The organism is Flavihumibacter fluminis (genome assembly GCF_021491375.1).
Taxonomy (GTDB): domain Bacteria; phylum Bacteroidota; class Bacteroidia; order Chitinophagales; family Chitinophagaceae; genus Flavihumibacter; species Flavihumibacter fluminis.
Genome location: NZ_JAKEVY010000001.1, coordinates 230,395 through 461,080 on the forward strand (window position 1 = coordinate 230,395; position 230,686 = coordinate 461,080).

At 42.6% G+C, this 230,686-nt stretch carries 221 protein-coding genes, 2 tRNA genes and 1 pseudogene (2 of these 224 running past the window's edge); 89 read left to right on the plus strand and 135 right to left on the minus strand.

Going from position 1 to position 230,686, the window contains the following annotated elements; all coding sequences use genetic code 11:
* Positions 1-764, plus strand: the 3' end of a protein-coding gene (locus L0U88_RS01010) for a YfhO family protein (protein WP_234863662.1). 1,780 nt of this gene lie to the left of the window's left edge; only the last 764 of its 2,544 coding nucleotides appear in the window; the start codon falls outside the window, past its left edge; the stop codon is at positions 762-764.
* Here L0U88_RS01010 and L0U88_RS01015 read toward each other — a convergent pair.
* From L0U88_RS01015 to rfbF, 9 genes are read right to left on the minus strand one after another with little or no spacing between them, the layout of a single operon-like run.
* Entirely contained in the window at positions 759-1,757 is a 999-nt protein-coding gene (locus L0U88_RS01015) for a glycosyltransferase family 2 protein (protein ID WP_234863663.1), read from the minus strand. The two genes, L0U88_RS01010 and L0U88_RS01015, sit on opposite strands and share 6 nt — an antisense overlap.
* Positions 1,754-2,659, minus strand: coding sequence for a glycosyltransferase family 2 protein (locus L0U88_RS01020; RefSeq protein ID WP_234863665.1), 906 nt, complete (start codon positions 2,657-2,659; stop codon positions 1,754-1,756). The genes L0U88_RS01015 and L0U88_RS01020 overlap by 4 nt, the downstream gene beginning before the upstream one ends.
* Before the next feature lie 8 nt (positions 2,660-2,667).
* Positions 2,668-3,708, minus strand: coding sequence for a glycosyltransferase family 2 protein (locus L0U88_RS01025; RefSeq protein WP_234863668.1), 1,041 nt, complete (start codon positions 3,706-3,708; stop codon positions 2,668-2,670).
* A gap of 5 nt (positions 3,709-3,713) precedes the next feature.
* Positions 3,714-4,448: a cephalosporin hydroxylase family protein gene (locus L0U88_RS01030; protein ID WP_234863670.1), complete on the minus strand. Its 735-nt coding sequence runs from the start codon at positions 4,446-4,448 to the stop codon at positions 3,714-3,716.
* Positions 4,441-5,307: an NAD-dependent epimerase/dehydratase family protein gene (locus L0U88_RS01035; protein WP_234863672.1), complete on the minus strand. Its 867-nt coding sequence runs from the start codon at positions 5,305-5,307 to the stop codon at positions 4,441-4,443. Before L0U88_RS01035 ends, L0U88_RS01030 begins: the two co-directional genes overlap by 8 nt.
* Positions 5,300-6,532 carry a class I SAM-dependent methyltransferase gene (locus L0U88_RS01040; RefSeq protein WP_234863673.1) on the minus strand — a complete coding sequence of 411 codons (1,233 nt, stop codon included), beginning with the start codon at positions 6,530-6,532 and terminating at the stop codon, positions 5,300-5,302. Before L0U88_RS01040 ends, L0U88_RS01035 begins: the two co-directional genes overlap by 8 nt.
* A 7-nt stretch (positions 6,533-6,539) precedes the next feature.
* Positions 6,540-7,073: a dTDP-4-dehydrorhamnose 3,5-epimerase gene (gene rfbC, locus L0U88_RS01045; RefSeq protein WP_234863674.1), complete on the minus strand. Its 534-nt coding sequence runs from the start codon at positions 7,071-7,073 to the stop codon at positions 6,540-6,542.
* On the minus strand, positions 7,061-8,161 hold the full coding sequence (rfbG, locus tag L0U88_RS01050) for a CDP-glucose 4,6-dehydratase (protein ID WP_234863675.1): 1,101 nt from the start codon (positions 8,159-8,161) through the stop codon (positions 7,061-7,063). The genes rfbC and rfbG overlap by 13 nt, the downstream gene beginning before the upstream one ends.
* Positions 8,146-8,922, minus strand: a complete 777-nt coding sequence (gene rfbF, locus L0U88_RS01055) for a glucose-1-phosphate cytidylyltransferase (RefSeq protein WP_234863677.1) — start codon at positions 8,920-8,922, stop codon at positions 8,146-8,148. The genes rfbG and rfbF overlap by 16 nt, the downstream gene beginning before the upstream one ends.
* A gap of 214 nt (positions 8,923-9,136) precedes the next feature.
* Between rfbF and L0U88_RS01060 the strand changes: the two genes are divergently transcribed.
* A complete protein-coding gene (locus tag L0U88_RS01060) occupies positions 9,137-10,624 on the plus strand; it encodes a polysaccharide biosynthesis C-terminal domain-containing protein (RefSeq protein WP_234863678.1) in 1,488 nt (495 codons plus the stop codon).
* Positions 10,625-10,676: 52 nt separating this feature from the next.
* Here L0U88_RS01060 and L0U88_RS01065 read toward each other — a convergent pair whose 3' ends face one another.
* Positions 10,677-11,897: a LamG domain-containing protein gene (locus L0U88_RS01065; protein WP_234863679.1), complete on the minus strand. Its 1,221-nt coding sequence runs from the start codon at positions 11,895-11,897 to the stop codon at positions 10,677-10,679.
* Positions 11,898-11,933: 36 nt separating this feature from the next.
* Entirely contained in the window at positions 11,934-12,683 is a 750-nt protein-coding gene (locus tag L0U88_RS01070) for a menaquinone biosynthetic enzyme MqnA/MqnD family protein (RefSeq protein WP_234863680.1), read from the minus strand.
* Positions 12,684-12,748: 65 nt separating this feature from the next.
* Here L0U88_RS01070 and purB point away from each other — a divergent pair, with 65 nt between their 5' ends.
* Complete coding sequence (gene purB / locus L0U88_RS01075; RefSeq protein WP_234863683.1) at positions 12,749-14,092, plus strand: adenylosuccinate lyase; 1,344 nt, start codon at positions 12,749-12,751, stop codon at positions 14,090-14,092.
* Positions 14,093-14,109: 17 nt separating this feature from the next.
* Here purB and L0U88_RS01080 read toward each other — a convergent pair whose 3' ends face one another.
* On the minus strand, positions 14,110-15,702 hold the full coding sequence (locus L0U88_RS01080) for a peptide chain release factor 3 (RefSeq protein ID WP_234863685.1): 1,593 nt from the start codon (positions 15,700-15,702) through the stop codon (positions 14,110-14,112).
* A 71-nt stretch (positions 15,703-15,773) separates the two neighbouring features.
* On the opposite strand from L0U88_RS01080, the gene L0U88_RS01085 reads away from it, so the two are divergent.
* From L0U88_RS01085 to ctlX, 3 genes are all read left to right on the plus strand, one after another.
* A complete protein-coding gene (locus tag L0U88_RS01085; protein ID WP_234863688.1) occupies positions 15,774-16,595 on the plus strand; it encodes a universal stress protein in 822 nt (273 codons plus the stop codon).
* Between the two features lie 149 nt (positions 16,596-16,744).
* Entirely contained in the window at positions 16,745-18,190 is a 1,446-nt protein-coding gene (locus L0U88_RS01090; protein WP_234863692.1) for an arginine deiminase family protein, read from the plus strand.
* 16 nt (positions 18,191-18,206) lie between these two features.
* Positions 18,207-19,124, plus strand: coding sequence for a citrulline utilization hydrolase CtlX (gene ctlX, locus L0U88_RS01095; protein WP_234863695.1), 918 nt, complete (start codon positions 18,207-18,209; stop codon positions 19,122-19,124).
* On the opposite strand, the gene L0U88_RS01100 is transcribed toward ctlX, so the two are convergent.
* Both L0U88_RS01100 and L0U88_RS01105 read right to left on the minus strand, forming a co-directional pair.
* Complete coding sequence (locus L0U88_RS01100; RefSeq protein ID WP_234863698.1) at positions 19,113-20,006, minus strand: SDR family oxidoreductase; 894 nt, start codon at positions 20,004-20,006, stop codon at positions 19,113-19,115. The two genes, ctlX and L0U88_RS01100, sit on opposite strands and share 12 nt — an antisense overlap.
* Position 20,007: 1 nt before the next feature.
* A complete protein-coding gene (locus tag L0U88_RS01105; RefSeq protein WP_234863700.1) occupies positions 20,008-22,116 on the minus strand; it encodes a prolyl oligopeptidase family serine peptidase in 2,109 nt (702 codons plus the stop codon).
* Between the two features lie 196 nt (positions 22,117-22,312).
* On the opposite strand from L0U88_RS01105, the gene pfkA reads away from it, so the two are divergent.
* Both pfkA and pyk read left to right on the plus strand, forming a co-directional pair.
* Complete coding sequence (gene pfkA, locus L0U88_RS01110) at positions 22,313-23,299, plus strand: 6-phosphofructokinase (protein ID WP_234863703.1); 987 nt, start codon at positions 22,313-22,315, stop codon at positions 23,297-23,299.
* A gap of 35 nt (positions 23,300-23,334) precedes the next feature.
* The gene (gene pyk, locus L0U88_RS01115) at positions 23,335-24,825 is read left to right on the plus strand and encodes a pyruvate kinase (RefSeq protein WP_234863706.1); all 1,491 of its coding nucleotides are present in this window, start codon (positions 23,335-23,337) and stop codon (positions 24,823-24,825) included.
* Positions 24,826-24,932: 107 nt separating this feature from the next.
* Here pyk and L0U88_RS01120 read toward each other — a convergent pair whose 3' ends face one another.
* Entirely contained in the window at positions 24,933-25,661 is a 729-nt protein-coding gene (locus tag L0U88_RS01120) for a copper homeostasis protein CutC (protein ID WP_234863708.1), read from the minus strand.
* Complete coding sequence (locus L0U88_RS01125; protein WP_234863710.1) at positions 25,661-26,689, minus strand: glycosylasparaginase; 1,029 nt, start codon at positions 26,687-26,689, stop codon at positions 25,661-25,663. Before L0U88_RS01125 ends, L0U88_RS01120 begins: the two co-directional genes overlap by 1 nt.
* A 93-nt stretch (positions 26,690-26,782) precedes the next feature.
* Here L0U88_RS01125 and L0U88_RS01130 point away from each other — a divergent pair, with 93 nt between their 5' ends.
* Positions 26,783-28,654 carry a CocE/NonD family hydrolase gene (locus tag L0U88_RS01130; RefSeq protein WP_234863712.1) on the plus strand — a complete coding sequence of 624 codons (1,872 nt, stop codon included), beginning with the start codon at positions 26,783-26,785 and terminating at the stop codon, positions 28,652-28,654.
* Here the strand turns inward: L0U88_RS01130 and L0U88_RS01135 are convergent.
* From L0U88_RS01135 to L0U88_RS01170, 8 genes are all read right to left on the minus strand, one after another.
* The gene (locus L0U88_RS01135) at positions 28,619-29,947 is read right to left on the minus strand and encodes a vanadium-dependent haloperoxidase (protein WP_234863714.1); all 1,329 of its coding nucleotides are present in this window, start codon (positions 29,945-29,947) and stop codon (positions 28,619-28,621) included. The two genes, L0U88_RS01130 and L0U88_RS01135, sit on opposite strands and share 36 nt — an antisense overlap.
* Before the next feature lie 5 nt (positions 29,948-29,952).
* Positions 29,953-33,237 (minus strand): VCBS repeat-containing protein, encoded by a 3,285-nt coding sequence (locus L0U88_RS01140; RefSeq protein WP_234863716.1) that lies wholly within the window; start codon positions 33,235-33,237, stop codon positions 29,953-29,955.
* A gap of 132 nt (positions 33,238-33,369) precedes the next feature.
* Positions 33,370-34,989 carry a SusD/RagB family nutrient-binding outer membrane lipoprotein gene (locus L0U88_RS01145; RefSeq protein ID WP_234863718.1) on the minus strand — a complete coding sequence of 540 codons (1,620 nt, stop codon included), beginning with the start codon at positions 34,987-34,989 and terminating at the stop codon, positions 33,370-33,372.
* An 11-nt stretch (positions 34,990-35,000) separates the two neighbouring features.
* Positions 35,001-38,093: a SusC/RagA family TonB-linked outer membrane protein gene (locus L0U88_RS01150; RefSeq protein ID WP_234863720.1), complete on the minus strand. Its 3,093-nt coding sequence runs from the start codon at positions 38,091-38,093 to the stop codon at positions 35,001-35,003.
* Positions 38,094-38,223: 130 nt separating this feature from the next.
* Positions 38,224-39,642, minus strand: a complete 1,419-nt coding sequence (locus L0U88_RS01155) for an alpha-L-fucosidase (RefSeq protein WP_234863722.1) — start codon at positions 39,640-39,642, stop codon at positions 38,224-38,226.
* A 10-nt stretch (positions 39,643-39,652) separates the two neighbouring features.
* Entirely contained in the window at positions 39,653-41,248 is a 1,596-nt protein-coding gene (locus L0U88_RS01160) for a SusD/RagB family nutrient-binding outer membrane lipoprotein (protein ID WP_234863723.1), read from the minus strand.
* Positions 41,249-41,250: 2 nt separating this feature from the next.
* Positions 41,251-44,877, minus strand: a complete 3,627-nt coding sequence (locus L0U88_RS01165) for a SusC/RagA family TonB-linked outer membrane protein (RefSeq protein ID WP_234863726.1) — start codon at positions 44,875-44,877, stop codon at positions 41,251-41,253.
* 34 nt (positions 44,878-44,911) lie between these two features.
* Positions 44,912-45,922: a FecR family protein gene (locus tag L0U88_RS01170; RefSeq protein WP_234863727.1), complete on the minus strand. Its 1,011-nt coding sequence runs from the start codon at positions 45,920-45,922 to the stop codon at positions 44,912-44,914.
* 140 nt (positions 45,923-46,062) lie between these two features.
* On the opposite strand from L0U88_RS01170, the gene L0U88_RS01175 reads away from it, so the two are divergent.
* The 7 genes from L0U88_RS01175 to L0U88_RS01205 all read left to right on the plus strand — a co-directional run bounded on the left by L0U88_RS01175 (position 46,063) and on the right by L0U88_RS01205 (position 50,656).
* Entirely contained in the window at positions 46,063-46,641 is a 579-nt protein-coding gene (locus tag L0U88_RS01175) for an RNA polymerase sigma factor (protein WP_234863729.1), read from the plus strand.
* 12 nt (positions 46,642-46,653) lie between these two features.
* Positions 46,654-48,567, plus strand: coding sequence for a glucosamine-6-phosphate deaminase (gene nagB, locus L0U88_RS01180; protein ID WP_353620635.1), 1,914 nt, complete (start codon positions 46,654-46,656; stop codon positions 48,565-48,567).
* A 79-nt stretch (positions 48,568-48,646) separates the two neighbouring features.
* A tRNA-Arg gene (locus L0U88_RS01185) sits at positions 48,647-48,720 on the plus strand.
* 126 nt (positions 48,721-48,846) lie between these two features.
* The gene (locus tag L0U88_RS01190) at positions 48,847-48,984 is read left to right on the plus strand and encodes a type II toxin-antitoxin system HigB family toxin (protein WP_234863732.1); all 138 of its coding nucleotides are present in this window, start codon (positions 48,847-48,849) and stop codon (positions 48,982-48,984) included.
* Positions 48,985-49,059: 75 nt separating this feature from the next.
* Positions 49,060-49,509, plus strand: a complete 450-nt coding sequence (locus L0U88_RS01195) for a helix-turn-helix domain-containing protein (RefSeq protein WP_234863734.1) — start codon at positions 49,060-49,062, stop codon at positions 49,507-49,509.
* A gap of 3 nt (positions 49,510-49,512) precedes the next feature.
* The gene (locus L0U88_RS01200) at positions 49,513-49,977 is read left to right on the plus strand and encodes a 23S rRNA (pseudouridine(1915)-N(3))-methyltransferase RlmH (protein WP_234863736.1); all 465 of its coding nucleotides are present in this window, start codon (positions 49,513-49,515) and stop codon (positions 49,975-49,977) included.
* Positions 49,978-50,014: 37 nt separating this feature from the next.
* The gene (locus L0U88_RS01205) at positions 50,015-50,656 is read left to right on the plus strand and encodes a rhomboid family intramembrane serine protease (RefSeq protein WP_234863738.1); all 642 of its coding nucleotides are present in this window, start codon (positions 50,015-50,017) and stop codon (positions 50,654-50,656) included.
* On the opposite strand, the gene tilS is transcribed toward L0U88_RS01205, so the two are convergent.
* A complete protein-coding gene (tilS, locus tag L0U88_RS01210) occupies positions 50,640-52,007 on the minus strand; it encodes a tRNA lysidine(34) synthetase TilS (protein WP_234863739.1) in 1,368 nt (455 codons plus the stop codon). The two genes, L0U88_RS01205 and tilS, sit on opposite strands and share 17 nt — an antisense overlap.
* Before the next feature lie 102 nt (positions 52,008-52,109).
* On the opposite strand from tilS, the gene L0U88_RS01215 reads away from it, so the two are divergent.
* Entirely contained in the window at positions 52,110-52,793 is a 684-nt protein-coding gene (locus tag L0U88_RS01215) for a hypothetical protein (protein ID WP_234863741.1), read from the plus strand.
* On the opposite strand, the gene L0U88_RS01220 is transcribed toward L0U88_RS01215, so the two are convergent.
* Positions 52,783-53,094, minus strand: coding sequence for a tetratricopeptide repeat protein (locus L0U88_RS01220; RefSeq protein WP_234863742.1), 312 nt, complete (start codon positions 53,092-53,094; stop codon positions 52,783-52,785). The two genes, L0U88_RS01215 and L0U88_RS01220, sit on opposite strands and share 11 nt — an antisense overlap.
* 112 nt (positions 53,095-53,206) lie before the next feature.
* Here L0U88_RS01220 and L0U88_RS01225 point away from each other — a divergent pair, with 112 nt between their 5' ends.
* The 5 genes from L0U88_RS01225 to rocD all read left to right on the plus strand — a co-directional run bounded on the left by L0U88_RS01225 (position 53,207) and on the right by rocD (position 57,850).
* Positions 53,207-53,950 carry an electron transfer flavoprotein subunit beta/FixA family protein gene (locus L0U88_RS01225; RefSeq protein ID WP_234863744.1) on the plus strand — a complete coding sequence of 248 codons (744 nt, stop codon included), beginning with the start codon at positions 53,207-53,209 and terminating at the stop codon, positions 53,948-53,950.
* 30 nt (positions 53,951-53,980) lie between these two features.
* Positions 53,981-54,943 carry an electron transfer flavoprotein subunit alpha/FixB family protein gene (locus tag L0U88_RS01230; protein ID WP_234863746.1) on the plus strand — a complete coding sequence of 321 codons (963 nt, stop codon included), beginning with the start codon at positions 53,981-53,983 and terminating at the stop codon, positions 54,941-54,943.
* A gap of 89 nt (positions 54,944-55,032) precedes the next feature.
* Positions 55,033-55,620 carry a bifunctional nuclease family protein gene (locus tag L0U88_RS01235; RefSeq protein WP_234863747.1) on the plus strand — a complete coding sequence of 196 codons (588 nt, stop codon included), beginning with the start codon at positions 55,033-55,035 and terminating at the stop codon, positions 55,618-55,620.
* Positions 55,621-55,637: 17 nt separating this feature from the next.
* A complete protein-coding gene (gene ispE / locus L0U88_RS01240) occupies positions 55,638-56,450 on the plus strand; it encodes a 4-(cytidine 5'-diphospho)-2-C-methyl-D-erythritol kinase (protein WP_234863748.1) in 813 nt (270 codons plus the stop codon).
* A 164-nt stretch (positions 56,451-56,614) separates the two neighbouring features.
* A complete protein-coding gene (gene rocD / locus L0U88_RS01245; protein WP_234863749.1) occupies positions 56,615-57,850 on the plus strand; it encodes an ornithine--oxo-acid transaminase in 1,236 nt (411 codons plus the stop codon).
* Between the two features lie 31 nt (positions 57,851-57,881).
* On the opposite strand, the gene L0U88_RS01250 is transcribed toward rocD, so the two are convergent.
* Complete coding sequence (locus tag L0U88_RS01250; protein WP_234863750.1) at positions 57,882-58,271, minus strand: hypothetical protein; 390 nt, start codon at positions 58,269-58,271, stop codon at positions 57,882-57,884.
* Between the two features lie 266 nt (positions 58,272-58,537).
* Here L0U88_RS01250 and L0U88_RS01255 point away from each other — a divergent pair, with 266 nt between their 5' ends.
* From L0U88_RS01255 to L0U88_RS01275, 5 genes are read left to right on the plus strand one after another with little or no spacing between them, the layout of a single operon-like run.
* Positions 58,538-59,326 carry a hypothetical protein gene (locus L0U88_RS01255; protein ID WP_234863751.1) on the plus strand — a complete coding sequence of 263 codons (789 nt, stop codon included), beginning with the start codon at positions 58,538-58,540 and terminating at the stop codon, positions 59,324-59,326.
* Positions 59,327-59,346: 20 nt separating this feature from the next.
* Positions 59,347-61,083, plus strand: a complete 1,737-nt coding sequence (locus L0U88_RS01260; protein ID WP_234863752.1) for an amidohydrolase — start codon at positions 59,347-59,349, stop codon at positions 61,081-61,083.
* Complete coding sequence (locus tag L0U88_RS01265; protein WP_234863754.1) at positions 61,080-61,598, plus strand: hypothetical protein; 519 nt, start codon at positions 61,080-61,082, stop codon at positions 61,596-61,598. Before L0U88_RS01260 ends, L0U88_RS01265 begins: the two co-directional genes overlap by 4 nt.
* A 12-nt stretch (positions 61,599-61,610) precedes the next feature.
* Entirely contained in the window at positions 61,611-63,329 is a 1,719-nt protein-coding gene (locus L0U88_RS01270; protein WP_234863756.1) for an amidohydrolase, read from the plus strand.
* A 2-nt stretch (positions 63,330-63,331) separates the two neighbouring features.
* The gene (locus L0U88_RS01275; protein ID WP_234863758.1) at positions 63,332-64,660 is read left to right on the plus strand and encodes a metal-dependent hydrolase family protein; all 1,329 of its coding nucleotides are present in this window, start codon (positions 63,332-63,334) and stop codon (positions 64,658-64,660) included.
* 13 nt (positions 64,661-64,673) lie between these two features.
* On the opposite strand, the gene L0U88_RS21010 is transcribed toward L0U88_RS01275, so the two are convergent.
* Both L0U88_RS21010 and L0U88_RS01285 read right to left on the minus strand, forming a co-directional pair.
* On the minus strand, positions 64,674-65,282 hold the full coding sequence (locus tag L0U88_RS21010) for a response regulator transcription factor (protein ID WP_234863760.1): 609 nt from the start codon (positions 65,280-65,282) through the stop codon (positions 64,674-64,676).
* Positions 65,279-68,362 (minus strand): sensor histidine kinase, encoded by a 3,084-nt coding sequence (locus tag L0U88_RS01285; RefSeq protein WP_234863762.1) that lies wholly within the window; start codon positions 68,360-68,362, stop codon positions 65,279-65,281. The genes L0U88_RS21010 and L0U88_RS01285 overlap by 4 nt, the downstream gene beginning before the upstream one ends.
* Positions 68,363-68,480: 118 nt before the next feature.
* Here L0U88_RS01285 and L0U88_RS21015 point away from each other — a divergent pair, with 118 nt between their 5' ends.
* From L0U88_RS21015 to L0U88_RS01300, 3 genes are read left to right on the plus strand one after another with little or no spacing between them, the layout of a single operon-like run.
* Positions 68,481-69,398, plus strand: a complete 918-nt coding sequence (locus tag L0U88_RS21015; protein WP_234863764.1) for a GlxA family transcriptional regulator — start codon at positions 68,481-68,483, stop codon at positions 69,396-69,398.
* Positions 69,399-69,409: 11 nt separating this feature from the next.
* Entirely contained in the window at positions 69,410-70,051 is a 642-nt protein-coding gene (locus L0U88_RS01295; RefSeq protein WP_234863766.1) for a DUF1326 domain-containing protein, read from the plus strand.
* Positions 70,048-71,244 carry an alpha/beta hydrolase-fold protein gene (locus L0U88_RS01300; protein WP_234863767.1) on the plus strand — a complete coding sequence of 399 codons (1,197 nt, stop codon included), beginning with the start codon at positions 70,048-70,050 and terminating at the stop codon, positions 71,242-71,244. Before L0U88_RS01295 ends, L0U88_RS01300 begins: the two co-directional genes overlap by 4 nt.
* 17 nt (positions 71,245-71,261) lie before the next feature.
* On the opposite strand, the gene L0U88_RS01305 is transcribed toward L0U88_RS01300, so the two are convergent.
* Complete coding sequence (locus L0U88_RS01305) at positions 71,262-71,630, minus strand: hypothetical protein (protein WP_234863769.1); 369 nt, start codon at positions 71,628-71,630, stop codon at positions 71,262-71,264.
* A gap of 106 nt (positions 71,631-71,736) precedes the next feature.
* Between L0U88_RS01305 and L0U88_RS01310 the strand changes: the two genes are divergently transcribed.
* Positions 71,737-72,387: a hypothetical protein gene (locus L0U88_RS01310; RefSeq protein WP_234863771.1), complete on the plus strand. Its 651-nt coding sequence runs from the start codon at positions 71,737-71,739 to the stop codon at positions 72,385-72,387.
* Positions 72,388-72,402: 15 nt separating this feature from the next.
* Here the strand turns inward: L0U88_RS01310 and L0U88_RS01315 are convergent, their stop codons facing one another.
* Positions 72,403-73,623, minus strand: coding sequence for a glycosyltransferase (locus L0U88_RS01315; RefSeq protein ID WP_234863773.1), 1,221 nt, complete (start codon positions 73,621-73,623; stop codon positions 72,403-72,405).
* A gap of 83 nt (positions 73,624-73,706) precedes the next feature.
* Here L0U88_RS01315 and L0U88_RS01320 point away from each other — a divergent pair, with 83 nt between their 5' ends.
* The 3 genes from L0U88_RS01320 (at position 73,707) to L0U88_RS01330 (ending at position 77,358) form a co-directional block, all read left to right on the plus strand.
* The gene (locus L0U88_RS01320; RefSeq protein ID WP_234863775.1) at positions 73,707-74,582 is read left to right on the plus strand and encodes a helix-turn-helix domain-containing protein; all 876 of its coding nucleotides are present in this window, start codon (positions 73,707-73,709) and stop codon (positions 74,580-74,582) included.
* Positions 74,583-74,636: 54 nt separating this feature from the next.
* Positions 74,637-76,514 carry an alkaline phosphatase family protein gene (locus tag L0U88_RS01325; protein ID WP_234863777.1) on the plus strand — a complete coding sequence of 626 codons (1,878 nt, stop codon included), beginning with the start codon at positions 74,637-74,639 and terminating at the stop codon, positions 76,512-76,514.
* Positions 76,515-76,608: 94 nt separating this feature from the next.
* Positions 76,609-77,358, plus strand: a complete 750-nt coding sequence (locus tag L0U88_RS01330) for a CPBP family intramembrane glutamic endopeptidase (RefSeq protein ID WP_234863779.1) — start codon at positions 76,609-76,611, stop codon at positions 77,356-77,358.
* 5 nt (positions 77,359-77,363) lie between these two features.
* On the opposite strand, the gene L0U88_RS01335 is transcribed toward L0U88_RS01330, so the two are convergent.
* Positions 77,364-78,707, minus strand: a complete 1,344-nt coding sequence (locus L0U88_RS01335) for a serine hydrolase domain-containing protein (RefSeq protein WP_234863780.1) — start codon at positions 78,705-78,707, stop codon at positions 77,364-77,366.
* Positions 78,708-79,142: 435 nt separating this feature from the next.
* Here L0U88_RS01335 and L0U88_RS01340 point away from each other — a divergent pair, with 435 nt between their 5' ends.
* Both L0U88_RS01340 and L0U88_RS01345 read left to right on the plus strand, forming a co-directional pair.
* Entirely contained in the window at positions 79,143-80,126 is a 984-nt protein-coding gene (locus L0U88_RS01340) for a hypothetical protein (protein ID WP_234863781.1), read from the plus strand.
* Positions 80,127-80,179: 53 nt separating this feature from the next.
* On the plus strand, positions 80,180-80,905 hold the full coding sequence (locus L0U88_RS01345) for a hypothetical protein (RefSeq protein ID WP_234863782.1): 726 nt from the start codon (positions 80,180-80,182) through the stop codon (positions 80,903-80,905).
* Positions 80,906-81,004: 99 nt separating this feature from the next.
* Here the strand turns inward: L0U88_RS01345 and L0U88_RS21205 are convergent, their stop codons facing one another.
* The 9 genes from L0U88_RS21205 to L0U88_RS01390 form a co-directional block, all read right to left on the minus strand.
* A complete protein-coding gene (locus L0U88_RS21205) occupies positions 81,005-81,457 on the minus strand; it encodes an acyl carrier protein (RefSeq protein WP_234863783.1) in 453 nt (150 codons plus the stop codon).
* A gap of 52 nt (positions 81,458-81,509) precedes the next feature.
* Positions 81,510-82,346 carry a maleylpyruvate isomerase N-terminal domain-containing protein gene (locus tag L0U88_RS01355; protein WP_234863784.1) on the minus strand — a complete coding sequence of 279 codons (837 nt, stop codon included), beginning with the start codon at positions 82,344-82,346 and terminating at the stop codon, positions 81,510-81,512.
* A 746-nt stretch (positions 82,347-83,092) separates the two neighbouring features.
* A complete protein-coding gene (locus L0U88_RS01360) occupies positions 83,093-83,701 on the minus strand; it encodes a zinc ribbon domain-containing protein (protein WP_234863785.1) in 609 nt (202 codons plus the stop codon).
* Positions 83,702-83,794: 93 nt separating this feature from the next.
* Positions 83,795-84,256 (minus strand): YybH family protein, encoded by a 462-nt coding sequence (locus L0U88_RS01365; RefSeq protein ID WP_234863786.1) that lies wholly within the window; start codon positions 84,254-84,256, stop codon positions 83,795-83,797.
* A 46-nt stretch (positions 84,257-84,302) separates the two neighbouring features.
* A complete protein-coding gene (locus L0U88_RS01370; RefSeq protein WP_234863787.1) occupies positions 84,303-84,641 on the minus strand; it encodes a hypothetical protein in 339 nt (112 codons plus the stop codon).
* Positions 84,642-84,678: 37 nt separating this feature from the next.
* Positions 84,679-85,137: an RES family NAD+ phosphorylase gene (locus L0U88_RS01375; protein WP_234863789.1), complete on the minus strand. Its 459-nt coding sequence runs from the start codon at positions 85,135-85,137 to the stop codon at positions 84,679-84,681.
* A gap of 11 nt (positions 85,138-85,148) precedes the next feature.
* On the minus strand, positions 85,149-85,616 hold the full coding sequence (locus L0U88_RS01380) for an Xre family toxin-antitoxin system antitoxin (RefSeq protein WP_234863790.1): 468 nt from the start codon (positions 85,614-85,616) through the stop codon (positions 85,149-85,151).
* A 77-nt stretch (positions 85,617-85,693) separates the two neighbouring features.
* The gene (locus tag L0U88_RS01385) at positions 85,694-85,972 is read right to left on the minus strand and encodes a hypothetical protein (protein ID WP_234863792.1); all 279 of its coding nucleotides are present in this window, start codon (positions 85,970-85,972) and stop codon (positions 85,694-85,696) included.
* 78 nt (positions 85,973-86,050) lie between these two features.
* The gene (locus tag L0U88_RS01390; protein ID WP_234863794.1) at positions 86,051-86,950 is read right to left on the minus strand and encodes a DUF7003 family protein; all 900 of its coding nucleotides are present in this window, start codon (positions 86,948-86,950) and stop codon (positions 86,051-86,053) included.
* Between the two features lie 219 nt (positions 86,951-87,169).
* Here L0U88_RS01390 and L0U88_RS01395 point away from each other — a divergent pair, with 219 nt between their 5' ends.
* Positions 87,170-87,727, plus strand: a complete 558-nt coding sequence (locus L0U88_RS01395) for a Crp/Fnr family transcriptional regulator (RefSeq protein WP_234863796.1) — start codon at positions 87,170-87,172, stop codon at positions 87,725-87,727.
* Positions 87,728-87,755: 28 nt separating this feature from the next.
* Positions 87,756-88,295 carry a DoxX family protein gene (locus L0U88_RS01400; RefSeq protein ID WP_234863798.1) on the plus strand — a complete coding sequence of 180 codons (540 nt, stop codon included), beginning with the start codon at positions 87,756-87,758 and terminating at the stop codon, positions 88,293-88,295.
* 25 nt (positions 88,296-88,320) lie between these two features.
* On the opposite strand, the gene L0U88_RS01405 is transcribed toward L0U88_RS01400, so the two are convergent.
* Positions 88,321-88,761 carry a GNAT family N-acetyltransferase gene (locus tag L0U88_RS01405; protein WP_234863800.1) on the minus strand — a complete coding sequence of 147 codons (441 nt, stop codon included), beginning with the start codon at positions 88,759-88,761 and terminating at the stop codon, positions 88,321-88,323.
* Positions 88,762-88,826: 65 nt separating this feature from the next.
* Here L0U88_RS01405 and L0U88_RS01410 point away from each other — a divergent pair, with 65 nt between their 5' ends.
* Positions 88,827-90,548 (plus strand): amidohydrolase, encoded by a 1,722-nt coding sequence (locus L0U88_RS01410; RefSeq protein WP_234863802.1) that lies wholly within the window; start codon positions 88,827-88,829, stop codon positions 90,546-90,548.
* A gap of 7 nt (positions 90,549-90,555) precedes the next feature.
* On the opposite strand, the gene L0U88_RS01415 is transcribed toward L0U88_RS01410, so the two are convergent.
* Both L0U88_RS01415 and L0U88_RS01420 read right to left on the minus strand, forming a co-directional pair.
* A complete protein-coding gene (locus L0U88_RS01415; protein WP_234863804.1) occupies positions 90,556-91,089 on the minus strand; it encodes an STM3941 family protein in 534 nt (177 codons plus the stop codon).
* A 42-nt stretch (positions 91,090-91,131) separates the two neighbouring features.
* Positions 91,132-91,503 (minus strand): VOC family protein, encoded by a 372-nt coding sequence (locus L0U88_RS01420; protein ID WP_234863806.1) that lies wholly within the window; start codon positions 91,501-91,503, stop codon positions 91,132-91,134.
* 58 nt (positions 91,504-91,561) lie between these two features.
* On the opposite strand from L0U88_RS01420, the gene L0U88_RS01425 reads away from it, so the two are divergent.
* Positions 91,562-91,879 (plus strand): VOC family protein, encoded by a 318-nt coding sequence (locus L0U88_RS01425; RefSeq protein WP_234863808.1) that lies wholly within the window; start codon positions 91,562-91,564, stop codon positions 91,877-91,879.
* Positions 91,880-91,962: 83 nt separating this feature from the next.
* On the opposite strand, the gene L0U88_RS01430 is transcribed toward L0U88_RS01425, so the two are convergent.
* Positions 91,963-92,628 (minus strand): hypothetical protein, encoded by a 666-nt coding sequence (locus L0U88_RS01430; protein ID WP_234863810.1) that lies wholly within the window; start codon positions 92,626-92,628, stop codon positions 91,963-91,965.
* The gene (locus tag L0U88_RS01435; RefSeq protein ID WP_234863812.1) at positions 92,628-93,434 is read right to left on the minus strand and encodes a hypothetical protein; all 807 of its coding nucleotides are present in this window, start codon (positions 93,432-93,434) and stop codon (positions 92,628-92,630) included. Before L0U88_RS01435 ends, L0U88_RS01430 begins: the two co-directional genes overlap by 1 nt.
* Positions 93,435-93,729: 295 nt before the next feature.
* Here L0U88_RS01435 and L0U88_RS01440 point away from each other — a divergent pair, with 295 nt between their 5' ends.
* Positions 93,730-94,224, plus strand: coding sequence for an acyl-CoA thioesterase (locus tag L0U88_RS01440; RefSeq protein ID WP_234863814.1), 495 nt, complete (start codon positions 93,730-93,732; stop codon positions 94,222-94,224).
* Positions 94,225-94,233: 9 nt separating this feature from the next.
* Here L0U88_RS01440 and L0U88_RS21025 read toward each other — a convergent pair whose 3' ends face one another.
* The 5 genes from L0U88_RS21025 to L0U88_RS01465 all read right to left on the minus strand — a co-directional run bounded on the left by L0U88_RS21025 (position 94,234) and on the right by L0U88_RS01465 (position 98,236).
* Positions 94,234-94,749: an START domain-containing protein gene (locus L0U88_RS21025; RefSeq protein ID WP_234863815.1), complete on the minus strand. Its 516-nt coding sequence runs from the start codon at positions 94,747-94,749 to the stop codon at positions 94,234-94,236.
* Between the two features lie 82 nt (positions 94,750-94,831).
* Positions 94,832-95,239, minus strand: a complete 408-nt coding sequence (locus L0U88_RS01450) for a hypothetical protein (RefSeq protein ID WP_234863817.1) — start codon at positions 95,237-95,239, stop codon at positions 94,832-94,834.
* A gap of 81 nt (positions 95,240-95,320) precedes the next feature.
* Positions 95,321-95,908, minus strand: a complete 588-nt coding sequence (locus L0U88_RS01455) for a Crp/Fnr family transcriptional regulator (protein ID WP_234863819.1) — start codon at positions 95,906-95,908, stop codon at positions 95,321-95,323.
* A 119-nt stretch (positions 95,909-96,027) separates the two neighbouring features.
* On the minus strand, positions 96,028-97,692 hold the full coding sequence (locus L0U88_RS01460; RefSeq protein WP_234863821.1) for an alkaline phosphatase family protein: 1,665 nt from the start codon (positions 97,690-97,692) through the stop codon (positions 96,028-96,030).
* Positions 97,693-97,771: 79 nt separating this feature from the next.
* Positions 97,772-98,236, minus strand: a complete 465-nt coding sequence (locus tag L0U88_RS01465; RefSeq protein WP_234863823.1) for a VOC family protein — start codon at positions 98,234-98,236, stop codon at positions 97,772-97,774.
* 179 nt (positions 98,237-98,415) lie between these two features.
* Between L0U88_RS01465 and L0U88_RS01470 the strand changes: the two genes are divergently transcribed.
* From L0U88_RS01470 to L0U88_RS01480, 3 genes are all read left to right on the plus strand, one after another.
* On the plus strand, positions 98,416-100,317 hold the full coding sequence (locus tag L0U88_RS01470; protein WP_234863825.1) for an MGH1-like glycoside hydrolase domain-containing protein: 1,902 nt from the start codon (positions 98,416-98,418) through the stop codon (positions 100,315-100,317).
* 71 nt (positions 100,318-100,388) lie between these two features.
* Positions 100,389-101,027 (plus strand): type IV toxin-antitoxin system AbiEi family antitoxin domain-containing protein, encoded by a 639-nt coding sequence (locus L0U88_RS01475; protein WP_234863826.1) that lies wholly within the window; start codon positions 100,389-100,391, stop codon positions 101,025-101,027.
* Positions 101,024-101,878, plus strand: coding sequence for a nucleotidyl transferase AbiEii/AbiGii toxin family protein (locus L0U88_RS01480; RefSeq protein ID WP_234863828.1), 855 nt, complete (start codon positions 101,024-101,026; stop codon positions 101,876-101,878). The genes L0U88_RS01475 and L0U88_RS01480 overlap by 4 nt, the downstream gene beginning before the upstream one ends.
* Before the next feature lie 9 nt (positions 101,879-101,887).
* On the opposite strand, the gene L0U88_RS01485 is transcribed toward L0U88_RS01480, so the two are convergent.
* Complete coding sequence (locus L0U88_RS01485) at positions 101,888-102,211, minus strand: winged helix-turn-helix transcriptional regulator (protein ID WP_234863830.1); 324 nt, start codon at positions 102,209-102,211, stop codon at positions 101,888-101,890.
* Between the two features lie 142 nt (positions 102,212-102,353).
* On the opposite strand from L0U88_RS01485, the gene L0U88_RS01490 reads away from it, so the two are divergent.
* Positions 102,354-103,208, plus strand: a complete 855-nt coding sequence (locus L0U88_RS01490; RefSeq protein ID WP_234863831.1) for a CPBP family intramembrane glutamic endopeptidase — start codon at positions 102,354-102,356, stop codon at positions 103,206-103,208.
* Positions 103,209-103,269: 61 nt separating this feature from the next.
* On the opposite strand, the gene L0U88_RS01495 is transcribed toward L0U88_RS01490, so the two are convergent.
* Positions 103,270-104,166, minus strand: coding sequence for a helix-turn-helix domain-containing protein (locus L0U88_RS01495; RefSeq protein ID WP_234863832.1), 897 nt, complete (start codon positions 104,164-104,166; stop codon positions 103,270-103,272).
* A 148-nt stretch (positions 104,167-104,314) separates the two neighbouring features.
* Here L0U88_RS01495 and L0U88_RS01500 point away from each other — a divergent pair, with 148 nt between their 5' ends.
* A complete protein-coding gene (locus L0U88_RS01500) occupies positions 104,315-104,527 on the plus strand; it encodes a hypothetical protein (protein WP_234863833.1) in 213 nt (70 codons plus the stop codon).
* Positions 104,528-104,531: 4 nt separating this feature from the next.
* Complete coding sequence (locus L0U88_RS01505; RefSeq protein WP_234863834.1) at positions 104,532-105,386, plus strand: aldo/keto reductase; 855 nt, start codon at positions 104,532-104,534, stop codon at positions 105,384-105,386.
* Here L0U88_RS01505 and L0U88_RS21030 read toward each other — a convergent pair.
* The 6 genes from L0U88_RS21030 to L0U88_RS01530 all read right to left on the minus strand — a co-directional run bounded on the left by L0U88_RS21030 (position 105,383) and on the right by L0U88_RS01530 (position 111,142).
* Complete coding sequence (locus L0U88_RS21030) at positions 105,383-105,556, minus strand: type II toxin-antitoxin system RelE/ParE family toxin (RefSeq protein WP_353620636.1); 174 nt, start codon at positions 105,554-105,556, stop codon at positions 105,383-105,385. The genes L0U88_RS01505 and L0U88_RS21030 overlap by 4 nt on opposite strands.
* On the minus strand, positions 105,557-105,814 hold the full coding sequence (locus L0U88_RS01510; protein WP_234863835.1) for a type II toxin-antitoxin system ParD family antitoxin: 258 nt from the start codon (positions 105,812-105,814) through the stop codon (positions 105,557-105,559).
* Between the two features lie 242 nt (positions 105,815-106,056).
* The gene (locus tag L0U88_RS01515; RefSeq protein ID WP_234863836.1) at positions 106,057-107,169 is read right to left on the minus strand and encodes an alpha/beta fold hydrolase; all 1,113 of its coding nucleotides are present in this window, start codon (positions 107,167-107,169) and stop codon (positions 106,057-106,059) included.
* 112 nt (positions 107,170-107,281) lie between these two features.
* On the minus strand, positions 107,282-108,034 hold the full coding sequence (locus tag L0U88_RS01520; RefSeq protein WP_234863837.1) for an energy transducer TonB: 753 nt from the start codon (positions 108,032-108,034) through the stop codon (positions 107,282-107,284).
* A 78-nt stretch (positions 108,035-108,112) separates the two neighbouring features.
* On the minus strand, positions 108,113-109,885 hold the full coding sequence (locus L0U88_RS01525) for a serine hydrolase (RefSeq protein ID WP_234863838.1): 1,773 nt from the start codon (positions 109,883-109,885) through the stop codon (positions 108,113-108,115).
* A gap of 123 nt (positions 109,886-110,008) precedes the next feature.
* Positions 110,009-111,142, minus strand: a complete 1,134-nt coding sequence (locus tag L0U88_RS01530; RefSeq protein ID WP_234863839.1) for a helix-turn-helix domain-containing protein — start codon at positions 111,140-111,142, stop codon at positions 110,009-110,011.
* 524 nt (positions 111,143-111,666) lie between these two features.
* Here L0U88_RS01530 and L0U88_RS01535 point away from each other — a divergent pair.
* From L0U88_RS01535 to L0U88_RS01545, 3 genes are all read left to right on the plus strand, one after another.
* Positions 111,667-112,086, plus strand: a complete 420-nt coding sequence (locus L0U88_RS01535; protein ID WP_234863840.1) for a DUF1330 domain-containing protein — start codon at positions 111,667-111,669, stop codon at positions 112,084-112,086.
* A 91-nt stretch (positions 112,087-112,177) separates the two neighbouring features.
* Positions 112,178-112,729, plus strand: coding sequence for a GNAT family N-acetyltransferase (locus tag L0U88_RS01540; RefSeq protein ID WP_234863841.1), 552 nt, complete (start codon positions 112,178-112,180; stop codon positions 112,727-112,729).
* A 311-nt stretch (positions 112,730-113,040) separates the two neighbouring features.
* Positions 113,041-113,412: a DUF6567 family protein gene (locus L0U88_RS01545; protein WP_234863842.1), complete on the plus strand. Its 372-nt coding sequence runs from the start codon at positions 113,041-113,043 to the stop codon at positions 113,410-113,412.
* A gap of 173 nt (positions 113,413-113,585) precedes the next feature.
* Here the strand turns inward: L0U88_RS01545 and L0U88_RS01550 are convergent, their stop codons facing one another.
* From L0U88_RS01550 to L0U88_RS01605, 12 genes are all read right to left on the minus strand, one after another.
* The gene (locus tag L0U88_RS01550) at positions 113,586-113,849 is read right to left on the minus strand and encodes a DUF4199 family protein (protein ID WP_234863843.1); all 264 of its coding nucleotides are present in this window, start codon (positions 113,847-113,849) and stop codon (positions 113,586-113,588) included.
* Between the two features lie 112 nt (positions 113,850-113,961).
* Positions 113,962-114,429, minus strand: coding sequence for a helix-turn-helix transcriptional regulator (locus tag L0U88_RS01555; RefSeq protein WP_234863844.1), 468 nt, complete (start codon positions 114,427-114,429; stop codon positions 113,962-113,964).
* Positions 114,426-115,295 (minus strand): hypothetical protein, encoded by an 870-nt coding sequence (locus tag L0U88_RS01560; RefSeq protein WP_234863845.1) that lies wholly within the window; start codon positions 115,293-115,295, stop codon positions 114,426-114,428. The genes L0U88_RS01555 and L0U88_RS01560 overlap by 4 nt, the downstream gene beginning before the upstream one ends.
* A 61-nt stretch (positions 115,296-115,356) precedes the next feature.
* Positions 115,357-115,809 carry a GNAT family N-acetyltransferase gene (locus L0U88_RS01565; protein WP_234863846.1) on the minus strand — a complete coding sequence of 151 codons (453 nt, stop codon included), beginning with the start codon at positions 115,807-115,809 and terminating at the stop codon, positions 115,357-115,359.
* Positions 115,810-115,854: 45 nt separating this feature from the next.
* Positions 115,855-116,409 (minus strand): RNA polymerase sigma factor, encoded by a 555-nt coding sequence (locus L0U88_RS01570; RefSeq protein ID WP_234863847.1) that lies wholly within the window; start codon positions 116,407-116,409, stop codon positions 115,855-115,857.
* 424 nt (positions 116,410-116,833) lie between these two features.
* Complete coding sequence (locus L0U88_RS01575) at positions 116,834-117,166, minus strand: DnaJ-like cysteine-rich domain-containing protein (RefSeq protein WP_234863848.1); 333 nt, start codon at positions 117,164-117,166, stop codon at positions 116,834-116,836.
* A gap of 224 nt (positions 117,167-117,390) precedes the next feature.
* Complete coding sequence (locus tag L0U88_RS01580) at positions 117,391-118,083, minus strand: hypothetical protein (RefSeq protein WP_234863849.1); 693 nt, start codon at positions 118,081-118,083, stop codon at positions 117,391-117,393.
* Between the two features lie 526 nt (positions 118,084-118,609).
* Complete coding sequence (locus tag L0U88_RS01585; protein WP_234863850.1) at positions 118,610-120,655, minus strand: WG repeat-containing protein; 2,046 nt, start codon at positions 120,653-120,655, stop codon at positions 118,610-118,612.
* 253 nt (positions 120,656-120,908) lie between these two features.
* The gene (locus tag L0U88_RS01590) at positions 120,909-121,145 is read right to left on the minus strand and encodes a hypothetical protein (protein ID WP_234863851.1); all 237 of its coding nucleotides are present in this window, start codon (positions 121,143-121,145) and stop codon (positions 120,909-120,911) included.
* On the minus strand, positions 121,142-121,504 hold the full coding sequence (locus L0U88_RS01595) for a hypothetical protein (RefSeq protein WP_234863852.1): 363 nt from the start codon (positions 121,502-121,504) through the stop codon (positions 121,142-121,144). The genes L0U88_RS01590 and L0U88_RS01595 overlap by 4 nt, the downstream gene beginning before the upstream one ends.
* The gene (locus L0U88_RS01600; protein WP_234863853.1) at positions 121,470-121,718 is read right to left on the minus strand and encodes a hypothetical protein; all 249 of its coding nucleotides are present in this window, start codon (positions 121,716-121,718) and stop codon (positions 121,470-121,472) included. Before L0U88_RS01600 ends, L0U88_RS01595 begins: the two co-directional genes overlap by 35 nt.
* 10 nt (positions 121,719-121,728) lie before the next feature.
* Positions 121,729-122,202, minus strand: a complete 474-nt coding sequence (locus L0U88_RS01605) for a hypothetical protein (RefSeq protein WP_234863854.1) — start codon at positions 122,200-122,202, stop codon at positions 121,729-121,731.
* A 127-nt stretch (positions 122,203-122,329) separates the two neighbouring features.
* On the opposite strand from L0U88_RS01605, the gene L0U88_RS01610 reads away from it, so the two are divergent.
* Both L0U88_RS01610 and L0U88_RS01615 read left to right on the plus strand, forming a co-directional pair.
* Positions 122,330-122,740, plus strand: coding sequence for an XRE family transcriptional regulator (locus L0U88_RS01610; RefSeq protein WP_234863855.1), 411 nt, complete (start codon positions 122,330-122,332; stop codon positions 122,738-122,740).
* 634 nt (positions 122,741-123,374) lie between these two features.
* Positions 123,375-124,616, plus strand: a complete 1,242-nt coding sequence (locus L0U88_RS01615; RefSeq protein ID WP_234863856.1) for a DNA cytosine methyltransferase — start codon at positions 123,375-123,377, stop codon at positions 124,614-124,616.
* Here L0U88_RS01615 and L0U88_RS01620 read toward each other — a convergent pair.
* The 10 genes and pseudogenes from L0U88_RS01620 to L0U88_RS01670 all read right to left on the minus strand — a co-directional run bounded on the left by L0U88_RS01620 (position 124,589) and on the right by L0U88_RS01670 (position 135,452).
* Complete coding sequence (locus L0U88_RS01620; RefSeq protein WP_234863857.1) at positions 124,589-125,311, minus strand: PmeII family type II restriction endonuclease; 723 nt, start codon at positions 125,309-125,311, stop codon at positions 124,589-124,591. The two genes, L0U88_RS01615 and L0U88_RS01620, sit on opposite strands and share 28 nt — an antisense overlap.
* 147 nt (positions 125,312-125,458) lie before the next feature.
* A complete protein-coding gene (locus tag L0U88_RS01625; RefSeq protein ID WP_234863858.1) occupies positions 125,459-126,082 on the minus strand; it encodes an HNH endonuclease family protein in 624 nt (207 codons plus the stop codon).
* On the minus strand, positions 126,075-127,664 hold the full coding sequence (locus L0U88_RS01630; RefSeq protein WP_234863859.1) for an AAA family ATPase: 1,590 nt from the start codon (positions 127,662-127,664) through the stop codon (positions 126,075-126,077). The genes L0U88_RS01625 and L0U88_RS01630 overlap by 8 nt, the downstream gene beginning before the upstream one ends.
* 163 nt (positions 127,665-127,827) lie before the next feature.
* Positions 127,828-128,115, minus strand: coding sequence for a hypothetical protein (locus L0U88_RS01635; protein ID WP_234863860.1), 288 nt, complete (start codon positions 128,113-128,115; stop codon positions 127,828-127,830).
* Positions 128,115-130,373 (minus strand): annotated as a pseudogene (locus L0U88_RS01640) (AAA family ATPase). Before L0U88_RS01640 ends, L0U88_RS01635 begins: the two are co-directional and overlap by 1 nt.
* A 143-nt stretch (positions 130,374-130,516) precedes the next feature.
* Positions 130,517-131,377: a hypothetical protein gene (locus L0U88_RS01650; RefSeq protein ID WP_234863862.1), complete on the minus strand. Its 861-nt coding sequence runs from the start codon at positions 131,375-131,377 to the stop codon at positions 130,517-130,519.
* A 349-nt stretch (positions 131,378-131,726) separates the two neighbouring features.
* On the minus strand, positions 131,727-132,644 hold the full coding sequence (locus tag L0U88_RS01655; protein WP_234863863.1) for a hypothetical protein: 918 nt from the start codon (positions 132,642-132,644) through the stop codon (positions 131,727-131,729).
* Between the two features lie 345 nt (positions 132,645-132,989).
* Positions 132,990-134,066 (minus strand): sensor histidine kinase, encoded by a 1,077-nt coding sequence (locus L0U88_RS01660; protein WP_234863864.1) that lies wholly within the window; start codon positions 134,064-134,066, stop codon positions 132,990-132,992.
* A complete protein-coding gene (locus L0U88_RS01665) occupies positions 134,066-134,818 on the minus strand; it encodes a response regulator (protein ID WP_234863865.1) in 753 nt (250 codons plus the stop codon). The genes L0U88_RS01660 and L0U88_RS01665 overlap by 1 nt, the downstream gene beginning before the upstream one ends.
* Before the next feature lie 560 nt (positions 134,819-135,378).
* Positions 135,379-135,452: transfer RNA gene (locus L0U88_RS01670), tRNA-Cys, on the minus strand.
* A gap of 85 nt (positions 135,453-135,537) precedes the next feature.
* On the opposite strand from L0U88_RS01670, the gene L0U88_RS01675 reads away from it, so the two are divergent.
* The 5 genes from L0U88_RS01675 (at position 135,538) to ahcY (ending at position 140,044) form a co-directional block, all read left to right on the plus strand.
* Entirely contained in the window at positions 135,538-136,413 is an 876-nt protein-coding gene (locus L0U88_RS01675; RefSeq protein WP_234863866.1) for a nucleoside phosphorylase, read from the plus strand.
* 4 nt (positions 136,414-136,417) lie between these two features.
* Positions 136,418-137,203, plus strand: a complete 786-nt coding sequence (gene dapF, locus L0U88_RS01680; RefSeq protein WP_234863867.1) for a diaminopimelate epimerase — start codon at positions 136,418-136,420, stop codon at positions 137,201-137,203.
* Between the two features lie 12 nt (positions 137,204-137,215).
* Complete coding sequence (locus L0U88_RS01685; RefSeq protein ID WP_234863868.1) at positions 137,216-138,154, plus strand: magnesium transporter CorA family protein; 939 nt, start codon at positions 137,216-137,218, stop codon at positions 138,152-138,154.
* A 3-nt stretch (positions 138,155-138,157) separates the two neighbouring features.
* Entirely contained in the window at positions 138,158-138,625 is a 468-nt protein-coding gene (locus L0U88_RS01690) for an NUDIX hydrolase (RefSeq protein ID WP_234863869.1), read from the plus strand.
* 90 nt (positions 138,626-138,715) lie between these two features.
* A complete protein-coding gene (gene ahcY / locus L0U88_RS01695; RefSeq protein ID WP_234863870.1) occupies positions 138,716-140,044 on the plus strand; it encodes an adenosylhomocysteinase in 1,329 nt (442 codons plus the stop codon).
* 60 nt (positions 140,045-140,104) lie between these two features.
* On the opposite strand, the gene L0U88_RS01700 is transcribed toward ahcY, so the two are convergent.
* Positions 140,105-140,611 (minus strand): hypothetical protein, encoded by a 507-nt coding sequence (locus L0U88_RS01700; protein WP_234863871.1) that lies wholly within the window; start codon positions 140,609-140,611, stop codon positions 140,105-140,107.
* A 75-nt stretch (positions 140,612-140,686) separates the two neighbouring features.
* Here L0U88_RS01700 and L0U88_RS01705 point away from each other — a divergent pair, with 75 nt between their 5' ends.
* Positions 140,687-142,573 carry a beta-N-acetylhexosaminidase gene (locus L0U88_RS01705; RefSeq protein ID WP_234863872.1) on the plus strand — a complete coding sequence of 629 codons (1,887 nt, stop codon included), beginning with the start codon at positions 140,687-140,689 and terminating at the stop codon, positions 142,571-142,573.
* On the opposite strand, the gene L0U88_RS01710 is transcribed toward L0U88_RS01705, so the two are convergent.
* On the minus strand, positions 142,574-143,032 hold the full coding sequence (locus tag L0U88_RS01710; RefSeq protein ID WP_234863873.1) for a DUF4268 domain-containing protein: 459 nt from the start codon (positions 143,030-143,032) through the stop codon (positions 142,574-142,576).
* A gap of 92 nt (positions 143,033-143,124) precedes the next feature.
* Here L0U88_RS01710 and L0U88_RS01715 point away from each other — a divergent pair, with 92 nt between their 5' ends.
* The 7 genes from L0U88_RS01715 to L0U88_RS01745 all read left to right on the plus strand — a co-directional run bounded on the left by L0U88_RS01715 (position 143,125) and on the right by L0U88_RS01745 (position 147,224).
* On the plus strand, positions 143,125-143,391 hold the full coding sequence (locus L0U88_RS01715; protein ID WP_234863874.1) for a hypothetical protein: 267 nt from the start codon (positions 143,125-143,127) through the stop codon (positions 143,389-143,391).
* Positions 143,392-143,431: 40 nt separating this feature from the next.
* A complete protein-coding gene (gene cysM, locus L0U88_RS01720; protein WP_234863875.1) occupies positions 143,432-144,319 on the plus strand; it encodes a cysteine synthase CysM in 888 nt (295 codons plus the stop codon).
* Positions 144,316-144,717, plus strand: coding sequence for an SET domain-containing protein (locus tag L0U88_RS01725; RefSeq protein WP_234863876.1), 402 nt, complete (start codon positions 144,316-144,318; stop codon positions 144,715-144,717). The genes cysM and L0U88_RS01725 overlap by 4 nt, the downstream gene beginning before the upstream one ends.
* Before the next feature lie 86 nt (positions 144,718-144,803).
* Positions 144,804-145,775, plus strand: a complete 972-nt coding sequence (locus L0U88_RS01730; protein ID WP_234863877.1) for a PhoH family protein — start codon at positions 144,804-144,806, stop codon at positions 145,773-145,775.
* Between the two features lie 51 nt (positions 145,776-145,826).
* Complete coding sequence (locus tag L0U88_RS01735; protein WP_234863878.1) at positions 145,827-146,234, plus strand: nuclear transport factor 2 family protein; 408 nt, start codon at positions 145,827-145,829, stop codon at positions 146,232-146,234.
* A gap of 25 nt (positions 146,235-146,259) precedes the next feature.
* Complete coding sequence (locus L0U88_RS01740) at positions 146,260-146,805, plus strand: inorganic diphosphatase (RefSeq protein WP_234863879.1); 546 nt, start codon at positions 146,260-146,262, stop codon at positions 146,803-146,805.
* Positions 146,805-147,224: a TSUP family transporter gene (locus tag L0U88_RS01745; protein ID WP_234863880.1), complete on the plus strand. Its 420-nt coding sequence runs from the start codon at positions 146,805-146,807 to the stop codon at positions 147,222-147,224. The genes L0U88_RS01740 and L0U88_RS01745 overlap by 1 nt, the downstream gene beginning before the upstream one ends.
* Here L0U88_RS01745 and L0U88_RS01750 read toward each other — a convergent pair.
* Positions 147,217-147,978 carry a C40 family peptidase gene (locus tag L0U88_RS01750; protein WP_234863881.1) on the minus strand — a complete coding sequence of 254 codons (762 nt, stop codon included), beginning with the start codon at positions 147,976-147,978 and terminating at the stop codon, positions 147,217-147,219. The genes L0U88_RS01745 and L0U88_RS01750 overlap by 8 nt on opposite strands.
* 63 nt (positions 147,979-148,041) lie before the next feature.
* Here L0U88_RS01750 and L0U88_RS01755 point away from each other — a divergent pair, with 63 nt between their 5' ends.
* The gene (locus L0U88_RS01755; protein WP_234863882.1) at positions 148,042-148,620 is read left to right on the plus strand and encodes an RNA polymerase sigma factor; all 579 of its coding nucleotides are present in this window, start codon (positions 148,042-148,044) and stop codon (positions 148,618-148,620) included.
* Complete coding sequence (locus tag L0U88_RS01760) at positions 148,617-148,973, plus strand: hypothetical protein (protein ID WP_234863883.1); 357 nt, start codon at positions 148,617-148,619, stop codon at positions 148,971-148,973. Before L0U88_RS01755 ends, L0U88_RS01760 begins: the two co-directional genes overlap by 4 nt.
* Here L0U88_RS01760 and L0U88_RS01765 read toward each other — a convergent pair.
* The 11 genes from L0U88_RS01765 to clpB all read right to left on the minus strand — a co-directional run bounded on the left by L0U88_RS01765 (position 148,970) and on the right by clpB (position 157,266).
* On the minus strand, positions 148,970-149,455 hold the full coding sequence (locus L0U88_RS01765; RefSeq protein WP_289623298.1) for a nucleoside deaminase: 486 nt from the start codon (positions 149,453-149,455) through the stop codon (positions 148,970-148,972). The two genes, L0U88_RS01760 and L0U88_RS01765, sit on opposite strands and share 4 nt — an antisense overlap.
* Positions 149,456-149,457: 2 nt before the next feature.
* Positions 149,458-150,510 (minus strand): hypothetical protein, encoded by a 1,053-nt coding sequence (locus tag L0U88_RS01770; protein WP_234863884.1) that lies wholly within the window; start codon positions 150,508-150,510, stop codon positions 149,458-149,460.
* Between the two features lie 82 nt (positions 150,511-150,592).
* The gene (locus L0U88_RS01775; protein WP_234863885.1) at positions 150,593-150,925 is read right to left on the minus strand and encodes a hypothetical protein; all 333 of its coding nucleotides are present in this window, start codon (positions 150,923-150,925) and stop codon (positions 150,593-150,595) included.
* A gap of 80 nt (positions 150,926-151,005) precedes the next feature.
* Positions 151,006-151,362, minus strand: coding sequence for a 6-carboxytetrahydropterin synthase QueD (queD, locus tag L0U88_RS01780; RefSeq protein ID WP_234863886.1), 357 nt, complete (start codon positions 151,360-151,362; stop codon positions 151,006-151,008).
* Positions 151,363-151,403: 41 nt separating this feature from the next.
* Positions 151,404-151,739, minus strand: coding sequence for a type II toxin-antitoxin system PemK/MazF family toxin (locus L0U88_RS01785; RefSeq protein WP_234863887.1), 336 nt, complete (start codon positions 151,737-151,739; stop codon positions 151,404-151,406).
* A complete protein-coding gene (locus L0U88_RS01790) occupies positions 151,729-151,959 on the minus strand; it encodes a hypothetical protein (protein ID WP_234863888.1) in 231 nt (76 codons plus the stop codon). The genes L0U88_RS01785 and L0U88_RS01790 overlap by 11 nt, the downstream gene beginning before the upstream one ends.
* Before the next feature lie 59 nt (positions 151,960-152,018).
* Positions 152,019-152,705, minus strand: coding sequence for a hypothetical protein (locus L0U88_RS01795; protein WP_234863889.1), 687 nt, complete (start codon positions 152,703-152,705; stop codon positions 152,019-152,021).
* Positions 152,706-152,741: 36 nt separating this feature from the next.
* Positions 152,742-153,290, minus strand: a complete 549-nt coding sequence (locus L0U88_RS01800) for a DsbA family protein (protein ID WP_234863890.1) — start codon at positions 153,288-153,290, stop codon at positions 152,742-152,744.
* Between the two features lie 52 nt (positions 153,291-153,342).
* Entirely contained in the window at positions 153,343-153,858 is a 516-nt protein-coding gene (locus tag L0U88_RS01805; protein ID WP_234863891.1) for a YdeI/OmpD-associated family protein, read from the minus strand.
* A gap of 54 nt (positions 153,859-153,912) precedes the next feature.
* Positions 153,913-154,653: an SOS response-associated peptidase gene (locus L0U88_RS01810; protein ID WP_234863892.1), complete on the minus strand. Its 741-nt coding sequence runs from the start codon at positions 154,651-154,653 to the stop codon at positions 153,913-153,915.
* Positions 154,654-154,665: 12 nt separating this feature from the next.
* Positions 154,666-157,266 (minus strand): ATP-dependent chaperone ClpB, encoded by a 2,601-nt coding sequence (clpB, locus tag L0U88_RS01815; protein WP_234863893.1) that lies wholly within the window; start codon positions 157,264-157,266, stop codon positions 154,666-154,668.
* A gap of 207 nt (positions 157,267-157,473) precedes the next feature.
* Between clpB and L0U88_RS01820 the strand changes: the two genes are divergently transcribed.
* Positions 157,474-158,532 (plus strand): serine hydrolase domain-containing protein, encoded by a 1,059-nt coding sequence (locus L0U88_RS01820; protein WP_234863894.1) that lies wholly within the window; start codon positions 157,474-157,476, stop codon positions 158,530-158,532.
* 12 nt (positions 158,533-158,544) lie between these two features.
* On the opposite strand, the gene L0U88_RS01825 is transcribed toward L0U88_RS01820, so the two are convergent.
* Both L0U88_RS01825 and L0U88_RS01830 read right to left on the minus strand, forming a co-directional pair.
* A complete protein-coding gene (locus L0U88_RS01825) occupies positions 158,545-160,455 on the minus strand; it encodes a DUF3858 domain-containing protein (protein WP_234863895.1) in 1,911 nt (636 codons plus the stop codon).
* Positions 160,452-162,479, minus strand: a complete 2,028-nt coding sequence (locus L0U88_RS01830) for a DUF3858 domain-containing protein (RefSeq protein WP_234863896.1) — start codon at positions 162,477-162,479, stop codon at positions 160,452-160,454. Before L0U88_RS01830 ends, L0U88_RS01825 begins: the two co-directional genes overlap by 4 nt.
* 38 nt (positions 162,480-162,517) lie before the next feature.
* Here L0U88_RS01830 and queG point away from each other — a divergent pair, with 38 nt between their 5' ends.
* A complete protein-coding gene (queG, locus tag L0U88_RS01835) occupies positions 162,518-163,465 on the plus strand; it encodes a tRNA epoxyqueuosine(34) reductase QueG (RefSeq protein WP_234863897.1) in 948 nt (315 codons plus the stop codon).
* On the opposite strand, the gene L0U88_RS01840 is transcribed toward queG, so the two are convergent.
* The 6 genes from L0U88_RS01840 to sppA form a co-directional block, all read right to left on the minus strand.
* Entirely contained in the window at positions 163,453-164,694 is a 1,242-nt protein-coding gene (locus tag L0U88_RS01840) for an LVIVD repeat-containing protein (RefSeq protein WP_234863898.1), read from the minus strand. The genes queG and L0U88_RS01840 overlap by 13 nt on opposite strands.
* A gap of 7 nt (positions 164,695-164,701) precedes the next feature.
* Positions 164,702-166,201 carry an outer membrane beta-barrel protein gene (locus L0U88_RS01845; RefSeq protein WP_234863899.1) on the minus strand — a complete coding sequence of 500 codons (1,500 nt, stop codon included), beginning with the start codon at positions 166,199-166,201 and terminating at the stop codon, positions 164,702-164,704.
* Positions 166,188-166,760, minus strand: coding sequence for an RNA polymerase sigma factor (locus L0U88_RS01850; RefSeq protein ID WP_234863900.1), 573 nt, complete (start codon positions 166,758-166,760; stop codon positions 166,188-166,190). The genes L0U88_RS01845 and L0U88_RS01850 overlap by 14 nt, the downstream gene beginning before the upstream one ends.
* 167 nt (positions 166,761-166,927) lie before the next feature.
* The gene (locus tag L0U88_RS01855) at positions 166,928-167,416 is read right to left on the minus strand and encodes a DUF2911 domain-containing protein (protein WP_234863901.1); all 489 of its coding nucleotides are present in this window, start codon (positions 167,414-167,416) and stop codon (positions 166,928-166,930) included.
* A gap of 19 nt (positions 167,417-167,435) precedes the next feature.
* Positions 167,436-167,891, minus strand: coding sequence for an SRPBCC family protein (locus L0U88_RS01860; RefSeq protein ID WP_234863902.1), 456 nt, complete (start codon positions 167,889-167,891; stop codon positions 167,436-167,438).
* 17 nt (positions 167,892-167,908) lie between these two features.
* Entirely contained in the window at positions 167,909-169,666 is a 1,758-nt protein-coding gene (gene sppA / locus L0U88_RS01865; protein ID WP_234863903.1) for a signal peptide peptidase SppA, read from the minus strand.
* Between the two features lie 59 nt (positions 169,667-169,725).
* Between sppA and folK the strand changes: the two genes are divergently transcribed.
* From folK to L0U88_RS01880, 3 genes are read left to right on the plus strand one after another with little or no spacing between them, the layout of a single operon-like run.
* Positions 169,726-170,211 carry a 2-amino-4-hydroxy-6-hydroxymethyldihydropteridine diphosphokinase gene (gene folK / locus L0U88_RS01870; protein ID WP_234863904.1) on the plus strand — a complete coding sequence of 162 codons (486 nt, stop codon included), beginning with the start codon at positions 169,726-169,728 and terminating at the stop codon, positions 170,209-170,211.
* Entirely contained in the window at positions 170,208-170,840 is a 633-nt protein-coding gene (locus L0U88_RS01875; protein ID WP_234863905.1) for a deoxynucleoside kinase, read from the plus strand. The genes folK and L0U88_RS01875 overlap by 4 nt, the downstream gene beginning before the upstream one ends.
* Positions 170,841-170,849: 9 nt before the next feature.
* Positions 170,850-172,106 carry an MFS transporter gene (locus L0U88_RS01880; protein WP_234863906.1) on the plus strand — a complete coding sequence of 419 codons (1,257 nt, stop codon included), beginning with the start codon at positions 170,850-170,852 and terminating at the stop codon, positions 172,104-172,106.
* Here the strand turns inward: L0U88_RS01880 and L0U88_RS01885 are convergent.
* Entirely contained in the window at positions 172,103-174,340 is a 2,238-nt protein-coding gene (locus tag L0U88_RS01885; RefSeq protein WP_234863907.1) for a monovalent cation:proton antiporter family protein, read from the minus strand. The two genes, L0U88_RS01880 and L0U88_RS01885, sit on opposite strands and share 4 nt — an antisense overlap.
* 43 nt (positions 174,341-174,383) lie before the next feature.
* Positions 174,384-174,866 carry a YkgJ family cysteine cluster protein gene (locus tag L0U88_RS01890; RefSeq protein WP_234863908.1) on the minus strand — a complete coding sequence of 161 codons (483 nt, stop codon included), beginning with the start codon at positions 174,864-174,866 and terminating at the stop codon, positions 174,384-174,386.
* Between the two features lie 147 nt (positions 174,867-175,013).
* Here L0U88_RS01890 and gcvP point away from each other — a divergent pair, with 147 nt between their 5' ends.
* Complete coding sequence (gcvP, locus tag L0U88_RS01895) at positions 175,014-177,896, plus strand: aminomethyl-transferring glycine dehydrogenase (protein WP_234863909.1); 2,883 nt, start codon at positions 175,014-175,016, stop codon at positions 177,894-177,896.
* Here the strand turns inward: gcvP and L0U88_RS01900 are convergent, their stop codons facing one another.
* The gene (locus L0U88_RS01900) at positions 177,897-178,757 is read right to left on the minus strand and encodes a polysaccharide deacetylase family protein (protein WP_234863910.1); all 861 of its coding nucleotides are present in this window, start codon (positions 178,755-178,757) and stop codon (positions 177,897-177,899) included.
* A 100-nt stretch (positions 178,758-178,857) separates the two neighbouring features.
* Between L0U88_RS01900 and L0U88_RS01905 the strand changes: the two genes are divergently transcribed.
* Positions 178,858-179,508 (plus strand): J domain-containing protein, encoded by a 651-nt coding sequence (locus L0U88_RS01905; RefSeq protein WP_234863911.1) that lies wholly within the window; start codon positions 178,858-178,860, stop codon positions 179,506-179,508.
* A 9-nt stretch (positions 179,509-179,517) separates the two neighbouring features.
* Positions 179,518-180,648 (plus strand): lactonase family protein, encoded by a 1,131-nt coding sequence (locus L0U88_RS01910; protein ID WP_234863912.1) that lies wholly within the window; start codon positions 179,518-179,520, stop codon positions 180,646-180,648.
* A 1-nt stretch (position 180,649) separates the two neighbouring features.
* Here L0U88_RS01910 and L0U88_RS01915 read toward each other — a convergent pair whose 3' ends face one another.
* Both L0U88_RS01915 and L0U88_RS01920 read right to left on the minus strand, forming a co-directional pair.
* On the minus strand, positions 180,650-182,044 hold the full coding sequence (locus L0U88_RS01915; RefSeq protein WP_234863913.1) for a serine hydrolase domain-containing protein: 1,395 nt from the start codon (positions 182,042-182,044) through the stop codon (positions 180,650-180,652).
* 3 nt (positions 182,045-182,047) lie between these two features.
* Positions 182,048-183,103 (minus strand): DUF4421 domain-containing protein, encoded by a 1,056-nt coding sequence (locus L0U88_RS01920; protein WP_234863914.1) that lies wholly within the window; start codon positions 183,101-183,103, stop codon positions 182,048-182,050.
* A 56-nt stretch (positions 183,104-183,159) separates the two neighbouring features.
* On the opposite strand from L0U88_RS01920, the gene L0U88_RS01925 reads away from it, so the two are divergent.
* A complete protein-coding gene (locus L0U88_RS01925) occupies positions 183,160-185,052 on the plus strand; it encodes an ABC-F family ATP-binding cassette domain-containing protein (protein WP_234863915.1) in 1,893 nt (630 codons plus the stop codon).
* 4 nt (positions 185,053-185,056) lie between these two features.
* On the opposite strand, the gene L0U88_RS01930 is transcribed toward L0U88_RS01925, so the two are convergent.
* Positions 185,057-186,277, minus strand: a complete 1,221-nt coding sequence (locus tag L0U88_RS01930; protein WP_234863916.1) for an MFS transporter — start codon at positions 186,275-186,277, stop codon at positions 185,057-185,059.
* 65 nt (positions 186,278-186,342) lie between these two features.
* A complete protein-coding gene (locus L0U88_RS01935; protein WP_234863917.1) occupies positions 186,343-187,077 on the minus strand; it encodes a DUF4197 domain-containing protein in 735 nt (244 codons plus the stop codon).
* 115 nt (positions 187,078-187,192) lie between these two features.
* On the opposite strand from L0U88_RS01935, the gene bamJ reads away from it, so the two are divergent.
* Entirely contained in the window at positions 187,193-187,942 is a 750-nt protein-coding gene (bamJ, locus tag L0U88_RS01940; RefSeq protein WP_353620624.1) for a BamJ family beta-barrel-assembly machinery protein, read from the plus strand.
* A gap of 193 nt (positions 187,943-188,135) precedes the next feature.
* Here bamJ and L0U88_RS01945 read toward each other — a convergent pair whose 3' ends face one another.
* From L0U88_RS01945 to L0U88_RS01955, 3 genes are all read right to left on the minus strand, one after another.
* Positions 188,136-188,468 carry a PKD domain-containing protein gene (locus L0U88_RS01945; protein WP_234863918.1) on the minus strand — a complete coding sequence of 111 codons (333 nt, stop codon included), beginning with the start codon at positions 188,466-188,468 and terminating at the stop codon, positions 188,136-188,138.
* 77 nt (positions 188,469-188,545) lie between these two features.
* On the minus strand, positions 188,546-190,210 hold the full coding sequence (gene glgP / locus L0U88_RS01950) for an alpha-glucan family phosphorylase (RefSeq protein WP_234863919.1): 1,665 nt from the start codon (positions 190,208-190,210) through the stop codon (positions 188,546-188,548).
* Positions 190,211-190,279: 69 nt separating this feature from the next.
* Positions 190,280-191,254, minus strand: coding sequence for a hypothetical protein (locus tag L0U88_RS01955; RefSeq protein ID WP_234863920.1), 975 nt, complete (start codon positions 191,252-191,254; stop codon positions 190,280-190,282).
* 97 nt (positions 191,255-191,351) lie between these two features.
* Here L0U88_RS01955 and L0U88_RS01960 point away from each other — a divergent pair, with 97 nt between their 5' ends.
* Positions 191,352-192,026: a metal-dependent transcriptional regulator gene (locus L0U88_RS01960; RefSeq protein WP_234863921.1), complete on the plus strand. Its 675-nt coding sequence runs from the start codon at positions 191,352-191,354 to the stop codon at positions 192,024-192,026.
* Here the strand turns inward: L0U88_RS01960 and L0U88_RS01965 are convergent, their stop codons facing one another.
* Both L0U88_RS01965 and L0U88_RS01970 read right to left on the minus strand, forming a co-directional pair.
* Positions 192,027-192,638 (minus strand): Crp/Fnr family transcriptional regulator, encoded by a 612-nt coding sequence (locus L0U88_RS01965; protein WP_234863922.1) that lies wholly within the window; start codon positions 192,636-192,638, stop codon positions 192,027-192,029.
* Positions 192,639-192,642: 4 nt separating this feature from the next.
* Positions 192,643-193,236 carry a Crp/Fnr family transcriptional regulator gene (locus tag L0U88_RS01970; protein ID WP_234863923.1) on the minus strand — a complete coding sequence of 198 codons (594 nt, stop codon included), beginning with the start codon at positions 193,234-193,236 and terminating at the stop codon, positions 192,643-192,645.
* 103 nt (positions 193,237-193,339) lie between these two features.
* On the opposite strand from L0U88_RS01970, the gene L0U88_RS01975 reads away from it, so the two are divergent.
* A complete protein-coding gene (locus L0U88_RS01975; RefSeq protein ID WP_234863924.1) occupies positions 193,340-194,575 on the plus strand; it encodes an isocitrate dehydrogenase (NADP(+)) in 1,236 nt (411 codons plus the stop codon).
* 61 nt (positions 194,576-194,636) lie between these two features.
* Here L0U88_RS01975 and L0U88_RS01980 read toward each other — a convergent pair whose 3' ends face one another.
* From L0U88_RS01980 to L0U88_RS02000, 5 genes are all read right to left on the minus strand, one after another.
* Positions 194,637-194,903 (minus strand): hypothetical protein, encoded by a 267-nt coding sequence (locus tag L0U88_RS01980; protein ID WP_234863925.1) that lies wholly within the window; start codon positions 194,901-194,903, stop codon positions 194,637-194,639.
* Between the two features lie 6 nt (positions 194,904-194,909).
* Positions 194,910-199,061 (minus strand): beta strand repeat-containing protein, encoded by a 4,152-nt coding sequence (locus L0U88_RS01985; RefSeq protein WP_234863926.1) that lies wholly within the window; start codon positions 199,059-199,061, stop codon positions 194,910-194,912.
* Positions 199,062-199,087: 26 nt separating this feature from the next.
* Positions 199,088-199,636 (minus strand): T9SS type A sorting domain-containing protein, encoded by a 549-nt coding sequence (locus L0U88_RS01990; protein ID WP_234863927.1) that lies wholly within the window; start codon positions 199,634-199,636, stop codon positions 199,088-199,090.
* Between the two features lie 21 nt (positions 199,637-199,657).
* Complete coding sequence (locus L0U88_RS01995; RefSeq protein WP_234863928.1) at positions 199,658-201,634, minus strand: T9SS type A sorting domain-containing protein; 1,977 nt, start codon at positions 201,632-201,634, stop codon at positions 199,658-199,660.
* A gap of 422 nt (positions 201,635-202,056) precedes the next feature.
* The gene (locus L0U88_RS02000; RefSeq protein WP_234863929.1) at positions 202,057-202,266 is read right to left on the minus strand and encodes a hypothetical protein; all 210 of its coding nucleotides are present in this window, start codon (positions 202,264-202,266) and stop codon (positions 202,057-202,059) included.
* A 136-nt stretch (positions 202,267-202,402) separates the two neighbouring features.
* Here L0U88_RS02000 and L0U88_RS02005 point away from each other — a divergent pair, with 136 nt between their 5' ends.
* Together L0U88_RS02005 and L0U88_RS02010 are read left to right on the plus strand one after the other, a co-directional pair.
* Positions 202,403-202,972 carry an RNA polymerase sigma factor gene (locus tag L0U88_RS02005; protein ID WP_234863930.1) on the plus strand — a complete coding sequence of 190 codons (570 nt, stop codon included), beginning with the start codon at positions 202,403-202,405 and terminating at the stop codon, positions 202,970-202,972.
* A complete protein-coding gene (locus tag L0U88_RS02010) occupies positions 202,969-204,063 on the plus strand; it encodes a S1 family peptidase (RefSeq protein ID WP_234863931.1) in 1,095 nt (364 codons plus the stop codon). The genes L0U88_RS02005 and L0U88_RS02010 overlap by 4 nt, the downstream gene beginning before the upstream one ends.
* Here the strand turns inward: L0U88_RS02010 and L0U88_RS02015 are convergent.
* The 5 genes from L0U88_RS02015 to L0U88_RS02035 form a co-directional block, all read right to left on the minus strand.
* Positions 204,057-204,779, minus strand: coding sequence for a 3-keto-disaccharide hydrolase (locus L0U88_RS02015; protein ID WP_234863932.1), 723 nt, complete (start codon positions 204,777-204,779; stop codon positions 204,057-204,059). The two genes, L0U88_RS02010 and L0U88_RS02015, sit on opposite strands and share 7 nt — an antisense overlap.
* A 7-nt stretch (positions 204,780-204,786) precedes the next feature.
* Positions 204,787-207,432 carry a c-type cytochrome gene (locus L0U88_RS02020; RefSeq protein WP_234863933.1) on the minus strand — a complete coding sequence of 882 codons (2,646 nt, stop codon included), beginning with the start codon at positions 207,430-207,432 and terminating at the stop codon, positions 204,787-204,789.
* A gap of 14 nt (positions 207,433-207,446) precedes the next feature.
* On the minus strand, positions 207,447-208,886 hold the full coding sequence (locus tag L0U88_RS02025) for a DUF1501 domain-containing protein (RefSeq protein ID WP_234863934.1): 1,440 nt from the start codon (positions 208,884-208,886) through the stop codon (positions 207,447-207,449).
* A 14-nt stretch (positions 208,887-208,900) separates the two neighbouring features.
* A complete protein-coding gene (locus L0U88_RS02030) occupies positions 208,901-211,315 on the minus strand; it encodes a DUF1549 domain-containing protein (protein ID WP_234863935.1) in 2,415 nt (804 codons plus the stop codon).
* A 135-nt stretch (positions 211,316-211,450) separates the two neighbouring features.
* The gene (locus L0U88_RS02035) at positions 211,451-212,350 is read right to left on the minus strand and encodes a nucleotidyltransferase family protein (RefSeq protein ID WP_234863936.1); all 900 of its coding nucleotides are present in this window, start codon (positions 212,348-212,350) and stop codon (positions 211,451-211,453) included.
* A gap of 40 nt (positions 212,351-212,390) precedes the next feature.
* On the opposite strand from L0U88_RS02035, the gene L0U88_RS02040 reads away from it, so the two are divergent.
* Complete coding sequence (locus L0U88_RS02040) at positions 212,391-213,290, plus strand: 1-aminocyclopropane-1-carboxylate deaminase/D-cysteine desulfhydrase (protein WP_234863937.1); 900 nt, start codon at positions 212,391-212,393, stop codon at positions 213,288-213,290.
* Between the two features lie 39 nt (positions 213,291-213,329).
* A complete protein-coding gene (locus tag L0U88_RS02045) occupies positions 213,330-214,244 on the plus strand; it encodes a hypothetical protein (RefSeq protein ID WP_234863938.1) in 915 nt (304 codons plus the stop codon).
* A 2-nt stretch (positions 214,245-214,246) separates the two neighbouring features.
* Here L0U88_RS02045 and lipB read toward each other — a convergent pair whose 3' ends face one another.
* Positions 214,247-214,948: a lipoyl(octanoyl) transferase LipB gene (gene lipB / locus L0U88_RS02050; protein ID WP_234863939.1), complete on the minus strand. Its 702-nt coding sequence runs from the start codon at positions 214,946-214,948 to the stop codon at positions 214,247-214,249.
* A gap of 57 nt (positions 214,949-215,005) precedes the next feature.
* On the opposite strand from lipB, the gene L0U88_RS02055 reads away from it, so the two are divergent.
* The gene (locus L0U88_RS02055) at positions 215,006-216,082 is read left to right on the plus strand and encodes an RluA family pseudouridine synthase (protein ID WP_234863940.1); all 1,077 of its coding nucleotides are present in this window, start codon (positions 215,006-215,008) and stop codon (positions 216,080-216,082) included.
* Here the strand turns inward: L0U88_RS02055 and L0U88_RS02060 are convergent.
* From L0U88_RS02060 to L0U88_RS02080, 5 genes are read right to left on the minus strand one after another with little or no spacing between them, the layout of a single operon-like run.
* A complete protein-coding gene (locus L0U88_RS02060) occupies positions 216,062-217,009 on the minus strand; it encodes a hypothetical protein (RefSeq protein WP_234863941.1) in 948 nt (315 codons plus the stop codon). The genes L0U88_RS02055 and L0U88_RS02060 overlap by 21 nt on opposite strands.
* A gap of 12 nt (positions 217,010-217,021) precedes the next feature.
* On the minus strand, positions 217,022-217,600 hold the full coding sequence (gene def / locus L0U88_RS02065) for a peptide deformylase (protein ID WP_234863942.1): 579 nt from the start codon (positions 217,598-217,600) through the stop codon (positions 217,022-217,024).
* A 26-nt stretch (positions 217,601-217,626) separates the two neighbouring features.
* Entirely contained in the window at positions 217,627-218,040 is a 414-nt protein-coding gene (ruvX, locus tag L0U88_RS02070; protein ID WP_234863943.1) for a Holliday junction resolvase RuvX, read from the minus strand.
* 11 nt (positions 218,041-218,051) lie between these two features.
* A complete protein-coding gene (locus L0U88_RS02075; protein WP_234863944.1) occupies positions 218,052-218,939 on the minus strand; it encodes a UbiA-like polyprenyltransferase in 888 nt (295 codons plus the stop codon).
* Between the two features lie 5 nt (positions 218,940-218,944).
* Positions 218,945-219,472 carry an RNA methyltransferase gene (locus L0U88_RS02080; protein WP_234863945.1) on the minus strand — a complete coding sequence of 176 codons (528 nt, stop codon included), beginning with the start codon at positions 219,470-219,472 and terminating at the stop codon, positions 218,945-218,947.
* A gap of 91 nt (positions 219,473-219,563) precedes the next feature.
* Between L0U88_RS02080 and mutS the strand changes: the two genes are divergently transcribed.
* Positions 219,564-222,191, plus strand: coding sequence for a DNA mismatch repair protein MutS (mutS, locus tag L0U88_RS02085; RefSeq protein ID WP_234863946.1), 2,628 nt, complete (start codon positions 219,564-219,566; stop codon positions 222,189-222,191).
* A gap of 17 nt (positions 222,192-222,208) precedes the next feature.
* The gene (locus L0U88_RS02090) at positions 222,209-223,252 is read left to right on the plus strand and encodes a glycerophosphodiester phosphodiesterase (protein ID WP_234863947.1); all 1,044 of its coding nucleotides are present in this window, start codon (positions 222,209-222,211) and stop codon (positions 223,250-223,252) included.
* Here L0U88_RS02090 and L0U88_RS02095 read toward each other — a convergent pair.
* Both L0U88_RS02095 and glmM read right to left on the minus strand, forming a co-directional pair.
* Positions 223,224-224,351, minus strand: a complete 1,128-nt coding sequence (locus L0U88_RS02095) for a cysteine desulfurase family protein (RefSeq protein ID WP_234863948.1) — start codon at positions 224,349-224,351, stop codon at positions 223,224-223,226. The two genes, L0U88_RS02090 and L0U88_RS02095, sit on opposite strands and share 29 nt — an antisense overlap.
* An 83-nt stretch (positions 224,352-224,434) precedes the next feature.
* The gene (gene glmM, locus L0U88_RS02100) at positions 224,435-225,817 is read right to left on the minus strand and encodes a phosphoglucosamine mutase (protein WP_234863949.1); all 1,383 of its coding nucleotides are present in this window, start codon (positions 225,815-225,817) and stop codon (positions 224,435-224,437) included.
* A gap of 116 nt (positions 225,818-225,933) precedes the next feature.
* Between glmM and L0U88_RS02105 the strand changes: the two genes are divergently transcribed.
* On the plus strand, positions 225,934-226,692 hold the full coding sequence (locus L0U88_RS02105; RefSeq protein ID WP_234863950.1) for a class I SAM-dependent methyltransferase: 759 nt from the start codon (positions 225,934-225,936) through the stop codon (positions 226,690-226,692).
* On the opposite strand, the gene L0U88_RS02110 is transcribed toward L0U88_RS02105, so the two are convergent.
* The gene (locus tag L0U88_RS02110; protein WP_234863951.1) at positions 226,682-228,682 is read right to left on the minus strand and encodes an LTA synthase family protein; all 2,001 of its coding nucleotides are present in this window, start codon (positions 228,680-228,682) and stop codon (positions 226,682-226,684) included. The genes L0U88_RS02105 and L0U88_RS02110 overlap by 11 nt on opposite strands.
* Positions 228,683-228,761: 79 nt before the next feature.
* Here L0U88_RS02110 and L0U88_RS02115 point away from each other — a divergent pair, with 79 nt between their 5' ends.
* Together L0U88_RS02115 and L0U88_RS02120 are read left to right on the plus strand one after the other, a co-directional pair.
* Entirely contained in the window at positions 228,762-229,349 is a 588-nt protein-coding gene (locus L0U88_RS02115) for a phosphatase PAP2 family protein (protein WP_234863952.1), read from the plus strand.
* Positions 229,350-229,360: 11 nt separating this feature from the next.
* Positions 229,361-230,662 carry a hemolysin family protein gene (locus tag L0U88_RS02120; protein ID WP_234863953.1) on the plus strand — a complete coding sequence of 434 codons (1,302 nt, stop codon included), beginning with the start codon at positions 229,361-229,363 and terminating at the stop codon, positions 230,660-230,662.
* Here L0U88_RS02120 and L0U88_RS02125 read toward each other — a convergent pair.
* Positions 230,659-230,686, minus strand: the final stretch of a protein-coding gene (locus L0U88_RS02125; protein WP_234863954.1) for a DUF6702 family protein. It continues 461 nt past the right edge of the window; only the last 28 of its 489 coding nucleotides appear in the window; its start codon lies beyond the right edge, outside the window; the stop codon is at positions 230,659-230,661. The genes L0U88_RS02120 and L0U88_RS02125 overlap by 4 nt on opposite strands.

Consider the following 230,686-nt stretch of genomic DNA (forward strand, 5'->3'; position numbering starts at 1 on the left):
ATGCTGCGGATCTGCAGATCCTGCAGGACACCAAACAGCCTTATCGGGTATTTGACCGGGCAACAGGTGGTAGTCCATTTGAATCTGCACGCGCTTCCTATTTCCATAATTCTATTGGGGGTTATAGTCCGGCTAAACTGGGGCTGTACCAGGATCTGATCGAGCATCAGCTGAGCAAGGGTAATATGGAAGTGTACAATATGCTCAATACCCGGTATTTCATTATGCAAAATCCAGCGGATGGACAGCCGGTGGTGCAAATGAACCCGAATGCATACGGACCGGTTTGGCTGGTGAAGCAGTTGCAGTTTGTGGCAGATGGAAATGCGGAGATCCAGGCGCTTGACAGTACCAATTTAAGAGAGGTTGCGGTGGTGCAGGAGAAATTTAAGGAAGCAGCGGGAACTGCACCTGTATATGATTCAACAGCAAGTATTAGCTGGGTTGAGAACCGAAATGATGTGGTAGTGTATAAAAGCTCTTCTGCGAGTCCTCAGTTTGCAGTATTCAGTGAGATCTATTATGACAAGGGCTGGAATGCCTACCTGGATGGCAAGCTGGTTCCGCATGTGAAAACGAATTATCTGTTGAGGGGGATGGGAATTCCGGCTGGTCAGCATACGATTGAATTCAAATTTGAGCCCAAGGCTGTGGCGTTGAGTAAGACGATTACAACTGCGAGTACGATTATTTTATTGCTCTTGCTGGTATCAGGCGCAGTTGTTGAATATCGGAAAAAGAAGGAAACACCTGAAGTGTCATAGCACTTTGTAAAACCAGGGTTGATTGCGAATCATTTTCGGACTGAGTTTGTAAAGGCTGGCCAGGTTTTTACGATACCCTGTAATAAGTCCTTTTGGAAAAGAGTTTCGTCCCAGAATTGAGCGAACTGCATTGGATATGTATAATAAAGGCAACTCCAATGAGTAAACTGCCAGGTGAATCAAAAACCAAACGGTTCCATATTGTTTTCTGATCCGGAGGAAATTGGAGACCATAATCTGGAGTCCTTTTTTGTCGTAGAGATTGTAATAACCTTTACCCGAAGACTGAAAAGCTTCGTTTGCTGATGCACTTTCGAGATGAATAACTTTATGCTGGCCAAAAATGGCGAGCTTACCATATTGGCGAATTCTTGAACACCATTCGATTTCTTCAGCGTATAAAAAGAAATCTTCATCCAGCAGGCCTGCTTTAGCGATCACCTCTTTTTTGACCAGGATAAAAGCACCATTGATCCAGTCAACTTCTACCAGTGAATTGGAATCGGGCAAATTGGTTTTTTTGGCATTGAAGAGGAGTGCCGTTTTTTTGAGCAGTTTACCAAGAATTGGTAAGGGCAGAAAGTGGTTGAGGCCTCCTCTGACAAAATAATTCCCGCTGATCTGAGGTGTTTTGTCTTCGTTCAGGAGCTGGGCACCTGCGGCTACATAGTTGGAGTTGCTAAAGTCGTGGAAAATTGTATCCAGCACCTTGTCGGGTAATAAAGTATCCGGGTTCAATAACAGCAAATTGGTTGCAGAAGCATTGGAAATGCCAATATTGTTTGCTCTGGCGAAACCGGCATTGTATCCTGCATTAATATATCGTATTGCAGGCAACTCCTGCAGGAGCTGAATGAATTTTTCTTCTGAGCCGGAGTTATCGACAATAATGATTTCCAGTTCAAGCTGAGTGGTATGGATATAGGATAAAATGCTGGATTTTATGAAAGCCTCACTATGGTAGTTAACATATATGACACTCAGTTCTTTCATATTGCTTTTTTCAATTTACAATATAGATAACAGAGCGTCATCATGCCTTTTGAAATAAACCCAGAGGAAAGAAGAGCCGGCCGGATATTACTCTGAAACCGAATCATCTGGTCAAGGTAAGGTGCTTTCAGACCGGTGAGTTTTATATCAGTTACATTTTTGATGGAAGCATTTCTGATTTGTCGCCATAGAAAATCAAAATTGGCAATTGAGCGGAGAAAATCAGGATTTTTGGAATTGTACCGTATGATATCGGGAATTAATCCTGATTTTATAAAATCCCGATCTGGTTTTGAACTGGTATTACCTTCGGTAAACCGTGCAACGAGTACGTCCATAAACTGTGTTTGGATAGTTGGGGAAGTAAAACATTTCAGGTTAAAGTCCCAGTCTGCATGCAGTTTGTATTCCAGGTTATACCCACCCAATTGCTGAAAAATAGTTCGCTTATAGAAAATTGCCTGGTGGGAAATGTTTTTGGTAAGCAGATTTGCAAAGCTGAAAGCTCCATCGTAACGCTGGCCAGAGATTGACATAAGAACATTTCCATAAATAAGATCAGCCGGGTGCCGGTTGATGGAATCAGCAACTTGTTGTAATACATTCTCATTAAGCAAGGTGTCATCTGATCCAAGAAAATAGAGGTATTCTCCTTTTGCAGCCGCAATACCTTTGTTCATGGCATCATAGATACCGTGATCGGGTTCAGAGTTGAAGAAGTGGATTTTATTACCATAATTTTTTATAATGGAAACAGTATTATCCTTGGAGCCGCCATCAATAATAACCAGTTCAAAATTTGTAAATACTTGAGCCAGCACACTGTCTATAGCTGATGAAATTGTTTTTGCACCATTGTATACAACGATTATTATTGAAAAAAAAGGTTCAGTACTATCCATATTATTTATTATTTGGGAAGTACAACCTTTTTGAATTGAACAGCCAACTTAAAAAGCTCAGGAAATTTTACACCAATTTTATACTTCATATGCCATTTGCGCATTATGGACCAGCTATAAATGTTACGAATGCTGTTGGTAAAACTTTCATTGGTAGTATTGGATAAATCCAGAACTCGTTTTAAAAATATAAAATAGGTGGTAAGCGTTTGTCCAATATATTTATTCAAAACTCCCATATCTTCTGAATTTGATTGCAGCTTTAGCTCTCGAACAATAAATTCATGAAAGGCCCTGGGTGCAATTTCAAGATAAGAATAGTTGCTATTTGCATAACTATAATTGGAACCATGAATGGTTTGACAGCCAACTGCCGTATTTGTAAAAACTGCCCCATTTTGACTTCCGGCCAGGATCAGGTAAGCAGCATCAGAAAGAAAGGGCGTTCCATAATCAGGCACACCACCCATTGCTTGTGCAATTTCTCGTTTTACCATACCAGATGACCAAAGTATTCCTCCCCCAAAATCAGCCGTGCAAAACTCCCTTAAAAAGATATCCGCACTAAATTCCCTGACAGCACCAATTTCCAGATTTGCCAACCCTGAGTAAATACCAGGTGAACGATTAGCCAGATGGGAAAGCCAGAGCTTTTCATAATAGGTATCATGACTACCCATGTACATTCCATATCCCGGATGTTGGCGTTCTAAATCCAGCAATGTTTCCAGAATAGCAGGATAAACGGGATCGTCATCTGTCAGCATAACAACGAATCTTCCAGTTGCATGGGCGAGGCTTCTGTTAAAGCTTTTGACCATTCCCAGATTTTCATTATTGCTCAGGTAACGGAATCTGCTGTCTTCAAAAGATTCAACTACCTGTTTTGCACTGTGATTTTCTGCATCATTGTCAGATACAATAACTTCCCAGTCGGGTATAGTTTGTTGACGAATCGCCTCTAATTGTTTTTGCAGGTAATCTGTTCTTTTGTATGTAGAAATACAAAAGGATACGGCCGGTTGCGAAGTAGTGATTTCCTGAAGCATTCCGATTATTTCACACGTTTCAAATATCCCTCTGGGGCTACGCTGATCAGAAGTTTATTATCAATACTGTGGTCGATTTCAAACTCAGGATGCTCTTTCACAAAATCCCATACCGCTGTTTTTGGATTATCCCCTTTTTTCCAGGGTCTGCCAGGAAGGTAATTATCTGGCATGTCTTCAACAATAGTATCGAAAACAACCAGGTATGAATCTTTCGTTACAAACGGTGCATATAACTTCAGTTCATTCAGTACATGCTCATGTGTATGATTAGAATCAAGGCAGACCATGATGGTTTGCTTTCCGGCAGCATACGCTTTCACTTTATCAACCGTATCGGAAGCAATGGATGAGCCTTCGATCATTGTGATTCTTTTGAACATTGGATGAGCTTCAATAGCAGCTTTATTATGTGCCCTTATATCGATATCAATACCCAGTACTTCCCCTTTGCCTATTAATTCCAGTAGTGATGCATAATAGATCAGGGAACCACCATGTGCTATACCTGTTTCTATGATCAGATCTGGTTTAATATCCCAAATCAACTCCTGCATCGCGATCATATCTTGGGGATATTGAATAATGGGGCGACCCATCCAGGAAAAATTATAGGAATACTGACTTTTATTGGATTCCAGGTTAAATTGTTCAGCAGCCTGTTTGAGTGGGGAATTACTTCCGTTCGACTCAATTCTCTGCTCCCGTTCTTTTAAGAATTCCGCAATTGGGTTATTCATTGGTAATTATTTTAGATAGTTTAGAATTGTTCCCCCAGAAATACATCGCTTCGTGCTCTGAATAAGGAAATACCCCGGTATTTAATTGTAAGGATGAATTGTGTTGTTTGATAATATTTTCAACAAATGATTTTACTGTAATGGGATGGCCACTACAAATATTGATTATACCCGTGATGTTTTTTTGTAAGGCTGCCTTCATTATAAATGTAGCCATCTCCTGTATAGAAAGGTAATCTCTGATTTGGTCACCTTTGCTCATATTAAAGCATTCTTTTCTGTCTTTAATGGCTTCCATTAATTGTGCATACAGGGAGTTTTTATGCTGTCCTTCTCCATACGTATAAAATAATCGAAGCCATTTTAAATCAAAACCAAATTGATTTTTTAGCGCATGAAAGCAGTTAAGCAAATTAACCTTGCCAATTGCATAAGCATTCTTCGGATTGGAGGGCATGTCTTCTGTTAATTCCCCATTTACTTTACCATATTCCATACAGGTTCCGGCAATTGTCAGATCTTTTAAACCATGCTGAATTAAATTTTTACAGAAAAAATAATTAGCCATCATGTTGGATTCAATGTGATGGGAAGAACCATAATTGGGAAGTCCCTCCCATGCTAAATGAATCAACAGATCTGGTTGATTAAAATGTTTGAAAAGATTGATATTGGCTGGAGTATTTTCGATCGTCCAGGAGATATATTCCACTTGTTTAAACCAGGGCTGAGATCTGGCTTTTTCAATATCCCTTGAACTGGCAACAACAGAATACCCATTTTCCAACAAAATCGGAATCAAATTAGTGCCGATAAAGCCGGTAGCACCTGTAATTAGTATTTTATGTGGTTTAGTCATTTATAATTTCAAGTCGGGGTATTGGAACAACAAATTTCCCATTCCACTCAGCAATGTATTTCAGTTGCTCAATAATTTCTGATTTCAAATTCCACGGAAGTATCAGTACATAATCGGGTCGGGATTGCTTTAAATGAGTTTCATCCACAACGGGAATATGACTGCCGGGTAGATACAAATGTTGTTTATTTGGATTCCGGTCTACCACAAAATCAATCAGATCCGATTTAATACCACAATAATTCAGCAGTGTATTTCCTTTTGCAGCTGCACCATATGCAGCAACTTTTTTTCCGGTTGATTTGCACTTAAGCAGGAAATCCAGTAAATCTATTTTTATAGTAAACGCCTGCTGCGTAAAATTCAAATAGGTATCCATTTTAGTAAGTCCCCATTCGAGTTCTTCATTTATCAGAGCTTCTACCCTATTTGAAATTTCTTTACTTGAATCATCGCTGTGTTTTGCATAAATCCTGATTGATCCGCCATGTGTTGAAAGTTTGTCAACGTCAAAAATTTCCAGATCAAGCGTTCTGAAAATATTTCTTACGGTGTAAAAAGACAGGTAAGAAAAATGTTCATGGTAAATGGTATCGAATTGGTTATTACGGATAAGTTCCATTAAATGAGGAATCTCCATAGTAACAATGCCGGAGGGGTTGAGAACGATTTTGAGTCCACCAACAAAGTCAATAATATCCGGTACATGGGCCAGCACATTGTTTCCCAAAACCAGATCAGCGGATTTACCATCCTCTTTCAATTGCCGGGCGAGCTGGCGACCAAAAAAAGCAACCAAAGTTGGTATACCTTTTTCAATGGCCACTTTGGCAGTATTGGCAGTAGGCTCAATTCCCAATACCGGAATGTCCAATTCTTTAAAATATTGCAGAAGATAGCCATCATTGGAGGCGATCTCAATCACTTTTGAATTCTTATCTAAATGAAATCTTTCCACCATCATCCTGGTATACGCTTTGGAATGCTCCAGCCAGGTTTTTGAAAAGGATGAAAAATATACATATTCATTATTGAATATGGAATCAGACTTCTTGTACTCATCAATCTGAACGAGAAAGCACTTGTTACAGATAAATACTTTTAACGGATAAAATACTTCCGGTTCATTTAACTGCTCCCTGGTAAGGAATGAGTTGGATGCCGGCGAATTAAACAAGTCAATTAATATATCGGAAAGTTGATTTTTACAAAATCTGCAATTCATCGTTACTTTATTTATCTTGGAAATCCGGAAAATTTAAGTCCCTCTCTGAAATATTGGTTATCTCCAATGGCCAGTTGATACTGATAGCAGGATCATTATGCCTTATTCCAGATTCAAATTCCGGATTATAATAATTGGAATGAAGGTAAATTAATTCAGTATTATCCTCGAGTGTTTGAAAACCATGTGCAAAACCTTCCGGAATGTAGATTATGTGTTTATTTTGGGCTGATAATTCAAATGCCTGATATTTTTTGAAAGTGGGTGATTCAGGTCTGAGGTCTATAATAACATCTACTATTTTACCCGCTATACATCTTACAAGTTTTATTTCGCTGTGTGGTTGCCGCTGAAAATGCATACCACGTACGGTACCTTTTGCCGATGTGAATGAATGATTCATCTGCACCCATTCTTTATTGTGGCCGATGGTTTTGAATTCTTCTTTACAGAAAAAACGTGCGAACCAACCTCTAGAATCCGATTTTGGTTCTGGCAAGATTAGATAAGCGCCATCTAATGTTGTTTTTATAAATTCCATAATCCGGTATAGTCCTGAATTTGCTTTTTCGTTAAGTAAAGTTTTTCATTGGCAGGAGCTTTATACCAATCCACTGCCCATTCAACTGCCGCCTTTCCGGATAAACGCGGCCTCCAGTTCAAACTGGACTTGGCCTTTGAAATATCCAGCTGAAGCAGTGATGCTTCATGTTTTTGATGGTCATTACTGATATTAGTCCATTTTCCCTGTCCCCATGCGTCCACAAATAATTGCGTGAGTTCGCCAACTGTAAAATGATCGCTCATTTCCGGACCAAAATTAAAGGCATCCGAATATTCCAGGGGCGATTCATAAAGTAATTGCCCCAAGATCAGGTAACCGGAAATCGGCTCGAGTACATGCTGCCAGGGCCGTACTGAAGCCGGGTTTCTCAACTTGATTTTTCTATTTTCCTGGAGCGCTTTTACAATATCAGGCACGAGTCGATCTTCACTCCAGTCGCCACCCCCGAAAACATTCCCTGCTCTTGCGGTTGCTATTGATTTAGCATGAGCCGCATAATTGACCGGGTTGTAAAACGAACTTCTGAAAGACTCTGTAACAATTTCTGTACAAGCTTTACTGGAGCTATAGGGATCATACCCGCCTAGCGGATCGGATTCTTTATACAATCTACCATCTTCGTTATTCTTATATACTTTGTCGGTAGTAATCACAACACAAGCACATTTGGAATGGACTGATTTGAGGCTCTGTAACAAATTGGCAGTACCCAACACATTGGTCTCAATAGTTTCTATTGGATTATCGTAAGAAGCCCGTACCAATGGTTGTGCTGCTAAATGAAAAATGATATCTGGCTGAAAGGAATTAATAGATTTTTCCAACGCTTCAGCGTTTCTGATATCATTTATTTCTGATTCCTGGAACAGATCGGAAGGCAAATAATTAAACAATCCATGATCATATCGAGGTTGCAGTGAATATCCTTTAATAATTGCTCCTGCTTGTGAGAGCCACATAGATAGCCATGCGCCTTTAAAGCCGGTATGACCAGTTATAAACACCTTTTTTGATGAATAAAACCGCATGAGGTCTCTTAAGTTAGTGGTCACCATCTCTTCCATAAGGCATTATTACTTTCCCAAAGATTTTCCAGTTCAATTTTATCTCTCAAGGCATCCATGCATTTCCAGAAACCTGTATGACGATAGGCAACGAGTTCGCCATCTTTTGTAAGGTTTTCCATAGGCGCATCTTCCCACATCACATTATCCATATCATCTGCCAGGTACTCAAAAACGGACGGTTTTAGAACAAAAAAACCACCGTTGATCCATTTACCATCACCTGTTGGTTTTTCTTTAAAATTCATAACTACTCCGGCAGGATCAATAGTCATACCACCAAACCTGGCCTCCGGCTGAACAGCAGTTACGGTTGCTATTTTATTATGTGAATTATGAAAGTCTACCACTTTCAACAGGTCAACATCAGCAACTCCATCACCATAAGTAAGCAGGAAGTCCTCATTATCCAGGTATTGCCGGATTCTTTTAAGTCTTCCTGCAGTTTTGGTATTCAAACCAGTATCTACCAGCGTCACCTTAAAAGATTCCGCATTGGTAAAGTGAACATCCACCTTGTTATTTTTCAACTCAATGGTAATATCTGAATTATGCAGATAATAGTGCATAAAGTACTCCTTAATCACATACCCCTTATATCCCAGACAAATGATGAATTCATTGAAACCGTAGCTTTCATAGATCTTCATTATATGCCAAAGAATCGGACGGCCACCAATTTCGACCATCGGCTTTGGTCGCGTTTCCGTTTCTTCAGATATCCTGGTTCCAAGACCACCTGCAAAAATCACTACTTTCATTAAATATAAATTTAATATATACGGCTAAATCGTTTACAAGATTACGTGTGTTATTAGAATTTACGATACCGGTCTTTGAAATAAATTTCAACTTTGCAACTTATTTAATTTCAATGTAATATAGATTCAATATTCTAATATTATATTTCGAATCCAGCCAGTTTGACTTATTACATTACTTTAGAGGATTTTAATAGCATTTAAGTTCCATTGAATGGGTTTAATCAAACAGCAAAGCATCCGGTCGTCTATCCTTATCTACATTGGATTTGCATTTGGTGCTGTAAACATGTTGATTTTAGGCCCAAAGATACTGGGACCGGAACTTTTAGGATTAACCAGGATCATTACCGATGCCGGTATTACACTTGCTACACTTTCAACTTTTGGCACTATTCCGGTTATTTATAAGTTTTTTCCGTTTTATAACGATTATCTCAGTTCCAAAAAAAGTGATTTACCAGCTATTACCGGATTCATCTGCCTGAGTGGCTTTATTTTGGTATGTATTATTGGATATTTTAGTCAGGATATCATTGTTAGGAAATACTCAGAAAAGTCTCCCTTATTTGTAGAATATAGTTATCTGGTTTACCCGTTCAGTTTTTTTATGTTAGCATTTATGTGGCTGGAAAGTTTTGGCTGGTCATTCAGGTTAAGTGTTCTTACGAATGGCTTAAGGGAGATCCTTCCAAGAATATTTTTTACCATTCTTACTCTACTGCTGTCCGTTTCCTTTTTGTCTGAGCAACAATACCTTCTCTTCTTTTCTTTTTCCTATTTGTTATCGGGTGTTTTATTGTATCGTTTTTTGAGGAAATCAGGCAAGTTTGCCTTTATTTTTAAATTAAGTAATGTAACAAGAAGGCTTAAATCCAGAATGGTAAATTTTGGCTTGTTTATTTTTGGCGCTCATTTTTTAAATCTGCTAGCAAGAACTATTGACACGTTTATTCTCGCTTCCGTAAGTAAAGGAGGCCTTGCAGATGCAGCCATTTTTACAATTGCAACCTATGTAGTTACTTTAATGGAAGTGCCTCAGCGAAGTCTGAATTCTGTTACCATTCCTATTTTGGCCGATGCCTGGAAGAACAGGGATTTGCCCAAAATTTCAAGTATTTACAATAAAAGTGTCAGTAATTTGTTGGTCATTGGATTGGCAATGCTGATTCTATTTGTATTGAATAGCGGTAATCTTGAACAATTCCTGGGAGATAAATTTTACGGTGTCAGTTTCGCAATTCTGATCATTGGAATTGGAAAATTGATTGATCTCGGAACCGGCGCTAATACGCAAATACTGGGAACTTCAAGTTACTGGAAAGTTGACTTCACAACTACAGCGATTTATACACTACTTGCACTGCCTTTGAACTACGTTTTAATAAGTAAATATGGTATTAAAGGAGCGGCTTACTCTTCCCTGATCTCAATTTGTTTTTATAACCTAATGAGATTCGGATTTTTATATTATAAATTTAAACTCCAGCCCTATACTTTAAAAAATTTATTGGTGGTTGTAATAGCTTTTGTTTGTGGGCTTTGCGCTTATTTGCTGCCATTTATGCTGAATATTTATATTGATTCCATTATCAGATCTGTTCTATTCATCCTTTTGTTCATTCCTGTCATTTATCGTTTTAACATCTCGGAAGAGATTAATACATCCATTACCTCGATGCTGAAGAGCGTAAAAAAATAAACTCCGGCAACTTCTGAGCTACCGGAGTTTTTGAAATTATATGAGTACCAGCTTAGTTTTTGGGTATCATCTCACCATATGTACCATATGGTATATCATAGAAAACGTATTGATCTTCAGTAAGCGTAATAATGGTCGATGCATGTACCTGACCATTTTCAACAGATCTCACTTTTGTTTCATTTTCTATAAAGCTCCAGGTACCTGTTTGTGTAATCCCATTCAAGTCAACTCTTGAGAATGTTCCATTACTTCTGAAATTTATGTAATCACCCGACAGGTTGAGGGCATTATTTGCCATACCTCTTTTATACAGTAGTCTTGCGAATTGGCTACCAACCTGATCATAGTATTCGTTGTAAATCCAGGTTTTTGATGTCAGAAGGTCGGTTTTGGTCTTCTCAACATAAGTTGGAGATTTATCACAACTACTCAGGTAATTCATTTCCTTAGCGCTAAGCACTCTTGAATAAATCCGAATATTATCCATTTTACCATTAAATGATTGCTTGTCACCATTCCACCAGGAGCCAAGTATAAACTCTCCATTATTGCAGAAATTAAGATTTTGAGCTGTATGTGTAATGGAATCTACCACAACACCATTTATATAAAGTTTCATCTTCTTATTTTCATGAGTAATTCCAATATGGTACCACTGATAATAATTCAGGACTCCATTCTGCTTGGCCTTAAAGCTTCCTGATGGCTCTGCATTACATATGTCTGCCTGATTCTGAGTAACTGAAAAGCGCATTTTATCACCGTCAATTACAGCATCATAACCTACATTGAAAGTTGCTCCATTAGCTGTGGCATAATCCTGTTTACCAAACATCAAACCTTTATAATCTTTGGTTAGAACATAAAAAGAAACAGAGAAATTCTGACTGTTGAACTGCTCTCCTTCAGGGATGGTTGCGTAACCATTAATTCCATCAAAATTAATTGCTCCTCCAGTTACGCCCCATCTATCATGCGACAAAGCAGCTCCATTCATCAGGTTTAGTTGTCTACCATTTCCGCTTGAATCAAATGTGGATCCATTGACTGGGAAGTATGCCCATAAGCCTTCATTAATCGTCCTCCTGATTTTTTCCAGTTCAGAAAGGATGGTATCTCTAACAATAACAGTATCTCTTAAAGTGTCCGTAACTGTTACGGTATCCCGTATTATTTCGGTTTCTTTTGAGCAGGATGTAGTTGTAACTTGATAACTAGTTAATACAAGGAATGTTAAGAAAGTGGATAAGGTTCCGAAAATTTTTTTCATTAAAAGAGAATTTCCGGACAAAATAGAAAAAAAAGATTACAATCCAAATTGCCGCAGGTATTTTAGATACAGTTCCAGTCCCTCCATCTTCTTTGAATCCAGTTTGTAGTCAATATTTTCTTTATAGTAAGTAAATAAGTCATATGTCTTATAAGGATATTTCTCTACCACTTCTTCCAATCTATCTAACCCATACCGGTTGGCTTCATTGAATCCCTTTATAAACTCAGGTGCTATTTTTTTATTTGCTATCCAGGCGGCAAATACAAAGGGTAAACCGGTCATTTCTTTCCAGGCCTGCCCAAGATCAAATACATAGGCAGAATCTTTTCTTTGCTCCAATGCCCTGTCTCCTATTACAATTCCGGCAGTGGTTCCTTTGATCTGCCCGCGAAAATCATCCCGGGTATCAATTATTTCAGGATCAATTTTCCAAAACTCTTTCATCAGTATACGCGCCAGTCTTACGGATGTCCTGCTTTGATAATCCAGTAACACAGTTGAGATTTCCTCCATAGGAACATCTGAAAACAAACCTACCGATGCCACTTCCCCATCACAGGCGATTCCGTAATCACATACGATATGGAATTCTTTCAATTTTGGAATGGTTGCAACAGGCACGAGTCCGATATCAACCTGATCTTCAATCAGCATTTTTGCAACATTGGCCGGATAATCCATTACCAGGTCCAGCTCCTCCTGCATCATTCCTTGCTGCAGGCCATAAATCAAGGGCTTTGTATTCAGGTATTGTACCGCTCCCACTCTGATTTTTCTGTCCACTCGCTTTGATTTAATTTCGCAAATGTACTGCTAATTCCAGTTTGGAATGGCCAAGATAAACAACCATGGAACTTCAATCACTCACTGCCATCTCCCCTATTGATGGTCGCTATCGCAATCAGTTACAGCAATTAGATGAATATTTTTCTGAATATGCCCTGATCAAATACAGGGTCTGGATTGAAATCGAATACTTTCTCTTCCTGGCAGATGCCCGCCTTTTCAAATTGCCTGCTAAAGCAAGAGCCGGTGTAAAAGCCATTGCTGAAAATTTCAGCCTGGAAGATGCTGCTACTATCAAGGAAACAGAAAAAATCACCAACCACGATGTAAAAGCGGTTGAATATTTCATCAAATCAAAATTGGAAACCCTGCAACTGCAGGACCTGAAAGAATGGGTTCACTTCGGACTCACTTCACAGGATATCAATAATACTTCTATTCCTCTCAGCTGGAAGCAGGCAATGGAATTTGAATACTTGCCTGCTCTGCTCAATCTGACCAATAACCTGCACTCCCTAGCAACCGAATGGAAAGACATTTCCCTGCTGGCGCGTACACACGGACAGCCTGCCAGTCCTACCAAATTAGGTAAGGAAATCATGGTTTTTGTAGAGCGACTCAAAAACCAGGTGGAACTGCTGGTGCAGGTTCCCTATTCTGCAAAATTTGGTGGAGCTACCGGAAACTTCAATGCTCACTACATCGCCTACCCGAAGAAAAACTGGCTGCAGCTGGGTAACCAGTTTGTGGAATCTTTGGGATTACAGCGTCAGCAATTCACCACCCAAATTGAGCATTATGACAACCTCGCAGCTCATTTTGATGCACTCAAACGCATCAATACCATTTTGATTGATCTTTGTCGCGATATCTGGACCTATATCTCCATGGATTATTTCAAACAGAAAACCAAAAAAGGAGAAATCGGTTCTTCCGCAATGCCACATAAAGTAAACCCAATCGACTTTGAAAATGCAGAAGGTAATCTGGGTATGGCTTCCGCAATATTGGAGCACTTAGCTGGCAAACTTCCTATAAGCCGCTTGCAGCGCGACCTGACCGATTCAACTGTTTTGAGAAATATCGGTGTTCCTTTTGCTCATATCATACTTGCTATCCGATCCATTGAAAAAGGATTGGGCAAACTGGTACTGAATGAAAAGAAAATACAGGACGATCTCGAAGCCAACTGGGCGGTAGTTGCTGAAGCTATTCAAACCATTCTGCGCAGGGAAAATTATCCCAACCCATACGAAGCATTGAAAGAGCTCACTAGAGGTAAGGCGGCTATTGACAAAAAAGCGATTCACAGTTTTATCAGAAGCCTGAAAATAAGCTCAGAACTGAAAAAGGAATTACTGGCGATTACGCCTTCCAACTATACAGGAAAAACGCCCGACTACTAAGTAGACGGGCGTTGCCTTTAATCTGTTTTATGGATTTCGGATGTGAAATGAAATTCGATATCCGGATTATTGGTTCGTTCTGTATTCAGGAACCATTCACTCTGCGCTAAATAAACCAAGTGTCCATCTTTATCCTCAGCTATATTGGCTGATTTAAAGCGCGTGAATTCTTTCAGTTTTTCCGGATTCTTACTGGTTATCCAGCAGGCTTTATAATAAGGCTGGGCGCGGAATTCAACCGATGCGCCATATTCCTGTAACAACCGGTATTGAATTACTTCAAACTGCAGTTCTCCCACACATCCAATGATCTTCTTATTGCCACCGAACTGGGTAAACAGTTGCGCCACCCCTTCATCCGTCAATTGCAGCAGCCCTTTCTCCAGCTGTTTGGTCTTCATCGGATCCTTATTGATTACTTCCTTGAAGATTTCAGGAGAAAAGGAGGGAATCCCGGTAAAATAAAATTCTTCTCCTTCGGTTAGGGTATCACCAATTTTAAAGTTGCCGGTATCAAATAAACCTACCACATCACCTGGATAGGCTTCTTCAATTACATCTTTGCTGCGCGCCAAAAAACTGTACGGGTTATTAAAGCGTACATCCTTATCCAGCCGAACGTGATGGAAATATTTATTGCGTTCAAACTTGCCGGAGCAAACTCTTAAAAAGGCGATCCGGTCGCGGTGCTTGGGGTCCAGGTTGGCATGAATCTTAAAAATAAACCCACTGAATTTATCCTCGTCAACAGCCACAGGCCGCTTGGTGGTTTCCCTGTCGCGCGGGATGGGCGCAATCCGGATAAACGTATCCAGCATTTCTTTCACCCCGAAATTATTTACAGCACTTCCGAAAAATACGGGAGCTACTTTCCCCTGCAGATAATCCTCCACTACCAGTTCTCCATGTACACCATCCACCAGTTCCACATCTTCCCGGAGGGTAGCAGCATCGCGTTCACCTAATTTTTCATCCAAGACCGGATCAGCAAGATCACTGATCTGTACAATATCACTCTCATCCGCCCTTGTATTGGCAGTGAATAAGCGAAGATTTTTTTCTGCCAGGTTGTATACTCCTTTGAAATCCTTCCCACTATTGATGGGCCAGGTCATGGGATGAAGATGAATGGATAATTCTTTTTCGATTTCTTCCAGCAGTTCAAACCGGTTTTTACCATCCCGGTCCATTTTATTGATGAACACAATAACAGGAGTATCCCGCATTCTGCAGACTTCCATCAGCCGGCGGGTCTGGTCTTCCACCCCATTCACGCTATCCACCACCAGGATAACACTGTCCACGGCTGTCAGCGTACGATAGGTATCTTCCGCGAAATCCTTGTGGCCGGGAGTATCCAGCAGGTTGATCAGGATGCCTTTGTATTCAAAGGTCATAACCGAAGTGGCCACCGAGATACCTCTCTGACGTTCGATTTCCATGAAGTCGGAGGTCGCATGTTTTTTGATCTTATTGCTCTTAACCGCTCCTGCAGTCTGGATTGCACCACCAAATAACAGCAGTTTCTCTGTCAGGGTAGTTTTACCGGCATCCGGGTGTGATATAATGGCGAAGGTTCTCCTTCTCTCAATCTCGGTCTGATATTTCATAACGGGCGCAAAGGTACAATTATGGGTGCTTTATGCTGACATTTTATATATATTTAGACAAACTATTACGCATGAAAACCTGGTTGTTACCCATCGATTTTTCCGAAACTTCCAAAAATGCAGCCCGTTATGCGGTTGCCCTTGCCAATGAAACCCCTGATGTGAAGCTGGTTCTTTACCATGTTTTCGGAAAAATTGCTGCCGGATCCGATGGCACCCCCCTGGACCTTTCCAATACCACCCGGAAAGACATAGCTGAGATCGCCATGAACAACCTGATCAGTGAACTCGCGCACAGTTCCCCTATTGAAGTAGTGGCAGAAGAAGGAGAATCCCTGACTGAGAACCTGGCGCGCTATGTTCGCCATAATGGTGCCGACCTGGTGGTAATGGGACTCACAGGCGCCTCCCGCATTGAACAACTCCTGATGGGTACCAACGCCCTGAACATGGCGCATGCTGCAGTTTGCCCTGTGCTGATTGTACCCCCGCAGGCAAGCTTTAATCCGGTCAAAAATATCCTGTTTGCCACGGATATGAAAAATGTAAAACAAACTACCCCCATTAAAGCACTCCGCTCAGTATTATCCATTTTCAATGCGAATCTGCATGTAGTGAATGTAGATGCAGATCATTATGTGGAACTGACCGAAGAATACAAAGCTGAACGTGCCAATATGGAGTCAATCCTGGATGGATTTAATCCCGATTATTATTTTGTCCGGATCAACGATTTCCTGGATGCCGTTCAAACTTTTGTGGAGGATAAAAAAATCGATGTCATCATTACGGTTCCCAGAAAGCACAGCTTCCTTTCCTCCTTATTCAAACCCAGTCATACCCGGAAACTACTCTACCATACCCATGTTCCGCTGATCGCTATCCATGAATAAGAATTAGTTTTAATTTCATTACTTTTGGCATTCATGTTTCGCAAAGCAGCCATACCATCCTTTGCCTCAATGGTATTACCGGTAAATTATTACATACCGGATTAGCGCCTCTTTTTGCTGTTTTGATTTCGTAATTAATTAAACTATTTATGCCTAAAGACATTGCATTTGCCAATGTAACCAGTGAAATTGGTACATTAAAACGTTTGTTGGTACACAGTCCGGATAGCGGCCTGGGAAAAGTGGTTCCCTCCAAAGCCCAGGACTGGCTTTTTGAAGACATTGTGCACCTGGAGACCATCCGCCGGGGCGAATATGATTATTATACCAAAATCCTGCTCTATTTCCTTGATCCTCAAAAGGTAAAAGGAAGAATTGCGGAGATTGATGATCCCCAAAATACCCGGAATTTTTATAAACCCGGTCATCCTGATTTCCATCGCTCCGACAAAGTGATTGAACTTCAGTGGTTACTGGAAGAAATCCTGTACGATCGCGATATCCGCCTCAAACTGGTTGCCTCTGTTTGTGCCATTGAGGGTTGCTCTCATGCCAAACAAATGGAACTGCAGGAATACAGTCCGACTGATCTTGCCAAAATCTTCATCAGTGGTACTGCCAACGATCAGACTATGCTCTTCCCTCCCATTCCCAACTTTATTTTTACGCGGGATATCGGGATCACTATTAACAATCACATCCTTTTGAATAAACCGGCCAAAAAAGCCCGTACCCGGGAAGCATTGCTGGTTCGGTATATCTTTTTCCATCATCCGTTGTTTGCTGACCTCCGGGATAACATCATTGAATTGCCGGATACGCATCAGCACTTCCTGCTTCCAAAAGAGGGGGATGATAAAAAGGTTACCCTTGAAGGTGGAGATGTTATGGTGGTGAGCAAAGACCATGTTCTGATTGGTGTTTCTGAAAGAACCAGTCTGGAAGCCGCTCACCAGGCTGTTCACGCCTTGTTTGAGAAAAACGTAGTGAAAAAAGTATCCATTGTAAAAATCCCTAAGAAACGGGACTATATGCATATTGATACAGTTTTCACCCAGGTGAAGCGTAATGTATGGGTGATGCTGGGCAGCTTCTCCAAAAAAGCTATTAAAAAAGAAGATGCTGATATTGTACAGCGGATTCTCGAAGGGAAAAAAACCGATAATAAAATCCAGGTGATTCAGTTCCGTAAAAAGGACCTGGACAACCCCGTTTATTTCGATAACCTGGAAGATCTCTTAACTGATATCAGCCGGAACGATCTGGACTGTGATGAAAAAGTTCGCTTTATCTATTCCGGTAACAATGAATTCCCTTTTGATGCCCGCGAACAATGGACAGACTCCTGTAACGTACTCGCACTGAAAGAAGGTGTTGTATTAGGGTATGACCGCAACGATAAAACTTCTATTGCCTTCCAGAAAGCCGGGTTCAGTGTATTGCATGTGAAGGAATTATTGGAAGATTTTGAAAATGGTACCAAATCCCCAGAATCACTGGAGAATTGCATTATCCTGATGCCCTCAGCAGAATTGTCGAGGGCAAGAGGCGGTTTCCATTGTATGAGTATGCCCTTGTTGCGGGAAGCGTATTAATTAAACCAATCATTCTATGCAGACTACCAATCATATCATGATGATACGGCCTGTCAATTTCAGCTTCAATGCTGAAACGGCGGTCAATAATGCCTTCCAGGTGGCTGGCGCGGCCGAGCAGGCACAGGAAAAAGCGCAACAGGAATTTGATCGTTTTGTGGGCTTGCTTCAGCAAAACGGAATTGATGTTACGGTGATTAATGATAGCCCGGAACCCTATACCCCTGATTCCATTTTCCCCAACAACTGGGTCAGTTTCCATGAAGATGGCCGGGTGGTTCTCTATCCCATGTTTGCCCCTAACAGACGTGCGGAAAGAAAACCGGGGGTACTAACGACGATCTTTAAGCGCTTCTCACATTCAACGATCATTGATTTAACGGAAGCGGAAAAAGAAAATCGTTTCCTTGAAGGCACTGGCAGTATGGTACTCGACAGGGAAAATAAAATTACCTACGCCTGTTTATCACCCCGTACAGAAAAAAAGCTGGTAGAAGACTTTGCTGAAAAACTGGGTTATACAGCGGTTTGTTTCAGGTCGGTTGACAAAAACGGCCAGGAAATTTATCATACCAATGTGATGATGTGCATTGCAGATCGTTATGCTGTTATTTGTATGGACTCGATTCCTGATGCAAATGAAAAACAACTGGTTGAAGATGCCATTCGGAATACGGGCAAACAGCTGATTAACATCACACTTGATCAGATGAATTCCTTTGCCGGGAATATGCTCCAGGTGCGCAATGCAGCTGGACAAACCTTCCTCGTGATGAGTTCGCAGGCATATCATTCGCTGACACCCGAACAGATCAGTCAACTGGAATCTTTCAATCCCATTCTGCACTCGGATTTACGCACCATCGAAACCAATGGTGGTGGCAGTGCCCGTTGTATGATGGCGGAAATATTTTTACCGGAATCAGCCAGCTAATAACTGAGCTGCTACCTGCGAAAAGGAACGGGGTTGATAACCCAGTTCCTTTTTTGCTTTTTGTATATCGAATCCGGTTTTAGCCGGACGTTTTCCTGGCTGTGTAAAACTCGCAGCGGTAACTCTTTCCATCAGTCCGGCATCCCAGCCTCCCATTTCTGCAATTGCCAGTCCCATTCGATACGGCGTGAATACTTCTTCACCGGAGATATGCCAGATGCCTGTTTTTCGTTGCTCCAATACCAATGCGATTCCTATTGCCAGGTCATTCACATAAGTGGGCGTACGAAACTGGTCGTCTACTACTTTGCAATGTCTACCGGCTTTCAGGTTATCCCGAAGCCAGCTGAAGATTGTCGAACGGCCATGACTATACGCATTTCCATACACCAGGCAGGTTCTGACAATCGCCCAGGGAACTTCTGCTGTTTGTACAATCGCCTCTGCTTCCAGCTTCGTTTGACCATACCAGCTGATCGGGTTCAAATCATCTTCTTCGGTATACATCCCTTTCTCTCCATCAAAAACGAAATCAGTTGATACAAACAGGAAAAAACAATTGTGTTCTTCTGCATCCAATACCAATCGGGCTGTAGCTTCCACATTGATATTGTGCGCTTCTTTTTGTTTCTGTTCACATTCATCCACCTGCGACATGGCAGCGCAATGAACAATAGCGGTCGGTTTTTCTGATTCAATGATGGCCTGTAATTCAAAAGGATGCGTGATATCAGCAGCAACATATCGTACTCCGTTTGTTTCTACTGCCAATCTAGTGGGGCCCTTGCCGGTAGCTATTACACTATGCCCCCTTTGCGTCAATACCTGCACTAATTCCTGTCCTACAAACCCATTGGCACCTGTTACCAGTATTTTTTCCATGCTATTTGCTGATTTGTTTGGGTCTTATTCCCATTTCATGGTAAATAAAAGAAAAAATATCGGCCGAGAGTTCAATGGATTTGGTAAGATTGCTTGCACCGTGACCAGATTTTGTGTCAATCCGGATGATTACAGGGTTTGTTCCTTTATAGGCCGACTGCAAGGCAGCAGCATATTTAAAGGAATGAGCCGGCACTACCCGATCGTCATGATCAGCAGTGGTAATCAGTGTGGATGGATACTTCAAATCCCTACTGATATTATGCAAAGGAGAATACTTGTATAAAAACCCAAACTGATCCGGTTTTTCACTGGAGCCATATTCCGCAATCCAGTTCCAGCCGATGGTGAATTTCTGATAGCGTAACATGTCCATCACACCTACCTGCGGGATAGCTACCTTGAATAGTTCAGGACGCTGATTTATTACTGCCCCTACCAGTAATCCGCCATTGGATCCACCCTGGATAGCCAGATAAGCAGGCGAGGTATATTTGTTTTTTATGAGGTGTTCTGCTGCCGCGATAAAATCATCAAAGACATGCTGTTTTTTATCCAGCATGCCATCCTTATGCCAGGTTTCACCGAACTCCGATCCTCCTCTCAAATTGGCTACTACATAAATGCCGCCCTGCTCGAGCCAGGTCAGATTCACAGCACTGAAGGAAGGAGTCAGACTGATATTAAATCCGCCATAACCATAGAGTATGGTTGGGTTATTTCCGTTAAGCGCCAATCCTTTCTTATGCGTGATGAACATCGGCACCTGGGTGCCATCTTTACTGGTATAAAAAACCTGTTTCGTTTCAAATAAATCAGCCTGGTAACCCGGAATTACTGGTGCCCGGAATACGGTGCTTTTTCCTGAAACAGGATCCAGTTGAAATATAGTAGGCGGATAGGTATAGGAACTAAACGTGTAGAAGATTTCATCACCCTTTTTTTCGGTACTGAAACCACTGGCATTGCCAATGCCCGGAAGCTTAATCTCGCGGATTCGTTTTCCGTTGAGATCGTACTGGTAAACATGGCTGCTAACATTTTCCAGGTAGTTTATAAAGATGGAACCACCTGCTGTTGAACTGCTTCTGATGGGAAACTTTGCTTCCGGAACCAGGGTCCGGGTACTGGAAACGGTCCCATTTTTTAGTAGCATTTCAATAATCCGGTAGTTGGGTGCCCCATCATCCGTAGAAACCAGGATCCGGTCGCCCACATTATCAATGAATTCATAATTGGTGTTACCTACTTCCTTAACCAGTGGAATCCAGGTTTTAGAACCGCTTTTTGTATCCCGGATCCATAGAGCATTGCCCATAAAGCCCTTGCCCCGGTCACTAATCGATAGAATGCTGAATCGTTCATCTTTACTGGTTCTAAGGGTGTGAAAACGCTGTGGATTGGCAGGATCCTCATAAATGAGTTCATCACTGGATTGCGGGGTGCCGATCCGATGATAAAAAACCTGGTGATTTTCATTTTTGGTAGACAATTCCTTCCCTTTTTCAGGTGCCGGATAGCGACTGTAATAAAACCCATCCCCCTGCCAGGCAATGCCGGATACTTTCACCCAGGAAATGGTATCCTTTAAAAACTGGTTGGTTTGCATATCCCGGACGAGGTAGGTCTGCCAGTCTGATCCCCCGAGGGAAAGTGCTACAACAGCATATTTTCCATCATTTGAAAGTGAAAAATTGGCCATTCGGGTAGTGCCGTCTGTAGAAAACCGGTTCGGATCCAATACCAGTTCCTCCTTTCCCTTGAGGCCCCTGGTACGATATAAAGCAGATTGATTTTGGAGTCCATCGTTTTTATAATAATAGTAGTACTCGCCTTTTTTACCCGGCGCAGAATATTTTGCATAATTACTCACTTCCAGCATCCGGTTTTTCCATTGTTCCCGGAAAGGAATCGTTGACAGGTAACCAAAACTGACTTTGTTTTGCGCCTCCACCCAGGCCTTGGTTTCGGCACTGTTATCATCTTCGAGCCAGCGATACGGATCCGCTACCTGGGTTCCATGGTAATTGTCTACGGTATCAACTTTTCGGGTAGTTGGATAGGATAATTGTGCAGTAGCTCCAATACTAACATTTGTAAGTATGACCAAACACAGATATTTATTCCACATATGTGAATTGTTTATTGATTTTCAATGTTAAGTGGTGGTTGTAAGGGTATGTAGTGACTACATAATCAAGGCAAATCCTTATTTTTGGCGCGCCTTATCAAACGACTGCCTAAAAATAGGAAAGCTTGTCATGTAATTTAGCATATGTAAAACCAAACTACCTTAATTTAATTCGATGAGTGACAGCAAGGTTAAAAAAATAGGAGTACTGACTTCCGGTGGCGATTCTCCCGGTATGAATGCCGCGGTAAGGGCAGTAGTCAGAACCGGACTTTATCATGGCTTGGAAATGTATGGAATTATCAGAGGATATGCAGGCATGGTAGACGATGATATTTTCAAGATGGAATCACGTTCGGTGGCCAATATCATTCAGCGGGGTGGCACCATTCTTAAAACAGCCCGTTGTAAAGAATTTTTTGAATACGAAGGCCGGAAGAAAGCTTATGAAAATCTGAAGAAAAGAAATATTGATGGCCTGGTGGTAATTGGGGGCGATGGCAGTTTCAATGGCGCACTGAAGTTCAGCCAGGAATTTGACATCCCCTGCATTGGTTTACCCGGCACCATTGATAAAGATATTGCAGGTACTGATTTTACGATCGGTTTTGATACTGCAGTAAATACAGCTGTAGAAGCAATTGACAAAATCCGTGATACGGCAGATGCGCATGACCGTCTCTTTATTATTGAGGTGATGGGGCGTGATGCCGGATATATCGCCCTTCACAGTGGCATTGCTACCGGAGCCGAACATATTCTGATCCCCGAAAAGAAAACCGATATCGACCAGGTGGTAAAGAGTCTGCAGGAAAAAGAAAAACGCAGAAAATTAGTAAACCTGATTGTGGTGGCAGAAGGAGATGAATTTGGGGGAGCGGAAGAAGTTGCCAAACACGTAAAAGCAAAATTACCTCATATTGATACCCGGGTTTGTATACTCGGACATATTCAGCGGGGCGGATCACCTACCTGCCTGGATCGACTCATTGCCAGTCGCATGGGATACCACGCGGTGGAAAGCCTGATGACCGGTCGCAATAATGTTATGGTGGGCATCCAGAATAATAAAATGCATTACACCCCACTTGAAAATGCAGTGAAGGCAAAACAAAAAATCAATGAGGAATGGATGAAGATCGTGAAGATCCTCGCCTCCTGATCCAATCAAAAAAGCAAGCAACGAAAATCTAACATATGTCAAAACACGCCTCTAAATACCTGCACCAGGAAATGGATAAAGAAGCAGGCAGGCAACATGCTTTTAAAAGGACCAAGATTGTAGCCACTGTAGGTCCGGCTTGTGATACTTACGATAAACTCCTTGCCCTGGTTCGTGCCGGTGTGAATGTTTTCCGACTGAATTTCTCTCACGGATCACATGAGGATAAAGCTAAGATCATTGAACATATCCGCCAGATCAATTCCACGGAACCCTATAATATTGCTATCCTGGGTGACCTGCAGGGTCCTAAATTACGGGTGGGTGAAATTGAAAACAATGGCATCCAGGTAAATGAAGGAGATATCCTGACTTTCACCAATACCAAATGTGTCGGCACCCTGGAAAAGATCTACGTTAGTTATCCTAACCTGCATGCCGATGTAGTGGTAGGAAACAGGATCTTTATTGATGATGGTAAAATTGAGGTTGAGGTTACTGAAATCACCGATGACAATGATGTAAAGGTGAGAGTAACAGTTGGCGGGAAATTATCTTCCAAGAAAGGAATCAACCTTCCGGATACCAAGATCTCACTGCCAGCCTTAACCGAAAAAGACCTGCTTGATCTTGATTTTATAATTGAACAAAAACTTGACTGGGTAGCACTTTCATTTGTAAAGAGAGTAGAAGACCTGATCCAGTTAAGAACCATACTGAATCGTCACCAGAGCAAGACCAAGGTGATTTCAAAAATTGAAATGCCGGAAGCCATCACTAATCTGCGGGATCTGATCCTCGAGAGTGATGGTGTTATGATTGCCCGTGGCGACCTGGGTATTGAAATCCCCATGGAGCAGGTTCCGCTGATTCAGAAAGATATCATCCGCAAATGTATGCACCGTGCGAAGCCGGTAATTGTTGCGACCCAGATGATGGAAAGCATGATCGATCGCGTGAAGCCCAATCGTTCTGAAGTAACCGATGTGGCCAATGCAGTAATGGAAGGTGCAGATGCAGTAATGTTAAGTGGTGAAACAGCAACCGGTCAGTATCCGGTATTGGTTATTGAAACCATGAGTAAGATCATTCGCGAAATAGAAACCAAAGCCTATTATTACAACCGCGAAGAAGACCTGACTCCACAGCCCCACTCTCCTTCTTTCCTGAGTGATGCGATCTGTTACAATGCCTGTAAAATCGCCAAAGATGTAAATGCACATGCACTGATCGGCATGACTCAGAGTGGTTATACCGGTTTTATGTTGTCCAGCTATCGTCCAAAATCTCCCCTTTATATTTTCACGAAAGAGCGTTCCCTCGTGAATCAGTTGAGTTTAAGCTGGGGCGTTCGTGCATTCTTCTATGAAGAAGAGGAAAGCCTGGATGATATCCACTCAGATCAGCATGAAATCCTGAAAGAGCGTGGCTTTGTCCAGGTTGGAGATGTAGTGGTTAATACGGGAAGTACGCCGGTGAAAGAACACCTGCCAACGAATATTCTGAAGATATCGGTGGTGAAATAGTGAGATGTCAGACGTCAGACGTGAGAAGAAGAAAGGAGAAGGGAGAAGGGAAACTGGAGACAGGTTTTCTTCTCCCTTTTCACATCTCACTTCTGACGTCTGACGTTTCACGTCTCACTTCTCACATTGCGCAGCAACTCCCTGATCTCGTCCGGATCTACTGTCCAGGTTTGAGCACCTTCGCTTAAGGATGGATTTTTATACTCCATGTTGCCGGTTGTTATTTTGCGGGCAGAACTATGGAATTCACTAAGTCCGGTTAATTGCTGCAATTGCGCAATATTGCCCGACCGGATGCCAGCGCCAGGTAATATAATAATCCTTTCTTTCGCTTCCTTGATACAGGCCAGTAAGGAGCTCAATCCCTCCATTACGGTATTGGCCCCTCCGGAAGTCAGTATGCGCTGGCAACCTGCGGCTATGACTACCTCCAATGCTTCCAGCTGATTGGGCACCTGGTCAAATGCCCGGTGAAAAGTAACATCCATCGGATAGGCCAGTTCTACCAGTTTGGCCGTAGTTTCATAATCTACCCGGCCATCGGACTTCAAACACCCAAAAACCACTCCATCCATGCCCAGTTCTTTTGCCAGCTGGATGTCTTTTTTCATTACATCAATTTCCTCTGGTGTATATAAAAAATCTCCACCCCTGGGACGAATAATAGGAAATACCGGGATCTGAACTGCTTCCCTTGCCGCACGCATCATGCCATAGGATACGGTTGTTCCTCCTTCAGGTGGATTGGCACATAATTCAATCCGGCCACCACCATTGGCTTCAATCAGTTTACAACTGTTGATGTCAAATGCTATGACTTCCAGTAAAATTGACATCAGATCAGATATTTAGCATCTTTCGTATAGGCACCCTCGTTAGTCTGCACCGCGTAGTTAAACCCTTTGATTACGGAATAGGCTCCCACTTCTCCTTGTTTATTAACTGCAATAAACCCGGCCTGAAGGTTTTTGGCTTTTTCAATCCCGTTTCTTTTTACAATCCGCTCTACTGCTTTTTTACAGGCTTCTTCCGGCGACAAACCATTGCGCATCATTTCCACAATGGTATGCGTACCACATATGCGCACAATCTCTTCTCCCACACCGGTTGCGGTGGCTGCTCCCACTTCATTGTCTACAAACAAACCGGCTCCAATAATAGGTGAATCTCCTACCCTGCCTGCCATTTTGTAAGCCATACCACTGGTGGAACAGGCGCCACTCAAATTGCCCTTCATATCCAATGCAAGCATACCGATGGTATCATGATTATCCTGCTGACCAGGCACCTGCTTTTTTTGTTTACGGTTTCTTTCTTCCAAATGCTCCACTGTAATCATGGGATCGTATTTGGATGTTTTCAACCAGTTCTTCCAGGCTTTTTCTGCTTCCGGAGTTAGCAGGTTCACTTTCTCAAATCCTTCTGATAAAGCGAATTTCAGAGCTCCTTCTCCAACCAACTGAACATGGGGTGTTTTTTCCATTACCAGTCGGGCTACAGACACGGGGTGTAAAATATGCTCCAGGCACATCACGGCTCCACAATTACCAAATTCATCCATCACGCAACTGTCAACGGTAACGCGACCATCACGGTCTGGCAAACCACCATAACCTACACTTTGGTCGGTTGGATCGGCTTCTGTTACATGAATTCCTTTCTCCAGCGCATCCAATGCTCTTCCATTAGCAGCGAGTATCTTCCAGGCTGCAGCATTGGCTTTTTGATTGGGCGCCCAGGTTGATATCACAACCGGCTTGCTTACTTTATTGGTTCCTGAAATACCCGAAAAACCTTGTTTCCCTACCAAAATTCCGAGTGATCCCAGAATGGAATGCTGTAAAAAACGTCTCCTTTCAAGCATATTCGATTCAGATTAGAAATCAAAGTAAAACATTTAACCTGTTAAATGCTTATCCAATTCTGTACATTTATTCTTTAATTATCACGCTCTGATATGAAGCAGCTGTATTCTGTCCTGATATTGATTTTTGTTTCTATATCTTCTTTCGCACAAACTCCTTTCAGTCAGGACTCCTCCTGGATCCGGGACCATTATAATAAAATAGAAAATTATATCCCCATGCGGGATGGCGTGCGCCTGTTTACGTCCATTTACATGCCTACCGACAGCACTGAAAAACATCCCATCCTGCTCACCCGAACGCCGTATTCCTGTGCCCCATACGGAACAGAAAACTGGCGCGCCTTCTGGGAAACACATATTAAATATTACATGCGCGAAGGTTATATCATCGTGTTTCAGGATGTGCGTGGCCGTTGGATGAGTGAAGGAAATTTTGAAGATGTGCGTCCCTTCAAAAAGAACAAATCCGCCACCGGTGAAACGGATGAAGCCAGCGATGCCTATGATGCAATTGACTGGCTGGTAAAAAATCTGCCTAATAACAATGGCCGTGTTGGCGTGATGGGAATCTCCTATCCCGGATTCTATACCACCATGGCGGCAGCCAGTGGTCACCCTGCACTCAAGGCAGTGAGTCCACAGGCGCCTGTTACCGACTGGTTCATGGGAGATGATTTCCATCACAATGGTGCACTCGCCCTGATGGATGGCTTTCTTTTTTATTCAGGAGGATTCGGTTACCCCAGGCCGTTACCTACGCAAACTCCGCCCGTTAACAAACTCAATATCCCTCGCACGGATAATTATTCCACCTTTCTTTCCATAGGACCGCTATCCAATTTTTTAAAACTTACCGGTGATTCAATCAAATTCTGGAAGGACCTGTTTGCGCACCCCGATTATGACAACTTCTGGAAAGAGCGGGATGCCAGAACAGCCATGTTTAACATCCAGCCTGCGGTATTAACAGTTGGCGGTTTGTACGATGCAGAAGATTGTTACGGCGCCTGGAACCTGTATAAAGCCATCGAGAAGCAAAACCCGGGTATCAATAATAAGATTGTTATGGGCCCCTGGTATCACGGCCAGTGGGCCAGGGGTGATGGCAGTTCACTGGGAGCCATCCACTTTGCCAGCAAAACCTCTGAATGGTACCAGAACCATATAGAACTTCCCTTTTTTCAATACCACCTCAAAGGCAAAGGAAGCCTGGACAACCTGGCTGAAGCTACCATCTTCTTCTCCGGTGAAAACAACTGGAAAAAACTGGAACAATGGCCTCCCCGGCAAATGAACCCCACACCCCTTTATTTACAACCCAACGGAGGGCTCGATTGGATGCCGGTATTTGGGAAAAAAGCGCCTACAGAATACATCAGCGATCCCAATAAACCGGTTCCCTATGCGGATGGTGTTCATTTCAACAGAACAAGAGAATATATGATCGACGACCAGCGTTTTGCCGATCGCAGACCTGATGTGGTAAGCTTTGGAACACCTGAACTGGATAGCAACCTGACACTGGCAGGACCCGTAATTGCCGATCTCCTGGTTTCCATCAGCAGTACAGATGCAGACTTTGTTGTGAAACTTATTGATGTATTTCCGGATGATACCATTGCCGCATTAAGTGGCTTTCAACAATTGGTAAGAGGTGAAATCATGCGGGGTAAATACCGTAAAAGTTTTGAAGTACCCATTCCTTTTAAACCAAATAAACCAGAGCGGGTAAAATTCGAGTTACCAGATGTGGCGCATACATTTAAAAAAGGACATAAACTAATGATCCAGATCCAAAGCAGCTGGTTTCCTTTGATGGATCGCAATCCGCAGCAGTTTATGAATATTTATGAAGCGAAACCGAATGACTTTATTAAAGCTACCATCCGGATCCACCATGATGGAGAGCAAGCTTCCAATATCCTTTTACCTGTTGTTCACGGGTCCCCTGGCAACAACTGAGCCTTTTAATTTTGATACGATGATGGCACCTATTTCTTTTCCCTGAGTTACACCATTTTCAATCGCATCCCGGAAATGAATTCCTCCATACAGGCGGGAAATCGCAGCCTCCTGTGCCGCCTGCCGGAAGGAGCTAAAGGTACGGGCCGGCAATTCAAACATGATTTCGGTGTCATCCGTGTACGCAAAATTATCACCCAGTAAATGCGTCAGCACTTCTGCTGCTGCTGCGGATATCACACTATGACCACTGGTATATTCAGGAAAGGGAGGAGTTTGCAACAAGGGCATCCATTTGGAATCAATCTGCCGGTTAATAAATGTCTCAGGCCGGATTCGGTTACTCCGGTACTTCTCATCCCAGCAACTGATGAAACCATCCATTAAAGTGGCAGCTGTAATTGCCTGCACATAAATGGATTTATCAAGTGGCAGTCGGGCTTTGGTACTGGCAATGGAGGCAATATTCATCCAGTGGCCACCGGGACTAATTTTCTTAAATCCAACCATCATATGACCTGAACTGGAAATAGCAAAGGGATTGCAATCCCAGAATGCTGCTATTTCCTTTTGCTCCTGGCTGGCTGCATTGGCAACCTCGTATACTTCCATTGCCAGTTGATGAAAGGCACTTGTTTTTTCCTGGCTGAATGCTACCGGTGGCAATGGTTTGCATTGTTCTCCTGAATCCAGTAGCATGGGGCGAATGGTTCTCCAGTTCGGTTCTACTGCCTCAATATAACCCGGAGGGGTGGGATACCAGCTACCAGGTTGTTTGGAGGGCGTATACCGGATGCGCGCACTGAGCTTGTTGTAATTATCGGTTTTACTAAAGGCCAGTACATGCGCTACATATTTTCTTGCAATCTCTTTGGAATACTCCAGTTTTGCCGCTGTTATTCCTTTTTTACGGTATTTTTCCTCGAAAGCTGCCTGTTGTTTTTCCAGCATAAATCCGGATGGCAACAATTCTATTCCGGCTTCGTAGATGGAATAAATGGCTGTGAATCCAACATCCAGCTTTTTCACATCCGGATTGATCTCCAATTCACGGTAATGCCTGAATAAAGTAGACGGATGTGGAAGTTCCTTGTTTAACATCGCCATGAAATCATAAGCACCCAATGTTGAATAGGTATAATAGCGCGCAGCAGCCGGCGGATTTACTACGTCGTGCATCATCACCATGGTCAGAGAAAAAACAGCCGGTTGCAATTCCTGCTCAAAACCCTTTACCTGCGATTTCGATTCTATGGCAGTAAAGAGAAAAATACAAATGATTATCCAGCGCATACGGATCAATACTTTAATACTTGTATGGGCATTCCTGTTAATCCAATCAGCAGATAAGAACTTCCCTCCTTTTGAAAGGTCAGTGCAGATTTACAGTCGCCTTTTATTTTCAATCCAGTTTCAGGTTGGGCAATATACCTGAATCCCCCTTTCCCATCACCAGCTAACAAACACCCATAGTTCGCTTCTATACTTCCAATCTTCAACCGGTTGTCTGATTTATTTCCCAGCAATAACAAATCAGGAAGCCCATCTTTGTTAAAATCTTCTGTCAGAATTTCAGTTATAATAGAAAACTGAGCCTGCGCAGGTAAGTACTGCTTTTCAAAGCGACCTTTTTTGTTTAAGAGTACCAATGTCTTGCTTTCTGTTGCGTTTTTTTTACCTGCTTTTGCCAACTCATCCGGATTTATAATATCCTCCATGGTTGCAGTTGAATAATCTTTGTAGGATGAAAACTTTCTGCGCATGCTATACATCTGATCGTTCAGTTCATCTCTGCTAACAAAGGGATAAGAAACCCCCTGTATATAAAAATTCAGGAAAGGATCAATGGAACCATTCTGATCAAAATCGGCATAGTAGAGTTCCATTGGCTGAGCTTGATCAAATTTCAATTGGGTATTAGTACCAATATTACCTGCAATGATATCCTCATATCCATCCTTATCCACATCACTGATGGCCAGTGAAAACCAGAGTCCGTTTAAGCCGGAAGGAAACAGCTTACCCGTTTTATCAATCCAGTTGCCATTTTCATTTTCAAATGCGTGGATGCCCATAAACTCTCCTACCAATACCAGTTCCTTGCGACCATTTTTGTCCAGGTCTGCCCAGGCAGCGTCGGTTACCATGCCGATTTCAGCAAATGGAATACTGGCTTTTGAAAACTGTCCTTTGCCATCGTTGATTAAGAGATACGATTCAGGGTTCACCGGATAGGCTCCCGGTACAATCCGACCTCCTACAAAAAAATCCAGATCTCCATCTGCATCAACATCCTGCGCTTTTACAACTGATTTTGCAGAACGATTGGTAGCAGGCAATGCCGTTGCAGCCAGGTTGAAATTTCCTTTTCCATCATTGATATAAAGCAAATCCTGCAAACTGGAATCACCGGGTTCCTGGTAGGCATAGCCTCCCATGGCGAGATACATATCCGCATGACCGTCGCCGTTAACATCTGCGAATTCCATATCGCTGATGAATCGGTTGAAATCAGAAGCGGGAAGTGATACCTGTCTTTTTTCAAATTGACCATTCGCCTGCTGCAGATAGATATCCGGACCCACATTCGGATTTCCGGCAAGTATCAGGTCCATTCGATTGTCCTTGTTCAGATCCGCCTGTTTGATAACCGGCCCTGTTTGCGAATACATGAACGTCATCAGCAGTTGTCTTTTGAAATCATTGATTTCAACGGGCTGATGCTGATAGGCAATCCAGGATTTAGAAACCGTACTAAAGAGGGGTTGAAAAGTTGGAGCAGGTGAATTCGGAATTGTATTGGCTCCATAAGAAATGGTATGATAACCAGCTTTTACACCAGTTAATGCCTGTCGCTTTTGATCCGGCCAAATCAGGATAACAGAATCCGCCTGTGAAGCTGTACCTAAACCGATATGCTGATTAGCAGGCAGACTTGACAGATACCCACGGGCAGGATTCACTTCAAAATACTGTTTGGAATTTTTAGCATACACCAGAATTTTAGTTCCTATTCCAAATAGATTTTTGTCTTTATACTGAACCTGGATGTTGAGGTAATTTACAGGTCCTTTTTTATCGGATGTATTTTCATATACCAGGGCATCCTGGTTGATACGGTTCACTACCAGGTCGAGGTCGCCATCCAAGTCCAGATCCGCATAAACTGCCGAGCTGGATATCCCCGAACTGGTGATGCCCCAGGCTTCTTTCTGATTGGTGAAGCTGAGGTTCCCGGTATTCCGAAACATGTAATTATACAGGTTGGTAGAAGGCATTGCCTGCACCAGGTCCATGAGTTTTGCTGGCTCACGGTCAATGGCTTTTCTAACTTTATAATCACCCCAGTACCGAAGAAAATCTTTGTTGGTGTAATCACGCAGATATCCATTGGTTATAAAAAGATCTTTGTATCCATCATTATCAAAGTCGGCAAAGAGCGGGCACCAGCTCCAGTCGGTATTGGATACTCCTGCGAATTGAGCAATTTCACTAAAAGTTCCATCTCCATTATTCAATTGCAGCATGTTGCGCATGTATTGCTTGTGCAATTGCTGACTTGTCATAAGTTCAAAGGATTCATAATTCTCCTGGAGTTGTAATAATTTCTGCCGCTTATTGTCTTCCGGCAACATATCCAGGTTGATCAGGTCGGGCAGGCCATCATTATTGAAGTCAGCTATATCAGCGCCCATGGAGAATTGCGCAAGGTGACGAAAGCAGTCTCCCGCTACATCCTTAAACGTACCATCTTTATTATTGAGATAACAATAATCCGGTTCATTGTAGTCGTTGGTAACATATACATCCTGCCAGCCATCCTGGTTGATATCCGCCACCACAATACCTAATCCATAAGTAAGCGGATTCTGTCTTATACCGGAGGAGGCAGATACATTGGTGAATTTATTATTGTCGTTGCGATAGAGTTTACTACCGGCCAGTTCATCCACATCTTTACGATACCTGGCCAGCTCCATATTATCAATCTTCTTGTTGCTGTGATTCAGCAGAAACATATCGAGGTCACCATCGTTGTCAAAATCAAAAAATGCAGCTTGTGTACTCAGACTTTTATCATCCAGTCCGTATGCGGAAGCGGACTCAGTAAAAGTGGAATTCTTATTATTAATGAACAACTGATTGCGGCGCATATCATCCTCGCCTTTGCCGGAATAACAGACATAAATATCCAGCCAGCCATCTCCATTAACATCGGCCATGGTAACACCGGTTTTCCATCCACCCTGCCTTCCTTTTAACTGGGGTGAAGCCTGTTGGGTGATGTCTTTAAATTTCCGGTTGCCCAGGTTCAGAAAGAGTTTATTATCACCCATATTGGCGGTAAAAAAAAGATCTGGCAATCCATCGTTGTTGATGTCGCCTACTGCAGTACCTCCTCCATTAAAAAAGTATTCATAAGAGAGTACATTGAGCGCTTCCGTTTCCACGATGGTATTGCTGAACTTCAATCCGGTTTGTTCAGCGGGAAGCACTTTGAAACGGGTATCCTGGGCATTCGCGGCAAGCGTGAAAACCAGCAGCAGGGTAAATGAAAGCAGTCGGTTCAAAATGGTTTTCATGATACATTCAATTTAAGAAACTAATTGCAATCAGGTTCTTAAAAAAAAGAACAGGACTGTCACATGGACGGCCCTGTCTTACGCTACATACTAAGAGAACTGCATCTTTCTGCTTAGCGAACCAGCAATATATTAGTTGGCAGCATCCCACCAAACTCTACCAGTCCAGTTGTCACCACCCTGAATATCGCCGATACCAGCCTGGTAACTCGGACCATTCAGAACAGCTTCATTCAACGGAATAATCTGGCGACGGGGAATCTGACCGCTGGAGAATCCACCAGGGAAGGAAACCGGAGTCAGGTTGGGGAATCCGGATCTTCTCCAGTTGTTCCAGGCTTCAACAAAGCTGAAGTAAGAACCTGTAGTTGCCCAGTATTGTTCGTTGATCATCTTCAGAGAAGCGTTCAGGCTTGAAACATCCAGCGGATTGGCTGCTGCAAAAGCATCTGCAGTTGCTGCAGAAATCGCCGCAGAGGGATCCATTGTACCCAATGTTTGAAGCGCAGCAGAAAGACCGTTGCGATAATGCTGAGCCGCTGAACCGGTGATAGTCCATCCTCTGGCAGCTGCTTCAGCCAGCAGGAAAGAAGTTTCAGCAAAAGTCATAGCAATAATGGGTGCATTCAGGTTGGTGGTCAGAGCGGAACGGGGACGACTATATTTACCTATAGGAGATAAATCGCCACCAGTACCAGTACCGCCAGGATAACCAGGTGCATTGGTAATGTCTTTGTCGCCTTCGTTCATATCATATCCATTTGGCAATCCCAACTGAATACCAGCTGTATTGTCACCAGCAATAGCAACATTGGAAGCTGCTGCAATACCTGCAGGTGGAATTTCAGCCACAGCAGTCAAACGCGGATCATTGGTTGCTTTCAGGAAATCAATGAAGTTTTTGCTCCAGCGAACCTGGTAGAAATCATCCGATACGCGAATAGCGGAGGAATTCGGATTACCATAACCGTTGGCAAAATCACAACGAATTACGTAATTGTCTTCTACACTTGACATCGGACCACCAGCGGCTGCTTTTTCAGCCCACTGTCTGGCGGCAGCAGCATCCACTTTGGTCATACGCATAGCCATTCGAAGCATCAGGCTATAGCCCATTTTCTTCCACTTATCGATATTGCCTGCATAAGTAGAAATATCATTGGTAAATCCTGGCTGAGAGGTTGAAAACCCGTTGATAGCTGTTTCCAGTTCTGCCAATAACCCAAGGTAAACGTCTCTTTGATTATCATACTTTGGCGAATTCAATCCTTCATCCCCTTTCAACGCTTCACTGTATGGAATGGGACCATATAAATCAGTAAGAAAAGCCAGGTGCATCACCTGTACAATTTTAGCTGCACTTATCACATTCACTTTTGTTGGGTCTTCACTCAACAGTTTAATCAACTGCTGTGCTTGTGTAGCACCACTAAAACTAGTGTTCCAACTATTTGCTGTGTAAGAGTTGATATTACTCGAAGGAACGTATTTATCCATATTGGAATAATAGGTAGCACCTCCTGTAGAAGTGGAAGCGAGTAATTGCACCCATCCTGCCTGGAACAACAGGTTTCCACTATAACCCGACATTGTACCTAAATAACTGCGCTGGGCTGCCGGCAAAAGATAGGCACCATCAAAATTGGCAGGTGAAATCCGAAGTGGATCGGTATTTAATTCTTCAAATCCCTTCGTACAGCCAACCTGCAAGCTAGCCAGCAGAATTCCAGAATATATGAGTAGTTTTTTCATGTTCTAAAATTTTAGTTTTTACTTCCATTTTTAAAACGGAGGTTCAGGTTAAATCCAAGCGTACGAGCTGTTGGCAAACTGGTTCCTTCAATTCCAAGATAATTGATGTTAGCACCAAATGACGCTTCTGGATCGATGTTATCGGTTTTCTTCATAAGGTAAAACAGGTTACGTCCAACCAATGAAAGGGTTGCGCCTCTGAACAGGGGAACCTTGTTGAAGAGGTTATCCGGGAAGTTATAAGCCAGGTTAACCTGACGCAGTTTCACGAAATCACCATCCAGTACATTGGTTTTGGTAATTCTACGAGCAAGCTCAGTGTAGTAAGACTGCGCATCAGCTGCAGTAGTGTTCTGCTGACCATTCTCGAGGAATCCTACAGTAATACCAGTTTCACGACCTTCCAGAGTCATCTTGTGCAAGCCACGAGTCATAGCATAGTGCTGGGTAGCTGACAGGATCTTGTTTCCATAGTTGAAATCAATCAGGAAAGAGAAAGTGAAACGCTTATAGTTGAATTCGTTGTTCCATCCACCATAGTGAGTAGGCAGTGTACTTCCCATTGGGATCAGGTTACCACGGAGTGGCAAACCAGATCCATCCACCAGGATGTCACCTTTGGCATCATAACGATAATCAAATGCAAAGATCTGAGGACCGGCCATACCTACTGCATAAGCAGTAACCGCGTTACCAATTACGGCACGGTTGGTACCCAGGTTCAGATTGGTTCCGTTTGGATTGGTAGCCAGGATTTTGTTCTTAACATAGGTGAAGTTCAAAGAAGAAGTCCAGCTAAAGTTCTTGGTCTGTACCGGAATAGCGGTCAGCTGAACTTCAACGCCTTTGTTCTGAGTTGAACCGGTAGCAACGAAACCACTGGTGAAACCAGAAGAAATACTATAAGAAGCAGGCATGATCTCGTCTCTTGTTTCGCGGGTATAAGCTGCGAAGTCAAGGTTCAAACGGCTGTTGAAGAAACGCAAATCAAATCCAACTTCAAACTCTGTTACTGCAAATGGACGCAACAGACCATTCGGAAGCGATTGGCTATAGTTACCTAATGGAAGACCATTATACGTGTTACCTAAGCTATAATACAGAGAGGTAGTGTAAGGACGCTGAGGCTCACCACTGGTTTGTGCAAATGAAGCTCTGAACTTACCATAGTTTAATGCTTTCGCATTTAGCAAATCATGGAATACAAAGCTCGCTGAAACAGAGGGAGTGAAGATACCCGCAACATCTGTTGGGAATGTTGAGTACGCATCATAACGACCAGTAGTACTCAGGGTAATCAGGTTTTTGTAAGCAAAATCAAGTGAGTAGAAGGCAGAATTCACCTGCTGCTTGGAGAAACCATAACCTCTGTTAAAGTTCACTACGTTGTTGAACGTGTACTGGTAGGGTACGATGAACGGACCACCACCAACTGAAATGTTTTCATTTCTGTTAACACGCTTGTTGGCACCAAGTGTAAAGTCCATGGAAATATCATCAGTCAGGTCACGATTACCACCCACCAACAGTTCATAGTTAATCTCAGTGATCTGAGACTTTCCGATGCCGTTCAAACTACCGCGACGATCCTGCGAGTAGGCAGTTCCCCAGGGTGTTACACTGAAACTATTGTCATCAGAATTATCATATCCCATACGACCCTGAACATACAACCACTTGAATATGTCGTACTTTACAGATGGAGTTACGATTATACGACGACGGCCCAGGTCATTTCTGAATTGATTTACTACGAAATAGGGGTTGGTAACGAAAATATCATCACTGAAAACAACTTCGTTTCCAGTTGTTGGATCAAATCCGGGAGCCAACCAGCGAATGTCAACGTTGTTGGCCAGGAAGAAACCATTGTTGGCATTCAACGGACCATCACTCAGGTAAGGGCGATTCTGAGAACGTTCATCAATATAATTACCAATCATGCTGATGCTCAGTTTATCGGTAATTCTTTGTGTGAAGTTCATATTTACCGTATTCCGCTTCAATCCACTGTTTTCCAAAATGGATTTGCTATCCAGGTTAGAGAAGCTGATACGGAAATTACCCATATCACCACCTCTTGAGAAAGCAACGGTATTCGTCATACTGGGAGCCACCCTATAAAAATTATTGATATTTCCACTTACTGCTGAATAAGGACGGGTAGAACCATCAAACTGGGTGATGGGTGAACCATCCAAACGAGCACCCCAGCTCAAACGGGCAGTGGTTTGTGCAGCAGCAGCACTACCTGGCTTTTGTCCTCCTACACCCTGACCATATACCGTCTGGAAATCGGTGAAATCCAGCGCACGGTCAGACATGTAGTTGAGGTTATAATCAATATTATAATCACCTCTTTTTGCACTCTTGGTAGTAATTACAATTACACCATTGGTAGCACGGTTACCGTACAAGGCTGAAGCTGACTGGCCTTTCAGCACGGTCATACTTTCAATATCATCCGGGTTCAGGTTACCCAGACCATCTCCGTTGTCAGCACCACCCCACTCACCGGCTGCACCACGCTGCACGTTCTGCATGGGTACACCATTGATTACGATCAGGGGAGCACCTGCACCGTTCATAGAAGGCATACCGCGAAGCAACAGCTTGGATGTACCACCGGGACCAGAGGATGTGCTGGACACTTTCAAACCGGAAACGCGACCAGCCAGGGCATTACCCACGTTGGTTTCACGTCCCACTGAAAGGGCATCATTTTTTACAGTTGTTACCGCGTAACCTACTTTCCTGGCCTCTTTTACGATACCAAGGGCAGTTACTACCACTTCATCCAGGTTCCCTTCACCCAGATCAAGTGACAGCATCAAGCTGTTTTCGTTGGCATCCACCGAAACGGTTTTGGTGGTGTAGCCAACCGAACTAATGTCTAATTGAAATGCTCCCTCAGGTACCGTCATGGTAAAGGAGCCGTTGGCGTCGGTCACCGCCGAGAAATTCTTCCCTTTCACTTTAAGCGTGGCAGAAGGAATTCCTGCTCCGGTCTTAGAATCTTTCAATAAGCCGGATAATTGCCTGGTTTGTGCTGACAGTACCGAACTGAATAACAGCATCAGCACGAGCAGTCTTAATTCTCTCATTATGCAATTGGTTTAATGATGAAAAAATGGACTTGATTGCCAAGTATATTTTCGTGTTACATCATTAAGTGACTCATAATGAGATCTTGTAACAAGTTGTTAAAGATTTTTTTTTAGATTTTTGATCTTTTTAAAAAACCAGGGCAAGTGCCGGAGTGGTACCCAATTCTTTTCTCAAACTCGCTGGTAATTCGACTGTCACCTGGTTTCCTAAAACTTTGTATTTCAATTTTTTACCGGTTTGCAACTCCCTAATACCCGCCTTTCCGGGTAAATTGGTTGTCCAGCTAATGGTAGCCGGTATCTCCTCTCCTTTTATAAGCTGGATCGCATAACTGGCCGATCCATCCTTTGCTTTGGTAAAAAACAGATCCCCTTCTGCATAATGATCCATCGTCCGGGTGCCGTAAATCGCCTTCCCGTTTTTGTTTAACCATTGACCAATTTCCTTTAAACGGGCGATGGCTTCTTCCTGCAACAATCCCTCCGCAGTAGGCCCAACCCCCAGTAAAAGACTGCCTCCTTTGGCTACAATCTCAACCAATGTATGTACCACCTGGCTGGTTGATTTGTATTTTTCATTTGGTACATATCCCCAGGCAGCTCCCAGTGTAATACAACTTTCCCAGGGATGATCCAGCTTGGTAGCAGGAATGCGCTGCTCCGGGGTCTGGTAATTCTCGTACGGACCATGAACAGTTCTGTCCACCACCAGCAAGCCGGGTTGTTTAGCCCTGGCATTGCGGGCAATAGTTGCCATATCAATATCCTGGCTCCATTCCGGAATGGCTGCTCCCCAGCTCCGCACCTCTTCATTCACTGTTTCGAGCGGACGAACCCACCCCCCATCCAACCAGAGGATATCCACTTTGCCATAATTACTCATCAACTCATCAATCTGGTTGTGGGTATATTTTTTAAAGGCTTCCCATCTCCAGGGAAATTTCCGGATATCGTAGTTATTATTCCTATTAGGGGTAGCATACATCGGCCACCAGTAATTTTCAGAATGCCAGTCGGGTTTACTGAAATAAGCCCCGATCATCATGCCTTTATTCCGGAACGCTTCAAATACATATTTTGCCACATCCGCCTTTGGGTTGGATGCAAAGGGTCCCTTGGCGATGGAGTAATCAGATTGTTTGGTATCAAACATCGCAAAGCCATCATGGTGTTTGGTGGTAAACACCAGGTATTTCATTCCAGCTGCATCTGCTGCCGATGCCCACTGATCGGGGCTGAATTTTACCGGATTGAATTGTTTGCTCAGTCCCCAATACCATTTCTTGAATTCACCATAATCAGAGGTACTGTCGCGCGTGATCCAATCTTCCGAACAGAGCGCCCAGGATTCAATCATACCCGGTACCGCATATACACCCCAGTGGATAATCATACCAAATTTCTGATCCCTCCAGGATTCCAGTTTTTCTTTTACCTGCGGATCAGTTGGCCATTCATACTGTGAAGACTGATGATGCAGATTCCCTTGCGCAACTACTGATGCTGAAAACAATAAGCTGGTGATACTTAGTAAAATCAATTTCATATACTCCTGTTTATCGGACTTGCCAGAAAATGGGAAAGTACGTCTTATCCTTATCCCGAACTGCCACATAATTCACATTATACGTTACTTCATTACCCGGGTACAATAAGCGCCTTGGAGGCAAGGGTGCCTGTGGCTGACTGTTCACCCGGAATTCCAGTTTCGGATAACCTGTTCTTCTCAATTCCGCCCATGCCTGGTTGGCCTGCAAGAATCCAAAATGTACCCATCGCTGAGTGGCGATCTTTCTGTATTTATCTTCTGCACTTCCGGCTAAGCGAACGCTTTCCTGTTGTAAAAAAGCTTCCATGGATTCCGGGTTCGGCCTCGGCTCCGGTCTTTTAAAACTACTGTTAAGTCTGTTCAGGTAATAATAAAACCGGGTCGACTGCCGAATGCCAAGTTTAAAATACATATCGGGATCACCTCCTCCCCATCGCAGGAAGGCCTCCGCTTTCAGAAAACTTACTTCAGCAGCCGTCATCAGAATCCCTGGAATATGAGGATTAAATATAAACGTGGCAGAATCCAAAATAGCAAACTTGCCCAGGTTAACCTGTTGCTGCTCCAGTGACCACTTTACTGGTAATGCTCTGTATTCTTCATTTGGCACAAATCCAGCTCCGGTACTTACGCCAAACTTATCAAACAATACCGGTATTCGTGGATCAGCTGCCGGCAGTAACACTTCTTCCAGCAAATGCTGAGGTGCGGAATAATTTGTTAATTCGGTTAATGCAAACCGTAAGTCCAGTGTATTGTCGGCTAAGGGTGCCAGTAATATATCTTCCTGCTCCACATTGTAATCTGCTTCCTCACTTAATAGTGGATTCACTACCGTATTGGTCAGCAGCTCCGTTACCTGCGCTTTAGCATAGGTTTCATTTACATGTGATATCCGCATGAGCAGGCGCAGACGCAACGCATTTGCATAACGCTGCCATTTTTGAAGATTTCCGTTTAATAAGATATCCTGGGTCCGGAATAAATTAGCCGTTGCTGGGTCTGGTGCAAGGGCAGCAAAATATGCATTCAACACTTTCAACTGCTCGATGGCCTCTTGATAGATGTCTGCCGCGTCGTCGAATTTCGCCATTTTGGCTTCTCCACTTGCATTCAGACTACCGGCTTCGGTGAAGGGGATATCACCCCAGAGATCTACCATCTGACAGGCCTGATCATAAAAGATAACTTTTGCTGCATTTAGAAACAGGCTCGCTTTTTCTTTTTCCACCGCAGGCAAATCCCGGTGAATTTTTTGCATCTCCCTGTAAAGCGCCATGGTTCCTGTACCACTTCCAACCGGACGATAAAAATCATTCCACCTGCTTTCAATGTAACTTGGATTCTGCCAATAAACGCCTGGTGTATTTAAATAACCAACGGTCTGACTGTAGATTCCTGAGTGCATCACCACAAAGGTTCTCATCTCCCAGTAAGAGGGCCTGATCCGGTAATTATTCAGCATTTCTGTAAACAGCTTTTCAACCCTTGCCGTTGTGAGCTGATCCGGATCATTATACAAGCGCTCCAGCTTCTTGGAACAACCGGTTCCAAGAAATCCTGCTACCAGCAGCAATAACATATGATGAATAATCCTTCCCATTTCTAAAAGCCCATTTGAATGGAAACGCCAATACTCCTGGTGGCAGCAGTGGTTCCGTCATCGATGCTCTGTCTTGTCCAGGATGTTCCAATCGGTGTTTCCGGGTCCAGGTTTTCCAGCGTGCGCCACAGGTAAAACAAATTTCGTCCGATCAATGACAAGCGCATGGATTGAATTTTCCATTTTGTCAGTTGCTTTGAAGACAATGAATAACTTAAAGACGCTTCCCTCATTTTCAGATAACTGTTATCATAGATCGCTCCCTCTTCATTTAAAGCGTTTGGTCCCCAATAAAACATGTTCATATAATAATAGGCAGCATCTACAATTTGTGTATTCGGCTTGCCATCCAGTCCTACTCCCGGAAGGATAATTCCATCCCTGTAAATTTTGGCACCACCCGGAGCCTGCTGCTGATGATTCGCCAATGCTACCTTCTGCCCGTTTGGATCAATATAGTAGGGCAACCCTCCGTATTTTTCATTTCTGTATTTCAGGGTGGATTCATACATGCCAGCACCTAAATTATACTTCAATGCAGGTGATACCAACTGTCCGCCTATGCGGTAATCCATCATCAGATCCAGGCTGAACGACCGATACCGGATACTGTTCATCCATCCTCCTATCAGATCCGGCATGATATTACCTGCTTTTTTATACCGGGTATTATCTATGATATAAAGACCGTTTGCCCCTACGATTGGCTGCCCTTCCGCATTTGTTTTTTTCGGGTATACATAAATGTTACCTACTCTTTTCCCTTCTTCCGCCATGATCCGGATAGCTCCCTGTTCCATTTCCTGGTACACCATTTCCTTCACCCCATCAGCCAGCATCATGGTTCGGGTTGATACATAGGAAAGATTGATGCCGGTTTTCCAATGAAACTGCTTGCCTGATACAGGTATCGCATCCAATCCTAATTCAATTCCGGATGACCTTAAAGCTCCACTGTTTACCAACCTTGAACCGGCACCCATACTAACAGGTACGGTTAACTGTAATATCTGATCATGCGTCTGGTTCTGATACCAGGTGAAGTTTATTCCTAACCGGTTATTCAAGGCTACTGCTTCTATCCCCAGTTCAACTTCCTGTTTGCGCTCCGGACGTATGGAGTTATTGCCATATCTCGTCTGCGGCTGCTGGGTAGAAACATTTCCATTCAACGTGGGCAATACCTGCTGATTATACGTAATGGCAGCTGTATAAGGTGGCGGTGCATTTCCTACAAATCCATAACTCGCCCGGAATTTGGCATAATTCAGAAAGGAAGGCAGCTTCAATACTTCATGCAGTAGCACACTTCCGTTTAAGGATGGATAGAAATAACTGTTTTTTCCGGGCGGCAATGTAGATGAATACTCCTGCCGGGCAGTTAGCTCCAGGAAATAACTGTTCTTCCAGGACGCCTGTGCAAATCCCAGATAGGCATATCGCAAACTATTGATCCGATTGGTTCGGTTGATCAATGGCCCGAATGAATTACTGAGATTAAACCAGTTCTCTTTTACCAGTCCCGCTGAAGTAGTGGATATCTGATCCGTATACTTTTCTTCTCTCACCTGGTAGCCCGCATTTAAACTGACCCGCCAATTGGCATCAAGCTTCTTTTCATAGGTTGCGAGCGCATCTCCATAAATCAAACTATACCTTCCTTCCGAATTACCATAATGTCCTGTGCTGGTTATTCCATTAAACTCTTCCGGGTATTCACTGAAGTTGCGGGTATCAATCTGCAAACTGGTAAAATCCTGTCCCACCCTTGCCCTGAAACTCAATGCTTCATTCAATTTATAATTGATGGTGGCTACACTGAAAAGGCGGTTCTGATCTTCCAGTTCACGGTTTCTGAGCTGCGTCCACAACAAATTGAGGGCTTCCACTTTTACCGGGTACTGAAATGCTTCTTCGGGGTTACGAACCGATTGATCCCAGGGCACCCATTTATATCCCTGGCTGGTTTTATAGTTGTCAAACAACATATTGGTTCTATCAGCCCGGCTTAGGAAACCATCATAAGCTGCCACTACCCGGGTTAATTGCAGGGGACGATTCAACACCCTGCTGTTCACCCAACTGAATACCACATCTGCACTGAGTTTGGGTGATATCTTATATTGTGTATTCAGGAAAAAGGTGGTTCGCTGGAGATTGCCTCCTACCTGGATTCCCTTGTAATCATTACGTGTTAATGCCAACCGGTAACTTGCTTTCTCCGTCTGATCAGCAAAGGATATATTGAAGATGGAATTCATTCCCGTACGAAAGAAATCCCTGTAATTATTTGGCTGCGGACTATAACGCTGCCGGCTTCCATCCCACCAGGGTACTTCCTGGCCTTCCATCCTCGGGCCAAATTGGGCCCAGGCCAGAAAATTAGGTCGCAGGTCATCTTCTTTGCCATCTCCATCTGTATCTGCCGGAATCCATCCCTCTTCGGTTGCTCCTGCTGCCAGGTTGCTGATTCTATCCAGGCCCGGACCAAACTCATTTTGAAACCTGGGAAGAAAAGCTGCCTTCTCCACTCCGAAAGAATAATTGAAATCAATGCCCATTCCTTTTCGTTGCGCTCCTTTTTTGGAAGTGATAACCACCACACCATTTGCAGCCTCCGAGCCATACAAAGCAGTAGCGCTTGCCCCTTTCAGGATGGTAATACTTTCAATATCCAATGGATTGATGTCCAGTATGCCATTTCCCCGAATCCGCTGATCTGTCCAGTAGCCCTGGTTATTGATACCTTCAGTTCCTTTCTCATTGATGTTGCGGATCACTGCACCATCTAATATATACAACGGCTGCGCATTAAAATTCAACGAATTAAGTCCCCTGATCTGCACCTGTACTGCACTGGTAGCTCCTCCTGGAGCAGTGGTAATCCGAACCCCTGCTGCTTTTCCATATAAGGCTGCCGCAAAATTGGTATTACCCACCCGATTGAGATCATCTGCATCAACTGTACTGATCGAATACCCCAGGCTTTTCTTTTCGCGGTGAACACCCAGGGAGGTTATGACCACTTCCTCCATTTCTTTCTGCACCGGGTTGAGAATTACCTGTAAAAACTGGTTCGTTTTTATCTGCTTTCGCTCTGTTTGATACCCTATGGAGCTGATCCTGATTTCAGCAGCTCCGGTATAAGGAAGGGAAAATTTTCCATCTGCATCAGTAGTTACCCCAATCCAGCGATTATCCTGGTAGATTTCAATACTGGCATTGGGGATAACCTCCCCCTGGGCGGAAATCACTTTGCCCTGCAGGCTGCTTTTTTCGGCAACAACAGGAGCCTGACCTATCGACAGGGTTGTTTCCTGTGATTCAATGATTACAAAGGTGTTGGTATTTACCTGCTTGAAACTAAGGCCTGATTCACTCAGCAGGCAGCTGAGGATTTTCTCTACCGGCAGGTTTTTATCCGGACAGGGATTTACTTTTTTATCTCCAAAAGATTTGTGTGCAAATAAAAAATAGGCGCCTTTTTTCTCGTGGAGTTCGCGAAGGATAGCAAAAAGGGGCCTTTGCTGAGTCTCCTGTGCAAAAGCACTGTAGCCTCCAAAACTCATGAAGAGCATGAGTAATAGTAACCCTACATCAATTATATTGGTGGCACAGGATTTACGCATTCAATAGCAGTAGCAGTCTTTGGTTTACCAAAGCCTAGCGAACTGCCGGTCCAATTGTCACCACTTTTCCATCCCGCTTCACACTGAATTCCTGAGTGGCTTCAAGTGATTGAATAAACACATCCAAATTGTCAGATGGTAATATCGCACTGATGGTCATTCTGGATGTTGTATCACCTTCGAGCTGAACGTCAATACCATAAAGGGCTTCCACGGACCGGGCAACTTCCTCAAGGCTGGTATTTTCGAAAATGAATTTACGTTCTTTCCAGCCAATAATTTGTGAACTATTACCCGTTTTCTTGTGTATTTTACCATTTTCAAGACTAGCCAGTTCACCCGGAAGAAGGTGCACGGTATCCTTGTTTAACCTGGATGTTACTATAACGCTTCCTTCGGTCAACAAAACCTCCGTTTTATCGGATCGCTTATAGACATTGAACTGAGTGCCGGTTACATGGATATCCAGTCCATCTAAGTGAACAATAAAAGGTTTCTTTTCAGGAGTTGATTGAACTTCAAAAAAGCCTTCCCCTTCCAGCCATACCTCACGATCCTTATGAAAAAAATCAGGATGACGGTATTTTAATGCTGTATTACCGTTTAAGGTTATGTCCGATCCATCTTCCAGTTCAATTGTTGACACTTCACCAAAACCTGTTTTCACGTCCAGCAGATTAGGTTGCAGGTAACTTCTCACCAGCCAGGCGGCTGATACCAACAGGATTACTGCTGCAGCAATGCTCAAGGTTTTTTTATACCAGGGAATGACTTTTGTAGTTTCTACCAGTTCTTCCGATTCCTCTTCCAGTTGTTCCCAAAGCCTGGCTTCAGCTGCAGCTATCTGTACCGCAGAAGGGACGGCTTCACTGATTTTCAGTTGCTCCAGTAGTTCAATTGCCTCCTCCAGCAGAAAGGGATCTACCTCCCCCCTAGAACGTCGTTCTTCCCAAAGCCGGCCTTTTTCCTGGTCGGTTTTATAGTACCAGGATAAAAAATGCTCATCCAAAAGTACCTCTTCCAATTTCTCACGTGAATTGTTCATGTTGATCTTCTCGTACTCTTATAGTTACATTCCTAACACAGTTGTAACTTTTTTGAAGTGTTTTTTTTACATTAAGATGCAAATTTGTTAATAAATTACATATCAAACGATTGCACCCCGGACCAAAACAAAAATTTAATTTGAAAGCTGCTCAGTCAGATAGCAAACTGTGGGATGCCTATAAAAATGGTGATAAAGAGGCGTTTAGCTTACTTTTCAGGAAGTATTACAGTCCGCTTTTCCTGTACGGGAGCAAAATTATGCAGGATCAGAATGCCCTGGAAGACTGCATCCAGGAACTTTTCATGGAACTCTGGAAGAGTCGCAGCCAGGTAGAAGTCAAATCCGTCAAGGCCTACCTCTTTAAATCCCTGAAATATAAAATTTACCGCCAGCTCAGCCAGCGCAAGATCACTTCCGAAGCTTTTTTGAAGGAAGACATGATTTTTGAACTGAGCCACGATACTTTCATGATCCACCGGGAGGATGAAACCGAAAGGGCCAAACAACTCATCAGGGCCTTTGACAAATTATCCAACCGCCAGAAAGAGGTTATCTACCTCAAATACTATCTTGGTCTCAGTTATGAAGAAGTGAGCGAAATCATGGAAATCAATTACCAGGTTGCCAGGAACCTCTTATACCTGGCGCTCCGGTCTATGAAAAAAATGATTTCTATGGTAAAGTTGCTAATTTTTATACTTTCGCTCATTCATTAAGCAAAAGACCAAATTCAAACAACCATGGTAGATTCATTCGAGAAGATTCCCGTCAGGATTTTCAATAACCTGAAGGAAGGCTCCCTGTTTATTGCCAACGAAATTGCAGCTGTTATCCGTCAAAAACAGGCGGAAGGGAAAAAATGTGTATTGGGACTCGCAACCGGCTCCTCCCCCAAAACTGTTTATGCTGAATTGGTTCGGCTACACAAAACAGAAGGACTCAGTTTCAGCAATGTGGTAACTTTTAACCTGGATGAATACTATCCCATTGATCAGGATGCGCTGCAAAGTTATAACCGTTACATGCGCGAACACCTGTTCAATCATGTTGACATCAAACCCGAAAACATTCATATCCCCAATGGCGAACTGCCTAAGGAGGAAATCAAAAAACACTGTGCCGATTATGAAGCCATGATCGAAGAAGCTGGTGGTATTGATGTGCAGATCCTCGGCATTGGAAACAATGGTCATATCGGTTTCAACGAACCTGGCTCCAGCCGGTTTTCCAAAACCAGGATGATCACCCTCGACAACTCTACCAGAATTGCCAACTCTTTTGAGTTTCCCAATATTTCAGAAGTACCCCGCCTGGCTGTTACCATGGGTATTGACACCATTCTGAAAGCACGCAAGATTTACCTGATGGCATGGGGGCCCATGAAAGCCCCTGTGGTGCAGAAAGCAGTGGAAGAACTGGTTACAGAACAAATCCCGGCTTCGCTCCTGCAGCAGCATAACGATACCGTATATGTGCTGGATGAAATGGCGGCATCTGAGCTTACGCGTTTTAAATCACCCTGGTTAACAGGTGATATCGAATGGACGCCTGCGATGGTAAAAAAAGCCGTGGTAAGTATGGCATTGAAAACCGGCAAACCCATACTGGGATTGACCAATAGCGATTATAATGAATATGGCCTGGGAGATCTGCTGGTTGAAAAAGGCGATGCTTATGAAATCAACCTGCAGGTATTTTATATGCTGCGCGATGGCATCACAGGATGGCCGGGTGGTAAACCCAATGCAGTTATTCCTGCTCACCCGGAGCGTTCGCTGCCTTACCCCAAAACATGCCTGATCTTTTCTCCGCACCCGGACGATGATATCATCAGTATGGGTGGCACTTTCATGCGCCTGCACGATCAGGGGCACGATGTGCATGTGGCGTATCAAACCAGTGGCAACATTGCTGTTACGGATGAATTTGTAACCCGCTTTATCGACTTTGCCGTAGGCTTTGAAGAAATTTCGGGTATTGATAGCAGTAAGTCGCGCGAAATTCTCACCGCTGCGCATAAATTCCTCGCGAATAAAAAACCAAGTGAAAGCGATACTGCAGAGATCCGGGCCATCAAGGGACTGATCCGCAGAGGGGAAGCAAAAGCTACCTGTCGTTATGTTGGTATCAAGGATGAAAATGTACACTTCCAGAACCTGCCCTTCTATGAAACAGGTCGGGTGGAGAAAATGCCCATGGGCGAAGAAGATGTTCGAGTAACCATGGAACTGCTGAGAAAAGTAAAACCCCACCAGGTGTATTGCGCGGGTGATCTGGCAGACCCGCATGGTACACATAAGGTTTGCCTGGATATCGTATTTGAATCCCTGCGTCGCATCAAAGCCGAAGGTGATGAGTGGATCAAGGATTGCTGGGTTTGGTTGTACAAGGGAGCATGGCAGGAGTGGAACATTGAAGAAATTGAAATGGCCATCCCAATGAGTCCGGATCAGGTGATCAAGAAAAGACATGGCATTTTCATCCACCAGTCACAGAAAGATATGGTGCCTTTCCAGGGCTCCGACTCCCGCGAATTCTGGCAGCGTGCGGAAGACCGCAATGCACAAACAGCCAAGCAGTATGCGCAGCTTGGCTTAACGCAATACGCTGCTATGGAAGCATTTGTGCGCTGGCATTATTAAAAAAATCAGGGAAATCGGTCTTGAAATTTTTGGAATGTAAAGATCGATTCCCTTATCTTTGCACTCCCTTAACGGGAATGGCTCCGTAGCTCAACTGAATAGAGCATCTGACTACGGATCAGAAGGTTTCAGGTTTGAATCCTGACGGAGTCACAAAGAGGTCGCATAAAATGCGGCCTTTTTTTATTTATCTCCCCACAAAGCTCAGTTAAAACACCCTTTTTTAAAATTCGAAATCTTCACAATTTGTGAACTTTTGGTACATTTACCTTAGTTCATATGAAAGTCAGGCTGATAAAAGAAAAAACAATCAAAGATTTTATAGCTGGGAATAGTGGCAGTAAGGCATCGTTTGAAGAATGGCTTTCAAAAGTAAAATTGGCAGCACAAGTATCAGGTTGTATGTATGCTGGTTAGGCACTCATGCTGAATACGACAAACTTTGCAAACTGAATAAACAATATACAGTTTTTGACTATTAAAATACAGGTTATGGAAATATTGAAATATAAAGTGATTAAATCTGACAAACAATACAAAGAATATTGCCAGATACTTCATGATTTGGACTTTTCTACAAAAAGGAAAACCAAAACAATAGAAGATGAAATGGAATTGCTCACTTTTTTGATTGAAAAATACGATGAAGAACACCGCAACTTTGAAATACTTGAACCTATCCCTTTACTAAAGTCTTTGATGAAAGACCATAAAATGAAAGCGGTTGATTTAGCTAACCTTTTGAATGTAAGTGAAGGCTTGGTTTCAGATATGCTTAATTACAAAAAGGGATTATCTAAAGAAACCATTCGAATTCTATCTGAAAGATTTAAGCTTAACCAGGAGGCGTTTAATAGACCTTATGAATTAAAAGTGAATATAAAACCTAAACTCAAACACTCAAAAGTGACGCGTTCCAGAAAAAAACTGGCTGGAGTTTAACTTATGAAAATAATCTTGTCAAGTTTTGGTAAACAACAGGAAGCTTCCACCAAAGAGGCGCTGGATGATTTTACCCGTCGGGTGACACGCTATTTTCCTTGCGAATGGAAACTCCACCCTCCCTCCAAACTAACCGATCCAACCCTGATCAAAAAACAGGAAGCACAGATTATCCTGCAACAGCTCCAGCCGGATGATTACCTGGTATTGCTGGATGAAAGAGGAAAAAACATCAGTTCTCCCGAGCTGGCTGAACTTATCCAGGGAAGAGCCAATGAAAGCAGGCGGCAACTGATCTTTTTAATTGGCGGCGCCTATGGAGTGGATAGCAGTGTGCAGCAGAGAGCCAATTTCACCTGGAGTTTATCCAAACTGGTTTTCCCGCACCAGCTGGTTCGATTGCTGCTGGCAGAGCAGGTGTACCGGGCCTGCACCATCCTGCGCAATGAAAAATACCATCATTCCTAGCATTTTGGGGACTCACTGAAATTTGTATCTTTCGAGCATGATTAGCATTACCCTGTCGATCGTCATTTTAACGGTAGCCATTTCTGTTTCAGCCTTCAGTAAGGAAAAAATCAAGGAAGATTTACTGTTCTGGCCGGCACAGATTGATAGCCAGAAACAATATTATCGCTTTGTCACGAACGGCTTTGTACATGGTGATGTGATGCACCTGGCCTTTAATATGCTGGCATTGTGGTCCTTTGGTGAATATGTAGAAGGCTATCTGTACACCAATCCTATGTTATTCGGATCCAAAGCCAAACTGGTTTACCTGGGTTTGTATGTTCTTGGGCTGATCGTTTCCGTTATACCTGACTATTTTCAATACCGAAATAATTATGCGTACCGCGCACTTGGCGCTTCTGGTGCAGTTTCCGCCGTGATCTTTTCTTTTATCATGCTGGATCCCACGCAGAAAATTTCTGTCTTCTTTTTACGAGGCATGCCCGGTTATATTTTTGGAGTAATCTTCCTTGCCTTATCAGCTTTCCTGGCCAAACGAGGAGGAGGTAATATCGGTCACCGGGCCCACTTTAGCGGTGCCATCTTTGGTGTACTTTATACCATCATCATGGCAAAACTCATTGCCAATATTGATATCCTTCCCGCCTTTATTGAAACCATCAAATCCCGCTACTAACAGGCAGGTGTAGCTGAAAACGAAGGACCTGTTTGGTGGAGGGTTTTACTTTAAAGCGATCATCCGGGCGTAACCCAAGTACCCAGCAGATTTTTTTGTCTGCTTCCAGCACCCAGGTGTTTTCTTTTTGATTTCGGGAAACTTTCTCGTCTGTTAAAAACCGCGCGATCTTTTTCTTTTTGGCCATGCCAAGGGGATAGAAATAATCACCTGCTTTCCATTTGCGTAGCAGCAAGGGAAATGGCAGGCGGCTACTATCAAGAAATGCAATTGAAGCATCGGTTGGAATAGTAAACTCCTCCCCGCTTTGGCCGGACCAAGTCAACCTTCCTCCCGGGAATTCAAGTTCACCCGAAGGCGTTTCAATCACCCACCAAGCATTCAGTGCCGGTTCCTTTTTCGAAAGAATCAACCAGTTCCTGTTTTTCAATAACTGGTATTGCCCGCTCTGAATGGTATGGCCGGTCTGGCTTTCCATCAGGTTTACTGCCTGTTCTACCTGCTCCGCGCTGAATCCGGTCCCCTGCAACCATTCAAAGAGCAAATATTCTGCACCGACTGTTTGTCTCCATTTCAAAATGGGCAGCCACTGCTCGGCACCTTTTTGCTCAATCAATTTAGCCAGGCTTCGCTGCACCTGTTGTTCAGTATAAGCAGCCAGGCTTTGAAAATTTCTACTGTTCAGGTATATCCTCCGAATACTATCAGGATACAATGCTGTTATGGCAGGCAACACCTGCTGGCGGATCCTGTTTCGGCTGTATTTCTCCGTTAGATTGGAACTGTCTTCGACCCAACTTAATCCCTGCTCTGCAGCGTACCCTTCCAGCACTGTTCTTTCAACTGCCAACAGTGGCCGGCAAAGCAGCCCCCGTTTGGGTTGCATCCCTTTGATCCCCTTCAATCCGGAACCCCGAAACAAATTCATCAGGATCGTCTCCGCCTGGTCATTGGCATGATGAGCAGTAAGTATATAACTGGCAGGTTGCCCTTGTCGCACAGGCTTCTCTGTATGCACCAATTCTTCGAACCATGCATAGCGTAGCTTTCGTGCTGTCTCCTGCAAATTGCCTTCCCCACTAAACAGAGCCGGATCAATTTTCTTTAACTGTAAAGCCAATCCCCATTGCTCCGCCAGCTGCCGAACAAAATCTTCATCTCTTTCACTCTCTGCTCCTCTTAATCCATAATTCATATGCGCCAGCTCAACCTGGTACTGCAGTTGATTAAGTACATGCACCAATACCACAGAATCCAATCCCCCACTAACGCCTACCACTAACCGATCGCGCCTGCTGAACAGTTTTTCCTTTTGAATAAAGCCTTCTACTTGTTTTAGTAATGTCTGCATGTTTAAAATCGAGTGTTTTTCCTCGTAAGATTACCTTTCTGAAGTAAATATATCCACTTAGTTTAGTACCTGATTCTATAACCATTAACCGTATCCGAAGCTATGCCGAACCAGGGCTTCTTAATGCAGCTGATTGATCAGCTGACTTTTGCAACTTTGATCATCTCCCTGTTTTTTATCTTCCTGAAAAAAGCATGGACGACTCCCATTTTTTTATTCCTCGCACTGAATATCCTTTACAGTGTTTCACTCTTCGGCATGGGATGGATCTTTGGTTTGTTCTCCATCCAGTATGAACTGGTCTCAAACCTAAGCATTCATGTTGATACCCTAACCGGACTCGGCGTGCTATATCATATCTGGCCGGAAAATCAGTACCGTCGCTTCCTGGTTATTTCCGTGATGCCGGTTTTACTTGCCTGGCTGGTTACCATCTTTTTCCTGGGCCCCCAAAAAACATTCTACTGGAACCTGGTTGCTCCCGCTACCTGGTTTTTACTAGCCGCCACCTATTCCATGTCCCTCCTTTACAAACGTTCCTTCTACCATGAAAACGCCCATTACCTGAGCAAATTCCTGTTCATCGGAGGTTTTCTGTTTTACAATTTTGTGTACCTCATTATCGAAGGCTGTTACATCGTGTTTGCACAATCCGGTGGCGCCGAAGATGCCTGGCATATCAATTTCTGGAGTTATTTTATCTTCCGCCTGATGCTGCTGGCAGGAATCCTGTCCTGGTTTTATCACCCCCGGGTTTCCAATAACCAGGTGGCCTTTAATAAATAAGATCCTCCAATGCTGCCCTCAATTCTCCCAATGCATGCTGATCACCGGCTATTGTTGCCTGCTCCATGCCTTCCTGGTAAACCCGGATGGCCTCCTCCGTATTGCCTGTTCTTTCCAGCAACTTGCCTAGATGATAATAGGTTCCCACATAGCCCGGGTTGGCGGCCAGCAATTCCTGGAATACCACCCTTGCCTGTTCTTCCTCCCCCAGCTTAATGTACTCCAATCCCAATGCATGCTGCAAAAAAGAATCAGTCGGACTGGCAGCCAGGTAGGCTTTCAATTGCTGAATGCGATCCATATAGAATTTATAAATTTTTTATCTGTAAAAACTTTGCTGCAAAACTAACAAACGTATATTTGTGTTAAGTAGTTGCATAAACAACTTTTAATCTTTACGAAACGAGCGCTGTATGAAAATTCTAGTTTGTATTAGTAAGACGCCGGACACTACGGCAAAAATAGCCTTCACTGACAATAACACGAAATTCGCCACAGAGGGTGTGCAGTGGATCATCAACCCCTATGATGAATGGTATGCCCTGGTGCGCGCTATCGAATTAAAGGAAAAAGATCCCACCACTGTTTTACACCTGGTAAATGTTGGTGGTTCAGAAAATGATGCCATTATCCGTAAAGCACTTGCTCTGGGTGGTGATGAAGCCATTCGCGTTAACCTGGAAAGCCAGGATAGCTTTACCATCGCCAGCCAGATTGCACAGGTTGCAAAAGATGGAGGATACGACCTGGTATTCACAGGTAAGGAAACCATCGATTACAATGGTTCTTCGATTGGAGGGATGGTTGCCGAATTGCTTGACTGGCCCTATGTTTCCCTGGCTACCAAACTTGAACTGAATGGCAGCAATGCCAGCCTCACCCGCGAAATTGAAGGCGGCGAAGAAACTGTGGAAGCCTCCCTGCCCCTGGTGGTGAGTGCACAAAAAGGCATGGCTGAACAGCGCATTCCGAATATGAAGGGTATTATGGGTGCCAGAACCAAACCCCTGAAAGTAGGAGAGCCGGTTGCTGTTGAAGCCCTGACTTCCATCGCCGGATTTGAACTTCCTCCAGCAAAAGCCGGAGTGAAACTGGTTCCTGCCGACAACCCGGAAGAACTGGTAAGATTGCTTCACGAAGAGGCCAAGGTTATCTAATTTTTTGCACCCACTTTTAAAAACGATTCTATGTCAGTACTTGTATACATCGATCATACAGATGGAGAAATAAAAAAATCATCCCTGGAAGCTGCCAGCTATGGCGCTCAACTCGCCAGCCAGCTGGGTGTTGCTGCACACGGACTGGTATTAGGCACCCTGAACGCAGACCTGCCTGCCCTCGGCAAACAGGGACTTCAGAAAGTTCACCAGGTGAAAAACGATTCCCTCAACCAGTTTGATCCCGGTCAGCAGGCTGCTATGGTGGCGGAAGCTGTTACCAACCTCGGAGCAACAGTTGTGGTGGTATCTAATAATGTAACTGGTAAAGCACTCGGTCCACGCTTATCAGCCAGGCTCAAAGCCGGACTGGTAGCTGGCGCAGTAGCACTGCCCGATACCAGCAATGGTTTTGTTGTGAAGAAAGCAGTATTCAGTGGAAAGGCCTTTGCCCAGATTGCAGTTAGTTCTCCCATCAAAATAATTGCCCTTACCCCCAATGCCTTCTCAGTTACGAATGGCGATGGCAGTGCAGAAGTGGCAGACATCAACTTAACTGTACCGGCAGCTAAAATCAAAGTAACCGGCACCAATAAAATTAAAGGTCAGATCCCACTAAGTGAAGCAGAACTCGTAGTGAGTGGCGGTCGTGGTTTGAAAGGCCCCGAAAACTGGGGTATGATTGAAGAACTTGCCGATCTGTTGGGAGCAGCAACTGCCTGTAGCAGACCGGTGGCTGATTCACACTGGCGCCCGCACCATGAGCACGTGGGACAAACAGGCGGCGCAGTTGCACCCAATCTGTATTTCGCGGTAGGTATTTCAGGAGCCATCCAGCACCTGGCCGGGGTTAACCGAAGCAAGGTGATTGTAGTGATCAACAAGGATCCCGAAGCACCTTTCTTCAAAGCAGCTGATTATGGAATCGTGGGAGATGCCTTTGAAGTAATGCCCAAAATCATTGATTCCGTTAAAAAACTCAAGGGAAAATAAGATTGCCTGAATGTTTAAGGAAGGTTGATAATTGAGAGGGTAAATCCCTCTCAATTTTTTATTAAAAACACGTAGTTTCGTGCCTTCATATGAGGAAGATAGAACTGGAAATAGTTGCCCTGTCCCACAGCATTACCCAAACGCATTCCTATGCAGTAGTGCTGGGAGAAGTTAACGGATTGCGCAGATTGCCTATAGTTATTGGCGGTTTCGAAGCCCAGGCGATTGCCGTGGCTTTGGAAAAAATGCAGCCGAGCCGTCCGCTTACCCATGACCTGATGAAAAACTTTATGAGTGCCTTTAATGTGGAACTCACTGAAATCATCATCAGCGATTTACAGGAAGGCATCTTTTATTCCAAACTCATCTGCGTAGGTGAACACGATACCGTTGAAATCGACTCCCGCACTTCAGATGCCCTGGCACTGGCGGTTCGGTTCGGATGTCCTATTTACACCTATGAAAATATCCTCGAGAATGCAGGAATCCTGATGGAAGACACTTCCGGGAAAAAGAAAAAGCAGGTAGCTGCTCCGGATAGAGAAGAATCTGCGCACGAGGATCTGAAAACGCTCAGCATTGAAGAGTTACATACCCTCCTGAATGAAGTGCTGGAGCAGGAAGATTATATCCGCGCCATCGCTATCCGCGATGAAATCAACAGCCGGAAAAAATAAATACCAAAACACCTGTTTTGATAGTCTTCCCGAATGCAAAGATCAATCTTGGTTTACAGGTTACCGGTAAACGTGCAGATGGCTATCACAACCTTCGTACTGTTTTTTATCCCATCCAGCTCTCAGATATGCTGGAAGCCATATGGGCAGATGAATTCAGCTTTCAATCCAGCGGTCTGCCGATTGATGGAAATCCTGATACCAATCTTTGCATCCGCGCCTGGAAACGCATGCAACAGGAATACAACCTGCCTCCCATTTCCCTCTACCTGCACAAGATCATTCCCATGGGAGCCGGACTCGGTGGTGGTTCTTCAGATGGCGCCTTCACCCTCAGATTAATCAACCAATTATTTAAGCTGGATTGTCCGGATGAGCAACTGAAAGCCTTTGCTCTTGAACTCGGTAGCGATTGCCCTTTTTTCTTATTGAACAAACCCGCGAAGGCAACTGGTCGTGGTGAAGAATTAGTGCCTATTGAGCTGCCCCAATTGAAAGACAAAACCATTCTGCTCGCCAACCCCGGAATTCATATAGCAACCGGCTGGGCATTTGGACAACTGGATCTTACAAAACCAACTCCACCTTTTCCAGATCTGTCAATCCTGCCACTGGAGCAATGGAAGAATTACCTGCTGAATGATTTTGAACCGGTGGTATTCCAGCAGCACCCGGAAATTGCAGCTATCCGGGAGAAGTTCTATGCCATGGGAGCGGTATATGCTGCCATGACCGGCACCGGCTCTACTGTCTATGGAATTTTTGATGCTGCTCCGGCCGACTGGAAACAGCAGTTTCCCTCGCAGTACACCCTTTTGGAATCAAAATAATTGGCTAACTTGCCGCAGTTAATGCAAGCACAAAAACACATACCAGCTTTTCTGGCTTTCAACCTGGATTTCCTCAATCATTGAAGGAATTGATCAATACTATATGGGCTTAGTATGCCCTCTCCTTTTTAATTTTCTTACTTAACTCTTCTAATACAAGACTCATGTCAGTTGCTGTAACTGCGCTGTCTGAAAAGACGCAGTATTATCTCGATTTGGAATCCAAGTATGGAGCACATAATTATCATCCCCTACCGGTTGTATTGTCCAAAGGCTCGGGAGTATTTCTCTGGGATGTGGATGGTAATCGTTATTATGACTTTCTCAGTGGCTATAGTGCTGTTAACCAGGGACATTGCCATCCCAAAATCATTCAGGCCCTGATTGAGCAGGCGCAGGATCTCACCCTCACTTCCCGGGCTTTTCATAACAACCTGCTTGGGGAATACGAACAATATATTACCCGACTCTTTGGCTACGATAAAGTATTGCCTATGAATACCGGGGTGGAAGGTGGTGAAACGGCTATCAAACTGGCACGCAGATGGGCCTATGTAAAAAAGGGTGTAGCTGAAAACAAGGCCCGGATCATATTTGCGGAAAATAATTTCTGGGGCAGAACCCTGGCAGCCATCTCCTCCTCTACTGACCCCAGCAGTTATCACCAGTTTGGTCCCTTCATGCCGGGATTTGACCTGGTTCCTTATAACGACCTACCGGCACTGGAGAAAGCTTTGCAACACCCCGATGTAGCTGCCTTTATGGTAGAACCCATCCAGGGAGAAGCAGGTGTAGTAGTACCGGATGAAGGCTACCTGAGCAGCGTGCGCGAACTCTGTACGAAATACAATGTCCTGTTTATTGCGGATGAAATTCAAACCGGATTAGCCCGCACCGGAAAGATGCTGGCCTGTGATCATGAAAACGTACGTCCCGATATTCTGATATTAGGAAAAGCCTTGAGTGGAGGTGTACTACCGGTAAGTGCGGTTTTGGCGGATGATTTCATCATGAACAATATTCATCCGGGTGAGCATGGCTCTACCTATGGTGGTAACCCTCTGGCCTGTAAAGTGGCGATGGCTGCCCTGCAGGTGCTGGAAGAAGAAAAGCTGGCGGAACGTGCTGAAGAGATGGGTGTATTACTGAGAATGGAACTAGCCAAACTGGATTCACCCTATATCGGTACCATTCGCGGAAAGGGATTGTTGAATGCGATTGTGATCAAACATTCCAATCCGGCTGCCGCCTGGCAGCTTTGTCTGTTGTTGAAGGATGCTGGTTTGCTGGCCAAGCCTACGCATGGAGATAAGATCCGTTTTGCGCCTCCGTTAATCATTACAAAGGAGCAGTTGCTGGAGGCCATTGAGATTATAGGCAGCTGTCTGAAACAATTATAAGAAGCCCCCTACTAAAAGCCCTTCGGGGCTTTTATTTTTTGGTGATGGCCTGGTTGGGAAGGAAGGACATCACCAGTTGCAGCAAGGCGGCAATAATGTAAATGAAAAACGCAGGTTGCCGATCGGGACAATCACCTGCATGACAAGTGCTCAGCAATATAAAGTTCCTAAACGCCCAGGCCAGGTTAAAGCCGGAAAAAAACAGGTTGGCTCTCTTTGCCCAGATCCTCGGAATCAGGAAAAGCAAAATTGCGATGGAGCTCATCACCACATTTACGAGTCCGGGTTTCCCATAACGTGTCCCCTCCGTCGCAAATCCCGAAATGGTAATAGCAGTATCCGGTATCTTGATCCAGGTAATAAAACAACTGGCAATTACTACGGCTGCTAAAATGGCTCCAATCTGATTTGCGTATTTCATGGCTACGAAATTAGGGTAGAATTAAGGATTGCGGAAGCATAAGTAGAAAGGGTATTGATTTTTCATACTGCAACTCTCCATAATACAATCCCAATCTTGAAAGGTTCTTATAATAATCAGTTACGTTTTTTATAATAAAATTTCTCTGATTGAATGTACCAGGCTTTCTTCTGTAGAACTTATTCTACCAACTGCTTTATCCTCCAATTGCTATACCAATACATATTAACTTTATTTATCTATTGATAACTACCAGTTGTTTTCTAATGAAATCATTGCTTACCCTGCCGGTTATACTATTGCTTACCTCTGCCGCATATGCCCAGGATCATTCAGGCTCCGAGGCAGAAGAATTGGCCAAGAAATTAGCTAACCCTGTTGCCAACCTGATTTCCCTTCCCATTCAAACCAATACCGATTTTGGGGCGGGCATTAACAATGGTTCGCGGATGGTGATTAATGTGCAACCGGTTATTCCCTTCTCCGTTTCTAAAAACCTGAATCTTATCACCCGCTGGATTGTCCCGGTAACTACCCAACACAATTATACTGGCCCCTCTACCCAGCAAACCGGAATTGGTGACGCCGTGATCAGTGGATTCCTGAGCCCCAAAAACAGCAAACTCACCTGGGGCGCCGGGCCTGTTTTTGTGGTACCGATAGCTACCAATCAATTTCTGGGTGCAAAAAAATGGGCGGTCGGTCCAACTTTGGTGGCGCTTTCCCAAAAGAATGGATGGACCTATGGCGGACTTGTCAACCATCTTGTTTCTATTGCCGGAGACAAGAACAGATCTGCTGTCAATGCAACTTTTCTCAACCCTTTCCTGACCTATAACTGGAAAAGCGGTGCCGGCATCACTGCCAATTTTGAATACACCCGCGATTGGGAGAACGATATCAATGTCCTTTTGTTTGTTCCCACCGCCAGTGCTGTTACCAAATTCGGCAGCCAGACCGTGAGCTTCGGTATTGGTCCCCGAATACATCTTAGTCCCGATAACAAACCTGATTTTGGTATACGGGCAGGCATCTCACTCATTTTCCCCAAATAAATACTACAAAACACCATGGCATGAAAAAGATACTAACTCATATTTTAATTGCACTTGCTGCTCTCATTTATATAGCATGCAATAACAATCAACCATCAACTGAACCTGTCAGTGAAAGTGGTGCTACTCTTTATTATGGAGGCAACATAAGCACCATGGAGGGAAATGAACCTGAATATGTTGAAGCGCTTGTTGAACAGGATGGAAAAATCGCATATATAGGTTCTTTAAAAGAAGCCGAAGACAAATTTTCCAATCCATCGAAAATTGACTTGAAAGGCCAAACACTGGTTCCTGGCTTTATTGATGGGCATAGTCATTTTTTTGCATTTGGTTCGCAGGCGATTACTGCCAATCTGCTGGCCAGTCCGGATGGCAATTGCAATTCCATTGATGATATCATTTCGGAATTAAAATCCTGGCACCAGAAAAACGGTACAGATAAAACCCAAGGATGGATAGTAGGCATGGGGTTCGATGATGCTGTACTAAAAGAAAAAAGGTTTCCTACAAAAGAAGATCTGGATAAGGTTTCAACCGAAGTGCCAGTTATGATTGTTCATATTTCAGGTCATTTCAGCAGCGTAAATACAAAGGGACTGGAGGTGTTAAAAATTACTGCTGCTTCAAAGAATCCGGTTGGCGGTGTAATCAGAAGAGCTAAAGGCGGTATGGAACCAAATGGCGTGTTGGAAGAACTTGCCAGTATTCCTTACATGCTTAAAATAATTACACCAACAACAACTGAACTAAATGACCTCTATCTGGAAGCCGGACAAAAAATGGCTGCCAGCTATGGATATACAACCGCCAATGAAGGGCGGGCAATGGGAAATCATGAATCCATGGCTGATTATGCGAAGCGAGGCAAATTTTACATCGATGTAAATTCATGGATCGATTACACCTACCCCCAATACATGCGTTCAGAATGGTATAGCAAAAACTATAATAACCATTATCGAATTGCAGGATTGAAAATTACTCTGGATGGATCTCCGCAAGGAAGAACCGCCTGGAGAACCACACCCTATCTGCTTCCGCCTGATGGCCAGAAAAAAGGCTACAAAGGGTATCCTGCCATTCCAACGGATGAAGAGTTGCAAAAAATCATGGATACTGCATTTGCCAACAACTGGCAGGTTAAAGCGCATTGTAATGGAGATGCTGCAGCCGATCAGTTTTTCAGGGCAATAGGGAATTCGGCATCGAGGTATGGCAATTCAGACAGACGCAATATTTTAATACATGGCCAGTTAATCCGGATGGACCAATTGGACAGTCTGAAAAAATACGGCATTACAGCTTCCTTATTTCCGATGCATACATTTTATTGGGGTGATTGGTACAAAGAAATAATCGGTCCGGATAATGCGCAACAAATAAGTCCGATAAAATCAGCCTTAAAGAAAGGCATACTGGTTACCAGTCATACTGATGCCCCTGTCGCTTTTCCCAACCTGATGATGATACTTTGGACCACGGTTAACCGGGTCAGCCGTTCAGGAACAGTGATGGGACCAGAGGAAAGACTGACTCCCTATGAAGCGTTACAATCAATTACGATTTGGGGAGCAACACAGTTTTTTGAAGAAAATACGAAAGGATCTTTGAAACCGGGAAAACTGGCGGACATGGTGATACTGGATAAAAATCCGCTTACCGTTGATCCCATGACGCTTAAGGATATTCTTATTCAGGAAACGATTAAAGAGGGTAAGTCAATTTACAAGCGACAGCCAAATCCTGGATTATGAGAGGGCTTTTTTTTATTATATTTTTATTATCAGGCATCCATGTCTGTGCTCAGCAACATCGTATCTCCCTAGGATTGGGCCATACCCATGTATCACAGGGAAAAATTGACAACAATACCAAATGGCTGGCACTGGCTTCCTGGTCGCTCAATTATGATTACTGGATCAACAACAAATGGGCCATCGGTTTACAAAACGATATCATTCTCGAATCCTTTGTCATTAACAATTCAAAAAATAAGGAAATCGAAAGAAATTATCCCTGGGCGATTGTGCCAGTTGTACTCTACAAACCAGGAAAGCATTTTTCATTTCTTGCAGGTGTTGGCACAGAAACAGCCCACGGACATTCAAGTCTTTGGTTAACACGACTTGGTATTGAATATGGATACCATCTTCCTAAAAATTGGGAATTAGGAGCAGCCTGTGTCTGGGATAACAAATGGAACAACTACAACAGCTGGGGACTCGCCCTAACTGTCAGCAAAATTTTGTCTCGTAATACATCACATTAACTATCAGCAATCATGAAACTAAGCATCTTCCTTTTTCCCCTGCTGCTCTTTGCAAGTTGCAGTGAACCGGTTAATAAAGAAACATCCAGTACATCTTCCGATGCTATCTATTTTGGCGGAGATATTCTAACCATGGAAGGCGATAGTGCTCAATATGCCGAAGCTGTTTTAATTCGCGATGGCAAAATACTCTTCGTAGGCCCAAAGGAAGAAGCCATCAACACCGCTGGCGAAAACCCCGAACTGATTGACCTAAAAGGACAAACCCTGCTACCCGGATTTATCGATGCGCATGGGCATCTTTGGATGTCGGGTATTCAGGCAATTGCCGCCAACCTGCTGCCTGCCCCGGATGGCAAAGGAAATGATATTGCCAGCTTAATTGAAATCACTAATCAATGGAAAGCAACCAACACCGATGTAATAAATAAAACCGGTTGGATTTTAGGTTTCGGCTACGATGAAGCCCAACTCAAAGAACAACGTCATCCTACAGCTGCTGATCTCGACAAAATTTCCAAAGACACCCCGGTGCTATTTCTGCACCAATCAGGACACCTGGCTGCTGTCAACACAAAAGGACTTGAAATTTCAGGTATTACTTCTGCAAGCCAGGACCCCAAAGGCGGGGTTATTCAACGCCTCAAAGGCAGCCAGCAACCCAGTGGTGTGCTGGAAGAAACGGCTTTATTTGCTCCTGCTATGGATCTTCTGAGAAAAGTAGACGACAAAGGCAATGAGGCACTGATACTAGCCGGACAAAAATCATATGCCCGCTATGGTTTTACGACAGCCCAGGAAGGTCGTGCTACCAGTGTAGTTTGTGATGCCTACAAACGCATGAGTGAAGCCGGAACTTTACTAATGGATGTCTATGCCTATCCCGATATTCAAATGGGACTCGAATATATGAAAACCAATGGCGTGCAATCCGATTATAAAAATCATTTCAGAATAGCTGGAGTGAAATTAAGTCTGGATGGTTCTCCTTCCGGCAAAACGGCTTATTTGACCAAACCATACAAAGTTCCTCCGCCCGGCATGAAAAAAGATTACAGGGGTTACCCGGCTATTCCCGATACTGCTGTGATCAATAACCTCGTGGAAGAAGCCTTTAAAAACAATTGGCAAATCATTACCCATTGCAATGGTGATGCTGCAGCTGATGCCTATATCCATGCGGTACGATTAGCTGCTGATAAACACGGAAATGAAAACCGCCGAACTGTGATGATTCATGCACAAACCGTACGGGAAGATCAACTCGATTCAATGAAAATACTAGGGATTATTCCCTCTTTTTTCTCCATGCATACTTATTATTGGGGAGATTGGCATCGCGATGAAACCCTGGGCAAAGAACGGGCTTATCGAATATCACCAACTGCATCTACCCGTAGACGTGATCTGATTTTTACCCAGCACCACGATGCACCGGTTGCTTTCCCGGATGCGCTTAGAGTATTGCATGCTACCGTCAATCGCGTGAGTCGCTCGGGTGATATCATTGGACCTGATCAGCGCGTATCTCCCTATATTGCTTTAAAGTCCATTACAGCCTGGGCTGCCTACCAGGGCTTCGAAGAAAATTTAAAAGGAACCATAACCGCCGGAAAGTTGGCAGATTTCGTTATCTTGGATAAGAACCCCTTGAAAATCGACCCACTAACAATCACTGATATTTCTATCAATGCTACCATTAAGGAGGGCAAAACCATTTACAATAAGTAAATATGAAATTTAAGTTGTTACTGGTATTGATTGTTTGCATGGCCGTTGCAGGCAGCACCTTCGCACAAAAAACCATCCTGATTACCAATGTCCAAATCTTCAATGGCAGGGACAATAAAATAAGCCAGGGAAATGTATTGATAACCGGTAATCAAATCACCCGCATTTCTGACAAACCGATACCGGTAAACAAATCTGCCAATACAACCATCATTGATGGAAAGGGCAAATTTTTAATGCCGGGATTAATTGATGCACATGCGCATACGCTGATGGATGCAATTCCCTTACAAGTCGGACTTACCAGCGATATCGGCTATCTGAATTTGTTTGCGGCCGCTTCAGCTGAAAAACAACTGATGCGTGGTTTTACTTCTGTACGGGATGTAGGCGGCCCTTCCTTCAGCCTGAAACGCGCCATTGATGAAGGACTGGTAAAAGGTCCGCGTATTTATCCAAGTGGAGCCACTGTTTCGCAAACAGGAGGACACGGAGATTTTGGTGGCTATACAGATGTGCCTCGGGTATCCGGACAATTATCTTATCTCGAAAGATCCGGGCTTACCATTATTGCAGATGGTGCCGACCAGGTATTGATGCGTACCCGGGAATTACTGCGACAGGGAGCTACGCAAATTAAAGTGATGGCAGGTGGTGGTGTTGCTTCTAATTATGATCCACTGGATGTAAATCAATATACAGAGGCAGAAATTAAGGCAGCTGTTAGTGCAGCAACTGCCTGGAACACCTATGTTACCGTACATGCCTATACGCCTACAGCCATGCAGGCTGCCATCCAGGCAGGGGTAAAATGCATTGAACACGGACAACTAGCCGATGAAGCAACTGCAAAATTGATGGCAGAAAAAGGCATCTGGTGGAGTCTCCAGCCATTTCTGGATGATGAAGATGCCATCCCTTTTCCGGAAGAGTCAGATGCACGCAAAAAACAGCTGACCATGGTACAGGGCACCGACAATGCCTATGCGCTGGCCAAAAAATACAAAATCAAAACAGCTTTCGGCACCGATTGCCTCTTTGATCCCAAACTTGCTGCCCGCCAGGGTGCGCAACTGGCAAAAATGGTTCGCTGGTACACTCCCTTCGAAGTGTTGCGTATGGCTACTTCCAATAATGCAGAACTATTGGCACTCAGTGGTCCACGCAATCCATATCCGTTAAAATTGGGTGTGATTGAAGAAGGCGCTTACGCGGATTTGATCCTGGTGGATGGTAATCCATTGGAAAACATTCAACTCATCGCCGATCCGGATAAAAAATTTCTGCTGATTATGAAAGATGGAATCATCTATAAAAACACGCTCAAATGATTTTAATCCCGGCTTAAAAATTGATTTTATATAAGGTACAAAGATCTACCAATGCCTTATAACTATTGGTAGCTGTTTTTTCATAAATACGTTTCTTGAATGTAGATACCGAATTCATTTTGATGTTGAGGGTATCAGCAATTTGTTTGGTACCCATCCCATTTAATAAATGATGAAGAATTTGCAACTCCCTTACGGTTAGTTCCTGAAAAGGATTTGTTGCCACAACTGGCATTTCCAAACTGGGAAAGGCACTATTTAGAAAATCTGTCAACACCCTGATCACCGTATCATTATCTGATGCTTTAGAGAGAACCCCATAAATATTCAGCGACTTCAGTGCACGGGTGTGAAGGGTCACGGGCTGCATAGAAAATAACATGATTTTTAACGCCGGATACAATTGATTGATATTGGGTAGAATTTCCAGCGCATTGCCATCCGCAAACAATACATCCAATAGCAGGTGCGTAAACTGCTCTTTTCTCAGTTTACTCATCACACTGGAAAGGGAATCGGCCTCGGCTAATTCTATTTCACCAATATCACCCTGGATCAGCATGCACAATCCCCTTCGGATCATTCCGTGATCATCTGCTATTAATAATTTGGGTTTTGTCACACTGAATTATTTTCAATCGTAACTATAGGTAGTATCAATTGCACGGTAGTCCCCCGATTTTTATTACTAATAATATTCAACCGTCCTTTTACAGTTTTCAACAAATCCTTGATTATTTCATACCCTAGTCCGGTTCCTTTTCGGTTGCTTGCATTGGCTGCTGCAATCGTCCGTTCATTTGATAGAATATTGTTGATTTGCTCTTCTGTCATTCCCACTCCCGTATCCTTTACTTCTATTACTATATTTTTTTTCTCCCTACTGCTGCCTACGGAAATCGATCCCTGCTTCGTAAAGTTAATACTGTTCAGAACTAAATTATAAATGATTACCTGTATTAGTTCCATGTATTGATACAACATAAATGGAGCAGGCACTTCATTCAGCAATTGCAGTTTTTTCTGTTTGGCAGAAAATTGTAGGGTCCTGAAAATAGCTTCCACTAACTTATGTAAATCGAATTCCTCCTTCTGCATTTGTATTCCCGGTTGCTGGTAAATGATCCAGTTTAATACCTGGGAAGATAACAACTCCAGTTCTTTGGCGGTCTGCGTAATTTCAGCAATCGTTTTTAGTTGTTCTTCCGATGAAATCGGACGTTTGCTTTCAAGCAGGGCCTTTCCTGCATAATTCATGAATTTAAGGGGTGTGATCACATCGTGATTGATTACCGAAATCAACCTTGTTTTGATTTCGTCATTCTTTTCCAGCTGCTCATTTTTTGCCTGCAGGTCTTTTGTTTTGGCAGCTACCAGGGCTGCCAGTTTGGTTTCCCGTAACCGCGACAATCGTAACTGATTCATGGCATACAGTGTGATGATCCCTGAAACAGCCAGAACTCCCAGCAGCTGGAACCACCATTGCCGGTAAAAGGGTAAATGAACATCGAGCAGGATGTTTCTGTAAGAAAAATTGTTTATACCATATCCATTTAACTTTCGGATTTGCAGTTTATGTTTTCCATAATCCAGGTTGATAAATTCCAACCGGGATTCACCTGCTACAATAGAAAGCGGATGCCAGTCTCCCTGGTCCAGTTTGTATTCCATGTACAGGTTTTCCCTTTTACTCCAGGCGTTCACTCCCAGCACAATGTCCAGCTTGCCGGGCCTGGAAGGCAGGTAAAGAATATTTTCAGGAGGAATGGGAACTTCATTATCATCCAGGAGATATTTGTCGACATAAATTTCTCCGGCAGGCAAAATTTCACGAATACTCAAGGGATCAAACCATAACAAGCCTTCCATGGTTGGAAATGAAAACTGACCATTTTTTAACTGGATTGCACAGGGAGAACATCCACCATTCAATTCCGTAGCTTCCAGTCCGTCATTGGGGCCAAAATAATGATAATAAACCGGAGGTACTATTGATCCTTTTTGAATTTTCATGAATTCAAATGCTTCTATGATATCCGAAAGCGCTGCCTTGAATAGTCCATTATTGGTGCTGATCCAGATAAAATCGGCAGCATCTTTTATAAAGCAGTGTGTGTATTTCAGGTACTTCCTGGTATCCATTGGCATGGGAAAGATCACCCCATCCTTTAATACATAATAACCGCCACCATAGGTGCTAATTAATATATATTTGCCCTCTTTGTGCAAATCGCGGATACAGTTGGAAGCAGTATATAAAATCGTATCCAATTTTCTGGAACCTGTTTCATATAAAAGCAGATAATTGCAGGTGGATAACAGCAATTTTCCAGGCTCCAGCTCTATCATATTTCGCGAGGTATGATGACCGGGTATTCCTTCTTCCAGCAGTTTCTCATTAACTAGTTTTCCATCTTTTACGGTGCCGATACCTGTATGACTCAGAAAATAGTTCCTGCCACCGGATTGGATATAAGCAAAATCGTGCTCCGTATAGGTTGTTTTGAAAAGCAATGTTTCGGAATAATGCTTTTTATCATAATTCAGAATACTATCCTTGCGGGCATAGACCAGTTCTGTCGGATTGATGGAAAATATCCGCTTTGAAAACCCCTTACCCAGGTTGAAGGAATCACGCGTTGGTTGGTCTCCAATGACTTTACCCCTGTCAGTTATAACATTACCATTGGGCAACTCAACCTGGCCATATACTGCGCTACTTTCAAAAGGGGAACTGGTGGATGGTTTTTTAATAGTCAGTCGATCCGGTTGGCTGATATATAACCCCTTCGAATAGGAACCTAAAAACAGGTAACCGCTCCTTTTTTCATACCATGCATAACGGAAATAGGTATCGGCTGGCAGGCCGGATGCAACCTGCTTCAACTGCAAATGAGTCGGATCTTTCTTTTCGAGTATCCAGGCATTACCATCCTGCAACAGCAAAGGAAATTCCATTCCATTTTCCCAGATAAAATTACTGTACTTTTTTAAAGTTAACGGCTTCCCATGTTCATCAATCAGTTCCTGCCGTGTCATTTTTTGCTGTTCGACATCATAGGCAAAAACCTGCGATGCTTTCGTAAAACAATAAAAGTTATTGGCACTCTTAAAAACTCTATTAATTGCAAATCCGGAAACAGGAAGCAACTGTATCGCAGGATGACTTAGCGAAAAATAATACAGATTTCCATCGGACCAGGTTAAACAAGCCGTATCGCTTATGGCAACAGCAGTATTTGAATAAATTGAAAAACCCTTTTTGGGCCAGGGATTCTGATAACAATGTTGGGCGAGCGTATCAGATACCTCAATGGCAGCATAACGGTTGTAATTATTTCTGGCAAATCCACTATCTTTCCTTAGGGTGTAAATATCATTTTCCGCAACACTCAGCAGGTTACCGGATTCACTGGCAACCAGTATTTGTCCCTTGTTATTTTTTTTAACAAACAACAGCCGGTTGGAGCCAAAATCTGGATGGGTAGAAATATCCAATACTTTAAAGGTCAATCCATTGAACCTAAGCAAACCGGCTTCAGTTCCAATCCATAAAAAACCGGTGGTATCATCCCATTGCAAGCCTTTAATTCCATTTGAAGGCAACCCATTGGACGTTGTATAATGGCTAATGATATACTGTCCACTTATAGGAAGTTGAATGAATAAACTAATTAGGAAAAGCAGACTACCGCGAAGCATGTTATAATTTACAAATTTCAAATGGTCCAGCCATTATTGTAAAAATAAGCTTGTCCCTTTAAGACGTTTTATTGTCCACATCAGGAAACTTGCCCTCATTATCTTTGCCTCACTTTACGTGAAAAAAATCGCTTTCATCATACCACCTGCTGTAGAACTGCTGGACCTGGCGGGACCCATGCAGGTCTTCTCAGAAGCCAGCTTTTATGGTTTCGAAGTACAGTTGGAATTTTATTCCATCCAACCCGATACTGCCAGTTCAGTAGGACTTCCTTTCGGAAAATTGCAACCTTATTCAAAAGCAGCTTTGCAGGCCGGGGATTTTATTATTATTCCAGGGGTGCGATTTGAAAGTCTGAAAGTCCTTATCAGCTGGGAAAAAGCATTTTTCCACTGGCTCCGGGATACCGCGCAAAGGGGTATCAATATCTGTTCCATTTGCAATGCTGCATTTTTCCTGGGAGAAGCGGGACTACTAAACAACCGGGAATGTACCACCCACTGGCGAAGAGTGGATGCACTTCAGAAACAATACCCCAAAGCCAGGGTATTAAATGATGTTTTATTTGTAAAAACTGATTCAATCTATACAAGTGCCGGAATCAGCGCTGGCATAGACCTTGCGCTCTCCATACTGGAAGAACTGACCGATCCGCTTTTTGTCAATAAAGTGGCGCGCGGATTGGTGGTCTACTATCGCAGAAGTCATCAACACACACAGCAAAATATTTACCTGGATTACCGAAACCATATCAACCCAAAAGTTCACCAGGTGCAGGATTATTTGGTGGAACAGCTGGCCAGCGAATTATCCCTGGAAAAACTAGCCAACCTGGTGAATACAAGTCCGAGGAACCTGAGCAGAATATTCAAAGAAGCCACTGGTATAACCATTGGCGATTACCTGACCAAACTACGGATTGAAAAGGCTAAAACACTGAAAAATAATCCAGATTATACGATTGAATATATCGCTGCAGCATGTGGCTTTAAATCACCCCGGCAATTACAACGAATTTTAAAATCAACTGATTAAATTTTTCCTGTTTGAAAACGACTACATTACTCTGTACAGCGATGCTATTACTGCTGGCAGGATTTCAGCAAAAAAAGCCAGCACCTAAATGGGCACTCAAAGCCACCTATCATGAAAGCTGCAGTTGCAATGCGCCCTGTCCCTGTCCATTTGGACTACCGATGACCAATTCCTTCTGCAAACTGAACAGTTTACTGGATATTCACGAGGGATACTACAATAACATTAAACTGGATAGTGTTCAGGTAATTCTCAGTGGTTCAGCAGGGCAATGGGGAGAATACTATTTTGCTGAAACAACCAGTAAGGAACAAAAGGAGGCAGTAGAAACCATTCTCAAAATTGTTCGAATCGCGAGTTTTGATACCGTACTGAATAGCAAACGGACTACAATTAACTATGAGAAAACGGAAGATAAAATCAGTTTTTCAACTTCCCATATAAAAGTTGACATGAGTATGGTGAAAGGCAATAATAACCAACCGGTCATTGTGCAAAACTTAAAGGGGAAACTCTTTGAAAATTATATTCCTCATTTATCTCATACTAATATCCGCTCCTTTTCAGATACCACTAATAATTTTTCCTTTAAGAAGAAAGCAGGATTTACTGCTGAATGGAATTTAACCGATTCAAACTTTCAAAATCAATGATTAAGCAAATCAGAACAATCGCGCTCATTTTAGTTGCGCTCGTACTTTCCATTAAAGCGTTTACGCAGCCATCCGATAGTTTAATTGTTATAGGCCAACGTCATACAATACATTCCGCCATTTTGAAGGAAAATCGTACCTATTCTGTGTACCTGCCAGAATCCTACCAAAGAAACTCAGGCAAATCCTATGTAGTTGCCTATGTATTGGATGGGGAAAGAATAAAATTCCTGGAAGTTGCCGGAATCGCTCAATCCATGCACTCCGCCATGAACCTCAAATTACAAATCCCTGAACTCATCCTTGTTTCCATAGAAAACATCGATCGTACCCGGGATTTCACACCCACCAATTCCACGAATTACCTGGATCGGGATGATATAGCTGCTTTTAAAACCAGTGGCAAAGCAACTAATTTCATGCAGTTCATAGAAAAGGAATTAATGCCGGAGATTAATAAAAACTATCGGACGGTACCGCAATCTATGATTATTGGCCATTCTGCAGGCGGACTCTTTGGTTTGCATTGCCTCCTGGAAAATCCAGACCTGTTCAGCTATTATTTATTGATTGATCCTGCCTGGTTTTGGGATCGTAACTATATAGGAAAAAGAGGGAAGGAAATCCTGGCAAAAAAGAAGGACTTGAAGGCAAGAATCTTTATCGCACTAGCCAACAATCTCCAGGATGATAAAAGGCATTATGAATGGGGACAGGAATTCTACCAACTACTCAAGGAAAATAAATCGCCGGAATTGTATGCTGACCTCAAATATTTTGATGATGAAAAACACCTGACGGTAACCGTGCCTGCCACTTATTATGGACTTCGTTCCATTTTTCGGCCCTTCGAAATTGATTTAAATGAGGTGACAAAAGACCCCGGTGTATTGGCTAATTATTCAGCCACTATGAAAAAAGAGTTATTCCTCGATACCAAACCCGACGAGCGTTTTGTAAACACCATTGGATATGTAGCCCTGCACGACCGCCAGCTTCCGGATATAGCGGTTACTATTTTCGAGATCAATACTAAAAATTATCCGAAATCCTTAAACGTGTGGGACAGCCTGGCCGATGCCTACCTGGCAAAAGGGTATAAAGACAAAGCCCGGAAATGTTATGAAACGATCCTGAAGCTTTCCCCCACCAACACCCAGGCAAAAAAGAAGTTGGAGGCATTGAATAAATAGGTTAAAGAACCCTGAAACTAACTGAATGCAACCATGGCACTACTAATTAGTTGAATCAGTGCAACAGGTGCCCAGATCCTTTCGATTTTGCTAGGGGTGATTGAGTTTAAAATAGTTCCTACGAGGGCAAACAGAACTACTACCCAAATGGCAATACTGGAATAGAATAGCAACTCAGGAAAGACCAATCCAGCTCTGATTACTACTATCATAATCAGCACCAATAACACAATAGCATTAAGAATGGCAACCCATCTCATTTTGGATGGGTATTTTCCTGGGAATTTACCTCCCATAGAAGCTGCCCCCCAGGGAAGACCGATAGCCAGACACAATTGAAAAAGAACTACGAGCAAGGTCGCAAGGGTAAATACTAAAGCCGCCATCAAACCAATTTTATTTGTCAAATTAAACAAATCGCTGAATTAGAAATTACCAAAGGATAATTGTTGCTGCTTTTCAATAAAATAAATTTGAGGTTAACTTAAGCCTATGAATAAAATAACTGCTGTACTCCTCTCGATGTTGTTGGTTGCAAGTTCCCTATCCGCGCAAAAAACGCTTCGATTCGCTCAATTGCATAAAAAAGGGAAATTGGTTGCGGTGAATCGGGTGATAAGTATTGAATCCGATGAACTGTCAGATTATATCAAAATTTCGGAAGCAACTGGAGAAGGAATAATCTGGTTGCCCATTGAAAATAGTACAACTGGCTCTTTCACCTTAGAGTTAAGAGGGAAAGATGAGCTGCAGAAAAGTTTTGTTGGCCTGGCGTTCAGCGGACAAAATGATTCAACCTACGAAGCGGTGTATTGCCGTCCCTTTAATTTCCTTGCTTCTGATTCGGTTCGAAAAATTCATGCTATCCAATACATCGCTCATCCGGAATTTACCTGGAAGAGACTCAGAGACGAACGGAATGCAGAATTTGAAAACCCCATCCAATTTCCTCCGGAGCCCAATAACTGGTTTAGTATGACCATACAGGTTACTGAGAAGGAAGTTATTGCCCTGATAAATGGAAATGTCAATCCGGCTTTAAAAGTGAAGCGCCTCCGTACTGCTCAAGCTGGTAAGGTTGGAATTTTCCTCGGTTCCGGCAGTGGAGGAGATTTCAGAAAATTGGTTTATTCAACGAATTGAGGCAAGGGGTATAAACTAGTTGAAAAGTTCAGCAATCGTTCTTTCCAGCCCATTCTCCTTCTTAATGACAACCTGCTGTTGTTTTGCGTTGTCATACAATGCCTCGTTGCCCAACAACTCACGCACACTATCCAAAAACTGTTGCCGACTCAATTTACTTAAAGGGATGGGCTTAACTCCTACCCCTTTTTTATATGCCTGAACACCCCAGAACTGCTGATCCCCAATTGGGTGCAAGATGGGGCAAATCAGAAAAGGTTTTCCGGCTCTTAAACATTCTGAAGTGGTTCCAATGCCCCCATGATGAATGATCGCCTTTGCCAACGGGAATAACTTTTCATAAGGAGCAGCGCCAATTACTTTTACATTGGGATTATGCTCCAATCGGGCAGTATCTTCCAGTCCCCACCCTTTTATTACGATAAACCTGCAACCAGTTTGTTCCACAGATTGAAGGATGGCTTCCTGTAGATCAAACCTGCTTTTGAAAGGCATGCTGCCAAATGTCAGAACTAAGGGAGGAGTTCCAGATTGAATAAAATCCAGCAGATCAGTTGGCAGTTCCTGCTTTGACATGCCGTACCAAAAACCAGCAAAGGTCGATTGTGCCGGAAAGTCTGGGGGTACCGGCAGAAAACCAGGACTGATACCATATATATTTTTCACCGGTGGCACGATAAACTTCTTAGGCAGATTACAGGATGCCCGAAATTTACCAATAGGATTAGATAACAACCGAATGCTCAAATTGGAAAAAGTATAACTGATCCGGTTCAGAAAGGAAGGAATCGGTAACCCACTAAATGCCGGGTTGGCAAAAGCAGCAGTAGGTTCTACAATTGGTAAAACTGAGGCACGGATCATTTTCTGCGGAAACTGATCAGCAAAACTATCCGCCAGTGTTTTGACATGATATAAAACAAGATCACTTTCCTTAGCCAATTGATAAAACGCAATAAGAGAATTGGTGATCAATGGATACACCCAATTGTTTAAATTACGGCGAATCGCAAAGGGATTACCCTTCATCATTTTTTTCCCTTCTTCGGAATTCAATACCTCCTGAAAATCTGCCTCTACAGGAAGAAACTGGATACCATGATCGCGAACCAAAGGTTCAAAGTTTTTGGCAGTTGCCAAGGTTACTTCATGTCCCCGACGTTGAAGTGCCTCGCCCAAAACAGCATACGGCTGCACATCTCCACGGGTACCCATGGTCAATATTGCTATCTTCAATGCTTAATTTTAATCTTAGAACAACTAAATTAACTACTTATCAAGTTCCATTTTTTACCACTCTTCCAATTTTCAAGCCTTGCATGAAAACATTCCATTTCCTTAAAAACAAATACGGGGCAGAGATCCTGATGGATATTGGCAAGTACGATGATATCCCTGCCTATTATTTTGAGGACAATTTACATACTACGGATTTTTATGAAATTGTTTTCTTTCTCAAAGGTAATGGCTACCTGGAACTGGATCACCAGCAAATAAAACTCAGAAACCACACCATCCTCTTTCTCTCACCTTACCAAAAAAGGCGCTGGTTCTTAGATAAAAGCAAAATTGATTGTTATTTTCTGCTCTTCCAGGATGGATTTCTATCGAGTTTTTTTTCAGATAAACTCTTCACTTATAAACTTCAGTTTTTCTACAACAAATCCAATCCCTTATTCATTCAGCCGACTCCGGAATTTACGAATCAGCTACACAGTTTGCTGCGGGATTTGCACACTGAAATCAGGCATTACCGGCCAGACAGTGAACACATGACCCGTTCCATCCTCTATTATATATTGATCAAACTGAACCGGGCCTATGCCGCAGAATACCAGCTCTCCTCTCAAATGGAAAGCAATACCATCGCCTTCGCTTTTAAAAAACTGGTACAGGAACAAATTGAAAAACAACGGGGCATCGATTTCTATGCCAGGAAACTGGGCATCAGCCGCGTTTCATTAAATGCCATCATCAAAAAACAATTCGGCATAACCGTATCCGAAATGATCCAGGAATACATTCTGGTGGAGATTAAATCCAAACTCTCTTATACCAGTCTGAGTGTAAAAGAAATCGCAGATCAGTTGAATTTTTCAGAGCCCCATCACCTCTCGCGATTTTTCAAAAAAAGAACCGGACTATCACCCAAAGACTTCAGAACTACTTATCAAAATGGTAGGTCTGTTTCCTGATTGGTAGGTACCTGCCACTGATTTTACAGGAGTTTTGTTTGCCTAATTCTTTTTATGGCAAGATTACTTTTCCTCTTCCTTCTTTTCCTCCAAACCACTGTAGTTGCCCAATCCAACAAACCACGCGTTCTACTGATTTCAATAGACGGATTACCAGATTACCTGCTCGACCGCTACCTGGATCAGGGAATTCTGCCACCCAATGGAGCATTTGCTACCATCCGCAAAAAAGGTGCTTATGCACAAACCGTCTATCCAATCAATGTTGCTTCCACCGGCCCGTCGCATATCTCCATTTTTACAGGTGCAAGTCCCGCTCAAACAGGCATTGTCGGTAACAGTTTCCGACATATTGAACAAGGATGGAACACTCCTTCCCTATCCGCCTTTCGACAACCCATAGCCGCAGAAACCATCTTTCAGGCTGCCATGCGGCAAGGCAAAAAAGTGATGGCATTGGGTGGTGTAGGCATCGACAACAGCAGTGTTTCCAGAATGACCGATTACTTTCTGAAGTATCCCGAAAAAACCGGCCCATCTATCTTTATTGATTTAAAACCTGGCGATTCAGGCTTCCTGGTAAAAGAAGCTTTCTATAAAAAGATGGAGCCTGTAAACGCTCAACCGATTCCTATCTTACAATTGTCCGGCCAGCTCCAGGTACCACTTTATTTCTATCTAACCGATTCCGCTCACAATGAGGCCAATATCCTTCGACCACTAAAACAACTGATCGTAGATACGGATACTGATCCTTCCAATGGGCATGCAGCTGCGTTGGTGCCGGATACCTGGACGACCCTGCAATATCACACGAAGGATAAAATGTATTCCACTTCTCTTCGCATCCTGCAGCACGATGAAAGGAATAATTTTTACAGGGTCTTTATTAACGCGCCGGCTGAACTGGTGCTGTATCCGGAATCCTTTCAACAGCAACTACAGCAAAGCTGCGGATGCTGGCCAGGGGAGCCGGAGAACCTCAAACAAACAGCCGGACTTGTTTCTGAAGCCACCTGGCTGGAACAGGTGGATCAGCTGGCATTGTATTTCAGGAATTGCATCCTGGCAGGCATGCAGGCGGCGGACTGGGATTTGCTCTTTGGTTATTTCTCCACCCTGGATGATGTGCAACATCGATATACCCTGACAAATCCGCGCCAGCTGGATTATTACGCGGAAAATGGAAAGCGCAAGCAGCGATATGCATCTATCGTGGAGAAATATGTTCAATTGATCGATCGGTATCTAATGGAAATAATGCAAGCCGCGCCTCCAGGCACTAACATCCTGTTGTTTTCGGATCATGGTATGATTCCCATTCACAGCACCTTGCTGCTCTCCAATTACCTGGAAAAACAAAATTTTTATGTATCCAGAGGAGAACTGAAAGCCATTAGCAGTGGCAATTCGGCACATATTTACCTGAACAGGGAAAAGATCCCGGAAGCGCAGCGAAACTTGTACCTGGAGCAATTAACCAGACAATTGAAAGCACTCACCGATTCTGTAACAGGTCAACCTATCTTTGAACTAGTCGCCAACCAGCAAGAACAGCAACAATACGGACTCTACCACCCTGCTTATTCAGGGGATCTGTTTGTAAGTTGTAAAAGCGGTTACTCACTCTCAGACAGGCTTCTGCCTGAAGTACCTTACCTGGTGAACAATACATTTGACCTAAACCTGCTTGCTGACGCCAACCAGGCCACCCGTGAGTTTTTGTTGAAAGGAACCATGAATGAAACCGGCAGAGGGGTACATGGCAATCTGGCTAAGCTAAGAGAAGGGCAGTCGATATTTTATGCTATTGGTCCGGCTATCCCGGCCACTGAACTGTCCCCCATTTCTGCCTTACAAATTGCGCCCAGCATTGCCCGGATACTGGGAATTCAGCCTCCCATGCAGGCAAAAGAAAAATCGATTTGGTAATAGAATTACCGTATGGTAAAAAATTAATACGATCAGTTCCATGTTGCATAAAGCAGGATGCATTGGATTATATTTATCTCACAACCGATGTTTAATGAAGGATCAGTATAGTTTACAAAAAATACTATTGATCTGGGCAGCTTCAGCTTTACCAATGGGTATCCTGGCTTTTGTAATAACTCCAAAATTGGCTGTATTGACCAATTGGGATCCCTTGATGATATATTGGATAGCAATCAATGTGGGATTAATCTGGCAATTTGTACTGTCCCTTCTTATTCTTAAAAATGAAGGGCATACGCTCTGTTTACAGTTAATAAAAACAAGATTAAACTATAAAAAACCAGTTCATCCAATAACCGGCAAGTCGGGTTATTGGCTCTTATGGTGGACCGTTCCTTTTATCCTGATAAGCATCTTTCTACAAACCGGTCTGTTTACGTTGCCTGATGTTGATAGTACATTACGCCCTCTTTACAAGGATTTAATAACCTATGATTTATCAACATTAAATACTCCAAATTACAAAGGGGCCTGGTGGTTGCTGGGATTATACCTGCTTACTTGTATGTTTAATTATTTATTAGGCGAAGAAATGATCTATCGTGGAATCTTATTGCCGAAAATGCAGGGGGTATTTGGAAAATGGGATTGGTTTTTTAATGGTATCTTATTTGGACTGTATCACCTGCACAAACCTCAGGTTATTGTTTCTACTGCACTTTATTTTGGGTTCGTATTTGCTTTCCCATCCAAACTCTTTCAATCCAATTGGATGGCTGTGATAATACACGGACTGGAAGGTATTTTAGGAATCGTTCTAGTTCTGGGAATAATCTTATAACATGGTTAAGGACGGAGTTTAGCCTCTGTTTTCACACCTCCTTCAATAAGATAAACACGCTGAATTTTTCGGTTTGCATCAAAAACATACTCCAGCTGGATATCAATATCCGGCTCCGTTACGAATAATTTAGTTTTTGATTCAGGTCGTAGTTCTAACTCTCTTCCCATATTCAGGAGTAGTCTTCCCTCCTTTTCAACAACTTCAAAAGGAAAGGGCGTTTCGAACTTAGCTTCAAAATCTTTCAGATTCGAAATGTTTATTTTTTTGTGCTTGTATGGAATAACAATTTGTTTATCAAATAATACACCCGCAAGTCCCTTTGCCAAAAAATCAAGATTGGTTTCTCGGTTAGAAAGAATAATAATGGAACTTTTGTTGTGTGGAAAATAAATCATAGAAGAACTATAACCAGGGATATTCCCATTATGTGAATAGGTCTTATGATCAAATAAATAATCGATAAAAATGCCGTATCCGGCACCTTTGACTGGCTGATTGGGTGTATGCATTTTGGAATACAATTCCCGTTTCAACAATTTCCCTCCATGAAGTGCCTGGTTCCATTTAAATAAGTCGGTCACAGTTGAAACCAAACCACCGTGACTATGTACATAGTTATACGGAACTTTAGATTCTGATCTTAATTCAGGGAAAATTCCGCTATATCCATAGGCTTTATTAGGCAGTATGGAATCCTGGTATAAAACCCTGCTCTGCTTCATATTCAGCTCTTTGAAGAATGTCGATTTAATATACCTGTCGTATTGTTCATCGGTGATAAGTTCCAATATATAACCAAGTAACACATAATTGGTATTGCTGTAGCCCCAAAAACTACCCGGCGAAAAGTTTAATGGCAGCCTTTTGATTTGATTAATAATAGTGTCTCGTAATACTTCATGTGGATTGGAAAATTCCCGGTCAAACAGCTCAGGATACTGAGAAAATTCTTTTATACCTGATGTATGATTCAGCAACATATGAATAGTAATGCTATCCCCTTTGGGGAAATCAGGAAAGAATTTGGTGATGGGATCGTCCAACGTAAGCATCCCCTGTTCCGCCAACTGCAATATTGCCACTGCAGTAAATTGCTTGGTTAATGAGGCAATGGGAAATTTAGAATACGTGGTATTGGGAACAGACCATTCCCGATTGGCTGAACCGAAACCACTCTGGTAAATGATCTTATTGTCTTTCGAAACCAGGATAGCGCCATTAAAATTATAGGTTTTAGCAAAAGCTGAAGCATACTTATTCAGCAGTATCTGCTCCCTGGTGTTGCTTTGACTGAAAAGGGATAAGGCGGTCCCAAAGCACAAAAAGACGAATAGGATTTTCTTCATAAAAGGGGGTTACTGTCAAAACGAAGCAGCTTGTACATTATTGTAATCTGTTATTCAGAATAGAAAAGGATCGTTTATTAAAAGCCCCCCCAATCGGTCAATTCTTTTAAACAAGAAACCATTTTAACGGCACATTGAAAACCACTAATCTGAACCTCATCCGGGAAGGCATGCATTAAAGAACTGCTATAAAAGCTTAACAACAACCGGTATTCCATCCATGATGGAGTAACTGGCACCTTTACATTCCACAGGCAATGAAAGAGGAACAAACCCAACAGAGATAAAAAAGGAGATATTCAGGTTACATTGGAAGCAGGTAAGACTTACCAAATCAATTACTTACCATAAGGTAACGTATCGGTTACCCTTATATTTTAACTTGAAATAAAATATACGCCAATGCCCCATAGGAGGATAATCTGTTTTGGAATCATGCTTTCTATATTATTTAGCAGTTTTCTCAACGTTTATGGTTCAACCCCTCCTTTGATGCGTTATCAGGATAAGATCAGGATACGGGAAGCGATCCATATATCAAAACAATACAGCGAACAGATTTGGAAAAATATGCAGCAATTACCTTTTGTAGTATTGCTGGTTACAGACAGTACGGAGTTCCTGATTCACCATCCTTATCCTTCCTCAGATTTTCAACTCTCAGAATATGATTCCATTCTGAAAACAAGGATCTATTTCCGAGCCAGGCGATTCTCTAATAAGCTGCTCGCAACTTTTCCGGCAGTAAATGGAGTACCCTGCATCGTTATTGGGTTACCAGAAAAAACAAATAAATCATCCAGTGAATGGACCATTACTTTATTGCATGAACATTTCCATCAGTATCAATTTTCTTCAAAGGGATATTACCAGGATGTTGAAGGATTGAATTTATCCCGCGGCGATTCAACCGGTAGTTGGCAATTAAATTATCCCTTTCCTTATAAAGATGAAAAAATCGTCCTTCAATTTAACCGATTTAGAACTGCCTTGCAGGAAGCTGTTTTGAATAGAATGAATAAACGCTTTGATCGATACTTCAAAATTTACTGGAAAGAAAGGGACAAGTTGAAAAAAATTCTGAAACCTGCTGATTATAAGTACTTATCCTTTCAGATTTGGCAGGAAGGTATTGCCAGGTATACTGAATATAAATTTCTAACCTTCCTGAATGATTACACTCCTTCTACTGAAATGAAATCGCTCCCTGACTATACACCTTTTCCTGACCTGAGAGATACACTCTTCAAAAATGAAACAGGCTTTCTAAATAAAATGAACCTATCGGCAGATAAAAGAGTTTGTTTTTATTCAATCGGATTTACCGAAGCATTATTACTTGACAAAGAAAATGAACAGTGGCGACAATACTATTTGACTGATAAATTTTTTATCGAAAACTATTTCCGAAAATTATAAAATGAATGTAACAAAAATGGAGTTGGATCGTCCTAGAAAAAACCTATTGAAACATGGACAATACATCTATCCAAAACGAACTGATCAAATTAAAAAGATCGCATGCACGAACTAAGCAACTCTATTTGGGATCCTTACTTTTAATGGTGATTGCAATTGTAACGGTATCCTTTACCAAACTCAATCGCTTTGATCTTATACGCGCAAAAGGCATTATAATAGAAGATGCCAATGGGAAAGACAGAATCCTTATAGGCGCGCCTGTCCCCTCGTCCAAAAACCGGGTTCGAACAGATACCGCATTGGTAAGAAAACATTGGGCCAGCCAATTCGATGACCCCAATCAATATATGGGCTGGTATAAAAGGTATAAAAATTCATCCAATGGCATCATCTTTATGAATGAAGAAGGATTTGATGAGGTATTGATCGGAGAAGATTTAGCAGATGCCAATGCGGGAGTGCGGATGTACAAAATTTCAGGTATCCTCTTTAACAATAAAAAAGGATGGGAACGCGGTGGCGCTGGAGTAAATACCAGCGCAGATGGCAAAACCCGGCAAGGTGTTGGTTTTGATGATGAATCTGGAGAAGCTATGCACATGCTGACCCTGGAAGATGGAAGTAAAGCGCTCATCATTGCGGACGAAAAAGGAAGCCTCCGGATTGGCATGTCTCAGAAACCTGGGGAACTCTTCCAAAACAAAGAATCTTTTACCGGAATCAAGTATTTCAATAATCAGGGAAAACTGGTCTGGGAACAGCAGATGAAACCATAAATAGTAAAGTTTAATCAATTCCCAGGTCAGCTGTAAACGATTTTTCAGGAGTGACTTCATAATAGTTCACTCCTGTTTTTTTTACCGTGATAGCATACACTACTGCATAGATCTCATAACACAAATAGCATCTATAAATTGCTTTACAGTTATTAAACGCCAGTCATACAAGGGAATCCAATGAACTGCCTTAATTAACTTGTTCAGGAATTTAGTTCTATTCTCTTTGATTGTTTCCGGTTTGGGAACCTTGATTTGCAATTCACTGACAAAAGCATCCCAGCTTTCTTTATTCTCAGGCGAAAGGTAAGAGGATATAAAATCTGAAGGATTAATCGGGTCCGAAGTTATCTCCAACTTAATAAGGGCATAATTGACGCGTTCCAAAATAACATCTCGCAAATCAGCCGTTTCATCCTTAATATTCAGCAGATTTGCAACAGTATCAACCATTTGCTGAACAGTGTATATTTTCTCTGCTTCTGAATCGGATATAGTTATCTCGAAGTAATCTTCAATGTCCATCAATAATTCTACACTGTCAAGCCCCATAATACCATTTGGATGTAATATATCAAACAATATAAGTAAAAACCTATTGGCATTACGCCATAAAAGCAACCATGTGTAGTGCTTGTTTTGCCAGGTTACAATCGCCAGCCATTTTTACTTTTTCTATTACCTGTTCTGGCCTCCAACTTTTTGAAAACAACTTCCAGGCAGTTTCAGGATCAATAAATAGTTTAGAGTTTGCCTTAAGGTGATAGCTTTTGTCCAGATTCCAGCCATTTTCTGTTTTGATGATACTCCAAATTCCACCAATATCTGTTGTGACTTCTATTGAAACTATTGTTCCGGTTTCTGCTTCCACCTCCTTGTAGGTATGAGGAAAGGCAAACATTAAGGTATCTATAAAAGGATAAAACAAATCCCTGGTCATAATACCTGGTTTACCAACGGTATCCCGGATTTGTTGTTGATGTAAAAACTTCTCTGTGTATTCTCTGGCTATATGAAACCAGTTGGGAGAAGTTTCTTGTCCCGCCCAGGCAACAGAAAAAACGGCGTCATCAAAAGAAGATAGTGTTTTCAGATGTTCATAATATGCTTTCCCTGTACTCTCTAAAAGATCCGTAATTACCTGCGGACTTAATCTTTTAGTGGCATTAGTCCAGGACATATTTAATTGATTCAGGAAATCTACAATATCTTGATACGAGTGAATATTTTCAGGTTTTTCCCCGAAATAATTATCTCTTGAAATAGATAAGCCTCTTAAATTACCATCCAGCAAATGAGCTGCCACATCCTTTACTTTCCAACGCTTGGCAACTGTTTGCATATTCCATTCATCGGCTGTAAGTGAATGTAAAAGCTCCATCAGTTTTGCGTCTAGAATGGGGAAAAGATGGATCGTTTCTATTATTGTATCAATGCTCATTCTACATATTTTATTTTACAACAATGAATAAGTGTAAATGTCAAGCAATTCGTGTCAAGTTATGTTGCACCAATTCTTAAACTTCCCAAACTATAATTTACTTCAATCAACTCATTTATCAATTATTTCATACTACATGAAAATTTACAGTAATCATCATTATTGTGTCATACACCCTAATATTATTATCTTGTAAGTCAATAGGAAATAGTACCAGGGAGTATATGGAGAAATCTTATAAAATAATTTTCACCTTTGTTATTATCTTCTTAATTACACATCTAACAGGCTGGTTAATTTTTGTTCTTAACCCAATAAAATTCCCAGAGTACATACCCAAAACCCCATTAAACATTTCCGGTATTTTTATTTTGATTACTACGATCTATATTTGGATTCAGTATATCAAAATAATGATGCGGTATTATAGTGAAATTGGATTTGGTATTGTAATGCAACAAGCTCTATTCATTAGTTTTATTTCCGGTCTTTCCTATCAATTAGTAAGAATATCCTATATAGGAAATTTAAGTGGATCGGATAAATTCGTGTTATTTTTTAATTCTGTAATTACATCCGCTTTATTTAGTACAGGTGTTGCCTTCCTGGTTGCCTCAAAAATGCTACGAAAGGATTCAAAACTATTTTATACTGGATTAATCCTAATAATTCTATTAGGGCACTTACTTGCGATTTATTTTAGATAATATAAAATCAATTTTTTACAGGAAATAGCCGGTAATATTTTAGTCTCTCTCTACTCTTATGATCTCCCCTTTGTCCAATCTGCTTTTTAAATCTGCTTTCAACATCGGCACATGCTCCTGAATAAATGATTTTTGTCCTTTACGTTTTAATTCTGAAAGCCCCCTGGATTTATTCGTCTCATATTCATTCATAAAAAGGAAAACCGTATCTCCAACCACCTTGTCAACTTTAAATAGTGTATAATGCTTGTTTGCCAACCTAACTTCATAAATATCTCCTCGCATGGGATTCTCTATAAATTCAGCATATTTTTTATCATTTTGCTTCCCTACAACGGAGCCCCAGGTAATTAAAAGCGCAATCAGGGCAATGCCGGAAAACGTCCAAACGGGAGTTTTACTGCCGGATTTTAAGTTGTTATAACTGGCTTTCAGGTTTTCTGAAAATTCCTTTTTTTGTAAAACCTGTTTACAATTAGAACATTGGGTGGCACCGGTTTTACCTATTGGAAAAAATGGGATCCAATAAACATGGGCATATTTCTGGAATACTACCATTTCCAAACTATTCGACGTTCCGCAATTGGAACACTTATCAAAAAGGCTTTCTTTTCCGATTTCTGTTGCCTTACTTCCGTAGAATATCATAAATAGGTTACTATATTAATTCTTACCAATATAGAGGGATTTCCTGATTATTCTAAATTCAGGCAACAAAAATTCGACCAGCCGTCAGCTGCTTTATTTAGCTGATTCGTGAATATGAACAACCTTCCATTGTCCGTCTATTTTTTTCCAAACATAGGTATAGGCGCCAGTTCCAATATCTAATACCTTGTTATCATGGGTAATCAATTCTGCTACTGCTGTAAAACCAATTAATGCTGCATCAGGGGATAGAACCTGTACGACCGGGTTCGCAATTTGCAATTTAAAACTTTTAGTTCCCTTCAAAATTTGGGGATATATTTTTCTAAACTCCTCATTATTGCCAACTGATAATTCCATATTGCGATAATACCGAAAAGAATTATCAGAATGGAATTCAGCCACCTTCAGCATATTTACTGTTTCCCAGGTCTTGTTATACTTGTCGGTAATTGTAAGAATTTCAGTTACTATTTGCTGCCTTTCTTTTTCTGATTGCCCATATGAAATACGACAAGCCAGTAGTATGAATAAAAAAAGTGACAAGGTTCTCATAACTAAATTTTATTTATAATTTATTACAATTCGAATTTCATAACATCTATTGAATTAACCGATAAATAAGAATTCCAACTGAAACTCCAATTATTGATGTGTAAATAAGCTTATTGTACTTGGCCAGCCATTCCGGTAAATAGATATCAAAATTATGTCGGGTAGAATCAGAATATTTCCTGGCCCAAACTGTTAAAGGGCAATACATTTTAAACAGTAGCAATACAATTCCTTCCAGCACGATTAATCCATAACAAAGCCAAAGCCAAAAATCGATCCGGTTTATAATGACAGCATAGAGAATATAAAATATCACAAAATTAAAGAACACCCAGATGATGGTGTGCAATAACTTAATCAACCTGAGTTTTGTTGTTGGGTTCATTTAAACCTTATTAATCTCAATTAATACCAAAGGGAACCTAACCATTTTTTATTCGCAGATCGTAAACAAAGTCTTCTACCTTTATAATTCGAAAATTCTCCGATTCCTTGTGTTTAGGATTAAGCAAATAGTTATACTCCTGCGTAATTACAGCTGATGGAATTTTGATTATTGGTAATTCTGCACCTGTTAAAAGATCCGTTCCCATATCTTTTGTGGAAGATGGTGCTGGTGATTCTCTCCAGTTGCCTGGGAGATCAGCAATAGATAATTCATGAATGACATTGTCTGGTATTTCATAGGTTATGATACTTAATGATCTCGGAATCTCGTCAATAGTTACGTTAACAGTGTATTCTAATACAGCAAGCGCTCTACTTTCTGATGTATAAATGCAAGGAGTCAACAAATGATTCCAGCGTCCACCAAACAATCTCGCACCTTCTCCAGAAAGATCCTGACTGAATTTAGTTTTGCTAACCCTAAAAACAAACATTTTGCCTTGGTTTAAGAGTAAACACCATAATCAATTCTGCCAATAATGTTCTTTACCTCTTCTCTACCAAATTGGTTGTTACATACTTCATAAGGTGTTTTTCCACCTAAGGCACTATTTTCCCTGAACATCCATTGATTAAATTTTTCCTCATTTTCAAACACGTCGTATCCATAAGAATAAATAGCTGCCAAGCCGAGTATCCTTTCGCTTAGCGAACTATTGAATTTCTCAGAACCAGGTTTATTTATTAATGTGGCCCTCGTCACAGATAGTAAGTTTGCCAGTTTATCATAATCAAGTGCTGTTCTTTTCTTCAATGCTTCCAATTCTTTTTTGCTGATACCCAAGCTCAATCTTTCCATCTTTTCAATTGGTGTCATTTGACTTTCCGGTTTTTTGGTGGTACCAGACAGGATTATTGTATTCTTCCTGTGAAGTTTGCCTTTACTCTTCCCGGATGTTTTTACCTTGAGCATAGTACATTATTTTACTTATATCAGTATAAAGATATACCAAACTAAGCATTTAGTAAAATGGGTTATGACTCAGGCGGTTACCCCTCTTTTGGCTTCCTGTACTTCCCCGGCCCGGATCTGTGCTCAGGTGGTGTATACCCATACCTGGTTTTATAACGATTCCGGTTCCATTCCTGCCAGTCTTCCCATTTGGTGGATACCATCACACAATTAAAACCAGTAAGCCCCGGATCAGCCACCCTGGCTTTATCCAGAAAGTAAACAAAGGCATCATCCACATTTTTGATGTGGAATTCCTTAAAGCCTTTGACCAGCTTTCCGGCACTGGAACTATATGAAATAAAATACCAGGGCATGATTAAAATGCTAAATTACTTAGTATTTAAGAAAGATGGTATTTTTTTTCAATGAGCCCCCCTGCTATTTATTCATTTTCAGAGATTCCCAGATTCCCAATTCGACCAATGATTGTTTGCTTTTAGGGTTGGTTTCCAACAACTTGTGTCTCTTGTTACCAGTACCTTTGCAAGTAGCTGATAAGTTTCTTGCGTACTTGGCAGCGTAATAGAATCATAATTACTCACAAAATGAAACTTGTCAATTGTCATGATTTTGGGCAAATCCATCGGAATATGTTGTTTAATATCCTGCTCTGTCGCACGTATGAGTGAAGGATTCGTTTCATTTAAGTAACGTATAAAACTACCGAAATCGATCAGTTTATTTGGATTACCATACTCACTGACATTTATTCCTACTTTTTCATAGTTACGATAATCATTATCAAATGGGATAAAGACATCCCGGACTTTTACCTGTTTAATACCTGGTCCAATTATTTCAAAAGTTTCATATTGGTTACCAATTCTGTTTTCAATTCTGTCTAATTCTTCCTGGTCGATAAGAGGCACTCTGCTTGAATTTGTAATGTATTTTCTACTTGGGTACACTTCAACAGGATAATCAACGCAATTACCAACATAGTCAAGAACTATTTCTGCGCATCTCCCTCTGGTTTGATAGCCGCTCTTTTCAAAAACAATCGCCCACCTGGTTGAATCAGCATACAAATGAATCCTGCTGCCCGCTACAATACAATATCCATCTTCTAGGTCGAGGAAGAAATTATATTTGATATCCTCTGAACCTCCGATTGGATAGTATTCACTAGGCGTATGGTTGTATGCCAAATCCAATTGCCTTAAAATCTCCTTTTCTGCAACCTTTTTGGATAGATTGTATAGCAGCCAATCATTTGTACAAGAGCTGAATAAAATAAGGAATGAAGCTACCATTCCTGCTGAAATCGATAAAGGAAAATATTTTTTATCCATCGTAATCTTAATTCATAGGAAGATGCATCCATGTCAGCGCGACTAGTAATTTTTTATTACTCATGATAAGAATGGTACTTTTTTGAAACGACAGTTACCTAAGATAGATAATGTTAGAAGAAAAGGAAATAAAATTAATTACCCTATGGTAAGTAAAAACCCCCTTGTAGCTTCTGCAATTCAGGCCATTTAGCTGTAATTTGTAGTCAGCTAAATCATATGGATCACACCTTACTTCCTGAATCATCCAAACCCATATTAGAAGAATTTTTAAGTGAATTCGAACCAGTATACTTTGAAAAAAATGAGATCATAAAACAGGCGGCAACTTCAGAACGATATCTCTATTTTATTAAAACCGGTTGCATAGGAATCTATATTGAAAATTCCAGCAATTTTGTTTGCCTGGATTTTGGACTGGAAGGGCATTTTACCTGCGATTATTTATCCATCTTGCTCAACAAGCCCACCCCTTTAATACTTATCGCTTTGGAAAATACAAATGCCCTAAGAATTACTGCAACAAGATATGAGCAATTATCACAGGATCCCCGATATAAAAATGTACGACTGGCAGCATCGGAATATTTATTAATCAATAAATTTCAGGAACAAATAAACCTCCTTACCAAAACCGCCAAAGAGCGGTACCAGCTACTGCAGGAACAATATCCTGGCATTGAAAACCGGATAGCCCAGGTTCATATTGCTTCTTACCTCGGTATTACACCACAAAGCCTGAGCAGAATCCGATCCAGGTATAAACAAGCAATTTGAAAAAAACGAGTATAGTAAGGAAATAGTAATGAATTTTTTCACAAAAAATAAATACAGGATACTCGAGAATGCATGTAGCTATATAGTCGTATTTGCTATGGTAACCTATGGTTTTGGAAAAACAGTGCAGTTCAATGGCGCGACCAATATACCAAAACCTGTTTCAGAGTTGACAGGTATGCAACTCATGTGGGCTTTTTATGGTTATTCGAAACCCTTTGTTTATACAATTGGTGTGCTGGAAATTATTGGCGGTATCCTGCTCCTGTTGAAGCGAACAAGGTTGATAGGTTGCTTATTAGTTTCAACGATACTAATCAATATCATTCTGCAAGACATATTTTACGATGTAAATATGGGTGCGCTGAGAGCCGCCATTTTTTACCAGGCTATGATTTTGTTTATCTTTTATTTCAACAGAATAAAAATTATTGCCACCTGGAATATACTAACGAAAAAAGTCGACAATCAATCCAATTTTAAAAACAACTTACTGGTTCTGCTTCTTTCAGGATTTTCATTTATACTTCTACGTATTGCTGAATATTACCTAACATCCAAATGGTAAATTGGCTGCATTACCTGTAATTGGTTCAATGCAACAAATAAGTAAAATGTATCGCATTAAGTTCGGTACTGGCATTCGTTTTCCGATAAAAACGAACCGCCTCCAGGTCATAGGCTTCAGCTTCCACATACGCATGATCAAATCCCTGTTGCTTACAATAACGAACTAGTTCTGCAATCAACAGGGTACCCAAACCCTTGCCCTGGTAACCGGGATGTACACCTACATCGTATATATAAGCCACTGGCCGAGGCACATAATAGCTCTTCAGCACGTACACAGTCAACCCTCCCACAACCTGCTGGTCCTGCTGCACAACAAAGACTAAAAAATTTGGATCACCAAGTAAAGCTTCCAAATAATCGTCACCTGGTATTGCTTCTTCAACTTCAAATACCTCCCGGAATATTTCCAGCAGGTATTTAAAATGCGAAAGCTCATCCGGATGTAGCTTTTTTACACTCATATTATAAATTTAAATAACTTTAATAAGTTCCCTTTACCACCCACCATTATCAACCTATTGCAAGTATGAGAACCTGTATTCCTGTCCTTACACTTCTGCTATTACTGGCGGCATGTAACCAGCCAGATAAAAAAGAAGAAGCAAACAAAACACCCGATACCGTTTACTTCGGTGGTGATATCATCACCATGGAAGGTGATAGCGGCCAATATGCCGAAGCAGTGGTAGTTCGGGATGGCAAGATCCTCTTTGTTGGTCCAAAAGAACAAGCCCTGCAGTCTGCCAGTGACAACCCTGAACTGATCGACCTGAAGGGACAAACCCTCCTGCCCGGCTTTATTGATGCACACGGACACCTCTACATGGCCGGTATCCAGGCATTGGCTGCCAACCTCCTGCCTGCTCCCGATGGCCGGGGAAATGATATCGCCTCCCTTATTGAGGTTGCCAATCAATGGAAGGCAGCTAATGCTGCTATCATCAACAAAACCGGTTGGATCCTAGGCTTTGGGTATGATGAATCGCAACTCAAAGAACAACGCCATCCTACTGCCGCAGACCTGGACAAGATTTCAAAAGACACGCCCGTGCTCTTCCTCCACCAATCCGGGCACCTGGCTGCTGTCAACACCAAAGGGCTAGAACTATCCGGCATTACAGCTGAAACCAAAGATCCTCCAGGAGGCGTAATTCAGCGGATGAAAGGAAGCAGCCAACCCAATGGTGTGCTGGAAGAATCAGCAGTAATGGGACCAGCCTTTGAATTGATGAAAAAAGTGGACGACAAAGGCAATGAAACCCTGGTGCTTGCCGGACAAAAATCCTATGCCCGTTATGGCTTTACAACCGCGCAGGAAGGCCGCGCTTCAAAAGTTGCCTGTGAAACTTACAAACGCATGAGTGATTCCGGCACCTTACTAATGGATATATATGCCTACCCGGATATCCAATTAGAACTTGATTACATGAAAGCTAATGGCGTGCAGCCGGCATATAAAAATCATTTCAGAATAGCGGGAGTAAAACTTATTCTGGATGGCTCTCCTTCTGGCAAAACTGCCTGGCTTACCAAACCCTACAAAGTTCCCCCGCCTGGAAAGAACAAAGACTACAAAGGGTATCCGGCTATTCCGGATCCTGCTGTCCTTAATAACTTCGTAGACGAAGCGTACAAAAACAACTGGCAAATCATGACGCATTGCAATGGCGATGCTGCTGCCGATGCCTATCTCAAAGCTGTGCGCCTGGCTGCAAACAAATACGGCAATGAAAATAGAAGGACCATCATGATTCATGCACAAACAGTGCGGGAAGATCAACTGGATTCCATGAAAAACCTCGCCATCATTCCCTCCTTTTTCTCCATGCACACCTATTACTGGGGAGATTGGCATCGGGATGAAACCCTTGGCAAGGAACGCGCCTATCGCATTTCGCCTACTGTTTCTGCTCTCAATCGCGGTATGATTTTCACCGAACACCACGATGCCCCTGTTGCCTTTCCGGATGCGCTCCGGGTGCTGCATGCTACTGTTAACCGGGTAAGCAGATCAGGTGATATCATCGGGCCGGATCAAAGCGTATCAACTTATACAGCTTTACAATCCATCACCTCCTGGGCAGCCTACCAGGCTTTTGAAGAAAACCTCAAAGGCACCATCACCGCAGGTAAACTGGCTGATTTTGTACTCCTGGATAAGAATCCACTGAAAATTGATCCGATGACCCTTACTGACATTTCAATTAACGCAACCATCAAAGAAGGTAAAACCATTTATAGGAAATAATATGCAGTCACCCCTTGATTGCCATTAAACGATTATTCAGCAGCGTAACCAACTCATTAAATTCAATCTGGAGGGAGTTGGAACTTATACTCAGGGGCGTTCCGTATGAATTGTAATTTAGTTGCATCAATTTTCGTTTTAAACCACTGGTTTGCCTGTTGATATAGTCCTGCGGATTTTTAACCTCTAGCAGAATTATCTTTTGCCGATTGATTTCTATAACTGAAATATTTTGCAGGTCACTCCATAGTATTTGTCCGGCTGAAATTCCGCCGGAATTATCTGTAAGTCCTACGCTGTCTATAATAAGTCCCGGCTTGTTTTCAGGTAGTTTTCGTGCAATCAATACAGCGATCGTTCCAAAAAACAGAATCGCTGCAATGCTGATAATCAGAATAAAAGTCGGGTTACCAAAGAGCGCATTGTTGATTTTTGGCGGATTGATCAGAAACCAGATGCCTGCAGCCACAAAAACAAGGGAGCCTGCTAAAAGTAATACCAGTTTCTTTTTGCTTAAGGGGATTTCTATATTTTCTTGCATGGTTGAAAGTGTATTGATCACAGAATGATAAAGCTTATTAAATTACCTGTGTTGATCTATCAAAATTACATTCCCATCAGGATCAGAAATGGTAATACTGGCAGGACCCGTTGTTTTTTCATCTGCTTCACTGGTTAATTGAAGTCCCGATGATTTAAGCTGTCGTTGGATTTCCCGGATATCATCAAACTCAGCAAGGTTGTTGGCATTCTCATCCCAACCCGGATTGAAGGTTAAAATATTACCTTGAAACATTCCCTGGAATAAGCCAATCAGAGCATTCTCATTCTTCATGATGAGATAGTTATTATCCATGTTTCCGGCAAAAACCTGAAAACCCATTTTTTCATAAAAGTCCTTGGATAACTGCAGGTCTTTTACACTCAGACTGATGGAGAAGGCTCCTAATTGCATATGGTTTTCTTCCTAAATTACATAGAATTATTTATTAACATACCAAATACTAAGAACAATGACTAATTCATTCAAACCAGCCAATTATAATTCTGTTTCGCCGTATTTCATTATACAGGATGCCCATAAGTTTATAGAATTTTTGAAAGCCGTATTTGATTCCAAAGAATTAAGACGATACGATAACCCGGATGGATCTATTATGCACGCTGAATTCCAAATTGATGATTCTGTTATCATGCTGGGTAGCTCCTCTGAAAAATTCAAACCAATTGAACTGGTAATGCACGTCTATGTGCCCAATGTTGACGAAACATTTGCAAAAGCCATACAGGCAGGATGTGAAAGCATCCAGGAACCAGGCGAACGGGAATGAGATCCGGACCGAAGGGGCACGTTCAAAGATCCTGCTGGTAATATGTGGTCAGTTGGAACCCAACTAAATGATTGAGTATCGAATCAATCAAAAACGGACAGAATAATCTTTGTCAGGTCGCAAAAAATAGTAGCTTCTTCAATTGAAACAGGCTTTCTGGAGGTCCTGAATAAAACTTTATTATTAAACAACTCAATCTCCATTTCGGGGAAATCAGCGAAATCGTCTAATTTTTTAAACTGCAGTAGATCTTGCAACCTCTTACCATCTTCTGTCAATACCTGAAATTTTCTTGAAAATTTTTTACTATCAGGAAAATCAAGATCCCTTTTTAAGAATATATCCTCTATTTTTTCTTTGATTGTTTCCTGATGAATATAGGTTCTTGGGTAACTTTTTTTAAGAGATATATGTCCAAATATATACTGGTCAGTACCAGAATTAGAATTCTTTGGGACCGGTAAAGAAGAAAAGTAATCTGCTAGTGAAACCCGTACTATTTTATCGCCAATAACAGATTTCATGGAATGAGTAAGGGTTGCCGTTAAACTCTTGAACATATGAAACCCTTTCAGGTTTATATGAGAAGAGTCTTCACAATTTAATTCCCGTCGAATTACATTTAAGGAGTCATTAACCATCTTTTCATAGGCCTTTATCGCCGCCCTGGTTTTTTGAATCTCCTTATCGTTTGCAAAATCATCTCCAGAAAAATCTGGAATATGTTCATCATTGTACTGTGTCGTCACTAGCTGCTTATTTTACTTGCAAAAAGTTCTGGAATACTTTCATCAAGATCCCTCCAGAAGATATGATAAGACGGACGCTTAGCATCTTGCATAACCTTTATATTCTGCGCAATTAATTTTACTTTGTCTTTAGGTTCATATTTTTGTTTAACATCGCCCAAAAAAAACGTGGATTTATTTCTCCCTAAAAAATCTTTTTGCTGAAGCGTAATAAAAGCCATTTTTTCTAAACTTTCTTTGTCTGTTGGAATAGTTGTATTAAAAAAATCAAGAAGTTCACAAATCGGTTTTCGACCACCATTATCTTCATAGTGTCCAATTACTCTGAACAACGCAAATTTACCCGACGAATGAGAATAGCTAAAAACATCTCCAATTTCGAATGGAGTAAATTCTCTATAGACTTTAGCTATTTTCTTTTGTTGTGGTTGCTGTGAAAGCAACTTTTCTTTAAGTTTGATCAACTCCTTTTTTCGCTTTGCAACAAGCTTTTCATCACCTTCAAGTTCCCAACGTTTTAAGTCAGCATCAGTATCAATAACTTCTATTGCCTTTTGTTTCACTTCTTCAAGCAGGCGACCAGTCTGCCATTGTACAGAAGCCAACGAAAGCCAGAAAACCGAAGCTTCATCATCAATAGATAATGCTTCAGCATTAGTTTCAATCAAAGATTTAGTTGCCTCCTCTGATCTCATACCTTCACCTATAAGCTCCTTAAACTCATCCCGAATATCACAGGCAAAATCATCTGAAAATATTGCTGTACCAAAAGTTCCCATAAAGTAACTGATTATAAGCTTCGCCATATGAGACCCAAAAGATGGGAATCACAGGACAAGCTGCTACAATATATAAATTTCAGGATATATTTACATGCATTACAACCACTATTTAAATTAGAGCCCCGAACTGAGAACAGTCGGGGCTTTAACCTTATCCTGTGGTTATTACAAATCCGGCACAGAACAGATAAAAGGATTCTTGCGCTGACCGGACAGATATCAAAAGTAATAAAAGAGATCTTATCGAATTGTATCTATTTTGGGAAATAGTTAAGAATTTTCATTTTATACCGATTGGCATATTACAATAATCAAACAAATGAAAGAACTTAAAAAGATAGTTGAAAGCAAAACCAGGATTCATTACCAGGATTGCGATCCGTTTAATCATTTAAACAACTCCCGTTATATTGATTACATGATGGAAGCCAGGACCGAACAATTGCTTGCCAACTATGATTTCAATATGGCGGATTTTGCTTTCAGGGACAAAATTGGTTGGGTAGCCGTCCAAAATCAGATATCTTATTTATATCCGGCTACCTGGATGGAAGTTGTCACGATTCAATCCAGATTAATCCAGTTTTCAGACTGGAGCGTAACAGTCGAAGCTTTGATGTGGGATGAACATAAAACAAAACTAAAATCAGTATTATGGAGTAAACTTGTTCACTTCAATATCAAAACACAAAAAAGCCATCAACATTCCGCCGAATTAATGTTTTTTTTTACAGCGGTTCATTTCCCCTTACCCGGCAATCAGGGATTTGAAGAAAGAATAAAAGCACTGAAAGAATTGCCAGTCATAATTTAAAAAATATGGCTATTGGTTCAACAGTATAATTCTTCTAAGTGCTACGAATGTTTGAAATGGCATTTCATGGATTCTTGGATTAATCAACCAGGTTGGAATTTTCTGGGAAGGTTCGGAATGAAAATAATAGGTGATGGTAGTATTCCCTCCTTTTTCCTCCAGCAAAATATAGCCACTCGCTTTTTTTAAGGTGTACTTGCAACTCTTGGCACTATTGCTTCCTGCTATGGTAATAATACGTTTGTTATCCTGCTTAGCATCAAATTTCATTGTATACTGCATGCATTCATTAGCGTATGGCCAGGGGTAGTCGGTTTCTAATAAAAACTGATGCATAGTTTCATTTTGACTGATCAATTTTACAGAAGAAGTAAAGGCAAACCAGTCAGTGTATCTACGCACATCTTTAATAATTTTCACAATATCAGCTTCACTAGCCTCTAGTGACATCTCTGCTTTAAAAGCAAAGTAGGAACTTCCAGAAACTGGACCTACCCATACCCGGATCCCATCTTTTTCTTTCACAAGATTAAAGTTGTGCTGGACTATAATTTTAATTCCAGAAAAAAACAGGCAAGTCAACATTATTATCCACTTTATCATACCCTTACACCTGTTCTTTGTATTTTATTAGTTTAAGGAAATAGCCAATAAATACAATACAAAACAGAAAATCACCAATTACGATAATTAGTATTTTTTGATTCGCAAGATTAGCATGGAATAACTGTAATTCTGAAATGGCAAAAGCCAATTTACCTATCCCCCCAACTAAAGCAATGCCCCAATGTTTAATTGGATTATATGCTACCAATAGATAGCCAATAAAAAACAGAAAGGTGGTTCCCCAGGCACCTCTATATATTTCGAAAAAAAGAGGATCAGTAAGTGGTTTGTCAAATACTCCTTCAAAAGTGAAAGCCGTATTAAAATAACCAAAGCAGGTACCTATCAAATTCCATAACGCGGCAAGTAAGAAGATCCAGGAATAAAAAGAAAAGTCTTTAGCACGCATAAATAATTGATTTTGTACCCTTTATCAGCGACACAAAACTAACATTCCAGGCAACTAAAGATCTTTACATAGGTAAAGAAATCAAATTGGTTTTTTCTTTACAGCCAACTCTTTTCTGATGCGACTGAGTTGAATGGCTGAAATACCTAAATAAGATGCTATGTGATACTGTGGAATAAGTTGCTCCAAAGACGGAAACTCAACCTTGAATACCAAATAACGTTGTGTGGCATTCAGCAGTACAATGTCTAATTCTTTTTTTTCTTTTTCGATGAAATAATATTCAGCAATTTTTCTTACCAGTCGTTCCAGGTCCTGATGTTCGTCAAAAAGCTGAACCAAGTCTGAGTAAGTACAGGAATATACCATACAATCGGTAAGTGCCTGTTGTGCAATTAAGTTTGGCTTAGATGTCAATAAGGATGAATAGGCCCCGATGATACTTGGACCAACAAAAAACTGTTTGTTGTATTCTTGACCGGCTGCATTAGAAAAGAAAGCTCTAACAACTCCGGATTCTAAAAACCCGATTTTTTTTGCAACTTGATTTTGTTTAGCAAAATATTGGTTTTTCAATATTTTTTCTGGAGTAAGCAGTTGTGATATTTTCAGCCAGGTAAGATTGCTGATTGGCGAGATGGCATTAATATAGGCATTGATATTGTCCAATTCTGAATATTTGTTGGATTCAGTGATTTATACTGCTGATTGGACCAAAGATACTACCCCTATTTAAATTAAAGCCCCAAACTGAGATCAGCTGGGGCTTTAACCTTATCCTGTGGAACTTATTTAAGATACAACCTGTCTGCCGGGATGATTTGTTTTGTCAAACCGGGACCACTGTAAAAAGCGTCGAGCCAATAACCCTGACTGCCATTGAAATGCTCAATTCGGATGGCATGTTTACCTTTGGTCAGCTGTGTTTTACCGTTTCTCTCCTGTACGCCATGATCGCCACCATTGTCTACTACCAGTTTTCCATCGATATAGAGTTTGCTTCCATCATCAGATCTGGTAAAGAATTGGTATTCGCCTTCCACAGTAATGTCCAGCAAGCTTTCAGCAACCAGTCCAAATTGTTCGGATCCATCTTTTTGAGCTGCAGTAAGTTTGGAGTCATCCACCTGAAACTCATGCCCGGTAAATTCAGCTACAGGTTGGAGTGCAGCGAAATTCGGAACATCCTTCCAGCCTTTGCCCTGGTATAATTTATACCGTACACCGTTGCCCTGACCAGATTTCAACACCCGGAAATAGGCGCTGGCAATTTTACCTGCTGCTCCGTTTTCAATAATCCGGGCTTTAACAACAGCCGTCTGATCAACGGTGAAGGGACCGGTATATTTCTTACTGCTAGCATCAGGATCAGTTCCATCTGTGGTATAGTAGATGTTTTGACTTTCCTGCTCGTCGGCGTCAGCCATGCTTACAACACCAACCGTATCTATCAACAAGGCGCCTGTGGGTGCATAGGTGAATGACCTGGGATAGATAGTAGGTGCATCCTGTCTTTTTACCCCTTTCCAGTTAACGACAGGTTCATCAAATCCTTCAAATGCAGCTTTAACCGGGCGACCGATCCACTCATATGGTTGTTTCAGATTCAGCGCAAAAGCTATAGTTGCAGAAGCATCATACTGATAAACCTGGTGCTGGATCTGGTGGCCTTTTTTTACACCTGCACCATAAAATATCATGGGAACAGTGAGCTCTTCTATATCTTCTCCACCATGACCGGAACCTATACCTCCGTGGTCAGCAACAATCATAAGCAGCGTATTTTTTTCCATTCCTGCTTTTTTAATAGCATCATATACTACGCGCACGCAGGAATCTGCTTTCCGGATTGCTTCGAAATATTCAGGAGTACCATGACCTTGATCATGTCCGGCATGATCCACTTCATCAAAGTGAACCCATGAAAAAACCGGTTTTTTATCAACGATATAATTTGCAAATGCCTGTACCGTATCATCCTGTGTAGGATAGGTTTTACTCAGATTTACATCATTGGAATCGAAGAGTCTTCCAAAGCCACTCCAGTTATATATTGCGCCAACTTCATCGGTTGGACGCTGCTCTCTGAATATGGTAAAAATGGAGGGGAAACGAAAATTGGTATCCGAAACAACCGGCTCCACCTGAAAAGCATCCAGCTCCCAGTCGTTACTGGTAATGCCATGTTGTGCAGGGCCCGCACCCATTATGAGAGAAGCCCAGTTGGGACTACTAACAGTAGGCAAAACAGTACGAACTGAAAGAGAATAGGCACCAACTGACATCAGGCTATCCATAAAAACAGGGTTTGCTTTTCGCAAACCAGATGCGCTGAATCCATCTATACCAATTACAACTACATGTTTGATATCGTCCGGAGCCTGCTCTTTTTGCTGGCAGGAGGTGAATGAAATCGTGGCAACTACACCAAGCATTAGCGTTAGATTCTTCATAGCCAAATCTATCCACAAAGAATCAGAGTTATACTGCTAAAACCGGACTTCCTTATTCAAATTCCGCATAACGACCCACTCACTTAAGCTCTGCAAGTATCAATTTTTTCTGTTTCAATGTATTCTTCATTGCTTTATCTCTCACAACAGGATCATCACTATGGATTAATTCGAAATATTCAGTCGGCACCACCTGCCACGACAAACCATATTTATCTTTACACCATCCACAAACGCCTTCTTGCCCACCATTTTTTGTAAGGGCATCCCAATAATAATCTGTTTCAGCCTGGTCTTTTGTATTGATCACAAAAGAAACCGCTTCATTAAATTTGAACAAGGGGCCTGCCGCCAAAATACTAAACTCCATACCTGCTATTTCAATTACAGCTGTTTCAAAACCGCCATCATTTCCACTTTCATCACTATCAAACTTTCGGAAATCTTTCAATTTACCATCTTTAAAAATTGACAGGTAATAATCAGCTACTGCTTTGGCATCTTTTTCTACCCACAAGTAGGGAGTGATTTTTTGAGTAAACATAGCTTTCGTTTTTTACATGATTTCTAAACTTGTACACAAACCATTGTGAAGCTACTAACTATACTGCTAAACCCGAATAAAACTATACAAATTCCGCATAATAGCAGTAGCATCTATTTACTACTTAATAATGTCATTTTTAAATCACTATTTTCATTTCTCATTTTTTTATCTGCACCATGAACCAAACTAAACCCCTTTGCCTGTTAGTAGTAGCGCTGCTCCTGCAATTTTTCGCAGTTGCACAACCTGTCAACCGGAAAATCGTAACACCGCAGTATAAGGAATTACAGCAAAAACTCAGTTCCGGATGGAATACCTGGTATGCCAATAGTTTTTTATCGCATGTATTGTTGCCGGAAGGATTTTCCATTAACCTCTGTTTAACGCAACCCGGAAATCAGGAATATGTTCGAAATTTCTACAAGGCAGCGGATATACATAAAAGACCTGAAAAAATAATACCCGGACTACGATCCGATGATGGCAGTTATACCAGTATAACGGTGATCTATAAGGGAGAAACTATTTTTATCCAGACTGCTGCTGAAGGTGGTGAGCAATATATTCTGGTATCTCCTGTACAATCCAAAGAGAATTACCTGGTAGTGGAAGCCGGTTTACTTTGGAACCGGAAAGGAAGCATCGGCAGAACTGGTGATCAACTGACCGCCAGTTTTGGTAATCGATCCATAACAATATTCTCCACTGAATCTCCCGTGGCCGATGCCTATTCCGTTACCAGTGCTCCTCATCTTGCTTTTACTACAACAAAACCTCTGGGTATCTGCACGGGTAAACAAAGAAGTCTGGCTGAAATCAGCGCCATTATAGACAAACAACGCCGGGCTGCAGAGCAACGCATCGCGAGTTATGGACCTCTATCGGAATCCTTTCAAGCCATGCAAACGATCCTGGCCTGGAATGCCACTTACGATGCTCCCAATGAGCGTGTGATCTCCCCCGTTAGCAGAAGCTGGAGCGCAGGATGGGGTGGCTTTGTACTATTTGACTGGGACACCTATTTCGCAAGTTATATGTATTCTCTCTTCAATAAGGAACTGGCCTATGCGAATGCTATTGAAATTACCAAAGCAATAACGCCGGATGGATTTATTCCTAATTATCAGTCGCCCTATGGCCAAACCTCCTTTGATCGCTCTCAACCACCCATCGGCAGCAAAGTGATTATGGAAATCTATAAAAAGTATAAGGAAAAATGGTTGCTGGAGGAAGTATACCAGGAACTGCTAACCTGGAACCGCTGGTGGCCAAAAAACCGCGACAGAAATGGCTTTCTTTGTTGGGGTTCCAATCCGGTAGCGAAGGGCGTGAAGACCATTGATAGTCATAACCGCCAGGCAGCGGCATTTGAATCAGGGTTGGATAATTCACCCATGTACGATGATATGCCTTTCAATACCGAAACCAATACCATGGAATTGGCTGATGTTGGTTTGATGGCCATGTATATTATGGATTGTAATTCCCTGGCAGCTATGGCAACGGAGTTAGGTTTGAAGAAAGATGCTGACGAGCTCAAAAAAAGGGCGGCCCAATACAGCAAAAAGCTGCAGGGTATGTGGGATGAAAAAAGCGGTATTTATCTGAATCAGCGGATTGACACCCAGGAAAAAACCTATCGCTTATCTCCCACCAATTTTTATCCCCTGCTGGCGGGTGTCTGTACCCAGGCCCAGGCAGAGCGCATGATGAAAGAACACTATTTTAATCCGGATGAGTTTCATGGGGAATATGTAATCCCCTCCATTGCGCGAAATGATTCTGCCTTTAAAGACAATGATTATTGGCGGGGCCGGATCTGGGGACCCATGAATTTCCTGGTATTTATGGGAATGCAGCAATACCAATTGCCGGAGGCAAGGGCCGATCTCATCGCAAGGTCAAAGGCCTTGTTGATGAAGAACTGGAAAAAAGAAGGAGGTATTTATGAAAACTACAATACCGTAACCGGTGAAGGCGGCGATGTAGGAAGCGCGGATGCCTTTTACCATTGGGGAGCACTCCTCACATTTATGGAATTTGTTGAAAAAGGATATATGGCGCCGAAGGGGAAATAGTGGTGAAAAACATGTCAAATATTATTGCATAAATCGGAAATTATCCGATTTTTGTATTCAAATTTGACAACATGTCCTTTAGGGATGAGGTTTATGAATATGCCGAAGAACCTCTTAACAGGCAGATCATGATGGATCTGCTAAAAGAGTACAATCGTCCGAACGATAAAATAAATGAGCTGGTTAAAAAAGGAGAACTGATAACCATCAAAAAAGGCCTATATATGACTGGGCCTAAGCTCAAAATTGCCAGACCAGAACCTTTTCTTGTTGCCAATCACCTTTGGGGGCCAAGTTATGTGTCATTAGATGCCGCACTCTCCTATTGGGGATTAATTCCAGAAAAAGTATATGAAATAAGTTCAATGACTAACAAAACATCAAAATATTACCAAACACCCATTGGTAGATTTAGTTATTTCCGTGCACCCTTGCCATATTATTCTTTTGGCATTAAACGTGTTCAGCTAACACCCAAGCAGGCTGTTTTAATTGCCTCACCGGAGAAAGCAATTTGTGATAAAATCATCCATACATCGGGCATTTTACTACGTAGCCAGCATCAGGCACTGGAATACTTAGTTGAGGATTTAAGAATAGACGAAGAAATGTTGAGAAAACTTGACCTTTCAGCAATTAGTTCCTGGATTGAGGATGCTCCAAAGAAAGCAAGCTTATCTATGCTTGTAAAAACAATCAGCGGTTTATGATCAAAGAATGGATTCAGGAATATAACCCACAAAACAAAGAGCAGGCCGAATCTGCATTGCGTGAAATCATGCAGGAAGTTGCCCTGGCAGGGTTACAACGAACAGGCTTTTTTGAAAAGGCAGCTTTTTATGGAGGCACCGCCCTAAGAATATTTCATGGATTAAACAGGTTCTCTGAAGATCTGGATTTTTCGCTGCTTGAAATCGATCCGGACTTTTCTCTTGAGTCCTATTTTGAGGGGATTATCAGTGAATTTGAAGCTATCGGCATGAACGTAAGCATCCGGGAGAAAAAGAAAACCAAACAAACAAAAGTAGACTCCGCTTTTTTAAAATCTGAGACCGTTTGGAGAGAGTTGGTTCTTGATGGAATTATACCTCAATCAGGTGTTAAGGTATCTCCAGGGTTAAAGATTAAAATAGAAGTGGATTGCGAACCTCCTCTGGGTTTTGATACAGAAGAAAAGCTATTGCTAAAGCCATTTTCATTTTACGTAAAATGCTTTACGTTACCGAATCTGTTTGCAGGAAAAATGCATGCGCTGCTGTTTCGAAAATGGGGGACAAGGGTAAAAGGGCGGGATTGGTATGATCTTGAATGGTATGTGAGGAAAGGAATTGCACTTGACCTGAACCATTTTCTTCTTCGTGCAAAAGATACTGGTGACTGGACTGGAGATGCAATTACCCGGAATCAATTAATTCAGTTAGTAACTACTAAAATTAATTCAGTTTCCTTTGAAAGAATCAGAGAAGATATTGTTCGATTTATACCAGATGGGTCAGTACTTGAAATTTGGAGCCCCCAATATTTTAAAGATTTGGCAGAAAGGATAAAATATGCCATTTGAAAGTAATTTTCAATCAGATGACATTTGTTTTTCACCCCAGGTTCGCATTAAACTAATAAACGGGATTAATTCTTTTCCTGTATCGGTAAGTGAATATTCAACCTTCGGTGGAACTTCTAAATAAACTTTTCTGAAAATTAATTCATCTGCTTCCAATTCTTTTAATGTTTGAGTAAGCATTTTTGGAGTTATACCCACCACTGCTCTTTTTAATTCCCCATACCTCAAAAATCCATCTCTTAATATCCATAAAATTCGTCCTTTATACTTTCCACCAATTCGCTGGAAAGCATAATCAACTGCACAATGCGCCTTCTTAATTTTATTCTTCATTTATTTTTACTATTAAAATATTGATAATCAACAATAGTATCATTTTAGTATGTAGGATACTTAATTGTACGTAGTTGCACTAAAGATAATAAGGAGTTTTCTTTGGATAAAATTTTTTGAAGACAATAAATCAAAAGCAACAATGAATGCATTAATTAAGAGAGTGCTGCATTTTCCAATAACAAAAATTATCATCGGAATTGTAGTGTGTTTTTCTCTATTTGTAGTTATTCAAAACTTTGTTTTAAAACCTTTTTTCTATAGTTTAATTCAAGATAAAAGCATTGCTGACCCAATTATTATTTTTATTTCATCCATACTGTTATTAGTTAGCTATTACTACTTATTCCGTTTATATGATAAAAGAAAAATCACCGAACTATCTATAAAACATTTACCCAAAGAAATGTTTGGGGGCTTTAGTTTTGGTTTTTTGACCATATCATTATCAATTTTCATTCTATACTTATTAGGATACTATCAGGCTTTTAGTATTACAACTACTCACTACTCAGCCAGGTTTTTCACTGTATTACTATTTGCTGCACTAGTTGAAGACTTATTTCATAGAGGACTAGTCGTAAGGGAGATAGAAAATTGGTTAGGCTCAAACATAGCCATTGTCATTGCAATGGTGGTAGAATTACAACATATTTACAACCCCAACTCCAATTTATTCAGCTTTTTTTATTATTTGATTTGGGGGTTCACAATGGCAATGATGTTCATTTATACCAAAAGAATTTGGCTACCTTATTTCTTCCACATAGGTTGGAATTTTGCACAGCCTTTTTATGGCTCCAATCTAACAGGAACAAATGATATGGGTAGTATTATTCAATCTAAATTTACAGGCCCTGACTTATTAACAGGGGGTGCAACTGGAATTGAAGGTTCAATATTTTCACCATCATTTCTACTAATCATTGGCATTGTTCTTTACTACCTTGCTAAAAAAGAAGGCAAAATTGTAAAAGGCAAACTGTTTAATAGATGAATTTAAATTTCTTGAAGCAACCGGATTTCAACTAATTGACTACCTGGATCATTCATATTTCTTACGTTGAACTTCGGTACGCATTCGGCGTAATACCTACTTTTTGTTTAAACAACCGGGTGAAATGCTGAGGATAGGCAAAACCCAATTCATACGCTATTTCACTTATCGATTGATCAGCATTCATGATTCTTTCTTTTGCCAGATCAATTACTTTAGATTGGATATAATCCTGTGCTGTTTTACCCGTTTCTTTTTTGATCAGATCTCCAAAATAATTGGCAGACAAATGCAACTCCTTTGCAAAATAGGATACAGCAGGCAATCCTGTTTCCTGCGGTTTTCCGGATGTAAAATAGCTATTCAATAAGGCTTCAAATTTTTCTACTATTCCTTTATGGGGAGTTTCTCTTGTAATAAACTGTCGGTCATAAAACCGAACGCAGTAGTTCAAAAACAATTCAAGATTAGAGGCGATCAGCATTTTACTGTGCTTGTCTATGGACTGCTCCAGTTCGTATTGAATTTTGTTGAAAGCATCAATCACCAGTTGTTTTTCCTTTTCGGAAAGATGCAAGGCCTCCTTTACATCATAGGAAAAAAAGGAATACTGATGAATATTCCTGCCTAAGGAAGTTCCTTTAATTAAATCAGGGTGAAATAAAACAGCCCAGCCTTTTGGTTCAAAAGTTGTGACACCTGGCTGAATGCCTAATACCTGTCCGGGTGAAATAAAGACCAATGTCCCCTCCTGATAATCGTACTGATTCCGCCCATATTTTAATTCCCCGCAATTCAGCTCTTTTAAAAAAATAGCATACAGTCCAAAATTGAAGGTTTTGGCAGGCATGGGATGGGCTTTTGACAGATCCAGCACCGTGATTAATGGATGCAAGGTAGAGACACCCCGCATGGTGTTGTACTGTGTAACTGTTTCAATTTTTACGATCTCAGACATGATTGCTTACTTAGGATACAAACCTACGAAATACAGCCTCCTGAAGCATTGCTGTATCCGGGAATAAGGAAAACTGGTAAGGAATTCAGTAATTCATATACCAACTGGCAGCAAAACAGAGGGGAAATTTGCAGTATAAATGCAAGTCATGAAACTAACAAACAGGCGAAACTTCCTTCTTTCCGGAACTACAGCAGCAGCAGCACTGGCCAGTTCTTCCCTCTTTGGCCAATATGCTGGTACCGCCAAAAAATCGGAACGCATATTAGGAACTGGCAAACACAGCCTAAAAAATAAACCATGGAATGGGGCTTGGCTGTATGGGAATGAGCTGGCATCGGACTTTCATACCCAACCGTGAAGCGATGATTGCATTGATCCAGAAGGCCTACGATATGGGGGTGAATTTTTTTGATACAGCAGAAGCCTATGGCCCCTGGAGAAATGAAGAACTGGTTGGGGAGGCTATTCGTCCCTTTCGGAAGAAGATAATTGTATGCACCAAATTTGGCTTCAATATTCAGAATGGCCAACTGGCAGGACTTAACAGCAAACCGGCACATATCAGGGAAGTGGTGGAACAATCCTTAAAGAGATTGAAAACAGATTATATAGACCTGTTGTATCAGCATCTGGTGGACCCGGCAGTGCCAATTGAAGAGGTAGCTGGCACTGTAAAAGACTTAATAAAGGAGGGAAAAGTTTTGCATTTCGGATTAAGTGAAGCCGACTCTGTCAATATCCGCAAAGCGCATGCTGTGCAGCCTATAACAGCACTTCAGTCGGAGTACTCGATCATTTCCAGAGACCCGGAAGCTGCCATCCTGAATACCTGTGAAGAATTGGGCATCGGCTTTGTGCCCTACAGCCCAATTGCCAGGGCATTGTTATCAGGATACATCAATCCGCTAACCAAATACGATCCGGATAATGACAACCGGGATACTTTACCCCGATATAACCCTGAGGCAGTGAAAGCAAACTGGCCTTTAATTGAAGCTATCCAGGCATTTGGGAACCAGCGGGGATTAACAGCAACTCAGGTTTCTTTAGCTTGGTTATTGGCTCAAAAACCCTGGATTGTTCCCATACCCGGAACCACCAAACAAGCCCATTTACAGGAGAATCTTTGGGCTGCTTCCTATGAGTTTTCGGGAGATGAATTAAAAACGTTTACGGATATAATATCAAAAATTGAGATAACTGGGAGCAGGAATTAGTAAGAGGGATCCTCATTACTTTCTATCAGATAGAAAATAATATGACGTCCCACTTTTACTCCACGTAAACCTGATTCTACCAATGAATATGACCTTCCAATTTCAGGTTTCGTTGAAAATTCTCTTATAGTATCAATCAATAATGAATAGTATTTGTCTGCCTGGTTAATTTATAGTTTGCCATTCTTATTCACCTTAGCTTTCAATTTTTCCAGCTGTCTTTTTGAATCAAACTTATTGTCAATGCCACTAGATAAACCTTCTTTGATTGCATCACTAAGCATACTTACCCGTTGCTCTTCTTCCTCCAGCAGACGAAGTCCAGCCCTGATTACCTCGCTAGCATTCTTATACCGCCCTTCTGAAATTTTGGATTCTACAAAGTCCTCAAAATAGTCACCAAGTGATACAGATGTATTACGTCCCATTTTAGTGATTTTTATAAAGTTGCCAAATTTTGGTACTATTACAAAATCGCCTCACTTATTTCCAAAACCTCTACATGCGAAGTACCCCCCCCTTTCTCAAAACGTCTTTTTCAACTTCACACTAACCTTATCCCCGTTCGATTTAATTTCAACCACCTTTTTAATTCCAGCCACGGCATTAGAGCCATACCTGTGCACCTCCGTATTGGGATATGATATCCGAAGCAATTAATTAACAGTCACTATTCCCTGGCAAGTTCGCGTACAATTGAATTAAATTTTTCAACTTCTTCAAAATTCGGACTATGTGCAGATTTTTCGAAGGCAAAGAACTTCTTTTCTGGTGCTTTCAATTGGTCAAAAAAATCTTTGGCAACGGGATAAGGTGTCTGGTAATCATATAAACCCTGAAGAATATAAACAGGAACTTGAATGCTATCAATTTCATTAAAAAGATTCGTATCGATTACCTCTTTCCATAAATACTTGGCTGAAAAATCACTGCCTTTTAAGTAGTTTAATTTTTCTTCAATTGTGTATTCATGAGTAAGAAAAATCATCTTTACTAAGGGTAATATTCCCCTCACTTCTCGCATTGCACCACCACCAAACTTCATAACATAATTTCTCTCAATACCGATGTAGCCATCCCAAGCTGCATTGAATTCATCTAAATCAGCATAATTATCAGAATGTTTAGGGAAATTTAAATTAGCCAAATCATTGATGCCGGCTATATCATTTTGTAATTGAGCCTGTTTTTTAACCCATTCAAATGAAACAAGTTCCCCCTCATATTGGTCTCCAATTTGTCCCACACCAAAATAGGCGTGGAAAAGTTCCGGATATTTGTTGGCCGTTAAAATCCCGAGTAGAGACCCCCAGGAATGTCCCATGATATAAATCTTGTCTTTTTTGAATCGTTTGGTAAGGTATTGGCTGAGTTCACCTGCATCTAAAATAAATTGATCCAAATTCATTGACTCAGGTAGCACATCTGGGCTATAGGATTTGCCTGCTCCTCTTTGTTCCCAGTATACCATAACAAAGTCATTTTCAATTAATCTGTTTGTTTCTTTCATCATTCCAATTTCCGGGCCTCCCGGACCTCCATGTACAAACAACATTACAGGTTTGGTTGAATCGACACCCCGAATTATTATATATTGTTTCAAACCTCCAATTTGAAGCGTATCGATGGTTGAAATGCTACCTGAAATTATCTTAGCACTTTTATCAATAATAGGATCTGCTTCTCCAGGGCTATTAATCCACCATGCAGTCACAAGACACAAAATCAGTATCAAGATTGATAAGACTAGATATAGAACAACCTTCAATGTTTTTCTAATCATGTGTTACTACTATTTTGAATTTGTCATTTTATCACAATAATAGCCGTTCACTTCTTTGTCAAAGCGCAGGACCATGGTTCTGTCGGAGCTACAGATTGACGTGGCACTAACCTTATTCCCGTATTCTAAATACAATCGGAAGAATAAAATACATCTTCACCAGCCTGTCGTCCTGAATTGCCGGTATCCATTTCGGCATCTTGGTTACCAGGCGAATGGCCTCTTGATCCAGCGAGGGGTCAATAGGTTTGACTACAAAAATATCTTCTAAACTCCCATCCTTCGCAATGGTGAATTTCACTCTCACAGTACCTTGTATTCCTTGAACTTTAGCCAGCTGCGGGTACCGAAGATTCCTCGACAGGTATCTCCGCAAACTGTCCATCCCGCCGGGATAACTGGCAGTTTTTTCAAATTCAAACCAGGTGGTATCCGCCCCGTCTATACCATAACAGTTGCCGGAGATGAATTTTCCATTTTCATAGATATCATGCCTTCTTAACTGACCATTTTCCCAATAAGTTTTCAATGGTCCATTGAGCTGGTTCTTTGCGTAGCTCCGTTCCTGCACGATCCGGCCATCGCTATAGCGTATAAAAGCACCTTCCAGCACCCTGTTCGGTGAATAAGGATAGAAATTCATTTCTTCCAGTAGGGTGCCATCTTTTAAGTAACGTACCAGTTTTACCTTCTGCGTATCGGCCTTGTCTTTGTACACCACATTATACCGTTCAGCAGAATCTCTGATAGAAACTTCTTTACCTATTTTTGAGAACCATATCGTATCCTGGGAATAAACAGGGGATGACACCCCCAAAATCATAGCTACCACCACTTGTAGCAAAAGGAAAACCTTGGATTTCATTTACTTTTAAAAATCTTTTGTTTACAATTTTAATACTAACAGTCCTGGTACTCCTTACCTTAAGGTAAGTTCCGGCTCCTATTTTACTATTTTTTTAAGCGTAAAGGTTCCATTGGGCTGAGTAAGATAACAAACCTTTACATTTCCTTTCTCATCCAACTCAAATCGGGCACTGAATCCGGTTAAACCTTTCAGGTTGAAGGTATTTTCCCTGACAGGCTCCAGCTCGTATTCCGGTTGTCCGGGTACAATAGCCTTTAATACGCCCCGTGCATCTCTATAAACTTTAAATCGCAAACCGGATAATTCATAGTCACCTTCGTACTTCTGTAAGCCCTCAGAGGATAGAGTTACAGGAACCACCTCCTTTTTAAATTCTATAGGCTGAATGCCTTCCTCAATTGGGACTGTCAGAGCCGTGATGGCACCATCCGCTGCAATCTTAAACTCGCCATTCAGGGCCTCGCTGCCGTCAAACACATCTGCATCTATAGAAAACCTGAAATGATTGTAATTCAGATGCTGAATGTTAAGCTTCCATCGATTAAAGGTGCCTGTCAGCTCCTCTTTATCAGCCTGGATGATAATATTTCCATACCCCTTGTTTGTATACGTTCCGTTATACTTATCCAGGGCTAGAGATGGCTTTACGGTTTCTGTATTCCCTGTTTCTACTGCTGACTTACTGGCAACCGGTTGTTTAAAGAGCGCATTCCAATCACGGAAGCCGGCTCCAATCATCCTGTCAAGTATTAAATTGCTTAGGATACGGGGTACGGGGGAATTGTTTTGATTGACTGCTATATAAATGCCAATACTATCTGTTGGCATAAAAGAAGTAAAGGAACTGAAGCCATTGATATTACCTCCATGACCAACCCCGTATCGTCCTCTGTAGCTGGCAACATACCACCCAAGGCCGTAATTAAACAGGTAATAGTCGGACATTTGTTTAGACGGCAGGTTGGGCGATGCAATCATTTGCGAACTGATGGCCTCCTGATAAAAGTTGGAGGATATAATTTCTTTCCCTTCAAACTTCCCCTGGTTCGTCCATAGGAGTAACCAGTTGGCCATATCTTTTGCGGTAGATACGATTCCACCACAGGGCGCCACCCCTTGCATCGATGTTGTCAAAAATTCCACCCGCTTTATGTTGTCATTTTTATACACGTATCCGTAAGAAAAATCCCCCTCCTTGCCCATGGCCCCTGTTGTAGAGTTCTTCATTGCCAGGGTTGAAAACAATTTCTCCTCGATGAGTTCCTCCCAGCTTTTACCGTACTGTTTCTCCAATAACCTGCCGACTGCCATATACATATAGTTGTTGTACTGGAAACTTTGCCTTACCGGAGCCGATGCTTCCAAATAACGAATATTGTGTACTAGATCCTCCCTGGTGGTTGCAGCGCCACTGTACCAGGAAAAATCATGCCTTGGCAGACCAGTACGGTGACAAAGCATATCCCTAAGCGTTACACTGGAGGTGAGTGTATTGTCCATAAAGCTTAATTCCGGGAAATAGCTTGCGACAGGCGCATCCAGATCGATTCCTTTTTCCCTGATAGCAAAGCCCACTAAGGATGCCGTAAATGCCTTTGTGCAACTCCCGATAGCAAATTGTGTAGTTTCAGTAACCGGCTTTTTATTCTCAACATCCCGGTACCCATAGCCCTTTGTCAGTACAACTTTACCTTTTTCCACGATGGCAATAGACAGTCCGGGTACCTTCCATTCCTGCAGGATCCGGGTAATCATGGTATCTAATCCAGCCAGCCGGTTCTCTTTTTTCTGACCGGAAGCATAAAAAAACAAGACACAAAAAAGCAATACCGAAGACAAATACTTCATAAACAGGTTATTTATTTTTACGTAATAAGGGAGCGTTTACTACGCAAAGATGGATGGCGTCCACCTGAATGAAGGGTTATCTTATAAGTACGGACATCAATAATTTAACTGAGAATGAATGACTTAGACTGAACCGTCTTTGTCAGCAATTGAAGCAAGATATTCAGAGGGGGATAGTCCCGTTGCTTTCTTAAAGTTTTTATTGAAAGAAGACTTGGAGTTAAATCCACAATCGTAGGCCAGGCTCATGATGGTAAATTGCCTGCTTTCCGGCAGTGCTGCCAATCGCTTAAATTCCTCTACCCGTAAGCTATTGATATACTCAAAAAATGGCTTTCCTTCTATTTCATTGATCACCTGCGACAAGTAATTGGGATGCACATTGATTTTATCTGCCAGTATCGAAAGTGATAATTCCGGTTCCGTATACAATTTTGCTGACTGCATAAGCTGGACAAGCCGTTGGTGGATCTCCCTGCTCTTTTCTCCTGTAACACCGGAGCTGGCATATTTCCTTCGTGGGTTATTTTCAATCACTTCAACCGGCACCGGAATTGCAGGTACCGGTGCTGTTTGATACAGATTGGCAGTGGTAAAAATTCCTACCTGTCTGATTCCAAAATACCCAAGAAATACAATAAATAGGGCAGCCGCGCCGAAAATATAATAGTCGCTTTTAGTAACTACTATGATCAGCCAAATCGCCGCCAGTCCGTATATAAAATAGCGAAGCCAGTTCAGGTTGATTCTTTCTTCATAGGAAAACTCCTGACTGATGTTGAGTTTGTGCCTGCGCAGTAACCATAGTGCCCACAATACATAAACAAACCCCGACACCTGAAGTAATACAATCCGGAGTAAGTTGGCTCCCTGGTACCCTTCTCCCCCACTTCGTATAAAAGCCAGCTTTCCCTCAGCCGATCGTAACAGCACGGGTAAAAAGAATAAAACAGCAACAAGGGCAGGAATAAAATGCAATAGGATCCAGTTCCGATTCCGAGGCAGCTGGTTGGTCATAGCTGCCGTGTACAGGTACAGCATCGGTCCGTGCAGCATGGGAAAGGGAATACTAGTTCCCAGCAGCCAGTGTACATTTGCTTTAGTAATTGGCTGAATGCTGAAAATATACAACGTAAGGTGACAACCAATGAGTAAGAGCCAGACAAAAAGAATTTTATCGGCAACTGTCTTTTCCTCTTTAGAGGCCATTAATAAAATAAGGAGAAGAGTGATTCCTATGCCGATATATGCCAACATGGGGCTAAGATAAGTTATCTACCAAACAAACAATTTTACTTATTCAGATAGTTAACTGTTTAATTATTAATGGTCGCTAATGCATGTAGAGCCATTGAGTACACGAATGGATTTTGTGTCCCAAATTAACTTATGTGGTGGTATTTGTTTCAAATCAGTAATCGCCTCTGCCGGGACTAAATCTACTGGAAAACAGTCCCGACCTTATTCAGCGTGTTCCCCAACACCAGTTAGCCAGCTATTGGGGTATCAAACCACAATCTTTAAGCTGATTGAGGGCAAGAAATCTTGAAAAAAAAGAGCTAACGCCGATTTCTTAACTTAAGTCAAAGGTTATTGTATTTAACTAATCCAGTTTTGTAGTATCATTTATATGAAAGATATGCAAAAGAGAAATTTATAGATTGGACTTTCCTTTATACTGATTAGCAGTTTACAGGTAAATGCACAAAATTGTACACCCTGTCTACCTCGAGTTATGTACAAATCAAAAGCCTATTATTTTACCAAATAAATCTACGTATATGGACAAAATATATTTAATGCCAACACAGGAAGCCGGACGAAAATTTGTAATGCGACAGCTACATGGAAATATTGTAATGCTGAACTTACTTCGTTTTCGTAAAACAGCAGACTATTCAGATAATCCTGAACTTATGCCGAAAGAACCAATAAGTGGAAAACAGGCATATCAACTTTATATTGAACATACGTTGCCATTTTTGAATCAGTCGGGTGGAGAAATTCTATTTATGGGGGAAGGTGGAGATTTTTTAATTGGACCCGAAAATGAACATTGGGACGCTGTATTGTTAGTAAAACAAAATAGTGTGAACAGTTTTTTAGCTTTTGAATCAAATAAAGAATATATGAAAGGAATTGGTCATAGAACAGCAGCTTTAGCAGATTCAAGACTTTTACCAATAGTTGAAACAAAATGATTTTTAAATTACCCGACATCACAAATATGTATACTGTTCGCACTCATTGTAAAATACGTCTAACAATTCATTGAAAATAATCTATTTTACTATGGAATTTCTAAACATAGTAACTCCACGACTGAATATTCGCCACCTTAAACTCAAAGATTTAACTGATTTTCATATTTATCGCTCAAATCCAGAGGTTGTAAAATATCAGGGCTTTGATGTTTTTACACTCGAACAAGCGAAACATTTTATTCAAGACAATACTGCAAAGCATTTTGGAAATGCAGGCGAATGGGTACAATACGGAATTGAATATATTGAAACAAGTCAACTTATTGGCGACTGTGCAATTAAACTTGACCAGAACGACACAAGAATTGCAGAAATCGGAATAACAATTTCACATCTTAATCAAAAAAAAGGGTATGCAAAAGAAGTTCTTATTGGAATTTTGAGATTCTTGTTTGAAACAAAAAAAATACACCGGGTTTTTGCAAGAGTAGATACAGAAAATACTGCTTCAGTCAATTTATTGAAAAGTATAGGATTTAGACTAGAAGGACACTTTATTGAGAATATTTTCTTCAACGGAAAATGGGGAAGTGAATTTCAATATGCAATGTTAAGACGAGAATGGAACAGTAGAGCGTAATATCATAATATGAACATTTAACAACGAACATCTTCGAAGCCATCATTTTTGGCAGCTACAGAGTCCACTAAACATACAGTAAATAACTATTTCTTATCCTAAGTCAATAAATTTCACATTCACTAAATCTACTTTTGAAGTAATAATTACTATAAATAAGAAATGCTAGAAAAGTTGTATTCATTGGCATTATTCTACAGTTGACAAGTTCCCCCATACTCAAATCATACAACATTTTTAGGTGAGCAAGCCTTGTATTTTGGATACACGTCTTTATGCATATTTAACAGAAAAAAATAATACATACTAAAATGAAAAGAATAAGCCTCTTTTTCGTCTTCTTATTGCCGCTGGCATTTCTTAGTTCTTGTGGCTTCGGTACTGCCGTTGTTTCCAACCACAATCAAAACGTAACTGAAGTACACTTAAGTGGGAATAACTACAAAATAATTGATCAGGTAAGTGGAAGTTCGGAGGCATCTTATGTATTGGCAATCGGCTCTATGAATAAAAGACAATTATACGAAAATGCATACTCATCCATGTTGAAGAAAGCTAATTTACTGAATGGTTCCAAAGCCATAATAAACGTGCTAACTGAACAACATTACAGTGGTTTTGCTCCTTTTTTTGTAAGAAGAACTGTAACTGTAAGCGCTCAGGTAATTGAATTTACAAGATAAAATTTCATTAGGTAACACTTTGCCAGTGTATCTAGTCAATTTAAAGCATCCCTGGTAGACCAGGTACCAGGTCTACCAGCAGGAACTCTACAGTAACCTTCATGGAAAAATGCGATTTTTAGTCGGCAACGATAGATCCTGTTTCCAAGTTTAAATAGCCATGACGCGTGTGATTATAAACGACAGTAGGTTATTAAGCTTGTAGTGCCTAAGGACTGCAGTAAACTTCCAAAGCTGATAAAACCATCCAGCTGTTTGTTTCGGTAATTCCGGACACCAATATAAATAAGCGAAAAAACAACCACCATTACGCTATACCCAACAAATTCACTCCCTTTCAGATCCGGGTTATGATACATCCAATAAACCATAAACCCGATATTGGCACAAAACACTAAACCGATGATGATACCAAAAACCAATACAATTTTTTTCATGTGGGATTAAATTTAGAATTGGCTCAAATCTATAGGATCGGGTGCTGCTTACCCTCATACTTTAGTACCAAAATTGCTTTTCAGCCGAAATGGCACCAAAGTACGAATGAGCTTATTCTATGATTTTCAATTGTTTGGCTTTTGTAATTGCCTGCGTCCTGCTTTTGACATCCATTTTGAAATAGAGATTGGAGACATGTGTTTTTATCGTGCTAACCGACAGGAAGAGATTGGCTGCGATATCCGCATTGCTATGCCCTTTCGCCAGGAGTTGCAATACTTCGTACTCCCGATTATTTAAATTGAGTTTTTGAAGTTCAGCCGTGTTGAGGGTAAAGACTTCCGGCGGCTGTACGATAATCTCTTTCTCGACAATCAACGTTTCAACTTTGGGCTTCATAATATGCGATGCCACCCAAATCCCCAGGATCGTAAAAAACAGTGCAATAGCACCAATGTAGATATCAATCGCATTATCGACGAGAACAAATTTCCATTGCAACCATTTCAGCGCGAAGACCAAAACTGCTAAAATCAGTCCATACAAAATGATATGCCGAAAATCCTTTAGTTTCTTCATTTTCTATTCAGGGTAAAACTAAAATCTTTATTTCCAATCAGTAAGTGCTGTTTTTCATCCAGAAAATAAAGGATGTTTTTATCTGCCTGCAGCATTAAAATGGGATCCTGGAGGCCCGGTAACTTAAGTTCGTAAATAACTGCCCTGGGGGATTTTACCAATTGCCAGGTTCCAACTACATCCCTAGGCTGATTATCAACAATGTTTCGGGTGGTACAGGTGCTGGGCAAACCTGTTTGGGCGTCTCTGTTTAAGATGAGTCGCCATTTTATTTTAAAGCAATCGGAGGATGCCTTCATCTCCGGATGCAGCATTGTAATTTCCCGACAAGGAGTACGTCCCTCGAATATCAGTTTTGCTTCATCCGATTGGGCACCACTGGATTTGAATGTAGCAACCTCCCCTGCCTCAACGAATTCCCGATTAAGCGTATAACTCCAGCCTGCATTCCCAACCAGGAGTTGGCTTTGACCATCCAGCATATGGAATAGATTGGTACTTATAGCCACCAGGTTCAGCATTGCTGTACCGTCCTTACTCTTTAGGGTATAGAGTTGTTCCCAGTTTTCGGTAGCTGAAACCTGGTATTTTCCTTCTATAATTTGGAATATTCCTCCCTGTTTAAAACCCAGAGTATTGGGTTGATTCTTACCGTATTGTATGGTAAGTTGGAACGTTTCATCCGCTTTCATCAGCAAACTCCATCGAATAAAATCGATCACTGCATCTGCTTTTATACCCAGCATCTTTTTAATAGCACTATCACCAGGTGTACTACCTACTAAATTAAAAGCTGATCTATCAATTGATAGACTACCGGAAATAGCCATACTAACTACAAGTAGTAATATAACATGACTTTTCACTGGTTGGCTATTTTAGTGTTCCCCAATTTACAAAAACCATTGCACATAAAAACCCGCCCTTCTATTCCTTTGTTGGAAACAAATACGTAAAATGCACCGCATTCATTTCAGTACTACTATTGGTTTTGCGATAAAAGCGTACCGCCTCCAGGTCATCCGATTCGGCTTCTACATACGCATGATCAAATCCATTTTGTGCACAATAGCTGCAAACTTCAGAAAGTAATTGCTTGCCCAATCCCCTACCCTGAAAAGCGGGACGAACACCTACATCGTATATATACGCCACTGGTTTGGGAGTATAATAGCTATGCAGTACATAAACTGTTAACCCTGCTACTACTTTCTGATCTACCATCACTACAAAAACCATAAAATTGGGGTCGGTGAGTAAGGCAGCCGGATAGTTGTCTGCCGGCTTCACTGAGTCAACTTCAAAAACCTCCTGAAATATATCCAGGAGGTTTTTGAATTCAGAAAGCTCGTCGGGGTTTAACTTTTTAACGATCACCATCCTGAATTATTTCACCTTAACAGAAAAACTATTTCTTGTCCAGCTTCAGGTTATAGGCTGAAGCAGTTTACGCAGCGCTTCCAGTCCGCGTGATTTTTGCGTTTTTACAGTACTGGGATGCAAATTTAATTCCCGGGCAATTTCATTGGTGTTTTTGTCTTCCAGGAAATACATGGTAATCACTTTCTGATTACCCGGCGATAATGCTTTAAGCGCATTGTATAACACATGGTACAATTCCGTGCGCACCAATTTTTCAAAAGCTTTTTCGGTAGTGATAGCAGGTTTCTGAGCTGCACGATGCATAACGCTGCGCTTCCGCTCCTTCCGCAAATAGGCGATGCTATCTCGCTGCACAATTTTATACAAATAGGCCCGGATCGCACCATAGGTATCCAGCTTCCAATTCATTTTCCACGATTTAATAAAAGCACCACAAGCAATTTCTTCAGCTATGGACCGATTGTTCAAAATATTATAGGCATAATAGCTCAGCACCGGATGAAATTCCTCGTAAAGAATGGCAAGTGCCTGTTCATTACCCTTGTAGAAAGCCTGGGCCAGGAATTGCTGGTTTAAAAATGGGTTGGAATTCTTCATAGTACAAGGTGAATAAGAGCAACCTAAATTACCAACACCTTGGTGAATAAAATAATCCGGGGGTGATTAAATTAATCAGATCTCAAATTTTTTCCCAGCAGGATTTATCGTAAACGTATTCCTATAACCGATTCAATTTTTCTCACCCACTTATCTACAAGACGCGGAAAAACGTTCATTCTCTCAGCAAATTCATTACGGGTCAGATTTAATTGATAAAGAAGTTCCAAAATAGAAATAACAATTTTTTGAAAGTAGTGAAGCCAATGTCGGTTTTCTCGCTTTTGATTTGCAACTGATATCCTATTGCTTTCCCAAATTCCCCCCAAAGTTCCATTAGTTTCTGTCTGGTTGTAATAATGCAAACAATTTAGATGCTTTTATATGGTACATGTTAATTGTTTTACGCTATAAAGCCAGATCTTCATATCTTCATCCATCCTGTTCCATCACAGGCTTTACATCTTACCATTCCACTGCCATAACAAACTACACAGCTATTGGAGACCGTTTTAGGCCCATCCCCTCTTTGTCCTGTTCCTTTACAGTAACTACAAGACGCTTCACCATTAATACAGTTATAGCAAATTGATCGATACGTAGATTTTTCCTTTTTATAATTTTCTATTTTTCTCATGGCATTCTCTCTTTCTTCAGCTTCAATTGAAGGCGTATTATTGCTATCCTTTAATGCTGGTACTAATGTTAAAACATAAATTATAATTCCTACTATTATAATAGTTGTAATAATGCCCATTGTTATTTTTATTTAATTTTTTGAATGTAATATCTCATTAAGATTTCAAAACAAAACAGAATAGACCCCTCTTTGCCAAAGATATCTGTTTTTCAATCCGGGTTATGCTCATTTTTTTATAGATGTTCACGAACAAATTTTAGTAACTGCTGACAGCACGTATAGAAAAAAGTATAGTTGATTAAATGTAGAATACGTACTTTAAATACTGAAATTTACAGGCGTTACTTATATGGATTATTTTGGTCGTTACCTATCAGAAATGGAACAAAAAATTGTGTTGCTAATAACAAAGTTGGCAGAACTATAAAAAATATTATTACAAGAGAATGAAAATATGTATTTCTAGAATTTAATACATGTGTAAAATTCTTTTTAAAAACAATCCCAGAAATGGAAATGCATAAAACATGAAAAAGTAAGAAACTAAATAGATTGCCTTGCTTAATAGTCTCTGGGATATATAGGAATTTAAAAGCATTATTAAATGATAATGTCTCTATCCAAATATTTTTATTTGGAAAAATGAACGAAAATAATAAGCCAGTTATTAAGTAGGTGCAAGATGTCCAGAATGTACCACGGAAAGCTGTTTCAAGTGATAATTCAGCTTTTGTGAGCTTTATTTTACTTTTATAAAAGGTAATCAAAAAGCTGCTGAACAAAGCAGAAATCGCCGCTGGTATAGCAATAATAAGTGCTATAACAATGAGAATGATCTGTCCGCAACCTTCTCCATTTCCAGGATTAAATGAGCTACCACTGTTTTTTCTTTTCGAATCAGGGTTGTTTATTCTTTCATTCCATTCACGTTCATTTTTACCTTTAACATATTCATCCCAATTTCCCCCACTCCAAGGCTTCTGATTGCGACCTTCATCGAAACTATCACTAATTAAAAGATAATCAGGTGTCATAATAAATAATAAAGTAGGCAATTAGTTTTGTACAAAATGTCAAATTCGTTAATACAGATATTTTCTTGCCAAACGATTTTCTATTTCTTACATTCCCCAAAATGATAAATGAATGAATTACCGTCAGGCAGTCCAACTAGTACAGCTTTTGTTTTAAATTAGATATACCCCAATCTTTAATAACTTTTAGCGAAAGAACATTTACTGCTGATTTTCCAAATGCATCCGAATAAGAAAGCCGTTTTTTACAATGCCATATCTATTATGTATAAATTCCCTTGATTTTATAATAATACTTCCATAATCTCCAATAAATTGATCTGCTTATTTAGCGGTTTCTAATTTTATGGCCAGGTTGGTACAAATGTGTCTTGGTCGTACATTTCCCCCTTTCAGATCATTTAGACGCTTTCAAATACCGTCGTCGATATCCGCGGTATCAAAGAAGACGGCGATGACTTGATAAGGATCGGTAATCTTATCCTTAAACCAAACCGATGTTTCCAGTTTTCAGATATTTTCTTTTCTAAAATCCAGCCTCTTCCTTCCTCCTGACAAATTGAAATACACCTGATCTATCAATATACCCTTCAATGCTTTTATCTGAATTCAAACGTTTACCAATTTCTGCATATTGAAGTTTTGACTCAGGTTCAAACAATTTCAATTTAGTAAAGACAGGATCAATAATAATAGAACCAGATAGATCTGCAATACCAATTCCATTCTTTGTATTACTTGCTACTTCAAATAAAAATTCACCATCTTTAACACCAGACCTGACATACAACATTTCACCATTAGGAAAATGGGCCCTAAGCTTTTTTAGCACAGGGATGTAAACGCCATTGGTATCCACAAAATATGCATTATCCTTAACTCTTGCATTTGTATTAATTGACACACAAGTATACCCATTAGAATATAAAAACGGTTCTGAGACTGGATTTACCTGAGCACTCATAATTGAAATTGTATCTCCAGAGTTCTTAGGTAAGGTAAAAACAATTTCACCTCTTCTATTTATCATGGCATATTCAATTCTTTCAAGCCCAATAGCTTTCACCAAGGATCTCCCATTGCTAAATCTGCCTGGCTGTGACCTGAACTTATAAGGAATTACTAAATTGCCCAGTGTATCAATTGCTCCCCAACGCTCCTCTCCAAATTCATTTAATGTACAAACAAATGCTAAACCTTCACTGAATCTACCAACTTTGTAGAATGAAGGCGGTATTTTAAATTCTCCAAATCTGTTTATAAAACCAATTTTTTTATTTTTAATCTCTCGAAGTTTAATAATATCATTCACCTTATCTTCAGAATAATTTAATTTCCGTGCTGGATGAAGTCCGCAATTCCAATCAGGCAAACCGTCATTTGGTGTAGCCCAACTTGTTTCTTCCAAATAATAATTGATATTAGTGTATCCTAGAGCTTTTGAATAGTTTCGATTTCCTTTTCCAATTAACCGTGCACCATCGTACTTAACAGATATCATTCTGCCATCTGGCGGTAAAGAGTTTTCACCGTACGTAAGTGCAGTAATTATATATCCATCATACGAAAATTGATTGAGTGATACTTTTTCAAATCCAGTGTTTTTAAGAATATCTTTCATCCATTTGATTTTCCCATCGGGGAGAATATACCCATGTATATAATCGGAGGAATTCGGTGTTCTTTTTACAAATGAATACATTTTAATACCCTTAGTGCCAGGCAGGTAATTTGCTAAGGAACCATATTTGGTTTCAAAAAACGTTACTCTATCTTGTGCACGTCCATTAATGTTTGATGCAACACCACCATATGAATCAGCTTCTGACGATATACCATAATTATCGAAAGGATGAATAAGCTTGCCATTTTCATCAATAAGGCTTTGCAAATCACCTTTATTTACAACTGCAAATCTTCCAAAGAAATAATCTAGCTTGTCATAATCAAGATATTTGACATTTGGAGAGATAGTTCCAGCTTTTAAACTATTTTGGTTAATTGATTTATCAGTATTACTCTTTACAGCTGTGCTTTGCTTTTGGGAAACATTACTATTTGTGATACTATTTTCAGGCTTCTTTCCATTTAAAAAGCTAAATGATTCAACCATTTTGATTGTTACAGGCATACCATCATTAAATACTCCTTCAGGAGCTATATAATAAAATGAATAGCGCCGATTATCCGCAATAATCTGATAGCATCTATAGCGAGTGCCGGATTTAGTAGTATAGTCAATTACCCACCATTTATTTAAGCCTATTTCTTCAAAGCCGGAATAATTCAAGACCTGATTTTTATTCTTTTTTTGATTTTTCAGTTGAATTTCGGAAAACTCATCAAGTGTCATATACGGCTGAATAGTAAATTCAAAATGTTCAACTTCCCACTTACGGGAGGCATTGGATGCCGCTACTGCTAGAAAATCTGATGTATTAATATTTTGAAGAGTAACATCATCCGGCAATTTGAGAGAAAATATTTTATCCTTTGAAATAAATATTGCATCATTTTTTTGCCCAAAACATATTGTATGAAAAATAAAAAACACTACAGTGAGAAACCTCATATTTAATTTCTATTTAATTGTGTTCGTTATATTAATTAAGTTCATTTTACAAACAGGGTGCTTATGTTTGCTTCAACATCAAAAACGGAAATTTTTAGGGAACGAATATTTTCTGTGTAAAATAATGGCTATAATCAGCAGCACAGGAAATCACAGGATAGATTTCTCTAATATATTTCTAATTAAGAAAATCGACAAGTTTTAACTACTGAATTTTAAAATATTTTCCATGAATTAATTGTAGCAGTATTTTTCACCCACCCCTCCCCTTCACCAACCCATAGTTCGCCCTCACCAGCCCCCGCAACAACTCATAAAAATGAAACCAATTCGCCCTATCTATTTCATTCCAGTCATTCCCTTCTTCACTGCTCAGCGTTAACCGAAACATCTGCCACAAGTGCTCCTCAGTATAGGCTAACCCATATGCATCCAGAAACTCCAGTATCGCCTGCTGGTGGGCTACTCTATCATCCCGCGAAGATTTCATAACCGTCTTTTACTAATCCTGTTTTTAATATGCCCGCCGACATGGTTTACTTCCCGAACATCAATCAGGTGCACGGCTTCCACCAGTTTGGTGAGCTGGAAATAGAGGGATAGCGGCCTGACATCTTCTAATTCCAGCAGGTTCATAGATCGCAGGGAATAGTCCATCAGCAACTGCAGTTGTTCTTTCCAGTTGGCGATATTCTGGTATCGGAAAAAGCGTTTGAACACCCTGTAGGGATTGGCAAACTCTTTATAGCTGAGCGACCGGGGTAAGAAATCCCATTTGGTCAGCTTACCATGCCATCCCACAAAGAGATTGGGATTAAACACATCCTCTTTCCAACAACCAGGCTGCATTGATCACCGATTCCAGCAAGCTGAATTCATAGAGCAGACGACCTGGCTCCTGCTTCTCCCAGCACCGATCGGAGCAGGCCACCTGGAGGATGTTTTTAATGATTTTCCGATGATAAGCGATATCCGCGGCATCAAAGAAGGCGGCGATGATTTGATAGGGATCGGTAATCTTATCCTTAAACCAAACCGATGTTTCCAGGTACTCGTGTTTCATAAGAAGGTAGTTAAAGGTTAGGAATCGATTTATAGGAACCGGGAAAGGCAGTGATGATCCGACCTCCGGCATCCGTAAGGATGGTGAGCAGGCAGGTGGGTACATGATCGAGATCGATGCCGATGGTTTTATCCAGCGTAAGGGTACGTTTGAACTGTAGGGTACCTGGAATGGGAGAAGCCGGCTCGGTAGAGGCATCGCGGAGGTAAGAAAGCAATTCGATAAGCGGAACTGTGAATTTACTGGCAGCCGGATGCCGGGGAATGGTATAGTAATGCCGTTCCAGCATATGTGCGAGGGCGGTAACAGTAATGTAATAGGATTTGCGGAACAATTTTTTCCGATCCTTCAGGGGCACCTGGAAGAAGGCGTTCAGAATCATCTGATTCATCCATTGTTGGGTATCGCTGAGCAGGAAGATGAGCCGGATCCATTCTGCTTCATTGAAAGGAGGAAAATTGTGCAGCTGCGTGGTATTTTCCATGGAATATGGTGCTTGGTAAAATGGTAAAGTAACACCTACCCGATTGTATTAAATAATCCGGAAATGATTAAATTAGTCGGGCTCTGGCATATTTTAATCAGCGGTTTAAAACCTTATATTTGTCCTTATGGAAAAGAAAATTCATCACGGAAAAAATGTTGCGCGCTTTCGGCAGATGTTGGGAATGAAGCAGGATCTGTTGGCATCCTTACTGGGTGAAGAATGGACACAATTGAAGATCTCCCGACTGGAAGCGAAAGAAGAAATTGAGGATGGGATTCTGGATGATGTAGCGCGGGCATTGAAAATTCCGGTGGATGCAATTAAGAATTTTGATGAGGAAGCGGCGATAAGTATTGTTGCGAATACATTTACAGATGAATCTGTAGCATATGTTGAAAATTACAAATGCACATTTAATCCCTTAGATAAATGGGCTGAAGAAATTGCAGTAAACAGAAAATTATACGAAAGATTACTTCAAGCTGAAAAAGAAAAAATAGAGCTTTTGCAAAAATTACTAGACAAGCATAAATAAAGTGCAAGAGTTAGGACTTTATCTGAAAATCAGGTTATTTTATTTTTTATAGAGTTATGATGTATTAATAATTTTATTTTATTGCATCAACCAAATGCTATTTAATATAATGAACCAAAAAAGTCTGAAAAGTCATTTTCCTATAGAAGTATCTTCCAGAGTGATTTCGTTCATTATTTTAGAAATGAAGCCAACTGCCGTTATCTTGTTGAACTAATTTTCAGTTATCATACTTCTTTTTTATACACCACGCAAATAAATCAATCTTTCAATATTAAATGAACGTATTAACAGCTTCCATTTCAGATTGAAAGGTATACTTTGATTTTATTTCGACAAATTCCTTACAATTGTTGAATAAGTTCCTTTTGTTGGTGTCTAACTTTCTTCAGATCAAACCTCATTCAGAAGTCAGTAAAAACCCGGGAAAGCACTTTTGAGATGGCTCTAGGAAAGGGATAAAACAATCATTCAGAATTTCGACCAATCAAAATAATTTAGCCAAGTATTTTAAATACAATCTATTTCAAATTAATAATTTACCCACTTGAAAAAAATATAATTAAAGATTTTTCGTTAAAAACCATTTTAAATATATATTTGTAACCATTGTATAAGGTTAATTAACATGGTTATGAATGAATATTTGACTATATCTGAAGCTGCAAATCTAATAGGTAAAAGCAAAGAAACTTTAAGGAGATGGGATCGAGAAGGTAAACTCTTGGCATTAAGAGAACCAATAAGCAATTATAGAAAATACAGAAGACAGGAAGTTCTCGATTTACTTTTAGATTTTAAAGATGAAGAACCTCAAATTGGGAATATTAACTTTGTAAAGCCAAACAAAGATTATTGGGTATTAGAATTATTTGCGGGTGCAGGTGGATTAGCAGTTGGTTTAGAACAAGCTGGCTTAAAATGTATAGCAGTTAATGAAATAGATAAATTCGCGTGCGAAACTTTAAGAAAAAATCGCCCAAAATGGGAAATAATTGAAGGAGATATCAAAAATTTCAAGTTCTCTGAATATAAAAACAAAGTTGATGTTATAACAGGTGGGTTTCCATGTCAAGCTTTTAGTTATGCTGGAAAAAAATTAGGTTTCAAAGACGCACGAGGCACATTATTTTATGAATTTGCAAGGGTTGTAAAGGAAGTAAAACCTCTTATTTGTATTGGAGAAAATGTAAGAGGTCTTTTAAACCACAATGGTGGCAAAACATTAGAAGGAATGATTTCGATTCTTGATGAAATTGGTTACAATGTAGTGCCAGTTCAAGTTTTGAAGGCAATAAACTACAAAGTTCCTCAAAAACGAGAACGATTAATTTTAGTTGGTGTAAGAAAAGATTTGAACACAAATTTTGAATATCCAAAACCTTATAGTAAAATCTATAACTTAAAGGATGCTTTGTTTAAAGGTGAACTTTATGATTGTGATGTCCCTAAATCTTTAGGCGTTAAATATCCTAAGAGCAAAAAAGATGTACTAGATTTGGTACCACCTAAAGGGTATTGGAGAGATTTACCTATTGAAATACAAAAAAAATTTATGGGCGGCAGTTATTATCTTGGAGGTGGTAAAACTGGTATTGCCAGAAGAATAGGATGGGATGAACCATGTTTAACTCTTACTTGCAGTCCAGCACAAAAGCAAACAGAGCGTTGCCACCCTGAAGAAACAAGACCATTTACAATTAGAGAATATGCAAGAATACAAACATTTCCAGACAATTGGGAGTTTTCAGGCTCAATTGCTCAGCAATATAAACAAATAGGAAATGCAGTACCAGTTAATTTGGCTAGAGAACTTGGATACTCAATTATAAACTTCTTAAATAAAAATCAAGGATTATCAAATGTAAAAAGATGAGAATTTGAAATTTCTGATGCTAGCAATTCAATTCCAGATGATATTACATTATTACTATCTAGCCTTAAAATTAAATCATGTAAATCTGAAACTAAATTGGTATAAAAATGTTCATAACCAGTTAATCTAAACCAAAATTCATTACCAATATATACAGGATGAATTTTATTAATAGTTCTATAATGCATACTTAACTCTTCGCTTTGCCCATAAATAACCCCAACAATGAAATCGGTATTATTAATGTTTCTAAAGGCCGAGTTTGTTCTTGCAAGATTTATGGTGTCTGTAAATTTTCTAATTAAAGGACTAACATCCTCAGAATTAATTGTATTTGGTCCAGCTTTTAATTGACACCATTTTTTTCGATCATCAAGCTTATCAATAAATTCGATGTCCATTCCTTTAATTAGTGAGCCATTAGCTAATCCAATATCTACAAACATATTTTGTATTCTAGAACCAAAAATTGTTGATATTGATGTTCCCAAAACACGGGGATAATATAAAGCTTTTGCAACACCAATAGCTGTAAAATCATTTTCTAAAATCTTTGATAGATATTTAACTATTATGGGATTTATTTTATATGTTTTGAGCTTTGTATGAATACTAATAGAGGCTTTTAAATGATTGTCAAATATGTTCAACTTAAAATATTCTGTAATTGTCGCAATCAACTCTTGTTCATTCATGAATTAAGATATAAAATATTTAAATAATTAACATGAATCATCTTATTTGACTTAATCGTATATTGATGCTCATGTCATAAAACACTTAGTTAATAATGGCAGGTTCGTATCAGTTAACAATTAAAAGTTATAAAATTAGATAATAAATTAACTATTAAAATAAATGATTCGTTTAAACCTATCATAAAGGTCTTTAACAACTTTAATATTATTTAATTTTTTTTCATAAATCCGTTGCTTCCCTCTTGCATTTGCTTGACCAATCGTGTCAAGTTGAAAAAGTAAAATTGAATATTTCCCTTTCCAGGTTTTATGTCTCAATTGAATTTGAGTCCTTGTGTTTACCCATTCATAATGAGAATATGGATTGTCAAAATAAGGATGGACAATTTTAAATTCGCAATCAGAATAATTAGTATTATATCTAAAAACAATATCAGTTTGACCTTTTTTGCTTGAACCATTACAATATTCACATGATAATACAAGATTTTTCTTTTCAAAAGTAAATTCTGGATAGGCTCTTGGTCTTGCACCTTTAGGCGCAATATGATCAATTTCACCTCTAGACGTTTCCCACAATTGTAATCCGCAGTAGCAGCATTTCTGTTTTTGAAAGCCGTCAAGTTGGGAAAGAATGGATCCTTTTATATCTGTCATTATCGCATTTGTTTTGTCCCACTCAGCAGGTCGTCTGTTAACAACAATACCAGCAAGATGGGTTTCTTGTTGTTGAGTAAGGACTAACGCATTGTGAATTTGATTAATCATTTCTAATATAATCTTCAGCTTCTGAAATTAATTCATTCAGAGGGTCATTCTCTGATATATTTATTGCTTTTAACTCTTCAACTAACCTAGTTATTTTATTAAAGTCTTTACTTTTTTTTGAAAGTAGATTTAATAAATCTGCAACTGCCATTTCAAAATAATGATTACGAGCTGATTTAACATTAAAAACTCTAAACAACACATCTTCTGCTGACCAGCCAAAGGTATTTGCTCCTAATAATATTTTCGCTGATAATTGATTAGTTTTTAAATCTCTGTTTAAAGCTGTAACTGAAGAACTTTCACCCTCTAAATCGGAAACCAAAAAATGAGAATGAGTTGAAATTATAAAATGACAGGTAGAGAAATTGGCAAATACATCTTTGAGAAAAGTTATATATCGCATTTGCCAATTCGGATGCAAACTTATTTCAGGCTCATCAATCAGAACTAATGAATTATATTTAATATTTGCAAACATTCCTACAAGTGAATTTAACAAATGATATTCACCGGAACTTATGTCATTTATAGAAAGAGACGAATTTCTTTTCTGAATTCGTATTCCTTCTAGGTTAATTATGTCAAGATTTTCAAGGTGACTTATCATCGTTAAGTCATAATCTGTTAAATCTGAATCAAATAAGTCAATTGAAATAATTTTCGATGAAGAATTTTTCTTACTCAAAAATATTTTTTCAATTGTAGGTATTTTGTTCAAAAAAGAAACAACTCTTTCGGTTAAATATAAATCATCTTTGAAATATTGATTATAGTAAGGTATGCTCCAAAGTGGATTTTCTTGTTTTCTTTTTGTGTATTCAAAATCTTCATCCCACCAATTTTCAAAATATTTTTTAAAATTATCAATAGTAAGACTTTTAGAAAAGAAAAGTTTATTGATTTTTGTTTTATATTCAACTTTAAAACAATCTTCAAATTCTAAAAACTTTAGAAGCTCTTTAAGATTTCCTCTAAACTCATTACTAGCCTTCGCAGCATTAAAAATATGTTTTAATGTTCTTCTAACTGAAGTTTTTGTACTAGTTGTACTACTTGTACTTCTAGCTCCTAAATATTGATAGAAGTCAATTGGATTACTATTCTGATACTTAAATCGATCTGTTGGAATTATTGAATTTACTAGTAATTTATCAGGATATTCTAGCTCGTGATGTAGTACTTCAAAACCTGTTTGCAATTCATGCAAACTATCATTATTGAATTCAAGATTAAATGGCCTATTTTTGAAAAAAAGATATTCTTTTCTTTGCATTTTATTGTTGCTAGATTTAATTTTTCTCGCTACAATTTCGTATGTATTTCTATAATACTTGTATCGTAAATGAATATCGTAAGGAAGACTAAATTCTTTTTTGTTAGAAACTGAATATGATTTAAACTGTCGGAAAACTTCAGCAATAGTTCTAAGAATGAAACTTTTTCCTGTACCATTTGGTCCAATAATAACTGAAGTATAGGGTTTTTCTCCTTTCTTATATTCCTGTGGTTCAGAAAGTTGCAAATCGATATCCCCTAATTGAGGATGGCCTTTTAAATTTAGGAATTCAATTCTGAACATTCTATTTATAGATAGTAAATGAATAGTAAAAAAACACTTTTATCAAACCAAAGTTATCGAATTCGAGGCAACAGTTACCGAAACAACCGCCGTTCAGTCTAATTATCGATGGTGCGTTATTCGTGCGCCGTTCTTTTTCTAATGCAAGGTTATCGGCAGCGTGTCAGGTTAAAGACTTCCATCCCTTAGATTTTCTTCCTGCGTAAAGTTCATATCGCACAGGCGATTTTCTATTGTTTTCTCTCATGACAAAATTCAATATATGACTAAAGAAGTACATCACCGTAGTATTTACTTTGTCAAATTCATTTACACCTTGTCCAATTACTGGGTTTATTAAACCCTTATTCGCAACATAAATTCGGTTTAAATGCTTAACATCTGTATTTGATGGATTTGCAACATCTACAAATCTATGATATTCACTTTTTGCCCAGATATGTATTTTCACTATAAGCCATTAAGTCCTTTCCAATGTAATTCATCTTTTAATTCTATATGTTCCATTAAGTCCTTTATTGCTTCTTCTATTTGTAATAGTTTGTCATCGTGTTGTTGAACTTTTTCAAATTGATTCTGATGTGACAACCAATGCAAAAGTTTTATTCTATGATAAGTCCCGTCAGCTGAAGTGAAAACTGCTTTTACCCTTGAGTCAACAGATTTACTTGATGGATATTTCATCGAAGTATATAATTCTAAAAATCTCCTCATAGCATTTGGTAAAAGAACCGTGTGGGGAAAAGTTGATTTGTCAGCTAGTTTATTGAAGTCGTTTAATATATGGAAGATTGAGACATATTCAGAATTGTAGTCTTTAAATGTAGATGGCAGATGCTCAATTTTGGATTCTCCTGAATCATTTCTTTTAATGAAATAAAAATCTGCTTTAGTCTTCTTTTGTCGGTGAAATAATTCTTCACTGTCCATAAGTATTGAAAAGAACTCAAAATTATGTGTTGAAATAAATAGTTGAGCAAAATCCTCAGTTTTGAAAAAGTCTTTCAATAATGACCTTACTTGGAAAATATGATTACTGTCTAGACTGGAAATAGGGTCATCTATAAAAATTATTGTGTTTGGAAGTTTAGGCGGGTCATTTTTTCTTAATGATTTCAATTCTGTCAAGAAGTATGCAAATGCAATTGCTGACTTCTCACCCTCACTTAAATGTTCCGCTGGATGACCTGACCTTTCAAGCCTAAATATTTCGTCTCTAATCTCAATTTTTATATCATCTCTATGTAACAAAATTTCTAAAATGTCATTAAGCTCACCTTGTCTTTTTGCGGTGCTACTCAATTGTTCGTTATAGCTCTTAATTAATGGAATATTGTTGTTTATTTTAGCTTCTATCTTTTCATTAGTTTCCATTGCACAATCTCTATTCGATTCCTTTTTGTTGTAATCATCAGCCTTCAGATACTCCGCAACATAGTGCTTTAAGATTTTTTCAATTGCGGAACTTTTTCTCTCACTAAATTCATTAAGCCATTTATTGTGTTTTTTAATTACACTTTCAATTGCCTCAAAGTGACCTGTTAAACTTATTATGTCAATTTGTGTGGCGTCAATTGAATTGAAGATACTTGACCATTTATATTGTAGGTCTTTTTCAAGAATTGAAAGTTTTTCTTTATAAATGCCTTTTTGAATTTCATATGCACTTATCGCCATCTCATATTCGGATTGAAAAAGTTCTGCAATGTCTTTTTTGATTGGAAATTTAACTTCAATTAATTTTCTTTCGCTTTCAATTTCTTTGATAACATTTTCTATTGCATCCTGAATTTCCTTTAATTTTTTGGAGTAAAAGGAATTAAGGTCGGCAATTCGATTGTCTGGTAGTTGCTTTGTGCAGAACTTGCATTCCTTTGAATCTATGTGAAGTGGCATACCTTTCTGAACCCAATCAAACAAGGCAGGGTCTTCTTCAAGAGTTGGAAATGTAATAGCTTTTGGAGCACTATCTTCTAAGATGGATTTTACAGATAATGAAAGCCACTCTAAGCTTTCCTTAATTTTGTAATTTTCATTTTGAGGGTCAAACTTATTTTCAGCTTGCGCTTCTTTTTTTGTTAAATCACGCTCCGTAGCATTTAGAATAAAACCTTCAAGGTTGACTTTTACTTCATCAACAATTTTTTTGAAATTCCCTTTGTCAAAGGTTGTAGGGTCAAATATCCCTGGCAAATAGTTTTCTCTTACATCTTTTGCTTTTCTTGAAAAATATCCATTTGTTTTATTATAGTTTTCAAAAGCATCAATGATAGGCTTGTATTTTTTTTCACGTAATAGGGCTAAGCGTTCATTGATTGTTTCTAGCTTTTTGATTTTATCTTTTAAGGCACCCGCTGTATCCCCCAAATAGAAAGAGATGGGACTAAAACCCGACTTAGGTTCATCCCAAGTGAAAATGCGCTTGATGTATTCACTATTGAAAACCTTTACAGCAAATGGAAATTAATTTAGGGTATCCTGATTAAATATTTTGGATGTTCCGTCATTTACAGATATTTCAATTTCAGCACCACTAAAACATCTGTTTTTGTCTTTGAACTCTAATACTTGAAAAAGTTTTGAAAGCGTTGTTTTTCCTGAATAATTCCAACCATAAACCAAGTTCTTTCTCTTGAAGTCTTCTATTCTGCCCCAAGTGTAATTTTGGTAAATGCCAAAACGCTTTAGTTTATTTATTTGAGTAATCATTCAAGTCTTATTTTAGATTTTATTTTAACACGGCTATCACGTCCTACGCTTGCGCCTAACGTCGAGTATTGCTGCAGGTGGCGTATTTTATAACGTCCTACCCAACGTGCAGCAAAACTTTTGTTTGCAGTACACTCCAATTCTCACAAGTATTGAGCTGCTTTGAGTGCTTTTTTGAACTCAATCTGAAATAGCTTTTGTCCTCCTTGTCCGGGGAAAGGAATTCTACTGTCTATTATATTTCTTAATCCGTGCTGCCGCAAAGCATTAAAGGCTGTGTCGTAAACAGTCGCTTTGATTAAAATGATTTTCGTGTCACTGTTAGCCACTTGTTTTATTTTCTCAATCAGGCTCGGAAGTTGAGAACCTAAATCTTTATTTAGAAGTGATAGCGGCAGTTCTGATAAGTCGAGCAGGTAAAAACCGTCAGCTTGAAATTTGAGTAAGATTGAAAGTTTGATGTCGCTGTCTCGTCCACTTGCAATGAACTTGTACTTGAGGTCAGGGTAAAGTGCTTCAGCAACTCCTAAAAACAAATAATCATGTTGGTGAACATTCTCAAAATAAAAGAAACGGTCTAAACTGTCCGGCGGTGCTTCTGCAATCAGTAAATACCTTACCTTGTCCGGCTTGTATTTAAGTCGTGCTTTTTCAAGATTCTGCTTTAATTGTGTAATGTCAACAGTCGCTGCTGTGTTTTGCTTTGGTTGCGTTGTTACAACTGTTTTGGTCGTCATCTTAACAGTCGGATAGTTAGAGGGTGCGGTTTTCCGTTTGGTTGAATGTGGAATTGTCCAACTTGAACCTTTACCGCCAGACTGAAAAGCATGAGGTAGTTGTCCTTTGCGTAACAAATCACGAAGTGGTTTGCCGGGTTTATCTTTGCTGTCCCGAAGTAACCCTGATTTTTCAAGTAGTGCATTTGCTTCAACAGGGTCAATGCTTTGTCGCCCTGAACGTATCAGATAGTCGTCAAGGAATTTGATTATTGCTTTTATGCTCATAGGAAGTGTCCAAAAAGAATTGCTGCCAACGTTGAAGCATTGGCGAAGTGGCGGCAATCATTGAACGTTCAGCCGATAACCAATGCTGATTAAATGTACAGCTGTTCATTGATCATTTTGTCGCTCAATGGCATTCCGTCACGCTGGAACAAAAGCTGACTGATGATTAATAGCCGATTGCTTGCACGTCGCCCCCCCCCCATATACGCCAATGTACTGTTACCTGCATGCCCTTATCTTAACTTTTCACCTATCATATAATTATGTAAGACCACAAACCGACTCAAGGATAAAATTTTCTTAATGAAAGACACTTTCAATAAGAAAATTTAAACATCAAAAAAAGAAACTATTGCCAATCAGCATAACCCTGCTCTCCATCGTCGCCATGCATTCCCCCTTGACCATGGAAAGAACATCTAGCACTTCTTCCACCAGCACCACCTTTACCGCCTTTACCCGGACCGACATCTACAGTAGGCATGTTAGCTATGTCACTGCATTTCACCACTAAAACTCCACCATTTCCACCTGATGTCCCTCCTCCACCACCTCCTCCGCCCCAATAGTATACTTGCCCTCCGCCATAACAGTCTCCTGTACCGCCGTTAGTACCATTACTGCCATCACTTCCCCGAAGTTGAATTTTAGCGGTAGATCCAAAAACGATTTTATCAGCTAGAATACATATTAGTCCACCGTGCCCATATGATTGACGTGCTCCATTTCCTCCGAAACACCACCTACTACTACTTGGAGATGGTGCGCCTCTAAAATCTGTTGCTGCTATACCTGGCAAGTTTACACTGGGCCTTCCAGTGTAAAAGGCGCCACTACCACCACCACCTCCATTGTAGTCATTAGTTCTGTGGCCAAGACCACCTTGCTGGCGACCATTTCCACTTCCATTACCGCCGGAACCACCTAACGCTTCGCTATAAGTATGTTCCAGTTTTTCGCCGTTTTCTAACGTTAACGCTATAGTACCCACTCCACGTCTAAAATTTGTGTACACTATTGATCCCTCACAAATAATTACTCTTGCTTTAAGCACAAGCCACTTAGAACCATTGTCATTAACTTTTAATACTCCTGCTTCTTTTATATGAATAGTATCGTATTGATATAATCGAGGAGGTATATTTAAAACCTGACCACGCTCGACTACTAAATTGTTTAATGGAGGTGTCGCTGAAATACAAATAAAGGAAGATAATGCGATGAGCAGATAGAATTTTACTGAAAACAAAGTGGGATTTATTTTCATAATAGCAGATGGCTTTTGATGGCTTTTAAGTTTGGTTTACATAGCGAGTAGTGCATGTACAATTTTAGCTTGTCTATTTTTCAACCTTTTAAATAAAAGAATGCTACCAACAGAGTTGCAGGTAACGTTCGAGTATTTGCGACGGCAGGGAATTCTTTGATTGTCCAGCCGGGTACAAATGTCCATTTGAAAATATATTGTTGAAGTTAAGAACTAAAACTGAACATTGGACGTCGAGCCCGAACTGCTGCTGATGCTTGCACATAGCTGATGCTACATTATCCAGCCCTGCTTTTGCAAATACTTTTGTTGCCTGCAGTGCTTCTTGTTAGGAGCATGTTTACATTAATACGTCTCCAGGTCGAATTCAAAAATATTAAGCCCTATTGGTCTAAATTCATTTTGGTCTTTAAAATAATAAAGCTTGCTGCCATGGGTTTTTAAAATTTCTTGAGCAATCCAAAGACCCATACCGATGCCCTCCTTGGAAAAGGATTTTGCAGATTCGTCTCTGAAAAACTTTTCAAATATTTTGTCTTTATTTGCATCGCTCACGAAAGGGCCGATATTTTTAACCCTAATTTTCGCACGACCATACAATTGGGTAATCTCAATCTTTATATTCGAGTCCGGTGATGAATATTTTAGGGCATTATCTAAAAGAATTAAAGGGATGAACTCTATTGATTCGAAACAAAAACTGTTATGAATGTAAGCTCCATCCACATTTATCAGTTCTATTGAAATGTTTCTTTTCTTCGCTGCTAAGTAGTTAAATAGCATTTTTATTTTATAAAAAAGCTTATATATGTTGATGTTCCTTTTATTACCAAACGATATACTTTTGGGATTAATAATAACGTCAATCATTCCTAATTGAGATGTAATCAATTCAAGGGAATTGTATAAATCTTTATATGAACTTCCGCTATTTTGAAGTTTTTCTTCGAACGTATTTCCTGGCAGTCCAGCAATTATAGATTCAGTGCAATTGAAGAAAATACTCATTGATGTTTTAAAATCATGGAATAACGAAAAGTTTTTTTCTATACTTTCATTTTCTCTTTGAATTATATAGTTTTCTATTTCTTGAATTTTTGTTACAAAAACGTTGATAGCGTCTTTTTGAACAATCCAATTTTTTCTCACTTCCTTTCTGCCTTGAGGAACTGTCGTATTTGTTTCATAGATCAATCCATTCAATATAAATTTAAATCCATTGGTAATTACTAGTAGGTTATTATAACCTTTGGAACAGATATATTCAACCTGTCCTGCATTACTTAAAGCCAAACTTAGACAATCTCTTTTTTCACATTTCTCAATACAAGTTTTATTTTGTTTAAGTTCTATAGAATCAAAAAACTCATTATTGAAAATAAAGGGATACCGAGATAGATTTTTAAAAAGCTCTAGTTCCATTATTTAAAAAATTTAAGAAGCGTATTTCCTATTGTAATTATTTGATGAACTAGCTCTGGCTTATTGCTAGCAAAATCTAAAATATTACTCCAATCGGGCTGCTGTTTATTTTTGATCACCTTTATAAGCTCCTTATCGAGCTTTTTAATTTCTATTTCATCGTACCCATTTTTTCTTAAAATGCTATGAAGGGTTTCAATATATCTTCCAGGCTTAAATTTGCTATCTATTAAAGTGTCAATTATATTTTTAATTTTCAGATAGTCGCTTGGTTTAGCAATTTTTTCATCGGCTAACTCCCAAAACTTAGCTTTGCTTAAGTCAAAACTATGTTGAGAATATGCAATAATAATTTGACTTGGATTTTTTCTTTTAATACTTTCCAAAACCCCCAACCCGTCATCAACTGAAATATGAAGTGCTACACCTTTAATGTCAAGAACTATAATATCATAAAACCCATTTTCAAGTTTACTATAATCCTTAACAGCAGCCCATTTATCAATGGAGTAATTTTCTGCTTGAAATAAGCTTATGGGGAAACTATCTTCATCGTCTATTACAACAATTCTTGTCCTTTTCTTAAGCTCTTCAAATTCTAAAGGCGTTTGAATACTTTTTAGTGCAGGATAAGTGTTCTTCCAAATGAAGTTTTTAGACGAGCCAGTAACTGAGTTATATATTTTTGTTGAGATAAAGTTTAAAAGTGATCCACCGGCAGTTACTATCAAGCCGATTAACAATTCATGCATATGTTTTAGTGTTTATTAGGTATAAATCTCAGCCGAGTGGTACCGCATTGCAGGCAACTCGTTTATTTGCGCTATTAGACGTGGTTCTTTAAAAGATCATAATGAGTATCAATTGCAACTTCCACGTTCAGGCGGATTCTTGTTTCGCTAATCCAACTTTCAGGGTTATCCTTGAATGAATAATTTCGATTTACATTAAGGCGGATTTTCAGAAATAAAATCGATTAAAACACTTCAGATTTCCCCATTGCTTCGCCACATGAGTCCCATAACAGGGAATCACAGGACAAGTAACACCAATATAATAATTCTTAAACAGTTTCGTATACGGGAAACCGTAATTTGTAAATTTTGAATAAGGAAACCAGGCTGGAACGATTGCCGAACGGCTCATGAACGGTTCACTGACTGTTGAAGAACGGTGATGGAACGGTGGTTGAGCGGTGCCGGAACGGTGACACAACGCTTGCAAATACCCGAATGGACGATCAAACATACCCGAACGGTAGAATCAAAAAGTCCGCAAAGGTCATTTCACCTATACGGACTTTCTTATTTTTTGGAGGTCCCGAGCAGATTCGAACTGCTGTAGAAGCTTTTGCAGAGCTCTGCCTAACCACTCGGCCACAGGACCATTTTTGAATCGGGCACGAATGTAGGATTTTTATACATTCGTTACAAATTCCACCGTAAAAAATTCTTTCTAATAACGCCACCGAATGAAACCTATTGCCCCCTCCGAATTAATTATTACCAACCGCGGCGCTATCTATCACCTCGACCTCCTCCCCGATGAACTCGCCCCTATCGTGCTCACGGTTGGTGACCCCGATCGCGTCAAAGTGGTGAGCAAATATTTTGATACCATCGAAGTGCAACGCCAGCACCGCGAATTTGTCACCCATACCGGTACCCTCGGCAAGAAACGCATCTCGGTTGTCTCCACCGGCATCGGTCCCGATAATATAGATATCGTTCTCAATGAACTCGATGCCCTGGTCAACATCGATTTCAATACCCGTACCATCAAACCCAACTTGTCCAGCCTCTCCATCCTCCGGCTCGGCACCAGTGGTTCCCTCCAGGCCGATATCCCCGTCGACTCCTTTGTGGCCGGCACCCATGGCCTAGGCCTCGATAACCTCCTCCACTTCTATCGCCTCGAACAAAATGAAGAGGAACAGGAACTGCTCCAGTCCTTCCTCACCCAAACCCAGATCCACCATTCCATCACCCAGCCCTATATCTCCGCCGCCGCCCCTTCCCTGCTCAAACATTTTACCGAGGGCTATCACCAGGGCATCACAGTAACCTGTCCCGGTTTCTATGGTCCCCAGGGCAGAATCCTCCGCCTCGGCCTGGCTGCCCCCCAACTGGTAGATCGCCTCACAGATTTTCAGTACGGTCAGCATAGGATCACTAACTTTGAAATGGAAACCTCCGCCATCTATGGGTTGAGTCGGTTACTGGGGCACCATTGCCTTAGCCTCAATGTAATCGTCGCCAACCGGGTCAACAAAACCTTTTCATCAGATGGACAGGCAGGCGTAGAAAAATTGATTGTTCGCTCACTTGAAATTATCGCTGGTACTTAACCCCATGGAGATCAACTTCTATAAATATCAGGGCACGGGTAATGATTTTGTCATCCTCGATAACCGCGAGGGTGTCTATAACCACCTTACCCAGGAACAGATCCACTTTCTCTGCGATCGCCGCTTTGGCATCGGTGCCGATGGCCTTATGCTGCTCAATGCCGCCACCGGCTACGATTTTGAAATGAAATACTACAATGCCGATGGCCGCGAAAGCACCATGTGTGGCAATGGGGGCCGCTGCCTTACCATGTTCGCCTACCACCAGGGTATTGTGCGTACGGTTTATAAATTCATCGCCATCGACGGTCCGCATGAAGCAGAGATCGATGCACGCGGACTGGTTCGCCTCAAAATGCAGGATGTGCCTTCTATTGAGGAGAGCTCCGGTGATTATACCCTCAATACCGGCTCCCCGCATTATGTGAAAATGGTCGATCGCCTCGATGAATACAATGTCTTCTCCAAGGGTCGCGAGATCCGCAACCAGGAGGCCTTTAAACCTTCTGGTATCAATGTCAATTTTGTGGAGGTGGAAGATGAACACGAAATCGCGGTACGCACTTATGAACGCGGCGTGGAAGATGAAACCCTGAGCTGTGGCACCGGTGTTACGGCCAGCGCCCTGGTGAATTACCACAATGAACAGGGCTTTAATGAAGTGACGGTGCAAACCCGCGGGGGCAAACTCTCTGTTGAATTCGATCGCCATCCCAATGGTGGCTATTCCAATATCTGGTTAATCGGTCCCGCAGAAAAAGTATTCACTGGTACCCTTTTACTACCCTAAAAAACGAGCGGAGTGATTCAATACTTCAAAAATATCAACCATCAGACTGTATCGATCCACAAACCAGAAGATGGCGTTTGGGTGAATGTGCTCCCGCCGCTGAAACAGGAAGAGTTTACCGAGCTCTCCGAGGAACTGGACATACCCCTCGACTTCCTGACCGACTCCCTGGATATCGATGAACGTACCCGCTTCGAGGAAGAGGACAATGTGAAGCTGATTGTGATCAAAACCCCCACGGAGAACAATTCCTTCAACGACAGCGATGCCTTTTATATCACCATCCCGATCTGTATTATCCTTACCCACAACCAGATCGTTACAGTGAACTCCTTTGAGAACGATGCCATCAAGAAATTCCTGAACACTTTCCAGAACCGCCATCCCGATAACCGGAAAATGATGGTGCTCAAGATCATCGAGAAAGTGGTGCAGAACTATATGGAATTCCTCAAGGAAATCAACCACAAGCGCAACCTGCTGGAACAAAAACTCTACGATGCCAACCGGAACGAGGAACTGCTCCAGCTCATGCGGATCCAGAAAAGCCTGGTGTATTTTGTGACCGCCCTGCGCAGCAATGAACTCCTGCTGATCAAACTGGAACGCACCAATTTCATGGGCCTCAATGAAGAGGAACGCGAATTCCTGAACGATTTAATTGTAGATAATTCCCAGGCCCTGGAGATGGCGAATATTTATACCAATATCCTTTCCAGTACCCTGGATGCCTTCGCCAGTATCATTGCCAATAACCAGAACGAAGTGTTGAAGCGCCTCTCGGTAATCACTATCACCCTGAGTTTCCCGGTACTGGTGGCCAGTATCTATGGCATGAATGTGCCCATCCCCTATGCCAACTCGCCCTTCGCTTTTTATATTCCGGTCTTTTTGTCCCTGGCTATTTCGTTAGTCATCGGCTATTTCTTTCTCAAGAAAAAATTATTCTGATCTATGTTTACGATTCGGGTTTATGGTATTCTTTTAAATGAACTAAACCAGGTATTGGTGAGTGATGAAAAGATTCGCGGCGATTTTTTTACCAAATTCCCTGGGGGCGGACTCGAATTTGGAGAGGGCACCCGCGATTGCCTGCGGCGCGAATTCCTGGAAGAAATGAATCTCAAGGTAGAAGTGGGGGATCATATTTATACCACCGATTTCTACCAGATGAGTGCTTTCAATCCCACCCAGCAAATCATTTCCATTTATTATTATGCAAAAGCACTGGAACCAATTGCTGTTCCCCTGCGCCTGACGCCTTTCGAATTTGATGAAGACCAGCACAAGCTCTATGAAACCACCCAGGAGATTGAATCCTTCCGGTTTATCGACTGGGACCAGTTTGGGGAAGACGCTGTACACTTACCGATCGATAAAGTTGTTGCCAGGATGTTAAAAAATGGCAGAACTACTGTGTAATCTACTGATATGCAGGTAGATAACAAGTTACACAAAGGTTTCAATTAAACATGCTTTATTGTATCTTTGCACCCAAATAAAAGTATAAGCATGTCTACTGTCACAAAATCAGTTATTGATTTTACCCTTCCCTATAAAGTGGCGGATATCAGCCTGGCTGAATGGGGACGTAAAGAAATCCGTTTAGCCGAAGCTGAAATGCCCGGTTTGATGGCCTTGAGAGCAGAATACGGCGCCAGCCAGCCCCTGAAAGGTGCGCGCATTGCCGGTTGTCTGCACATGACCATTCAAACGGCTGTGTTGATTGAAACCCTGGTTGCCCTGGGTGCGGAAGTGAAATGGAGTTCTTGTAATATCTTCTCTACACAGGACCATGCCGCTGCTGCGATTGCTGCTGCCGGTATCGGTGTATACGCCTGGAAAGGCCAGACCCTCGAGGAAGCAGACTGGTGTATTGAGCAGACCCTGTTCTTCGGTAGTCCTGAGCGCCCGTTGAATATGATCCTCGACGATGGTGGTGATCTGACCAATATCGTATTTGATAAATATCCCGAGCTGATTCAGCATATCAAGGGACTGAGTGAGGAAACTACTACAGGTGTACATCGTCTCTATGAGCGCATGGCCAATGGTACCCTTCCTGTTCCTGCATTCAACGTGAACGATTCTGTTACCAAGAGCAAGTTCGACAACAAATATGGTTGTAAAGAATCATTGGTAGATGCTATTCGTCGAGCTACGGATATCATGCTGGCCGGTAAGGTTGCTGTGGTAGGTGGTTACGGTGATGTGGGTAAGGGTTCTGCTGCTTCTCTGGCGGGTGCCGGTTGCCGCGTAATCGTTACAGAAATTGATCCGATCTGCGCCCTGCAGGCTGCGATGGATGGTTTCGAAGTGAAGAAAATGATCGACGCTGTGAAAGAAGCTGATATTGTGGTTACTGCTTCCGGTTGTCGCGATCTGATCACGGGCGAACATTTCAAACTGATGAAGGACAAAGCGATCGTTTGTAATATCGGTCACTTTGATATCGAGATTGATGTGGCCTGGTTGAACGATAATTACGGTCATACCAAAGACACCATCAAACCCCAGGTAGATATCTACAATGTAGATGGTAAAGACATCATCCTGCTGGCGGAAGGTCGCCTCGTAAACCTGGGTTGCGCTACTGGTCACCCCAGCTTTGTAATGAGTAACTCTTTCACCAACCAAACCCTGGCTCAGTTGGAACTCTGGACCAATGGTAGCAAATACGAAAACAAAGTATACGTGTTACCGAAGCACCTCGATGAGAAGGTTGCTCGTTTGCACCTGGCGAAAATTGGAGTGGTATTGGATGAGTTGACTACTGCTCAGTCGGAGTACCTGGGTATTCCAAAAGAAGGTCCGTTTAAGCCGGAAATGTATCGTTATTAATTATTGAAGGTTATCGCAATAAAAAAAATCCTGGTCTTGTACCAGGATTTTTTAGTTGTATTACTTACCCAATGTTTTAGCTTCTTTCGCGATGCAGTCTGCCATCTTCATGAGCAGGTCCTGCTCTTCCGGCCGAAGACTGATAATGGTTTTTTTATCGTTGCGATCACTGAAACTAATGGTGACTACTTTTTTAGTAGCCAGTTTGGTGAGGTTGGCGGGAGTGAATTGTCCGCCTCGCATAATGATGTGAAAAAATCCATTACAATTATCACCGCCGGTATTTCTGATTTCCATTTTCTGTTTGCCGCCTTCAAATACAAAGAGGGCTTCGGATTCTTCGCCGATGCAGTTGGCAGCCGGATTGTTGATGATGAAAAAGAGATCAAATTCTTTACCATTGGCATCGATATTCAGTTGTACGTTCTGCAGGTTCGCAAAGCCGGTGGATAGTTTCGGTGCATTGCTGAATTCATCGTTTCCCTTGATGAGTTTGCAATCAGTTTGCTGTGCGCTGAGGGTATTGCCTGCTAGTACAAATAAGATTCCGAGTAGTATATTTCGCATACGGTTGGATTTCTGTTGCTTTTGGGGTCAAGTTAAGAAAATAGCCAGTAATTTTCAGGCTTAAACAGTTTTGAAATGGTTAAAGGTTATGGATTGCTTGGCCTGCTGTTGCTGGCGGTTTCTTCTTTTGCACAGGTTCCTGAGCCGGCCTTGATTCCGGTTCCAGTGGAAGTAAAGTATAGTGCGGGTAGTTATAATTTGCCTGCTGCGCTGAATGTTTCGTTTGATGCAGGGATTTCCGATAAAGCTTTTTTGATGCAGCAATTGGTAGCTAAATTTTCTACAGCGGCGGGGATCACTGTTAAAGAAAGTTCAGATCAGGCGCAGCTTCGGTTTAAATTGAACAAAGCGGCTGGTTCTTCGGAGTCCTATCAGTTAACTGTAAATGAGAAGGGCGTGTTGATTGAAGCGCCTTCTTCAGCCGGATTATTTTATGGATTGCAAACACTCTGGCAATTATTACCACCAGCCATTGAAGCGAAATCTAAGGTAGAAGGGGTTAATTGGTCGCTCCCCTATTGCAGCATCAAAGATGCACCGCGCGTTGGCTGGCGCGGACTCATGCTGGATGTGGCCCGGCATTTCTTCACCAAAGAACAGGTGAAGGATTTTATCGATCATATGGCCGCTTATAAATACAATCGCCTGCACCTGCATTTAACCGACGACCAGGGCTGGCGCTTAGAAATAAAGGCCCTACCCAAATTAACAGAGATCGGCGCCTTCAGAGGAGAACGTACCGGCAGATGGGGTGAGTTTGGCAAGCAGGATCCTAAAGAGCCCAAGACCTATGGAGGTTATTATACCCAGGAAGATATTAAGGAGTTGCTGGCTTATGCAGCAGCGCGACATATTGCCATTTTGCCGGAGATTGATATACCCGGACATAGCATGGCGATCCTGGCCGCCTACCCCGATCTCAGTTGCACCCCCGGCACCGAATACCAGGTAAATGGCGGCGATCGGTTTATGCACTGGCCTGGTGGTGGCAAGTTTTACAGTGATATCGATAATAATTTATGTCCGGCTAATGAAAGAGTCTACGCACTGCTCGATACCATCTTCACCGAAGTAGCAGCCCTCTTCCCAATGGAATACATCCACATGGGTGGTGATGAAGCGTACAAGGGCTGGTGGGAGAAATCGCCGGCAATAAAAGCCCTCATGCAGCGCGAGAAACTGAAAGACATGCACGAAGTGCAGAGTTATTTCGTGAAGCGGGTTAGCAAGATCATCGCCTCCAAGGGCAAGAAGATGATGGGCTGGGATGAGATTATGGAAGGCGGACTCGCTCCTGGTGCAGCAGTAATGAGCTGGCAGGGTGAGAAAGGTGGTATTGCTGCATCTAAAATGAAACATCCCGTAGTGATGTCTCCGAATACCTATACTTATGTGGATTTGTACCAGGGTGATCCTTTGTCGGAGCCTCCTACTTATGGTATGGTTCGACTGAAAAAAACCTATGAATTTAATCCGGTTCCGGCGGGCGCTGATCCGGCTTATGTATTAGGCGGACAAGCCAATCTCTGGAGTGAACGTTTGCATACGGTTCGGCATGCAGAGTACATGTTATGGCCAAGAGCTTTTGCAGTAGCGGAATCAGTTTGGAGTCCGCAAACCAAAAAAGACTGGACCAGTTTTGTGAACAGAATAGAAAAACATTTTGATCGCTTTGACCAGGCAGGTATCAACTATTCCACCAGTATGTATGACCCCATAGTTTCAGTGCGTTTGAAGGATACGTCTGTGGAAGTAAGCATGCAAACAGAAGTACCCAATCTGAACATTCATTACAGTTTTGATGAATTTCCGCCCGATAATTATTATCCGGAATACAAGAGTCCGATTGTTTTTCCTGCTGGTGCCAGCACCTTGCGCGTTCAAACTTATCGCAATGGAAAACCGATTGGCAAGTTGATGATCTTACCACTGGCGGAATTGCGAAAACGCATTCGTAAATAATCAGTCTTCAAACTGAAATTTGACGAGTCGCCAGAATTGATCAAGTGCAATGAGGCGCGCTTTGAAAAAGCTGATCAGCTCCGGCCAGTCGGCTTTGTTCAAAACCGATGCGCGTTCAAGCGCTATATAAACGCGACTGATTTCCTGTCCCGTTTGGTTGTAGCTGGTGGACTCCCAGATCCAGTCATCAAAGCCCGTGGTTTCGTTTAAAATACCCTGCAATTGCTGCAATTGTTCAAACACCTGCAAGCGCAGGAATGGATCGGGATCTGTTAAAACAAATCCAATACTGGCACCCCGATTGGGGGTATCCATGCGAATCAGCATATGTTTGACCCCGGTCTTGTAATTGATCCAGTTCTGCGGCTCCTCGTCAGCTGATAAAATGGGGGCCATATAAGTCCCAAATGCCGTGTAAAAAGCCTGTCGCAGTGCTGATGCCTGCTGTTTTGAATACATGCCGCAAAAATAAATGCGGAAATGGGGAAAAAAAGCAGGAAATTAGCACTGTGTTAGACATACTTAGCACGGGAATTGCTTACTGAAATCATATGCAGCAGATACAATTTGTGAAAAACATTCAATTCACCCGTTTGATCAAAGCGGAAGGACGCCTACGTGAGTTCAATTTCAGAAAAATGAGGGTGTTGCAGGAAACCTTGTTTTCCATCGATGTGGTAGATGATCGTGGCAACCGGATCATGTTTCGCATGCGTAAGGATGATCAGCACTGGACCATCATACCGCAAACCCTTCCTCAATGGGTTACTGAGCAGGAAAAACGAATGAGCGAGATGATTGAAGAGGAATTGGCCTAAGTTTTATAACTTTCCAGTCTGCAAATCACAAATACAAGCAATGGCTGGAATCCTGGACCTGGTGGGGAATACTCCCCTCGTTGAACTGAAGCACGTTATCGTCAATCCCAATGTAACCATCCTCGCCAAACTCGAAGGCAATAATCCGGGTGGCAGTGTGAAAGACAGAGCCGCCTATGGTATGATCAAGGGCGCACTGGATCGCGGAGAAATCAAACCCGGCATCAAATTAATTGAAGCAACCAGTGGCAATACGGGTATTGCACTCGCCATGATTGCCAGTCTCTTTAATGTTGAAATAGAATTGGTCATGCCCGAAGATGCAACCCGCGAGCGCGTGCTCGGCATGGAAGCTTTTGGCGCCAAAGTGATACTCACACCCAAAGAAAAATCAATGGAAGGCGCGATTGATTATGCCAATGCGCGGGTGGCAGAAGGTGGTTATCTGATGCTGAACCAATTCGCCAATCCGGATAATTACAATATGCATTATCGCACTACTGGTCCGGAGATCTGGAGAGACACCAACGGAACCGTAACCCATTTTGTTTCTGCGATGGGCACTACTGGTACCATTATGGGAGTATCCAGGTATTTGAAAGAACAAAATCCCGATGTACAGATAGTAGGTTGTCAGCCTACGGATGGTTCCAGAATACCAGGCATTCGCAAATGGCCCGAAGCTTATCTGCCTAAAATTTTTGATCGCAGCAGAGTAGATCGCATCATAGAATTAGCTGAAACGGATGCGCGTAAAATGGCCATCCGGTTAGCAAGAGAGGAAGCCATCTTCAGTGGCATGAGCAGTGGTGGTGCAGTACATGCCGCGATTGAATTATCCAAAGAATTAAGCTCCGGAGTAATAGTTTGTATCATCTGTGATCGCGGTGATCGTTATCTCTCATCTGATCTCTTTGAAAAGAAATGATTCGATTTAAAGTAGAAAATCATAAAAGCAAAATTGACGGTACCGGATGTTTTGCTGCGCAACGCATTCCTGCCAGAAAAAAAATCGGTCAGCTGGGTGGTGAAATTGTTTCGGTGCGCGTAGCCCGGCAACGCATCAAACAACAAAAGAAAGTAGCGATGGTGGAATTTGGGGATGGCTATGCACTCGATGCTTCCATCAATGCCAATGCCTTACGTTATCTCAATCATTCCTGCGCGCCCAATACCTACATGCGCTGTTGTTATCAGAAAGTAGAATTTTACAGTTTGCGGCCCATCAAAAAAGGAGAAGAACTCACCTGCAATTATGGTGAAACACATCACGAAGGCAAACGCCGTTGTACCTGTGGCGCACCCAACTGTGTAGGCAAGATTTGAAGAATTAACATATCCACAAGCTGTGCATAAGTAACTTTGTAAGGAACCTAGGTTAGGTTAAATTGTGTATCATAAACCTTTGTGCATTGACTGAAAAAATTATCAACCTCGAAACCGTTAACCCGATTGAATTCTTTGGTGTTAACAATGGTAAACTGGATATCCTAAAAAAGAAATTTCCCCTTCTCAAAATATTATCACGCGGAACACAGATCAAATTAAGCGGCGCTCCTGAACAGGTAGATACAGCGAAAGAAAAAATTGATCTCATTGTGCAATACCTGGAGCGCAATGGACACATGAGTGAAAATTATTTTGAGCAGATTTTAGGTGGCGATGATGCTGAGACTGTAGACAATTTTGTTGACCGCAATCCCAATGATATTCTGGTATTCGGTCCGAATGGCAAAACAGTTCGTGCGCGTACAGCCAATCAGAAAAAGATGGTAATAGGCGCCGACAAGAATGATATCCTGTTTGCGATTGGTCCGGCTGGTACAGGTAAAACCTATACCGCTGTTGCCCTGGCCGTACGTGCCCTGAAAAACAAGATCGTCAAGAAAATCATTCTGACCCGTCCGGCTGTGGAAGCAGGAGAAAGCCTGGGTTTCTTACCCGGTGATCTCAAGGAAAAGATCGACCCTTACTTACGCCCATTATACGATGCCCTGGATGACATGATTCCGGCAGACAAGCTTGGTTACTACATGAGTAACAGAACCATTGAGATTGCGCCCCTCGCCTACATGCGCGGACGTACACTCGACAATGCCTTCATTATTCTGGATGAAGCCCAGAATGCCACCGACCTGCAGCTCAAAATGTTTTTGACGCGGATTGGTGCCAATGCAAAAGCTATTATTACCGGTGATTTGACCCAGGTAGATCTTCCCAAGAATCAGAAAAGCGGACTGGAAAAAGCAGTCCGCATTCTGAAAAACGTGGATGGCATCTCCCATATCGCCCTGGATGAGGAAGATGTGGTTCGTCACCGACTGGTAAAAGCCATTATCCGGGCTTATGACAGAGAAAAAGAGCGGGAACAGCAAGCTCAGTAAACCTTTGGGCGTCAGTTTCACAACTGGCGCCTTTTCTTTATGTTTGCAGCTATGAAAAAAACAATCCTGGCTCAAGTTTTCATGGCCTCTGCCATTTTTATGGCAGCCTGTTCCAATGAAACCAGTTTCACACCGGCAGAAGATGCACAGGATGCTGGTCGCGAGTTTATCCGCGCTTCCCTGGATGGCAACATGCGCAAAGCGGAGTTTTATCTGCTGAAAGACTCTTCCAATAACATGCTGTTTGAAAAATGGAAAAAGGATTATTACAATAAACTGTCTACCGAAGAGCGGGTCTCTTTCAAGAACGCGAATATTCTGCCGATCAAGATTGAGAATGAGAATGACTCTACGGTTCAATACTCTTTTTCCAATTCTTACAAAAGCAAAGACACTACCGTCATCAAAATTGTAAAGGTGAACGGCATCTGGCAGGTAGATCTGAAAGAATTACACTAAGCAAACCAACTGAAAAAAAAGAAAGATGTTAACAGTATCACACCCCTGGCATGGTATTCCTACCGGCGAACAAGCTCCCCGTGTTGTAACTGCGGTAATTGAAATTCCCCAGGGATCAAGAGCCAAATACGAAATCGACAAAGAGAGTGGCCTTTTAAAACTCGACCGGATTATTTATTCTTCATTCTATTACCCTTGTAACTACGGATTCATTCCCAAGACTTATGGTGATGACAAGGATCCCCTGGATATCCTGGTAATTACCAGTCAGCCTGTACAGGCCATGTGCCTGATGGAAGCCAAGGTAATTGGGGTGATGCGCATGATCGACAGCGGCGATGCAGATGATAAAATCATCGCGGTAGCGGCCAATGATCCCAGCGTGAATTATTACAACAATATTGAAGAGCTGCCCAAACATTTCTTTGATGAACTGCGGCATTTCTTTGAAGAATACAAGCGCCTGGAGAACAAGAGTGTGGTGGTAAATGAATTCCAGGACAAGGCAACTGCCCTGAAGATTATCCAGGACGGTATTGCTTTTTACAAAGAAACTTTCCAGAAAGGCTGATGCCCGCTTCCGAACTCATATTGATAATTGGGATCGGTTTGCTGGCTGGCGTTTTAAGCGGACTGGTAGGCATCGGTGGAGGAATCGTGCTGGTGCCTGCCCTCGTTTATTTTCTCAAGTATAGCCAGCACCAGGCACAGGGTACTTCCCTCGGGGTGCTGATGTTACCCGTGGTGTTTCTAGGCTTTTATCAATACTATAAATATGCCCAGGCACAGGGCACTCCTATTGATTTGAAAGTGGTGGGACTGCTGGCAGTTGGCTTCATTTTAGGCGGACTGCTGGGAGGAAAAATTGCTACCCGTATTGATGGTGAACTGATGAAGAAAATCTTCGCGGTGCTGATGCTGTACTCCGCAGTTAAATTACTCCATTGGGACCAGGTGGTGCTGCGCTGGATCAAATCCGTCTTTAGCTGAAATAACGTTTGATGATCCGGAGCTGGTGGGTTCTTTTCTTTTGATCGCGACTGATAATGCCCTGGTGATCGATATCATCAATTCTTACTTTGCCGGAGGAATGAATGATTTCATGATCGTTCAGCAAAATACCTACATGGGTAATGCGACCATCCGGTTCATCGAAGAAAGCAAGGTCTCCAGGTTGTGCTTCCTGCAGAAAACCAATCGACTCTCCTTCTGTTGCCTGCATCCAGGCATCCCGTTGCATGTGGATACCGAGTTGGCGATAGACCATCTGCACAAAACCACTGCAATCAATTCCTGCAAAGGTTCTGCCGCCCCAGAGATAAGCTGTATTCAGGTATTGCAGCGCGATCTCCTGTAGTTGGATATGTTTGTCTTCGTCGACTGTGTTTATCGTGAGCCCGGTAAAGGAAATGGAAAATACGCCTGCTTTAATTGGTTCGGGGTAAACAGGTGTGCCCATGAATACCGGCATCGGTTGTCCGTTTACGTTAGCAAAGCCCAGTTCCCGATCGTAATAGCCTGTTGGCTCGATGGGCGTTGCCAGTTCCGCGAGTTGTATGGCCTGGCACCAACCTTCATAGCCATCGTGCAGGGATCGGATTTGCAACCAGCCATCGACACTGTTATCCAGCACGTGTACTTGCTCACCTAAGAGCAACTGGCTGGTCATTTCACTGCGATGGTTAGGTGTTTCCCTAACGGGACAAACAGAAACAACTGGGATATAAATCGCTTGGGTAAACATATTCAACACAAATTATGGAAAACACGCCAACTGGCATCTCTATAAAAATGATAAATTGTACCAGTGAATAGCGACAAGTACAACCATATCAGCGAACAGGAACTACTGCGCCGGTTTTACCAGGACCGTAACAAGGAGTGGTTGGGTATCCTGTTGCAGCGGTACACACTCCTATTATTAGGTGTGTGCATGAAGTACCTGAAGAATGAAGAAGCTGCCCGTGATGCCGTGCAACAGATCTTTCTGAAAGCCATCACCGAACTGGAGAAATACGAGGTGGAATTTATCAAGTCGTGGTTGTACATGATTGCGAAAAATCATTGCTTGATGCAGTTCCGGGATAAAAACCGGCAGCTGGTGGAATTATCGGAGCAGATGGTGCAAGTAGAAGACCAGGAAGACAAACTATCGATTAAGGAAAAAGACCAACTGCTCGATTGGATGCATGAGAGTATAAAAAACCTGAATCCGGAGCAGCAGCAATGTGTAACTTTATTCTACCTGAAAAAAAGAAGTTACCAGGAAGTGTCGGAACTAACGGGCTACAGCATCCTGCAGGTGAAGAGCAGTATTCAGAATGGGAAACGAAACCTGCGATTGATGATACAGCGCAGGCTGAAGGAAAATGAAAGCAGCAAATGAACAATTTACTCAACATATTAACCAATAGCAATAAGGATATCGACAATCAGTTGCTGATGGACTATATCAGTGGGAAATTGTCGCATTCCGATCGCCATCTCGTAGAAGCCTGGCTGCAGGAAAACGAGTTTGAATCCGATGCATTGGAAGGACTGGAAGCTTTTGGCAACAAGGAAGAATTGCAGCGTTATGTCAACCAGCTCAATAAGGAATTGAAGCTCTACCTGCAGAGCAAAAAACAACGCCGGGAAAAGAAAAGGATCAGGGAAAATCCCTGGACATACCTGGCGATTCTCCTGATCCTTGCCTTTCTTATTTTAGCCTATGTAGTGCTTCAATTATTGAATCGCTAATAGAGAGTTTTATTCTCCATCGCTTTCCATTTCTCAAATACGGATCCAGCTTCCGGATGAATTACATGAACAAAAGGAATCTGTCTTGCTGCATGAGGGATTGCGATCTCTTCATAAATAAAGGAATCATCAAAACCCGCGGCTGCAGCATCCTGTTTGGAAGCGGCAAATACAATGCGTTCCGGCCTAGCCCAATAGAGTGCACCCATGCACATCGGGCAGGGTTCACAGGAAGAATAGACCGTACATCCGGTTAACTGGAAATCGTTGAGTTGTTTACAGGCTTCGCGGATGGCTACCACTTCTGCATGCGCCGTGGGATCATTGGTGCAGAGCACCCGGTTATGGGCCTTTGCTAAAACCTGATTGTCTTTCACGATCACACAACCAAAGGGTCCGCCCTCTCCTGCTTCCATTCCTTTCACAGCTTCAGCAATGGCCATCTCCAGAAAAAACAGATCGTTGTTCCCGGTTTGCTCCATGCTTACTGGTATTGAATATACAACGGACGTGGTTTTAACTTCATCAATTCTTCTGCTGTGAGCAAACGGGATGGAGTTTCTTTCAGGTCGTTTTTATAGAAGATCTTGAAGCCGGTGTATTCAACCGGTTCGGTGTAGATGAAATGTTTGTAGGTACCGATCTTTCTGGCAGGCGCACCCCAACCATCCATGTGCATTACGATCTGCACTTCGGGCCTGGTTTTGATTTGCTGATAGTTCTTCACCATCGGGCGGGTAAAACGATGCACCACCAGCACTTTGGGAGGCAGGTTGTATTTTTTCACCATATTGGCCAGGTACTCGGTGGCGTAGTTGATATCGGCTGCATCAAAGGAACCGATTACTTTACCCGGTGCCTGTCCGCCTTTCATGGAGAACTCGGGATCAATACCCAGGTGCACATTCGGCATAGCGAGGTATTTCTCCAGCTCAGGGATTTCTTCCTGTAGGGTACCTAATCCTACCTGGATATCAAGGAATACGATGGCATCAATCATCTTGGCGATGTTCAATACCGAGTCGATTTGCTTGAAGGGCATGCGCAGGCGGTATTTGCCTGCAGCACCCGGACTACCCTGTGCTGTTACACAGATATAATGCAAAGCAGGTTGAACCGGTGTTTTTGGATCAGCTGCTTCCCAGTTTTTGATTTCCACTTTGAGGCGGTCGATCATTTGTTTGGGAGGTAATTCTCCCAGGATACCCATCCGGGTACTATAGAGGTTGCCATAATAGGCAATGATGCGTTTGAAAGGAAGGATGGCTCCTGGCAGAGGGTAATCTGCTTTAACGGGCCATTTGCCGGAACTGTCTCCATTCACCATATGCTGGATATGCTCATTGTAGAGGGCAGTGTCCAGGGTAAGGACTGGAGCTGCAGGCGCTGGCTCAGGAGCCTGAGCTGTTGCCGGAACTTTGGTAGTATCACCGGTTGCTCCGATTGCAGCGGTTGTAGTGGGGGCACTATCACAGGCAAATAAGCTGGCTGCAATAGAAATACTTGCGATGGTTGTAAACAGGTTATTAGATTTCATAAACACTTTATTCAGGGTAATCAAACACAAGCCTTCAACGTGGTTGAAGGCTTGTTTAGTATTTCAATAGGCGTTCTCTGTTTTATGCCGTGGTACCGGGACTAGGTTCATCGCCATCGAACTTGTCCTTGAGTTTTGCCCACCAGCCACTGGCCTTGGTTTTCAGCTCTTCCCACTTTTCTTTTGCTTCATCATCCCAGGTGTCCACTTCTGCACTTAACTCATCAATTTTCGTGCTGGCTTTTGTTTTTAGCTCAGCAATTTTTTCATCACTGAAGCCGGTCTTGGTCTGGAACTGCTTCCAGAGGGCTTCAGCTTTGTCTTCCACTTTGTCCCAGCTATCTTCTACTTTATCCTCGAATTTTTCCCAGGCATTTTCTGCCTTGTCTTTCAGGTTCTCTGCATTTGTGCTCATAGATAATGTTTTAACGGTTACTGTTTTTGGTCTGCTTTAAGTTACTGAATTTTCGCGCGACCAACAACAATAATTAATCGTTAAGCACCTGTGTAAATAACCCCGGAGGTAGGGGTTTCATGCAGTTCAATTTTTGCCAGCAGGGGCAGCAGGGGTTTCACCTCATCCCAGATATACACGGCGATTCGTTCGCAGGTAGGATTTTCAAGGCCTTTGATGTTATTCAGGCATTTGTGATCCAGCCTGTTAACCACCGGCTTTACCACTTTCTTGAGGTCAGCGAAATCCATTACCCAGCCCAGCACAGGGTCCAGCGGCCCTTCTACCCAAACCCGCAGGCGATAGGTATGTCCGTGCATTTCCTTGCACTTATGTCCCTCAGGAACATTGGGCAAAAAATGAGCGGAATCAAATGTAAACTCCTTAAACAGCAACATATTCTTTAAATATGGCGCGAAGGTACTATTTAACAGGCAATCTAAATATCAAGTACAATACGTAGGTTTTTCTTAAGCAATGCGACCTGATCCTTATTGAGTTTTCCCAATTTTTTTATAAGTCTTCTATTATCAATGGCTCTAATCTGATCAACCAGCACATCACTCAATTTGTCTAATTGTCCTTTCTGTAAATGAACCCGTAGAATTTCGGCTTCCAGTTTAACATTGGTAGTAATTTGGCAGACTATAGTGGATAAATGAATATCATTCAGTAAATCGGTTTGAACAATTACTACTGGGCGAGTTTTACCTGGCTCAGTGCCTATTGTCGGATTCAAATCAGCAAGCCAAATGTCAAATTGTTTAGCTTTCATCCAGCAGCTTTTCGAATTCTTGTAATATCTCTAAAGAATCTTCTTTCGTCAGATTGGATTCTTTAGCTAACTGCTTTTTGAGCATTAGACGTTTATTAAATAAATTGTAAACACTAACTGCCTCATTGATATATCGGTTCCTGGCGATATTCATTTTAGAAATTATTTCCTCAGCCTCCTGAAAAATATCTTCGTCCAGCTTTAATGATAGTGTTTTCATCTTTAAACTTTTTACAAAGGTATATATTTTTGGTATATACTTGTATCAACCCTCCTAACTTACTGATTCAGTGTTTTCACCATCGCTGCCATGCTTTCTGCATCCTTGGGATTGGGATTCTTGCTTTTGATGTATTCTCCCAGAGCGGGAGATAATCCGCTTACAGCCTGCGCCAGGTCTTTTTTAGATCGGGGTAACTTGATCAGTTTTCCGGCGGCCACATCATAAAGGTACCAGTCGTCCTGCTGCACAAATTTCTTTTCATACGTACCAATGCTGACCATTTCCTGGTTGACTACTTTCTCCACGAACTGTAGCAGATGAAAGCGTGCGCCATCTGCTTCGACCCGGTAATAAAAACTGCGGGACAGATTCCCGATAGCGGGGTATTCATTTCGAAAGATGAGTTGTTTGGGTTGGCCATTCCAAAGGCCCTGGTAACTGATTTCCTTTACAGGTTCCTGAAAATTATAGAGCTGGTTGCCTTCGCGAAAAAGCGGTTTGTTACTGTACAGATCAAAATTCAATTGGCTGGATTTCTCTTTTAGCCCATTACTGAAAATGATGGTTCCTTCCTGCCAATCATCACTGACAAAAGGAGTTCCCTGCACTTCTTTGTAATTACTGATCATACCTCTGCCATCCCGATCGGTTGCTACCACGGCCTGGGTGCCCATTATTTTTACCTGGGCCATACTGCTGGCTGAGAGCAGCAGGCATAAAAAAAGGAACCATGAATTTTTCATGATTCCAATATAGTTTTTTTTGATTGATCCTTCTTGTCAGGCTCTCTTTTTCTTGGCAGGCAGGTATTCCTGCAAATGCTTGACGAGTGCGGAATGTGTAGGCTTGCCTTCATAGCGCTCATCGTTGATAAAGATGGCAGGTACATCCCGCACGCCTTTGTCAACGCCTTCCAATAAATCAGCTCTTACTGTCCAGCCATAGACAGAATCCACCAGTTTGGGGATCAGGTTTTTGTCCATCACGCCGGCTTCCCTGGCATATTCTTTCAGGCTGATCGGTCCCAGTCTTCTGCGATGCGCAAAAAGCAGGTGATGCATCTCCCAGAATTTGCCCTCCTGCACAGCAGCTACTGCTGCCTCGGCGGCTTTATGGGAATGCTGGTGCACCCTGGTTAAAGGAAAGTGGCGGTATTGAAACCGGATCTGCTCAGGATACTGTTTCAATAACAAATCGATTGCTTCCTGTGCTTTGGCACAGGCTTCACTTTCATAATCGCCGTACATGATGACGCGCACGGGGGCCTTTTCATTACCTATCCAGATGGTCCGGGGTTCGATAATTTCTATCTTGTTCTGTATTGACATATTGCTCCTTTTTTTTACTGGAGCAGTTAGTTGGTATATGTATAAGACAATCTTACTTGTCAAATAGTTGTTTCTTGTTGGCGCGAATCATTTGGCCGTAGTCCCACTGCTTCGCCAAAGCATCCACCGCCTGGGCGATTCGTTTGGCCCGGGTGGTCTCCGTTTTGGCATCCGATATCCATTTGCTGAAATAGCGCTGGTGTCCCGGAGTCAATGAGTTAAACCATTGATTAGCAGCCGGTTCATCTTCCAAACAGGCGAGCAGATCGGGGTCTAATTCAGGATCTGCGGGGTCCCATTCCAGGTTTAGGTGGACCGTTGCCCCTTTTTGCTTTCCCAGTTTTTTGCGAATATCGGCTTTTAAAGGGAGAATAAATGCACCTTCCCCCATGGGGATCAATGCCTGGCCAGTTATGGCCAGCTCATCCAGCTTGCCCTTTACCCGGAAAGATACCCTGCAACCCGGGTTGAGCTTTTCTGCCATCTCCTTGGAAATCAGCAGATAAGACCAGCCGGTTTTTTCTCCCTGCTGCCCGAACTTCTCAATGATTAGGCTTGCTTTGATCATGTCGTTCATTTTACCGGTCGGGTGGCACCCGACCGGTGCCACCCGACCGGTGAATTAAAGGGCAGGTAATCCCTCCACCTCGACAGGTTCCACGGGGTCAAGGGCCTGCCGGAAATCTTTTGAAATGGTGTATGCCTCCATCAGCCCCGGATCCAGTTGGTAATGAGTCAGCTCCTGCACGCGATGCGCTTCCAGCATGGGTTTCAGCCATTCCAGGGCCAGCTCATCCGGCAAAATCAGGGGCATTCGTTGCTTCTTATTGTGCACTTTGCTCATCAGTTCATTGGCGGCGGTGGTTACGATGGCAAAGCTTATGACATGCTCCCCGGTTTCCCGATCAGTCCAGGCTTGCCAGATTCCCGCCATATAAAACACTGACCGGTCGGGTAAAAACACAAAATAAGGCACTGCGGTTTCTTTTTTCGCACCTTCCAGCCTTACATGTCGCCATTCATAAAACCCTGAAGAAGGCACCAGGCAGCGACGTTTTATCGCCGCCTCTTTGTACAGGTTGGAGGCCAGCATGTTTTCCCCGATCGCATTGAGGGTAGTATATTTCTGGCGCGCGGTCTCCACTTCTTTCCAGCTCTTCACCCAGGGCGCCAGGAATTCCCAATGCGCCTGCACGATTTCGAGTCCGCCTGTTTCAGCTGCCCGCACAATTGGCCAGCTGCCATATTCGAACCCACTCTGCATGGCATAAATTAAGGCCGATTGATCCGGCAAGCTCAGGGTCATATCACCTATGGTGAACACCCTGCTTTCCGGAACAATCAGCCTGTTATAGTAACACATACCGGAATTTACTTATTCATTTCGAAATACCACCACTCCATCAAACACATCTACCAGTACGGTTTTATTTTTCTCGATATCGCCCATCAGGATGCGCTTGCTCAACTGGTTGACAATTTCCTTCTGGATCAACCGCTTCAGGGGCCTTGCACCAAATACGGGATCAAATCCATGTTCTGCCAGGTAATCCAATGCATATTCGCTGAACTTGAGCTCAATGCCATTTTTAGCAATGAGCTGGCGCAGGTTCTCCAGTTGGATCTTGATGATGTTCCGGATATCATTGCGCATCAGGGGCTGGAACATGATGATTTCATCCACCCGGTTCAGGAACTCCGGACGTATGGTCTGCTTCAGCAATTCCATTACTTCCACCCGCGTACGATCTACTATTTCTTCTTTGTTGTCTTCATCTACAGTTTCAAAATTGTGCTGGATAATATGACTTCCAATATTGCTGGTCATAATGATGATGGTATTCTTGAAATCCACCACCCTGCCCTTGTTATCAGTCAGGCGGCCATCATCCAAAACCTGCAGCATCACATTCCATACATCCGGATGCGCTTTTTCAATTTCATCCAGCAATACCACACTGTATGGTTTACGTCTAACCGCTTCCGTTAGTTGTCCACCTTCATCGTATCCAACATAACCGGGAGGTGCCCCCACCAGGCGGGATACCGTATGTTTCTCCTGGTATTCACTCATGTCGATGCGTGTCATCATGTGCTCATCATCGAAGAGGTAGGCTGCCAGCGCTTTTGCCAGCTCTGTTTTACCCACACCCGTAGTTCCCAGGAAGATGAAAGATCCGATTGGTTTTTTAGGATCACTCAACCCGGCCCTGCTTCTGCGGATCGCATCTGCTACTGCCGTGATGGCTTCCTCCTGTCCTACTACCCGCTCATGTAAATGATCTTCCAATTGCAGGAGTTTTTCTTTTTCACTCTGCAGCATTTTTGCTACGGGAATACCGGTTGCTTTGGCTACTGATTCAGCAATATCTTCAGCATCTACTTCCTCTTTCATCAGGCGACTGCTATGCTGGCCATAGGCTTCGAGTTCAGCAGACAAATCAGCAATGATTTTTTCCTGCTCCTGTATCTTGCCATAGCGGATCTCTGCTACTTTTCCATAATCACCATTGCGTTCCGCCTTTTCAGCTTCGAGTTTGTAATTTTCAATGGTTGCCTTGGCAGTCTGCACTTTCTCCACCATTTCTTTTTCCTGCTGCCACTTGGCTTTCAGGGTATCGCGCTCCACACTGAGGTTACCTATTTCGATACTTAATTCTTTCAGTTTTTCTTCATCGTTTTCGCGTTTGATGGCTTCGCGTTCAATCTCCAACTGACGAATCTGGCGATCCAATTTATCCAGCTCTTCGGGCATGGAATTCATTTCGAGGCGCAATTTGGCAGCGCTTTCATCAATCAGGTCAATTGCTTTATCCGGCAGGAACCGATCACTTATATAGCGATGCGATAATTCCACGGCCGCAATAATCGCTTCATCTTTAATTCGTACATGGTGGTGGGTTTCATACCGATCCTTGATACCACGCAAAATAGAAATCGCATCTTCCACACTGGGCTCATCAATCATCACTTTCTGGAAGCGACGTTCGAGTGCCTTATCTTTTTCAAAATATTTCTGGTATTCATTTAAGGTGGTGGCACCGATCGCACGCAGTTCTCCTCTTGCCAGGGCTGGCTTCAAAATATTCGCGGCATCCATGGCACCTTCACCACCACCGGCTCCAATCAGGGTATGTATTTCATCAATGAAGAGAATAATCTCTCCATCACTTTTAGCAACTTCATTCACGACTCCTTTCAAGCGTTCTTCAAACTCACCTTTATATTTTGCACCTGCGATCAGTTGCCCCATATCGAGTGCAAAAATGATTTTGCTCTTGAGGTTCTCAGGTACATCGCCATTGACAATACGCATGGCCAATCCTTCCGCGATAGCTGTTTTACCAACACCCGGTTCACCTACGAGGATGGGGTTGTTTTTACTTCTGCGGGAAAGAATATGTAAGGTTCTGCGAATCTCTTCATCCCGGCCAATTACCGGGTCGAGTTTGCCATTGCGGCCCATCTCGTTGAGGTTCTTCGCGTATTTGCTTAAGGTATTAAACTGTGTTTCCTGTGTCTGAGAGGTGATGCTTCCTCCCTTCCTCAATTCCTTAATGGCTGCGATCAATCCCTTTTCTGTTAGTCCGGCATCCTTCAGGAGTTTGGCGCTGCTGTCATTTCCCTGCTGGATGGCCAGTAACAAATGCTCGGGAGTTACAAACTCATCACCAAATGATTTGAGGGCTGCACCAGCCCGAAGGATCACATTGTTGGCATCGCGACTAATAGACTGAGCCGGTTCACCGCCCTGGGCAGCAGGTAATTTGGATAACAGTTGCTCCAATTGCTGGCTCAACTGATTCACCGCCACTGCATTTTTTTTCAGCAGGTATTCAATGGGAGAATCCTGCTGCTCCAGCAAGGCTTTCAACAGGTGTTCTGTTTCAATATTTGTATGCTGGGCATTAAAGGCCAATTGCTGGGCCTGTTGTATGATTTCCGCGGCTTTGACGGTAAAATTGTTCAGGTTCATATTTTTTTCTTTTCAAGGTTCTCTTCTCTCCTTCAAATCCTAATCCATCCTGAAAATCAGGCAATAATGACAGTAAATTTTAATATATGCTGACGAATACGCCGGTTCTGTAGAAAAAAGCTGAAAATTTTTCAGGTTATAAACTCAGAGGGGAACTTTAACGTTAAGACTTCAAATCCCTTTGATAATTTAGAGTAATTCAATTCTATGCGATCCATTTTACTTTCTGCCATTGCAATTACGTTGACAGCCTCTACCTATGCGCAAACAAAACCTGCGCAGGCAAAACCGCTCCGCAACAACCAGGTTGATATCCCTGCAATCACAGAGGGACTTGAAAAATACAAGAAAGACCTGGGCAATGATTTTGTAGTGATTGTGCACAAGGATGGCAAGGATGTTTACAGAAGAGAATTTGGCGAATTAAGAGCAGCCAGCCAGGAACCGATTGGTGCTGCCAGTCAGTGGTATACAGCCGCGCTAGTAATGAGTTATGTGGATGAAGGCAAGCTTTCCCTGGATGATAAACTGGGCGATTTCCTTCCTATTTATCAAAGTTATTCCAAGGGCTATATCACCCTGCGCATGTGTCTTTCACATACCACCACCATTGAATCTGATTTGCCGGTTTTCCGAACCGCGTTGAAGAAGAAAAAATTCGATACCCTGGAAGAGGAAGTTGCCAGTTATGCAAAAGACCGGAATATGAAAGGTCGCCAGGGCACCCAGTTTTATTATGGAAATATTGGTCCCAATATCGCGGGTCGTGTACTTGAGTTGGTGGCGAAGCGTCCTTTTGATCGCGTGATGCGCGATCGCCTGGGCAAACAGCTGGGCTGGAAAAGAACCAATTTCATGAGTGATGGTGTATATGCAGAAAACCCTTCTGCAGGTGCCAAATCATCTGCGGACGACTATATGAAGTTCCTGACCATGTTGCTCAACAATGGTAAAGTGGGCACTGTACAGGTGCTTTCTGAAACTTCGGTTAAAGAGATACTGAAAAAACAAACCGGTGCTGCCAGCATTGCTTATACCTCCCCCATTTCCCAAGGCAACGACTATGGTTTTGGTTGCTGGATACAGGAAAAAGATGCTGCCGGAAACGGGACATTGGTGAATTGTCCGGGTATCAATGGAACCTGGCCCTGGATCAACAAATCAAAAGGCTATGCTGCCATTGTCTTCACCAAAGGAGAACTGCCCGATCAGAAGCGCATGGTCTTTGAAGAGATCCGCGAACTGATCGAGCAGCATATTAATTAAGCTTCTTTCTTTTTAAGCTTCTTCCTTCACGAACACCAGTTTGGCTCTGTCTGCATTGTAGATTTTCTCGTAGAACAGCAGGAGCTCGTTATACATTTTAGCAGGAAATCTTCCTTTCGACAATTCCAGCCGGCGGATATATAATACGGTGTTGTTCTGGATCTGTGTACTCACTTCGTAGCTTCCAAAGGGAGTATTGAGTTGGTTCACTTTCAGATCCCGTTCAATTTTATATCCTTCCGGCAAACTGATGCGCACCGTATCGATCTCAATCTTTTCTTCATTGAGGATGATATCAAAAAGGCGGTTGGTATCGGCCGTTAGTTTGTGCTCCCACTTGTTTAATACATTGGGAACAATGAACAGGCGTTTACCAGTCAACTGCGCATAATGGTCAGCGGTAATACTCAGCTGTTCATCAATTACAGGTATATCGCCCGGGGTTTCCTTATAATCAAAACCGCGGATGGTATACTGGGGCAGATCCAGGGAGCGTTGGAGTACTTTTTGCTTTTCCTCATTGGAATTGGAATGTACAAAATGATGCAGATCATCTCCCAACATGGCTTTGTACCGGTTATTGGCAGTGATGGATAACTGGCCTTCTTTGTTCAGTATTGCCTCAATTCTGGAATGATACTGGTTGGCTGTTTTATCGTACTTCGGAGTTTTTACCAACACACCTCCATTTTCCGTAATCAGCAAGGCGTGCCGGTTGCCGGTAAAACTTCCCATATAACCAGGAGCAGTAGTCTGGCTTGTACATTCCAGCCAGGTAGTGTCTTTACCAAGGGGAACCGCACAAATAACATGATTAAACGGGGATGAAGGGAAATCAACAGGAATATCACGTTCATCCTTACCCGCACGGATCAATACATAATAGGATTTGATACCCACCTCTTTTAATACGGCCACCATATAATTACTGAGGGCCTTACAATCGCCGTATCCTTTGCTCGCAACGTATTTGGCAGGAAAAGGAACCCATCCGCCAACACCTAACTGTATACCTACATAGTGGGTTTTGGATTGCATATAGCGATACAACTTATCTACCTTTTCACGATCGGTTTTACAGGCTGCGGCGATGGCCTTTACTTTTTGCTTCTCTTCTTCCGGGAGCTCATCCTGTCCGTCTATGAGTGTTTTTATAAACTTTCCAAAGTCCTCCCAGGTAGACATATCACCTTTGAAATTCCCCAGTTTAAAGGTTGAAGCACCCAGCGAAATATAAGGAGCTACTTCATGTATGGGAGGCGCACCATATTCAGATGGCACCGCACTCAACTGAGTCACTTCCCATTTTTCTGTTTTCTTCTTTCCATTACTGGTAGAAATTCCTTTACCTGAGATGTTCCAGGTTTTGGTACGATAGGTATAAACCGGATCTGAAATGATTACAAAACTGCTGTTCTCAACTGCCATACCTCGCCCCCTGATCGGGCTCCAGCCTGGCAGAAACATAGTTTGATTATTGGTTGTTTCAGAGATGTACTCAATCGTATAAGGATATTCCCGGTGTTCGAAGGAATGATATTTGAACCTGTCATCCACAATCATTTGTCCGGCTCCCTGCACAGGCAAATCCGTGATTTCTGATTTTTTCAGACTGCGGATTTTTTGTCCCATGGCATTGTACAGATTGCCTTCAATCTTGTCGATACTGGACATTTTATCATAGGTCTCACTCCAGTACGCATACTTGCTCCCGGCTTCATTCAGCACGGTCAGTACAAAATGTTCCCGGATGGTTACTTTTTTTTCTGAGTGAATTTCCAGGATGGTTTCCTGTTTCCGGATCACCGAATTGGCATATTTCAACAATCCTTTCGGAATGGTAAAGGAAGGATATTCATCTGCCCTTACTGTTCCTGCCAGTACCAGCTGAACCAGCAGGAAGAGAGTTAGTTTGTTTTTCATGGAGTGGCCTTTTTCAATACGATTTGTTCAGATTGCTTTTTAATAACATAGCCAAAAAACTCTCTCAGGGATTCATATTCCTCCGGCGTAAAATAAGCTTTCGCCAATACCACGCGGGTTCTCAGCTGAATCCGGCCAGGCTCTGTAGATACCAGGTATTCAAAATAACCATCGCCATCATTCAGTCCCACTTTGGCCGACTTGGGCATTTCATCCACTTTATAACCTTCCGGAATTTCAAAATTTAGCAGGTAGGTTTCGTCGATGCGGTAAGGCATTTCAACAGGGTAAAAGCGTTTGGGCGACTGGAAGGGATTCTCTTTACTGAATGGATCCAGGACAGGGTCAATATAGAGCACATCCGCCTCTTCATTCTTGGTTTGAAAATCGTAGGTGATTTTAATCGGCAGATCTTTTTTCTTCAGGGAATCAATATGCGTGTTACTGATTTCATATTCTGAGCCGAATCTGGTTTTAATGGAATTGAAAACCGCATCCTCTCCTTTTTCACGCACCAGGCCACGGTAATAGGTTGAACTAAAATAACCCATGCTGGATTGTATACTTCCTTTTACATCCTGCGGTGAAGCAACCAGGGTGGCCAGTGTTACTTTTCTTTCCAGGATGGAATCAGCAGCCAGGCTGATCGGAAGCGGATCCTGCATTAACACACGTGCATGCCCGTTATAGCACCTGTTAGGAAGGCGACCAAAACCAAGGTCGGGATCTGAAGCATCCAGCAGGTAATCACTCTCACCAATCAATACAGCACATACCACATAATTAAACCGATCCATCAACGGATAGAGTTCATGTGTATATCCCCGGCTACGGGTACTCAGAATGATTGGGTACGCCGTATAACCAAAAGATTTAAGGGCAGCAATCAGCATCAGGTTGATATCGCCAATACTTCCGGTTTTTGTTTTGATAACATTTTTAAGATTGCCACTGGTGTAAATGCCACCATATCCGTTCCAGGTGAAATTATCCCGGAAATATTCATAAATACGAATTGCTTTTTCGGTTGGGTCGTTGATGCCTGCTACATGCGGTTTGATCAGGTCTTCAAGACTTCCATCCACCCGCTCCATAGCCTGTCCAAAATTTTCCGACTGCATTAAGTCAGCAGTAACCTTTTGCCAGTTCTCCATGACCAACTTAGGCGCCTGGTTGGGAAATCGTATACTGGATAACTGGAACTCAATTTTACTCCTGTAATTTTCCAGCGTAGTAATGAAACTCTCGGATTTCAGTGCCGGAACATCTTTCATTACCCAGCGTTTCATTTTGGCCAATCCGGTTAGCACAATATCATTTCTGGTTCCACCAATGAATTCTGTTCTTCCTCCATTGATCCGGTACGTACGGGAAACATCCTTATTTGTGTTTATATGATATTTTTGATATCCCTGCGTCAGGTATACATAGTCAAAATATTCCGGAATCTCCACTTCATATTCACTCCACAGGGTTGGATACTCATTCTGAAATGCCCAGTCGCGGAACTGAAACAGGTAATCTGACTTGAGCATGTAACTCAATTCAAAAATGGAGCCTTCGCGTAAGGCGGGCATGGAGAATTTTTTATCACTCCTGTTTTTGGTAATCTTTTCGGTAAATACCTGGTTATTCTCCAGTTTGGTTTCAACTATTTTTCCATCTTCCAGGTTATAGGTTACACCATTGAAACGCCGTACCTCTTCCTTCATATCATTGCTGGTGCTGGAGTACAAGGGGATTTCAAATTTCCCGGCATCAATACCGTTTTTATCTACAATATAAACCCGAATTTTACGCTCGAATTCATATCCAAATCCTCCTTCATTGTTAGGAACAACGCGTGAATAGCCCATATCCCCCAGGATAATGGCATGAGCGCCGGTATCAAAGGAAGGAAGGGATTGCTTGAAATCTTCGGGACTAACTTTACCGAATTTAAAGGCGACTTTATCTTGTGCAAACGCAGGAAAACAGCATAGGGATAGCACAAATAGGGCCAGATAATGGACTTTTGATAGCATAAGGTTTAGCGTTTAAAATCCGAAAAATATAAATTTTAGTGAAAATTCAAAATAGCTGGGCAAAAATTCGTGAGATTTCTACAGAGCTGGGGTTCAGTTATTGTGGAATTTCACAAGCTAAATTTTTAAATGAGGATGCCCGCCGCTTGGAAAACTGGCTGAATAAAGGCTATCATGGCAGCATGCAGTACATGGCCAATCATTTTGACTTGCGGGTAGATCCTTCCAGACTGGTTCCTGGCGCACGGTCTGTTATCACCTTACTGATGAATTATTATCCTGCTGCGCAGCAACCTGAGCTGTTGCCGAAAGTTTCCAAATATGCTTATGGACAGGATTATCATGAAATCATCCGGGCAAAACTGAACCTGTTCATGCAACGCATCCGGGAAGAAATTGGTGCTGTGGAAGGAAGAGGTTTTGTGGACTCTGCCCCGGTGCTGGAAAGAGCCTGGGCCAGGGAATCCGGTATTGGCTGGATTGGTAAAAACGGGAATCTGATTACGCGGAAGGCCGGCTCCTTTTTTTTCATTGCTACCCTGATTACTGATCTGGAACTGGATCAGTACGATGATCCTTATGCGAAAGACTATTGCGGCACCTGCACCAAATGCATTGATGCCTGTCCGACTGATGCCATTGAACCGAATAAGGTCATCAATGGCAGTAAATGCATTTCTTATTTTACGATTGAATTAAAAGCAGAACTGATACCGGAAGAGCAGAATGGCTCCTACCAGGACTGGATTTTTGGTTGTGATATCTGCCAGGATGTTTGTCCCTGGAATCGCTTCTCGGCTCCTGCTGCAGAACCTGCCTTCCAGCCCATTCATGAATTATTCGAGCTAACTGCAAAGGATTGGGAACAATTGGGAGAAGAAAAATTCCGGACTATCTTTCGTCATTCGCCCATCAAGAGAGCAAAATACAAAGGCATACTCCGGAATCTTCGGTTTATCAATAACCAGGAGGATCAAAATCCATAGCGGCTCAGGAAATCAAGTTTGCCATCCGCCTGAATTTTGTACTGGTACAATCCTTTCTTTCCAACTACCAGGGCAAGGTTCTCCCGGATGATGATATCAAAAGCGTCGTCAACATCCAGTTGCTGTTTTAATTGTATCGCCTGCTTATTGGAAACATTGTAGACTTTCAATCCGGATTTTCCATCACAGATATAAATGAAGGGATCTTTTAATGCGAGTCCGTGCGGGTTGCTGAGGGGATAGGTTTTAATCAGTTTGGGTTGCATCAGATTGCTAACATCCAGGATGTCCAACTGATTCGAATTGCCTGCGCAAAAATTACCGGTACGCAGGGTTACGTAGGCATATTTATCATCAGCTACCACCGGATCACAGGCAGTGGCGTGAGTAAACGAACCTAAGAGTTGCGGACTGGCAGGATTTTGAATATCGGTGATATACATGCCATTGCTGGAACCGATAAATAATTTGTCCTTGAAAGGATACAGCGTTTCAATACCCCAGCCCAGGATAAGTTCTCCCTGGAATGCCGGATCCTGGTAATTGGAGAGTGAATAGGACAAGAGTTTGCCTGTGTTTACAACAAACAGATTGTCATTTAAGATGGAGAGCCGGGCCATGGAACCGCCTTTCCCCTCGGAACTCTTACCTGCTCCGGAATTCAGTTCAGCAAAAGAACAGTTGATACAACCGAAACCAGGCATAGGCCTTGAACCATCTTCAATATCAACGGTTGTATCTTTTTTGATCCAGTCCACAATTACCTTGGTAGAATCCAGGTAAAAACCATTTACCCAGGCTCTTTCCGGGAATACATCTTTAATTGTTTTTTTCAGCACGGGATTCAATGGATTGCTGATATCCAGCACCAGCAAATCTGTAAAGAGATCTGCATAGAGGGTATTCCCTTTCACGGCAATATCGATATTACCAGGCAGTGCGATAAATGCCTCCGGCTTGGGAGCAGCCGGATTACTGTTATTGATGATATGAATACCACGTGCAGGGTCACTCATGAAAATCCAGCTGCCCAACCAGAATATTTTTCCGGTTTCTTTTATCTCCCTGGCCGGCGCTGCGGAAATACCTGCCAGCACAGCAGCTTTGGAAGCAAATACCGGCGTCTGGATCGTGTAGGTCCTGGTTACTTTGTCTTTGATACAGGCGCTGAAAGACAGGCAGGCGATTAGGGCAAGGAAGATTTTTCCTTTTACCATAAGCAGTTTCATAAGCAATCTATTTTTGTTTATTGAACAGGAACCGCGCATTCAAACCAACAGTCAGCAGTCGTTTGTTGCCTGCGGTTTTATCAATATTGGAAAGCTGGTAATTCAGGAAAGGACCGGCAGACAAGGTTCCAGTTCCCAGGTTGAATAAGCGATAATTCAAACTAGTTTGTGCACTGGTCTGGAATTTATTAACCAGGTCGTTGTTCTGGTAATAAGCACCTGCTGCCTGATCATAATGCAGGGCATCGGTGCGAAGCAGCACGCCAAACAGGAATCCATTATTCCAGGAAAATCTTTTCCGGTTATCGAGGTACCATCCAATTTCAACCGGCACCTGCAGGTAATGATAAGCGTTATAGTAAGCTTTTCCATCATTGCCGGCACCGGTGTAGGCAGTTGTTGCTGCTATATTCTGAAGGCGGAAATTAGAGAAAAGCGCACTGCTGTCCATTTTGCGGCCCACTTCAATCCGGTTGGAAAAATACGCATATTGAATACCGGTGATGAAATTCAGTTTGCGGTTGATGGGCTTACTAACGCCAATGCTTGCCTGGAAAGAGGGCCCTGCTTTTATATCGGAAGGTCTAGGATCCAGGGTGGTGGCAGTTCCGGGTGGTTGCAAGGCAATACTGCCGGAAAAATTTTCAGTTACCGGAGAATAGGGTGAAGTCAATCCATCTCTCATAGAACCGGATCCTCCTCCAATTTGCATAGCCAGGTTCCAGGGCGCTCTTGTTTTAGAAGGCTTTGCAACTGCAGCCAATAAATCAGCATTCAGTTTGGTATCACCGGCCGTTTTATTATTGGGTTCTATCTCTCCGGGTGCTGGTGCATTGTTATTGCCGGCGATTGTTTTTCCAAAGAGTTCTTTTTCAGTTGCTTCATCTATAGCAGGCGATTGAGTTGGCTGCTCAGTTGGTGCTGTTGCGATGGCAGTTTTTTTAGCTTTTTCAGCCTTTGCAATATGGCGCTGCTGCTTATTCTCGCCTTTGTTAGCATAGGATGCTTTATTTGTAGGGGCAATACGATCAGTTGGGGCAATAAGCTTTTCGCGGACGGTTGGATTTTTACTTTTGGTTTCAGTAGAAAAACTGGTATTCTCTGATTCTTTGTTGGCTGTTATAACTGGCTGCGAACTTTTTAGCGGATCACCTTTTGCAACAGATACAGTTTCCTCTTTTGCAGGCAGCTCCTGTTGTGCTGAAGCGATATCCTTACTATTATTATTTTCTAAAGTGATTGAAACAGATGGAGTAGCATTAGAATCATTGGTAGTTGATTGGGTTACAGTAGTGGGTACAGATTGCTTGAATAAATCCGGACTTAAAAACCAGACAGACAGTCCTCCGGCCAGCATGGCTGCAGCCAGCCAGTACCAGGCGAAACCTCTTCTCCGGTCTTTTTCCTTTATTTGCGCAGCCACCTTTTCCCAAACCTCAGGGGATGGCTCCAGGCGAAGTTCATTTGCCTTACGCTGAATGGATTTATCAAAATCACGATCGGGCATAGTGAGTTGATTTTACTGATTCGGATTCTTTTTGCAGCCAGGTCATCAGCAGGCTGCGGGCACGTGCATATTGAGAGCGGGAAGTTCCTTCATGGATTCCCAGCATGGTACTGATTTCCACATGCGTATACCCTTCAATTGCATGCAGGTTAAATATTGCCTGGTATCCTGGAGGCAATTGTCTTACAAGGTCAGCGAGTTGCTTGGCATCCAGACTAACTTCCGGGTTATCAGGCGATACCGGGTGCAAATGGCCGGTTTGATCAGAGCTGAAGGACAGGTCGTATTGATAGCGACTGTTTTTCTTCAGGTAATTGATCGCCGTGGTAACCATAATTCGTCTGATCCAGGCTCCCAGGTCTCCCTCTCCCCTGAACTGCGCCAGGTAATGGAAGACCTTTACAAATCCTTCCTGCAGAACATCTTCTGCATCACTCATGGATTTGGTGTACCGGTAACAGACCCCCAGCATTTGTGCAGCAAACTGCTCGTACAGCGCTTTTTGCGCGGCCGGCTTCCCTTTCAGGCAGTCCCTCACCAGTTGGTGTTCATTGGTCATATCCTTACAATAAAGCTGACAAGGTACTGTCCGCCTTCGTTGCATCCCTGTTAAAACTATTTTATCCTGTTATTCCCTACCAGGAAGGCTTTTAAAGAGGATAACCGGTTTGCCTGGAATGAAAAAAGCCCCCAACTGGTGGGGGCCTTTCAAAAAGTTCTTGAAAATCAGGAAACAGGAACGGATGCCTGGGTGCTATCCCATTCCATGATCAGCTTTCCGCCATCTATGCGGATGGTGAAATTTTCAACCGGCGCGCTGGTTTTACCCACCGGAGCATTTACTTTCAACACATCTTTGTCCTTGTGCTTCTCATATTCATAGGCACCCCACTGCTTCAGCTGGCTGTTCAGGATGATGGTCCATTCTTTTTCATTTGGTATTACAAACAGCGTATAGGTACCCGCCTTTACAGGCTGGCCACCCAGGCTGCCATCTTTCTTAAAGGTAATTTCGGTTGCTTCATCGGCACCGGCTCTCCATACTTTTCCATAAGGAACCAGGGCACCAAAAATATCTCTGCCTTTTTTGGCAGGTCTGCCATAGGTTACACTAACATTGTCTGAACTAACCGTTTCATGCGGACTTTTCCGGTTTTGTGCACAGGCGGGAAGCATAAAACTAACTGCTACCAATGCCAATAGTAAGGATCTCATAAAAATGGTTTTATTAAAATTAAGGATTCGATTCCACAAGCTTTCTTAAATTTCCGAGGCTTTCTTCCATAACCGGGCCCATCTGCTTATCATAAACAATGCTGCCCAGCTTTTCCCAGGGATACCAGGCCAGCTCAAATTCAAAAAACCATTGAACAGTGGTGGTGCCTTGTCTTACCTCGTATAACATAAAATTACTGGAGAATTGGCGATCTCCGGCTGCCCATTGATATTGCAGACTGGAATCCGTTTGCTGCCTGAATTGTACATCTATAGCTACTGCACTATCCTGGAACCACCGATTCCATTCCGGCCAGCGTTGCTGTTCTTGTAAATAAGGCAATACCTGCTCTTTGGATGCCTGTATGTCAACCGCCCTGGAAATTCTTACAGTCGAAGGTATCAGGCTGGTAAAAGCAGTGAGCAGCAGGAAAAAAAATACGATACTGATGATCAGTAACTTGATCAGGCGCATGCCGGAGGAAAAATTAATTAATGAAAAATAAGTTCGAAAGGTAGTCTGGCCTGCACAGTTCCGATACCCTCCTGCAGCGATTGCCATTGCTCATATACCCGATGCCAATCATCCCCAATGGTTTTCCGAATCGACTGAGTGGAAACATTTTTTGAAAAATTTCCGGTGAGGCGCTCCAGCCAGTTTATGCGTTCCGGAAACTGCCGGATCCGGTAGCCATCCAGTTTTGCCAGTTTAGCTGCTGCCGCCAGCGCATCTTCCATACCCCCCATCCGATCCACCAGGCCAAGTTTGAGTGCCTGGGTACCGGTCCAGATTCTACCCTGACCAATACTGTCTACTGATTGAATCGGCATCTTTCTGCCTTCTGCCACCCTGCTTAAAAATGTTTGATAAATACTGTCAACGCCTTCCTGGAAGAATTTTTTCTGGAGAGGACTCAAGGGTTCCGTTACAGAGGGAGAATTGGCATAAGGTCCGGTTTTCACCCCATCAAAAGTTACCCCCAGTTTATCAGAGAAAAAGCCCTGCATATTGGGTACGATGGAGAAAACACCAATAGAACCGGTGATGGTATTGGGTTGTGCAAAAATGCTGTCTGCTCCACATGCCATATAATAACCGCCGGATGCAGCTACATCGCCAAAGCTTACAATTACCGGTTTATCCTTTTTAGCCAGTTCGATTTCTCTCCACATATTCTCACTTGCCATGGCACTGCCACCACCCGAATTGATCCGGATCACAATGGCTTTGGTTTTGGAATCCAACCTTGCCTTGCGGATATAATTCCGGAATTTGTTGCCACCGATCTGTTCCTCATCTCCTTCACCATCTACTATATTACCTTCTGCATATATTACAGTAATACGATCGGTCCCCTTACCACTTAGGGCAGATACTGCTTCAGCATATTTTGCGAGGGATACAAATTTTATTTTGTCGATGGAAGCATCACCAGTTTTGCGCCGGATCTCTTCTTTCACGTCATCTTCATAACGCATGCCATCCAGCAAACCCAGTTTTTCAGCATCGGAAGCAGTTCTTACCAGGTTGCTATCAGCCAGGTTCCTCAACCGGGAAGTTTCCAGTTTCCTGATTTCACCAATTGATTCCAGCATATGCCCATAGATTCCTTCGAGCAACTCACGACTTTGGATTTTATTGGGCTCGGTCATCTTTTCTTCCCGGAAGGGTTCAGTAGCACTTTTGAATTTACCGGCATAAAAAATCTGTGGTTCAATATCCAGTCTGTCCAATGCTTTTTTGAAGAACACATATTCCATTCCCAATCCTGTCCATTCCAGTCCGCCTTTAGGATGACAATACAATTTCTCAGCAGCAGATGCCACATAAAAAGCTTGTTGAGGAATTACCTCTCCATAGGCGATTACAAATTTTCCTGCTTCTTTAAACTCCGCAATTGCTTTCCGGATTTCTGCATTGGTTGCAAAACCATTGGCATTACTACCTGCTTTCAGATAGAGTCCGTCTACCTGGTCATTACCGGCCGCATGTTTTAACAGTTGCACCACATCATATACACCTGGCTGTGAATAGGGCTCCTCTCCTTCCAGCAATGCAAACGGATCTTCTTTGGTTTGCTCTTTCAATGCCTTGCCAAGATCAAGATACAGTACAGAATGTGCTTCCAGCTGCACCGCTTCTTTACTGGCAAGTGCACCCGCAATTCCGATCAGCATGAAAAAAGCAATCACGCTGAAAACAAACAAGGCAAGTAATGCAGCAAAAAAGTATTTAAAGAATTGTGCCATACGAACGCTTGGTTAAAAAACGGATTAACTGATATTTGAGCCTGTAAAGTACAGAATCTATGCATACAGCCTACCTGTTGATGGGGGGGAATATTGGAAACCGGGAAGAATACCTTCAACAGGCAAGCCTATTGATCAATCAATTGGCCGGCAGGGTGGAAAAAAGTTCCTCCATTTATGAAACAGCCGCCTGGGGAAATACCAACCAGTCTGCGTTTCTGAACCAGGCCGTACAAATCAATACCCGTCTGACTGCACCTGAACTCATGACCACCTTATTGCTGATTGAGGAAAAAATGGGCAGAAAGCGACTCGATAAATACGGGCCCCGGGTTATTGATATTGATATATTGTTATATGATCAGGAAGTGCATGCAACGCCGCATGTCCGGATTCCGCATCCCGAATTGCCCAACCGGCGCTTTGCCCTGGAGCCTTTAAATGAACTCGCACCCAACCTGGTGCATCCCCTTCTACATAGATCCGTAAATGAATTATTAAACAGTTGCGAGGATCCGCTGCCTGTGACTAAACTGAAGACATGAAGTATCACTATATAACTATTGAAGGAAATATTGGTGCCGGGAAAACAACATTGGCGCATTTACTGGCTAAACAATACAATGCGCGACTGGTACTGGAAGAGTTTGCAGACAATCCCTTTCTGCCTAAGTTTTATGAGAATCCCGGACAATTTGCTTTTCCCCTGGAGTTGTTTTTCATGGCTGAGCGATACAAACAATTAAAGGATTTAATTCATACCAAGGATCTCTTTCATTCCGTAACTATATCCGATTATCTATTTACCAAATGCCTGCTTTTTGCCAAGGTAAACCTGCCGGAAGAAGAGTTTCGTTTGTATCAGCGTTTGTTTGAAATCATTCACCAGCAGATGATTCAGCCGGAAATCCTGATTTATCTGCATGCGCCGGTTCAAAAATTGCAGAAAAATATCCGCAAACGAAACCGGCCCTATGAGCAGCAGATACCGGATGAATACCTGTTTTCTATCCAGGAAACCTACACGCATTATATCAAACAGCACAATATCAAAACACTATTTGTGGATGCTTCCAATGCGGATTTCCTGGGTAATGAAAAACATTTGAAAGCAATTCTGGATGCCCTGGATAAAGAATATGATGAGGGACAGCATTTCATTGCATTACCCTAACAGCAGCATATGACCGAACTTCAATCCATTGAACAGGCAAAACAGGATCCACTCGCCAGCATGCGGCTACCCGAATTCAGGTTCCTGATGGCAGGGCGCTTTACTTTTATCATGGCGCTGAGAATGATGGCAACCCTGGTAGGCTGGTGGCTCTATGAACTCACCGGCGATCCCTTTGCGATAGGCCTGGTGGGATTGTCGGAAGCCATTCCTGCCATCTCACTGGCTTTGTATGCTGGTCATGTTATTGACTTGTCGGATAAACGAAGCTTGCTATTAAAAGGGGTATCCTTTTACCTGGCCTGTGGTGCAGCACTGTTAACCCTGTCCTATACCTTGGGAAGTACAGGTCAAAACAACTTATTGATAGGAGGAATCTATGCGATTATTTTTTGTACCGGTATCATACGTTCTTTTACGGGACCTTCTTTCTCTGCGATTCTTGCCCAGATGGTGCCCCGGCCCTTACTGGCCAATGCCATCACCTGGAACCAGGGTGTTTGGCTGACTGCCTCTGTTACGGGCCATGCTGCAGGAGGCTTCATCATTGCAACGGTGCATGCCAGTGGTACGCTTTGGGTGATTTGTACCTTGATTTTCATCGCCCTTTTTTCCTTGTTTCAGCTGCTTCCCAAACCGGCTTCCATCAAAGCAGGACAGCAAAAAACACTGGAGAGTGTAAAAGAAGGTTTGCGGTTTGTATTTCGGACCAAAGAAGTATTGGGGGCTATGACACTTGACCTGTTTGCTGTGTTGTTCGGCGGCTTGGTAGCAATGGTACCAGTATTTGCCAAAGATATTCTGAAAGTTGGTCCCATTGGCTTTGGCTGGTTGAATGCAGCCGCTGATATCGGGGCCATCATCATTATACTTATTCTAACTTTTTTCCCGATGAAAAAGAACCAGGGACGGACCCTGTTTTTTGCAGTCGGCGGATTTGGCTTGTGTATAATTCTATTTGCCCTCTCCAGAACATTCTGGATTTCATTTACGGCATTGTTATTATCAGGTGTATTGGATGGAATTAGTGTAGTGATTCGGGGTACTATTTTGCAATTGAAAACGCCCGATGAAATGCGGGGGCGTGTGATGAGTGTGAACAGTATGTTCATCAACAGCAGCAATGAAATCGGTCAATTTGAAAGTGGAGTGGCGGCACGTTTTCTGGGAGTGGTACCCTCTGTGATTTTTGGTGGAACCATGACCTTATTGGTCGTATTCATCACCTGGTTTAAGGCACCCTCCCTTAGGAAAATGCACTATTAGGATCCGGGTTCAGCTTGAATTAATTCCATGATTTTTTCGCGTTCTCCTACGATCCAGATAATATCATCCCATTCAAATACTGTTTGGGAATCCGGGTTCAGGATACGATTGCCGGCGCGTTCAATCCCTACTACCAGTCCGTTTGTTTTTTCCCGGATGCCAGAATTGCGAATGGTTTTTCCTTTCAAAAGATTGTGTTCATCCACACGGATTTTCATCAGGCGGATTTCTTCTTCCTCTTCAAGCTGTGGCAGGGACTCCGGTTCAACAATTGGTCTGAACAGTTGCAATTGCTGGTCGGTACCAATCACCGCCAACTTATCATAGGGATAGATTTTTTCAGTACGTTGAGGGGCCATGATTGTTTTTTTCCCTCTTTCAATTGACGCGATATTGATGCCATAGCGCTCCCGCCAGGCCAGTGTTTCCAGGTCTTTTCCGAGGCAGGCAGCTTCCGGACTAATAGTGAAATAAGCGAGGTGCGCATCCCAGGGACTAAGGGTACTGGTGGCACCGGTATTGGCCACCATTTCACGATGATTCAGGTTGGTCATAAAGCGGCGTTCAATCCGGGCATAAAAAGATTGCAATCGTTTTGAAAAAATAAACAATACCACTGCTAATACAAGGATGGCACCTATCAATGCAATTAATCCGGAAAACAACTGGCTCAATAACAAGAACAGATAAAAAACTGCCAGCAGGTTTCGTAACACTTCCACCATAACCAACGGACCATGGTTTACCTGTTCATTTAACCAGAGACTGGTATAGGCACCCCGCTGAGGCTTTTTGATGGTAAGCGCCCAGATAAAAGGAGAAGCAACCAATAAAGTCAGAAGAACCGTCAGGATATGCGCAGTAATTGTTTGTTCCAGCATATCGACCAGCCAGGGATCCACAAATTTTACTGCCAGGAAAATGGCAGCCAGAATAATAACCGAATTAAGAACGATGATGTTGAAATAAGTCCGGAATACCATTTTCCAGTCGGCATCCGCTGGTATTTGTTGTGCTCCGGAACTGTATCGATTGAGGCGGTTTCTCCACCTGGGAGGCAGTGTTTGATCAATCCATTTATAGAGCGGCACTGCTGCCTTGATCATAAAGGGAGTAGAAAAGGTAGTGATGACTGAAACGCCAACAGCAATCGGGTATAAAAAATCGGAAGTCACACCCAGGCTTACCCCAAGGGTCGCAATAATGAAGGAAAATTCACCAATCTGCGACATACTCATCCCTGCCTGCAAACTTTGTTTTAAGGGCTGACCGGAGATAAAGGAACCGATGGTAATATTGATTGTTTTTCCGAAAATAACTGCCAGGGTAATGATCAATACGGGAATGCGATATTCCCACAACAGTTTGGGATCGATCAGCATACCAACCGATACAAAGAACACCGCACCAAATAAGTTTTTCACCGGCTGCATCTGGTGTTCAATATCTTCCGCCTGGGTAGTTTCTGCCAGCACGGATCCCATAATGAAAGCGCCTAAGGCAGCAGAAAATCCTACATAGGTGGCGAGTATCACCATACCCAAACACATGCCGAGGGAGATTATCAGCAGGGTTTCATTATTCAGCCATCGGTTGACCCATCTGAAAAAACTGGGAATAACCAGGATGCCAAAGAGGAACCAAAGGCTAAGGAAAAAGACCAGTTTCACCACTTCGATCATGAGGTCGAGACCTGAAAACTGCTGACTGACAGCTACGGTAGAGAGCAATACCATTAATAGTACAGCCACAATGTCTTCTATCACCAGCATGCCCATTACCATACTGGCGAAACTGGTAGATTTGAGTCCCTGTTCTTCAAAGGCCCTTATGATAATGGTAGTAGAAGAAATGGAAATGATCCCGCCCAGAAAAATACAGTTCATGGTGGACCATCCTAAAATACTGCCGGTCGTATAACCGAGCAGAAACATACCTGTTATTTCAAAAATACCAGCAATGGAGGCCGACCCTCCTACCCGCATGAGTTTTTTAAAACTGAATTCCAGTCCCAGGTTGAACAACAATACCACCACCCCGATTTCCGCCCATATTTTGATATTGTCCAGGTCGCCAATGGTAGGAAAAAAATTAAAATTAGGACCAACAAGTAAACCGGCAATAATATAACCTAATACAAGTGGTTGTTTTAACCGTTTGAATAAAAGGGTGGTTATGGCAGCCGCCCCAAGAATCAGTGCCAGGTCTTTAATTAAAACAGGTAAATGCGCCATACGCGCAAATATCGGGTAGTGAAACCGTTTTTATATATCTGGCTTATTTTAATTTGAGGTAAAGATTTTCCAATACAAAAAACACAGCCGGACAAAAACTGCTGTTCTTCAGGGTGAGTGGAATTCTTTTAAATAGCACATCTTCATCGGTATAGGGGAAGCGGGCACAATCCGATGGCCGGTCTTCGTAAACACTGCAGGCATTGTCGGATCCCAAAAATGGACAGGGAGAAGATTTGGTTACATAATCACCGTCCTGGTCGAGCCGTAGGTACTGCTCAATAAACTGGCTTTCTTTCATTCCCAGTAATTTACTGAGCCGCTTGATATCAGTTGTTTTGAACCGGGGTGAATAGTTTTTACAACAGGCAGCGCAATCCAGGCAATTGATTTTTTCAAATGCCTGCTCGTGTAAATCAGGAATTAATTTTAGCAGCTTGTTTTTGGGCGCGGTTTCCAGCAGGCGTTTGTATGCCTTTTGCCGCTCCGCCGATAACTTTTTCCAATTGGGCGCTATGCTGTCCATTTGTCAAAGGTACTGCTTCCACCCGTCGGGTAACCAGACGGGTGGAGAAAAGGTGCACAAACGATTGAGTAATGCTTACACAAACAAGTGTTCGTCTGGTTTCCAAATTGTAACTTTGCCCATCCAAAAAGCTTAACCGCACACATTATGAATTTATTCCAAGCACAGTCGAATGAATTTCTTGGCCGTCATATTGGAACGCTGGCAGATACAGATAAAATGCTGGCGGCAATTGGTATGGGGTCATTGGAAGAACTTATTGATAAAACCATTCCAGGCAGTATCCGGAAAAAGGATACACTGGCTGTTCCGGATGCTGTAAGCGAAGCACAATACCTGCGTGAGCTGAAAAACACCTCCATGAAAAACCAGGTGTTCCGGAACTTTATCGGACAAGGTTACTATGATACCATCACCCCAAGTGTGATTTTACGCAACCTCTTTGAAAATCCGGGATGGTATACCCAATACACGCCTTACCAGGCGGAGATTTCTCAAGGGCGACTGGAAAGTTTGCTGAATTTTCAGACCATGGTATCGGATCTGACAGGATTGCCATTGGCAAACGCCTCCCTGCTGGATGAAGCAACTGCTGCTGCGGAAGCCATGAACATGTTTTTTCATCATGTCAACCGTACGGATGATATTCAGAAGCCCTGCTTCTTTGTAGACAGCGCCATCTTTACCCAAACACTTGACCTGATTTACACCAGGGCATTACCCCTGGGTATTGAAGTGGTGGTAGGTGATTATAAAAAAGCAACTATAGATGACCGTTATTTCGGGGCCCTGGTGCAGTATCCGAATAACGAGGGCAGTATTGAAGATTATCGCTCCTTTATAAATGAGATTCATTCCAAAGGCGGTTTTGTTGCAATGGCAACAGATTTATTGGCGCTGACCTTGCTAACTCCTCCCGGAGAACTGGGAGCAGATGTAGCACTTGGCTCTGCCCAACGATTTGGAGTTCCCCTCGGTTATGGTGGTCCGCATGCTGCGTTCTTCAGTACCAAAGATGAATTCAAACGCGCCCTGCCTGGAAGAATCATCGGTGTTAGTGTAGATGCCAAAGGCAATCGTGCACTTCGCATGGCACTTCAGACCAGGGAACAACACATCAAGAGAGAAAAAGCAACCTCCAATATCTGTACAGCACAGGCACTGCTCGCCAATATGGCTGCCATGTATGCGGTGTATCACGGTCCGGATGGCCTTCGCGCCATCGCTAAAAGAGTGGCACTCTTAACCAAAACACTTGCTGAGTCTTTGTCAGAGCTGGGGTACCAGTTAAAAACAACCAGCTATTTCGACACCCTGGCAATTGCTGTGAAAGATGCTTCCGCAATTCGCGAACTGGCTGAACAACAAAACATCAATTTCCATTACCTGCCTGGCCAGGTAGGAATTTCCCTGGATGAAACTACCACGCAACATGATTTGCTGGATATTCTCCATGTATTTGCCAATGCAGCGGGGAAAGACAGTTCAAGCCTGACATTCAATTACGACAGCATCCTGGATACGATACCGGCTACGCTCACCCGAACTTCTGAGTTTCTTACCCACCCGGTATTCAATACGCATCACAGTGAATCACAAATGATGCGTTACATGAAATCACTGGAAAACAAAGATCTTTCACTTAATACTTCCATGATTTCTCTGGGCAGCTGTACCATGAAACTGAATGCAGCTACTGAAATGATTCCGTTGAGCTGGGCGCACTGGAGCAAGATGCACCCCTTCGCCCCTGCAAACCAGGCAGGTGGATATCAACAGATCATAAAAGAATTGTCCGACTTCCTTTGTTCTGTTACCGGCTTTGATGCCTGCAGCATGCAACCGAACAGTGGAGCTCAAGGAGAATACGCCGGATTGCTCACCATTCGTCGTTATCACCTGGCTAACGGTGATACACATAGGAATGTTTGTCTCATTCCAATTTCTGCCCATGGAACCAACCCTGCATCTGCAGTAATGGCCGGTATGAAAGTGGTAGTAGTTAAAGCATTGGAAAACGGCTATATTGATCTGGCTGATTTCAAAGCTAAGGCCGAACAATACAAAGATGTCTTGGCCGGCACCATGATTACCTACCCCAGCACTTACGGTGTATTTGAAGAAACTGTGAAAGAGATTTGTGATATCGTACACGCTTATGGCGGACAAGTATATATGGATGGCGCCAATATGAATGCACAGGTGGGACTTACTTCTCCCGGCTTGATTGGGGCGGATGTTTGTCACCTGAACCTGCACAAAACTTTTGCGATTCCGCATGGTGGCGGTGGTCCTGGAATGGGTCCCATTTGTGTGAAGGCACACCTGGCAAATTACCTGCCTGGACATTGGTCAACGGATACAACCAGTTCAAACAATAATGGCGCTGTTTCTGCAGCTCCCTACGGATCTGCTTCTATTCTGCTTATCAGCTACGCTTACTGCAGAATGTTAGGTGCTCACGGATTGAAACTTGCTACTGAGTATGCTATCCTGAATGCCAATTACATGAAGGCGAGACTCGAGCAGGCTTATCCGATTCTGTATACCGGTGAAAATGGAACCTGCGCACATGAATTCATTGTAGACCTGAGACCCTTTAAAACATCTGCCGGAATTGAAGCGGAAGATGTTGCCAAGCGCCTGATGGATTATGGATTCCATGCGCCTACCATGAGTTTCCCTGTTCCCGGTACCATCATGATTGAACCAACAGAAAGTGAAGACAAAGCAGAACTGGATCGTTTCTGTGATGCCCTGCTTTCCATTCGCGAAGAAATTGCAGCGATCGAAGAAGGAAAAGCAGACCGTACCAGCAATGTGCTGAAGCATGCTCCGCATACGCAGCACATTATTACAACTGATGAATGGAATCTTCCCTACAGCCGTCAGCAGGCAGCTTATCCGTTAAGCTATGTAAAAGAGAATAAATTCTGGCCTTCCGTAAGCAGGGTAAACAATACTCATGGAGACCGTAACCTGATTTGCACCTGCGAACCGGTTAGCTCCTATGCAGAAGAAACAGCCTGATTAAAAACCGGATCGCATTCTTGTCAGAAGCTGGGTACCTGACCAGGTACCCGGCACTATGATACGGCGGATGGTATACATTGGATCCTGTTCATCGCGGGATGTGGAAAGTATAAAAGCTGATTTCATTCCCCTGGATTTTAATTCAGGAATGGCTTCGGGGTTCCACAAACCAAACGGATAGGCAAAATGCTCCACCGGTTTTCCAATAATTTTTTCCAGGGCAGCTTTGGGTTTTTCAATCTGTTTAACCCAATCCTCGCCCTGGTATTTTTTTACATTGTTATGATCCCAGGTATGAAGCCCGATACTATGACCTTCATCCGATAATGCTTTTATCTGATCAGCTTTCATGTAATTAGGACGGTTGATCGCCACCGTCATGATGAAGTAGGCCGCTTTCATCTTATAGGGATCCAGTACCTCCCTGGTAACATCAAATTGTTCATCGCAGCCATCATCAAAACTGATCAGTACGGATTTTTCAGGAAGTTCCTCCCCTGATAACAGATAGTTTCTCAACTGGTCAGGAAGAATCGTCTGATAGCCACTGTCATGCAGGGCCTTCATCTGGTCTTTAAAGACAGATGGAGGAACGATATAGGGTTTCGCAGTAGGACTATCATCCGGTTTATACGGCCTGATCTGGTGATAGCACAAAATGGGGATTTGTTTTCTATTCAGAATGGATGCTGCACTGCTATCCAGTTTGGGAGCTGGCAAGGCTGCCGGGGCTACTGCGACTGCCGCCACCGCAGGTATATCCTGCTCCTTCGTGTCCGTTGTATTGTTTACATTAGTGCAGGCTACTATTCCCGCAGCAGCCATACAAATACTTACTGATATCCACCAGTTCTTCATGTTCTTGGTTTTTCATTCTCATGGATCCTAACAATAACGATTCATCCCTGTTATTCTTATCCCGGAGAATAAAAAACGGGAAACCTTTATCTTCGTTCGCATGCCGGTTAAAGATTATTACCAGGTGTTGGAAATACCTTATAATGCCAGGGAAGATGAGATTAAAAAAGCCTATCGGAGACTGGCTATGCGGTATCACCCCGACAAAAATACGGGGAATCCTTTTGCTGTTCAACATTTCAGGGAGATCCAGGAAGCCTATGATGTGTTGTCTAACCCGGTTAAAAGAAGTGAATACCACCAGTTAAGATGGCAATATACCGGTCAAACATCCCGGTTTGATTCACCTGTACCTCCCAGTCCGGAATTAATTTACCAGGAGGCTGTAAAAATTAAAAACTATGTCCGCCAACTGGATGTGTTCAGAATGAACCAGGAGGCATTGGCCACACAGTTATCACAGTTACTCAATGAACGCCATCTGTCTATTTTAGCCGATTCCGGTAAACCGGTCCTGATCAGGGACCTGGTGGAAGTCCTCCTGTTTTCCATGCACCCGCTTGGTTTCCCCTATTGGAAAAAACTGGTGCCGGACCTGGTACGAATAGCTGGAACCAACAACCAGTTATTGCAGGAGATTCGTGGAGCAGAAAAAAATAAAAAACGGGAATTCAACTGGAACCGGTCACAACCCTGGATCATCCTGCTGATTGTGATAGTAATTTGCCTGCTCATTTATTTTATTGCCTAAATTACCGATATGAAAAAACAGGTATTCTTTGCGTTCATCACTTTATTCCTTTCCATTATGGCAACAGCACAGAACTATTATCTTTATACGGGCACCTATACCAAAGGAAGTAAAGATGGTATCTATATTTTCAGAATATCTGTTCCATCCGGACAAACAACCCTGGTTGATATTGTAAAGGACATAGAGAACCCATCTTACCTGGCAGTATCAAAGGATGGACGTTTTATGTATGCTGTTTCCGAAATGGCAAGTGATCACAAAGGCATGATCTATGCTTTCCAACTGGATCCGCAAACTGGAAAAGCACAATTTCTGAATAAGAAAGAGAGTCGCGGTGAAGCACCCTGTTATATTTCCATTTCTGAAAACAGAAAATGGATTGCTGTTGGTAATTATAGCGGGGGTAATCTAATTGCCTACGCAATTGATAAGGATGGAAAACTCACCGACCAGTATCAGCTGGTGCACCATGAAGGAAAAGGGATCAATCCCAGGCGGCAGGAAAAACCACATGTGCATTCAACCGTCTTTACTCCAGACAACAAACACTTGCTTGTTCCGGACCTGGGCACTGATAAGGTGATGATTTATTCTTTCAATGAGAAAAAAAATCTCCCAATTGGTGGCACGCAGCAAGGGTTTGCAAAAATCACCGATGGAAGTGGTCCAAGGCATTTGGATTTTCATCCCAATGGAAAATGGGTGTATGTAATTGAAGAGATGGGAGGAACAATCAGTGGCTGGAAATTCAATAATGGAACCATGGAGAAATTTCAGCACATTGATGCACATCCTGAAAATTACCAGGGATCCAGGGGCAGTGCAGATATTCATATTTCTCCTGATGGAAAATTTCTCTATGCCTCCAATCGCTATGAAGCCAATAACCTGGCCATATTTTCTATTGATGCCAAAACTGGGATGCTGAAACTGGTAGGATTCCAGGATTTACCAGGTAAAAAGCCAAGGAATTTTGTTATCGACCCAACCGGGCAACTCTTACTGGTAGCCAATCAGGATTCAGATTCGATTACCGTATTTCAACGGAACCAGGAAACTGGCCTGCTTCAGGTAGTACCTGTAGATATCAAAGCTGGAAGTCCGGTTTGCCTGAAATTTGTGCCCGCAGGTAAATAAACTATTGAATGGCTGTAAGAATTCTATTTACAAAAGTTTCCGTATCAAACCACTGACTGTTGGCTGTTTGACCCAGCCGAACAATTACCAGTTCTTTGGAGGGGATCATTAACACCTGTTGTCCTTCATATCCGCTGAAATAATACAGATCTGCAGGCAGGCTTGGATATTTCCGGTTAGAGGAGCCTATGGGATTGCCAGCATTCAGCCAGATCTGAAAACCGTATTCCCCGGCAGGTGCTGCGGCAACCGGCTCAGTGGCCATTTTAACCCAATTCTCCGGAAGTAGTTGTTCATTGTTCCAGTTTCCATTTTGCAGGTACAACAATCCAAGTCGTGCCCAGTCGCGCGGGGTTGCATAAACATAAGAAGAACCTACAAAATTTCCGGATGCATCAGTTTCCATAACGGCACTGTACATGCCCAATTTATAAAACAGCTTTTCATAAGGATACTTGTGATAAAGGGAATCACCCAACGTAGATCTGAGTATGCCGGAAAGAATATTACTGTTTCCACTGCTGTAATAAAAGGTTGATCCAGGCTGCACCTTTAAAGCATGAGAAGCAGTGTAACCTGCCATATCGGCTTTGCGAAACAGCATATTGGTGGCGTCGGTTGGCTTACTGTAATTCTCGTCAAAATCCAGCCCGCTTGTTTGCTGAAGCAACTGCCGAACTGTAATGGCAGCTCTGCCATCTGTAGAAGTTTTCCAGGAAGCTACAGGAGCCGGTTGATCCAAAGAAAGTTTTCCTTCCTTTACCAGCATACCAATTAAAGTGCCCGTAATGGATTTGGCCATTGACCAGCTAAGCTGCCGGTGATGCCGGTCGAATCCGGGTGCGTATTGTTCAGCCACCAGTTCTCCTTTATGTACAACCAAAACAGCCCTGGTTCTCACGGGCTGATCTTCCCGTAGATTAACAAATGCGGCCTGAACAGCTTGAGGCAGGAGCAATTCCCTTTGATTTGGCATCACCGAATCCAACTTCAGAACAGGAATCCGATCTCCCATCGGCCAGTCGATTGTATCGGGATTTATCTCTGGTAATACTGGCAATTGCCAAACCTGCTTTTTCAACTCCTCTTTGGAGATTTCATTAACCAGCGTACATCCTAGTCCGGGTCTGAACACTGCAGTTTGTTTTGCCATTCCGGCAACTGTAGCTACTACTGAGCTATCAGGTTGAACTTCCACCGATGCCAGTTTCAGCGGGAAGCTACCCAGCTCCTGTTCCTCAACAGATTTCAATGTCCGGTCTCCCAGGTACATACAGGAACAGGCCATTTTTGCACTGTAGCCCGTTAAGATAGGAAAGGCATTCCAGCAATAATAAACCAGGTAGGAAAGGGTAATCAATAATAAAACAGCAGCTATTCTTTTTATGCGGTTCATTCCTCATTCTTTAGGATCAAAAAATTTCAACTGGCGCTTAAACCTGCCATATGGTTTGATGCGTTTAGCCAGTGTGAAGCGATAGTTACCTGTATTAAAACGATAATCATTTTTGGAGCTCGCTCCCCGCACCAGGATTGTATTTCCAACAAATGAAAAGTTCAGATTCCAGTTATTGCCATTATACCCGGCAACACCACGGTAGATAAAATTGGGGCTGATGGTCAGTTTATCACTGCTCTGGTCGTTTTTAAATTCCCTGGATATGCCAAAATCCATATTAAGCGTTGCCGCACCTGTCACAAAAAAGTGTTTTTTCACTACCAGGGTATAGGCGTAACCTGCTCCCGGACCAAACTCCAGAAAACGGATCCGCCAGATATCACGTTGGGGATAATCAGCAGCAAGTGTAGATGGCACGATGGCTGAATCACCAGTTACGGAACCGGCATATATCTCGCCACCAAATAAAAAAGCACCGGCTGATTTTTTTTGCCATTCACTCTGCAGGAAGGCGGCGCGATAGGAAAACTTTTCTCCGTTGCGCAGGTTGTAAACGGCCAGTCCGAATAAGGATATCCCCAGATCAGGACGTAAATAATAGGACTGCGGATCAGCATGGCCCAGTCCTTTCGGATTCAGGTAATAACCTTTGTAGAATTGTCCGAAAAAATCAATGGTCCAGTTACGGGTATAGATATGACTTTGCAAATCCAGGTATTTTGTTTTACCTCTTCCCCGCTCAGGATTTAAAAAGGGGAAACCGTAGGCAAGGTTGAGGGTAAACCCGCGATAAGTTGCACCAACACCCATATTCAGGGTGGAATTTGGACGATACCTGAGATTGGCAAGATTCTCCGGCCCTTGTAATGAAATGGAAGTGTATTTGCGGGAAAAGAAGTAACGACCCGTGATCAGGCTATCGTAAGTTTGAATGTAATTGGTATCCGCACGTTGCGCAATTACAAACAGTTTTGATTGTTGGGCCAGTACTGAAGGACAGGATGCAACAAACAGGAAACAACAAATACAGGTATGAAATCGGGCAATCAAGCGCATACAGGAAGTACAAATTTGCAGCAATTAGTTGGTTCCCCCCTGCTTATCTTTGCAAAATGCATTATGTTTCAGCAGAAGGATTGGGAAAAAGTTACGGCATCAAGCCCTTGTTTGAAAATATTTCCTTTCATATAGAAGAGGGTGACAAGATCGCACTGATCGCCCGCAACGGCTCCGGAAAATCAACCTTACTTAAAATACTGGCTGGAAGGGAAACTCCGGATAACGGTACCTGCTGGATTCACAAGGATGTGACAGTAGCACTGTTTGACCAGGAACCGGAGTTCAGAGAACAAGATTCCATCCTCGACAATATCTTCCATCATGAGCATCCAACCTTGAATGCAATCAAAGCATACGAGGCTGCCACAGAACTTGAAAATGCAGTATTACTCAATGCCGCCATCGAAAAAATGGATGAAACCGGAGGCTGGGATTTTGAAGCGAAAGTGAAACAGATACTTGGCAAGCTGAATATTCACCAGTTGAACCAGGTGGTGGGCACCTTATCCGGCGGACAGCGGAAAAGAGTTGCCCTCGCCAGAACGCTTATTGATATAGGCTTTGATCACAAACACACTTTGCTGATCATGGACGAACCCACCAACCACCTCGATATTCAGACAGTGGAATGGCTGGAACATTTTCTTAACCAGGAAAAAGTAACCCTGCTGCTGGTGACCCACGACCGCTATTTCCTGGATGCAGTATGTGAAGAGATCTGGGAACTGGATGGCTCCGAATTATATACGTATAAGGGCGATTACGAAACTTACATGGAACGGAAAGCCGCCCGTATGGAACAACAGGCAGCAAGTGTAGATAAGGCAAGAAATGTCTACCGGAAAGAACTGGAATGGATGCGCAAGCAACCAAAAGCAAGAACCACCAAATCTAAAAGCCGGATTGATGCATTTGCCGATGTGGAAGCCAAAGCCAAACAGCGATTGGAAGAGCAGGCACTGCAATTACAAATGAAAATGAATCGGCTGGGTGGAAAAGTGATTGAGTTAAAAAAAATCTATAAAAAATACGACGATAAGGAGATCCTGAAAGGGTTTGATTATACATTCAAAAAGGGAGACCGGATCGGAATTGTAGGACCTAACGGTGTGGGTAAAACGACGTTTCTGAATATCCTGCAAGGCATTGAAGAAGCAGATAGTGGCAAGGTAAATATTGGTGAAACCATCGTATTCGGATATTTTTCTCAGCAGGGATTAACCTATAAGGAAGACATGCGCGTTATTGAGTATGTCAAAACCTTTGCAGAGAATTTCCCCCTTGCAAATGGCGGGAGCCTGAGCGCTGCACAGTTCCTGCAATTGTTCCTGTTTACTCCTGATCAGCAATACAGTTATATAAGCGCCCTGAGTGGTGGAGAAAAAAAGAGGTTGTTGTTGTTAACGATACTCTTTCGCAATCCAAACTTTCTGATATTGGATGAACCTACCAACGACCTGGATTTGCCCACCCTGGCCGTTTTGGAAAACTTTTTGTCAGAATTCCAGGGATGTTTACTGATCGTATCGCACGACCGGTATTTTATGGACCGGTTGGTGGACCATCTCTTCGTATTTGAAGGCAACGGACATATCCGGGATTTTCCAGGCAACTATACCATTTACAGAATCTGGCAAAAAGAACAGGAACAGAAAACGATTACGGCAACTGTTGAGACTGCTTCCAAACAAATTGTTCAACAGCCTGCGGCTCCACAAGCTGCAAAAAAGAAATTATCGTTTAATGAAAAGCGTGAGTTTGAACAGTTGGAGAAAGACATACCCAAACTCGAGAAAGAAAAAGCGGCATTAAGCGAAAAACTAGCCTCAGGCAAACTTGAGTTCCAGGAATTGCAGGAGATTTCCCTTAAAATTGGAAAGATTAGCGAGGAGCTGGAAGAAAAAGAAATGCGTTGGCTGGAATTAAGTGAAATGACGGGAGCCTGAGGATTTAAAAATAAGCCCTTCGTTTTAGTTGCAGGAAGATAACTGCCACCAATAAACAAATGGCGCCATTTACAAACCAGGTAAACCGGAAACCCGCCGTTTCTGCCAGTTGGGAAGAAAGAAGTGGTCCCAGGGTTTGAGCAGCCGACCAGGCCATGGTATAAAGAGCTGCATATTGTCCCCGGTTATGTGCACTGCTTCGGTTGATCCAGAAACTATTCATAAAGGGCATAGCCAGCATCTCTCCTGCGGTAATAATTAGGATCAATGCAAAAGCCATCGGAAGGGCTATACTTCCCAAACCCATCAGCAGGTAAAAAACTCCCACCAAACCAACCCCAATAGCGATATAGGTGAGCTGATTCCGTCGGCCTTCCAATTGATAAATCAGGATCATTTCAACAAGCACAATCAATACGCCATTGAAAGCCATCAGCATGCCAATCTGCGGCTCTGTGAAATGCAAAACCTGCTTGAAATAAACGGATAAGGTGGTGAATAGCTGGAAGAAACAGGCTGCAAACAGTGTTACAAGAAGGATAAAAACATAAAAGGGATAATCTCTGTAAACGGATGGACCTTCCGGAGAGAGATCAGTTTTTTGAACTTCTTTTCGTTCCGCAGTGTGACGGGCAGCCGCCTGCTTTAAAAATAACACCATCAGAACCGCCGCCAGGAAATTGGAAATCCCATCTACCCAGAACAACCACTGATAACTGAATTTAGCGATGATACCCCCCATGGCACTTCCTACAGCCCAACCCAGGTTTACTGCCAACCGGTTGAGGGAATAAGAACGGGTGCGATTCTCAGGTGTACTGTAAAAAGCGATAGCAGTGGAATTAGCCGGACGAAACGCTTCATTTACAAAACTTAGCAGGAACGTAAACAGGCAGATAAGATAAAAGGACTGAATAAAACTCAGTACAAAGAAAAGTATGGCCCCTCCACCTAAAGCAGCCAGTTGAACTTTATAAAATCCGATTTTATCGGTAAGCCTGCCACCAACAAATGCGCCGGCAAAAGCACCCGCACCAAAACAACCAAAGACCAAACCGGCGTCACCGATGGAATACCCCATAGTCGGACTAGTAAGATAGAGTGTCAGGAAGGGAACAACCATGGTGCCACTCCTGTTGATCAGCATAATCAGGGAGAGCAGCCAGGTTTCTTTTGACAGACCTGTATAGGCAACTTTATAAGATGAAATTGTTTTGGAAAGCATAAGGCGGCACAAAATTATTCTGTGCCGCCTTTCAGCAATTACCGTTTAAAAAGTTTGTAGGGAAATTAACTACCAAATACTTTTTTCAGAATATCATTCACCCTTGCTGCAGGGTTGGTTCTGATTTTTTTCTCTTCTTCGGCTACATAATAAAAGATTCCATCAATGGCTTTCCCTGTTACATAACTCGACAGATCCGGATTTACTTTTTTCAGACTCACTTTGTTATACGCATCGAAAACAGCGGACCAATATTTCGTAGCACCGGTTTTCTCCAGGGATGATTCAATAACCGGACGAAAAGCACTGATCAATTCGGGTGAAGTTGATTTTCTCAGGTAACCCGTTGCGGCAGTATCTGCTCCACGCAAAATCGTGAGACCATCCTGAACAGTCATTTCTTTCACTGCATTCACGAAAATCGGAGCGGCAGATTTGGAGGCATCCTCTGCAGCACGGTTGATACTCAAAATGGCATCGTCTACCAGTTTACCCATGCCCAGAGCCCTTAGTTTTTGTTCAACCTGCCGGGCTTCCTCCGGTAGTAATACTTTAACCGCAGCGTCTTTAAAAAAGCCATCGGCTGCAGACAATCTTTCTGCACTGTTTTGGGTACCAACAGCCAGCGCTTCTTTTAAACCAGCAATAATTTCGTCGGATGATAGGCCTGATCCGGATTTGTTTTTATTAAGAAGTCCACCGGCTTTTTTAAGTAACCCACCAGCACCATTTTCATTCGTTTGTGCCTTTGCAGAGACAATAAGGGTAATAGCCAGGATAGAAAGTAAGAGTTTTCGCATAGGTGTATTTTTGATTCAGTACTGCTAAAATAAACGTATAAGAAGAAAGAATAGGTGTATACGGCCAACAATTAATGTTAAAAAGGATAGTATTTTCGTTGTTTCAATAGAAACTATGCATAAAATTCTTGTATCCTCCGCTCTACTCCTATGGACTGCCGTATCCATTGGTCAAACAACTAAAAAACCAGCGACACCTGCGCCAGCAAAAAAACCGTCGACTTCGGCAGCTGTGAAGAAACCTGCTGCTCCGGTTGCTCCGGTTTTGAAAAATGCTAAAGACAGTATGAGTTATGCCATCGGCATGAGCCTGGCCAATTTTTATAAAGACCAGGGTATTTCAGACATCAATACCCAACTGGTTTCCAGGGCTTTGAACGATGCATTAAAGAATCAGAAAACATTACTCACGGAAGAACAAATGAATATGAGTATTACCAATTATTTACAACAATTAAAGAAAGAGAAAGCAGCTGCTGCCAGAAAAGCAGGTGCAGAATTCCTGGCCGCCAACAAAACCAAGCCTGGCGTGATTGAATTACCAAGCGGGCTACAGTACCAGGTAATCCAGGAAGGTACAGGTCCCAAACCCGGACTGACCGATAAGGTTAAATGCCATTATCATGGAACCCTGATTGACGGTACTGTATTCGACAGTTCCGTGGATCGTGGTCAGCCAATTGATTTTCCCGTTAATGGGGTAATTCGCGGGTGGATTGAAGCCCTGCAGTTAATGCCTGTTGGCAGTAAGTGGAAGCTGTTTATTCCAGCTGACCTGGCCTATGGTGATCAGCAGGCCGGAGCCAAAATTGCCCCGGGGTCTACGTTGATATTTGATGTGGAGTTGATTGAGATAGTGAAGTGAGACGTGAAACGTGAGACGGCAGATGTGAGAAGTGAAATAAAGTGAAACGTGAGACGTCAGATGTGAGAAGTGAAAGGTGAAATAACGTGAAAAGTCAAAATAAAAAAAGCCCGCACTGTTGCGGGCTTTATTATTTTAACTTTTTTCAGTCTCACGTTTGACGTCTGACGTCTCACATCTCACATCTCACATCTCACTTCACATCAATCCTCACCTCATCACTCGACACCCCACCTTTATCATCCATCACAGTGAGGCGGAAACTGTAGGATCCTTTTTGAATATTGTTGAGGGCTGTAATGGCAGCACCCGGATTAACTATTTCTACGGGATTACCGGCGGTTTGTACCCAATGATACCTGGATATAATACCATCTGGCTCTCTGGAGGAAGTTCCATCAAGCTGAATAAACTCTGAGCTTGATACAACTACATCCTCTCCTGCATTAGCAGTGGGGGGAATATTGCCATTCTTTGAAAAGGCAGAAGATAATAACAGCGAAGCTGTCAGAAGGATCAGATTCATAGTACGGATTTTTATCTTTAACGCCTGATCCGTTGCTATTATTATGCCAATTCCCCGTTCACAATGCTAAAAGCTTCTTAATACCCGGCGTTGTACATCAGCTCGTAATATTCATGAGCCATACGGTTGCTTTCAAACTGGTACCGAACATCGCGCATCCCATTCTTCACCACCTGTCTCCAGGTATCCCGGTTTTGATAATACAACGGAAGGATTTGCTCTTCCAGAATCCGGTATAACATATGCAGGTCGTATTCATCCTGTTCATGGGTATTCATATTGGCATAATCCGCTTTTGGAATTACGAATCCGTTATTACCATGATTCACAAATTCCGGGATCCAGCCATCATCGGTACTAAAGTTCGCGGCTCCATTCATAGCGGCAGTCATTCCACTGGTACCGGATGCTTCCCTTGGAACACGTGGATTATTAAGCCAGCAATCTGCTGCCTGTTTCATTCTTTTGGATAGGGCCAGTTCGTACCCAACAACCACGGCCATATTTTTATGCTTCCGACTTAAATGAACCAGGTGATTGAAATCATTGATCGCCGGATAATCCATCGGATAGGGTTTACCTGCCCAGATAATCTGTACCGGATATTTTGAATTTTCCAGCAGGCGGGTGAAACGTTCGGCATCACGGGTGATCAGATCGGCACGTTTGTATCCTGCAAAACGGCGTGCCCAAACAATGGTGAAAACATCCGGATTGAATTGCTTACCGGTCTGATCAGCCACAATCTCAAAAGCGCGATGCTTCAGGTAACGTTTCCGGTCGTCCCACATATGATCATTCCCTTCTTCCATAAAGCGATACAATTGCTTATCTGCCCAATACCTCCAGTTCTGCGCATTGGTGATGGAAATGATCTGGCAGGTTCCCGAATGTTTTTCCCACATCGCTCTGGAAACATGACCATGCAACTGGGATACACCATTGGCCTTCCTGGCAAACCTCAATGCCACCAGGGAGTGATTGAACTGATCATCCTGTATGCCTGTCAGATGTCTGACTTCATCCAGCGATAATCCGCAGAAATAACTCATTTTATGACAGAGATAAATATCATGCTTTTCATTTCCGGCTTCTTCCGGCGTATGGGTAGTGAAGACCAATCTTTTACGCACTTCTTCCAGGTTGTTCCCAAAACGGCGATACAGGTAAAATGCAGCGCTGATGCCATGTGCTTCATTCAGATGGTAAACATCCGGATTGAATCCGATTTCATCCAGCAGTTTTGCACCACCAACACCTAAGAGAATAAATTGTGCCACTTTGGTTGCCACATTGGCATCATACAAACGATGCGTAATGGTTTGTGAAACATAATCGTTTTCAGGAAGGTCAGTACTCAGCAGGAATAAAGGAGCTGTCTGGTAGGTATCTGGTGGCAGGTACCAAACTTTCACCCAAACCGGGTGATCATGAATGGAAATCTGAAATTTTATATGGGTATCCTGCAAGAAACTGTATTGTTTTTCCATCCAGGTAACCTGGAGGGTCTGGTCCTGGTTACGGGCCTGATCATAATAGCCGAACTTCCAGAGAATTCCGATACCGATCAGGTTCTGCCTTAACTCATAAGCACTCCGCAAATGTGAGCCCGAAAGGAAACCAAGTCCACCACTGTAAATTTTTAACGGCTGATGAACTGCAAATTCCATGGAGAAATAGGCCACTTTCTTTGAATAACGATCATCTCCCTGGTAGGGAACACTGAAATTTCTAAAACTCATATGGCATCAATGATTTGTCGAATGTGTATTAAGTACGCAATTTAAAGTATTCACTGGAATTAAGGTCATTTACTTCTTTTTACGGGAAGCTGGGGCAGTGGTTTTTTTCTTTCGGGTATATCTTCCTTCAAAAAAACATTTGATATCCCTGTAAGAACCACAGCCTTCCAATTCTTTCATAGTAACAGTATTACCCGAGAATGTAAAATCAATAACGCAAGGACCGTTGTTTTCCGTATACCTGGCGGAATTTGCCCCCGTAATTTGTGCATCCCCCTTCAGCTCTCCAATGCACGCTCCTTTATCTTTTTCAAAATGAATAAAGAAACTAAGATATCCTTTTCTATGACTGTCGCGGAAGGAAATCAGATTACGGGTTTCACCCAAATAATCACCCGTATGTTTATGAGTAGTTGGCAGGGTATCAATCGGATTGATCAATTTTCCTTTTTTGTTTGCCTGGTCATTGGATTCCGTAAGAATTAGCATAAAAATTCCTTCCGGATTGTATATAAAGACATCTTTTTGATACAGGACCTGGCCATCAGGAGTTGTACGCTGCCGAACGGTGGTTATGGTATGGCGACTATCAATATTGGCTACTCTCTGCTCGCTACTTGTTGGAGTGGAAGTACTGATTACCAGTGGCAGCGCAGACTTGAACGAATCCTGCTCAAAAACAAGCGCATGGGCCGCCCTTTTTGTGCCTAATACCGATTTCACCAGGATATACGTTTCAGCATCTTTTATTTCAATTTTTCCGATTGGATACAATTGGGGTTTGGTTTTTTTGCCAAAAACCGGCTGTAAAACAGAGTCTGGAACAAATTGGGAAAAGATTTTATTGCCGATTCGGAGTGAATCAGGTGACTTCTTTACCAACATTGTATCCGACAAATGGAAAGGAAGTTTGATCTCTGGAAAAAAATCAATGAATTCAGTAACGACCACCTCTTCGGTATCCAATAATTGCTTCTTTTTGGAGGTACAGGCAGCCATCCCAAGCAGTAAACAAACAATAAGCAGACGGTTTTTCCAATGCATTGGTCAGGTTTTCCTTGAGTCGCTAAAATAGTTTATTTCAAATAGCTCCCATTTTTTGTCCTTTATTTTTTTTTAGTTTCGCCTAAAAATTATCCCTTTGAAGTACTCCACCAGTAAAGAAAATTACATCAAGGCAATCTACCACCTGGAACAGGAAGATCCGGTTGTGAGCACCAATGCACTGGCCCGGCAGCTGGCAACCAAACCGGCTTCTGTAACAGATATGCTTAAAAAATTGAATGAGCAGGAACTTATCCATTACGAACCATATAAGGGAGTAAAACTGACTGACTCGGGAAATAAACTGGCATTGCAAATCATTCGAAAACATCGCCTATGGGAATTTTTTCTGGTGGAAAAGCTGGGATTTGGCTGGGAAGAAGTGCATGAAATAGCTGAAGAGCTGGAGCATATCAGCAGTAAAAAACTGATCGACCGGCTGGATGAATTTCTTGGCAGGCCCAAAACGGATCCGCATGGTGATCCTATACCTGATGCTGCCGGTATTGTACCCAAAATAGAAAAACGCTGTTTACTGGACCTTCCGATTGGCGTTTCTGCCGATCTTATCAGCGTCTCCAACCAGTCTGCCGATATGCTTGATTTACTCAGGCATCACCAGATAGAAATAGGAACCCGTTTAAAAATTACGAACCGGTTTCGATTTGACCATTCCTTGCAGATAACAGTTCAGGGTGGCCCTCCGGTTACCATCAGCGAACAACTTGCGGCTCATTTATTTGTTGCCTGGGCCAAGGATGAAACAGACTGATCATTTCCGCTGGCGGACCAGGTGTTTCAATCTGCTGAAGGTTTCTGGTTTGATATTCAGATAAGATGCAATGTACTTTTGCGATACCCGCTGCATCATATCGGGGTGTTTGTGGATATATTGTAAAAATCGTTCCCTGGCTGTAAGTCGAAAATGTGATAAATCCCGTAGTTCTTTTCGTATATACATTTCCGATACCATTAGTCTTGCCAGCTTGTTCAGCACAGGAATTTCAGTATAAAGCTTTTCAAGGTCTTCTCGATGAATGGAAAGAAAGGTACTGGCTTCGATGGCTTCAATATAGCAATCTGCCGGTTTGCCGGTATGAAAGGATAGTTCGGCATGAATGAAATGTCCTTCTGTTGATAATTGAAGGGTGAATTCTTTCTTTCCTGCCCGCATGAATTTCCGAACCACTCCGCTCACAATAAAGTTGAAATAATGATCCACTTCTCCAGGCTGAATAAGCAGGCTTTTTTTATCCAGTTTTCGTACAATAAAGTAACTGGTCATGATTTTAAACTCTTCCTTTGTAATGCCACAATAGGCATTCATATAAGCAAAGAGTTCCTGAATTGCCGGTTGATAGGGTTGTAAGGCTGAAGATTTCATGCAATTACTCCTCTCCATTTAGGATATATTGTTTTTTAAACCGGCTGAAGGTTTCCGGTTTTACGTCTAAAAGGGATGCCAGGTATTTTTGTGGTACCCGTGAAAGAAGATCCGGATTCTCTCTAATAAACTGGGAAAATCGTTCTTTCGGACTGCTGATCATTCTAAAAGTATCAGTTTTTTCTTTCAACAACATCCATTCTAGGATGATGAGTCGGCCCATTTTTTCAAATTTGACACTGTACTCATACAAGGTTTCCATTCCGGATTTAGTAATAAAAGCAAGGGTACAGGGCTCCATGGTTTCAATCACAAAGTCGGAAGGCACACCGGAAAGAAAGGAAACGGATGAACTGATAAGCTGACCTTCCTTCGAAATCTGAACAGTAATTTCCTCCTGGCCACGGTAGAAATACTTTCGCACCAGGCCTTTTTCAATAAAATAGGTATGTTGCTCCAGTTCTCCGATATTGGTCAGCACCTGCTTCGGTACACAGGTCATGATTTGTATCTGTTGACGAAGTACTTTTCGCTCGGCATCAGTCAACTCCACAAACCGGTTAATATAGGCAAATACATTCGTCCCCATCAGCTTCATAACAACACAAAATTACTGGAATCCGGCATTTGATATTTTTATCATTTGAATTTTTACGCATTTGCAGTAGGTTTGCAACCTTGCATACATAAATCAGGCAACCATGACTAAAAAAATTAAAGTAGCCAACCCGGTGGTAGAACTGGATGGCGATGAAATGACCAGGATCATCTGGCAATTTATTAAGGACAAGCTTATCCTGCCCTACCTGGAACTGGATATAAAATATTATGACCTCGGAGTTGAACACAGGGATGCAACCAATGACCAGGTTACCATCGATGCAGCAAATGCAATCAAGCAATACGGCGTAGGTATCAAATGTGCAACCATAACGCCGGATGAGGCAAGGGTGAAGGAGTTTAACCTGAAGCAGATGTGGAAGAGCCCGAATGGTACCATCCGAAATATCCTCGATGGTACGGTTTTCCGTGAGCCAATAGTTATTAATAATATTCCCAGGCTGGTTACCAACTGGACAGCCCCGATTATTGTGGGAAGACACGCATTCGGTGATCAGTATCGGGCAACTGATACGGTGATTAAAGGAAAAGGCAAACTCACTATGACCTTTACTCCTGAAGATGGTGGAGAACCCCAAACCTTTGAGGTATTCAATTTCAAAGGAGATGGTGTAGCCATGTCGATGTATAACACAGATGAAAGTATCAAAGGTTTTGCACGCAGCTGTTTCAATATGGCACTCAGCAAAAAATGGCCCTTATACCTTTCCACCAAGAATACCATTCTGAAAAAATACGATGGTCGGTTTAAAGATATTTTTGAAGAGATTTACCAGAATGAATTCAAAACTGCTTTCGATGCTGCTGGTATCGTGTATGAACACCGTTTGATTGACGATATGGTGGCAAGTGCATTGAAGTGGAATGGCAATTTCGTATGGGCTTGTAAAAACTACGATGGAGATGTACAAAGCGATACGGTTGCACAGGGATTTGGCTCACTCGGACTCATGACATCCGTATTGATTACACCGGATGGCAAAACCCTGGAATCAGAAGCTGCACATGGAACAGTAACACGTCACTATCGCGACCACCAGGCTGGTAAACCAACCTCTACGAATCCAATCGCTTCGATTTTCGCATGGACCAGAGGACTTGCGTTCCGCGGTAAGCTGGATAATAACCAGGAATTGATTGATTTTGCCAACAAACTGGAAGCCGTTTGTATTGAAACAGTTGAAAGCGGTAAAATGACCAAGGACCTGGCTGTTTGTATCCATGGTAATAAAGTAAAACACGGTGAACACTTCCTGTACACACAGGAATTCCTGGATGCTATTGATGAAAATCTTCGTAAGAAACTGGGAGCTTAAGTTTCTTAACCTAAAATAAAAAAGCGCCTGAATCATCAGGCGCTTTTTATTTTAGTTGAATTTATTCACGATTTCCAACAGACCTTTCGCGTTGCTGGAGTTCCGCTTTCATGCGTTCCTGTTTTACTTTGTTCTCACGGGCTTCCATTCTGCGCTTTGCCATTATGGCTTCAGCTTCAGCTTTGGACATCATAGGTTTTTTGTGAGGGAGGTTGGCCTGTTTCGCCTGTAACTCAGCCCTGCTCAGGCGTCTTTTTTGCTGAGCCGAACTATCTAATGATATACTGAGAAACAGGAGCGTCCCGCTCAGAATCAGAATATTTTTCATACGTTCTTATTTTACGCTTACTAATACATTTATTTTTCCAATACCACTGCCGGAGTAATCCTGCAGGGCTTTACCCAGCACCTGTCCAACTTTTACTTTATCAGGATCAGCTTTCATGGCAACTCCCGGAATGCTGGAGGTAACAATCAGGTCACCTCTTTTAATAGCACCGCCTTCCATACAAACCTTAGTTGGCAATACCCCTATAACGCCCATGGGTACACCAAAACTGAGGTCGCCTTCTGTTGCATTTTCTTCTGTTAGTAACAAACCAGGTTTCGTTGCGTATACTCCCGCTACCAGGGTAGAATAAGCTCCGCTGGATTTAACCATCTTACGGTCATCGGTAGTTGAAATCTCCAATACATCACCAGGCTCGTACGTATTTCTGTTTCCTACAACGGCGAATAATTCAGCAACGTCGGCACCGGAATTAGTAGTTCCACCATTAAAGAAACCACGACCATTTTCATCAATACGAGCCACATTGGCACCATTGGTTTCAAAAACTGCATGAGTGGCAGAACCAGTCTGTCCAATTACAGACTTAATACCAATACCTCCTACCCCACCTTCCACATTGGTTTCAGCTAACAGGCCAATTCCAAATGGAGCATATCCATGTACACCTGCATAGGTGTCATCATTTCGACCCGTTACCCCAGCAGCAATATTGGATATGGTTGTACCATAAATGCCAATACCATTTCCATAGTTTGCTCCTTCAATAGCAGGAAACTGATCAGTAAGCGTCATTGACATAATTCCTCTGCCAACATTTGAAAAAGCATTTATCCCATCACCATTGTCGTTAGTTAATGTCAACAATTCAGCAAAATTAGAGAGATTGAAATTTTCAAATTTTGCAGCAGCCGATTCTACACTTGAAGCATATAATGCTGGTTCTTTAATACTTCTTGCAACCACACCGTAGGTATCAGTAGATTGACCATACACTCCTACCCCACCGGCAGATTCACCCATAATAGCAGTTCCGCCACCACGATGTCTGCCAAACACAGCATATCCATTACTTGTGGTAGTACTTGAAACTTCCCCGAACAGACCAGTCGCAAGAAAACTGGGAGCAGCATTGGTGATTCTTCCAGCAATACCAATGGCTGCTGGGCCGGCTGAATTGTTCGTTCCGGCTATAGCGGTTCCATTTCCGGAATTCGTTAAACTGAACATTTCTCCAGGAACATTAGTAGTGTTGGTGAAAGGAAAAGTCAATCCTCCACCACCTGCATTATCCGCATCAGGGGCCCATTGGGTTCCATTATATTTAAGTACCTGGCCAACTGTGGGAGCAGTGGTTGATACAGCTACTCCATTGATCCTTCCAACAGTTGGGTTTGGATAGGTACCGGAGAGATCACCACCTGCAGTTCCACTTACCGGTAAGGAGGTTGGAATCACACCCGGTGCAAGCTTGGCAGCCGTAATCGCACCATCCTGCACATTCGCAGTGGCAATGGAATTGGTTGCCAGTTTAGCATTGGTTACTGCACTTGCAGCAATTTTATTGGAGCTGACAGCATTGTCTGCCAGTTTATTGGAGTTTACAGCCGCATCAGTAATCTTTGCAGTGCTTACTGAACCATCAGCCAGTTTGGTATTACCAACCGCGCCATCTGCAATCTTTGCTGAGCTTACCGCACCGTCTGCAATTTTAGTTGCAACTACCGCATTGTTGGCAATAGTTGGGTTCGGATAGGTACCAGTTAAGTCACCACCTGCTGTTCCACTTACTGGTAAGGAAGATGGAATAACTCCAGGCGCAAGCTTGGCAGCGGTTATTGCACCATCCTGCACATTGGTTGTAGCTACCGCATTGGAAGCGAGTTTGGCATTTCCAACTGCACCATCGGCAATTTTAGTTGCACCCACTGCATTATTTGCAATAGTTGGGTTCGGATAGGTACCAGTTAAATCACCACCTGCTGTTCCACTCACTGGTAAGGAAGATGGAATCACACCAGGCGCAAGTTTGGCAGCGGTAATTGCACCATCCTGCACATTGGCAGTGGCGATGGAATTAGTTGCCAGTTTTGCATTGGTTACTGCACTAGCAGCAATTTTATTGGAGCTGACAGCATTGTCTGCCAGTTTATTGGAGTTCACAGCCGCATCGGTAATTTTTGCAGTGCTTACAGAACCATCAGCCAGTTTGGTATTACCAACTGCACCATCTGCAATCTTTGCTGAACCTACCGCACCATCCGCAATTTTAGTTGCAACAACCGCATTGTTGGCGATAGTTGGGTTCGGATAGGTACCAGTTAAGTCACCACCTGCTGTTCCACTCACGGGAAGTGAGCTTGGTATAACACCAGGCGCAAGCTTGGCAGCCGTAATCGCACCATCTTGAACGTTGGCAGTGGCTACAGCGTTGGTTGAAAGTTTTGCATTAGTTACTGCATTGGCAGCAATTTTATTGGAGCTGACAGCATTGTCTGCCAATTTAGTATTACCTACTGCACCATCCGAGATTTTAGTTCCAACAACCGCATTGTTTGCGATAGTAGGATTCGGATAAGTGCCTGAAAGATCACCACCTGCAGTTCCACTAACCGGCAGGGAGGATGGAATCACACCAGGAGCAAGCTTGGCAGCTGTAATCGCACCATCCTGCACATTGGTAGTAGCTACGGCGTTGGAAGCAAGTTTTGTATTTCCAACTGCACCATCGGCAATCTTAGCTGCACCTACCGCACCATCTGCGATTTTAATCGCACCCACTGCATTGTTTGCGATGGTTGGGTTTGGATAGGTACCAGTTAAGTCTCCACCTGCTGTGCCGCTTACCGGCAAGGAAGATGGAATTACACCAGGAGCAATCTTGGCAGCCGTAATTGCACCATCCTGTACGTTGGCAGTGGCTACAGCGTTGGTTGACAGTTTTGCATTGGTCACTGCATTAGCAGCAATTTTGTTGGAGCTGACAGCATTGTCAGCCAGTTTATTGGAGTTCACTGCTGCATCGGAAATCTTTGCAGTGCTTACAGAACCATCAGCCAGTTTGGAATTACCAACTGCACCATCCGCGATTTTAGTTGCACCCACTGCATTGTTTGCGATGGTTGGGTTTGGATAGGAACCGGTTAAGTCGCCACCTGCTGTTCCACTCACGGGAAGTGAGCTTGGTATTACACCAGGCGCAAGCTTGGCAGCCGTAATTGCACCATCCTGCACATTGGAGGTGGCTACAGCATTGTTTGCGAGTTTGGCATTGGTTACTGCATTAGCAGAAATTTTATTAGAGTTGATCGCATTGTTAGCGATGGTTGGATTGGGGTAAGTACCGGTAAGGTCCCCTCCTGCTGTGCCACTCACTGGCAAGGAAGATGGAATCACACCCGGGGCAAGCTTGGCAGCGGTAATCGCACCATCCTGAACATTGGAAGTGGCTACTGCATTGGAAGCGAGTTTGGCATTTCCAACCGCACCATCGGCAATCTTTGCTGCCCCTACTGCTCCATCCGCAATTTTAGTCGCACCCACTGCATTGTTTGCGATAGTTGGATTCGGGAAGGTACCTGTAAGGTCGCCACCTGCTGTTCCACTCACGGGAAGTGAGCTTGGTATTACACCAGGAGCCAGTTTAGCGGCGGTGATCGCACCATCTGCCAGTTTATCAGCGGTAATGCTGTTGTTTGCAATTTTTGATCCGGATACAGCACCGTCTTTTATAGTTGGATTGGGAAAGCTTCCATTCAGGTCCCCTCCGGCTGCTCCAACGGGATTGGCAGATTCTGCTCTGAAGGCAAAAGGTACACTGGTCAACGGACTAGTACCCATTGCCACAAACTGGCTGCCTCCTTTTGGGTCCATTTCAACCTGCAAAAACTTGGCAGTTCCAGTGGACCAGTTGATTCCATTTAATGAACCGGAAACAGAACTGGCTCCTTCACCACCTATGGCAGTTGAAAAAAGCCCAAACTGGTTGGTGGTTACGGAACGGGTTTCCTGGTAAATAACAGCTCCGCTTGCATTTGCTTCCCGGATTGTTAAACGAAGGTTGATGGTGTGATTGGATAATGCGGTACCGTACGTGTTTCTTGCGATACCCTGGTAATTGATCTGTTTTGGCACCTGTGCCATCAGGGAACTGCACAAAAACAGGCCTACCATAAATGGCAAAACTTGTTTTATCATGGAATTGGATTTTGCGGTTAAAGGGGTTAGTTGATCTTAACTATTTTATAGGAACCTTTTTTGATTTGCGATCCGGTAACTGGCTCTAATTCAACATATAAAAAATAATTACCGGCTGCTAATCGGGTCATATTGATGGTTTGGGTAAATCCATAGCCGTAATATTGAAAGCCAGCCTGGGTTAAGCGGATTCCTTTTTCATCATATAGCATACAGCGCATATAGCCAGCCTGTCTGCCAGATAACTGAACCTGTAACAGAGATTTTACGGGGTTGGGGAGAATCTTTACCTCTCCCGGAGCAAATGTTGGATCGGAAGCGAGAATGAGCTGTCGCCCTAAATCAGGCTGAAGCAGTCCCTGCGTTAAAATGAGCGCCTTGTTTTCTGACTGCCTGGTGTCAACCCGTACCAATTCTCCCACACTCCATTCAATGACCAGTTTGTCATTGCTGAACTGACCACCACCAATATTCACAATGGCAGTGGAAAGATCCTGGCTTTTGGCCAGTTGGGAAGAACAAAGCAGTAGTCCGCATGCCGCCACCAATGGTTTTAATTGTTTGGTGCAAAACATAGTTTGGATTTCTTGAGGTCCTTATTTTTTACGACTCAGAATCATTTTCTGTGTCATAACCTGTTCGTCTGCGGTTACCTGGATCGGATAAATACCATTGCTCCAGTTTTCAAAACCATCCAGCAGGATCGTATTCAATCCTGCAACCAGTTGAACAGGCTTCTGTTGCATTAACGCACCAACTGCATTAAAAATTTTAATTGTACCCAATTGATTTTTAGAAACTACTATGGATAAGCTCGTAGAAGTACGAACCGGATTGGGAAACAATTGAAATTGGCCTTCATTTTTGGCAAGTGTCAGTTTGATGGTATTGGAATAGCGAACCGTTCCATCTTTACGTAAAATTTTAATCCTGTAAAATACCTGACCTGAAACGATTGCACTGATATTATCATCCATTTTATAGTCAGCATATCCATTTATACTACTGGCAGACAGCAATTTGACACTGTAAAATGATTTCCCATCTTCAGCTCTTTCAACTACCAATTGCTCAACCTGTTCATTGGATGAGAGTTCGAGACTTAGTTGTGCCTTCTCTCCCATCAACTGGCCTTTTAGCTGCATTCGATTGACCGGAAGAATACCACAATTGGGAGTTTCCATTACCATAACCGTATCCTGGGAATAAATATTACATCCATTTAATAATTGCTGACGAACGATATAAGTTCCTGGTGTATCAACAGTTATACTGTACCCAACAGTATCGCTAATGATGTTTCCATCCGGTGTACTCCAGGTATAAACAGATGACGGCAATGGATTGATAACGGTCAACGTACTGACGGTTTCATCACCACATATCATAGGTATATCGGCATAGGCATCTGTAGCATCAAAATTGAAGAAATCAAATGGACCAACAAAGTCTTTTAATTCAGCGGTAAATGAGGCTGAAGACCTGGTTTTCACTAGAATACGGCGGAATGGCATATCACACTGACTTCCACCTCCAAGCAGGTTGATAGGGTCCAAACCCAGAGTACCCATGTTTACTGAGAACTCAAGAAACTGGTTAGCATCATAGGTATTCTGCATGCTATTATCACGACGGATTACTTTATACGGTCCTCCCCAGGTTGCCGCATTATTCTGAAGCCCACTGTAAAAATAATTTCCATTTTTGGGCCGGATTCCTGCATAACCATAGGTAGCACCTGAGCCATCTCCGTCAAAAGAACCATCCCAGTTAAAATTCGGACTGTTTATCAGGAGTGCATCTTTATGAACCCAGATTTTTGCAACCAGGTCCTGCAACCCACTTCCACCAAATTCAGCTGAGAAAATAACATCCCCTGGGACAGTCACTGCTCCAGTTACAGCATCAAATTGCCAACTGGTATGACCTGCATCCGGACCATACCCAGTGAAACTCTGGGTAGCCCGATCGTAATATATATCTGTCTGATAGAGTTCAAAATCAAAATAACGGCTGCCTGAAGTAGCATCAATTGCAATTCCCCCAATAAAAAACAGTGAATCGGCCACGGTATGATAACTGGAACTACCTGCCCTTCTTACATGCACCATGATATCAAGGATATCATTTTTCTGGGGTATGTTCCCATCAACTGCTCCTGTCCAGTTCTGGGGACTACCACCATTTTTATTGGACATTGCATATACAGTGGAATCGGCTCCATGATAGTCACGGATGTAAACCGCATCAATCAACCTCCGGCCGTCCAGAATGCTTAATGCAGGATAGCGCATCGTACGGAAAAAGGGAAGACGCCTGAAGGCCATATCGGTACTACAACGTGCAACATAGTAAGCCGCACCCGTAGTATCAATCATAAAACGCTGAGTACCAGTGGAATTTGTAAACCAATCGTGACTTATTGATGGAGATAAGGGGGCTGCTCCTAAAAATGGAGCGCGCAACTCTCCATCTACACCAAAACTTGCTTTTAACCCAGCAGTGGTGATTTGAGCAGTTGTGGTAAATCTACCAACAATGCATAGCGACAATAGTAATAGTAGCTTTTTCATGGATACAGGATTAAATGAAAAATACAGATACGACAAAAGTCGATCGTCAGATTACATAGATCCAGAAAAGCTAGTATTGAAAAAGTTGGGGGCGAATTTTATTCCCCGCTGTCGGCAAAGAGAATTGGTGTGAGGTACAGTTGTTTTCATAAGTGGACTTTTTTGGACAAAGGATCGGATATAATACTAACGCCAAACTATAGAAAATATTCTAATTATTCTACCCAATAACCATTAAATATTAGAAACTAGTATATTTTCATTTACTCCCTCGTAGATATCCGAGGACATGGAAAGCAGCTTCACATATAATCAATAAAAAAGGTCGATACCCTTAGGTAACGACCTCTTATACAATCGTTTAAAGAATGCCATCCTGAGAACAGGACGGCCTCTAACGATTGCTTGCCATATGAAAATTCTTATTTTTTCAGAGAATCAACGGCGGCTTTAGCGCTGTCAACTACAGCAGCAGCAGTAGAGTCGATAGAAGCTTTAGCGCTATCAACAGTAGCTTCAACAGCAGCAGCAGCAGAATCTACAGTAGCTTCAGCAGCTTCAGTTGCAGTTTCAGCAGCATTGTTACAAGCAGCGAAAGCGGCGATAGCCAGTACGAACAGGACCTTTTTCATTTGTTCTTCGTTTTGTTTTGAATGAATGATTTGACATTTATACGGGATTTGAAAAAAGGTAACCTGCCAACTCAAAAAAAAATCAAGATTTTTTTCAGGGTTACTATTTGTTATTTTGGGTATTAAATACTGAATAGTGACTTCGGATCCGATAGAAAAAGCCTTATTGGAAGGATTGGCCAGGAATGACAGAGCCGCTACCACCACCCTTTACAGGGAGCATTTCGGAATGATTCAGGCACTGATTCTCAATAATAACGGAACAGTGGATGATGCCCGGGATGTGTTCCAGGAGGCAATGGTAGTATTGTATGAAAAAGTAAAATCAGGTGAATTTGAACTGAGCTGCCAGCTTAAAACATATATATATAGTATATGCAGACGGCTCTGGCTTAAAAAGCTAACTCAAAAACAGCGGTTTTTACCGGAATTGGAGGGAACTGATTCATGGATTGCAGTAGAAGAAGATCTGGAACACTTTGAGCAGCAGGACCAGGCATTTCATTTGATGGAAAAAGCGATGAACAGCCTGGGTGAGCCCTGCCGAAGTTTACTGGATGCTTTTTATCTGCAAAAAAAATCCATGATTGAAATTGCTTCGGTATTTGGATATACCAATGCCGATAATGCCAAGACCCAGAAGTATAAATGCCTTACCCGATTGAAAAAAATATTCTTCGCCCAATATAAAAACCTGGAAGTATGAGAGAAGACATGCAGTTACTGGAAGCCGTAGAACGTTACCTGAATCAGCAAATGAGTCAGGAGGAAAAGCTGCATTTTGAACAATTGCGTGCTTCCAATCCGGAAGTCGACCATTTGGTTGTTGAACACCAGCTCTTTCTGCAGCAGATGGAAAATTTCGGCAATCGGAAACAATTCCAGAGCTCCCTAAACGAAATCCATAATGACCTGGTTACAAAAGGTGAAATCAAAACGGTTCAACCTAAAGTAAAAGTCATTCAATTGGTTGATAAGTATAAAAAGGTATTTGCCCTGGCAGCCTCTATTGCCGGTATTACTGCACTGGCGATTTCCGGACTGGTAACCTACTTCACGCCAAAAAGTAACCCTTCGGATATAGCTCAGCTTAAAAAAGAAATCAATACGGTTAAGATCAGCCAGAAACAAACCGAGAATGAAATCAATACGCTGAAACATGCACCGAATCGTCCGGCTATTCCAGGAAAATTTGGAGGAACCGGATTCCTGATTGACGGAAAAGGTTACCTGGTTACCTCTGCCCATGTGGTAGCTAAAGCTGACTCCGTATACATCGTTAATACAAAAGGAGAATACTTCAAGGCAAGAACAGTTCATGTGAATGATCATACCGATATCGCTATTCTGAAAATTGAAGATCCCCGTTTTGAGCCGGTTCGCCATCTGCCTTATGGCATCCGCAAAGCAAAAGCGGACCTGGGTGAACAGATCTTTACATTAGGTTATCCCCGTACCGAGATCGTATACAATGAAGGATATCTGAGTGCCAAAACCGGTTACAATGGTGATACGGTTACCTATCAGATAGCTATTTCTGCCAACCCGGGTAACTCTGGTGGCCCCATCTTCAACCAGCACGGTGAAGTGATCGGTGTACTTAGCGGTAAACAGGTTACTGCGGAGGGAGTAGTTTTTAGCAGCCAGAGTAAGAACATTTTCAGAGCTCTGGACTCACTCAAACAGGATAGCAGCACCACTATCCGCATTCAGAGCAACTCCTCCGTAAAAGGAATTGACCGGGTAATGCAGATCAAAAGAATCGAGGAGTGTATTTACAATGTAATGAGTTATTGAGCCGGAAGTAATTTCAGCCTGATATTACGGTACTGAACCCACATTTGTGGTGCAACGTGCAGTTGCAATCCCAGTAACCCTTTGACTGATCTGTTGACTGAATCAGCATCCAGCAATGCGCTCATTTTTTTTCCATTGATAAAGTGCTCATATCGGAAACCTGCAGCTTTGATCACTAACTCATTCCAATCATTGGTTTTTATTGCATTCCGGAGTTCGTCCTGTGAACCAAGGCTATCCAGTACAATTGGCCCGGCGCCTGTCTTAAATTCAACAGACTCTCCTCTTTTAGCCAAAAAGCCACGCCCTCTCTCTTCATAGTTTTGTCCTGTATAGGTATTGGCGCCATCAATATCTGCCTGATATCCTTTTAGTGCATAGCGCAAACCAGGCACTTCCTGGCTCCGGTATTGAACCCCACTATTCCCCTGCTCACTTATTCTGTATTCCAATGTCAACTCAAAGTCTGATGGTAATTCACCGGTATAAACAAGAAATGTATTGTATTCCAACGGATGTTCCGGAGTTACTTCTCCGAAAATAGAACTATCCCTGATTTTCCAGTAGCTGGTATCTCCTTCCCAATTGGTAAAACTGACTCCATCAAAGAGTACATTCGTCTTTTCCTCTTTTGCAGCTGGTGTAGCACATCCTGCCAAAGCAACCATCCCGATTATAAATCCTACAGCTGCGCACGATCCGATTCTATTGTTCATCTGCCTATTATTTTTTTCTGAATAAACTATCCTCCCGGTTTCCTCCTGCTTTCAGGTACGCCAGTAAATCCTTTAATTCTTCCGGATTCAGGCGGTTTATCATATTGGGCAACATAGGAGAAATCTCCGACAACCGGGTTCGAACCACATCTGATTTGGCGAGCATCCGATGTTCCTGCGGCGCAAAAGGATTCTGTGCAATCGTGTAGCCCTTTTCATCCTCATCAATCAATCTTCCCATTACAGTTTTGCCGGTTCGGAGATAGAAAACGGTTGCACCATACTGATCAGAGATGGATTTATTGGGTTCAATAATGGCTTCCAGCATATCATGGTAGGAGAATCGGGTACCCAACTGCGTTAGATCGGGACCGCTTACGCCTCCCTCTCCTTTCATAGTATGACAGGAAGCGCATAAACTGGTTACGAAGAGTCCCTGTCCTCTTTCAAAATTCCGATTGCTCATTCCGCTATCTACATACTTCATAGCATCTTCCACTGTCCAATCGCGGCCTGGTCCCTTGGGCTGCACTGCTTTTCCGGATTGCGCCACCACGGGCCGATTGGCAATAGAATCGCCGGATAAATCATTAAAGTAGGTAAATCTATTTTGAGGAACACCACTTAATGCCTGCTTCCTGGCCAGGTTGATAAAACCAGCATAACTATGTCCGCCCTGGAACTGGAAAGCCTTTGTAAACCAGGCGAAATACTCCTTTTGCTGGGGTTCGTTCATTCCAGAACGGACCTGGCTGAGCACAGTAGCATAATAGGTTTGATTTTGCGGCGGAAATTTAGCCAGCGTACCTGCTATTCCCATTCCATAATCCGGGTTGCGCATGATCAGGTCTTCCGAACTGGTCAGATTTTCTTCTTCCACCCATCCCTCTTCCTTTGGTTCAAGCATTAATTTCAGCGTATGCTGAATCGCGGTAGTATCCCCCAGGTAAACCAGCACTTTGCTGAGCTGACGATTGAAAAGCGGTTCTTTTGGTAATGGAAAAGCAGATGCAAAATAAGCGGCCAATTCTTTCCTGGTTGCCTCACCAGGTTTTGCTGATCGGCTTAAAAACAGTTCAACTGCCCGGATCATGTCCAGTTGTTGCTGGCGATCAAGTTCCCTGAACGGAATTTTATTCAGTGTATTTTTTACAAGGGTCCAATCGGTGGCGCTACCAGCCTTTTTGGATAGGGCAAGAGTAGCCTGCACCAGTTTGGAACTTTGGGTGGTTGCATTCAGGTTTGGTAACCAGCTTGCCTTAGGAGATTGCTCCAGGATTTTCCTGGCTGCAAACCGGATTCCGGCATCCGCATGATCCAGGTTTGTCCAGGCAAGGGCTCTGCCCTTCTCATCCGGATTCACGTGAAAAGCTTCCAGTTCGCGACGCAGCTCATTTTCCGGGGAAATTACTGGTTTGGCAGCTGGCTCCTTTTTCAGGTGACCATCACCGTAATAAACCCTGTAGAGATCAGACTCAAGACGCCGGCCGCCGGTTAGAAAATACAGCGCACCATCCGGACCAATAACACCATCGGTTAATGGTAATGGAGAACCGGAAAGAAATTCTTCCCCTTTTGCCGTATAACTGCTACCTGATGGCGTTGGCCAGATCGCATAAATAATTCCAAAACTCCAGTCGAAGGCAAACAACGCGTCGCGGTATTTTTCAGGGAATGCAGCATCCTTACCAGATACGATATTAGTGGGTGAACCCTGTCCAATGTTCAGCACAGCAGGGCGTCCATCAGAAAAAGAAGGGTGCCATTTGGCGGTGCCAGGCCGCCAGCCAAATTCACTGCCACTGGTTACATGGCAGACTCTTGTTGGTCTGTACCAGGGTGTACCCATATCCCATTCCATATCAGAATCATAGGTAAACATATCACCTGCCTCATTAAAGGCAAGGTCAAAGGGATTTCTGAAACCGGATGCATAGAGTTCCCAGTCAGTACCGGTTGAATCAACTTTAGCAATCCATCCCCCAAGCATGCCTACCGAATTATCGTGACCATTTGGATCCCGCAGCAAAGGAATCAGATTATCCAGCTGTGCATCCGGGGAACTGCGATAGGTTTTCATCTCCGGCAGTTTGGTGAAATTCCCGGCAATAACATAAAGCGATTGCTGATCCGGACCCAGTACTATGGAATGGGGACCATGTTCTCCCTCTCCTTCCAATGCTTTCAATAAGGTAACGGAATCATACTGATCATCGTTATTGGTATCCCTGAGCCGATACAGACCACTGCTTTTGGGATAACTGCTATCACCGCCATGATTCACCATTACGTACAAACTGTTAAATGCATAGAGTAACCCATGCGCATAGCCGAAATTGAAATTGTCGACACGCAAGGGTTCTGCCACTACTTTACTGACCGTATCACCAATAGCGGGAATGGTCATACGATACAAACCACCATACTGATCGGAAGCAATCAATCGTCCTTTGTCATCAAAGGTCATGGCAACCCAGGAACCTTCTCCTTTTTCAGAGGGACCAAATAAACGTTCCGCCCGAAACCCTTCAGGCAATTGTAAGCTTGCCAGTTTGGGATCAGATGGAGTAACATATTCGGGAGTCTTTTCTTTACAGGCTCCAAATCCTAACAATACAACTAGCAATACGAATAAACCGGTACGGTTATACATTTATAAAAAAATTTTCAGGCGTTTTTAATTAATAGTTCTGGAATCGCTTTCCCTTTACCGTCGGGAGTGGTGTAAAATGGTCGTTGCTCTATCTCGACCTGTGTTTCTTCAGGAATTCCAAGGCAATGGTAAATGGTCTGATGCAACTGATCAATTCGGACAGGATTTTCAATGGTCTTGCAGGGACGCTCATCAGCGGTTTTTCCATACACGAATCCTTTTTTGATGCCACCTCCGAAAAGCAATACTGAACCGGCATCTGTAAAATGACGGTGCATGCCATAAAACTTCATATCATGCAATACATCCGGCTGATCCACCTGCTCCTGAACTTTGAAATCAGGCTTGCCTTCCACCATCATATCCCTGCTGAATTCACTTGCCAGAATGATCAGGGTACGGTCTAAGTGCCCCGACTGCTCCAGGTCTTTTATCAGTTGTGCAATAGGAGCATCGATCATTTTTTTCATATCAACCATCCGGGTATGACCGTTTTCATGGGTATCAAAACCAAAAAAAGGTTCATATTCCGTAGTTACACTGATGAAGCGCGCCCCCTGCTGGGTGAGTCGTTTGGCCATTAGACAACCCAGCCCAAATCTGCCGGTGTTATAGATATCGTAAGATTCTTTGGGTTCAAGACTCAGATTAAAAGCTTTTGCCTCCGGAGAATTGAGCAACCGGTACGATTGCTCCATGGATCGCTTCAGGGATTCTTTCTGATAGTCACTTCCAAATTCACCAAGCGGACTTTGATTGACCAGTTCTGTGTAGAGCTGGTTTCTTTTTTCAAAACGTTTTGCATCCATACCAACCGGCGGACGAACAGCATCCAGTCCCTGCGATGGGTCAGGTATTATGAAAGGTCCAAATTCATTGCCTAAGAATCCGGCTGTATGGAACGCTTTTAATTCTTCAGCCTCTCCAACTGTAAATCGTTGGCCAATATCAATAAAAGCTGGGATCACCGGATTTTTTGGTCCCTGCAGATAGGCTATCCATGCACCAATATGTGGAGCTGCTACTGTTTGAGGAGGTTCATAACAGGTATGCCAGTGATATTGGTGGCGTGCATGCAGTATATGGCCCATATCCGCCGCTGTATAGGATCGAATCAGGGTGCCTTTGTCCATCACCTGTCCTATTTTTTCCAGTCCCTCCGAAAAATAGATACCGTCCAGTTTGGTTGGAACTGCCGGGAAAGTGCTTAATACCCGGTTGGCATCCATCCCTTTTTCAAATGGGCTATATCTTTTGGGATCGAAGGTTTCAGTATGAGCCACACCTCCCGCCATCCAGAGCAGAATGACTGTATCAGCGGAGGAATTGATTTTGTTGACCGGCTTACAACCAGGTAACCATCCGGCAATAGGGGCACCTGCTGCCATAGCAGCCAAACTGGCACCTGAACATTGTTTTAGAAATCTACGCCTGTTCCATTTTGAATTTGACATGGTGGTGGGCTTGACTAGTAAATTAATTGAAATTCCGGATGCATCGCCATAATCCATAAAAAGTCCATAATAGCATCCTGATCGGGTTTATTTCCAAGAGCCTTGGTGGCCAGTTTCATTTCATCGGCCATCGGTTTTCTTCCCAATGCGCTTTTATATACTTCATCAATAAGTACAGAAGTGGCAGCATTTCGACGAACCCAATTTGCAGCAGCTCTTTTGATGCCTTCATGAAATACGGAACCGTTGGTTAGTTCAAGCGCCTGTATCAGGTTGGCCTGTGAACTTCGGCTAGTCGTAACCGTTTCACGTGCCGGCCTTCCCAATGCAGTGAGAAAAGGATCGTTTTTGACCAGGGCAGCCCTGGCAAAAGACATAATTGTGCTCACAGAATCCGGTAGCAGGTTAGCAACGATCACGCTATCCGGGTACAGCGGTTCAAACGCCGTTGCTACTGCATCTGCAAATTGCTCAGCTGTCATGCGTTTCCGGATCATGCCACCGAATTTGAAATCCTTTGCCAGCAACATTTCAGGCTCTTTCACGGAAACACTGGGTAGCTGGTAGGCTTCCGAACTCATGATAGTAAACAATAGTTTTTTCAGATCCGCGCCGGAGTTAGCAAAGTCATAAGCCAGCCAGTCGAGCAAATCCTGGTTCCAGGGTTCATTGTCCATAACATCTACCGGTTCCACTAATCCTCTGCCAAAAAGCTGGGCCCAGATCCGGTTTACAAGTGTGCGGTACAAGCGACCGTCTTTGGGTTGAACCAGTTTATCTGCCAGCTGCTCCAGTCTTTTTTGTTTGGGAAGTGTTTTATCAATTTCTCCAAGCTGGGGATATAACATTCTGGTATCTGCCCATTTGCCTGTAGGCACATCACAACGCGCTATTTGAAGAATGGTATCAGAGAAGAGGTTGGCAAAGCCATAGGCGTCTTCCAGTTTCCAATCACTGATAAAACTATCATGGCAACTGGCACATTTCAAATTCAATCCGAGGAATACCTGTGCAACATTCTGGGCTGCCTGCATTTCTGTACTCTGACTCGAGTTAATGGTACCGCGCCACTGTATTCCTCTTATGAATCCTTGTGAAGCAGGTCCCGGATTCACCAGTTCTTTTACCATCTGATCGTATGACTTATTCTCATACAAGGATTGATACAACCATTTGGTGATATCAAAGCGTCCGCCTGTAATGTAACCGGTTCCGGTATAATCGTTTCGCAACAAATCATTCCAGAAGCTCAGCCAGTGCTGAGTATAATCATGTTTTCGATCCAGCAGGGATGTTATCAGGCGTTCTCTTTTATCCGGATGAGTATCAGCGAGAAAAGCATCAACAGAATCAGGAGTTGGCAAAAGACCAACCAGGTCGAGGTAGACCCGTTTCATAAAGAGGCGATCGTCAATACGGGTAGGCCATTTTTGCTTTGTCTGTTTAAAATAAGCATTCAGCAACCGATCTACCGGGTGTTTATAAGTTCCCTCAACCGGGGGCAATTCAGGGAGCCTGGGTTCCAGGGAAGCTACCCGGTAAAGACTTTTCAAAGGACCATCGGGCCAGGGAGCACCTTTGTTAATCCAGAATTCCAGCAGGTTGATTTCTTCTGCCGAAAGGGCTTTACCCTTTCCTGGCATGGCATCCTTGTGAGATCTTGGCAATTTGATCCGGCGGATCATTTCCGATGCGCTGGCATTTCCAGGCTGAATGACCGGACCGTTTTCACCACCCTGAAATACAAATTCTTTTTTGTCCAGCCTAAGTTCTCCTTTCACTTTTGCTGCACCATGACAACTGTAACAATGATGCGCAAGGATGCTGCGTACCTGGAAATTTAACTCAGCGGTGCTGGCTTCATCCAGCGGGCCATTAAAGGAGGCAAAATTAATGCCGGCCGGAGCTTCAACACCGGGTTCATCCTCTTTACCTGGCAGAACGCTGGTCAGATAATCTTCACCGTGAGTAAGCGAAGCACCAAAATGGCCGGCTACCGCCATGCTGAAAAAAGTAACAGCTAGCAACACAGAGCCCATGCGCTGTTTGCCATTGTAAAATAAACCTGCGGCCAGCAGGCATAAAAGAAGTGTGGAGATGCCGGTCCACTGATGTATATCCAATACTTCGCCGCCATAGGATTCAGCACTGGCCAATAACAGGCCGGCAATTACAGCTAACACCGAACTAATTGCTGCCACTGCAAGAATGATTCGAATGGCGGGGATGAATTCTGTTTTTTTTCTAACTACCCTTAGCAGGTCCAGCAAAAAAGCAATTGCAATCAAACCGATTGGAAAATGGACCAGGAGGGGATGAAGCCGACCAATCAATACCCAATACCAGGCAGTTGAACTGGATTCGGCAACCGGATCTGCCAATAAATAAAAAGGCAGGAAGAGAAACAATAAAAGGGATACTACTTTCATTACTGGCAATCAATTGGCGCTTAACTTAAGAAGGGAAAGCGGATTCACTGTCCTGTTCTGTTCTGAACAACGAATCTGCTTTCCCTTATAACGTTACAATTTAGTGCCGCTTGTAATGACTTTTCTGCCTAGCTATTATTGCCAAAGATTATTTGGATATTCACCTGCTGCCACCAAAGCATCCAGGCTTGCCTGTACACTTGGAGCATCTTCTTTATAAGTAACGCCGAACCAGCTGGAACTGGTCTGAATAACAGGGATAACGCCTTTACCGGATTTTATAAAGTCATCTGCCACTATCGGAATGAAAAATTCTGCCTTGGGTTCCTGGTAATGTTTCTTTACAAAATCATTGAACATTTCCTGACTTATAGAGAATACAGAAGGATGGAAACACCAGAAATTCATGGACACACTGGAGTCAAGGGGAAGTTCCTCCGGCTCCTGGTTATCATCACATACAATTTTTCCATCTTTCATAGCAATATTCAGTCGCTCTGCAATGGACTCCAGGTTTCCGGCAGCATCAACGCGACAAACACCCCGGTTTACCGTACCATGTTCACTAAGGGTTTTCAGGAGTTCGTAACCAATGATAGCGTATTTATCGGGACTGCAAGCTGTTGTCAGGAAATCATACGCTTTTGCAAATGCATCGCGGCCATAAAAATCGTCTGCATTGATCACAGCAAATGGTTCCTGCACCGCATTTTTGGCACAGAGAACAGCATGTGCCGTACCCCAGGGTTTGGTCCTTCCATCCGGAACAGTTACATCCGGCAGGAAAGCATCCAGACTCTGAAACACATAATCAACAGCAACTTTTCCATCCAGCTTGGAACCAAATACTTCTTTAAAATCATTCACAAATTCTTCCCGGATAATAAAGACAACTTTGCCAAATCCGGCACGAATCGCATCATAGATGGAATATTCCATAATGGTTTCACCACTTGGACCAAACGACTGAATTTGTTTTAAACTTCCATACCTGGATGCCATACCTGCTGCCAGAATTACTAAGGTTGGTTGCATTCTTCTATTTTTGTTTCGGGCACGAATATAAATCATAAGAATGACTTTATCCATTGATACCGACCTCGTTACAATTGATAAAATCCAACTGTTTGCTGATCAGCAGGTGGAAACGGATATGCTGCGACTTGACAAAATCCACCCGCAAATCAGTGGTAACAAGTGGTTTAAGTTGAAATATTACCTTGAACAGGCTGTCCTGGAAAACCGTTCGGGCCTGATCAGTTTGGGTGGCCCCTGGTCTAACCATTTGCTGGCAGTGGCCGCCGCTGCCCGGGAAACTGGTCTAAAAAGCATTGGTATTATTCGGGGCGAAGCCCCTGCTCAACCTAGCGAAACCTTAGAAGAGCTAAAGTCCCTGGGCATGGAACTGGTTTTTGTTAGCCGGACTGCTTACCGGAACCGGGTCCAATTAGTAACTGACCTGAATACCAACTATCCTGATTATTTGGTTGTGGATGCGGGTGGTGAGGGTCCCACCGGTGCAAAAGGAGCAGCAGAAATACTTAGCTATGTTCCCGACCAGGATAGGTATACGCATATATTCTGTGCAGTTGGCACCGGAACGATGCTGGCAGGAATAGCCCTGGCAGCCGGAAAAGAACAACATGTGATCGGAATTTGCAGCCTTAAGGAGAAGGAAGAACAAACAGCTTCGATCCTGCAATGGTTTCCAACATTAGAAGACAGATTTGAAATTAATACAGCCTTTCATTTTGGGGGATTTGCGCGCCACACTGCTGAACTAACGGATTTTATGAACCTGTTCTACCGACAAACCGGTGTACCTACAGATATTGTATACACAGCAAAATTGTGTTATGCCTGGAAGCAGTTATATCTCGATAATTTTTTTCAACCCGGTTCGCGGGTGCTTTTAATTCACAGTGGCGGCTTACAGGGAAACCGGTCACTTGCTCCCGGTATTTTGACATTTTAATTGTTTTTAAAGCATGACGACTGCCTTATATTTGTTCCGATGATGCATCCACAACGCTTATTATTCCGGCTTTGTCCGACTCTACTATTACTTTTCATTTCATTGGCCGGGAGCGCACAGGATACCCTGCCAGCTTTTTCGGCAGAGATCAAATCAAAAAACAGGATCATCATCAGTTGGACCAATCCCTACGGAACTAAAATAAAGCAGCTTAGCATCCAGCGTTCCAGGGACAGTAGCAGATTGTTCAAAACCATCATCAGTATACCGGATCCAACAGTTTTAAAAAACGGATTTGTAGACCAGAATTTACCTGATACCAATTTTTATTACCGGGTTTATATTATGCTGGATGGTGGCGATTATGCTTTCAGTCAGGTTCGAAAAGCCCGGAGCTTACCTCCTCCTCCAAAACACGAACCGGTTACCCGAAAGCCGGAACCTCCTGCAAAAGTGGAACCAATAAAGCAGGAGCCGGTGCAAAAACCCAAACCGGTTGAACCGGAAAAACCTAAACTTCCCCTACCTCAACCTGAAAAATATCTCGTAATCAAAAAAGGAGATGAAATTGTAGGTGAACTCAACGAACGATTCCTGCAAAGATTTCGGGATTCCGTGAGTATGCGAACCAAAGACACCATTCTGTTAACCAGCAGAGATACGCTATTGATTAAGCCCTTTCAGCCCAAAGAAGTTTACGGTGTTTCTAAATATGTGTTCATTGATAAAGCCGGACTGGTTCATATTGAATTACCCTGGTATGCCAGAAGAAAATATATTGTAAAGTTTTTTGAAGAAGACCGCTCCCCTCTTTTTGAAATTAAAGAGGTACGGGATGCGGTACTCCTGCTGGACAAAGCTAATTTTATGCAGGCTGGCTGGTATCTTTTTGAAATCTATGAAGACGGAAAACTGCTGGAGAAAAACAAATTGTTTGTTGGAAAAGATTTCTGAGTTCAGAAAGTAGGCCAATTCCTGTTTGCTTCCAGTTGAAATACCTCTTCAAATTCCCCGATGAGTACCTGTTTCACTTCCTCCATATCCAGTTTCTTACCCAACTCCTTTTCCAAAGAGGTAACAGACTTCTGACGAATCCCGCAAGGGATAATCATATCAAAATAAGAAAGATCCGTATTCACATTAAAGGCAAAGCCATGCATGGTAACCCATCTGCTGCAACGAACCCCCATGGCGCAGATCTTTCTCTCCTGTCCCGATATGGATGGATCTAACCATACACCTGTTTCACCCGAAGAGCGCTCTCCCTTTAATCCATAATGGGCCATCGTGCGAATGATTACTTCTTCCAGGTTCCGAAGGTATTTGCCAATATCCGTGTAAATTTTCTCAAGGTCAAGTATGGGATAACCAACTATTTGTCCGGGACCATGATAAGTAATATCCCCTCCCCGGTTGGTTTTAAAGAATTCAATTCCTTTCTGTATTCGGGTAGCATCATCAATCAGGACATGTTCCATCAGGCCACTTTTACCTAGTGTATAAACCGGAGGATGTTCTACCAGCAGGAAATAATGCCGGGTGGCATCCGGATTACCTGAAGCTTTCAGGGCCAGGTTCTCCTGCAGGAGTTTTTCCTGGTAATCCCAGGCGGGTTGATAAGACATGTTACCTAAATCACGAAGGAAGAATGGCTGCATTTTGCAAATGTACAACGGACTGCAGCGGGAATTGTATTTTTGCGAAAATTTGAGCACATGGCGATGGATCCGGCAGAAGATGAACTGGAAGACCAGGCGGAAAGTTCTGACGAGTTATATGAACAGCATTTCCTGAAAATAGACGGAGGACAGGAACCTTTACGGATCGATAAATTCCTGGTAGCACGTATTGAATATGCTACCCGCAATAAAGTTCAGAAAGCAATTGATGCAGGCAGGGTGTTGGTGAATGGTAAACCTACCCAGTCCAATTATAAAATCAAACCAGGGGATGAAATCGTGGTGTATTCACACCGCGAAAAAAGAGGGGAACATATTGATCCGCAGGCCATGCCCCTGAATATTGTTTTTGAGGATCCGGATATTATGATCATCAACAAACCTGCCGGGCTTGTTGTGCATCCCGGATCAGGCAACCCCGATGGAACCCTGATCAATGGAGTTGCCTGGTACCTGCAGCAGCAGAACCCGGGAATTACGGAAGAAAACCTGCCTCGCTTTGGACTCATCCACCGAATTGATAAAAACACCAGTGGATTAATGGTGCTGGCCAAAACTGATACTGCTGTTACCTCACTGGCCAAACAGTTTTTCAATCACACCGTATACCGCAGGTATATTGCCCTGGTCTGGGGTGATCCCGCCGAAGATGAGGGAACAGTAATTGCGCATATTGGCCGGCATAAACGTTTCAGAAAATTATTTGATGCCTACCCCGAAGGTGAATATGGTAAGGATGCCATCACACATTACACCGTACTGGAACGTTTCGGTTATGTATCCCTGGTAGAATGCCGGCTTGAGACAGGAAGAACACATCAGATCAGGGTGCATATGCAGCATATCGGGCATCCCCTCTTCAATGACGATTTTTATGGTGGAGACCGAATCGTGAAAGGCACGGTTTACACCAAATACAAGCAGTTTATTGATAATTGCTTTGCAGTTTGTCCCCGGCATGCTTTACACGCCAAAAGTATCGGCTTTCAGCATCCGCGCACTGGTGAAGCCATGAAGTTTGAATCGGAACTGCCTGCAGACATGCAGGAACTGATTGAAAAATGGAGGCGGTATGTAAAATCCAAAGGAGATCTAATTTCCGAAACCAAATAAGGTGGCGGTAAAAATCCCCCGTTCTCTTTTTTTGAAAGCAACTTTCCAATCCCCGGTATAACGAAGCAGGGAGGGAACCAGCAAGTCTCCCAACCTTGTCATTTCCACTTCCATGCGCACATCAAAATCGTATACCCCTGCCCGGTAGCTAAGATCATAGCGGCGGGCGAGTATGCGCATATCCGAAGGATGAAACCAGGTATCCACCCGGTTCAGCACAATATCAGAACGCTTTCCGGCTGGTAAGTCAGGCAAGGACGCTATACGAAACACGTATGCATTTTCGCCTTTGTAGTTTTCCATATCGAGCACAAATTCATAGAGCTCCGACATCGGTGGTTCATAAATATTGATCTTATCTCCAATAAAAGGAATACCCGGTATTTTTCTTCCCGGGTTAAAAAAAAGCATCTTTAATTGCTCCTTGTGCTTTTCCAGTCCCCGTTTATTTTTCAGACTAAGCTCTGCCTGCGATACAGAATTGTTTTCACCACAGATTTTTCCATTCGTAAAAAACAAACTGGCATACATTTCCATCGTGGTGTAGTTCCAGTCGCCATTTTTATCCTTGATATCTCCTGCTAGTTTTTCCTCCTGAACCTGCATTTCTCTACATCCATTCTCGAAACTTTGTATAGTACGACTTTGCAGGGAACCACTAACCTTTCCTTTTTTATCCATCATACGGACATCATTTAATGCCGTATAATTGATCTCCCGCAGGTTTTTAAACGCGCGGTAAAAACTGGTATCGAGCTGGATTCTACGCACAAAACCGGGCACATCCAGGTTGGATAGTACCACTACTTCTTTGAGGGTAACGATTTTATCATCTATTGTAAGCAGGGAATCCTGGGCTCTTGCCGTAAAAGAAGAACCAAACAAAAGCAACCCAAAATACAGCAGGGAGGATAAGGATAATTTCAAGTGGATGCGATCTTATTTAGGAAATAACATTCTGTAATCAACCCGGATTTTTCCTTTGGAAATATCATCCAGTTTCCGTTTCAGCAAGGTCCTTTTCAGAGGCTTGATATGATCAATGAAAAGTTTTCCCTCAATATGATCATATTCATGAAGAATGACCCTTGCTGTAATTCCAGTGAAGGTTTTTTCCTGGGGTTCAAATGCATCATTCAGGTAGGTGAGGGTAACCGTTTCTTTACGCATGACATCTTCCCGAACCTTGGGTATGCTCAAACAGCCTTCATTGTAGGCCCATTCCTCTCCATCCAGGTCCTTAATTTGTGCATTGATGAAAACTTCGCGGATACCTTCATCTCCGGGGTATTCTTTCTTTTCATCTTCATCCAGGTTATGAATGATTTGAAGACTGTCCACCACAAATAAACGAATGGGACGATTGATTTGAGGCGCAGCAAGACCTACCCCATTGCTATTGTACATGGTCTCCCACATATCCGCAATCAGTTGCTCCAGTCCCGGATACTCTTTATCAATCTCTGTGCCCACTGCCCGTAGAACCGGATGGCCATATGCTACAATAGGTAATATCATGAATTTTAAACGATTAGCGGGCAAAGTTACGAAATCCGGCCCAACCATTCCTGCAATAAGATGGTAGCTGCAATTTCATCTACCAGGGCTTTATTCTGGCGGGCTTTCTTTTTTAATCCCGATTGCAGCATGGTTTGCTTTGCCATTACGGAAGTATAGCGTTCATCTACCTTTTCAATTGGCAATTGCGGGAAGTTTTTCTGGATTTCCTTTATGGCAGCTGCAACAAGGGGCGTTGCATGTGTTTCGGAATCATCCCAATTGCGGGGATCTCCTATGATGATACGCTCCACCTGCTCTGCCGCCAGGTATTTCTTCAGGAAGGGAATCAATTCTTTGGATTCAATGGTAGTAAGTCCGGTTGCAATGATCTGCAAAGGATCCGTGACTGCGATTCCGGTTCTTTTTCCGCCATAATCAATGGCCATTATTCTGGGCATGGTTATCTATTTTAACGGACCAGTAAATCCGCAATCACAAAAAGGGCAAATACTACACTCGCAATACCATTGGCCGTCATGAAGGCAAGGTTTACCCTGCTGAGATCATTTGGCTTCACGATGGAATGCTGATAGATGAGCATCCCGGTAAATACCAACACCCCTATCCAGTACCAGGCACCAAAATGTCCTTCCAAACCAGCCAGTACCACACTGGTAGTACTTAGTAAGTGAAGCAGTTCTGAAACCCTGAGCGCTTTCTTTTTTCCCAATGCTGCCGGTATAGAGTGCAACTGGTTGGAGCGATCAAATTCTTCATCCTGCAAAGCATAAATAATATCAAAGCCACTCACCCAGAAAATCACGGCAAAAGAAAACAGCACAGGCAGCCAGTCGAAGTAACCTGTAACAGCCAGGTAAGCACCAATGGGCGCGAGGGACAATCCAAGTCCCAATACCAGGTGACAGAGTGCTGTAAAACGTTTGGTATAACTATACCCCAGCACTACGAGCAATGCAACCGGGGATAAATAAAAGCAAAGCGGATTGATAAAATAAGTAGCCGCGATAAAGAGTACTGCATTGGCAATCGTAAACCAGAGTGCCCGGTCTGCACTGATGATTCCAGCTGGAATCTCGCGGATTGCGGTCCTTGGGTTTTTTGCATCAAACTGGCGGTCGAGGTACCGGTTGAAGGCCATCGCCGCACTTCTCGCAAAGATCATACAGGCGATTACCAGCAGAAACTTCAGAATAACCAGGCGGTAATCCTGGGTTAATAAACCAAAATACCCGGTGGAACCGGTAGCAGCCAGGAAAAAACCAATCATCGCAAAAGGCATGGCGAAGATGGTATGACTAAATTTGATCAGGCTCAGGTAATTCTTTACGGTTGACATCGATCTTATATTTTTTTTCGTACCAGCTCCCACAATACGATTCCTGCTGCAATGGAAACATTCAGAGAATGTTTCATCCCAAACTGGGGAATTTCGATGGATCCCTTGCACATCGGTAATACTGCTGCATCAACGCCATTTACTTCATTGCCAAAAATCAGGGCAATTTTCTCATTGGGTTCCTGGTAAAGCTGGTTCAGGGGTATGCTGTCTGTCACCTGCTCTACCGCGAAAACCTCATAGTCCTGGTTCCGCAATTCCTCTACTGCTTCACTGGTTGTAGCATAATAACGCCAATGAACGGTTTCGGTTGCACCCAGCGCTGTTTTATGAATATCCCGGTGGGGCGGCTGCGGGGTATAACCACAGAGATAAATAGCTTCGATCAGGAAAGCATCTGCGGTTCGGAATACACTCCCCACATTATGCATACTTCTAATATTATCCAGCACCACCACAATGGGAATTTTCTCGGATTGTTTGAACTCATCTACTGATTTTCTTCCCAGTTCCTCCAGGCGAAGTTTACGCATGCTGCAAATATACAAAGATTGATTCCCAACTTTTCCCCACCGTGATTTCACCCGGAGGGGCATCTAAGGGAAGACCCTATATTTGCTGCCTATGTCGAAATCGAGTGCAGACACCCCTTTGATGCAACAGCATAAAGCAATTAAACAGCGTTATCCGGATGCGGTTTTGTTGTTCCGGGTGGGGGATTTTTATGAAACATTCGGACAGGATGCCATCATCGCCTCCCAGGTATTGGGCATCACCTTGACCAAGCGAAACAACGGGGCCGCTTCCTCATTGGAGCTGGCGGGCTTTCCCCATCATGCACTGGACACCTACCTGCACAAACTGGTTAAAGCAGGTTACCGGGTTGCCATTTGTGATCAGCTCGAAGATCCCAAACAGGCAAAAGGGATTGTGAAGAGAGGAGTAACGGAGATGGTTACCCCGGGAACCACGACCAACGAAAAACTACTGGAACATCATAGCAATAATTTCCTAGGTGCCTTGTTCTTTGCAGACCAGGATCAGTTTGGTATTGCCTTCCTGGATATTTCTACAGGTGAGTTTTTCCTGGCACAGGGAGATAAAGAATATGCCGACAAACTCCTGCAAAGCTTTCAGCCTGCGGAAGTGCTCTTTCAACGCAACAAACAGAAAACATTCAAGGAAAATTTCGGCAGCCGCTTTTATACCTACACCCTGGATGAGTGGATCTTCCAGGATACCTATGCGCAGGAAACCCTGCTCAAACATTTCCAGACCCATTCCCTGAAAGGATTCGGGGTGGAGGAACTGACATTAGGATTGGTAGCAGCAGGTGCAATCCTGCATTACCTGCGGGATACAGAGCATCCGAACCTGCAGCATATTTCCTCCATGCAACGGATCGACCGGGATGATTTTTTATGGATGGACCGGTTCACGATACGCAACCTGGAATTACTGGGGGCACCTAACAGTGAAGCACATTCGCTATTGAAGGTGCTGGATCATACCGTATCTCCAATGGGGGCGCGCTTATTGAAAAGATGGATGGTATTCCCCTTGAAAGATCTCTCCAGGATCCAGGAGCGCCTTGGACTTGTAGAATTTTTCATCGCCCAGGTGGAGGATCGCAATCAGACCAGCCATCGTATCAAGTTATGTGGTGATGTAGAGCGTTTGGTAAGCAAGATCCCTTTAAAAAAGATTGGTCCCAGGGAACTGATCCACCTGGCAAAAGGATTGCAACAGGTAAAAGAAATCCAGGCATCCTGTTCAGATGCTGCCAATGAATACCTGCGAAGGCTCGCCAATGCATTGAATCCATGTACCTATATCGCTGATAAGATTTTGCGGGAAATCATGGAGAACCCTGCTCCTACCACTGCCAAGGGAAATTATATAGCAGATGGTGTGCATACGGAGCTCGATGAGTTGCGATCCATCGCCAGTTCCGGTAAGGAGTACCTGGTGAAACTGCAACAGGAAGAGGCTGCTAAAACAGGTATACCATCGCTCAAGATTGGTTTCAATAATGTGTTTGGATATTACCTGGAAGTAACCAACACGCACAAAAACAAAGTGCCGGAAAGCTGGACCAGAAAACAGACCCTCGCCAATGCAGAGCGATACATTACTCCCGAACTAAAAGAGTACGAAGAAAAAATAACAGGGGCCGAGGATAAAATCCTGGCACTGGAGTTTTCGATATTTGAATCTCTGCTGAATGAGTTGCAGGATTTTCTGGCACCGATTCAGACCAACGGAAATATCCTGGCCATCCTGGATTGCCTGATCTGTTTCGCGAACAATGCGATTCAGTTTGGCTATAAGAAACCCGAACTCAGCGAGCAGGTAGATTTATACATTGAAGAAGGTCGCCACCCGGTTATTGAACGTTACCTGAACCCCGGTGATCAATATGTATCCAATACGATTACCTTAAATAAAACAGATCAGCAGGTCATTATCCTGACGGGTCCCAATATGTCGGGTAAAAGTGCCCTACTCAGGCAGGTGGCGCTGATTACCCTGATGGCGCATATGGGAAGTTTTGTGCCTGCAACCAGGGCTAGTCTGCCACTAACGGATAAGATCTTTACGCGGGTAGGTGCATCCGATAACCTAAGCGGCGGGGAATCCACCTTCATGGTAGAGATGAATGAAACTGCCAGCATCCTGAACAATGTAACCCAACGCAGCCTGATCCTGCTGGATGAAATCGGAAGAGGCACATCTACCTATGATGGTATTTCCATTGCCTGGAGTATGGTGGAACATTTACACCAGATTCCACAGCAGCCGCTGACCTTATTTGCTACGCATTATCATGAACTGAATGAACTCGAAAACAACCTGGAGCGAGTTCGGAATTATCATATCACCAACAAAGAGGTAGGTAATAAAATCATCTTCCTGCGCAAACTGGCTCCGGGTGGCAGTACGCATAGTTTTGGTATCCATGTGGCAAGGATGGCAGGAATGCCTGCATCTCTTATCCGCCGGGCGAATGAAATTTTATCCCAACTGGAAACACAGCATATTCAGTCGATTGATGAAAAAACACCGAGAGTACATGCACTGGATGAAAAAGTGAAGGAGATCGGTGGCCCCAAAATGCAGCTTTCCATCTTTGATGTACACAGTCAGACATTTGAAAGTATCCGAACCCTGCTGGAAGGACTGGATATCAATCGCCTTACTCCAGTTGAAGCTTTATTAAAATTGCAGGAAATTAAAAACATGATCCGCTGATTGGTTAACTTCCCTGTATGAAAAAAGTTCTCCTTGGTATTGCCACACTCTTGCTGACAGTAGCAGGCAAAGCCACCACAACACCGGCAACGATGGTAACACTTTCCAATTATACGTACAGTGGTAAAGCAGAAATCGGCAAGCTGATCAATGGTGTAATTGAAAAAGTGGAAGTGGTATCCAACCGCGACCATTTCTCCTGGAAAAAAGGGCAGTTGCAGCTAACCAAAAAAGGAGAACAAGCCATCCGGGAAAAGAAAGAACTGACAGTAGAACTGGCCTACCTGCTGAATGGAAAGCCGGAAAAGAAAACCTTCCGGATTTTACATGATCAGTTTCATCGCAATCCGGTTATTGCACACCGGGGTGCCTGGAAAACACTGCCTACTACTGAAAATTCCATCAAAGCCCTGCAGGAGGCAGTAACATTGGGATGTGCAGGTTCTGAGTTTGATGTGCATATGACAAAGGATGATAGCCTGGTGGTAAATCATGATGCGCATTTTAAAGGAAAAGCAATAGAAGATTATACCTATGCAGAGTTAGCCAAAGACAGGTTGGACAATGGAGAAATGCTTCCAACACTCCGCTCCTACCTGGAAGAAGGCATGAAACAATATAGCACCAAACTGATTGTGGAAATCAAACCTACAGACAAGGGTGCTGAACGTGCGGTTATCCGTGCCCGTAAGACAGTGGAACTGGTACATGAACTGGGGGCACAGGCATGGGCCAATAATATCAGTTTCGATTACAACATCCTCCTGACTGTGCGGCAACTGGACCCAACAGCGCATGTGCAGTTTTTGAATGGCAATAAATCACCGGATGAATTGAAAAAAGATGGCATGCCCGGACTTGATTATCATTATTCCGTGTTTCAGAAAAATGAAAACTGGATAACAGATGCCAAAAAACAGGGCATGGTGCTGAATGTATGGACCGTAAACGATGAAAAAACACTCCGGTATTTCCTTGAAAAAGGGTTTCCCATGATCACTACCAATGAACCGGAATTATTATTCCGGCTTCTTAAAACATCCCCTTCAGTTTCGCAATAACCTGGTCGATTTCCACTGTAGTATTGTGTTTGGAGAAAGAAAAGCGAACCGCCACTTTATTGGGGTCGTTGTTGAAAGCACGTATCACATGTGATCCCAAATCAGCACCACTGGTACAGGCACTTCCACCGGAAGCACAGATACCATTGATATCAAGATTAAAGAGTAACATTTCAGATTTCTCTGTTTTGGGGAATGCCACATTCAGGACTGTATACAAACTCTGGCCAAAACAATCGCCATTTAGGGAGGTCTCCGGAATTTCTTTCAGCAATTGCTGCGCCATATAGGCTTTCAATTCCCCGATATTGGCACTGTCTTTTTCATAGTTGGTCATCGCCAGTTCAAGGGCTTTGGCAAACCCAACAATACCATAGAGGTTTTCAGTACCCGCCCGCATGTTGCGCTCCTGTGATCCGCCATGAATAAAGGGTTTGATCTGCACATTTTCATTGATGTACAAAATGCCTACCCCTTTGGGACCATGAAATTTATGTCCGGCTCCTGTAATGAAATGAACAGGAGTATTGCGCAGGTCAAAAGGATAATGTCCTACTGTCTGTACCGTATCCGAATGAAAAATGGCATTGAACTCTTTACAGATCTCCCCTACCTGGTGAATATCAGTCAGGTTGCCAATTTCATTATTCGCATGCATCAGCGTTACCAGGGATTTTCCATTATGGGCTGCGAGTAAATCTCTGAGTTGGCTGAGATCTACATGTCCGTCTGGCAGTACTCTTATCAAACTAACCGGTATACCATGCTGTTGCTGAAAATATTCCACCGTATGCAAGGTTGCATGGTGTTCTATAGGAGAACTGATGATATGCGTACAGCCAAGGTCCAGAATGGCAGCATGGATGGCCGTATTACTGCTTTCCGTGCCCCCGGAAGTGAAAAAAATCTCAGCAGGATGTGCGCCCAGCAATTTGGCCACGGTTTTGCGGGCATTTTCAATAGCCAGCCGGCTTTCTCTTCCGTAGGAATAAATAGAGGATGGATTACCAAATTTCTCTGTCAGGTAAGGCATCATCGCTTCCAGAACAAGCGGATCGAGGGCCGTGGTAGCTGCGTTATCCAGGTATATGCGTTGCACAAGAATGATTTAAATAAAAAAGGCTCGCTAGTACCAGCGAGCCGCAAATTTCCTAAATTATTCTGATTAATCCCTATTCGGGTTTATTGAATGAATTCTTTGATGTCCTGCATCAGGCGTAAAGCGATATTATTGGCAGTAGTTTCAAAATTACTTTCCGCGTAAATCCGGATGATGGGTTCGGTATTAGAGGTCCGCAGATGTACCCAATCGGATTCAAATTCAATCTTCAATCCATCCTCCGTATTAATCGGCTGCTTTTTGTATTTCTTCTGAATCTGCTCAAAAATATCCTTCACATTGATTCCTTTTTCCAGCTCAATCTTATTCTTGGAGATGAAATAATCCGGATATCTGTTACGGAAAGATTTGATGCCGTTTTTGTGTTGTGCAAGCGCACTCAGGAAAAGTCCGATTCCGATGAGTGCATCGCGGCCATAATGAAAATCAGGCACGATGATTCCACCATTTCCTTCTCCACCAATCACAGCTTTCACTTCTTTCATCTTCTTCACCACATTCACTTCACCTACTGCGGAAGGAAAATACTCACCACCATGCTGCAGGGTAATTTCCTTAAGCGCTTTGGTGGATGACATATTGGAAACCGTGTTTCCTTTCCGATGCGAAAGCACATAATCAGCAACAGCCACCAGGGTGAATTCTTCCCCGAACATGCTACCATCTTCACAAACGAAACAGAGCCTGTCCACATCCGGATCAACGGCAATACCTAAAGAAGCGCCTTGTTTTTTTACTTCTGCACTTAAGGCAGATAAATTTTCTGGTAAAGGCTCGGGGTTGTGAGCAAAACGTCCGTTTACTTCTGAATTCAGAACAATCACGTCTTCAACTCCCAAAGCATTTAACAGCTGTGGAACTGCCAGTGCACCAGTAGAATTGATGGCATCTACCACCACTTTAAACTGCTTTTTGGCAATGGCCTCACGATTCACAAGAGGATAGTCCAGTACCGCCTGGATATGTTTCTCGAAATAGCTGGTATTGGTAGTAACTGAACCCAGTTTATCAACCGATGCAAACTGAAATTTTTCATTAGCTGCCAGTTCCAGCACGCGTGCTCCGAGTTCAGCGGATATGAATTCACCATCACTGTTCAGGAGCTTCAATGCATTCCATTCTTTGGGATTGTGACTGGCAGTCAGAATGATGCCACCATCCGCCTTTTCCCAAACCACCGCCATTTCTACAGTTGGAGTAGTACTCAGTCCCAGGTCTACTACCTGTATACCCAGTCCCACCAGGGTTTGAGTTACCAGCTGACTTACCATTTCGCCGGAAATTCGTCCGTCTCTGCCTATAACAACCCTGGCAGTTTTTTGATTCTCTAATAAAACACTGCCATAGGCGGCAGCAAAGCGAACAATATCAAGAGGTGTTAAGTTTTCAGTAGGATTACCGCCGATCGTTCCTCTAATTCCAGAAATACTTTTTATCAATGCCACGGTTCAAAGGTTTGTGGATTCAAAAATAAGCGTTTCTGCCTTGTGGCGAGCAGCCTAATTCCTGAAGATTTATCAAAAATTGGCCAGCTCCGATTACATTTGATAAAAATATTCTAATGGCAGCGGTAGAATGGTTCGAAAAATGGTTCGACTCCCCTTACTATCCGGTACTGTATCACCAGCGGGATGAAGCAGAAGCGGATGCATTTGTGGATCGGCTGATCAACCATTTAGATCCTTTGCCTGCCGGCTCCAGACTGCTGGATATTGCCTGTGGCCGGGGTCGTCATGCGCAACACCTGGCCAGTAAAGGATTTGATGTTACCGGAATTGATTTATCTCCCCGCAGTATTGAAGCAGCCCAACAATACGCTTCCGACACCCTTCATTTTTATTTACATGATATGCGTTTGCCTTTTTGGGTGAACTATTTTGATTATGCTTTTAATTTCTTTACCAGTTTTGGATATTTCCGAACGGAAAGAGAAAATTACAATGCCATCCGAACCATGGCCAATGCCCTGAAACCCGGAGGCACCCTGGTTATTGATTATTTAAATACCCATTACACGGAAGATAACCTGCAGTACACGCAAGAAGAAGAATACAGGGGTGTCAAATTCTATATCACCAAATGGTTTGATGAAACGCATTTTCATAAGAAAATCGAGATTATGGATGAGCAGCTCAGTGAACCATTGGTATTTACTGAACAGGTTGCCAAATATTCACTCGGAGATATGACTGATATGCTGGCCTTTCACAATCTCCAGGTTCAGGAAGTGTATGGAGATTATTTCTTCGGGCACTATGATGTAAAAAAATCGCCCCGTATGATCGTGCTGGCGAAAAAATTCCTGCCTCCTAATTCGTAATTGTTTTCTTGTTGTGTAACAAGAGATAGCGGGCCGTTTCAAAATAAGCCTGCGACCACCATTCATACCAGTCAACCGGTGGCTCCTGTTTGTCTTGCGCTTTATTAAAATCAGCCCAAGCAAGACTCTGCACATTACCCTGCAGTGATTTGGAATAATAAAACTGATCGTAAATAATACCCCTGTTTTTATTATTGATATCCAGAATAAAGGCCCTGCTTTCAGCTCCTTTTCCAGAAAAATGCATGTTGGCCAGGTCTCTGCCCATTGTTGAATTCCGGTAGGGAATATTTGCAATGCCGGCAATGGTTGGGAGTACATCCACCTGGGAAGCAAGATCATGCACCCGCTTTACCGGAATTTTTCCTGGTGCATAAAACAACAGGGGCACATGGTTGGAAGAGAGGGAGTTTTTTGTCCAGGATTCAGGGAATAAAGGCCCCGCATTTCCTGCGATACCATGATCACCTACAAATACAAAAAGCGTATTCTCAAAATAGGGAGCCGTTTTTGCCTGTTCCATGAAGGCTTTGAAACAATAATCAGTATAGCGGAATGCATTCAGTTCCTCATTGGATTCGAATCCATACTTGCGCAAACTATCCAGGGGGAAATTTACCACACCCAGCGCTTCGCGGTCTTCTTCCGGTATCGTGTAGGGGCGATGGTTATCGGCAGTTTGTATGACTGCAAAAAAAGGATGTTGTTCGGTGCGCAGGATTTTATCAGCCTGTAAAAAAAGATGCTTATCGCTGATACCCCAAACATCAATTTTGGGTGCATCGTAATCCTGTTCTTCGAATATTTTCAAGCCTGCGATATTATTATTCAGTATGCCTCTGATATTCGCCCAGCTGGTGCTGCCCCCAATGAAATAATATTTGCTGTGGTCTTTAAAATCGTTTACGATCATGTGCTGATCCACCATCATGGGATTGCGACTGGAAGTTTTAACCAGTTCCACATCCGGGATGCCGGTTAAGGTAGCCCATACACCGCGCGCAGTGGCGATCGTTGGGGTAAAACAGTTATCGAAAAACAATCCGTTTTTACAGAGCTCCGCAAAATAGGGAGTCGTATTGAGGGGATTGCCCCACATGGAACTTTTATACCCGCTGAAACTTTCACAAATCACTAATACTATGTTGGGTGTTTGAGTGCCTGCCCAGTTCGCAATTGAATCTGGCTGAACCTGTCGGGAAAATGTAAGCGCTGTGCTATCCTTTTCAGTTACTCCCAGCCAATCCGCCATCTGGTTATAGGAAGCCCGGACTTTCGCAAGGTCATAAGAAGTGGACCTGAAACTAAATGAACTGAAAAAAGACTGAATGGGGTTCAATGCGATATTGGCTTTGAAATCGGAACCCAGGTTAAAGGCATCACTCCAGCGAAGGGGGTACTGCCCTACCCGGCCAAAAATTCCAATCGCAAATAGTATCCCCAATAGCAGCGGATACATCCATTTGAAAGGAGATACTATTGGTTGAGCTGGCTTTTCTGTCCATTTGAACATGCGTCGCAGGCTTAAAACCATGAGCCAGGTAAGCACAATTATAGCCAGCAGCAATTGAATAACCGGATAGGTCTGCCACACCATGGTGGCTGAAATACCGGCATCCTGCAGGAAACTTAAGGCACTGGCATTGAGGCGTTGGTTCAGGTAGCGGAAATGCAGAAAATCAATGATATAGAAAATGATCAGCAGTAAAAAAACGAGGCCCAATATCCATGTCCAGCCTTTTTTAGCAGCCTTGTTTTGAAAGGGATTTAATGGCTTAACACTCCCCAGGACTAACAGTACCAGTCCAATAACAGATACCAATCTAAGATCATACCGTACTCCCAGCCAGAAAACCGGCCAATTGGAACCGTCTTCTTGTCCGGGTATGGCAAAGATCATATAGGTAAACAACCTGGCCACACTCATGGTGACCAACAAAAAAATAAGTACCAGTAAAATCCATCGAATCAGTGGGGACAATCGAAACATGTGCGCGAATTTCGCAATTATTTACACATACCGGTTTTATTCTTGCTAACTACTTATTTTTGTGTAAGTTGTAAGAGATATGGAATTTTTTAAACGGCTGGTGGAATGGGACAAGCACCTGCTTCTTGAGATCAATACCCACTGGCAGTATCCGGTGCTGGATTTCCTTTTCCAGCATATTCGGGAAACTTATTTCTGGATACCCTTGTACCTGTTCTTCATTGTTCTGGCGATTCAGAATTTTGGAAGAAAGGGTTGGTGGTGGATTCTATTCGCCATTTGCACCATCGCGCTCACGGATCAATTCAGCAGCAACCTGATTAAAAATAATATCATTCGTTTACGTCCCTGCAGGGATCCCGAATTAATGGACCAGTTGCGGTTTTATGTAAGATATTGTCCCCGCAGCAGCAGTTTTACTTCTTCTCACGCGACCAATCATTTTGGATTTGCCACTTTTGTAGCTACCACCCTGCGTCCTTACCTGGGCAGTTGGATCAATTGCCTGTTTGTATTTGCCGGCATGGTGGCATTCGCACAGGTGTATGTAGCTGTGCACTACCCACTGGATGTACTGGCAGGCGGTTTGCTTGGATTCCTGCTGGGTATGCTGATGAGTAGTATCTTCAATAAAAATATTGGCCTGCCCAAACTGGCTGGAAGCTGAACTAAGCAATCATGATAGAGATCTTTATAATATTTGGTTTAATACTGTTGAATGGCCTTTTTTCAATGGCCGAAATAGCACTGGTTTCAGCAAGAAAAGCAAGGTTGGAGGCACAGGCTCAGAAAGGGGATTTAAGGGCGAAAGAAGCATTGGCACTGGCCAACCATCCCGACACGTTTTTATCTACCGTACAGATTGGTATTACCCTAATTGGAATCTTAACCGGTATTTTCTCCGGCGATACGGTAACATCTGATGTGGCCGCCTTTTTTAAAGACATCCCCTTCTTAAGTGATTACGCAAATGGATTAGCTACAGCGGTTGTCGTGATTGTGCTTACCTATTTCAGCATGGTGCTGGGTGAATTATTACCCAAACGAATCGGTTTATCCAATCCGGAAAAAATCGCGAAGCTGGCAGCGGGCCCGATGCGCATCATCAGTTTGGCAACGCACCCTTTTATCTGGCTCTTAAGCAAATCGACTTATTTATTAACTCGTTTGCTGGGTGTAAAACCGAATGACTCGCAGGTAACAGAAGAAGAGATCAAGGCGATCATCAGTGAGGGTACGGAACAGGGAACCATTGAAGAAGCAGAACAGGAAATCATTGAACGGGTGTTTCATTTGGGTGACCGGAATATTACTTCCCTGATGACACACCGGAGTGATATCGTCTGGTTTGATGTGAATGACAACGAACAAAGCATTAAAGAGAAAATTGTTAAGGAACCGCACAGCATCTATCCCATTTGCGATGGGGATATAGATGATATCAAAGGGGTAGTATCCATCAAGGACCTCTATATCACCAGTGATCTCACCCTGTTCAAACATATTATGAAACCAGCTATGTTTGTTCCGGAGAACAACACTGCGTATAGGGTGCTGGAGAAATTCAAGGAAACACAGCTCCATTCCTGTTTTATCGTGGATGAATATGGATCAGTATTGGGCATGATCACCCTGAATGATATCCTCGAAGCAATTGTGGGCGATTTACCTCAGCCCGATATTGAAGATTATGAAATCATCAAACGCGATGATGGTTCCTATCTGGTAGATGCGCAGATTCCTTTCTATGATTTCCTTTCCCGCTTTGAAATGACCGACTGGATGCACGAGGGAGAACAGGAATTCAATACACTTGCCGGGTTTATTTTACACAAACTGGAACGGATTCCACATACTGGCGATACGCTTGAATGGAAAGGATTCCGGTTTGAAATTATCGATATGGACTCCCTACGTATTGATAAAATTCTGGTAACAATTTCCCAGGATATCCGGGAAGGAATGGATGATGAGGATTAAAAACTGGCGCTGAACTGTCTTTCC

Bases quoted from the DNA above. Each gene is read 5' to 3' on its own strand.
- L0U88_RS01855 (WP_234863901.1), bottom strand. From the start codon at position 167,416: ATGAGATCCTTACTATTGGCATTGGTAGCAGTTAGTTTTATGCTTCCC.
- clpB (WP_234863893.1), bottom strand. From the start codon at position 157,266: ATGAACCTGAACAATTTTACCGTCAAAGCCGCGGAAATCATACAACAG.
- L0U88_RS01625 (WP_234863858.1), bottom strand. From the start codon at position 126,082: ATGATTAATCAAATTCACAATGCGTTAGTCCTTACTCAACAACAAGAA.
- rfbF (WP_234863677.1), bottom strand. From the start codon at position 8,922: ATGAAAGTAGTGATTTTTGCAGGTGGTCTTGGAACCAGGATATCTGAA.
- L0U88_RS01260 (WP_234863752.1), top strand. From the start codon at position 59,347: ATGAAAAAGATACTAACTCATATTTTAATTGCACTTGCTGCTCTCATT.
- rocD (WP_234863749.1), top strand. From the start codon at position 56,615: ATGTCAGTTGCTGTAACTGCGCTGTCTGAAAAGACGCAGTATTATCTC.
- L0U88_RS01405 (WP_234863800.1), bottom strand. From the start codon at position 88,761: ATGAGTGTAAAAAAGCTACATCCGGATGAGCTTTCGCATTTTAAATAC.
- L0U88_RS01090 (WP_234863692.1), top strand. From the start codon at position 16,745: ATGCCTAAAGACATTGCATTTGCCAATGTAACCAGTGAAATTGGTACA.
- L0U88_RS01925 (WP_234863915.1), top strand. From the start codon at position 183,160: ATGCATTATGTTTCAGCAGAAGGATTGGGAAAAAGTTACGGCATCAAG.
- L0U88_RS01610 (WP_234863855.1), top strand. From the start codon at position 122,330: ATGGAAAAGAAAATTCATCACGGAAAAAATGTTGCGCGCTTTCGGCAG.
- L0U88_RS01040 (WP_234863673.1), bottom strand. From the start codon at position 6,532: ATGAATTGCAGATTTTGTAAAAATCAACTTTCCGATATATTAATTGAC.
- L0U88_RS01830 (WP_234863896.1), bottom strand. From the start codon at position 162,479: ATGCTATCAAAAGTCCATTATCTGGCCCTATTTGTGCTATCCCTATGC.
- L0U88_RS01080 (WP_234863685.1), bottom strand. From the start codon at position 15,702: ATGAAATATCAGACCGAGATTGAGAGAAGGAGAACCTTCGCCATTATA.
- L0U88_RS01580 (WP_234863849.1), bottom strand. From the start codon at position 118,083: ATGACACCTGATTATCTTTTAATTAGTGATAGTTTCGATGAAGGTCGC.
- L0U88_RS01790 (WP_234863888.1), bottom strand. From the start codon at position 151,959: ATGAAAACACTATCATTAAAGCTGGACGAAGATATTTTTCAGGAGGCT.
- L0U88_RS01550 (WP_234863843.1), bottom strand. From the start codon at position 113,849: ATGAAAAAAATTGTATTGGTTTTTGGTATCATCATCGGTTTAGTGTTT.
- L0U88_RS01675 (WP_234863866.1), top strand. From the start codon at position 135,538: ATGAAACCTATTGCCCCCTCCGAATTAATTATTACCAACCGCGGCGCT.
- L0U88_RS01030 (WP_234863670.1), bottom strand. From the start codon at position 4,448: ATGAATAACCCAATTGCGGAATTCTTAAAAGAACGGGAGCAGAGAATT.
- L0U88_RS01355 (WP_234863784.1), bottom strand. From the start codon at position 82,346: ATGAGCATTGATACAATAATAGAAACGATCCATCTTTTCCCCATTCTA.
- L0U88_RS02040 (WP_234863937.1), top strand. From the start codon at position 212,391: ATGACTTTATCCATTGATACCGACCTCGTTACAATTGATAAAATCCAA.
- L0U88_RS01570 (WP_234863847.1), bottom strand. From the start codon at position 116,409: ATGAAGAATTCCAACCCATTTTTAAACCAGCAATTCCTGGCCCAGGCT.
- L0U88_RS01585 (WP_234863850.1), bottom strand. From the start codon at position 120,655: ATGAGGTTTCTCACTGTAGTGTTTTTTATTTTTCATACAATATGTTTT.
- L0U88_RS01525 (WP_234863838.1), bottom strand. From the start codon at position 109,885: ATGAAGTATTTGTCTTCGGTATTGCTTTTTTGTGTCTTGTTTTTTTAT.
- L0U88_RS01985 (WP_234863926.1), bottom strand. From the start codon at position 199,061: ATGATAAAACAAGTTTTGCCATTTATGGTAGGCCTGTTTTTGTGCAGT.
- L0U88_RS01620 (WP_234863857.1), bottom strand. From the start codon at position 125,311: ATGAATGAACAAGAGTTGATTGCGACAATTACAGAATATTTTAAGTTG.
- L0U88_RS01970 (WP_234863923.1), bottom strand. From the start codon at position 193,236: ATGAAGCTGATGGGGACGAATGTATTTGCCTATATTAACCGGTTTGTG.
- L0U88_RS01140 (WP_234863716.1), bottom strand. From the start codon at position 33,237: ATGAAAACCATTTTGAACCGACTGCTTTCATTTACCCTGCTGCTGGTT.
- L0U88_RS01920 (WP_234863914.1), bottom strand. From the start codon at position 183,103: ATGCGCTTGATTGCCCGATTTCATACCTGTATTTGTTGTTTCCTGTTT.
- L0U88_RS01735 (WP_234863878.1), top strand. From the start codon at position 145,827: ATGAAAAAAACAATCCTGGCTCAAGTTTTCATGGCCTCTGCCATTTTT.
- L0U88_RS01310 (WP_234863771.1), top strand. From the start codon at position 71,737: ATGAATAAAATAACTGCTGTACTCCTCTCGATGTTGTTGGTTGCAAGT.
- L0U88_RS01850 (WP_234863900.1), bottom strand. From the start codon at position 166,760: ATGACCAATGAACACCAACTGGTGAGGGACTGCCTGAAAGGGAAGCCG.
- L0U88_RS01215 (WP_234863741.1), top strand. From the start codon at position 52,110: ATGCCGAACCAGGGCTTCTTAATGCAGCTGATTGATCAGCTGACTTTT.
- queD (WP_234863886.1), bottom strand. From the start codon at position 151,362: ATGTTGCTGTTTAAGGAGTTTACATTTGATTCCGCTCATTTTTTGCCC.
- L0U88_RS01035 (WP_234863672.1), bottom strand. From the start codon at position 5,307: ATGACTAAACCACATAAAATACTAATTACAGGTGCTACCGGCTTTATC.
- L0U88_RS02110 (WP_234863951.1), bottom strand. From the start codon at position 228,682: ATGTTTCGATTGTCCCCACTGATTCGATGGATTTTACTGGTACTTATT.
- L0U88_RS01910 (WP_234863912.1), top strand. From the start codon at position 179,518: ATGAAAAAACAGGTATTCTTTGCGTTCATCACTTTATTCCTTTCCATT.
- L0U88_RS02015 (WP_234863932.1), bottom strand. From the start codon at position 204,779: ATGAACAATAGAATCGGATCGTGCGCAGCTGTAGGATTTATAATCGGG.
- L0U88_RS01935 (WP_234863917.1), bottom strand. From the start codon at position 187,077: ATGCGAAAACTCTTACTTTCTATCCTGGCTATTACCCTTATTGTCTCT.
- L0U88_RS01490 (WP_234863831.1), top strand. From the start codon at position 102,354: ATGAATGCATTAATTAAGAGAGTGCTGCATTTTCCAATAACAAAAATT.
- L0U88_RS01655 (WP_234863863.1), bottom strand. From the start codon at position 132,644: ATGAAAATAAATCCCACTTTGTTTTCAGTAAAATTCTATCTGCTCATC.
- L0U88_RS01120 (WP_234863708.1), bottom strand. From the start codon at position 25,661: ATGTCAATTTTACTGGAAGTCATAGCATTTGACATCAACAGTTGTAAA.
- L0U88_RS01710 (WP_234863873.1), bottom strand. From the start codon at position 143,032: ATGTATTCAAAACAGCAGGCATCAGCACTGCGACAGGCTTTTTACACG.
- L0U88_RS01605 (WP_234863854.1), bottom strand. From the start codon at position 122,202: ATGGAAAATACCACGCAGCTGCACAATTTTCCTCCTTTCAATGAAGCA.
- folK (WP_234863904.1), top strand. From the start codon at position 169,726: ATGCATACAGCCTACCTGTTGATGGGGGGGAATATTGGAAACCGGGAA.
- L0U88_RS01860 (WP_234863902.1), bottom strand. From the start codon at position 167,891: ATGCGCCTGATCAAGTTACTGATCATCAGTATCGTATTTTTTTTCCTG.
- pyk (WP_234863706.1), top strand. From the start codon at position 23,335: ATGTCAAAACACGCCTCTAAATACCTGCACCAGGAAATGGATAAAGAA.
- L0U88_RS01450 (WP_234863817.1), bottom strand. From the start codon at position 95,239: ATGCGTGCTAAAGACTTTTCTTTTTATTCCTGGATCTTCTTACTTGCC.
- L0U88_RS01875 (WP_234863905.1), top strand. From the start codon at position 170,208: ATGAAGTATCACTATATAACTATTGAAGGAAATATTGGTGCCGGGAAA.
- L0U88_RS01265 (WP_234863754.1), top strand. From the start codon at position 61,080: ATGAGAGGGCTTTTTTTTATTATATTTTTATTATCAGGCATCCATGTC.
- L0U88_RS01820 (WP_234863894.1), top strand. From the start codon at position 157,474: ATGCGATCCATTTTACTTTCTGCCATTGCAATTACGTTGACAGCCTCT.
- L0U88_RS01250 (WP_234863750.1), bottom strand. From the start codon at position 58,271: ATGAAATACGCAAATCAGATTGGAGCCATTTTAGCAGCCGTAGTAATT.
- L0U88_RS01530 (WP_234863839.1), bottom strand. From the start codon at position 111,142: ATGTTGGCATATATCGGCATAGGAATCACTCTTCTCCTTATTTTATTA.
- L0U88_RS01515 (WP_234863836.1), bottom strand. From the start codon at position 107,169: ATGATTAGAAAAACATTGAAGGTTGTTCTATATCTAGTCTTATCAATC.
- L0U88_RS01770 (WP_234863884.1), bottom strand. From the start codon at position 150,510: ATGAAATCTAATAACCTGTTTACAACCATCGCAAGTATTTCTATTGCA.
- L0U88_RS02075 (WP_234863944.1), bottom strand. From the start codon at position 218,939: ATGTCAACCGTAAAGAATTACCTGAGCCTGATCAAATTTAGTCATACC.
- L0U88_RS01665 (WP_234863865.1), bottom strand. From the start codon at position 134,818: ATGCATGAATTGTTAATCGGCTTGATAGTAACTGCCGGTGGATCACTT.
- L0U88_RS01400 (WP_234863798.1), top strand. From the start codon at position 87,756: ATGAATTTTTTCACAAAAAATAAATACAGGATACTCGAGAATGCATGT.
- L0U88_RS01930 (WP_234863916.1), bottom strand. From the start codon at position 186,277: ATGCTTTCCAAAACAATTTCATCTTATAAAGTTGCCTATACAGGTCTG.
- L0U88_RS01365 (WP_234863786.1), bottom strand. From the start codon at position 84,256: ATGAGAACCTTGTCACTTTTTTTATTCATACTACTGGCTTGTCGTATT.
- L0U88_RS01505 (WP_234863834.1), top strand. From the start codon at position 104,532: ATGATTGCATTGATCCAGAAGGCCTACGATATGGGGGTGAATTTTTTT.
- L0U88_RS01760 (WP_234863883.1), top strand. From the start codon at position 148,617: ATGAACAATTTACTCAACATATTAACCAATAGCAATAAGGATATCGAC.
- L0U88_RS01305 (WP_234863769.1), bottom strand. From the start codon at position 71,630: ATGGCGGCTTTAGTATTTACCCTTGCGACCTTGCTCGTAGTTCTTTTT.
- L0U88_RS01270 (WP_234863756.1), top strand. From the start codon at position 61,611: ATGAAACTAAGCATCTTCCTTTTTCCCCTGCTGCTCTTTGCAAGTTGC.
- L0U88_RS01595 (WP_234863852.1), bottom strand. From the start codon at position 121,504: ATGCAGCCTGGTTGTTGGAAAGAGGATGTGTTTAATCCCAATCTCTTT.
- L0U88_RS01440 (WP_234863814.1), top strand. From the start codon at position 93,730: ATGAAAGAACTTAAAAAGATAGTTGAAAGCAAAACCAGGATTCATTAC.
- L0U88_RS01750 (WP_234863881.1), bottom strand. From the start codon at position 147,978: ATGTTTACCCAAGCGATTTATATCCCAGTTGTTTCTGTTTGTCCCGTT.
- L0U88_RS01340 (WP_234863781.1), top strand. From the start codon at position 79,143: ATGCTTTCTATATTATTTAGCAGTTTTCTCAACGTTTATGGTTCAACC.
- L0U88_RS01330 (WP_234863779.1), top strand. From the start codon at position 76,609: ATGAAGGATCAGTATAGTTTACAAAAAATACTATTGATCTGGGCAGCT.
- L0U88_RS01170 (WP_234863727.1), bottom strand. From the start codon at position 45,922: ATGAACAATTCACGTGAGAAATTGGAAGAGGTACTTTTGGATGAGCAT.
- L0U88_RS01555 (WP_234863844.1), bottom strand. From the start codon at position 114,429: ATGAAGAAACTAAAGGATTTTCGGCATATCATTTTGTATGGACTGATT.
- L0U88_RS01130 (WP_234863712.1), top strand. From the start codon at position 26,783: ATGAAGCAGCTGTATTCTGTCCTGATATTGATTTTTGTTTCTATATCT.
- L0U88_RS01495 (WP_234863832.1), bottom strand. From the start codon at position 104,166: ATGTCTGAGATCGTAAAAATTGAAACAGTTACACAGTACAACACCATG.
- L0U88_RS01420 (WP_234863806.1), bottom strand. From the start codon at position 91,503: ATGCAATTAGGAGCCTTCTCCATCAGTCTGAGTGTAAAAGACCTGCAG.
- L0U88_RS02105 (WP_234863950.1), top strand. From the start codon at position 225,934: ATGGCAGCGGTAGAATGGTTCGAAAAATGGTTCGACTCCCCTTACTAT.
- purB (WP_234863683.1), top strand. From the start codon at position 12,749: ATGGAACTTCAATCACTCACTGCCATCTCCCCTATTGATGGTCGCTAT.
- L0U88_RS02115 (WP_234863952.1), top strand. From the start codon at position 228,762: ATGGAATTTTTTAAACGGCTGGTGGAATGGGACAAGCACCTGCTTCTT.
- L0U88_RS01700 (WP_234863871.1), bottom strand. From the start codon at position 140,611: ATGCGAAATATACTACTCGGAATCTTATTTGTACTAGCAGGCAATACC.
- L0U88_RS01415 (WP_234863804.1), bottom strand. From the start codon at position 91,089: ATGCAAGAAAATATAGAAATCCCCTTAAGCAAAAAGAAACTGGTATTA.
- L0U88_RS01545 (WP_234863842.1), top strand. From the start codon at position 113,041: ATGAAAAGAATAAGCCTCTTTTTCGTCTTCTTATTGCCGCTGGCATTT.
- L0U88_RS01205 (WP_234863738.1), top strand. From the start codon at position 50,015: ATGATTAGCATTACCCTGTCGATCGTCATTTTAACGGTAGCCATTTCT.
- L0U88_RS01380 (WP_234863790.1), bottom strand. From the start codon at position 85,616: ATGCTCAAGGTAAAAACATCCGGGAAGAGTAAAGGCAAACTTCACAGG.
- L0U88_RS01470 (WP_234863825.1), top strand. From the start codon at position 98,416: ATGAACCAAACTAAACCCCTTTGCCTGTTAGTAGTAGCGCTGCTCCTG.
- L0U88_RS01745 (WP_234863880.1), top strand. From the start codon at position 146,805: ATGCCCGCTTCCGAACTCATATTGATAATTGGGATCGGTTTGCTGGCT.
- cysM (WP_234863875.1), top strand. From the start codon at position 143,432: ATGGCTGGAATCCTGGACCTGGTGGGGAATACTCCCCTCGTTGAACTG.
- L0U88_RS01485 (WP_234863830.1), bottom strand. From the start codon at position 102,211: ATGAAGAATAAAATTAAGAAGGCGCATTGTGCAGTTGATTATGCTTTC.
- sppA (WP_234863903.1), bottom strand. From the start codon at position 169,666: ATGGCACAATTCTTTAAATACTTTTTTGCTGCATTACTTGCCTTGTTT.
- L0U88_RS01410 (WP_234863802.1), top strand. From the start codon at position 88,827: ATGAGAACCTGTATTCCTGTCCTTACACTTCTGCTATTACTGGCGGCA.
- L0U88_RS01975 (WP_234863924.1), top strand. From the start codon at position 193,340: ATGACTAAAAAAATTAAAGTAGCCAACCCGGTGGTAGAACTGGATGGC.
- L0U88_RS01630 (WP_234863859.1), bottom strand. From the start codon at position 127,664: ATGTTCAGAATTGAATTCCTAAATTTAAAAGGCCATCCTCAATTAGGG.
- L0U88_RS01275 (WP_234863758.1), top strand. From the start codon at position 63,332: ATGAAATTTAAGTTGTTACTGGTATTGATTGTTTGCATGGCCGTTGCA.
- L0U88_RS01535 (WP_234863840.1), top strand. From the start codon at position 111,667: ATGGACAAAATATATTTAATGCCAACACAGGAAGCCGGACGAAAATTT.
- L0U88_RS01500 (WP_234863833.1), top strand. From the start codon at position 104,315: ATGAAACTAACAAACAGGCGAAACTTCCTTCTTTCCGGAACTACAGCA.
- L0U88_RS01225 (WP_234863744.1), top strand. From the start codon at position 53,207: ATGAAAATTCTAGTTTGTATTAGTAAGACGCCGGACACTACGGCAAAA.
- L0U88_RS01775 (WP_234863885.1), bottom strand. From the start codon at position 150,925: ATGAGCACAAATGCAGAGAACCTGAAAGACAAGGCAGAAAATGCCTGG.
- L0U88_RS01325 (WP_234863777.1), top strand. From the start codon at position 74,637: ATGGCAAGATTACTTTTCCTCTTCCTTCTTTTCCTCCAAACCACTGTA.
- tilS (WP_234863739.1), bottom strand. From the start codon at position 52,007: ATGCAGACATTACTAAAACAAGTAGAAGGCTTTATTCAAAAGGAAAAA.
- L0U88_RS01085 (WP_234863688.1), top strand. From the start codon at position 15,774: ATGAAAACCTGGTTGTTACCCATCGATTTTTCCGAAACTTCCAAAAAT.
- L0U88_RS01715 (WP_234863874.1), top strand. From the start codon at position 143,125: ATGCAGCAGATACAATTTGTGAAAAACATTCAATTCACCCGTTTGATC.
- L0U88_RS01155 (WP_234863722.1), bottom strand. From the start codon at position 39,642: ATGAAATTGATTTTACTAAGTATCACCAGCTTATTGTTTTCAGCATCA.
- L0U88_RS01230 (WP_234863746.1), top strand. From the start codon at position 53,981: ATGTCAGTACTTGTATACATCGATCATACAGATGGAGAAATAAAAAAA.
- L0U88_RS01460 (WP_234863821.1), bottom strand. From the start codon at position 97,692: ATGAAGAATCTAACGCTAATGCTTGGTGTAGTTGCCACGATTTCATTC.
- L0U88_RS01200 (WP_234863736.1), top strand. From the start codon at position 49,513: ATGAAAATAATCTTGTCAAGTTTTGGTAAACAACAGGAAGCTTCCACC.
- L0U88_RS01795 (WP_234863889.1), bottom strand. From the start codon at position 152,705: ATGAAAAATTCATGGTTCCTTTTTTTATGCCTGCTGCTCTCAGCCAGC.
- L0U88_RS01320 (WP_234863775.1), top strand. From the start codon at position 73,707: ATGAAAACATTCCATTTCCTTAAAAACAAATACGGGGCAGAGATCCTG.
- L0U88_RS01160 (WP_234863723.1), bottom strand. From the start codon at position 41,248: ATGGGAAGGATTATTCATCATATGTTATTGCTGCTGGTAGCAGGATTT.
- L0U88_RS01705 (WP_234863872.1), top strand. From the start codon at position 140,687: ATGGTTAAAGGTTATGGATTGCTTGGCCTGCTGTTGCTGGCGGTTTCT.
- L0U88_RS01840 (WP_234863898.1), bottom strand. From the start codon at position 164,694: ATGAAACTGCTTATGGTAAAAGGAAAAATCTTCCTTGCCCTAATCGCC.
- L0U88_RS01965 (WP_234863922.1), bottom strand. From the start codon at position 192,638: ATGAAATCTTCAGCCTTACAACCCTATCAACCGGCAATTCAGGAACTC.
- L0U88_RS01190 (WP_234863732.1), top strand. From the start codon at position 48,847: ATGAAAGTCAGGCTGATAAAAGAAAAAACAATCAAAGATTTTATAGCT.
- glgP (WP_234863919.1), bottom strand. From the start codon at position 190,210: ATGAGTTTTAGAAATTTCAGTGTTCCCTACCAGGGAGATGATCGTTAT.
- L0U88_RS01540 (WP_234863841.1), top strand. From the start codon at position 112,178: ATGGAATTTCTAAACATAGTAACTCCACGACTGAATATTCGCCACCTT.
- L0U88_RS01345 (WP_234863782.1), top strand. From the start codon at position 80,180: ATGGACAATACATCTATCCAAAACGAACTGATCAAATTAAAAAGATCG.
- L0U88_RS02120 (WP_234863953.1), top strand. From the start codon at position 229,361: ATGATAGAGATCTTTATAATATTTGGTTTAATACTGTTGAATGGCCTT.
- dapF (WP_234863867.1), top strand. From the start codon at position 136,418: ATGGAGATCAACTTCTATAAATATCAGGGCACGGGTAATGATTTTGTC.
- L0U88_RS01425 (WP_234863808.1), top strand. From the start codon at position 91,562: ATGACTAATTCATTCAAACCAGCCAATTATAATTCTGTTTCGCCGTAT.
- mutS (WP_234863946.1), top strand. From the start codon at position 219,564: ATGTCGAAATCGAGTGCAGACACCCCTTTGATGCAACAGCATAAAGCA.
- L0U88_RS01725 (WP_234863876.1), top strand. From the start codon at position 144,316: ATGATTCGATTTAAAGTAGAAAATCATAAAAGCAAAATTGACGGTACC.
- L0U88_RS01255 (WP_234863751.1), top strand. From the start codon at position 58,538: ATGAAATCATTGCTTACCCTGCCGGTTATACTATTGCTTACCTCTGCC.
- L0U88_RS01135 (WP_234863714.1), bottom strand. From the start codon at position 29,947: ATGCGCTGGATAATCATTTGTATTTTTCTCTTTACTGCCATAGAATCG.
- rfbC (WP_234863674.1), bottom strand. From the start codon at position 7,073: ATGGAATTTATAAAAACAACATTAGATGGCGCTTATCTAATCTTGCCA.
- L0U88_RS01145 (WP_234863718.1), bottom strand. From the start codon at position 34,989: ATGAAAAAACTACTCATATATTCTGGAATTCTGCTGGCTAGCTTGCAG.
- L0U88_RS01125 (WP_234863710.1), bottom strand. From the start codon at position 26,689: ATGCTTGAAAGGAGACGTTTTTTACAGCATTCCATTCTGGGATCACTC.
- L0U88_RS01650 (WP_234863862.1), bottom strand. From the start codon at position 131,377: ATGAGCATAAAAGCAATAATCAAATTCCTTGACGACTATCTGATACGT.
- L0U88_RS02080 (WP_234863945.1), bottom strand. From the start codon at position 219,472: ATGCGTAAACTTCGCCTGGAGGAACTGGGAAGAAAATCAGTAGATGAG.
- L0U88_RS01015 (WP_234863663.1), bottom strand. From the start codon at position 1,757: ATGAAAGAACTGAGTGTCATATATGTTAACTACCATAGTGAGGCTTTC.
- L0U88_RS01390 (WP_234863794.1), bottom strand. From the start codon at position 86,950: ATGGATAAAAAATATTTTCCTTTATCGATTTCAGCAGGAATGGTAGCT.
- L0U88_RS01465 (WP_234863823.1), bottom strand. From the start codon at position 98,236: ATGTTTACTCAAAAAATCACTCCCTACTTGTGGGTAGAAAAAGATGCC.
- ruvX (WP_234863943.1), bottom strand. From the start codon at position 218,040: ATGCCCAGAATAATGGCCATTGATTATGGCGGAAAAAGAACCGGAATC.
- L0U88_RS01220 (WP_234863742.1), bottom strand. From the start codon at position 53,094: ATGGATCGCATTCAGCAATTGAAAGCCTACCTGGCTGCCAGTCCGACT.
- L0U88_RS01510 (WP_234863835.1), bottom strand. From the start codon at position 105,814: ATGGGACGTAATACATCTGTATCACTTGGTGACTATTTTGAGGACTTT.
- L0U88_RS01385 (WP_234863792.1), bottom strand. From the start codon at position 85,972: ATGCCCTGGTATTTTATTTCATATAGTTCCAGTGCCGGAAAGCTGGTC.
- L0U88_RS01480 (WP_234863828.1), top strand. From the start codon at position 101,024: ATGATCAAAGAATGGATTCAGGAATATAACCCACAAAACAAAGAGCAG.
- L0U88_RS01285 (WP_234863762.1), bottom strand. From the start codon at position 68,362: ATGCTTCGCGGTAGTCTGCTTTTCCTAATTAGTTTATTCATTCAACTT.
- L0U88_RS01025 (WP_234863668.1), bottom strand. From the start codon at position 3,708: ATGCTTCAGGAAATCACTACTTCGCAACCGGCCGTATCCTTTTGTATT.
- L0U88_RS02035 (WP_234863936.1), bottom strand. From the start codon at position 212,350: ATGCAACCAACCTTAGTAATTCTGGCAGCAGGTATGGCATCCAGGTAT.
- L0U88_RS02045 (WP_234863938.1), top strand. From the start codon at position 213,330: ATGATGCATCCACAACGCTTATTATTCCGGCTTTGTCCGACTCTACTA.
- L0U88_RS01375 (WP_234863789.1), bottom strand. From the start codon at position 85,137: ATGTTTGTTTTTAGGGTTAGCAAAACTAAATTCAGTCAGGATCTTTCT.
- L0U88_RS02000 (WP_234863929.1), bottom strand. From the start codon at position 202,266: ATGAAAAAGGTCCTGTTCGTACTGGCTATCGCCGCTTTCGCTGCTTGT.
- L0U88_RS01740 (WP_234863879.1), top strand. From the start codon at position 146,260: ATGTTAACAGTATCACACCCCTGGCATGGTATTCCTACCGGCGAACAA.
- L0U88_RS01165 (WP_234863726.1), bottom strand. From the start codon at position 44,877: ATGCGTAAATCCTGTGCCACCAATATAATTGATGTAGGGTTACTATTA.
- L0U88_RS01195 (WP_234863734.1), top strand. From the start codon at position 49,060: ATGGAAATATTGAAATATAAAGTGATTAAATCTGACAAACAATACAAA.
- L0U88_RS01845 (WP_234863899.1), bottom strand. From the start codon at position 166,201: ATGCCCGATCGTGATTTTGATAAATCCATTCAGCGTAAGGCAAATGAA.
- L0U88_RS01905 (WP_234863911.1), top strand. From the start codon at position 178,858: ATGCCGGTTAAAGATTATTACCAGGTGTTGGAAATACCTTATAATGCC.
- L0U88_RS01335 (WP_234863780.1), bottom strand. From the start codon at position 78,707: ATGAAGAAAATCCTATTCGTCTTTTTGTGCTTTGGGACCGCCTTATCC.
- L0U88_RS01600 (WP_234863853.1), bottom strand. From the start codon at position 121,718: ATGAAACACGAGTACCTGGAAACATCGGTTTGGTTTAAGGATAAGATT.
- L0U88_RS01810 (WP_234863892.1), bottom strand. From the start codon at position 154,653: ATGTGTTACTATAACAGGCTGATTGTTCCGGAAAGCAGGGTGTTCACC.
- L0U88_RS01370 (WP_234863787.1), bottom strand. From the start codon at position 84,641: ATGAACCCAACAACAAAACTCAGGTTGATTAAGTTATTGCACACCATC.
- L0U88_RS01990 (WP_234863927.1), bottom strand. From the start codon at position 199,636: ATGTTTTGCACCAAACAATTAAAACCATTGGTGGCGGCATGCGGACTA.
- L0U88_RS01765 (WP_289623298.1), bottom strand. From the start codon at position 149,455: ATGGAGCAAACCGGGAACAACGATCTGTTTTTTCTGGAGATGGCCATT.
- L0U88_RS01150 (WP_234863720.1), bottom strand. From the start codon at position 38,093: ATGAGAGAATTAAGACTGCTCGTGCTGATGCTGTTATTCAGTTCGGTA.
- L0U88_RS01565 (WP_234863846.1), bottom strand. From the start codon at position 115,809: ATGGTGATCGTTAAAAAGTTAAACCCCGACGAGCTTTCTGAATTCAAA.
- L0U88_RS01825 (WP_234863895.1), bottom strand. From the start codon at position 160,455: ATGAAAAACAAACTAACTCTCTTCCTGCTGGTTCAGCTGGTACTGGCA.
- L0U88_RS02010 (WP_234863931.1), top strand. From the start codon at position 202,969: ATGAGAGAAGACATGCAGTTACTGGAAGCCGTAGAACGTTACCTGAAT.
- L0U88_RS01800 (WP_234863890.1), bottom strand. From the start codon at position 153,290: ATGTCAATACAGAACAAGATAGAAATTATCGAACCCCGGACCATCTGG.
- L0U88_RS01590 (WP_234863851.1), bottom strand. From the start codon at position 121,145: ATGAAATCTTCGCGGGATGATAGAGTAGCCCACCAGCAGGCGATACTG.
- L0U88_RS01885 (WP_234863907.1), bottom strand. From the start codon at position 174,340: ATGGCGCATTTACCTGTTTTAATTAAAGACCTGGCACTGATTCTTGGG.
- L0U88_RS01065 (WP_234863679.1), bottom strand. From the start codon at position 11,897: ATGAAAAAAATTTTCGGAACCTTATCCACTTTCTTAACATTCCTTGTA.
- L0U88_RS01980 (WP_234863925.1), bottom strand. From the start codon at position 194,903: ATGAAAAATATTCTGATTCTGAGCGGGACGCTCCTGTTTCTCAGTATA.
- L0U88_RS01690 (WP_234863869.1), top strand. From the start codon at position 138,158: ATGTTTACGATTCGGGTTTATGGTATTCTTTTAAATGAACTAAACCAG.
- L0U88_RS01785 (WP_234863887.1), bottom strand. From the start codon at position 151,739: ATGAAAGCTAAACAATTTGACATTTGGCTTGCTGATTTGAATCCGACA.
- L0U88_RS01900 (WP_234863910.1), bottom strand. From the start codon at position 178,757: ATGAAGAACTGGTGGATATCAGTAAGTATTTGTATGGCTGCTGCGGGA.
- L0U88_RS01300 (WP_234863767.1), top strand. From the start codon at position 70,048: ATGATTAAGCAAATCAGAACAATCGCGCTCATTTTAGTTGCGCTCGTA.
- gcvP (WP_234863909.1), top strand. From the start codon at position 175,014: ATGAATTTATTCCAAGCACAGTCGAATGAATTTCTTGGCCGTCATATT.
- pfkA (WP_234863703.1), top strand. From the start codon at position 22,313: ATGAGTGACAGCAAGGTTAAAAAAATAGGAGTACTGACTTCCGGTGGC.
- L0U88_RS01805 (WP_234863891.1), bottom strand. From the start codon at position 153,858: ATGATCAAAGCAAGCCTAATCATTGAGAAGTTCGGGCAGCAGGGAGAA.
- L0U88_RS01360 (WP_234863785.1), bottom strand. From the start codon at position 83,701: ATGATATTCTACGGAAGTAAGGCAACAGAAATCGGAAAAGAAAGCCTT.
- L0U88_RS01520 (WP_234863837.1), bottom strand. From the start codon at position 108,034: ATGAAATCCAAGGTTTTCCTTTTGCTACAAGTGGTGGTAGCTATGATT.
- L0U88_RS01435 (WP_234863812.1), bottom strand. From the start codon at position 93,434: ATGGCGAAGCTTATAATCAGTTACTTTATGGGAACTTTTGGTACAGCA.
- lipB (WP_234863939.1), bottom strand. From the start codon at position 214,948: ATGCAGCCATTCTTCCTTCGTGATTTAGGTAACATGTCTTATCAACCC.
- L0U88_RS01060 (WP_234863678.1), top strand. From the start codon at position 9,137: ATGGGTTTAATCAAACAGCAAAGCATCCGGTCGTCTATCCTTATCTAC.
- L0U88_RS01475 (WP_234863826.1), top strand. From the start codon at position 100,389: ATGTCCTTTAGGGATGAGGTTTATGAATATGCCGAAGAACCTCTTAAC.
- bamJ (WP_353620624.1), top strand. From the start codon at position 187,193: ATGCATAAAATTCTTGTATCCTCCGCTCTACTCCTATGGACTGCCGTA.
- ahcY (WP_234863870.1), top strand. From the start codon at position 138,716: ATGTCTACTGTCACAAAATCAGTTATTGATTTTACCCTTCCCTATAAA.
- L0U88_RS02025 (WP_234863934.1), bottom strand. From the start codon at position 208,886: ATGTCAAATTCAAAATGGAACAGGCGTAGATTTCTAAAACAATGTTCA.
- L0U88_RS01995 (WP_234863928.1), bottom strand. From the start codon at position 201,634: ATGAAAAAGCTACTATTACTATTGTCGCTATGCATTGTTGGTAGATTT.
- L0U88_RS01945 (WP_234863918.1), bottom strand. From the start codon at position 188,468: ATGAATCTGATCCTTCTGACAGCTTCGCTGTTATTATCTTCTGCCTTT.
- rfbG (WP_234863675.1), bottom strand. From the start codon at position 8,161: ATGGAAGAGATGGTGACCACTAACTTAAGAGACCTCATGCGGTTTTAT.
- L0U88_RS02020 (WP_234863933.1), bottom strand. From the start codon at position 207,432: ATGTATAACCGTACCGGTTTATTCGTATTGCTAGTTGTATTGTTAGGA.
- L0U88_RS21205 (WP_234863783.1), bottom strand. From the start codon at position 81,457: ATGGGGCTTGACAGTGTAGAATTATTGATGGACATTGAAGATTACTTC.
- L0U88_RS01575 (WP_234863848.1), bottom strand. From the start codon at position 117,166: ATGGGCATTATTACAACTATTATAATAGTAGGAATTATAATTTATGTT.
- L0U88_RS01955 (WP_234863920.1), bottom strand. From the start codon at position 191,254: ATGCATTGGAAAAACCGTCTGCTTATTGTTTGTTTACTGCTTGGGATG.
- L0U88_RS01020 (WP_234863665.1), bottom strand. From the start codon at position 2,659: ATGGATAGTACTGAACCTTTTTTTTCAATAATAATCGTTGTATACAAT.
- L0U88_RS02055 (WP_234863940.1), top strand. From the start codon at position 215,006: ATGGCGATGGATCCGGCAGAAGATGAACTGGAAGACCAGGCGGAAAGT.
- def (WP_234863942.1), bottom strand. From the start codon at position 217,600: ATGATATTACCTATTGTAGCATATGGCCATCCGGTTCTACGGGCAGTG.
- L0U88_RS01100 (WP_234863698.1), bottom strand. From the start codon at position 20,006: ATGGAAAAAATACTGGTAACAGGTGCCAATGGGTTTGTAGGACAGGAA.
- L0U88_RS01235 (WP_234863747.1), top strand. From the start codon at position 55,033: ATGAGGAAGATAGAACTGGAAATAGTTGCCCTGTCCCACAGCATTACC.
- L0U88_RS01660 (WP_234863864.1), bottom strand. From the start codon at position 134,066: ATGGAACTAGAGCTTTTTAAAAATCTATCTCGGTATCCCTTTATTTTC.
- L0U88_RS02030 (WP_234863935.1), bottom strand. From the start codon at position 211,315: ATGAAAGTAGTATCCCTTTTATTGTTTCTCTTCCTGCCTTTTTATTTA.
- L0U88_RS01890 (WP_234863908.1), bottom strand. From the start codon at position 174,866: ATGGACAGCATAGCGCCCAATTGGAAAAAGTTATCGGCGGAGCGGCAA.
- L0U88_RS01880 (WP_234863906.1), top strand. From the start codon at position 170,850: ATGACCGAACTTCAATCCATTGAACAGGCAAAACAGGATCCACTCGCC.
- L0U88_RS01915 (WP_234863913.1), bottom strand. From the start codon at position 182,044: ATGAACCGCATAAAAAGAATAGCTGCTGTTTTATTATTGATTACCCTT.
- ctlX (WP_234863695.1), top strand. From the start codon at position 18,207: ATGCAGACTACCAATCATATCATGATGATACGGCCTGTCAATTTCAGC.
- L0U88_RS01395 (WP_234863796.1), top strand. From the start codon at position 87,170: ATGGATCACACCTTACTTCCTGAATCATCCAAACCCATATTAGAAGAA.
- L0U88_RS01615 (WP_234863856.1), top strand. From the start codon at position 123,375: ATGAATGAATATTTGACTATATCTGAAGCTGCAAATCTAATAGGTAAA.
- L0U88_RS02090 (WP_234863947.1), top strand. From the start codon at position 222,209: ATGAAAAAAGTTCTCCTTGGTATTGCCACACTCTTGCTGACAGTAGCA.